Origin of the sequence: Nonomuraea sp. NPDC049624 (genome assembly GCF_040675255.1) — a bacterium.
Taxonomy (GTDB): domain Bacteria; phylum Actinomycetota; class Actinomycetes; order Streptosporangiales; family Streptosporangiaceae; genus Nonomuraea.
This window is the reverse complement of sequence record NZ_JBFAOR010000006.1, coordinates 502,519-733,204: the sequence shown is the minus strand read 5'-3', so window position 1 is coordinate 733,204 and position 230,686 is coordinate 502,519. Positions and strand designations below refer to the sequence as shown.

The following is a 230,686-nucleotide window of genomic DNA, read 5'->3' as shown; positions in this document are numbered from 1 at the left end:
GGGTGGGTGACCACGCGCTTGGCCCGCGGCCGGGCGGTCTCGGCGGTGACCAGGTCGCCCAGGTCCACCGGCTCGCGGTCGCTCGGGGCACCGGCGTCCAGCTTGGTCAGCGTGAGCAGGTCGGTGACGATGGCCTGCAGCCGGTCGAGGCTGGCCAGCACCTGGGTGCTGGTCTCCCGCCAGTCGGTCTCCTCCGGATGCAGCATGGCCTCCTCGACCTGCGCGCGCATGGCGGTGATCGGGCTGCGCAGGTCGTGCGAGGCGTCGCCGGCGAACCTGCGCTGCTGCTCCATCGCGGCCTCCAGGCGGGCCCGCGCCGTCTCCAGCCGTTCCAGCGTCTGGTTGGCGGTCTCGGCCAGGGCTCTGATCTCGTCGTCGGTGTCCGGGACGGGCACCCGCAGGCCGCCGCCGTCCGCGGTGATCTCGGCGAGCCGCTTGGTGATGCTGCTGACGGGGGCGAGCGTCCTGGCCACGACCCGCGACACCCCGAAGAAGGTCAGCCCGACCAGCAGCGCCGACACCACGATCTGGAACAGCACGACCTGCGGGCTGACGAACCAGGGGACCGCGGGGTCGAAGGCGTAGATGATCCAGGTGCCCTCGGGCTGGAAGGCGCGCAGGGCGACCACGAGCTCGCACCGGCCGGGGAAGGCCGGCAGGTCGCAGCTCCTGCTGACGTAGTTGGCCTGGTCGCGGGGGATGTGGGCCGTCTGGCGGGGGGCGCCGGCCAGGTTGGGCGTCCAGGCGACGGCCCGTCCGGCCGGGTCGACGACCTGGATGCCGTCGAGGCCGAGGGGTTCCAGCACCTGGGGGAGCTGGTTGCGCTTGACCATGAGGAGCACGCGCAGGGCCCGCGCGGACACGTCGCTGGCGCGCACGTCGGCGACGTCGTCGTGGATGCCGAACATGACGAAGCCGCTGACGACGACGTTCAGCAGCAGCATGGCGATGCCGGCGAGCAGTGCCAGGCGCGTACGCAGCGACCGGCGCAACCGTGTTCTCACCCGTCTCCCCCCGGGATCAGCAGAACACGGTTGGTGCACCAGGCCCTAACTTAGGGAGATTCCTCGATAAATAAGGTTACGCCGGGACGAGTCGCCTCGCTGCTACTCCTCCACCGCCTTCAGCACGGCGTCCGCGATCGACCGCGGATCGACCCCGAAGTGCCTGCGCACGGCCTCCCGGGTGTCGGAGAGCCCGAACCCGTCGGTGCCGAGCGACGTCCACGGCCGGTCGATCCACGGCCTGATCTGGTCGGGCACGGCCCGCATCCAGTCGCTGACCGCGATCACCGGCCCCTCGGTCCCGGCCAGCGCCCGCCGCACGTACGGCACCCCGGTCGCCGACATGGCCTCGCGCCGCAGCTCGCTCCACGAGGTGACCGACCAGACGTCCACGCCCAGCCCGTACTCCTCGGCCAGCAGCCGCTGGGCCTCCAGCGCCCAGTGGATCGCGGTGCCGCTGGCCAGCAGGTGCGCGGCGCCGCCGCCGGCGGAGTAGCGGTAGATGCCCTTGACGATGCCCTCCTCGACGCCCTCGGGCATCGCCGGCTGGGGCAGCGGCTCGTTGTAGACGGTCAGGTAGTAGAACACGTCCTCGGCGGCCTCGCCGTACATGCGCCTGAGCCCGTCGCGGACGATGACGCCGACCTCGTAGGCGAAGGCCGGGTCGTAGGCCAGGCAGGCGGGGTTGGCGGAGGCCAGGAGCTGGGAGTGGCCGTCGGCGTGCTGCAGGCCCTCGCCCGTCATGGTGGTGCGGCCGGCGGTCGCGCCGACCAGGAAGCCGCGGCCGAGCTGGTCGGCCAGGGCCCACATCTGGTCGCCGGTCCGCTGCCAGCCGAACATCGAGTAGAAGATGTAGAACGGCACCATCGGCTCGCCGTGGGTGGCGTAGCTGGTGGCCGCCGCGGTGAAGGAGGCCATCGACCCGGCCTCGGTGATGCCCTCGATGAGGATCTGCCCGTCCACCGCCTCCTTGTACGCCAGCAGCAGCTCCCGGTCGACGGACTCGTACCGCTGGCCGAGCGGCGAGTAGATCTTCGCCGTGGGGAACAGCGACTCCATGCCGAACGTCCTGGCCTCGTCGGGCACGATCGGCACCCAGCGCCGCCCGGTCTCCGGCTCCTTCATCAGGTCCTTGACCAGCCGGACGAACGCCATCGTGGTGGCGATCGGCTGCGTCGAGCCCTTGGCCAGGGCCGCGAACGGCCGCTCGCCCGGCTGCGGCAGCGGCCGGGCGGCCACCGTGCGGCGGGGGATCGGGCCGCCCAGCTCCCGGCGGCGCTCGGCGACGTACTCGGCCTCCGCCGAGCCGGGCCCCGGGTGCAGGTACGGCGGCAGCTCCCCTGCCAGCGCCGAGTCGGGGACCGGCAGGCCGAGCCGGTCGCGCATGACACGGAACTCGTCGAGGGTGAGCTTCTTCATCTGGTGGTTGGCGTTGCGCGCCTCGACGCCCGCCCCCAGCGTCCAGCCCTTGACCGTCTGGACGAGGACCACCGTGGGCGCGCCCCGGTTCTGCAGCGCCCGGTGGTAGGCGGCGTACACCTTGCGCGGCTCGTGCCCGGCCCGCGAGCCGCCGACGATGCGCCGCAGGTCGTCGTCGGAGTACGGCACGTCGAGCCCCTGGAACAGGTGCTGCCTGATGTAGGCGCCGTCGGCGGCGGCGAACGTCTGGAACTGGCCGTCCGGCACCTCGCCGAGCCGGGCCACGAGCTCGTCGGAGCCGAGCAGGCCGTCCCACTCGGCGCCCCACAGCGCCTTGACGACGTGCCAGCCCGCGCCCCGGAAGACGCTCTCCAGCTCCTGCACGATCCGGGTGTTGCCGCGTACCGGGCCGTCGAGCCGCTGGAGGTTACAGTTGATCACGAAGGTGAGGTTGTCCAGCCCCTCCCTGGCGGCCAGCGTCAGCGCCGCGGTGGACTCCGGCTCGTCCATCTCGCCGTCACCCAGGAAGGCCCAGACATGGCTGTGCGAGGTGTCCTTGATGCCGCGGTTGTGCAGGTAGCGGTTGAAGCGCGCCTGGTAGACCGCGTTGAGCGGGCCGATGCCCATCGACACGGTCGGGAACTGCCAGAAGCCCGACATCGCCCTCGGGTGCGGGTACGACGGCAGCCCGCCCAGCGTCTCGCGCCGGAACAGGTCGAGCTGCTCCTCGCTCAGACGACCTTCGAGGAAGGCCCGCGCGTAGACGCCGGGGGAGGCGTGCCCCTGGAAGAAGACCTGGTCGTCCGTGCCGTGGAAGAAGTGGTTGAAGCCGACCTCGTACAGCCAGGCGGCCGAGGCGTAGGTGGCCAGGTGGCCGCCGAGGCCGAGCTTGCTGCCCCGGCTGACCATGACGGCGGCGTTCCACCGGTCGTAGGCCGCGACGCGTTCTTCGAGCTCCAGGTCGCCGGGGTAGGCGGGTTCCTCGGCGGTGGGCACCGTGTTGAGATAGCGCGTGCTCGTGGCGAGCCTGCGCAGCAGGTAATCGGCCCGATCGGGACCGGCCGCCCGCCGGACCGCCTCAAGCGATTCGAGCCATTCGGCGGTCTCCTGTGGATCCAGGTCTTTCTCCATGCTTCCATTAAACACCATATGATCGATCATCCGATGAAAGGATTATCTGTGGAGCCCGTGGTGCGGCCGCCGTTGCGCGAGGAGATCAGGAAAGTGCTGCTCGACGGCCTGATCAGCGGCCGCTGGGAGCCCGGCGAGCGCATCGTCGAGCGCCGCCTGGCCGCCGAGCTCCAGGTCAGCCAGGCCCCCGTCCGCGAGGCGCTGCGCGAGCTGGAGGCGCTCCGGCTGGTCGAGTCGGCCCCCAACCGCGGCGCCCGGGTGCGCGGCTTCACCCTCGACGACCTGCGCGAGGTCTACCAGGTGCGGGCCGGCCTGGAGGAGACCGCCACCCGTCTCGGCCGGCCGCCGGCGGCGGCGCTGCGCGTCCACGTGGCCCGCCTGCACGCCGCCGCGGCCGCCGGCTCCCTCGATGACCAGGTGCGCCACGGCGTCGCCTTCCACCGGGAGATCGTCGCGGCCTCCGGGAACGCGCTGCTGGTGTCGGTGTGGGAGTCGCTCGGCGTCGAGGTGTGGACGCACGTGTCGATCCGGCTGTTCAGGATGCGGCCGCACGAGAACGCGGCCGACCACGAGCCCCTGGTGGAGGCGTTCGAGCGGGACGACCCGCAGGCCGGACGCCTGCTGCACGACCACGTCCTGGCCTACGCCCCCGGCTGACCCGGCGGGCCCGTCGCTGGAGGCCGTGCGCGGTCAGGCGCGTTGCGCGGCGGGCTCGGCCCGCGGGGCGCGCAGGCCGGCGGCGGCGACGGCGATCAGCGCGCACAGCCCCAGCATCGTCAGCCACACCCCGTGGTAGGCCCCGACCGCCCCGAGCCGGTCGCCCGACAGCACCAGCACCAGCGCCGAGACGCCGATGACGGCCCCGACGGCCCGCGAGGTCACCGACAGGGCGGTGCCGGTGGCCAGCCGCGCGGGCGGGATCTCGGCCACCGCCGCGCCGCTCAGCGACGTGATCAGCACGGCCACCGCGACCCCCGACAGCACCACCGCGGGCAGCACCACCGCCAGGTACGCCGGCTCGCCCCCCGCCGCGAACGCCAGGTACGCCGTGGACAGGGCCAGCAGCGCCACCCCGCACAGGGCGAGCAGGCGGTGGCCGGTCCTGGCGGCCAGCCGCCCGGCCAGCGGCGCGGTCAGCACCTGGGCGAGCGCGCCCGGCGTGACGGCGAGCCCCGCGGCGGCCACGGAGTACCCCCAGATCCCGGTCAGGAACAGGATGTTGGCCAGCGGCAGCGCGAACATCACCAGCCCGACCAGGAACATCGCGAGGTTGGCCCGTTGCGTGCCGCGCGCCCGCAGCGCGCCCAGGTCCACGATCGGCGCGGGATGCGTGCGCGCCCGCCGGACGAACAGCACGGCCACGACGACGCCCGCGACCAGCGCCGCGATCGTGCCGGGGCTCCCCGGCCCCCACGCGTCGCTCTGCACGATCGCCAGCGAGGGCAGCCCGATGGCCCCCACCAGCAGCAGCAGCCCGGCGATGTCCGGCAGCCTGGACGTGGCCGCCTCGCCCGTCCCCCTGGGCACGATCCGCCAGGCGCCCGCCAGCACGGCCGCGCCGACCGGCAGGTGCAGGAAGAACACCGTCCGCCAGTCCCAGACGCCGACCAGCATGCCGCCCAGCGACGGCCCCGACGCCGTCGCCACCGACTGCGCCGCGCTCCACAGCCCGATCGCCGTGCCCCGGCGTTCCGGCGGGTAGTACGGCAGGATCAGCGCGAGCGTCAGCGGCGTGATCACCCCGCCGCCCACGCCCTGCACGACCCGGGCGGCGATCAGCGCGCCGGCCGACGGCGCGACCGCGCACAGGGCGGCGCCGACCACGAACACCGCGAGGCCGGTCAGGAACACCCGCCGGGCGCCGAACCGGTCGGCCAGGCCGCCCGCCGGCAGCAACGCGGCGGTGAACACGATCGCGTAGCCGTTGAACACCCACGACAGCTCCGGCAGGCTGCTGCCGGGGAAGCTGCGCAGGATGTCGGGGAAGGCGATGTTCGCGAGCTGCACGTCGATCGCGCCGAGGAAGGCGCTCCCGCACAGGACGGCGAGCGGGAGCGCCCGTGAACCGGCCACCTCAGTCCGACGCCGCGCCGAACCGCTCCCGCAGCTCGACCTTGCGGATCTTGCCGGTGACGGTCCGCGGCATCTCCTCGACGATCTCCAGCCGTTCGGGCCAGAACCAGTCGTTCACGCCGGCCTCCTTGAGGTAGGCGCGCAGCTCCTCCAGCGTGGGCGGCTCGCCCGACGGCGTGACGACGGCGCACACCTGCTCGACCAGCGCCGGGTCCGGGATGCCGATGAGGGCGATGTCGCGGATCGCCGGATGCCGGCCGAGCAGCGCCTCGATGTCGCTGACCGGCAGCTTGAGGCACATGTTGGCGATGATGACGTCCTTGGTCCTGCCGGAGATGCGCACGCCGCCGTAGCCGTCGTCGCGGGCCAGGTCGCCGGTGTCGAACCAGCCGTCCGGGGTGATCGACTTGGCGTAGATCTCGTCGCGCAGGTAGTAGCCGAGGCACTGGGCCGCGCCGCGTACCTGGAGCGCGCCGATCTCGCCCTTCTCGACCGGCTTGTTCTCCTCGTCGACGATGCGCACCTCCATGCCGGAGATGACCGTGCCGTCGCTCTCGCCGGCCCGCTCGGGCGGGTCCTGCGGCCTGGTCATGGTGACGCCGCCGTTCTCGGTCATGCCCCACAGCGCGTACACGCGCACGCCCAGCGTCTCGGTGACCCGTTCCACCAGGTGCGGCGGGACGGGGGCCGAGCCGGAGACGAAGACGCTCAGGCTGGGCAGCTCGCGCGGCCGGGCCGCCTGCTCCTCGCTGATCTCCCGGGCGAACGGCGGCGAGCCGTAGTACATGGTGACGTCGTGGTCGGCCATCAGGTCGAGATAGACGCCGGGATCCCAGGCGTCGGCCGTGACCGCGGTGCCGCCCAGCGTCAGCGCCGTCAGGTACGCCATCACCAGCCCGACGTAGTGCATCGACGTCTGGGCGGTCATGATGACCAGGCTCTGGTCCAGCCCGAACGCCTCCCCGTAGCCCTTGATGTCGGCGTACAGGGTGTTCTGGCTGTGCAGGGCGCCCTTGGGCTCGCCGGTGGTGCCCGAGGTGAACAGGATGAGGAACGGGTCGTCGGGGCCCAGCTCGCGGCCCTCGATGTCGGCCGGGTCGCCCGGTTCCGGGTTGAGCAGCAGCTCGTCGAAGTCGAGCGAGCCGGGCGGGCCGTCGCCGCCGACGACGATCACGTGCTCCAGGCTCGGGATCTCCCGGGCCAGGGTCATCCCCGTCTCCGCCGTGTCCAGGTGGCCGATCCGGCTCGTGGTGACGAACAGCTTCGCCTCGGTCAGCCGGATCATGAAGTCCAGCTCGCGGTGCCGGTAGATGGGCATCTGCGGGGCGATGCGCGCGCCGACCTTCATGCACGCCAGCGCGAGGGGCAGCGTCTCCCTGCGGTTGGGCAGCTGGATGGCGACGAAGTCGCCCGGCCGCACGCCCAGCCGGACCAGGCCGTGCGCGATGCGGTCGGTCATCGCGCCCAGCTCGGCGTACGTGACGACGTCGGTGACACCGTCGGCGACGCGCCGGCTGATCAGTGCCGCCTTGTCGGGGGACGCACCGATGTTGCGGCGTAAGTCGTCGAGGAAGGTCTCGTCGCGCCACCAACCATTGCGCCGGTATTCCTGGCTCGTGTCCGACACGGTCACCGCCTTTCGTCGTTCTCGTTCTACTCGATTGCTATGAAGTGGGAAATACGGTGTTTTCCCCGGCAGGGGTGACCAGGTAGAACAACCCCGGCAGATGCACCGCGACGCCCTCGTACACCTCCGCGCAGACGGCCACGCCCGGCCGGGCGAACGTGCCGGGCGGCGGCTCGGCCACCCGGATCACCGAGCGGCGGGCGTCCAGCAGCCTGGCCGCCACGGAGATGTCGCCGACCAGGGCGTCCCCGGGCGCGACCCACCGGTTGCGGCTGACCTTCATGCCGTTGCCCTCGGCCAGCTCGGCCAGCAGCCCGCCCCGGCCGATCAGCCGGTGGTAGTAGTCGCGCGGGTTGACGATCATCGCGTGCGGGGTCGCGCCCGACTGCTCGACCTCGTCGCAGGCCGACAACACGCCGTGGACGTAGTCGTCGTACGGCAGGCGGGCGATCTCCGGATGGCCGAGCAGGGCGGTGGTCAGGGCCAGGTTCTCGGCCGTGGCCAGCCGGACCAGCAGGCGGTAGTCGAGGAAGGTGGCCAGGGCGTCCGGGTCGGCGGCCAGGCCGTCGGGGATCTGCACCCAGGCCCGGATCGGATGCACCTTGGCCTCCGACATGCCGAACCTGAAGGCCGCCTCGCGGCGCACGTCCGCGTCGCGCACCGAGCGCCGCTCCTCCTCACCGGGCGGCGACTCCGTCCAGAACCGGGCCCGGTCGCCCTCGACGGGGACGACCTTGAGCAGGTTGCGCACGGTCAGGCGGGGCCGGTCCTTGGTCGGCTCGTGCGCCTCGGTGATGGTGTAGTCGAAGGTCACTTCCGCGTGGCCGGGGTCCTCGGCGTAGGCCCGCGCGAACAGCCGGCCCGGTGACTCTGACATGGATACTCCCTATTCGTCCTGGACGAGGCGCTGGTAGAAGGGGAGGTGGTGGTCGTAGAAGGCCCGCAGGCCCGGATGGTTGTCCACGGTCGCGGCGTAGACGTTGCCGCGGTCCTCGAACCCGGCGCTGCCGCTCGCGTCCAGGTGCCAGCGGCGGGTCCGTCCCCACTCCGGGCGGTCGCCGGCGGCCCAGGTGAGCGAGCCGGGCAGGAAGGGCAGGCCGGTGTAGGCGCAGAACTCCTCGACGACCGCCGCCGGCTCGCGGATCAGCCGTTCGGTGCGGATCACCAGCGGCCGCCGGCCGGTGGCCTCCCGGACCAGCTCGTGCAGCAGGAACAGCCGCTCGTAGCCGATCTCGTCGCAGGTCACCGCCGGTTTGATCGCGTAGTGCGAGGCGATGGTCGGCCGCGGGTGGCGCACGATGAACGTGTGGACGATCCCCGCCAGATCCTCCGGATGCTTGAACAGGTGCGGGTACTCGTAGTCGAGCACCTCCTTGACGAACACCGGCCGCGCCCGCGCCAGCTCGGCCAGCCGCACCAGCAGCTCCTTCTCCGAGCGGGCCGTCACCTGGCCGCCGTCCGGCGAGGGCAGCGTCAGCGAGCCCTCCTCGGTCAGCGCCAGGAACGGCTCGTGCAGGACGGCCACGTCGCCCCGCTCGATCATCATGCGCAGGAACGCCGTCGAGGCCGAGCGCGAGTGCGCCCACATGGCGACCAGCGGCCCGCTCACCCCGACCACCACGCCGGCACCCGGTCCCAGCGGTGCCGCCGCAGCTCGCTCAGCAGGTCCGGGTCGAGCGGCCGCCCGTCGGAGACGCCGAGGTTGGCCCGCACGTGCGCCGGCCTGCGCATCCCCGGGATCACCGTGCTGACCGCCGGGTGGTGCAGCACGAACCGCAGCGCGACCTCCGGCAGCGAGAGCCCCTCCGGGAGCGCCGCCTTGAGCCGTTCGGCCCGCTCGACGCTCGGCCCCAGGTTCTCCGGCCCGAAGTACGTGCTGCGCCAGTCCTCCGGCGGCCACGTGCTGTCCGCGGTCAGCGTGCCCGTGAGCGTGCCCTCGTCGAACGGCACCCGGGCGATGATGCCCACGCCCTCGCGCAGCGCCCGGTCGAACAGCTCGTCCTCGGGCGCCTGGTCGAAGATGTTGTAGATCACCTGGATGACGTCGATCAGGCCGGTGTCGAGCGCGGCGAAGCAGTTGGCCGGCTCCCACCGGTTGACGCTGATGCCGACCGCGTCGATCAGGCCCTCGCTCTTGAGGTCCCTGATCGCCTCCTGCCACCGCTCGTCCCGGGCCCAGCGGTCCTCCCAGGTGTGGAACTGCATGAGGTCGATGCGCGAGACGCCCAGGTTGTCCAGGCTGCGGTGGGTGTACTCGCGGATGTGCTCGGCGGGGTAGGCGTCGTCGAGGGTGTCGTCCGGTTTCGGCGGCCATTCGCGGTTCTTCGGCGGGATCTTCGTGGCCACGTACAGCCGGTGGCCGGAGTGGCGGCGCAGCAGCGCGCCGAGCAGCTGCTCGCTGACGCCGCGGCCGTAGACCCAGGCGGTGTCGAAGAAGGTGCAGCCCAGTTCGACGGCCTCGTCGAGGCATTGAGGTGCGACGTCGTAGTCCCAGCCGGTGAAGCCGCCGGGGCCGCCGCCGATGCCCCACATGCCGTAGCCGACCTCGCTGACCTCCCAGCCGAGGTTTCCCATCTTGCGGTAGCGCATTCCTGACCTTTCCTGATCAACCGGTGGGCACCCGCTGCCCGGCCGTGCCCGCCAGGCGGGCGTGGTAGGCGGCGATCGGGCCGTCGAGGGTGCCCTCGCCGAGCCGCCATCGCTGTTCGAGCCTGTGGCACTCGTCCTTGCGGAACAGCGCGGGATTGTCGGTGAGCAGCCCGCCGAACGCCCGGCGCAGCTCCTCCTCGTCCGCCGCGGCGGGCAGCAGCGAGGCGAGCGTGATCAGCTCGCGGTCCCCGCTCGCCCGGCCGGTCTCGCGGACGAGCCGCGCGAAGTCGCCGCACGGGATCGGCGTGACCGGCACGCCCGCCCGGGCCGGCACGTCGTCGATGCGGACGCTCTCGGCGCGGAAGACGTGCAGCGTACGGCCCCAGACCTCGGGATCGGCCACGGCCGCCCCGACCCGCGCGGCGACGTAGTCGACCGGGGTGTAGTCGGTGCGCGTGGCGACGTCCGGACGCACGCCGAGCCGCACGAACGCCGACAGCAGCAGGTGGGTGAAGGCGACCGGGTTCGGGTAGCCGTTGTCGGCGCTCGGCATGATCTCGCCCAGCCGCAGCACGGTCACCAGCGCGCCCCGGCGCCGGGCCTCGGCCAGGTAGCGCTCGGCGATCCACTTCGACCGGCTGTACCCGCCGCCCGGCGCCCTGGCCAGCGCCGGGTCGCAGTCCTCCGGGACGCGCTCGCCCCTGTGGAGCGCCTCCGTCTGCAGCGCGCCCAGCGTCGAGACGTAGTGCAACGGCACCGGGTGGTGGGCCATCGCCAGCCGCACCAGCTCGATCGTGCCGCGCACGTTGGCCTGACGGTGGGCGCGGTAGTCGAACAGGAAGTTCACCATCGCGCCGTTGTGCAGCACCAGGTCGCAGGCTCGGGCCAGATGCTCCCAGGTGGAGCCGTCCAGCCCGAGGCCGGGTAAGGACAGGTCGCCCGCGTAGCCCTCCAGCCGGTCGGCGAAGCGCGGCTCCCACAACCCCCGTTCGGCGAGCGCCGCCACGACCCGGGCCGTGGCCGCCTCGTCGTCGGCCGCCCGCGCCAGGCAGCACACCCGCAGCCCGCCGCGGCTCAGCAGCTCGTGCACCAGGCGGCTGCCGACGAACCCGGTGCCCCCGGTGACCAGCACCGTACGCAGCCGCTCCGGCCTGGACGCCCGCCGGATGGGCTCCCCGTCGGGCACCACGGAGTCGCGCGCCATCAGCACCGACTCCTCCTCGATGGCCTCGTGGTCGTGCCGCCGCCGCTCGATCAGCCGGGCCAGCGCGCCGGCCGTCGGGTGGTCGTACAGGTCCTTGACGTCCACGCGCACGCCGGTCTCGGCGGTGATCATGTGGACCACCGACAGGGCCTGGATGGAGTCGCCGCCCGACTCGGCGAAGTGCGTCTCGGCGGTCAGGCCCGGCCAGCCCAGCGCCGAGCGCATCGCCCGCAGCACCTGGTCGTCCAGGCACGCGGTCGGCGCGCTCTCGGCCAGCAGCGCGGTGTCCTCGGCCAGCCGGCCGTCGAGGATCTCCTGGAGGCGGCCGCGGTCCACCTTGCCGTTGTCGTGCAGCGGCATCTCGGCCAGCGGGAAGAAGTAGCGGGGGACGCTGGTCCGCGGCAGCGTGCGGCGCAGCTCGGCGGCCAGCGCGGCCTCGGTCACGCCCCTGCCGGAGGCGAACAGCGCCAGCGCCTTGACGCCCGCCTGCTCGGCCACCAGGACCTCGGCCTGCAGCACGCCGGGGCAGCGCTGGGCCGCCGCGGCGATCTCGCCCAGCTCGATGCGCACGCCGTGGATCTTGACCTGGAAGTCCTTGCGGCCGGCGAAGAACAGGCGGCCGTCGTCGTCCAGGTGGCCGAGGTCGCCCGTGAGGTAGAGGCGCTCGCCGGGGATCTCGGCCGGGAACGGGTTGCCGACGAACGCCCTGGCCGTCGCGGCCGGGTCGCCCAGGTAGCCCGCGCCCAGGCAGACGCCGCCGATCGCGATCTCGCCGGTCGTGCCGGGCGGGACCGGGCGCAGGTCGTCGTCCACCACGACCGCGTAGCAGTTGTCGATCGGGCGGCCCAGCGGGACCGCGTCGCCGTCGGCCGCCGACACCCGGTGGAAGACCATCCCGATCGAGGCCTCGGTCGGGCCGTAGCCGTTGGTCAGGTCGAGGCCGGGCAGCAGGGCCATCAGGCGGTGCACCGCGCGCGGGCTGACCGCCTCGCTGCCGACGACGAGCCGGCGCAGGGACGACAGCGCGCGCAGGGCGGCGGCGTCGCCGTCCACGATGGCGACCAGGGCGTTGAAGACGCTGGAGACGAAGTCGGCGGTGGTGATGCCGTACCGGGCGATCAGGTCGATGGTGTGCCGGAGGTTGAGGAAGTCGCCCTGCACGGGCAGCACCGTGCGCCCGCCGGTGGTCAGCGGCCAGAACAGCTGCCACAGCGCGGAGTCGGAGGTGTGCCTGCTGTTCTGCAGCACGACGTCGTCGCCGGTCGCGGCGAAGTAGCGGGTCATGAAGCGCAGCCGGTTGGCCAGGCCGCCGTGCCGGTTCATCGCGCACTTGGGGGTGCCGGTGGTGCCGGAGGTGAAGTAGCCGTACGCCAGGTCGTCCGGGCCCAGCTCGACCGCCGGACGTTCGCAGGTCGGGACGATCGTGTCGATCCTGACGATCACCGCCCGATCGGCCGCGCCCGGCGGCAGCGGCTCGCCGCCCGCGCACAGGATCGGCCCGTCCGGCAGCACGTCCAGCGTGTCGCGCACGCGCTCGACCGGCCAGGACGGGTCGAGCGGCACGAACGCCGCGCCCAGCTTCATCAGCGCCAGGTACGCGACCGGCAGTTCCAGCGAGTTGACCAACAGGGCCGCGACCACGTCGCCCTTGCCCACGCCGTGCCCGGCCAGCGTCGCCGCCAGGCCGTTGACCAGGTCGTCCAGTTGCCTGTAGGTGAGGGTCCTGCCGTCGAAGGTGACCGCCGGCCGCTCGGGGCACCGGTCGGTCTGCTCCTCGATCAACGCCGGGACGGGACGGAACGGGCCGAAGTCGACCGCCCGGCCGGTGAAGCCGCGGGTGTTGCCGGTCATCTCCACCTCTCTGTCAGGAATGTACGAACGGCGACCGGCCCCCTTGCCCCACACGCCCCCGTCGCCTTCCTCATAGGCGTTCCAAGTCGTTCCGGAGCCGGCCCGGCGCGTACGCCGGTTCGGCGGCCCCGTCCGTCGCCGCGGCGGCGGCGATCCGGCCCGCCTCGGGCGAGGTCTGGACCCCGTAGCCGCCCAGGGCGGCCAGCCAGACGAACCCCGGCGCGCCGGGGTCCGGCCCGATCACCGGCGTCCCGTCGGCCACCTCGCTGCGCAGCCCCGCCCAGGCGTGCCGGACGCTGCGAATCTCCAGCGTCGTGGCCTCCTGCACGCGCCGCACGCCCACCGCGACGTCCAGGTCGTCCGGACGGGCGTCGCAGGGCGGGACGGGCGTGGCGTCGGCGGGGGAGACCAGCAGCCGCCCGGACTCGGGCTTGAAGTAGAACGTGTCGGCCACGTCGGTGACCATCGGCCAGGACCGCGCGTCCGTCCCCTCGGGCAGGTCGACCAGGAACGCGGTCCTGCGCAGCGGGCGCAGGCCCACCGGCCGCACCCCGGCCAGCCCGGCGACCTCGTCGGCCCACGCCCCGGCCGCGTTGACCAGGATCGGCGCGGCGTGCTCGCCCGCGTCGGTGACCGCCCGCCAGACGCCGCCCGCGCGCGACAGCGCCCGGACCCGGGCGGAGGTGAGCACCTGGCCGCCGCGGGCCCTGATGCCGCGCAGGAAGCCCTGGTGGAGGGCGTCGACGTCGATGTCCATCGCGCCGGGCTTGAGCATCGCCCTGCTGAACCGGCCCGGACGCAGGACCGGGCAGTGCGCCGGGGCCTCGGCGGGGTCGATCTCCACGGCCGGCGCCGGGGCCTGCCGTCCTTCGGCCAGCACCTCGTCGAACAGCTGCTCGCCGCCGTGCGGGCACAGCGCGAGCACGCCGCGCGGGCTCAGCAGCGGGACGTCGGCGAAACCCGGCGGGGGCGCGGCGAGGAAGTTCCTGCTCGCCGCGGTGAGAGCCCGGACGGCCCGGTTGCCGAAGTACTCGGAGAAGAGCGCCGCCGACCGTCCGGTCGAGTGGTGGCCGGTGACCTGCTCGGCTTCGAGCAGGGTCACGGTGCCTGACCTGGCGAGGAAGAACCCCGCACAGGCGCCCGCGACGCCGCCCCCGACAATGAGAAAATCTCTCACGTCCGTAAACTGATCACATTTCACCGGGTTTCGGCAAACAGTTTGTACATCCTGACAGAAATGACTTGCCCGAAATAGGTGGTAAGTCAGGTCGCAAATGCTGTAATTCAAGCATTTATATAAACGATCTTGTGATTACCGGCCTGTCAGGGGCTCGGCGGCGGTGGCCGGGCGTCCCGGCGGCGTCAACCCCTATGTCAGAAACGGCGCAGACGTGCGCTCCGAGTGTCAGATCCGGTCGCTGAGCGCGCGCAGCAGACGCCCGAAACCCGGCGCCGCCAGGCCCGGCGGGACGGCGGCCATCAGCCGCATCAGGGGCTCGCTCTGCATGAGCGTCCGCGGGCCCGACACCGCGAGCAGGTTCGCGGCGACCGCCGAGGCGCGGGCCGCCCGCCGCCTGCGCCGCGCCGAGTACGCGTCCACGACCGCCGCCGGGTCCGGCGCGGCCCGCAGGCAGGCGGTCAGCGCGGCCACGTCCTCAAGTGCCTGGTTCGTCCCGTGCGCGCCGACCGGCGGCATCGCGTGCGCCGCGTCGCCGAGCAGCACGCACCGGCCCGCGCCCCAGCGACGCGGGACCCGGTGCCGGGCGTGCGGGAACAGCTCGACGTCGCCGTCGGCCAGCGAGTCCAGCACCCGCGCGACCGGCGCGCCCCAGCCGGCGAACCGGCGGCGCAACATCGCCACCGGCTTGTCCGCCGACGGGTCGCCCGGCGACCAGGACTGCTCGAAGAACCACTGCATGAGCCCGTCGCCCGCGCCCATGAAGCCGAAGTCGCCCTGCCGCCCGATCATCAGCGTCGTGGTCGGGCCGGGGTCGAAGGGGGCGGGGGTCAGGCCCTGCCAGATCGCCGCGCCCGTCGGGGTCGCGGGGGCGTCGCCCAGCACGTGCGCGCGTACCCGCGAGCGCACGCCGTCGGCGCCGACCAGGAGGTCCGCCTCGTGCTCCGTGCCCGCCGCGGTGCGCACGCGCACGCCGTCGCGGCCGGCCCGCACGTCCCGTACGCCCGCGCCGAACCGTACGGCGCCCGCCGGGAGGCCGGCGGCCAGCAGCCTGATCAGCGAGCCGCGCGGGACCACCCTGGGGGCCGAGCCGAAGCGGGCCGTCAGGGACTCCAGGTCCACCTCCATGATCCGGCGGCCCCGGGCCGTGCGCAGGGATAACGTGGACAGCCGCTGGCCCGTCGCGGCCAGGTCCACCCCGAGGTCGCCGAGGATCGCCGTCCCGTTGCACCACAGCGTGATCGCGCCGCCGCCGAGGCGCAGCCCGTCCGCCTCCTCCAGCACGACGACCTCGTGGCCGTCCGCGACCAGGCCGCGCGCGACCGCCAGCCCGCTGATCCCCGCCCCCGCCACCAGCACCCGCATGCGACAGCCTCCTCTACGAGTCGTAGTACTACACGCTATAGAGAGAAATGCCGGGTGTGAAGCGGCCCATCGGTGGTAGCCGAGCCTCGGGAAGCCGACGAACTTGGGGGGCAACATGGCCGAGCACCTGACCGACGAGGACATCGACACCGCCCTGGCGGCGCTGGAGGGCTGGCGGCGGGACGGCGACGCCCTGGTCAAGGACGTGCCGATCACGCCGGACAGCTACGGCTGGCTGAGCGAGGCGGTGCACAACGAGGGCGCCACGCTGGGACACCAGGCCGAGATCGAGCGCACGGGGGAGGGCATCCGCTTCCGGCTCTCGACGCACGAGGCCGGCGGGGTCACCGAGCGCGACGTCGAGCTCGCCGCCCACATCGACCAGGTCCTCGACGGCGGCGCCCGCGACCGCGGCTGACCTTCCGGTGCGACGGCGCGCCTTCGCCGCGGTGGCCGATGTGCAGGGTGCACAGGTTGTGCAGGGGGCACATCCTGTGTAGGGTGCATTCGGACACTAGGGGGATTAATGGTGCATTCCGCGCCCAGCCCGCGCTCCGGCGGCGGGATCGTCAGCGTGCTCGCGGTCGCCGGCATCGTCGGCTCGCTCATGCAGACGCTGGTGGTGCCGCTCATCGGCCGGCTGCCGCGGCTGCTGCACGCCAGTGCCGCCGACGCGTCATGGGTGATCACCGTGACGCTGCTGGTCGGCGCGGTCGCCACCCCCGTGATCGGCAAGCTCGGCGACCTGTACGGCAAGCGCACCATGATGCTCGTCTGCTCGGTGCCGCTCATCGCCGGATCGGTGGTGTGCGCGCTGTCCGGCTCCCTGATCCCCATGATCGCCGGACGCGGCCTCCAGGGGCTCGGCGTCGGCATGATCCCGCTCGGCGTCAGCGCGCTGCGCGACCTGCTGCCGCCCCAGCGGGTCGGCCCGGCCATCGCGCTGATGAGCTCGTCCATGGGCATCGGCGGCGCGCTCGGGCTGCCGATCTCGGCCGCGGTCGCCGAGTACGCCGACTGGCGGGTGCTGTTCTGGGGCTCGGCCGCGCTCAGCGTGCTGGTCGCGGTGCTGATCTGGCTGCTGGTCCCGGCCACGCCCGCCGCCGCCGTCCGGGGCCGGCTCGACCTGGTCGGCGCGTTCGGCCTGGGCGCGGCGCTGGTCTGCCTGCTGCTCGGCGTGTCGAAGGGCGGCGACTGGGGCTGGTCGAGCGGCGCCACCCTCGGGCTGCTCGGCGGCGCGGTGGCGCTCGCCCTGCTGTGGGGGCTGTGGGAGCTGCGCGTCCGCGACCCCCTCGTGGACCTGCGCACCACCGCCCGCCCGCAGGTGCTGCTCACGAACGTGGCCTCGGTCCTCGTCGGCTTCGCCATGTACGCCCAGTCGCTGGTCCTCATGCAGATCCTGCAGCTGCCCGCCGCGCTCGGCTACGGCCTGGGCCAGTCGATGCTGGCCGCCGGGCTCTGGATGGCGCCGTCCGGGCTGATGATGATGGCGGTCTCCTCGCTCGGCGCCCGGCTGTCGGCCGCCCGCGGGCCCAGGACCAGCCTGTTCGTCGGCGCGCTGGTCATCGCGGCCGGTTACGGCACCGCTCTCGGCCTCATGGGCTGGAGCTGGGGCCTGATGATCGCCGGTTGCGTCGGCAGCGCCGGGGTCGGCCTGGCGTACGGCGCGATGCCCGCCCTCATCATGGGCGCGGTGCCGAGGAGCGAGACCGCCTCCGCCAACAGCTTCAACACCCTGATGCGCTCCATCGGCACCTCGGTCTGCGCCGCCGTGATCGGCGTCGTCCTGGCCCAGCTCACCGTGACGGTCGGCGGCCACACGCTGCCCTCGGAGGCCGGCTTCCGCACCGCCCTGCTGATCGGCTGCGGCGTCGCGGTGGTCGCCGCGCTGGTCACCCTCACGCTGCCGAAGACCAGGGCCGCCGCCGCGCCGGCCCCCGTCGTCGCCGCGACCCCCGCCCCGGCCCCGGTGGCCGGGCCCGCTCCGGCCGCCGCCGACGTCCTCGGCCCCTGGGAGGACGTCTTCCGCACGCAGGACCCGGCCCCCGAGGGCCGCCACACCCCGCCGCTGGTCCAGCCGGAGGCCGGCGTGCTCTCCCTGGCGGAGCGGGACGAGCTGCTCTGGCTGCGCCGCGAGAACGCCGAACTCCGCCGCGAGCTCGACGTGCTCATGCGCGGCGCCGGCGTCTGGCTCAAGAACCTGGCCGACGACAAGACGGGCTGACCTGCCGATCCACATGTCCGGCAAATAATGATTTGAACGAGCGAGTACTCACTCATTACGCTCGTCCGCATGACCAAGAGGCGACGGGTGCCCGCGATGGCGCCCGAAGACCGCCGTGCCGCCCTCATCGAGGCCACCGTCCCCCTGCTGCGCGCGCACGGCACCGCCGTCAGCACCCGCCAGATCGCCGAGGCGGCGGGCGTGGCCGAGGGCACGATCTTCGGCGTCTTCCCCGACAAGGCCACGCTGCTGCGCGCGGCCCTGATGAGCGCGTTCGACCCCCGTCCGGCCGAGGAGGCGCTCGCCGCCATCGGCGTCGCCGGCGGGCTGCGCGCCCGGCTGCGTGAGGCGGCGTCGCTGCTGCGGGCCGGCATGAAGGCCAACGTCAACCTCATCGCCGTGCCCCGCGAACACATGGCCGAGGACGCCGAGTTCCGCGAGCACATGATGGACAGCCGCGCCCGCATCACCGCCGCGCTCGCCGCCCTCGTCGAGCCCGACCGCGACCACCTGCGCCGCTCGCCCATGGCCACCGCGCAACTGCTGCTCATGCTCGTCTCGGTGAGCGTCCACCGCGGTTTCGGCCTGTCCGACGACTTCGGCGACATGGACGACGACGAGCTCGTCTCCGTGCTGCTCGACGGGCTGCTGCTGCCCTCCTACCGCGCCCCCATCACAGAAAGCGTCCGTTGATGCTGCTCCGCCTGCTGCGGGTCCAGCTCAGGCCGTACGGGAAGGAGATCACCCTCGTGGTCCTCTTCCAGTTCGTGCAGACACTGGCCACGCTCTATCTCCCGACACTCAACGCCGACATCATCGACCACGGCGTCATCACCGGCGACACCGGTTACATCATGCGCGTCGGGCTGGTGATGCTCGGCGTGACGTTCGTCCAGATCGTCTGCTCGATCGTCGCCGTCTACTACGGCGCCAGGACGTCGATGGCCCTCGGCCGCGACCTGCGCGCCGCGATCTTCCACCGCGTGCAGGGCTTCTCGGCGCAGGAGGTGAACAGGTTCGGGGCGCCGTCGCTGATCACCCGGACCACCAACGACGTGCAGCAGGTGCAGCTGCTCGTGCTGATGACGTTCACGATGATGGTGGCCGCGCCGATCATGTGCGTCGGCGGCATCGTGCTGGCGCTGCGCCAGGACACCGCGCTGTCGTCGCTGCTGCTCGTCGTGCTGCCGGTGATGATCGTCATCGTCGGCCTGGTCGTCTGGCGGATGCGGCCGCTGTTCCGCACCATGCAGGAGCGCATCGACCGGATCAACCAGGTGCTGCGCGAGCAGATCACCGGCATCCGGGTCATCCGGGCGTTCGTCCGCGACCGGCACGAGCGCGAGCGCTTCGGCGTGGCCAACGACCGGCTCACCGACGTCTCGCTGCGGGTCGGCCGGCTGATGGCGCTGATGTTCCCCTCGGTCATGCTGGTCGTGAACGTCTCCAGCGTCGCCGTCATCTGGTTCGGCGGCCACCGCATCGCCGACGGCGCCATGCAGGTCGGCGCGCTGACCGCGGTCATCTCCTACCTGATGCAGATCCTGATGTCGGTGATGATGGCCATGTTCATGTTCATGATGATCCCGCGCGCCGAGGTCTGCGCCGAGCGCATCGAGGACGTGCTCGGCACCGATTCGACCGTCGACCCGCCCGCGAACCCCGTCATCCCCGACGGCCACCGCGGCGAGCTGGAGCTGCGGTCGGTCGACTTCCGCTACCCGGGCGCGGCGGACCCGGTGTTGTGCGGGGTGAGCTTCGCCGCGCGGCCGGGCCGGACCACCGCGATCATCGGCAGCACCGGCAGCGGCAAGACCACGCTGCTCAACCTCGTCCCGCGGCTGTTCGACGCGACCGCCGGCGACGTGCTGGTGGACGGCGTCAACGTCCGCGACCTCGACCCGGCGGCGCTGTCCCGCGCGGTCGGCCTGGTCCCGCAGTCGCCCTACCTGTTCTCCGGCACCGTGGCCTCCAACCTGCGCTACGGCCGGCCCGGCGCCACCGACGAGGAGCTGTGGCGGGCCCTGGAGATCGCCCAGGCCCGCGAGTTCGTCGAGGCGATGCCCGGCGGCCTGGACGAGCCGATCTCCCAGGGAGGCACGAACGTCTCCGGCGGCCAGCGCCAGCGCCTGGCCATCGCCAGGACCCTCGTGCACCGGCCCGAGATCTACCTGTTCGACGACTCCTTCTCCGCCCTCGACTACGCCACCGACGCCCGCCTGCGGGCCGCCCTGGCCGAGGAGATCGCCGACGCCACGATCGTCATCGTCGCCCAGCGGGTGAACACGATCCGCGACGCCGACCTCATCCTCGTGCTCGACGAGGGACGGGTGGTGGGCAGCGGCGACCACGCCGAGCTCATGGAGACCTGCCCGACCTACCGCGAGATCGTGCTGTCCCAGCTCACCGAACAGGAGGCCGCGGCATGACCGCCCAGGCACCCGCGCGCCGCCCGCAGCCCGCCTTCGGGCCGGGCAGGATGATGGCCGGGCCGGCCGAGAAGGCGCTCGACTTCGGCGGCACGCTGCGCAGGATCCTGCGCCTGCTGCGGCCCGAACGCGCGATGCTCGGCGTCGTGCTGGCGCTCGGCACGGCCAGCGTCGCGCTCACCGTCACCGGGCCCAAGATCCTCGGCCACGCCACCGACCTGATCTTCTCCGGCATCATCGGCGCCCGGCTGACCCCCGGGCTCACCAAGGAGCAGGCCGTGGCGGGCCTGCGGGCCAAGGGCGAGGCCAACTTCGCCGACATGGTCGCCTCGATGAACGTCGTGCCCGGCCAGGGCATCGACTTCACCGCCCTGGCCCACGTCCTGGGCTGGGTGCTGGCGATCTACGTGGTGGCGGCGCTGCTCGGCATCGCGCAGTTCCGGCTCACGACGACCATCGTCCAGCGGGCGGCGTCCCGGCTGCGCGAGCGGATCGAGGCCAAGCTGGCGCGGCTGCCGCTCAGCTACTTCGACGGTCAGCCGCGCGGCGAGATCCTCAGCCGCGCCACCAACGACACCGACAACATCGCCCAGACCCTCCAGCAGACCATGAGCCAGCTCATCTCCTCGGTGCTGACCGTCGTGGGCGTGTTGGTGGTGATGTTCTGGATCTCGCCGGTCCTGGCGCTCATCGCCCTGGTCACGGTGCCCGTCTCGGTCTACGTCACCGCCGTGGTCGGCAAGCGGTCGCAGCCGCAGTTCGTCAAGCAGTGGTCGTCCACCGGCAAGCTCAACGGCCACATCGAGGAGATGTACGGCGGCCACACCCTGGTCAAGGTCTTCGGCCGCCAGCAGGAGGCCGCCGCCACCTTCGAGGAGCACAACCAGGCCCTGTACGCCTCCAGCTTCCGCGCCCAGTTCATCTCCGGCGTCATCCAGCCGGCGATGATGTTCATCGGCAACGTCAACTACGTGCTGGTCGCCGTCGTCGGCGGGTTCAAGGTGGCGTCGGGGGCGATCTCGCTGGGCGACGTGCAGGCGTTCATCCAGTACTCCCGGCAGTTCAGCCAGCCGCTGACCCAGGTGGCCGGCATGGCGAACCTCGTCCAGTCGGGCGTCGCCTCGGCCGAGCGGGTCTTCGAGCTGCTGGAGGCGCCCGAGCAGTCGGCCGAGCCGGCCGAGCCGGCCCGTCCCGCCGAGCTGCGGGGGCGCGTGGCGTTCGAGAACGTCTCCTTCCGCTACGCCCCCGACCGGCCGCTGATCGAGAACCTCTCGCTGACCGTGGAGCCCGGCCAGACCGTGGCCATCGTCGGCCCCACGGGAGCGGGCAAGACGACGCTGGTCAACCTCATCATGCGTTTCTACGAGGTGACCGGCGGCCGCATCACCCTCGACGGCGTCGACACGGCCGAGATGTCCAGGGAGGAGCTGCGCGCCGACATCGGCATGGTGCTCCAGGACACCTGGCTGTTCGGCGGCACGATCGCCGAGAACATCGGCTACGGGGCCGAGGGCGCCAGCCGCGAGCGCATCGAGGCCGCCGCCCGCGCCGCCCACGTCGACCGCATCGCGCACACGCTGCCCGACGGCTACGACACGGTGATCGACGAGGAGGGCGCCACGGTCAGCGCGGGGGAGAAGCAGCTCATCACGATCGCCCGCGCGTTCCTGTCCGAGCCGGCGATCCTCATCCTGGACGAGGCCACCAGCTCGGTCGACACGCGTACCGAGGTGCTCATCCAGCGGGCGATGAGCTCGCTGCGCGAGGGCCGGACCAGCTTCGTGATCGCCCACCGCCTGTCCACGATCCGCGACGCCAGCCTCATTCTGGTCATGGAGGAGGGCCGAATCGTCGAGCAGGGCACCCACGAGGCCCTCCTGGCGGCGGGCGGCGCCTACGCCCGCCTCTACTCCGCCCAGTTCGCCCAGGCCGCCGTCGAGGTGGACTGACCGCCATTCTCCCGGGCCTTCGCTTTCGCCGTCGTTGACGGACGGACTATCTCCTGGTCAGGAACGTTCTGACCAAAAAGCGAAGTGCCCGGGAGGCCATTCCCGGGCACGTGCTCTCTTTCGCCTTCCGCGGTTCACGGCCCGCCACGGTGAAGGGCGGACGGCTCAGGACCGTTCCGGCTCGTAGTGCAGGCCCACCACACCGCAGTCGAACGCGCGCGCGCCGACCAGGCGCAGCCGGTGGTAACCCTCGCCCGCCGGGAACAGCGGCAGCCCGGCCCCGATCGCGACCGGGTTGACGAACAGGTGCAGCTCGTCGATCAGCCCCCGCGAGATCAGCTGCCTGCCGATCGAGGCGCCGCCGGCCACCATCACGTCGCCGCCGGGCTTCGCCTTCAGCTCGCCGACGGTCTCGGCCGGGTCGCCGCCCGCCACGACGGCGTTCTTCCAGGGCGACTCGGTGAGGCTGCGGGAGATGACGACCTTCGGAGTGTTGATCATCTTGTCGATGCCCTCCTCGGTCTCGCCCGCCGGCCGCGACTCCCAGGCCGGGATGAAGCCCTCGGCCAGCTTGCGGCCCAGCACGATCGTGTCGACCGGCTCCCAGATCGCCGCGACGTGCGCGTTGATGTCGTCGGTCCAGGGGAACGTGACCCAGTCCATCTCGCCGCCGGGTCCGCCCACGAAGCCGTCCGTGGTGATCTGGAGCTGCAGCTTGACCTTGCGCATGTGAGATGTCCTTTCCGGTTCCGCTCTGTGTGGTTCCCAGCGTGCCGGAGCATGCTTACGGTCCGCTTCCGCCGGGCTTAAGGTCGCCGGGCCGCCCTGCGCCTGGCCGACGACCAGGACGCCGCCCAGAGGACCACGCCGATCACCAGCAGGATCCCGGCGATCTCGTACTGGCCCGCCGGACGCCCGGAGGACCACGGCAGCACCAGGTAGAGGCAGGTTACCGTGCCCACGACGGGCAGCACGCGGCCCGCGTTGAAGTGCTCGGCGCCGGTGACGTCCCGGCGCAGGACGAGGACCGCCACGTTGACCGCCGCGAAGACGGCCAGCAGCAGCAGCGAGGTCGTGCCGCCCAGCAGCGCCACCACCGGGCTGTCGGGGACCAGCGAGACGAACGTGATGAGGCCGACGGCGATCACCGTGGTGAACAGGATCGCCGCGTGCGGCGTGCGCCGGGTGGCGTGGACCGCCGACAGGAACGGCGGCAGCACGCCCTGCTTGCTCATGCCGTACAGCAGCCGGCTGGCCATCAGCATGTTGATCAGCGCCGAGTTCGCGACGGCGAACATCGAGATGAACGGCAGCAGCGAGGCGATCGGCACGCCCGGGGCCGCCGTCTGGACCACCGTGACCAGCGGCGTCTCGCTGGCGGCGAGCTGCCCGACCGGGACGACGGCGACCGCGCAGATCGACACGAGGACGTAGATCACCCCGGTGATGCCGATGCCCGCGAACATCATGCGCGGGAAGATCCGGGTCGGGTTCTTGGTCTCCTCGGCCATGTTGACGGAGTCCTCGAAGCCGACCATGGCGAAGAAGGCCAGCGACGTCGCGGCGCTGACGGCCAGGAACACGCCCTTGTCGGCGGGCGTCTCGAAGGCGACGACGCGGGAGAAGTCGGCGTGGCCGCCGGAGATGAAGTACCCGCTGAGCACGATGACCATCAGCAGCCCCGACAGCTCGACCGCGGTGAGCACGACGTTGAGCTTGACGCTCTCGCCGACGCCGCGCAGGTTGACGGCCAGGATCAGCAGCATGAACGCCACGGCGATCAGCAGGATGACGCCGTTGCCCGCGTCGAGGCCGAACCCGGTGGCGAGGTTGGCGGCGAAGGCCCGCGAGGCCGCCGACGCCGACGTGATGCCCGAGCACATCACCGCGAAGCACACCAGGAACGTCAGCGCGTGCTTGCCGAACGCCTTGTGCACGTAGAGGGCGGCGCCCGCGGCCTCCGGATACTTGGTGACCAGCTCCAGGTAGGAGCAGGCGGTGATCAGCGCGACGACGAAGGCGATCGTGAAGGGCAGCCAGGCCGCGCCGCCCACCTCGCCGGCGACCTGGCCGGTCAGGGCGTAGATGCCGGTGCCGAGGATGTCGCCGACGATGAACAGCAGCAACAGGCCGGGGCCCATCACGCGCTTCAGGCTGGGCTGGCCGCTGCCGGCCTCGGGCGGGCTGGGGGGACTGATCTGAGCCATGGGGGTGGTCCTTCTCGTCCGTGAGGATGACGGCTACGTCATGTGCGCGGGCGACGGCGAGCCCCGGCCGGTCGCCGCGCGCCGCCGCGACCACGTGATCTCGACCGTCATCCTGACACTGTACGATCCCCGCTTGTCATCCGTGAACAGCTCGTCACGCTGAGCAGCCGCCCCGGTGCGCGGCCGGCGCGACGGCCGTCCGCCCGCTGCGCCGCCGGTGTGCGGGGGTAAGGGTTGCAAGTCGGGAGCAATCCCTGCGCAAGGGATGGGTCCTAACGTCGGGGGCGTGTCCAGACGACTGCTTCTCGGCGGCGCCGCCCTCGCGGCGACCGCCACGCTGACGCTCGGCCTCCCGGCCGCTCCCGCGCTCGCCGCCGCGCCCGCGCCCGGCAAGGTGGCGGGCAAGCTGTTCCGCGCGTGGCTGGCCGGCGACCGCGCCGCCGCGGCCGGGGTCGCCACCCCCGCCGCGGTGCGCACGATCTTCGGCTACGCCTACCGCGCGCCCGACCGGTTCGACGGCTGCTCGCGCGGCGTGTGCCGGTACGTGCACACCAGCGTGCGCGTGCCCGGCGGCCTCAACGGCATCGCGATGACCGTGACCGGCTCCAAGGTCACCAAGGTCTACCTGTCCCGGCACGTCGTGCGGCCGTCCGACGCGGCCGGGCGCCTGTTCGCCGCCTGGCGGCGCGGCGACCGGTACGCCGCCCTGGAGGTCGGCGCCGAGGGCGCGGTGCGGACGCTGTTCCGGGTCACATACGACCCGCGCGGCGTCACCCACCACTTCCAGGGCTGCGCCAAGGAGCCGAAGGGCTACGCGTGCGCCTGGTCCTACGAGGGCGGCGCGATGTTCATGCACGTCCGCGGCTCCGCGGCGAGGGGCTACGACGTCCGGTCGATCAGCTACACGGCCGACTGACGGTCAGCCGCCGGCCAGGTCGTTCGCGGCCACGTAGCCGAAGGTCATGGCCGGTCCGATGGTCGAGCCCGAGCCCGCGTAGCTGTGGCCCATGACGGCGCCGCTGGCGTTCCCGGCGGCGTACAGGCCGGGGATCATCGAGCCGTCGGCGCGCAGGACGCGCGCGCGGGCGTCGGTGCGCAGGCCGCCCTTGGTGCCCAGGTCGCCAGGGACGATCTTGAAGGCGTAGAACGGCGGCAGCCAGAGCGGCGCCAGGCACGGGTTCGGCCGGACGTACGGGTCGGCGTAGTAGTGGTCGTAGGCGCTGTCGCCGCGGTGGAAGTCGGCGTCCCGCCCGGCCAGGGCGAACCCGTTGAAGCGGGTGACCGTGGCGCGCAGGGCGGCCTCCGGCACCCCGATCCTGCGGGCGAGCTGCTCGATCGTCGGGGCCCTGAACACGGCGCCGCTGTCGTACCAGGAGTCGGGGAAGGGCAGCAGCGGCGCGATGTCCTTGAACAGGTACTTGTTGCGGTACTGCTGGTCGATGATCAGCCAGGCGGGGATGTGCGGGTCGGACGGGGTGTTGCGGTCGTACATGACGTGCACGACGTCGCTGTAGGGCGCGGCCTCGTTGACGAAGCGCCGGCCGGCGCCGTTGACGATCACGCAGCCCGGCAGGGTCCGCTCGGCCAGGCAGAAGTACGGCTCGCCGGGCAGCGGGATCACCGGCCCCCACCAGGCGTCGTCCATCAGGTCCAGCGCGCCGCCGGCCTGCTCGCCGGCCTCGATGCCGTCGCCGGTGTTCTCCTTGGCGCCGACCGTCCAGCTCGTCCCGATGGGCTGGCGCTGGAACTCGGCCCGCATCGCCGCGCTGTGCTCGAACCCGCCCGATGCGACGATCACCCCGCGCCTGGCCCTGACCACCCCGGCCGGGGTGACGACGCCGGCCGCCCGGCCGCTCTCGACGTGCAGGCCGAGCAGCGGGGTGTTCAGCCACACCGGCACCCCGGCGGCCAGCAGCCCGGCACGCAGCCCGGCGGCCAGCGCCTGTCCCATGGTCAGCGGCTTCTCGCCGCGCAGCGCCGCCTGCGTGCCCCGCAGCAGGCACGCCGCCGACACCTCCGCGCCCTTCGGGTTGACCAGGGCGAGCGTCAGCCACTTGTAGTCGGCGCTGAAGACGACCATGCCCGCCGGGGTCGCCATGTACGGCGGGTTCAGCCGGGCCAGCTCCGGGCCGAGGAGGTTGCCGTCGAACTGGTCGGGCTCGATGGACCGGCCGTTCGGCATCCCGCCCGGGAACTCCGGGTAGTAGTCGGAGTACCCCTCCATGAACCGGAAGCGCAGCGGGCTGTTGCGCGTCACGAACGAGATCATCTGCGGTCCCGCGTCCAGGAACGCCTGCTGCCGCGCGGCCGGGACGGTGTCGCCCACCACCCGCGCCAGGTACGCCGCCGCCTTGGCGGGCGTGTCCGGCACCCCGGCGGCCAGGATCACCTCGTTGCACGGGATCCAGATGCCCGCCCCCGACCGCGCCGCCGACCCGCCGAACGTCGGCGCCTTCTCCAGCACGACGGTGCTCAGGCCGCGCTTGGCGGCGGTGAGGGCGGCGGTCATCCCGGCGGCCCCGGAGCCGACCACCACCACGTCGTAGTCGGCCTCGGCGTAGGCCGGGTCCTGGCCGAGCGCCGCGCCGGTGACCAGGATCCCGCCCGCAATGAGCAGGGTACGGCGGCTGCGGCCGCGGGGGGTGAGGTCGTCGGAGGCCGGTGAGGCTGGTCGCATCGGTGATCCCTTCGACAGGGGAGAGCCGGTCGGCCCCCTCGCCGAAACGAGCATGCGCTTGGTTGGTTACCCTGTCAACGGGCCCGCCGCACGGCCAGATCCTTGACGTGGCCCGACGTGCCGGTCGCCGTCAGGGCGGTGGCGAACAGGATGAGCTGGTTGAGCACCTTCAGGAACAGCAGCATGCCCGCCGCGCCCGCCACCACCCGGTAGGCGGGATTGGCCGCGGTGAGGTTGACGTAGACCTGCCCGATCGTCTTGAGGATCTCCAGCCCGGCGGTGATCACCAGCGCCGGGCCGATCACGCGGCGCAGCGGCACCCGCAGCCGGGGCGGCGCGGTCAGCAGCGCCATCGCCAGCAGCGTGTTCACGCCGAGGCCGAGCACGATCCCGGCCGCGGTGAGCACCCACTGGGCCGGAAGGGCCTCGACGCCCACGGTGAGCACGGCCAGCCAGGTCAGCAGCCGCTCGGCGGCGAAGGCGACGGCCAGCGACAGGGCGAGCAGCATCCCGAGCCCGGCCATCACGCCCAGGTCGATGAGCTGGCGCAGGAAGAACCGCCCCGGATACTCCTCCAGCCCCCACATCGCCCGGGTGGCCGAGCGCAGGGTGTCCATCCAGAACAGCCCGGTCATCGGCAGCGCGACGAAGGCCACCGCGCCGGCCGTGCCCCCGGCCTCCCGTAACGCCTGGACGTCGAGGCGCGGGAAGTTCTCGCTCAGGTAGTGCTGGACCGTGGCGAGGACCGTCGGGTCGTCCATGACGTGGCCGAGGATGCCGAACGCCAGCAGGGCCAGGGCGAAGGTGGCGAAGAAGGAGTAGTAGGTCAGGGCCGCCGACAACCGGCCGCCGTCGGCCTTGTCGTAGCGCAGCACGGCGCGGGACAGGTGGTCGAGCCAGCCGTGCCGGTCGCGGGCCCGCCGCCAGGCCGCCGCCGGGCCCTTGTCCCGTCCGGTGGCGTTCATGGCGCGGGGTTCCCTTCGCTTTCCGTCCCGGTGGCCGTACGCCGCCGGGTGCTCACCGTACCGCCATGAGCACACCGGCAGGGGAACGGGCCGCGCACCGCCGTACGGCCTGCCGGGGAGCGGGGAGGAGACCGCGGCCGCCCACCAGGCGGCCGCGGTCGCCGGGGTCAGCGGAGGTTGAAGGCGCGCAGGGTGGTCTGCCTGAGGCGGTTGCCCGCCGCGTCCCACGCCTCCACCTTCAGGCTCACCGCGCCCTTGGTGGCGCGGTAGGCCGGGTACTTCGCGCCGGCGGTGTAGACACCGTCCCGGCCCCGCCGGAGGTCGGCGGGCTGCCAGGTGGCGCCGTCGTCGGTGCTGGTCCACAGCCGCACGCCCGCGATCGCCGGCATCCTCGCCGCCGACGGCCCGTGGTAGGCCTCCAGCTCGAACGTGTGCCTGCGCCCGGCCGCGACGGTGTTGCCGGCCGACAGGGTGTCACCGAGGTCGTAGCTGACGTAGACCGCGGGGGTGGTGCGGCACTGCTCGACCAGCCCGTCGACGAACCAGGCGTAGCAGTTGGCGCCCGGCCTGAGCTGCTCCTTGGACGGCGGCGCGGTGAACGTCCACTCGATGTCCGACAGGGCGTTCCTGGCCGTCAGCCGGTAGGCGCCCGGCTCCTTGGGCAGCGGGTAGCGCGGCAGCGTGTCGAAGCCCGGCAGCGGGGCGTTCGGCAGCTCCTTGCCGTCGCGGTACAGGTGCAGCTCGTACTGGGGGATCAGGTCGCCGAACGCGACGCCGTCGTCACGCCGGTCCCCGACCCCGTTGACCATGGACGGCGTCACCCACAGGTTGCCGTCGTGCACGCAGATCGCGCACGGCACGCCGATCACGAGCTGCTTGAGCGGGGGCGCGTCCGCGGGGCCGCCGAGCGCGTACAGCTTGTCGGAGGCCGTCGAGGCGCCCGGCGTGCTCGGCGTGGCGAACCACTTCTGGACGGTGGTGCCGGGCCGGTCGAACACCTCGTGCCGGTAGCGGGTCTCCTGGACCTCCTCGCCGGGCGCGGACGCGACCAGCGCGGACAGGCCCGCCTCGCTCACGAGCTCGGGGTCGAGCGGCCAGACCCACTGCGTCCTGCGCTCGGGCAGCGGGACCGGCCACTGCAGGATGTTGGTGTTGGTCGTCGTGTAGGAGATGTCGTCGGTCCGCCACGAGGCCCGCCAGTTCATGTACTTCGTGTACGGCCCGGCGTGCACGTCGAGGTCGACCTGGTGGAGCCGGCGCTCGGTCACCTCGTACCGCATCGAGGCGGGGACGCGCCCGTCCACGGACGGCCGGAACACGTACGAGTACGGCGTGTTCGGCGTGCCCTCGACCCGGACGGTCACCGCGCCCCGGCCGGCCTCCCCGCGGATCTTGCGGCCCTCGGCGTTGGAGACGTAGGCGACGGGGATGCCGACCGGCTGGAACGGGCCGCTGAACGGCTTCTGCGAGATGGGCAGCGGGATCGGGCACAGGGACGCCTTCTCGTTGAAGGCCAGGACGCCCGCGGCGCCCGCGTCCCTGATCGGGCCCACCCGCTCGATCTGGAGGCCGCACGCCACCCCGAAGATGCCCTCGGCGGGCTCGGCGTCGATCAGCACGAGCGCGCCGCGCAGGTCCTTGCCCACAAGGTCCTCGGGACGGCCCTTGCCGGCGTCGACCACCCGCAGGTCCTTGGTGCCCTCGAACGGGACGTACCCCGGGTGGATCTCGCCGGAGTCGATCGTGTGGACCCGGGAGACCGGGTGCAGGGTCGTGCGCCTCGGCGTGCGCATGGTCATGGTGACCTCGGGAACGCCCAGCTCCCACTGGCCGGCGAAGCGGAAGCCGCCCTTGGTGACCTTCTTCGTCGGCAGCGCCCACACCTTCTCCCAGCCGCCGAGCGGGCGGCCGGACAGCAGCGTGCCGCCGAAGACCTTGCCGTTGGGCAGGGAGCGCTGGAAGAAGACGTCGTAGGTGTTGTTCAGCGGCTGCGCGGTCTTCGGCGCGCCGAAGCTGACCTCGGTGGCCTTGCGGGCGTCGAGGGTGATCTCCGTGTCGCCGGTGACGGTCAGCTCGGGCTCGAACAGCCAGGCCCGGTTGGCGCGGTCGTCGGCGTCCACCCAGTCGAGCACCTGCAGCAGGCTGACGGTGCCGGCCGGGACCCGGCTCACCACCAGGCCCACGTCGTCGATGCGGTTGGGGCCGAGCTCGCCCTTGTTGCCGTCGACGTCCAGGACGCTCATGGCCGACGGGGTGCGCGGCTTGCCGTCCCGGTCCACGGTGTGGATGGTCAGGTCGTACTTGGGGACGTCCCGCACCGCGCCGAGCGGCGTGGTCAGCCGGACGCCGTCCGCCTCGGCCGTCACGGCCCCGCTGTAGGTGCCGACGGGCAGCTCGGCCGGGTCCAGGGTGACGGTGGTGGCGGCGGTGCCGCCGGCGGGGACGGTCAGCGTCGCGTCGGCGAGGACCGGCTTCGCGGCGCCCATCGCCGCCTTCAGCGTGAGCGTGACGGGCCGGTCGCCCAGGTTGCGGTAGGAGATCTCGGCGGTCTTCGCCGCGCTGCCGGTCTCCAGCAGGCCGAAGTCCACGCCGCCGCTGGTCGCGAACACCTGCTGCCGGGTCGCGCGGTCCAGGTCCACCCGGCCGGCGCCCTGCTCGTAGACGGTGAAGCCGTCGTCCGTGGAGGTGGACATCAGGGCGGCCTTGAGCTGCTGGGCCGTCCAGTCCGGGTGCCGCTGCGCCATGATCGCGACCGCGCCGGCCACGTGCGGCGTGGCCATGGAGGTGCCGGAGGCGCCGGTGTAGTGGTCGTCCGCCGGGGAGCCCATGGCGGTGCCGGCCGCCCGCGCGGCCACGATGTCCACGCCGGGCGCGGCGATGTCCGGCTTGAGCCCGCCGCCGGGACGCGGCCCGCGGCTGGAGAACGCGGCGAGCTTGTCGCTCTTGTCCACGGCGGCCACGGTCAGCGCGGCGTCGGCCGCGCCGGGCATGCTGATCGTCTCGGCCTCGTACAGGTTGCCCGCGGCGACCACGAACAGCGTGCCGGTCTCGGCGGTCAGGTCGTTCACGGCCTGGCTGAGCGGGTCGGTGCCGTCGCTGGGCGGGCCGCCGAGGCTCATGCTGACGGCCTTGGCGCCGCTGCGCGCGGCCCACTCCATGCCCTCGATGATCCACGACTCCTGGCCGGAGCCGGTGTTGTCGAGCACCTTGCCGACGACGAGCTGCGCGCCCGGGGCCACGCCCTTGAACCTGCCGCCCGAGGCCGCGCCGGTGCCGGCGATGGTCGAGGCGACGTGGGTGCCGTGCCCGTGCCCGTCCTGGACGGGCTGGTCGGGGACGAACGACTTGCTGTCGGCGATCCGGCCGGCCAGGTCGGGGTGGCCGGTGTCGGCGCCGGTGTCCAGGACGGCGATCTTCACGCCGGTCCCGTCCTGGCCGCGTTCCCACGCCTTGGGGGCGCCGATCTGCGGGACGCTGACGTCCAGGTCGGCCTTGACCTTGGCGTCCAGCCACAGCTTGGCGATGCCGCCGCGCAGCGTGCCGGGCGGCTTGGCCAGGCCCTCGCCGGCGGGCCGCCCGCCGCGCACCGCCTCCCAGAACGCGCCCGCCTCGGCCTTGGTGACGTCGAGGGCGGAGGCGTGGATGCTCTCCAGCGTCCGGGTGGGCTCGCTGGCCGGGACGGCGGCGGCCGAGCGCCTGACCGCGGCCTCGGCCTGGTCGCCGGGGTACTGCACGATGACCGGCAGCCGCTTGGCCACCTCGTCGGAGTAGCCGTTCTCGGCCAGGTACTTGACGTCGAACAGCCGCCTGTCCACCAGCCCGGCCTGGACGGCGGAGACCGCGTCGTCCGGCAGCACGAAGACGCCGTCCGGGGTGAACTGGGTGAACAGGTTGATGCGGCGGCCGTCCTGGCGGGTGCCGGGGGCCGGCTCGACGCGGTAGCGGCCGGCGGCGTTCCGGGTGAGCTGGACCTTGTCACCCGTGATCAGCGTGACGACGACCTTCTGGGCGCGCACCCCGGACAGGGTGACGTCCTTGGCGGCCTGCGCGGGCGCTGCGGGCGCGGTGGGGGCGGCCGGGGTGGCGGGGGCGCCGGGGGCGGGGGTGTCCGGTGTCGCGGCGGTCGCCGGTCCGGCGGTCAGCACGCCGGCGAGCGCGGTGACCGCGGTCAGCAGGACGCCTGTCCGGCGCGCCAGCGGGGGGCGGGGCAGTGCCATGGTGGCCTTTCTGGCGGGGGAGGGGTTCGGACGGCGGCGGGCTCATGGCCCGGCAGGAGGAACCGTCCGTAAGGGGTGCGGACGGGGTCATGGCCGTCCGGGAGAGGCCAGACGGGTGCGAAGCCGTCAGGAAGGGTCAGACGGGTTCGAAGCCGTCCGGCGGGCGGGGGGGCTCCGGGGTCTCCTCGTGCGGGGAGGGGACGTCGGGGGCCGGGTCGTCCGGGTCCGGCCGGTCGGGGTCGTGGATGGTGTCGGACATGCCGAAAGTGTCGTGGCAGACGTAGGGGGTGGGGTATGGGGTGCCCTATGGGGAAAAATCCCCATTTTGGGGGTCAGTCGCTGGGGAGGAGGTGGCGGGCCAGTTCCGTCCGCGACCGCGCCCCCACCTTGCGCATGGCCGCGCTGACGTGCTTGTCCACCGTCTTCGGCGACAGGAACAGCTCCCTGGCGATCTCCTGGTTGGTCAGCCCCTCGGCCGCCAGCCGGGCCACCTGCTCCTGCCGGGCCGACAGGGCGTGGTCGTTCCCCGCCTGCGCGGGCGCGCTCTGCGCCGCCGGGCGGACGCCCCACCTGCGGCCCAGCCCGGTCGCGCGGTCGAGGTCCCAGCGCGCCCCGAGGCCGGCGTACACCGCGACGGCCCGCCCGAGCCGGACGGCGGCCTCGGGATCGTCGAGGGCGAACAGGCAGGCGGCGGCCTGCTCGCTCGCCTGCGCGGCCTCGTACCGCGCCGGGACCGTCTCGTAGGCGTCGGCGGCGGCCGTGAACTCGGCCGCGGCCCGCGCCCACTGCTCGCCGGCGGCCGCCAGCAGGCCGTGGGCCTGCGCGAGCGCGGGCCCGGCCAGCGGCGCGTCGCGCCCGGCCAGCCGGGCGGCGTGCCGCGCGACGACGTCGGCGGCCTCCCCGGGACGGCCCGCCACGAGCAGCGCCTCGGTCAGCGCGGGCAGCGCGCGGACCGCCACCGGCCACAACTCGCTCGCCTCCCAGTGACGGCCCGCCTCGACGGCCGCCTCGATCGCCGCCGCCGGCTCGCCCCGCGCCGCGCTCAGCCGCAGCGACATCGCCAGCGGCAGCACCAGGTCGTCGTACTGCCCCCGGGTACGGGCCTCGGCCGCGGCGTCGAGCAACGACGGCAGCGCGGCCTCCTGGCGGCCCTGCACCACGGCCAGGCAGGCGGTCACGATGTCGACGAGGATGCGCTCGTGCGGCTCGTCGCCGAACTGGTCGCGCAGCTCCTGGAGCCTGGCCGGCAGGCCCTGCCAGGAGCCCTCGAAGTAGTCGGCCGCGGCCAGGTTCACCAGGCAGCGCAGTTCCAGCCGCTCGCGCAGGTCGGGCTCGGCGCCCTCCTCGACCGCCGCGGTCAGCAGGCGGCGGCCCCGCCGGTGGTGCCCGCTGAACAGGGCCGCGCCCCCGATGGAGCGGTAGGCGTTGACCTCGCGGCGCAGCAGCGGCCGTCCGCCGGTCTCCCGCAGCAGGTCGTCGGCGAGCACGGCCCAGCGCGGGTCGCCCATCACCACGAAGATCATCGCGATCTTGCCGAGCACCAGCATCCGCATGGCCGGGTCGGCGACCGCGGGCAGCGTCGCGAGAGCCCGCTCCAGCCACTGCCTGCTCTCCTCCGGCGGCAGGCCGCTGGGCGGGCGGCCGACCCCCGCCATGGCCCACGCCGCCAGGCCCGGCTCGCCGGCCAGGTCGTCGGCGGCCCGCGCGAACGCCTCGCCGATGCGGGCGCCGTCGGTGCGGGTGCGTTCCAGGTGCAGCGCGAGCAGCAGGCGCAGGTGGCCGCGCACCGGGGGCGGCACGTCCTGCTCCAGCGCGCCGGTGACCAGGTCGGCGACCGGCGGCGGGCGCAGCAGCTCCAGCGCGGCCCAGCCCAGCTTCACCGTCAGCTCGGCCCGCCGGGCGGCGGGCAGGTCGGCGCCGCGCAGGACGTCCTCCAGCAGGCGGGCGGCCTCCGCGTCGTCGCCCAGCCGGGACGCCTGCTCGGCCGCCTCGATCGCGGCCGCCACCCACTGCCCGGCCCGGCCGGCCTGGCGCAGATGGTGGGCCAGCCGGCCCAGCGGCACCGGGCGCAGCTGCCGTACGGTGTCGGCGGCGGCGGCGTGCAGGGCCTGCCGGCGGCCGAGCGGGATCGCCTCGTAGACCGCCTGCGCCGCCAGCACGTGGCGGAACCCGACCAGGCCGCCGGTGTCGGCGAACAGCCCGGAGCCGAGCACCTCGTCGATCGCCCCGACGTCGGGCCCCGACAGCAGGGCGACGGGCACCGGGAGCTGCAGCACGGCGGCCCGCTCGGCCGCCTCCTTGGCGCCGGGGGAGAGCCGGGCCACCCGTTCCTGCACCGAGGCGCGCACGCCGCTCGGCACGTCCAGCTCCTCCAGCGCTCGCCGCGCCCAGCCGCCCTCCCACCGGATCAGCGTGCCGCGGTCGCGCAGCAGCGCCAGCAGCTCCTGCACGGCCAGCGGCAGGCCGGACGCCCGCCCGCACAGGTGCTCGGCGAACTCGGCCGTCACCTCCTCGGCCCCGAGGATCGCCGAGGCCATCACCCGGGTCTGGGCGGCGTCGAGCGGCGGCAGCACCAGGTGCTCGGCCGTGATCGTGTCGGGGGCGCGGGCCGTGATCGCCCGCACCGCCCCGGACGCCTCCTCGCTGCGGTACGTCAGCACCACCCGCAACGCGCCGGGCAGCACCGGCAGCACGGACATCAGGTACGTCAGGAACTCGACCGTCTGCCCGTCGGCCCAGTGCAGGTCCTCCACCGCCAGGACGGCGGGGCCGAGCGCGGTCAGCACCTCGGCGAGGCCGCGGAAGACGCGGTGGCGCTCGGCCGCCCGGTCGTCGAGCGGCGGCGGCGTCTCCGGCAGCACCCCGGCCAGCTCGGGCAGCAGCTCGCGCAGCGCCCCGGCGACCGGCGACAGCGCCGCGCCGTCCAGCTCGGCCGCCCGTCCGCGTAACGCCTCGACGACGGGACCCAGCGGGAACGGCTCCCTGATCTGCACGCAGGCCCCGCTCAGCACCCGCAGGCCCGCCACCGCGGGACCGCCGAGCAGCTCGGCCGTCAGCCTGGACTTGCCGATGCCGGCCTCGCCCTCGACGACGGCCACGGCGGGCGCCCCGGCGACCAGCGCGACGAGCCGGGCGAGCTCCTTCTCCCGCCCAACCAGAACAGGAGACACCACCCGCCCAGCACGCACCCGCTCATTCAACTGCACACGAAGTCACAGATCAACGTCACGACCCGGCGGAACGCGGCCGGGTCAGGCGGGGGCGATGCCGTCGTAGTCGATCAGGAGGTGGCGGGGGCCGCGCAGCACCGGGCTGGGGCGGTACGGCGGCGGGTCGGCGACCAGCCGCGGATTCCGCACCCGGCGCACCAGCTCGCCCAGCACGACCTGCGCCTCCAGCCGGGCCAGCGGCGCGCCGAAGCAGTAGTGGACGCCGCCCCCGAACCCCAGGTGCTCGTTCGGCCGGCGGCACGGGTCGAACCGGTCGGGCTCGCGCACGTGGGCCGGGTCGCGGCTGCCCGCCGCCAGCGCCAGCACGACGGGCGAGCCCGCCGGGATGGTCACGCCGCCGACGACCACGTCGTCGAGGGTGACCCGGGAGGAGACGAGCTGCACGGGCGGCTCGAAGCGCAGCAGCTCCTCGACCGTGGTGATGACGAGGTCGGGGTCGGCGCGCAGGCGTTCCAGCAGCATGGGGTCGCGCAGCACGGTGAGCATGCCGTTGGCGATGAGGTTGATCGTGGTCTCGTGCCCGGCGATGAGCAGCAGCAGGGACGTGGCGACGACCTCCTCCGGCGTCATGCGGCCGTCCGGGCCCTCGTAGGTGACGAACCCGGACAACATGTCGTCGCCCGGCTCCTGCCGCCGCGCCTCGGCCAGCCCGGCGAGGTAGCGTTCCAGGTTCTGCGACACCGCCTGGCGCTCGCGGGCCCGCTCGGCGCGGTTCTCCTCGCCCGGACCGAGCGTCTCGACGATCTGGTCGGCCCAGGCGTGGAACTGCTGCTCGTCCTCGGCCGGCACGCCGAGCAGCCGGCAGATGACGGCGATCGGCAGCGGGTAGGCGACCTCGTCCACGACGTCGGCCCGGTTCTTGCCGGCCAGGGCGTCGATCAGCTCGGTGGTGGTGGCCAGCATCATCGGGCGCAGGCCGTCCACCACGCCCGGCGAGTGCGGCGGGCCGAAGTGGCGCATGGTCAGGCGGCGCAGCCGGTCGTGCTCGGGCGGGTCGAGCCTGATGAAGGCGGGCGCGTGCTCCGGCTCCTCCGGCGCGTCGGCCAGGTTGCGCCGGTCGGAGCTGACCCGCGGGTCGTGCAGCAGCTCGACGATCTCCCGGTACGTGCTGACGACGTACGAGCCGTCCGCCAGCCGCGTCACCGGGTTGCGGCGCAGCTCCCCGAGGAACGGGTAGGGGTCGGCGCGGCCGGCCGGGTCGAGGATGCGCTGCATGGCGGCGTCCGAGGTCATCTCCTGCACTCCTGTCCTTGGGTTCCTGCCGGGTCAGCTCTGCGGCGCGTGCAGCAGCGAGGCGCGCCGCTCGGCCGGGTCGTGCCCGGTCACCACGACCGTCGCCCCCTCGGCCGCGACCAGCCGCTCGGGCACCCGGGCCGGTACGGGCCGCGCCTCCCCCCGCATGTCCACGTGCCGGAAGGCGGGCGGGAAGGGCGTGGCCCGCTCGATCAGCCGCTGGTAGAACTCCAGCCACATGCCCTGGTCGAAGGTGACCGCGGCGGTGATCCGGCCCTTGTAGCCGTAGACGGCGACGAAGCGGCGCTCGTCCGTCGAGCCCTGGGTGACGACGAGCTCGTCGGCGAAGGTGGGCACGCCCACCGACTTGATGTTGACCCCGAACTGGCTGGACCAGAACACCGGCACCGACAGGTGCGGCCAGCGGTGGGTCTGGTCGCTGACCATGTTGTGGGCCGCGATCTCGGCCTGGGTGACGGCGTTCCCCCAGTGCTCCAGCGTCATGAACTGGTACTGGTACAGCGGGTGCGGGAAGCGGGCGATGTCGCCGGCGACGAAGACGTCGTCGGTCACCAGGCCGTTGGTGTCCACGGCGCGGCAGCCGGCGTCGCAGGCCACGCCCCACACGCCGGCGGCCAGCCCCGAGTCGAGCAGCCACTCGACGTTGCGCACCGAGCCGAGCGCGACGACGGCGACCTCGGCCTCGATGGTGCTGCCGTCCGACAGATGGGCGGCGCGCAGCCGCCCCTGCCCGTCGCCCTCCAGCGAGGTGACCGTGGTGCCGCATCGCAGGTCCACGCCGTGCTCGCGGTGGAGCTGCGCGGCGACGTCGCCGATCACGCCGCCGAGGGCGTTGACGAGCGGGGCCGGGCCGCGTTCGACGACCGTCACGGGCAGGTCCAGCTCGCGGCAGACCGAGGCGATCTCGCTGCCGGTGAACCCGGCGCCCAGGATGAGCACCCGGTTGGGGCGGGCGGCCAGCGCCTCCCGCAGGCCGGCGGCGTCCCGCATCGAGCGTAGCGTGTGGACGCCCGCCAGCCGGGCCTCCTCCTCGTGCGGCCAGGGCCGGGCGCGGGTGCCGGTGGCCAGCAGCACCCGGTCGAAGCCCACCTCGCGGCCGTCGGCCAGCAGGACGCGCTTGCCGGCCACGTCCAGGCCGGTCGCCCGGGTGCCCCACAACCATTCGGCCTCGACCTCGCGCAGGTGGGGCAGCATGACGTGGTCGGGGGCCACCTGCCCCATGAGCACCTGCTTGGACAGCGGCGGCCGGTCGTACGGCTCGGCGGGCTCGTCGCCGATCACCGTCAGCGACCCGGTGAAGCCCTCCCGCCTGAGCACGCCGGCGGCCCGCGCCCCGGCCAGGGACGCGCCGACGATGACGATGCGGCCGTCGGTCATCCCGCGCGCCGGCGGGCCGGGCGGCTCGGGCGTGAGCCGGGTGGCCGTCCAGTCGAGGTGGATGGCCTGGACGGGGCAGGCCGCCGCCGCGCGCAGCACGTGCTCGCGCCGCTCGTCGGCGGGGTCGAGGTCGTACAGCAGGGACTCCTCGCGCATGGTGAAGACGTCGGGCGCGAGGAAGGCACACTGGCCGTACCCCTGGCAACGCGTCAGATCGACGACGACTTTCACCGGCCATCCCCCCGTCGAGCGAGCCGCGCGCCCGCTCCCCGGTCGGCGCCCCGGCCCGGAGTGGCCTACCCCCGCCGCCCGCGCCCGTAGCCTGCGCGCGGCGATCCTGCCCTGCTCTTTAGGCGGTGCGGACGGTCCTTAGGCGGTAGGCACGCAAATCACCGCATCCCCGATCCCCGGGGAGACCCGGCGCCGTAACCGGGCCGTCGGGCAGTCGGTAGGCATTTGTCAGTGATCGCCGATAACGTTCCGCGCAACGTGGCGGCGGGAGATCCGCGCCACGACACATTCCCATGGCCTGACGGCATGGCCGCATGCCATGGCGGCACGAGGAGAGGCGGCGGCAATTGGGTTGGCTGGCGGCGGGCGACGCGTACGAGGTCGCCCTGATAGAGGGCCGGGTCACGGCCAGGGCCACGTCCGGCCGCTCGGCCGGGCGGCAGCTGAAGACGCTGCCGAAGGCGGTGCGCGAGCACCCCGAGGCGGACCGGCTGCGCCGCTTCGCCGAATGGCTCGACCGGCACGCCGCGTCCTGCGTGGCGCACGTGGACGCCTGGATGGTGTCCTCGCTGCCCGTCCCGACCGAGCTGATCGCCCGGGTGTGGCCGGACGAGGCGTGGCAGACGGCGCTGCGTGACGTGGCGGTCGTCGGCGACGACCCCGACGAGGTGGGCTTCCTGCGCGACGCGACCGCCTCCGGCGAGCTGCGCATGGTCAACCTCGACGGCGAGACCGTCAGGCTGGCCCCGCGCACGGTGACGCTGCCGCACCCGGTGCTCCTGCCCGACCTCGACGACCTGCGCGAGTTCGCCGCCGAGCTGGGCATCACGCAGAAGGTCGAGCAGATCCACCGGGCCATCTGGCGCAAGCCCGCCGACCAGGGCGAAGGGGTGCGCCAGGTGAAGGACTTCGCGGGCGGCACGTACGCCTCCAGGTTCGGCGTGGCGGCCCGCGCCACCCAGCTCGGCTACCGCGTCTCCGGCGGCTTCGCCACCTGCCAGGTGCGCGACGCCGGCCGGCTCACCGAGGCCGCCGTCTGGATCGGCGAGCCCTACTGGGACAGCGAGACGTCCACGGGCGATCTCACCTGGCGCGACCAGGACGGCAGGACGCTCACGCTGCGCGAGGTCGGCCCGGTCGCCTGGTCGGAAGGCATGAGGATGGCCGCCGCGCTGCACGCCGGCCGCCAGGTCGAAGAGGGGAAGGGCGCATGACCGGCATCTCGCGGAACGCCGAGGCACAGGAACTGCTCGACGCCGGCGCGGTGCTGCCGCCCGGCACCGAGGGCGCGGGGGAGCGGGCCGTGCCGCTGGTCGCCCGCGCCTACCGGCACCCCGGCCTCGACGACCGGGTGATCGTCCGCCTGGTCACCGAGGAGCTGAGCGCCGCCGAGGACGCGGTGGGCGGCTTCCTCGGACTGGTCCCCGAGGGCGAGGCCGCGGTGGTCGGCCTGGGCCTGCGGCGCTCGCTCGGCTTCCCCGAATGGGTGCTGGTCCACCACCCGCAGGACGGGCACCACGCCCTGGCCGTCGTGCCGGAGCTGGAGCGCGTCGCCCGGCAGGCCAGGACCAAGCCCAAGATGGCGCTCGACGCCTACCAGCGCCTGGCCGGGCAGCTCGCCGCGGCCGTCCCGCACTTCCTGCCGACCTTCTACGAGCAGGCCGCCCGCGTGTTCGCCGCGGCCGACAACGCCCAGTACGCCGGGCAGCTGTTCTCCGCCGCCCGCCGGGCCGAGGCCCAGCACGGCCTCGCCGTGGACGACGACCGGCTCGACGCGGTGTTCCTGGAGTTCGCGCTGGCCGGGGCGCTGCCGGTCAAGGCGCTGTCCGGGTACGCCAAGGAGCTGACCGCCCGCCTGCCTGCCGAGGAGGCGCTGAACAGGTACGCGCGGCTGTGCGTGCGCAGGACCGCCGGCGGCCTCGCCCCCTCCGCGCAGATGGCCGCCGACATCCGCAGGCTCGCCAGAGCCGCCGGCGTGGACGCCGCGGCGGCCGAGCAGGACTACCTGGCCGAGGTGCTGGCGCTGCCGGCCGCCATGCAGGCCCCGACCGGCTGGTGGAAGTCCCACGCCCCGGCCGTCGCGGCGCTGGCCAGGCAGCGGCCCGAGCTGCGGGGCACGCTGCTGAACGTCATCCCCGACAGCCGCGACCGGGAGCTGCCGGGCATCTGGCTCGACATCCTGCAGAGCGCGGGCGCGACCGCCGGCCTGCACACCGACGTGCCCGAGCCGGAACGCTCGGCCGACGGCGCCGCCGGCTGGCTGCGCAGGTTCCTCGCCGCGCGGCAGCGGGCCTGGGGCGTCGCGCCGCACCTGCCCGCGCTGCACGCCCTGATCGAGCGCATGGCCGACCGGCTGCGCGCCGAGCTGACCGCGACCGGCGAGACGATCGCGGTCGACGACGACGCCGACCTGATCGACCTGCTGCTCGCCCTCGGCATCCCCCTGGCCGGCCCCGGCCCCGGCGCCCGGCTCCGGCTGACGCACTGGGCGGAGCAGGACGACCGGCGCGACCTGCTCGCCCTGGCCGCCGACGGCCGCTTCCACACCGCCTTCCGGCACGGCGCCGACTACCTCGACGCCGACGACGTCGGCCGGGCCACCGTCCGCTCCCTGGCCGCCTCGCCGGGCGGGCGTCCGCTGCTGACCGAGTGGGTACGCCTGGTCGCCCGCCGTTCGGCCGCCGCCGGCCTGCCCAACCTGCCCGACGCCCTGCGCCGCCTGTCCTGGCTGCCCGGCGAGGCCCTGGCCCTGGCCGAGGACGAGGTGCGCCAGGCGGTGAGCGACGCCGACGTGGCCGGGGTGCTGGCCCGCTCCCTGCGCTCCGGCGTCATCGACGAGCTGGGCTGGCCCGCCTTCGAGCAGGCCGCCACCGAGCTCGTGCCGGAGAAGGACATCGACGACCTCGTCGTCTGCGACGCCTGGCCCCATCTGGTCGTCGCGGGCACCGCGCAGGCCCGGGTGCTCTCGGCCGACGGCGTCCTGCTCACCCACGACCTGCGCGTCCCCAGGGACGACACCTGGAGCGATCCCGGCTTCCACTACGTGGACGGCGAGCTGCTCGTCTACTGGGACTCCCGCGACCGCGCCAACGGCCTGCGCGGCTACTGGCACACCTCCGCCGACCGGGTGCGCGACCTGGACGGGACAGACCGGAGCCGGGGCACGCGGCTGGACTACTACCAGGGCGACGACCCGGTCAGCCTGGCCGTCCCCGGCGGCGGCCGCACCACCGGGTACGGCGTGCTGCACGCCGGTGACACGGCCGTCCCCGACGAGCGGCACCTGCTCACCGACGGCACGTCGTTCTGGACGTGGATCTGGTCGGGGTCGGAGCACGACAGCGGCTGGTACGAGTTCGACCCCGCCGGCGGCGGCGTCGGCAGGAAGTCGCTGCCCGGCTTCCTCGCCGGCACCCCGGACGTCCGCCCCGGCGAGGGCTGGCTGCTGCCCGCGCCCTCCGACGAGCCCACCCCGGTCGGCGCCCCCGTGGCCGGCCTGTACGGCCTGCGCGTGGCCGAGCTGCCCGACGGCTCCCACCGCGCCGAGGACCTGTCCGGCATCTCGGTGACGCTGCCGCCGGGCGCCGGAGTGCCGGTGCGGGTGCTGACGTTCCCCGGCACGGATCGGGCCTGCGCCGTCGTGCGCGGCAGCTACCGGATCAGCCTCGTGGACGCCGACGGCGTCGTCCTGGCCGAGTACCGGACCGACTCCAAGCCGGGCGCCTTCGGCGCGGGCACGCCCATCCTGCCACCCGAGCGCTACTGGTACTGCCTGCGCCCCCGCGACCTCCAAGGCTCGGCGGCGCTGCGCCGCGCGGACCGCGAGACCGCCGCGGCCCTGCTCGAAGCGGCCGCGTCCCAGGGCGCCGACCTGGCGGCGGCCGTCCGGGCGCTGCTGCCGGGCATCACCCACGAGGCGCTGGTCAAGGGCGTGGCCGGGATCGTCGGCTTCGCCGCCACCCAGCAGGACGCGGTGCGCACCGTCGTGGCCAACCTCAACCGCGCGCTGGCCGGCGACCCGGCCGCCGAGCGGGGGCCGTCCGGGCCTGCCGACCAGCTGCTGGACGAGGCGCTCAACGGCATCGGCGACGGCCGCGGCTACCACCGCCACAACGCCGACGCCGCCGTCCAGCAGATCCGCGCGGTGGGCCGGGCCGTCACCGCCGGGCAGGACCGCCCGCAGGTGGCCAACCACCTCCGCCTGCCCGGACTGCCCGCCTCCGGCCTGCGGTGGGAGCGCCTGCTCGACCACTGCGCCGCCGTGGCGTACCGGTGCGCGGCGCCGACCACCCCGGCCGAGCACCGGGACGCGCTGGGCGTGCTGCTGGACGAGCTGCGCGACGGCGGCCTGCCGGTCGCGGCCGGCTCGTCCCGCTGGCGCCGCATGACGGTGACGCTCAGGCGCGAGCACCTGGTGGGCGCGGACGGCGCCCCGGCGGACGGCTCGCTCTCGGGCGTGCTGCCGCTGGGCGGCGGCGCCTTCGTCGCCTTTCTCGACCTGCGGGAGACCGACGTCGACGGCCTCGAATGGACGGCGCTGTGCCACGATCCCGCCGGGGCGTTCGAGGTGCCCGCGCCCTACACCGTCCGCGACACCCCGCCCGTCGGCGGGGACCGGGAGGCGAGTTGGCTCGCGGCGTTCCTCGCCGAGCTGGCCGCGCGCGGCCCGGCCCCCTGGCACGACGCCGCCGCCGAGGAGTTCGCCCGGCTCACCGGGGTCTCCCGGACCGCAGCGCGGCTGGTCGTGGCCGGGTTCCCACAGGTGGACACCTACGAGCGGACCTTCCTCGACAAGGAGGCCCGCGCGACGATCGGCGTGAAGGTGGCCGAGGCCGCCGTCGCCAAGGACGAGCTGCGCGCCCTCGGCGCCGGCGTGCGGCGGGCCGTCACGGCGGCCCTGCTGCCCGCCGACCCGGCCCGCCTGTGGACCGACGGCCCCGACGCCGCCGCCGCCGCGCGGGTGTGGAACGAGCGCGTCGGGCGGCGGCTCGCCCTGCCCGAATGGCTGCTCGGCGAGGCCGCCCGCGCGCTGCGCACCGTCGGGGACGACCCGGCGCACGCCCTGCGCGCGGTGCTCGACCCGGCCGCCGCTCCCGAGCTGAGCGTGGACCTGGAGTGGGAGGTGCGCGGCGACCGCGTCCACCCCGTCGGCCAGGGCACCGGGTTCGGCGGGCGGTCGCTGGTCACGGCCGTCGCCACGGCCGCGTGGCTGGCCCACCGGCTGCCGGCCGGGGATCCGCTGCGCGCCGCGCTGCCCGCCGCCCTGTCGGCGGTCCGCGACCGGCTCGCCCACCCCGGGCTGCTGATCGACCTCGACGAGTACGTCGGCCTGCCCGCGTTCAAGAAGGTCGCGGGCACGCCGACCGAGCTCGGCGACGGCTACGAGCGGTACGGCGCGGTCGTCATGGCCACCTACGACAGCCAGCCCTCGCCCGCGCTCCGCCCCCACCTGCTCGACCCGGCCGGCGACGACCCCTACCTGCGGGCCCTGATCGGGCTCAACGGCTCGTTCCCCGCCGTGTCCGCGCTGCGCACCGTCCTCGACCCGCGCTTCGCGGCGCTGCTTGCCGACCCCGGCGACCCCGTCCAGGGCGCCCGGGACGCCGACGGCACCTGGTGGCCGCAGGACCCGACCCGCTCGGTGCCCGACCTGGTGGTGGACGTCGCCAAGGCGCACGGCCTCGGCGAGGACGCCGCCGCCGTCTACCTGATGCTGCTGGCCATGCCCGACCCCACCGACCGCAACACCGCCCGGTGGACCGGCTGGAAGCCGGCCAGGCTCAAGGCCGCGCGGGCCGAGCTGGCCCGCACCGACCTGGTCGTCCAGGCCGTGCGCGCCCGTGCCGGACGCTCGTTGTTCCTGACCGGCGGCTGGTCGGAGGAGCGCACGCCGCGGCTCCCGCTGGAGCAGTGGAAGCTCCCGATGTTCAGCCCGGACGCGGGCCTCGGCGGCCTCATCGTGCCCGGCGAACCCGCGGCCGACCTGTACGCCAGGGCCTGGCGGCGCGTCCAGGACGGCGACGTGCCCCGGTTCGGGCAGCTCGACGTCAAGCGCGGCCGCCGCCGCTGACCCCTGTCATCACCACACGAAGGACACGAAACCCCATGACCCTCACCGACGAGGCGACCCCCGCCACGCAGGTGGTCTCCGCCGAGCAGCGGTACGCCACCGAACTGGCCTTCCTCGCCGCCCACGACGACGGCCCGCGCCCGCCCGGCTGGCTGCTGACGCCGCGCGCCGTCGTGACCTTCATCTGCGGCAGCGGCGAGGAGACCCTCTCCCTGCCCGCCCGCGACGGCCTGCCGTCCAAGCTCAAGGTGGCGCCCAAGTTCGTCGGCGAACGCGCGCTGGTCGAGCGCTGCGTCGTGACGCTCGCCGGCGAGCGCGGCCTGCTGCTGGTCGGCGAGCCCGGCACGGCCAAGTCGATGTTGTCGGAGCTGCTGGCCGCGGCGGTCTGCGGCACCAGCGCGCTCACCGTCCAGGGCACCGCCGGCACCACCGAGGACGCCTTCCGCTACGGCTGGAACTACGCGCTGCTGCTGGCCCAGGGGCCGAGCCGGGGCGCGCTGGTGGACTCCCCGGTGCTGACCGCCATGCGGTCGGGGCGGGTGGCCAGGGTCGAGGAGATCACCCGCTGCCTGCCCGAGGTGCAGGACGCGCTGGTGTCCATCCTGTCCGACCGGCGGGTCAGCGTCCCCGAGCTGGCCGGCACCGACGACGCGCAGGTGGCCGCCGTCCCCGGGTTCACGGTGATCGCCACGGCCAACCTGCGCGACCGCGGCGTGTCGGAGATGTCGGCCGCGCTCAAGCGGCGCTTCAACTTCGAGACCGTCGATCCCATCTCCGACGCCGCGGCCGAGACGTCCCTGGTGCGGCGGCAGGCCACGGCGGTCGTCCAGCGCGCCGGCGCCGGGTTCGCCGTGGACGACGCGGTGCTGGAGGCGCTGGTCACGGTCTTCCGCGACCTGCGCACCGGACGGTCCGGCGAGGGCTGGGACGTCGAGCGGCCGGGCACCGTGATGTCCACCGCCGAGGCGGTGCAGGTGGCGGCCTCGCTCGGCGTCGCGGCCGCGTACCTGCCGGGCGGCGACGTCCTCGACCTGGTGCCTGGCCACCTGCTGGGCGTCGTGCGCAAGGACGACCCCGCCGACCACGGACGGCTGCTCGGCTACTGGGACGGGCCGGTGCGGCGGCGCGCCGAGGACGGCTCCGCCATGTGGCGCCGCCTCTGGGACCTGCGGGAGAACCTCCGTTGACACCCCACACGCGGGCCGACCTGACCGACCCGGCCGGCCCCTTCGACCCGGCGGCGTCTCTCGACCCGGCCGATCCGCGGGTGGTGGTGGCCGGGCTGGCCGCCGCGACCCGGCCGTACCTGGTGGGGGTGCGGCACCACAGCCCGGCCCTGGCCGTGGTGCTGCCCGAGTTGCTGGAGGCGGCCGACCCGGAGACGGTGTGCGTCGAGCTGCCCGCCGACTTCCAGCAGTGGCTGCCCCATCTGGCCGACCCGGCCACCGTCGCCCCGGTCGCCCTGGCCGGGAACGGCGCGGACGGGCTCGGTTTCTACCCGTTCGCCGACTTCTCCCCCGAGCTGGTGGCGATCCGGTGGGCGGTCAAGCGCGGCGTGGAGGTGCTGTGCTGCGACCTCCCGCTGTCGGACCCGAGCCGACAGGCCGCCGGACCAGCGCCCGAGCCCGGGCCAGTGCCCGGGCCCCAGGCTGAGGCCGACGGCGGGCCCCGCTTCGCCGACGCGCTGGCCGCTTCGGGCACCGGGCGGGCGGGTGACGACATGTGGGACCGGGCCGTCGAGGTCCTGGCGCCGGGCTGCGAGCCGGAGGCCGTCCGCCGGGCCGCGCTCGGCGTCGGCTGGGCGCTGCGGCGCGACGCGGCGGCGGGCGGCGGCGTCCCGGCCAGGGACCTGGCGCGGGAGGCGCACATGCGGCGCGTGGTGTCCGCCGCCGCGGCCGGTGGACGCCGGGTCGCCGCGGTCGTGGGCGCCTTCCACGCCCCCGCCCTGCTCACCACCGACGCTGGGTCTACGCCCGCCGGGTCTGCGCCCGCCGGGTCTGCGTCCGTCGGGGCGCAGGCCGTCACTTCGCTGGTGCCGTACGCCTTCGACCTGCTCGACTCCCGGTCCGGCTACCCGGCCGGGATCCGCGACCCGCGCTGGCAGCAGGCGGTGTTCGAGGCGGACGGCGTACCGGACCGGGTCAGAGACGGCGCCGCCCGCGCGATCACCGACCTGTGCAGGGAGCTGCGGGCCGCCGGGCACACGGCGGGCACCGGCGAGGCCGTCGAGACGCTGCGCCTGGCGTGCGACCTCGCCCGCCTGCGCGGCCTGCCCGCCCCCGGCCGCGGCGAGCTGCTGGAGGCGGTGACGACCGTCCTCGGCCAGGGCGAACCCCTGGGCCGCGGACGCGCGCTGGCCAAGGCGCTCGACACGGTGCTCGTCGGGACGGCCAGGGGCCGCACCGCCCCCGGCACCCCCCGCTCGGGGCTCGGCCCCGCCGTCGAGGAGGAGCTGGCCGCGCTCAGGCTGCCCTGCCCGGACGACCCCGAGCCGCGCGAGGTACGCCTCGACCCGCTCCGCTCCGACCTGGACGCGCGCCGGGAGGTGCTGCTGCGGCGGCTGCACGTGTGCGGCGTCGGCTACGGCGAGCCGATCCAGGTGGCGGGCACCGGCGACGCCACCGCGCTCACCACCAAGTGGCGCCTGTCCTGGACGCCCGCCGTCCCCGCGCTGCTCGACCTGGCCGGCGTCCGGGGCGTGACCGCGGCCCAGGCGGCGGCGGGCACGCTGCGCGAGACCTACCGCCGCGAGTCCGCGGACGGCGGGCCCACCTGCCGCACCATCCTCGACGGGCTGCGCGCCGCCGCCCGCTGCGACCTGCCGGACCTGGTCGGGCAGCGGCTGGCCGACGCCGCCGGCACGCTGCCCGCCACGGCCACCCTCCCCGAGCTGCTCGACGCCCTCGACCTGCTGGAGGCGCTGCGCCGCGAGCACCTTCCCGGCACCACGCCGGAGGGCCGCGAGCAGGCGGGCGAGCTGGCCGTCACGCTGCTGGAGGCCGCGGTCCGGTCGCTGCCCGGACTCGCCGGCAGCGACCGGCCCGAGGACGCGGTCGCGCTGGTCGCGCTCGCCACGCGGGCCGGGGACGAGCGGCTGGGCCTGCGGCTGGACGACGCGCTGGGCGCGCTCGCGCGTACCGGGGCGCCGCTCGTCCAGGGGGCCGCGCTGGCCGCCCGCGTGCTGCTCGACCTGGACGGCCCCGAGCTCCTGGGCGCGCGGGCGGCCGGCTGGATCGACACCGCCACCACCCCGGACGGCCGCCGCCGGCTCAGCCTCCTGCTGAGCGGCGTGCTCACGGCCGCCGGACCGCTGCTCCAGGCGGCGCCCGCCGCGCTCGGCCCGCTGATGGACCGGGTGGACGAGCTGGCGGACAAGGAGTTCCTCGACCGGCTGCCCGCCCTGCGCGGCGGGTTCGACACGCTCGCCCCGGCGGCGCGCGGCCGGCTGCTGGCGGCGGTGTCCGAACGGCTCGGGGACCGTCCGGACCTGACGCTGGACGCGCCGCCCGACCTGCTGGCCGCCTGGACCGCCGCCGACCTGGCCGGCCTGACGGCCCTGCGCACCCTCGGCCTCCTCACCCCGCACGACGACCCGGCCCCGCAGGAAGATCTGCCCTCACAAGCTGGTCCGGCCCCGTATGACGGTCCGGCGCCGTCGGTGTCCACGCGCCGGGCGGAGGGCGGGACGCGGATCGGCCCCGCCGACCGGTGGCGGCTGCTGCTCGGCCGGGAGCGCGAACGGCTGCCCGCCGGCGCCCGCCCGTACGCCCGCGCCCTGGACGAGCTCTACGGCGCCGGCCGCGGCGAGGGCGCCGACGACTTCGGGCAGCAGGGCGACACCGGAGGCCAGGGCGACCCGTTCCCCACGGCCCGCGAATGGGCCGAGGAGCTGGAGTCCCTGTTCGGCGGCGACGTGCGCGAGGAAGTGCTGGCCAGGGCCGCCGACGCCGGACGGCACGACGTGCTCGCCGAGCTGGACCCCGCCGCCGTGCGGCCGTCGGTCGAGCTGCTGACGTCCGTGCTGTCGCTGGCGGGCGGGCTGCCCGAGCAGCAGGTCGCCAAGCTCAGGCCGCTCGTCCGCCGCCTGGTCGCCGAGCTGACCCGTGAGCTGGCGACCCGGCTGAGACCCGCGCTGACCGGCCTGGCGAACCCGCGTCCGACCAGGAGGCCCGGCGGACGGCTCGACCTGCCGCGCACGCTGCGCGCCAACCTGGCCCACACCCGCCGTCTCGATGACGGGCGGCTCGTGGTGGTGCCGGAACGCCCGGTGTTCAGCACGCGGGCCAGGAAGGAGGCCGACTGGCGGCTGATCCTCGTGGTCGACGTGTCGGGCTCGATGGAGGCCTCGGTCGTGTGGTCCGCGCTGACGGCCGCCGTCCTCGCGGGCGTGCCGACGCTCTCGACGCACTTCCTGACGTTCTCCACCCAGGTGATCGACCTGACCGACCGGGTGGAGGACCCGCTGTCCCTGCTGCTCGAAGTGCGGGTCGGCGGCGGCACGCACATCGCCGCCGGGCTCGCGCACGCCCGGACGCTGGTCACCGTGCCGAGCCGTACGCTCGTGGTCGTCGTCAGCGACTTCGAGGAGGGCTACCCGGTGGGCGGCCTGCTCGCGGAGGTGCGCTCGCTGGCCGGGTCCGGCGTCCACCTGCTGGGCTGCGCGGCGCTCGACGACCAGGGCGTGCCCCGTTACTCGCTGCCCATCGCCCAGCAGCTCGTCGCGGCCGGCATGCCGGTCGCCGCGCTCAGCCCGCTCGCCCTCGCCCGCTGGGTGGGGGACCGCCTCCGGGGAGAAGTCCGGTGAACACCTCTGCAACGCTCCCGCCCGCCGCGCCGCACGTGGTGGCCGCCGCCGTCGACGGCCTGACCAGCAGGTTGCGCAAGAAGCTGGACGCGGCCGTCGACCAGTACGCCGCCCTCGACCGGGTGGCCGACGGCGCCGACGTGGTGGTCACGTGCGGCGAGGACGCGGTGGTCACACTGTCGCCGGGGCCGTCGGGGGTGATCGCGGAGGAGGGGCAGGCCCGCTGCTCCTGCCTCCTCGCCCCCCGCTGCCTCCACCGCGCCGCCCTCCTCACCGCCTGCCCCCTTGCCGACACCCTGCCCTTGGACGTCGAGACGGACACGCCCCCGTCACCTTCCGGGCAACCGGACCCGCCCTCCGCCGACGGACGTCCCGCCCAACCGGCCACAGAACCCACCCGACGCCCGGACACCGGCCAGGCGGGCACGGAGTCGGGACCTGATACAGGAGCCGGCCAGGCGGGTGCCGCGGCCGGGTCAGGGGCAGGGCAGGCGGGTGCCGGGTCCGGAGCGGGCTCGGTAGCCGGACACGCGGACGCCGGGTCAGGAGCGGGCTCGGGGGAGGTGGTCGTTCCGGCTGCGGTGGTGCCCGGGGCGGCGCAGGTGGCGGCGGCCGCGGGGTTGTGGCGGGCGGCGGCCGCCGTGCTGTCGGCGGGCGTGCCGGGTGCGGGTGCGGTGCCGCAGGCTGAGCTGCTCAGAGCCGCCCACACCGCCCGCGTGGCCGGGCTGCCCAGGGCCGAGGCCGCCACGCTGCGGGTGGTGCGCGGGCTGCGCGCCGCCCGTGCCCGGTACGACAGCCACCGTCTCGCCGACCTGGTCTCCGCCCTGCGGGAGCTGCTGCTCACCGTGGGCCGGCTGGCCGCGTCCGACCCCGACCCGGCGCTGGTCGGCACCGTACGGCGCGGCTACCGTCCGAACGGCGGCCTGAAGGTGTACGGCGTCTTCCGCGAGCCCGTGATCAGCAGCACCGGCTACGGCGGGGTGGTCACGCACCTCGTCACCGACGACGGACGCTGGTTCTCGGTGGCCGACGTCAAGCCCGGCGGCGCGGCCCGTGCCCGTGGCGCGGCGACCGCGACCGTCGCCATCGGGGCGGCCATGATGAGCCACGCGCAACTGGCCCGCGGCGGACTGCTGATCGCCGGGGCCACCGTCTCCCCGGACGGCCGCCTCGGCGCGGGCAAGGGCGTACGGGCCACCCCGGTCGCCGGCCTGGCCTGGACGGACGGGCCGCTCGGCGCGCTGTTCACCCGGCCGCTGTCCGAAGCGGTGGGGGACCGGCTGTCGGCGGGGGCGTGGAGCGAGGAGGAGTCGGCCGAGCAGGTACGGGAGCCGGTCGGCTGCGACCTGGTGATCGTCGGCGCGGCGGGCGACCACGTCCTGGCCCGCCACCTCCCACCCACCGGCCCGCCGCAACCGGCCGGCCTTGGGGGAGCGGCGGTCGGCGGGGAGGGGCCGGTGGTCCGGCTGGTTCCGGCGAACCGTCATCCCGACCTCGCGTACGTCGAGAACCTGCGGCGGCTCGCCTCCCGGCCCGGCCTGCGGGTGCGCGTGGTGGCCAGGGTCGAGCCAGGCCGGGCGGCGACGCTCGTCCCGCTCGCCGTGGGGCCGGTCGGTGGCGAGGAGGCGACGCTCAGGCTGCCCGCCGAGTGGGAGGGCCGGGCCGACCTCGGCTACGACCGCCTCCAGGGCTCGCACCTGCCGCCCGCCGACGCCTGCCCCCCGCCCGGCGAGGACGCGTTCGCCGAGGTGGACCCGCTGGACGGCGCGCCGCTCTGGCGGGTGCGCCGGCTGGTCGAGCTGGCCGTCTCCGGCGGACGCAGGGCGGTCGCCGAGTCCGCGCGCGGCGGCGACGCCCGCGGGCAGGCCGCGTCCCTGCGCCGCGCCGGGTTCCGCACGGCCGCCGACCTGGCGGTCGCGCTCGCCGACGAGGCCGACCGGCGTGACCGCGACGTGTTCGGCAGGCCGGCCGAGGCCGATCCGGACGGGTACGCACGGGCCTGGCTCGCGGCGGCCACCCACCTGGCCGCCACCGAACGCGCCCTCGTCCGCGCCTCCTGGCAGGCCGCCCCCTGACGAACCGGCGACCGGCCCGCTCCCTGAGGACGCGGGCCGGTCGGTCAGCCGGGGTGGCGGGTCACCGGGAGGGGGATGCCGGTCGCCGCCTCCCGGGCCGTGACGGTGAAGGTCAGGCCGGCGTCCACGCCGAACGTCACCTCGATCCGCGGCTCCCCGCGCCGGGCGGCGGGGATGCCGCCCACCATGTACGTCCCCAGCACCGCGTTGAGCGCGGCCGTGGCCTGCTCGCCCTCGTAGACCTCGACCCGCAGGGACGACTGGTCGTCGGCGGTCGTGGTGAACGTGACCGTCCGCTCGACCGGGACCGGGCTGTCGCGCTCGATGACCTTCCGCAGCGCACCGCCCTTGCCCCGCAGGCCGAGGGTCACCGGGGTCAGGTCGGCCTTGAGCACGCTCGCCTGCCGCGCCGCGCCGATGGAGGCGACCTCCTCGGGGCTCAGCCCCATGAGCGGGGGCACGCCGCCGGACAGCTCGGTGACCAGCGCCGTCACGGCGGGCATCCGGCTCGCACCTCCGGCCAGCACCACGTGCGCGAGGTCGGTCACCTTGAGGCCGGAGTCCTGGAGGGCGCCCCGGAACGGCCCCCGCAGCCGGGCGAGCAGGTCGGCGGTCAGGCTCTGGAACTCCCGCCGGGTCAGCGTCGTGTCCAGGTGGAGCGGGCCCTGCCGGCCCGAGGTGAGGTAGGGCAGGTTGACGTGCGCCTGCTGCGCGCCGGTCAGCTCGACCTTCACCCGCTCCGCGGCCTCATGCAGCCGCTGGAGCGCCGTCCTGTCGCCGGTCGGGTCGACGCCGTGGGTCTCCCTGAACCGTCTGGCCAGCTCGTCCACGATCCGCTGGTCCCAGTCGTCGCCGCCGAGCCGGGTGTCACCGTGGGTGGCCAGCACCTCGACGTAGCCGTCCCCGATGTGCAGCACGGACACGTCATAGGTGCGGCCGCCGAGGTCGAAGACCAGGATCGAGCGGTTCTCCGCCGCGTCGAACCCGTACGCCAGCGCCGCCGCGGTCGGCTCGTTGATCAGGCGCAGCACGTTGAGCCCGGCCAGCGTGCCGGCCTCGGTGACGGCCTGGCGCCGGGCGTCGTCGAAGTAGGCCGGGACGGTGATCACCGCGTCGGTGACCCGCTCGCCCAGGTACGCCTCGGCGTCCTGCTTCAGCCGGCCCAGCAGGAGCGCGCCGACCCGGGGCGCGGAGTATCGGTGGCCGTCGACGGCCGTCGACCAGTCGGTGCCCAGCTCCAGGACGATCGAGCGCACGGTCCGTTCCGCGTTGGTGACGGTCTGCCGCTTGGCGGCCTGTCCGATGACGACCTCGCCGTCCTTGGCGAAGGTCACCACGGACGGCGTGGCCCGCGCGCCCTCGGAGCCGGGGATGACGACCGGCTCGCCGCCCTCGACGACGGTGACGAAGGAGTTGGCCGCGCCGAAGCAGATGCCGACCGCCCGGCCCGTCCGGCGGGCGGCCCCGGCCAGGCGGATCCCCGGCGGCGGGGCGGGGGCGGCCCGGGGCGGCGTCCGGGGCGGCTCTCGTCTGTTCCGCACGAGGGGCAGCTCGTCCGCCGCGCCGGCCTGGCTGTACTCGGGCAGCGGGAGCCGCCGGTCGAGCAGCCGGTAGCGCAGCGCGCGGGTGACGTCACCGATGGACAGGTCGGCGGGTCCGGCGGGGACGCCGTCCTGGAGGATCTTGAGCAGCTCGCCGGTGAAGGCGGTGTGGCGCTCGCCGGGTGGCGCGAGCGACAGGGTGTCCCTGGCCGAGGAGGTCAGGACGTACGCGCTGGTCGTGTCGATCAGCCCGCGCAGGGCCGGCCCGCTCATCCCGTGGGCCATGCCGCTGTAGCAGCAGTCGAGCACGACCACGGCGCGGGGCGCGCGGCGCTCGCGGATGATCTCCCGGATGACCGAGAACCGCACGCCGCCGATCCGTAGCCGGTCGGGCCTGGTGGTGGCGATCGGCAGCAGCAGGTCGTTCTCGGTCTTCTCGCCGTGGCCGGAGTAGTAGATGAAGACGGTGTCGGCAGCCTCGGTCGCCGCGTCGTGGATGAGGTCGAGGACGTGGTCGGAGCTGGCCGGGTCGATGAGCTGCGCGCAGTGGTCGCTCCGCAGGCCCCACGAGCGGGGGCCGGTGAGCACCTCGGCCAGGTCCGTGACGTTGGCCCGCACCGCAGGCAGGGCCGGCCACATGACCTGGTCGGTGTACGTCGTCGTGCCGACGAGGACGGCCCGGCAGCGGGCCGGGTCGGGCCAGGGGCTCATGGGGCGGGAGGCTCCAGCATCTCGGCCAGCCGCCGGGCCACCTCCATCACCTTCGCCGGGTCCTTGGCCGCCTCCACGCTCAACTCCAGCGTGCGCTCGCCATGGCTGACCTTGACCGTGAAGCTGTGGCGCCGCGTCCTGAGCCACCCGGCCAGCGCCTGGACGATCGAGACGCCCAGCCCGCCGGACGCGGCCGAGACCGCCAGCATGAGGGCGTCGGCGGCGCCGTTCATCGCCCCGGGCTCGGGCGGGCCGGGCAGCGGCCGGATCTCCATGCCCCGGAAGGCGCTGTCGCCGCGGAGCTGGCGCTCCAGGGAGGAGAGGGCGGGGGCGGTCGGCGTCTCGCCGTCGAGGCGCACGATTACCTGCATGCCAGAAGTGTGGCCCGCCCTCCCGGTCCGGCACAACCGTCCAGCCGAACCGTCCAGCCCTACCGTCCGGCCGCTGGTCCGCCTGAGCCTGGGGACGGCCTACTCGGGGACGTGGGCGGCGAAGCGGGGGCGCAGGCGGTTCTCGTACAGGGTCAGGGCGGCGGCGATGGCCATGTGCATGTCGAGGTACTGGTAGGTGCCCAGGCGCCCGCCGAACCAGACGTCCCGCTCGCCCTTGGCCAGGTCGCGGTACCGGCGCAGCCGGGCACGGTCCTGCGGCGTGTTGATCGGGTAGTACGGCTCGTCGGCCCGGCCGGCGAAGCGCGAGTACTCCCGCATGATCACGGTGGCGTCGGACGGGTACCAGGTGCGTTCGGGATGCAGGTGGCGGAACTCGTGGACGCGCGTCCACGGCAGGTCCTCGTCGGCGTAGTTGATCACCGACGTGCCCTGGAAGTCGCCGGTGGGCAGCACGTACGTCTCGAAGTCGAGCGTCCGCCAGCCCAGCTCGCCCTCGGCGTGGCCGAAGTAGCGGTCCAGCGGTCCGGTGTAGACGACGGGCACCGCACCGGCCAGGCTCTCCCGCAGGTCGAAGAAGTCGGCGCCGAGCCGGATCTCGATGTTGGGATGGTCGGCCATGCGTTCCAGCCAGGCGGCGTACCCGTCGGTGGGCAGGCCCTGGTAGAGGTCGTCGAAGTAGCGCCCGTCGAAGGTGTAGCGCACCGGCAGCCGGCCGATGATCTCGGCGGGCAGCTCGGCCGGGGCCGTCTGCCACTGCTTGGCGGTGTAGCCCCGGATGAACGCCTCGTACAGCGGCCGGCCGATCAGCGAGATCGCCTTCTCCTCCAGGTTGCCGGCGCTGGTCACCTCGGCGGCCTGCCGGGCGACCAGGTCGCGGGCCTCGTCCGGGCTGAGGTGGCGGCCGAAGAAGGCGCAGATCGTGCCCAGGTTGATGGGCATCGGGTAGACCTGGCCCTTGTGCACCGAATAGACCCGGTGTTCGTACGGCGTGAACGACGTGAACCTCTGGGCGTACTCCCACACGCGCGCGTTGGACGTGTGGAACAGGTGCGACCCGTACCGGTGGACCTCGATGCCGGTCTGCGGCTCGCGCTCGCTGTAGGAGTTGCCGCCGACGTGGTCCCTGCGCTCCAGCACCAGCACGCGCATCCCCAGCTCGGACGCGCACCGCTCGGCCACGGTCAGCCCGAACAGGCCGGAGCCGACGACGACTAAGTCGGCGTTCATGCGGCTGCGGGGACGAGCCGGTCCAGCCACCGCCGCACGGGCAGCGCCAGCACGACCCCGGCCAGGACGAGGTGGACGAGAAGGAAGATCACTGCCACGGCGACGCTCGGCGGCCCGCCGACGAACACCGCGATGTGCGAGGCCCACGTCAGCGTGCCGGGCCGGCCCTGCGGCCAGTCGCCGAGCAGCCACATCGACAGGTCGTTCAGCCCGGAGATCACGACCAGGACGCTGGCGAGCCCGACCTTCAGCACGCGGTCGGAGCGCGCCCCGCCCAGCCGGTAGGCGAACAGCACGGCCAGCACGGTGAAGGAGTTCATGAAGAGCATGAACTGGTAGAGCTCGGGGAAGGCGGCCTTCTGGTCGGCGGACTCGGCGTAGGAGAAGATGTGCAGCACGTTGACCGTGTCGAGCACGCCCATGTAGCCGACGACCAGCGCGCACATCAGCGCCATGCCCAGCCCCGGCCGCCGGGGGAACCCGGCCACGGCCAGCACCGCGAACACCAGCGGGCTGACCTTCCACAGCGCTTCGAGCGGGTTGTCCAGAGTGCGGTCGGGCGGCAGGATCACCATGATCAGGGTGGCCGCCGCGGCGCCCAGAACGGCGGGCGCCAGCCACAACCAACGCCTCAACGAACGTCCTTCTCGGTGAAGAACGGTCCCAGGGCCAGGGCGTCCATGTCGGTCTTGAGGTAGCAGCGCACGGCGTCCTCGGGGGTGCAGACGATGGGCTCCTCGTTGTCGTTGAACGAGGTGTTGACCACCATGGGCACGCCGGTCAGCTCCGCGAAGCGGGAGATCATCGCGTGGTAGCGCGGGTTGTCGGCCGCCGAGACCGTCTGGACGCGGGCGGTGCCGTCCTCGTGAGTGATCGCCGGCACCTTGTCCCGCTGGTGCTCCAGCACGTCGAACACGAGCAGCATGACGGGCGAGGGGTAGCCGCTGGCGAAGTACTCGCCGGCGTGCTCGGCCAGGCAGGAGGGCGCGAAGGGGCGGAACGGCTCGCGGTGCTTGACCTTCTCGTTCAGCCGGTCCTTGGCGTCGGCGCGGCGCGGGTCGGCCAGGATCGAGCGGTTGCCGAGCGCGCGCGGCCCGCACTCCATGCGGCCCTGGAACCAGCCGACGATCTTGCCGTCGGCCAGCGCCCGCGCCGTCGTGTCGTTGATGTCGTCGGTGCGCCGGTAGTCGAGGCCGGCGTCCTGGAGCGCCCGCTCCATCTCCTCCTCGCCGAACTGCGGGCCGAGGAAGATGTACTCCTCGTCGCGCGGGCGGCGCATGCCGTACTTCTCCACGCCCAGCAGCAGCGCCGCGCCCAGGGCCGAGCCGTCGTCGGCGGCGGCGGGCTGGGCGAAGAAGTCCTCGAACGGCGTCTCCAGCAGGATGCGGCCGTTCATGACGCTGTTCAGCGCGACGCCGCCGGCGGTGACCAGGCGGGTCTGCCCGGTCTTGGCCTGCAGCCAGCGCGCCACGTGCAGGCCGGTGCGCTCCAGCGTGGCCTGCAGCGCGTACGCGACGTCAGCGTAGTGCTGGTTGGGAACGGCGCGCTCGCGCGGCCTGGCCGGGCCGAAGCGCTCCAGGAACTTGGCCGACATCTGGTGCTTGCCGGTGGCGTGGTGCCGGAACCAGCTCAGGTCCAGCTCGAAGTGGCCGTCGGGGCCCAGGCGGACCAGGTCGGCGAAGTCGTCCACGTAGCGGTCGGTGCCGTACGCGGCCAGGCCCATGACCTTGCCCTCGTCCCGGGTGGGGTTGAAGCCGAGGTAGCCGGTGACGCCGGCGTACATGGCGCCCAGCGAGTGCGGGAACTTGACGCGGCGGATGTCGTGGATCCGGCCGCCCTTGCCCAGCCCGAGGTAGGTGGAGGTGCCGTCGCTGCCGATGCCGTCCCAGGTGATGATCGCCGACTCCTGGTACGGCGAGATGAAGAAGGCGCTGGCGGCGTGGGCGCGGTGGTGGTCCATCAGGTGGACCTTGAACTTCGTCCGGCCCCGGAAGTTCTGCGACTCGCGCAGGATCTTCTCCAGCGTGAACCCGCGCCGCAGGTGCAGCAGCAGCGCGCCGCCGACGTTGTAGTCGTCCGGGTGGGCCTGGCCCTTCTGGTCGGACAGCGTCTCCAGCAGGCCGCTGGCCTTGTCGCCGTAGTCGCCGGCGTCGTTGCGGAAGACGGCCAGCGTGTGGGGCAGGTGCCGGGCGAAGTGGCCGAGCGCGTGCAACGTCTCGCGGGGCGCCTGCCAGTAGTAGGCGACGTGGTCGACGTCGGCCAGCGTGATGCCGGCCTCCTCCAGGCAGTAGCGCACGGCCTGCGCGGGAAACCGGCCGTCGTGCTTGACCCTGGTGAACCGCTCCTCCTCGGCGAAGGCCACGATCTTCCCGTCGGCCACCAGGGCCGCCGCCGAGTCGTGGACCTGGCTGATGCCGAGCACATACATGAATGCCCCCTGACAATGCGCATGACCCAGCGGCCCCGCGTCGGAGATCTTCCTAACAAACCGTCCGGAAAGAAATCAATACCTAGCTTTTGTCTGACGCGTATGGATATATTCCGCAACCGGGGTCGTAGCCGGGTGGGAATGCCCGGGCCCTGTCACAGGGTGAACCGGGGTTGATACACGTGGTGAAGACCGTTCCATGAATGAGCATCCGCTTCCGGTTCCGCCGGACGGCCTGGCACTCACCGTGGTCGTTCCGTGCCTGAACGAGGCCGACAACATCCCTGACACCTATCGCGAAATCGCTGACGCGCTCGGTGACCAGGCCGAACTCGAAATACTCTTCGTCGACGACGGCAGTACCGACGACACGCTCGCGCGCATTCGCACGATCGCCGAGAGTGACAATCGTGTGTCTTTCATATCGTTGTCCAAGAATTTCGGTGTGGAGGCCGCCTTCTCGGCCGGTTATCGGTACGCCCGGAACCCCTGGGTGCTGCACCTGGACGCCGACCTGCAGTTCCCGCCCACCGAGGCCAAGCGCCTGATCGAGCGGGCGGCCGACGGGTACGACGCGGTGTTCGGCATCCGGGTGGACCGCAAGGACCCCTGGCCGCGGCGGACCGCGTCGATCGTGCACGACTGGCTGGCGCGGCGGCTGCTGGGCATCGAGATCCCGCCGCGCGCCACGACGTTCCGCCTGGTCCGCACGGAGATCGCGCGCCGGATCGTGGACCTGCGGCTCGGCACGCCGTACTTCCTGGCCACGCTGCCGCGCCTGACGCGCGCCTGGACGACCGTGCCGACCGCGCACCGGCCGCGGGTGCACGGCTCGTCCAAGGTGACCGTGCGCGGGCTGGCCAGGCACTCGCTGGACCTGTTCTTCGGCTTCTCCTCGCGGCCCATCTCGGCCGCGGTGTGGGCGGGCCTGATCGGCCTGCCCGTGGCGCTGCTGGCCGGGATCACCGGCAGCGCGCTGCTGTTCGGGCTGGCGCTGGCCGCCGCCCTGTTCGGGCTGGCCATGATGGCCCGCACGCTTCTGCACATCTCTCGCGGTCAGGCCCGTCCGCCGCTGTTCCTCGTACGGGAGGCCAACGTGCCGGTCGATTCCGCTGACCTGCTCGCCGGGAGGCTCACGTGACCGGCGCCCGCCGCACCATCGCGGTCCTCGGCGGCGCGGACGGCGCCATCAGCACCATCCGCGCCGCGGCCCGCCTCGGCGTGCGCACGATCTGCGTGGACATGCGGGCCGACGCCCCCGGCGTCGCGCACGCCGACGAGTTCCTCGACCTCAGCACCCGCGACGTGCCGCGGGTCGCGCGGGCCCTGGCCGAGCGCGACGACCTGGCCGGCGTGGTCTCCCCGGCCAGCGACGTCAACCTGCCCTCGCAGCTCGCCCTGGCCGCCCGGCTGGGCCTGCCGTGCGGGCTGTCGGAGGGCGCGGTGCGCGGCTCGGTCGACAAGGGCTGGTTCCGCGCGATGTGCGCCCGGCTCGGCCTGCCCGGCCCCCGCCACGTGAGCGGCACCGCCGAGGAGGTGCTGCGCGACGCCCCTGACCTGGGCTTCCCGCTCATGGTCAAGCCGGTGGACTCCTCCGGCAGCCGCGGCGTGTCGCTGTGCCGCGCGCCGGACGAGCTGCCCGAGGCCGTGCGGCTGGCCAGGGAGTGGTCGCTGTCCGGCCGCGTCGTGGCCGAGGAGTTCCTGGAGGGCGCCCACTACACGGCCGAGGCGTTCGTGATCGGCGGCAAGGTGGCGCTGATCGGCCTGGCCGAACGCGAGCTGACCCCGCCGCCGCTGTTCATCACCGTCCAGCACACCATGCCGGGCCCCGGCCACGTCACCGACGCCGTGCGCCCGATGCTCGACGCGATCTGCGCAGAGACCGGGCTGCGCGAAGGGCCGCTCAGCGCCGACGTGCTGGTCACCGGGACGGGCGAGGTCGTGCTCGTCGAGATGGGCGCCCGCCTGGGCGGCAACGGCCTGGCCGAGCTGCTGGGCCTGGTCCACGGCGTGGACGTGGTCGAGCAGTACGTGTTGTCGGCCATGGGCGAGACGCCGTCCCTGACCCCGGCGGCGACCCGGTACGGCGCGGTCCGCGTGCTCAACGCGGAACGCGACGGGAAGCTGGTCCGGGTGGACGGCGAGGAGCAGGTCAGGGCGCTGCCCGGCGTCGTCGACCTGGTGCTGGCCGCCGCCCCCGGCGACCACGTGGAGCGCTATACGCGGGCGGGCGCCAAGCTCGGCTACCTGACCGCCGCCGCCTCCGGCCGGGACGCCCTGGCCGGCGTGCTGGCCGAGGCCGCCGGGCTGCTCCGCTTCGAGATCGGGGACGGCCTGTGAGCCATGGACTGGGCGTCGCCGTGCGGGAGGTGCGGCACGTCGTGGACGCCTTCCGCGCCATCCGCCGCCCGCGCGCCGAGACCGACCGGCTCACCCTCGACGGCCTGCGCGACCTGCTGGCCTTCGCCCGCGCGCACGTGCCGCACTACGCCGACCCGCGCTACGACGTGCCCCTGCACAGCCTGGCCGACCTGGCGAAGCTGCCGATCCTGGACAAGGCCACCGTGCTGGACGGCGATCTGTCCCGCTTCCACACGCCCGGCCTGAGCACCAAGGACTACCGGCTGGACCGGACGAGCGGGACCACGGGCCGCGTCCTGGAGGTGCGGCACGACGTGGCCGCCTACGGCTACCACGGCGCGACCATCTTCCGCCGCTTCCTGCTGTCGGGTTACCGGCCGTGGTGGCGGATCGCGCACATCAAGCCGTTCCCCCGCCCGCTGCGCTGGTTCCAGCGGCTCGGCCTGTTCCCGCGCACGGTCATCGGCGCCGGGCAGGGCGACGCGAAGATCCTGGCCGACGTGCTGAAGGTGCGCCCGCACCTGATCATGGGCTACCCGGTGGTGCTGCGCGGGCTGCTGCGCGCCGCCTCACCCGCCGAGGTGGCCCGGCTGCGGCGCACGCTGCGCATGGTCATGACCGACTCCGAACTGCTCACCGACGAGGTGCGCGAGCTGCTGCAGAACGGCTTCGGCGTCCCGGTGTTCGACGAGTACTCGGCCTACGAGGTGCTGACCGTCTCCACCCAGTGCGACCGGGGCGCGATGCACGTGGACGAGGACCGCGTCCGTCTGGAGATCGTGGACGACGACGGCGGGCCCGTGCCCGACGGCCAGGACGGCGCGGTCGTGGTGACCCACTTCAGGGAACGGGCGATGCCGCTGATCCGCTACCGCCTGGGCGACCGCGGCATGATCGTGCCGGGGGAGTGCGGCTGCGGCAACCGGTTCATGCGCATGCGGGTGACCGGCGGCCGGTCCGACGACTACATCACCTTCCCCGGCGGCCACCGCGTCTACACGGCCACGTTCCTGTCGCTGGCCATGTGGACACCGGGCGTGGCCGAGAGCATGGTCCGCCAGGACGCCGAGGGCAACGTCACCGTGCACCTGGTCCCCGAGGCGGGCCGGGACTTCGACGAGGTGGCCGCGGCCTACCGGGACGGGCTGGCCAAGCAGGTGGGCGGCCCGGTAGAGGTGCGCTTCGAGCAGGCCGAACGGGTCACGCTCACCCCCGGCGGCAAGGGCAGGTTCGTCGAGTCGGCACAGGCCGGCCCGTGACCGTGAGCCTGCGCCGCAGGCCGCCGCCACGCCTCGTGGCGGTGACGGCGGCCCTGTTCGCCGGGCGCGGCGCGTTCCGCGCCGCCCTGTGGACCGCCAACCTGGTGCTGCTCGGCCTCTGGGGCGCCGAGGAGTTCGCCCTGTACGCCACCGCCAACGGCGTGTCCGGCTGGCTGCTGGCGCTGACGTCCAGCGGCATCGAGAAGGCCGCGCTCGCGCTGGTGCCGCGGCGCGGCGGCCAGACGCTGCGGCCGCTGTTCATGCTGCTGGCGGCCACGCCGTTCGCGGTGGCCGTGCCCGTGTGGCTGGCCCTGGCGGCGGCCGACCCCGGCGGCGCGCCCGCCCGGTACGCGGCCGCCGCCGCCTACGCCTGCGGGCTGGGCTGCTGCGCGGTGATGGCGGCGCTGAACCGGCTGCGCGGGCGGGCGCAGGCCGACGTGTTCGCCTACCTGACGCTCGCCGTCGCGCAGGCGTCCGGCGTGGGGCTGGTGGCCCTGACCGGGATGCGGGCCAACGCGCTGCTGGCCCTGCACGTCGGCGTGCTGGCCGTGCTGAACGCCGTGCTGGCGGCCGGGCTGATCCGCGGGCGCGCCGGCAGGGCGGACAAGGGCTCCTACCGGCCGGCCGTACGCGCGGCGGCGCTGCTCAGCGTCGGCGAGGTGACCGCCGTCGCGGCCACCTCGGTGACGTTCGCGTACTTCGCGCACCTGGACGACGCGCAGCAGACCAGCGTCTTCTACGTGTGGTCGGTGGCGCTGTCGGTGGTCGTGATGGGCGTGTCGTACCTGCTGCGCATCCTCCAGCCGCGGGTGGCGGTCTGGATCGAGGGCACGGGCGAGGCCGGCGCCCGCCGGATGGCGCGGCGCATCCTCGCGCCCGCCGTGCCGGCCGGCGCCCTGGCGGTGGTCGTGCTCGGGGTGGTGCTGGCGGGCGGTCAGCGGGGCATGGCGGCGACCGGCGCGGCGCTGCTGGCCGAGGCGGCGCTGACGGTGGCCGTGCTGCCCGCGTTCCTGCTGGTGGAGAACACCGACGACCGGGGACGGCGGCTGGCCGCGGTGGCCGCGTGCCTGCAGTTCGCGGTGGTCGCCGCCGCCGGCTGGTTCCTGGTGCCCGCCGCGGCGGCGTTCGGCGCGCTGCTGGCGTACTGCGCGGGCGAGGTGGTCAAGGGCGGCGTCATGCTGGCCACGCTGAAGAAGGAGACCTCATGAAGGGCTTGCCCAGCACGATCCCGGTGGTGCCGGTGCTGCGGAACCTGTACCTGGCTCGCTCGCGGGACCGCATGGACCCGGCCCGGCTCCAGGTCGTGCAGGACCGGCTGCTGACGGGGCTCGTCCGCCACGCGCACGCCAACGTGCCGTACTACCGCCGCGTGTTCCCGGCCGACGCCGTGGCGGCGCTGTCCACCGCCGCCGACCTGGCCGCGCTGCCGATGCTGAACCGGACGACGCTGCGGGACCTGCCGCCCGCCGAGCTGATGGCCACCGGGTTCACCCCCGACAACACCCGCGAGGCGCCCACCAGCGGGTCGTCCGGCGTGCCCATCCGCCCCTTCTACTCCGAGGGCGACCTCGGCTACCTGCGCGCCACCTACCTCCAGGACCTGCTGGCCTCGGGCCTGCGCCCCTGGGACCGGATCGGCTACTTCCGGGTGGGCGGGTTCCGGCCGCACCGGCTGCAGCGGCTCGGCCTGGCCCGTACGGTCCACGTCAACACCAGCCGGAGCCTGGACGAGCAGGTCGAGGCGTTCCTGCGCGGACGGCCGACGTTCCTGTGGGGCTTCCCCGGCTGCATCGTCACCCTCGTGGACGAGCTGCGCCGCAGGAAGATCGCCTACCGTGGCGTGCACACCGTCATCTTCGCCGGCGAGACGCTCACCCCCGAGGCCCGCGAGCACGTGCTGAGCTACTTCGGGGCGCGCGGCCACGAGGTGTACGCCTCGGTGGAGGCGTACACGATCGGCCGCACCTGCCCCGAGGGCGCGATGCACCTGCGCTCGGCCGACGTGGTGGTGGAGGTGCTGCACGACGACGGCAGCGTGTCGCTGGCCGACGGCGAGGGCGAGGTCCTGGTGACCCGGCTGCACGCCGAGGCGATGCCGCTGATCCGCTACCGGCTGGGCGACCGCGTGCTCATCGAGCCGGACGACTGCCCGTGCCGCGCCTTCCACACCCCGATCATCCGCCGGATCCAGGGACGGACCGAGGACCGCGTCGTGGCCGCCGACGGGCGTACCGTGCACGCCAACTTCCTCACCAACCCGGTCGTGATGCCGACGGCGGGCGTGCGCGGCGTGCAGGTGCTCCAGTACCGGCCGGGCGCGGTGGAGATCCTGCTGGTGCCCTCGCCGTCGGCGCCCGCCGACCTGGCGGGGCGGGTCCGCGACGCCGTGGCCGCCGTCGCCACGGACTTCGAGGTGACCGCGCGCACGGTGGACAGCATCACCCCGGAGCCCAACGGCAAGGTGCGGATGGTCAAGATCATGCACAACACCCCCACCTCCTGACGCCCGCCGCGGCCCGGCCGTTCGCCGCCGGTCTGCCCGCCGTCAGCTCGGGCCGAGCCATTCGCGCAGGTCAGGGAGGTGGCCGAGCTCGGACTCGACGCGCCGCCTGTCCTCGAGGGTGAGCTCGGTGCCGCGCAGCTCGGCCAGCCACGGCTCGGCGGGCTCGCCGAGCGCCGCGGCCAGGCCCGTCAGCTTCTTGGAGCCGCCGTACTCCAGCTCGGCCGGCTCGTCCCGCTGGATGAACATGATCGAGTTCCCGGACGGGTCCGTCAGCGTGAACGCCACGGCGTCGACCAGGACCAGGCACGCCCCGGTCGCCTCCCGGGCGGGGTCGAAGTCCTTCGGCGCGTGGCCGAAATGCAGGTCGAATCCGCTCCAGCGCATCGCCAGATAGACGTAGGGCCGGGTCTGCCGGTGGGTGACGGTGAACCCGAGCGCCTCGAAGAACTCCAGGGTCTGCTCGGGGGAAGGGCAGGGCAGGACCGGAACCGTCGTCTCGTTGGGACGGATCGCGGGCTCGCTCATGGATTCCGCCTCTCGCGTCATCCGACGATGCCGGCATCTCCGGCGGCCTCTCGCATATGGATCGTTCCATGAGGATTCCACGGCCCCGTTCGCTGAATTCCGGGACGCGATCAATCAGACAATGCGCTTTTCCCGATCTCTTCGAATAGCGGGCGGAAGGCGGCGAATTTCCGGCGATCCGCCCGCGCTGAATTCGCCGGGGAATTGTTTTCCACTGAATCGCGCACGGGACGAAGAATGCAGGGGAAAAGAGCGCCGATCACGTTTCGGTGACTCCGGCGGGTGGAGGCGCGCATCGGGGCTGGTGGCGTCCTGTTCGCGCGGGTCCCGGCCAATCGCAGCCGAGGTGAGGGGCGCGGGCCTTCCTTGACAGCGCCTCCGACGGGCTGCTCCGCCAGGAGGCCGCTTTAGCGGCCGGCCGAAATTCCGGCCGGCCGCATCCTCGAAGATCGAAAAGGTGGTCGCCTGATCGGGGCCGCGCCCGCGACCGTCCGGTCAGGCGGGCAGGGCCGGGTAGTCGGTGTAGCCCGCGGCGTCGCCGCCGTAGAAGGTGGCCGGGTCCGGGGCGTTGAGCGGCGCGCCGGTCGCCAGCCGTCGGGGCAGATCGGGGTTGGCGAGGAAGAGCCGGCCGAAGGCGATCAGGTCCGCGGTGCCGTCCTCGATCAGCGCGAGGTCCTCCGGGCCGGTCGGGCGGTCGCCGGTGTGCGGGTTCAGGACGAGCGGGCCGGGGAAGAGCCGCCGCAGGGCGCGCGTCAGCTCCCGGTCGGCGGCCTCCATGACGTGCAGGTACGCCAGCCCCAGCCCGGACGTCCGGCCCAGCAGCTCCTCGTAGACCGGCCGCGGGTCGGGCTCGTGCATGTCGTTGTCCGGCCTCCCGGGGGAGATCCGCAACGCGGTGCGGTCGCCGCCGATCGCGCCGGCCACGGCGGAGACGACCGCCACGGCGAACCGGGCGCGCCCGGCCGCCGAGCCGCCCCAGCCGTCGGTGCGCCGGTTGCTGCCGGGGGCGAGGAACTGGTGGATCAGGTAGCCGTTGGCGCCGTGCAGCTCCACGCCGTCGAAACCGGCCTCGACGGCGTTGCGGGCGGCGTTCGCGAAGTCGGCGACGGTCCGCTCGATCTCGGGCTCCGTCAGCTCGCGCGGGGTGACGAACTCCTTGACGCCGTCGGGGGTGAACAGCTGCCCGCGCGCGGCCACCGGCGACGGCGCGACCGGGACCGCCCCCTCGGGCAGCAGCACCGGATGGCCGATCCGGCCGGTGTGCAGGAGCTGGGCGAAGATCTTCCCGCCCGCGGCGTGCACCGCGCCGGTGACCTCGCGCCAGGCGGCGACCTGCGCGGCGCTGTGCAGGCCGGGCGTGAAGGGGTAGCCCTGGCCGATCACCGACGGCTGGACGCCCTCCGTGACGATCAGCCCGGCGGAGGCGCGCTGGGCGTAGTACTGCGCCGTCAGGCTCGTCACCAGCCCGCCGCGGGCGCGGCTGCGGGTCATCGGGGCCATGACGACCCGGTTGGCCAGTTTCGTGCCGCCCACGGCGATCGGTTCGAAGGCGATGGACATGAAGGACTCCTTGCTGGAAGGGGGTTGGGTCAGGCGCGGCGCGGCAGCAGGAAGCCGCCCGCCGCGAGGGCCAGGCCGAGCCCGGCCGCGATGAGGAAGACCAGGCCGTAGCCGTCGGCGAGGGCTTCGGGAGAACCGGCGGCGCCGGCGGCCGTCGCGAGCACCGCCAGGCCGATCGACGAGCCCACCTGGCTGGTGGTGTTGGCCAGGCCCCCGACGACGCCCGCCGCGCCTTCGGGCGCCTCGGCGGTCGCCGCGGCCATCAGGGTGGGGAAGGTGAGCCCGATGCCGGCCGCGACGAGCAGTGTGGGCCCGAGGACGCCGGCGAGATAGCCGCTGCCGGCCTGCGCCAGGGACAGCCAGCCGAACCCGGCCACGAAGAGCGCGCCCCCGCCGAGCACCAGCGCACGCGCCCCGGCCCGCGGCAGCAGGGCCGCGGTTCCCCGGGCGACCAGCATGAACGTCACCGCCGCCGGCGTCTGCCCGAGCCCCGCCGACAGCGCGCTGAAGCCCAGGACGTTCTGCAGGAACAACGACGTGAAGTACCACATCGCGATGGTGATCCCGCCGAACAGCAGCAGCATGCCGTTCCCGACGGCCACCCCCCGGATCCGGAGCAGCCGCAGGGGCAGCATGGGCCGCCCGGCGAAGCGCGCCTCGACCACGACGAAGACGGCGAGCAGCAGCAGGCCGGCGAGCACGGGCACGAGCACCCGTCCGGACGACCAGGCGTGGTCGGCGCTCTGCATGACCCCGTAGACCAGCGCCGCCAGGCCGGCGGTGCCGGTGACCGCGCCGGCCAGGTCGAGCGGCTCACGCCGCGCGCCGCGCACGGTGACCAGCGCCGCGAGGGCCACGGCGATCAGCAGCGCGCCGACCGGCACGTTGATCAGGAAGACCCAGCGCCACGACAGGCCGGTGGTGATGGCGCCGCCGGCCACCGCGCCGATCATCCCGCCGACGCCGCCCGCTGCCGACCAGGCGCCGAACGCCCTGGCACGCGGGCCGGGCTCGGTGAAGGACGTGTTGATCACGGCCAGCGTGGCGGGGGCCATCAGGGCGGCTCCGGCGCCCTGTGCCACGCGCGCCGCGACCAGGACCTCCGCCGCGGTGGCCAGGCCGGCGGCCAGGCTGGCGGCGGAGAACAGCACCAGCCCGGCGACCAGCGTCCGGCGCGGGCCGAACAGGTCGGCGGCCCGGCCGCCCAGCAGCATGAAGCCGGCGAAGGCGAGCAGGTAGCCGTTCACCACCCAGGAGAGCCCGGTGGGGGTGAAGCCGAGCTCCGCGCGGATCGCGGGGAGGGCGACGTTCACGATGGAGGCGTCCAGGATGACCATGAACTGGCCGGCGCAGGCCAGCGCCAGGATCAGCCAGGACGGGATGGTTCGTGGGGTGGCCCGCCGGGTGGCGGCGCCGATGCTCGTCATGAGTTCTTCCGTTCTCGGCCGCCGTGGACGCCGGCGTGCGTGCGCCGCGTCAGGACGATCCAGGCTCGTGCGGACCGAGCCCCGGCCGTGTAGGATTTGGTTACGCGGATAACTATTATGCAGATAACTAATTTCCGTCAAGGAGCGATCATGGACTTCGCCCAAGCCGACGCCGTCAACCAGGCGATCCGCCTGCTGAGCCTGCGCCACCGCGCCAGGGCCGCCGCCCTGCTGGCCCCCCTGGGCCTGCATCCCGGGCAGGAGGCGCTGCTGCTCGAACTCGCGCGCACCGGGCCGAGGATCCAGGCGCAGCTCAGCGAGGCACTCGGGTGCGAGCCGCCCAGCGTGACGCTCATGAGCCGCAAGCTGGAGGCGTCCGGCCACATCCGCCGCACGCCGGCGCCGTCCGACAAACGGGCCAGCGTGGTCGAGCTCACCGACAGCGGCCGCGCGCTGGCCGAGCAGGTGAAGCGGCTCTGGTGCGACCTGGCCGAGGAGACCGTGGCCGGCCTGCCGGCCGAGACGGTGGCCGGGCTGCCCGCCCTGATCAACACCCTCACCGACAACGTGGACAAGCGCCCCGGCCGGCGGCACGGCCCGGCGGAGTCGGCGCGGCGGGCCGGGCAGGGGCCGACCGGCGAGTACGAGCCCAGCGCGTCGGACTGGGTCCGCGAGCACGTCGAGCAGATCATGCGCACCGGCACGACCGACGGCGTCACGATCAAGGACCGGCCCGTCGTGCTGATGACCTACCGGGGCGCGAAGACCGGCAAACTGCGCAGGACGCCGGTCATGCGGGTCGAGCACGAGGGACGCTACGCGGCCGTCGCGTCCCTGGGCGGCGCGCCGGTCAACCCCCAGTGGTACGCCAGTGTGCTCGCCGAGCCCGTCGTCGAGCTCCAGGACGGCACCGCGACCGGCGTCTACCGGGCGCGCGAGGTGTCGGGGGAGGAGAAGGACGTCTGGTGGCGCCGGGCGGTGGCGGCCTACCCCGACTACGCCGACTACCAGGCCAGGACCGAGCGCCGGATCCCCGTCCTCGTCCTCGAACCGCTCGCCGGGGAGCGGTGACGACGGCGGCCTGTGGGTAGACGGAGGGGCACCCGTCGGCCCAGGAGGAGGGACCCCCGATGATCGAGACGATCGTCCCGGACAACGTCGCCGTCTCCACCGCGTACGGCGACCCGCCCGGCGTGCGGCTCTTCCCCGAGGAGCGGCACGCCGTCAGGAAGGCGGTCGCCAAACGCCGGCGCGAGTTCGCCACCGTCCGCCACTGCGCCCGCGAGGCGCTGGCGGCCCTCGGCATCCCGCCCGCGCCCATCGTCCCCGGCCGGCGCGGCGCGCCGCGCTGGCCGGCGGGCGCGGTGGGCAGCATGACGCACTGCGCCGGGTTCCGCGCCGCGGCCGTGGCCGACGCCGGCGACGTGCGCAGCATCGGCATCGACGCCGAACCCCACGAACCGCTCCCCGAAGGCGTCTTCCGCATGGTCGCCCGGCCGGAGGAGGCCGCGATGGTCCGCGAGCTGCGCGACCTGCGCCCCGGCACCTGCTGGGACCGGCTGCTGTTCAGCGCCAAGGAGTCGGTCTACAAGGCGTGGTTCCCGCTGACCGGCGAGTGGCTGGGCTTCCACGACGGCTCCCTCGCCTTCTCCCTCGACGGCCGCTTCCGCGCCAGGCTGCTGCCGCCGGACGCGCCCCTGGCGGAGTTCGCGGGCCGCTGGACGGCCGCCCCCGGGCTGCTGGCCACGGCGATCGTCGTCCCCCGATAGGGGTCAGCCGCGCCGGCCCGGCTCGACCAGCTGCTCGTGCTCGGCCCGGCGCAGACGTTCCTCGGCGGTCAGCTCGACGCGTCTCATCGCGACGCGCAGGATCGGCGGCGCCATGAGCGAGGTGACGATCGCCACGACGATCACGATCGTGTACATCGCCGTGTCGATGATGCCGATGCGCAGGCCGACCATCGCCACGATCACCTCGATGACGCCACGCGCGTTCATGCCGGCCCCCAGCGCGAACGCCTCCCAGGCGCTCAACCGGCTCAGCAGCGCTCCCAGGTACGCGCCCAGGAACTTGCCGACGATCGCCACCCCCAGCACGACCCCGGCCGCCGCCAGCACGTCCGGCCTGGCCAGCAGCGTGAGGTCCATGCGCAGGCCGGCCGTCGCGAAGAACAGCGGAGCGAGCACGCTGAGGACGATCGTGCGCAGCGGGGCCAGCCACGCGGCGTCGGCGTGGCCGGACCGCCCGATGAGCGCGCCGCAGACGAACGCGCCCAGGATGGCCTCCAGGCCGAGCGCGTGCGTGCCGGCGGCGGCCAGCAGCACCAGCACCACGGCGGCGGCCACGGCCGGGCCCGGCTCGTCCGGCCGGGTGGCCGCCCGCATCGTCCAGCGGACCAGCGGCCGGCCCACCCACAGCGCGAACGGCACCAGCGCGGCCAGGTAGACCAGCGACAACACGATCTGCCCGGTGCGCACGCCGGTGGTCGCCATGGCCGAGACGACCGAGAGCATGAACCAGCCGAACGCGTCGTCCACCATCCCCGCGGTCAGGCAGAGCTGGCCGACGTCGCGGTGCAGCAGCTTCATGTCCGTCAGCGTCTTGGCGATCACCGGGATGGCGCTGACGCACGTCGCCACGCCCAGGAACAGCGCGAAGACGGTCACGCTGGTGCCCTCGACGAGCAGCGAGGCGGGCAGCAGGAACCCGGCGGCCACGCCGAGCCCCAGCGGCACGACCAGACCGGAGACGCTTACCTTGACCGCCGTCGCGCCGCGCCGGCGGACCATTCCGAAGTCGAGCTGCACGCCGGTGATGGCGACCAGCAGCAGGACGCCGACCTGGCCCACCGCGTCCAGCAGGTGGAGCTGGCTGAACTTCAGGGCGGGGGCGAGGTGGTTCAGCAGCGACGGGCCGAGCAGCACGCCCACGGTCAGCTCGCCGACGATGGCGGGCATGCGCAGGCGCACGGCCAGCCGGCCCAGCAGGACGGCGAGACCGAGGAGCAGGCCCAGCTGCAGCATGAAGACCAGCAGTTCGTGGGCTCCCAGAGGCATGTCAGGCACAGGAGAGGCTAGGCCGATCGGGCCGCCGTCCTGCTGCTCAATATTGAGCCCGCCCGCGACGGACAGCCCGGGGGCCTGCTCAATATTGAGCGGAGCTTCCCGCGCCCGTGGGCGACATTCGGGGCATGACGAAGCCGGCGCAGTATCAGACCACCCTGCCCCCCGACCAGTTGCTGCACTCGGGCAACGCGGGCCTGATCATCCACCGTGTGGGGATGCTGGAGTACGGCATGGCCCGCGAGGGCCGCGACTTCAGCGTGGACCTGCTCGACTACATGAACCGCGCCCAGGCCGGCGTCGCCACGACCTTCTGCTACGAGGAGGTCTTCGGCGTACGCGAGCGGCTGCACTGGTTCGTGCACATGAAGTCCCCCGAGAAGTACAGCAAGCTCATCGAGATGGTGGACCACGACGAGGCGTTCCAGCAGATCTCGCTCAAGGACCGGCTGCCCAAGAAGGGCGGCGGCAACTGGGAGAAGATGTTCGTCCACGGCAGTCTCCAGGAGACCGTCATGTGCCCGCAGCACGGGTTCACCGACGACGTGCACGACGTGCCCGGCACGTTCGTGCCGCCCGCGACGTACCAGACCACGCAGCAGCAGCAGCTGAACTCGGCGACCGCCGGGGCGATCGTGCTGCGCACCGCCGACGCCCGCTACGAGCTGCGCGAGGAGGGACGGCAGTTCCTCTACGACTGGTCCCGCTACCTCAACGCCAACCTCGAAGGCCGCGCCACCGCCTTCATCTACGAGCAGACGTGGGGCCGGCAGGACCGCCTGCACGCCCTCATCCACCTGCGCGAGCTGGACGACTACCAGGCCGTGCAGGAGGTGGACCGCGGCGAGGGCATGCGCAAGGAGGTCTACGACGTGGAACGGGTCCCGGAACGGCACGGCGGCGGGCAGTGGGACCGGCTGTTCGTGCCGACCAGCATCCACGACGTCCTGATGGTGCCCTAGGCCATGGCTCTCGGGATCGAGGCGATCAACGCGTACGTCGGCAGGGCGTACACGGACGTCCGCGCGCTGTTCGACGCGCGCGGCCTGGACGTGAACCGCTTCGGCAACCTGATGATGGAGCAGCGCTCGGTCAACCTGCCCTGCGAGGACCCGGTCACCAACGCGGTCAACGCCGCCAAGCCGCTGCTGGACGCGCTCACCCAGGAGGAGAAGGACCGGATCGAGCTGCTGGTCGTCGGCACCGAGTCGGGGCTCGACTTCGGCAAGCCGATCAGCACCTACATCCACCACCACCTCGGGCTGAACCCGGCGTGCCGCTCGTTCGAGGTCAAACACGCCTGCTACGGCGGGACGGCCGCGCTGCAGTGCGCCGCCGCCGTCGTCGGCGCGAGCCCGATCCCCGGCGTCAAGGCGCTGGCCATCGCCACGGACGCGGCCAGCGGCACCGCCAAGTCCACCTACTGGGAGCCCTCCGAGGGCGCCGGGGCGGTGGCGATGCTGGTCGGCGAGGACGCGCGGGTGCTGCGGCTCGACCCCGGTGCCAGCGGCTACCACACCTTCGAGGTGATGGACACGGCCCGGCCGCGCCACGACACCGACGCGGTCGACCCCGACCTGTCGCTGCTGGCGTACATGCGCTGCGCCGAGGAGTGCTTCGCGGCCTACGGGCGGCGGGTGGCCGGGGCCGACATCGTGGACACCTTCGCCTACCTGGCGCTGCACACGCCGTTCGCCGGGATGGTGAAGGGCGCGCACCGGATGTTGCTGCGCAAGCTCAAGGGCATGGGGCCGCGGGAGATCGAGGCCGACTTCACGGCCCGGGTCGCGCCGTCCCTGGCCTACGGCGTGCGGGTGGGCAACACCTACTCGGCCGCGCTCTACCTGGCGCTGTGCTCGCTCATCGACCACGGCGCGTTCGACGCGCCCAGACGTGTGGGGCTGTTCTCGTACGGGTCGGGCTGCGCGTCGGAGTTCTACAGCGGCGTGATCCCGGCCCAGGGACGCACCGGCATCGGCCGGGCGCTGGACGAGCGGCGCGAGATCGGCGTCGAGGAGCTGGACGCGCTGACCGAGCTGAGCGCCGACCGCGCCTTCGGGGTGCGGGACGCGGTGCTCGACCCCAAACCGTACGCCGACCTGTACGAGGACGCCTTCGGCGGTCGCGGCCTGCTGGTGCTGGACCGCATCGCGGACTTCCACCGGGAGTACAGATGGAGCTGACCTCGGCGACCCTGCGGCACCGGCTGCGCAGCCGCACGATCGACGACCGCGCCATCGACGAGCTGGGCGCCGCCCTGGACGAGGCCGAGCGCGCGCCCGGCTGCCGCATCCTGCTGCTGGAGGGCGGCGACGGCGTCTTCTGCACCGGCATGGACCTGGAGGAGGCGGCCGGCAGCGACGTCGCCGACGGCGGCCGGGCGTTCTACGGCCTGCTGCGCCGCTTCACCGAGACGCCCGTGACGGTGGTGGCCCGGGTGGACGGCCGGGTGGCCGGCGGCGGCGTCGGCCTGGCCGCGGCCAGCGACTTCGTCTTCGCCAGCGAGCGCAGCACCTTCAGCCTCCCCGAGGCGCTGTGGGGGCTGCTGCCGTGCTGCGTGCTGCCGTTCCTGATCCGGCGCACGGGCTTTCAGAAGGCTTACGCGATGACGCTGAGCACCCAGCCGGTGAGCGCCGCCGAGGCCGCCGCCTTCCACCTGGTGGACGAGGTGTCGGACGACCCGGAGGCGCTCGTGCGGCGGCTGGCCTACCGCCTGACCAAGCTGGACCGGTCGATCGTCACGGACATGAAGCGCTACTTCCGCGAGCTGTGGATCCTGTCGGAGGAGACCGAGCAGGTGGCGGTCAAGGAGTTCGGCCGGCTCATGTCCAGCCCCGAGGTGCGCCGCAGGCTCGTCGACTACGCGACCGAGAAGAGATTCCCCTGGGAACGCTAGAGAGGAACGCGCCTGATGTCCGTCGTGTGGGTTTTCCCCGGGCAGGGGTCGCAGCGCAAGGGCATGGGCGCGGGCGTCCTGGAGCGGTACCCCGACCTGTGCGCCCGCGCCGACGAGATCCTCGGCTACTCCGTCGCCGAGCTGTGCGACGACCCCAAGCGGCTGCGGGAGACCCGCTACGTGCAGCCCGCCCTGTTCACGGTCAACGCGCTGAGCTTCCTCGCCCGGCAGGAGGAGGGCGGCCGGCCCGACTACCTGGCCGGGCACAGCCTGGGCGAGTACGCGGCGCTGTTCGCGGCCGGCTGCTTCGACTTCGAGACCGCGCTCGGCCTGGTCAAGCGGCGCGGCGAGCTGATGTCCGCGGCGGGCGGCGGCGCCATGGCGGCGGTGCTCGGCGCCGACCGCGAACGGCTGGAGGAGCTGGTGGCGGGCACCGGCGTCGACATCGCCAACTACAACTCCCCGGAACAGGTCGTCCTGGCCGGGCCCAAGGACGAACTGGACGCGCTCAGCCGCGGCGGCCCCGGCAAGTGGGTGCCGCTGAGCGTGAGCGTGCCCTCGCACTCGCGCTACATGGAACCGGCCGCCGACGCCTTCGCCGAGGCGCTGGACGGCGTCCGCATCGAGGAGCCACGGGTGCCCGTCATCGCCAACGTGACCGGACGCCCGTACCGGGCCGGCGAGGCGGCCGAGCTGCTGCGCCGCCAGATCTGCAGCCCGGTGCGGTGGGTGGACGGCCTGCGCTACCTGATGGACCAGGGCGTGTCCGAGCAGGTGGAGATCGGCCCCGGCGACGTGCTCACCAAACTGTGGACGGTCACCCGCCGCCACCCGCCCGAGCCGGCGAAGACGCCTGCCGTCCGGGAGCGCGTCGCGACGCCCGCCGCCCCGGAGCCGGGGATCGCGCTCGGTTCGGCCGAGTTCCGCGCCGACTACCGCGTCCGCCACGCCTACCTGGCCGGGTCGATGTTCAAGGGCATCGCCTCGGCCGAGCTCGTGATCAGGATGGGCCGGGCCGGGCTGATGGGCTTCCTCGGCGCGGGCGGCCTCACCCTGGACCAGATCTCCGACGCGCTCGACACCGTCCAGTCCGCCCTCGGCCCGGACGGCCCCTACGGCGTGAACCTGCTCCACGGCTTCGACGAGGACGGCCTGGAGCGCGAGACGGTGGACCTGCTGCTCCGCCGCGACGTGCGGTACGTCGAGGCCGCCGCCTACCCGCACGTCACCGCGCCCCTCGTGCGCTACCGCTACAGCGGCGCGCACCGCGACCCGGCCGGGCGGCCGGTCGCCGTCCGGCACGTGGTGGCCAAGGTCTCCAGGCCCGAGGTCGCCGCCGCGTTCATGCGGCCCGCCCCGCAGGCCGTCCTGGACCGGCTCGTCCGGGAGGGGGCGCTGAGCGCGGCCGAGGCGGAGGTCGCCGCCGAACTGCCGGTCAGCGGGGACGTCTGCGTCGAGGCCGACTCGGCCGGGCACACCGACGGGCGCTCGCCGTACGCGCTGATGCCGGCGATCCTGCGGCTGCGCGACGAGGAGATGGCCGCCCACGGCTACGCCCGGCGCATCAGGGTCGGGGCGTCCGGCGGGATCGGCGCACCGGAGGCGGCCGCCGCGGCGTTCGTGCTCGGCGCCGACTTCATCGTCACCGGCAGCGTCAACCAGTGCACCCCGCAGGCCGGGACGTCCGACGCCGTCAAGGACCTGCTGGCCGGGCTCGACGTGCAAGACACCGCCTACGCCCCGGCCGGCGACATGTTCGAGATGGGCGCGCAGGTGCAGGTCGCCAGGAAGGGCACGCTGTTCCCGGCCCGCGCCAACAAGCTCTACCAGCTCTACCGCCAGCACGGCTCGCTGGAGGAGATCGACGAGCGGACCAGGCGGACGATCCAGGACAAGTTCTTCCGCCGCTCCTTCGAGGAGGTGTGGGAGGAGACCCGGGCGTTCCTGGCCGCGCGCCGGCCGGCCGAGCTGGCCCGCGCCGAGCGCGATCCCAAGCACCGGATGGCGCTCGTCTTCCGCTGGTACTTCGTGCACACGATCAGGCTGGCGCTGCGCGGCGAGGCCGGGCGGCAGGTGGACTACCAGGTCCACTGCGGGCCGGCGATGGGCGCGTTCAACCGGTGGGTGGCCGGCACGGAGCTGGCCGACTGGCGGGCCAGGCACGTGGACGTCATCGCCGACCGGCTGATGGAGGCCGCCGCCGGGCTGCTCGAAGCCCGGCTGCGCGACCTGTCCAAGGACGGTTAGAAGCTGGGGACGGTCAGACGTTGAGCAGATGGCGGTTCAGGTCCTCCTGGACCGCCGTCAGCACCTCGGGCCGCGGGCCCTTGAGGTAGAAGTGGTCGCCGCCGAACACGCGCAACGTGAAACCGCCGCTGGTGGCCTCGGCCCAGGCGCTGATCTCGTCCGGGTCGACCTCCGGGTCGGCGTCGCCGGTCAGCGCCGAGATCGGGCAGTCCGGACGCGGGCCGGGCAGCGGCGTGTACGACTCGTTCAGCTCGAAGTCGGCGCGCAGGCCCGGCAGGAACACCTCCAGCAGGCTGCGCTGGTCCATCACCTCCGACGGCGTGCCGTTCAGCTTGCCCATCTCGCTCAGCATCTCCTCCTCCGACAGGTCGCTGAAGCGGCGCCGGCGGGTCGGCAGCTGCGGCGCGCGGCGTCCGGACACGAACAGCACCGCGGGCGGGAAACGGCGGGCCGTCTCCCAGGCCACCACGGCCCCCATGCTGTGCCCGAACAGCGCGAACGGCCGGTCGGTGTACGGCTCGATGGCCTCCCACAGCGGCCCCGCGAGCTGCTCCATGCGGTTGTAGGGCCGCTCGCGCAGGCGTGACTCGCGCCCCGGCAGCACCACCGGGCAGACGTCGACGTCCGGCGACAGGTGGTCGTCCCATTTGCGGAACAGCGTCGACCCGCCTCCCGCGTGCGCGAAGCAGAACAGTCTGATGCGGGCGTCGGCTCGGGGCCCGCCGCCCGCTATCCAGGAACCAGGCATGGTCAGAAACCTACGGCCGATCGCCTTGCGCCGCCTGCTCAGTCTTGAGCAGGCAGCGCGCGCCGTCCTCACTAGCGTCGCAGTGAGGGAGGAGGCCCATGAAGCACGACGAGCGCGTGACGGAGACGGTCATCCGCCTGCTGGCCGAGGTGCTGCCCGGCGGCGCGGAGCTGACCCCCGACGCATCACTCAAGGACAGCGGACTCGACTCGATCTCCGCGGTACGGGTGTGGTTCGAGATCCAGCGGGAGTTCTCGCTGGACTTCCCCGTCGAGCGGCTGGGCGGCTGCGCGACGCCGGCCGAGCTGGCCGCGCGGATCGCCGAGCTGGCCGGGACGGCCGAGCACGACGCCCCCGTGACCGTGGCCGAGATCAGCCCGGCCCCCGGCGACCGGCACGAGCCGTTCCCCCTGACGCCCCTGCAGCAGGCGTACGTCATGGGCGCGGACGAGGACGCCACCCCCGACCCGGTCGGCTGCCAGGTCTACCGCGAGTTCGAGGTGCCCGGCGTGGACCCCGACCGCCTGCGCGCGGCCTGGCAACGCGTCGTCGACCACCACGACGCCCTGCGCCTGCAACTGGGCGAGGACGGCACCCAGCGGATCCTGGACCGGGCCCCCTCCTGGGACCTGCCGGTGGACCAGCCCGGCGCCCGCGAACGCCTCGCGCACCGGCGGTACGAGCCCGGCGTCTGGCCGCCGTTCGCCGTCGAGGTCACCACGCCCGGGACCGTGCACTTCGGCATCGACGCGAGCGTGACCGACGGCCGCGGGCTCGACGTGCTGCTGCGCGACTGGTGGCGCTGCTACCGCGACCCCGGTCACACGCTGGAGGAGAGCGGCCTGTCCGTCCGCGACTGCCTGCTGGCGCTGGACGCCCAGCGGCGCGGCCCCCGCCACCAGGAGGACCTGGACTACTGGCGGGAACGCCTGGCCGACCTGCCGCCCGGCCCCGCCGCCGGCGTGCCGGACGGGTCGCCGCGCTCGGCGCTGACCGGCTCGCTGACCGCCGCCCAGTGGGGCGCCCTGCGCGCCAGGGCCGCCGAGCTGGACGTCTCGCCGACCGCCCTGGTGCTGACCCTGTTCGCCGAGACGGTCGGCAGGGGGGAGGACTGCTCCCTGGCCGTGACCACGACCGGCCGGGCCTGGCTGCCGCGCGAGGTGGACGAGGTGGTCGGGCCGTTCACCGGCACCGCCGTGTTCGCCGCCGAGAGCACGCTCGGCGAGCCGCTTCCGGAAGCGGTCCAGGAGGTGCACCGGCGGCTGTGGCGCGACCTCGGCCACGCGGGCGTCCCCGGCGTGACCGTCATGCGGGAGCTGCGCGAGCGCACGGCGCTGCCCGTCGTCTTCACCAGCCTGCTGGACGCCCGGCCCGACGAGGCCGTGCCGCCGGTGACGTACGCGCTGAGCCAGACCTCCGGCGTCGCGCTCGACCACCAGATGTGGGAGCACGACGGCGAGCTGCGGGTGCGCTGGGACCTGGTGCCCGGGTGCTTCGCGCCCGGCGAGCCGCAGACCCTGTTCGCCCGCTTCACCAACGCGCTGCGCGCCCTGGCCGCCGACACCGGCGAGGAGGAGATCCGGCCGCTCAACGAGCTGCAGAAGGCGTACTACGTGGCCCGCGCGGGCGGCTCGCACCCCTACGACGGCTGCCAGGTCCACCACAGCTTCCACGTCCGCGACCTGGACCGGGACCGGCTCGAACGGGCCTGGCTGCGCCTGGTGGCCGCGCACGACGCGCTGCGCTCTGAGGTCACCCACGACGGGACGCTGCGGGTCAGGCCGCACGCGCCGGAGAACTGGAGCATCCCCGACATCCCCGGCGCCGAGACGGGAGAGACGGCGGGGGAGACGGCCGCGGAGATGGCGGGGGAGATGGCCGGGCGGGCGTTCCCGCTGGGCCGCTGGCCGCACTGGGAGCTGCGGGTCAGCGGCGAGACGGTGCACGCGGCCGTCGACCTCGCCGTCCTGGACGGCCGGAGCATCCACATCGTGCTGCGCGAGCTGTTCAGGCTGTACGCCGACCCGTCCGCCGAGCCCCGGCCGCCCGCCGAGGCGCCGGGCGCCCCGGAACGCCCGCACGAAGAGGGCTACTGGGCCGAGCGGTTCCGCGACCTGCCGCCGGGGCCCGAGGTGGCCACCACGCCCGCGCGCCGCGTCCGGCTGAGCGGCAGCGTCGCCGCGGTGTCCGACGAGACCGTCTTCGCCGCCCTGGCCGGCGCGCTGCGCGCCCGCTTCGCCAATCCGTTCAGCGTGTCCGTGGTGCGCTGGACCGCCGAGTCCGAGCCGCGGCGTCCCGGCGAGCACACCGCCCTGAGCTGGGTCACCGACGCGGAGTCCTACCCGGACCGGATCGCCGCCGACGCCGCGAACGGCGCCCTGACCGGCCTGGCCACGCTGCGCGGCCACGTCATGAAGGAGCGCCGCCGCCGCGCCTACGCCTTCCCCGTCGTCTACACCAGCACCCTCGACCTGACCGACCATCCCCTGCCGGACGGCGTCGAGGCCGGGCCCTGGATGACCTACACCCCGGACGTCGCCCTCGACTGCATCGTCATCAGGGAGGGCGACCGGCTGCACTACCACTGGGACGCCCTGGAGCCGGAGTTCCCCGACCTCGCCGAGCTGTTCGCGGCCTTCGAGGACCGGCTGCGCCCCGCGCACCGGCTGTTCGAGCGGCAGGCCGCCGCCCGTCCCGACGCGGTCGCGCTGCGGCACGCCGGCGGCACCATGACGTACGGGGAGCTGAACCGGCGCGCCAACGCCGTCGCCTGGCGGCTGAAGGAGCTGGACGTGGGGCCGGGGACGGTGGTCGCCGTGCGCCTGTGCCGCGGGCCCGACATGGTGGCCGCCGTCCTCGGGATACACAAGGCGGGCGGCGCCTACCTGCCGGTGGAGCCGTCCCTGCCCGACGAGCGGGCCGCCGTCATGCTGGACGACGCCGCCGCCGGGATCGTGCTCACCTGCGCGCAGACGCCCGGCTGGGCCGTGCCCGAGGGCGTGCGCGCCGTCGAGCTGGACGCCGGCGGCGACGACCGCGGCGACCCGCCCCTCGCCGGCACCGTGGACGACCTCGCGTACGTGATCTTCACCTCGGGCAGCACCGGCAAGCCCAAGGGCGTCGAGGTCAGCCACCGGCCGCTGCTCAACCTGCTCGACTGGTGCTACCGCACCTTCGACTTCGACGCCTCCGACGTCGGCCTCTGCGTCACCTCGCTCGGCTTCGACCTGTCGGTGTTCGACATCTTCGGCCTGCTCGGCCGGGGCGCCTCGCTCTACATCGCCGACGAGGGCCAGCAGCGCGACCCCGAACTGCTGCTGGACGTGCTCATCGACGAGCCGATCACGTTCTGGAACTCCGCGCCCACCACGCTCAACCAGCTCGCCCCGCTGCTGGCCGAGCGGCAGGGCGAGGAGGGCACCGGCGACCTGCGGCTGGTCTTCCTCAGCGGCGACTACACGCCGCTGCCGCTGCCGGACGCCGTGCGCGCGACCTTCCCGCGGGCGCGGGTGGTCAGCCTGGGCGGCGCCACCGAGGCCACCGTCTGGTCGAACTGGTTCGAGGTGGGCGAGGTCGACCCGTCGTGGCGGAGCATCCCGTACGGGCGGCCGATCGACGACGCCCTCTACTACATCCTCGACGAGGACCGGCGGCCCTGCCCCGAAGGCGTGGAGGGCGACCTGTTCATCGGCGGCAGGTGCCTGAGCCTCGGCTACCGCAACCAGCCCGAGCTGACCGCCGAGCGGTTCGTGCCGGACCCGTTCGCGGGCGGCCGCATGTACCTGACCGGCGACCGGGCCGCGCTGCTGCCCGACGGGAACATCACGTTCCTCGGGCGGGCCGACAACCAGGTGAAGATCCGCGGGTTCCGGGTGGAGCTGGGCGAGATCGAGCACCGGCTGCGGCAACATCCGGGCGTGCGGGACGTCGTCGTCCTGGCCCGCGACGACCGGTCGGGGGAGCGGAAGCTGGTCGCGTACGTGATGGCCGAGGGCGCGGAGCCGGACGTCGGGGAGCTGCGGGCGCACGCGGCCGGGACGCTGCCGGCGTACATGGTGCCCAACCACGTGGCGTTCGTCAGCACGTTCCCGGCCACCGCCAACGGCAAGCTGGACCGGGACGCGCTCCCGTGGCCGCTCACCGACCGCGCCCCCGAGCCGGAACCCGAGCCGGAGCCGGAGCCCGCGCCCGAGCCGGAGCCCGAGCCCGAGGTGGCGGGGCGGACGGTGACGGAGATCGCCGAGCTGTTCGCCGAGCTGATCGGGGTCGAGGAGGTCGATCCCGGCCAGGACCTGTGGGACCAGGGCGTCACCTCCTTCACCATGGTCCAGGTCTCCAAGGCGCTGCGGAAGCGGTACGGCAGGCGGGTGCCGGTGGCACTGCTGCTGGAGAACCCGACCGTCACCGGCATCGCCGCCGTCGTCGGCGCCCCCGCCGACACGCCCGCGCCGAAGAAGCCCGCCGCGGAGAAACCCTCCACTGCGAAGCCCGCTGCGGAGCAGACCGTCGAGAAGCCCGTCGAGAAGCCCGCCGAGCAGCCCGTCGAGGCCGGTGTCGAGGCGGACGGGCCGGGGGAGGTCGACTTCTTCTCGCCCGAGGACCGGGAGGCGTTCAAGGCGGCCCAGTGGAACCTGCGCCCGCTGGAGCCGGACGCCAGCCTCATCCGCCTCGACCGCCTGGACGTGCCCGAGGAGCACTTCGCCTGGCGGGCCAGCGTGCGCGACTTCGCGCCCGGCCCGCTGCCGTACCGGTCGTTGTGCCGGCTGCTCGGGCTGCTGCGCGAACGGCGGCTCGGCGACCGCGCGCGCCACCTGTACCCGTCGGCCGGGGACACTTACGCCGTGCAGGCGTACCTGCACGTCACCAAGGGCGCGATCAGCGGCGTCGCCGAGGGGATCTACTACTACAACCCGGTCGAGCACGCCCTCCACCTCGTGAACGGCCGCCCCGAGCTCGACCGTACGGCCCACTTCGTCTACAACCGCGACCCGTACGACCGCGCCGCCTTCAGCCTCTACCTCATCGGCCAGACCAAGGGCATCGAGCCCCTGTACGGCGAGCAGAGCCTGCGCTACCTGACCCTGGAGGCGGGCTACCTGGGCCAGCTCCTGATGACCGGCCAGGCGGCCTGCGGCATCGGGCTCTGTCCCATCGGCGAGGTCGCCTTCGACCAGGTGCGCGACCAGTTCGACCTGGACGACGGCCACCGCTTCCTCCAGGCGTTCCTGGGCGGCCCCGCCGAGTACGCGACCGGCGACGCCGTCCCGGTGTTCGCGACTCCCGTGCTCTCCACCCCGCAGACGGAACCGGCCCTCCACGCCGAGCCCGCCCGGAGCGGGGAGCCGGCGCCCGAGGAACGGCCGGCCGGGCTCGCCGTGATCGGCATGGCCGGCCGCTACCCCGGCGCCGACGACCTGGACGGCTTCTGGCGCAACCTCAGCACCGGCGCCCGCAGCCTGGGCCCGAGCCCCAGGGGCGAGCGTCCCGGCGGCTACCTGGAGCACATCGACCGCTTCGACAGCCTGCTCTTCCACGTCTCGCCGAAGGAGGCCGCGACGCTCGACCCGCAGCTGCGGCTGCTGCTGCACAGCGTGTGGGAGTGCCTGGAGCACGCCGGTCACACCCCCGACTCGCTGCACGCCACCGCCCCCAGGGTGGGCGTCTTCGTCGGCTCGATGTGGCACGACTACCAGCACGCCGGGGCCGCCGCCTGGCGCGCGGGCGGCCCGGCCGTGGTCTCGGCGACCGCGTCCGACATGGTCAACCGCGTCTCGTACTTCTTCGGCTTCACCGGGCCGAGCATCGCCGTGGACACGTCGTGCTCGTCCACGCTGACCGCCCTGCACCTGGCCGCCCAGGCCATCCGTACGGGCGACTGCGACGCGGCCGTGGTCGCGGGCGTCAACCTGCTCGCCGACCCCTACCACGCCGGGCTGCTGGCCGGGCTCGGCCTGCTGGCCGAGGAGGCCGGCGCCGCCGCCTTCGACCCCGACCGGCCCGGCTGGACGGTCGGCGAGGGCGTCGGCACCTTCCTGCTGCGGCCCGTCGCGGACGCCGTCCGGGCGGGGGACGCCGTCCACGGCGTGGTCGAGGCCACCTGGGTCGCGCACACCGGGCGTACCGGGCGGTTCACCGCGCCGAGCGCCGACGCCATGGCGGCGTCCATGCGCCGCGCCCTGGAGCGGGCCGGCGCCGGGCCCGGCGACGTCTCCTACGTCGAGTGCGCGGCGGCCGGCGCGGCGCTGGCCGACGCGGCCGAGGCCGAGGCGCTGGCCGAGGTCTTCGGCGAGCGGTCCGAGCCCGTCGCGGCGGGCACGCTCAAGCCGAACATCGGCCATCTCGAGGCCGCGTCCGGCGCCTCCCAGCTCGCCAAGGTGCTGCTGCAGCTCCGGCACGGACGCCTGGCGCCCACGCTGCTCGCCGAGCCGCCCACCGACGCGGTCACCGTGCCGGAGCAGCCGCGGCCGTGGACCGGCGAGCGGCGGGCGCTGATCAACGCCTTCGGCGCGACCGGCACGCACGCCCACGCCGTCGTCCGCGCGCCCCTTCCCGAGGAGACCCCGGACAGCGCGGCCGAGGACGGGCAGGAGCACGCCGTCCTGGTGTCCGCCGCGACCGAGGAGCGGCTGGTGACCGCCGCGCGCCGCCTGGCCGGGGCCGGGGAGCGGGACGTGCGCCGGATCGCCTACACCACCCAGACCGGGCGCGCCGCCCTCGCGCACCGGCTCGCCGTCGTCTGCCGCGACGCGGCCGGGCTGCGGGAGGGGCTGGAGGCGTTCGCGGCGGGCAGGACGCACCTGTCCGTGCTCACCGGACGCTCCGGCGGGCGTCCGACCGGCGCGGAAGCCGAGGCGGCGGCCGCCTGGGTGGCCGGTCAGGACGTCGACTGGGCCCGGTTCTGGCCGGAGCCGCCCGGACGGGTCGCGCTGCCCTCCTACCCGTTCGAGGCCGAGCCGTACTGGATCGAACGGGCGGAGCCGGTCGTGGCGGAGGCCGCCGCCGGCGACATGGAGGACTACCTCAAGGGCGTCTACGCCGAGGTCTCGGGCATCGACGCCGACCGGCTGGGGACGCGGGTGCCGCTGGAGCAGTACGGGCTGACGTCGTCCCAGATCGTCGAGCTGAACGCGCGGCTGGAGCGGGACCTGGGCGAGCGGTCGCGCACGCTCTTCTTCGAGCACAAGGACCTGGCCGGGGTCGCCGCCGCGCTGTCCGCCAGAACCTCCGCCCCGCCCCCCGCGGACCGGCCGGACCGGACCGGACCGCGCTCCGCCGGGAGCGCCGATCCCGCCGACGACGGCGCGATCGACGTCGTCGGGAACACCGACACCGCCGATGACGGCGCGATCGCCGTCATCGGGATCGCCGGGCGCTACCCCGACGCCCCCGACCTGGGCACGTTCTGGGAGAACCTGGCTGCCGGGCGGCACTCGCTCTCCCGCGTCCCCGCCGACAGGACCCGCGACGGCTGGCCCGTGGACCTCATGTGGGGCGGCTTCCTCGACGGCGTCACCGACTTCGACCCGCTGCTGTTCGGCATCACCCCGCGCGACGCCGCGCTCATGGACCCGCAGGAGCGCGTCTTCCTGGAGGTCACCTGGGAGGCCCTGGAGGACGCGGGCTACCCGCGCACCCGCCTGCGCGACCGGCACGGTTCGAACGTCGCCGTCTACGCGGGCGTGATGTACAACGAGTACCCCTTCTTCGGCGTCGAGCAGAGCCTGCGCGGCACGCCGCAGGACACCGGCGCGACGCTCGGCGGCGTGGCCAACCGCGTCTCCTACCACCTGGACCTCAAGGGGCCCAGCATGTCGGTCGACACGATGTGCTCGTCGTCGCTGGCCGCGCTGCACCTCGCGGTCCGGTCGCTGCGCCAGGGGGAGTGCGAGCTGGCGATCGCCGGCGGCGTCAACCTCAACCTGCACCCGAACAAGTTCGTCCAGCACGCCCGCATGCGGCTCACCGCCGGCGACCGGCGCTGCCACAGCTTCGGGGCCGGCGGCGACGGCTTCGTGCCCGCCGAGGGCGCCGGGGTCGTCCTGCTCAAGCCGCTGTCCAGGGCCAAGGCGGACGGCGACCGCATCCACGCGGTGATCAGGGGCACCGCCGTCGTGCACTCGGGCCGGACGAACGGCTGGGTGGTGCCGAGCCCCGTCGAGGAGGGCGAGCTCGTCGCCCGCGCGCTCGCCGACGCGGGCGTGGACCCCGCCGGCATCGGCTACCTGGAATGCCACGGCGCGGGCACCGCGCTCGGCGACCCCATCGAGATCAACGCCCTCATGCGGGTGTTCGGGCAGACGGGGGCCGCGCCGGGCAGCATCCCGATCGGCTCGGTCAAGTCCAACCTCGGGCACGTCGAGTCGGGCGCCGGCATCGCCGGGCTCACCAAGATCGTGCTCCAGCTCCGGCACCGGCGGCTCGTGCCCTCCCTGCACGCCGACGAGCTCAACCCGGACATCGCCTGGGACGAGATCCCCTTCCGCGTGCAGCGGGAGGCGGCCGACTGGCCCGAGGGGCCCGACGGCGCGCCCCGGCGGGCGGGCCTCAGCTCGTTCGGCGCCGGTGGGACGATCGCGCACGCGGTGATCGAGGAGGCCCCGCCCACCGCGCCCACCGCGACCGGCACGTCCGACGCCGGGCCGCAGCTGATCGTGCTGTCGGCGCACGACGAGCGGCGGCTGCGGGCCATGGCGGGCCGGCTGGCCGGTCACCTGCGCGCGACGCCCGAGAGCCTCGCCGACGTCGCCCACACCCTCCGCATCGGACGGGAACCGCTGCGCGAACGGCTCGCCCTGGTCGTCGCGGACGTGGCGGAGCTGTGCGAGCGGCTGGAGCGGTTCGCCCGGTCGGAGCCCGCCGACGTGCTGCGCGGCCGGACACGTCCCGGCGTCCCGCCGTCCGGGTGGTCCGGCGACCAGCTGTCCGGACGTCCCGGCGACCTGCTGGAGCTGGGACGGCACTGGGTGGACGGCGGCCACGTGGACTGGACGCCGCCGCCGGGGGCGCGACTGGTGGGGCTGCCGTCGTACCCGTTCGACCGGATGCGCTGCTGGCCCTTCGAACCCGCCTCCGGCGACCCGGAACCGGCCGCCGCCGGCCGGGAGCCCGCCTTCGGGGGCCGGGAACCGGCCGCTGCCGAGATACCGCTGTTCGAACGCATCTGGGCGCCGGCCGGGCAGCCCGCCCACGACCCCGGGACGCTCGGCGACGGGACCGTGGTGTGCCTGTTCGGCGACGCCTCCGAGGAACTGGCGCGCTCGCTCGGCGACCAGGTCGTGCCGGTGGGCCCGGGAGACCCCGTCCCGGAGGAGTTCACCGGCTGGATCGACCTGCGCGACCTGGGCGAGGCCGACCCGGAGGGCGAGCTGGACCGGCTCGCCGTCCTGCGGGACGCCCTCGCCCGGCGCCGCCCGCTCAGGATCCTGCACGTCACCAGCGGCCTGCTGGACCTCGGCGGCCCGTCGCCGAGCCTGGCGGGGGCGCGGATGGCGGGGTTCGTGCGCATGCTCGCCGCCGAGTACCCGGCGGTCACGGCCACGGTGCTGGACAGCGACCGGCCCACGGCCGCGCAGATCCGCGCCGAATGGGCGGCCGCCGAGCCGTACGGGGAGGTCTGTTACCGCGACGGCGAGCGGTTCCGTCCTGATCTGCGGGAGTTGTCCGCGCCGTACGCCGAGCCGCAGCTCGATCCCGCGGCCGTCTATGTCGTGAGCGGCGGCACCAGGGGGCTGGGCGCGCTGGTGGCCCGCCACCTGGCCGAGCACGGCGCGCGCCGGCTCGCCCTGCTCGGCGTGCGTCCGCTGCCGCCGCGCGACCAGTGGGACGGCTCGGGCGAGGAGGCCGTCGCCACCGTCCTCGACCTGGAACGCGCGGGCGCCCGGGTGGTCGTGCACACCGGGCCGCCGTCCGGGGTGCCCGCCTTCCTGGACGGCGTGCGGCGCGAGCTGGGCCCGATCGGCGGCGTCGTCCACTGCGCGGGACGCTCCAGCCAGGGACGTCCGTCGCTGGCCCACAAGTCGCAGGACGACCTGCGGGCCGTGCTCGTCCCCAAGGCCGACCTCCTGGAGGCGCTGGACGAGGCGTGCGCCGGGGACCGTCCGGCCTTCTTCGTCACCTTCTCCTCCGTGTGCGCCGCCGTGCCCGCGCTGGCCGCCGGGGTGGCCGACTACGCCGCCGCCAACGCCTTCCTCGACTACTGCACCGGGGTCAGGCGGCGGTCCGGGCGGACCGAGTTCCGGTCGGTCGACTGGCCGCAGTGGCGGGAGTCCGGCGGGGCGCGCGGGAAGCCGAACGTCGCCGAGACCGTCGGGCTCGCGTCCCTCACCGACCGGGACGGGCTGCGGGTGCTGGACCGGGTGATCGGGCTGCCGCGCGGCGCGACCGTGCTGCCGTGCCCGCCGTCCGGCGCGTCCGTGGACGTCCCGGCGCTGATCCGGCTGCCCGAGCGGGCGGACCGCCACCCGGCCCCAGCCCCTCCGGCTCCCGAGCCGGCGCGGGGCGCTGAGGGGCCCGACTGGCTGGCGCTGCTGTTCTCCGAGACGATCGGCATCCCCGTGGACGCGCTGGACCCGACGGCGGAGTTCGGGGACCTCGGCGTCGAGTCGGTGATGCTGGCCGAGCTGGTGCAGCGCATCGAGGAACGGCTCGGAGAGAGCCTGGAGCCGTCGCTGCTGCTCGACTACCCGACGCTGGAGCAACTCCGCGACCGCCTGGGCGTCCCGGAGCCGACCGCCGACCGCGTGGACGCCCCCGAACCGGCCGCCGACCGTCCGGACGCCCCCGAGCCGACCGCCAGCCGTCCGGACGCCCCTGCCTCTGCCCTTCCCGGTGTCGCCGAGGATCGCAGGATCGCGATCATCGGCATGGCCTGCCGGTTCCCCGGCGCCCCGGACGTGGCCGCGTTCTGGCGGAACCTCACCGAGGGCCGGTGCGACGTGCGCGAGGTGCCCGTTTCCCGCTGGGACCACCGCGAGCTGTACTCGCCCGAGCCCGCCCTCGGCCGCAGCATCAGCAAGTGGGGCGGCTTCGTCGACGGCATCGAGGACTTCGACAACGACTACTTCGACCTCGGCGAGGACGAGGCCCGCGCCCTCGACCCGGCCATCCGCATGTTCCTGGAGTGCTGCGCGGCCTGCCTGGCCGACGCCGGTTACGACCCCGCCGAGCTGCGCGGACGCCGGGCCGGCGTGTTCGCCGGAGCCCGCATGTCCGACTACGGGCGCCGGGTCGGCGTCCGGCCGGGCGGGCTGGCCTCGGACCAGAACTTCATCGCGGCCAGGGTCGCCCACCACTTCGACCTGCGCGGCCCCAACCTCGTGGTGGACAGCGCCTGCTCCTCCTCGCTGGTCGGCGTGCAGCTCGCCGCGCAGAGCCTGCTCGCCGGGGAGGCCGAGGTGGCCCTGGCGGGCGGGGTGGAGGTGCTCCTGGACGAGAACGACTACCTCCAGCTGAGCGCGGCCAAGGCGCTGTCGCCCACCGGCCGGTGTCACACCTTCGACGAGCGCGCCGACGGGTTCGTGCCGGGGGAGGGGTGCGGGGTCGTCCTGCTCAAGCCGCTGCGCGCGGCGCTGGCCGACGGCGACCGGGTGCACGCGGTCATCGAGGCGGTCGCGGTGAACAACGACGGCCGCACGATGGGCGTCACCACGCCCAACCCCGAGGCCCAGGCCGACGTGGTCCGCCGGGCCCTGGCGGCGGCCGGCCGCACGCCGCGCGAGATCGGCCTGATCGAGGCGCACGGCACCGGCACGCTCATCGGCGACCCCATCGAGCTGCGCGCACTGACGCGGGTGTTCGCCGAGGGCGGCGGGGACCCGGGAACGTGCGCGATCGGCAGCGTGAAGAGCAACATCGGCCACACGCTCAGCGCGGCCGGGATCGCCGGGCTGATCAAGGCGGCGCTGGCCGTCGAGCACGGACTGATCCCGCCGACGTTGTCCTGCGAGCGGCCCAACCCGCGCTTCGACTTCGCCGCCTCGCCCTTCGAGCCCGTCACCGAGCCGCGGGACTGGCCCTCGCCCAGGGTCGCGGGCGTGAGCTCGTTCGGGCTCGGCGGCACCAACGCGCACCTCGTGCTGAGCGAGCCGCCCCCGCGGTCGGGCGCGCGGCCCGAACGCGAGCCCGCCCCCGCGCCGGTCTTCCGGCGCAGGCGCCTGTGGCTGGACCGCGACCCGGCCCCGGCCCGCGACCCGGCCCGTGAGCCAGCGCGTGACCCGGCCCGCGACCCGGTTCCGGCCGGCGCCGCCGGTCCCGGCCACGGTCCCGATCCCGGCCCGCCGGACGACGCCAGCTCGCTGCTCGACCTGAACATCACCACGGGGAGGCGCTGACTCCATGCCCGCGATCGAGTGTCACACCACGCTGAAGCACAACGACTTCATCATGCGGAACCACCGGGTGCACGACGTGTCCGTCATGCCCGGGGTGACGTTCCTCGATCTGGTGTTCCGCACGCTGATGGCGACCGGGCGCGACCCCGGGGAGATCGTCCTGCGCGAGGTGCTGTTCACCGAGGCGATCGTCACCAAGCCGGAGGCCGACCGGGAGATCCGCGTCACCGTCGACGGCGCCGACGTGCGGGCGGAGAGCCGCTGGAGCAGGGACGGGACGCCGCTGTCCGGCTGGCGGCGGAACTTCACCGGCAAGGTGGGCGCGCCGAGCGGCCCCGAGCCCGGCCCGATCGACCTGGACGCCCTGCGCCGGGGCGCCCGGCGGCACGGCGACATGGAGGACCTGTACGCCCGCGCCAGGGCCGAGGACATCAGCCACGGCGCCCCGATGAAATGCGCCGGACGGCTGCACCACGGCGACGGGTACCTGCTCGCCGAGCTGCGTCAGGACTCGCCCGCCCTCGGCCACGAGGGCTTCCACCTGCACCCCGCCCGGCTGGACGCGGCCACCCTGGCCGGGCTGGGCCAGACCCAGGCGTCCGGGCGGGAGCCGTTCATCCCGGTCTACATCGCCGAGTTCCGCGCGCCCCGGCGGCTCGGCGCGGCCTTTCACGTGTACGCGCCGCGCCCGGAGAGCATCGCGCCGTCCGGCGACGTGATCACCAACGACTTCGGCCTCTACGACGAGCGGGGGCGCTTCGTCGCCGGGTTCGGCGGGCTGTCGTGCAAGCGCATCAGGTCGCCGCGACTGATCGAGCGGCTGCTCGACGACCCGGCACGCCCGGAGCAGCCGTCCGCCACCGGCCACAACGGCTCCGGCGACCTGGTCGGCCGGCTGCGCGAGCTCGTCGCCGGGCCGCTCGGCCGCCCGCCCGGCGAGGTGCCCACCGGGACCGGCTTCTACGACCTCGGCCTGGACTCGGTCACGCTCGTGGACATCAGCGAGCGGCTGGAGAAGATCGTCGGGCGGCGGCTCTACCCGACCCTGCTCTTCGAGTACGGCGACATCGACAGCCTCGCCGCTCACCTCTCCTCCGCCTACGACCTCACCCCGGGACAGCCGGAGCCCGAGCCGGGCGAGACGCGCTGCTTCCGCGACGTGTGGGTGCCGCACCCCCAGGACGGCGACGACCCCGGCGAGTACCGCGAGATCACCCCCGGCGCCCGGTACGACGGCTCCCGGCACCTGGTGATCCGGGCCACGCCGGGTGAGCCCGCCGACCCGTGCCTGGCCGTCTGGGAGACCGCGAAGGCCGTCCTCGCCGCGAAGCCGGAGCGGCCGGTCACCCTCACCTACGCCCACACCGGCGACGACCCCGCCCACGAGGCCGTCGGCGCGCTGGCCAGGACGATCACCGCCGAGACCCCGCTGATCCGCTGCCGCAGCATCCGCCTGGCCCCCGCCGACGCCCCCGCCTCCTCCGCCGACGCCCCCGCCGACGCCTCTGACGACCCGCTGCGGGACGCCTCCGACGAGCCCGAGATCCGCTACGAGCGCGGCGAACGCCTGGTGCGCCGCTGGCTCCCGGTGGAGCCGGCCGAGCAGTCCGAGCCGCCCGAGCCCGATGAGCGCGGTGGGCCCGTCCCGATCAGGAAGGGCGGCGTGTACGTGATCGCCGGCGGGACGGGCGGCATCGGCCGCCTCCTCGCCGAGCACCTGGAACGCCGCCACCAGGCCACGGCCGTGCCCGTCAGCAGGAACGCCGAGATCTCCGCCGACCTGACCGACCCGGACCAGGTCGAGCGTGCCCTCGCCACGGTCCGGCAGCGCCACGGCCGCATCGACGGCGTCGTCCACTGCGCGGGCGTCAACCGCGACGGGCTCTACCCGGGCAAACGGGCCGCCGACATCGAGGCCGTGGTGGCGGCCAAGGCCCTGAGCGTGCGCCACCTGGACGCCGCGACCAGGGACGACGACCTGGACTGTTTCGTGGTGTTCTCGTCGGTGTCGGCGTCGCTGGCCAACCCGGGGCAGGCCGACTACGCCTTCGCGAATGCGTACCTGGAGGAGTTCGCCCGGCGGCGGGGGGCGCGGCGGGACCGGCCGGGCCGGACCCTGGCGGTCGCGTGGCCGTACTGGGCCGAGGGCGGGATGCGGGTCGGGCCGGAGACGGTCGAGCGCGCCCGCACGGCCACCGGGATGGTCCCGCTGCCCACCGAGGCCGCCCTCGACGTCTTCGACCGCGCCCTGAGCGGGACCGAGGACGTCCTGACGGTGCTGCACGGCGACGCGGACCGCATCCCCGCGCTGCTGCCGCCCGCCCCACCGGACCCTGCGCCCCGCCCGGCCGCCCCGCCCGCGGCCGCCACGCCGAGCCCGGCCGCCCGGCCCGCGGCGGCCACGCCGCGCGCGGAGGCGCGGACGGAGGTGCGCGCGGAGGCGCGGACGGAGGTGCGCGCGGAGGCGCGGACGGAGGCGCGGGCGGCGGATGGCGGTGAGCCCGGCGGGGTGCAGGTCGACGAGCCCATCGCGGTCGTCGGGCTGGCCGGGCGATACCCGCAGGCCCCCGACCTGCGCGCCTTCTGGCGCAACCTGACGGAGGGACGCGACTGCATCGAGGAGATCCCGGACGGCCGCTGGAACCACGACGAGATCTACGACCCCGAGAAGGGCGCCCCGGGCAGGACGTACGGCAAGTGGGGCGGCTTCCTCGACGGCGTCGACCGCTTCGACCCCGCCTTCTTCGGCATCTCCCGCCGCGACGCCGAACGCATGGACCCGCAGGAACGGCTGTTCCTCCAGACCTGCTGGCACGCGCTGGAGGACGCCGGCCACCCGCCGGAGTCGCTGTCGGCGCAGAACGTCGGCGTGTTCGCGGGCGTCATGTGGAACCACTACCAGCTCGTCGAGGGCGGGGAGGGTGGCGTCGCCCCCACGGCCATGCACGCCTCCATCGCCAACCGCGTCTCCTACACCCTCGACCTGCACGGCCCGAGCATCGCGCTGGACACCGCCTGCTCCTCCTCGCTGACCGCCGTGCACCTGGCCGTCGAGAGCCTGCGGCGCGGCGAGTGCGACCTCGCCCTGGCCGGCGGCGTGAACGCGACCGTCCACCCGCAGAAGTACCTGCAACTCGCCCAGGGACACTGGCTGTCGGAGGACGGCCGGTGCCGCGCCTTCGGCGCCGGCGGCAGCGGGTACGTGCCCGGCGAGGGCGTCGGCGCCGTGCTGCTCAGGCCGCTCTCGCGGGCCAGGGCGGACGGCGACCACATCTACGGCGTCATCGCCGCCACCGCCGTCAACCACACCGGCCGGACCAGCGGCGCCACCGTCCCGAGCCCGCGTTCGCAGGCCCAGCTCATCGGCACGGCGATCCGCAGGTCCGGCTGGGACCCGGCGAGCATCGGCTACATCGAGGCGCACGGCACCGGCACCTCGCTCGGCGACCCGATCGAGGTCGAGGGCATGCGCCAGGCACTGCCGGAGGGCGCGGACTGCGCGATCGGCTCGGTCAAGTCCAACATCGGCCACCTGGAGGGCGCGGCCGGGATCGCCGGGCTGACCAAGGTGCTGCTCCAGCTCCAGCACGGGCAGCTGGTGCCGTCCCTGCACGCCGACGAGCTCAACCCGAAGATCGACTTCGCCGCCACGCCCTTCCACGTGCAGCGCAAGCTCGAACCCTGGACCCGCGCGGACGGCACACCCCGGCGGGCCGGGGTCAGCGCGTTCGGCGCGGGCGGCACGAACGCGCACGTCCTGGTCGAGGAGGCCCCGGAGCCCGCTCCCCGGCCGGGCGCGGACGGGCCCTGCCTGGTCGTGCTCTCCGCCCGTACGCCCGAGGCGCTGCGCGACTACGCCCGCGCCTGGACCCGCTGCCTGGCCGAGACCGCCACGGCGGACGGCTCCCGCCCGAGCTCCCGGGACGGCGTCGAACGGGTGGCCGCGCTGCTCGGCATCCCCGCCGACCAGCTCGACCCGGCCGACTCGCTGGGCGACCTCGGCCTCGACCCGGCCGCGCTGATGCAGCTCGGACAGGGCCTGTCGCTGGACGACACCGTCGCCGACCTGGCCGGCCCCGGCACGGCTCTGGCCGACCTCGCCTACACCTCGCAGGTCGGACGGACCGGCATGGCGGAGCGGCTGGCGCTCGTCGTGAACGACGTGGCCGAGCTCCGGGACGGGCTGGAGGCGTACGCGGCGGGCGCGAACCCCGGCCCCGGCGTCTTCACCGGCTCCGGCGGCGAGGACGACACGCCGTCGGCGGCGGACTGCGTCCGGCTGTTCCGGGCCGGACGGCTGGAAGAGGTGGCGGCCGCCTGGGCCGCAGGAGTCGAGGTGCCGTGGCGCGAGTGCCACGACGGCGGACGGCTGGTGTCGCTGCCGGTCTACCCGTTCCAGGAGGAGAGCTGCTGGCTGGGCCGGTGGCAGCGGGTCACCACGGCCGCCCAGCCCCCCGCCGAGCCGCCCGTCGAGCCGCTCGCCGTGGAGAGGCCGGCGGAGCAGGACGTGGAGCTCGTGCCGGACGGGGAAGGGCTGCGGTTCGAGGTGCTGCCCGAAGGGGTGGCGCTGGTGGTGATGGGGTCCGGGGCGTCCATGTTCACCAGGGAGCTGATCGACGACCTCCAGGCCGCGTTCGCCGAGATCGCCGGGCGCGAGGACGTCAAGGCGGTCGTGCTCACCGGCAGCGGCAACGTCTTCAGCATGGGCGCCACCCCTGAGGCCCTGCGCACGCTCGCGGGCGGAGAGGGACGCTTCACGGACGTGCCCTTCCTGTACGAGGGGCTGCTGCGGTGCGACCGGCCGGTCATCGCCGCCGTCCAGGGGCACGCGTCGGGCGGCGGGCTGGCCTTCGGGCTGTTCGCCGACCTCGTCATCATGGCGGCCGAAGGGGTCTACAGCGCCAACTTCATGAAGTTCGGCTTCACACCCGGGATGGGCGCGACGTACATCCTGGAAGAGCGGCTCGGCCGGTCGGCGGCGCACGAGATGCTCTACACCGGCCGGTCCGTCACGGGTGAGGAGCTGGCCAGGCGGGGGGCCGGGGTGACCGTCCTGCCGCAGGACGCCGTGCTGAAGGCGGCGCTCAGACACGCCCGCTCGATCGCCGCGCTGCCGCTGCCCGCCCTGCGGGCGCTCAAGTCCGAGCTGGCCGGACGGGTGCTCGACCGGCTGACCGGCGTCATCGCGGGCGAGTCGGGGATGCACGAGCGCGTGCTGGGGGAGGAGTCGCTGGCCCGCGTCGACGACTACTTCGCCAAGGTGGACACCTTCAGAGGCGACTCCCCGAAGGCGGACACCGGCAGAGGCGACTCCCCGACGGCCGGGGCCTCCGAAGTAGGGGGCTCCGAAGGAGGGGGCTTCGAAGGGAAGGCCACCGAGCCGGGGATCGCCGAGCCGGGGATCGCCGGGGGCGGGGTCTCCGGCGGTGAGGGCAGCGGGGCGCGGTCCGAGGCCGGTCGTCCCCGGGGGCGGGCGGAGGAGCCCGCCGCGGCGGCCGGGCCCGAGCCGGGGGAGGTGCGGCGGGTCATCGAGGGCACGCTCATGAGCCACCTCTACCTCCAGGCCCACGAGGTGGACGACTCGCTGAGCTTCAGCGAGATGGGCCTGGACTCGATCGGGGCCGTGGAGATCGTCCGGGACCTGAACCGGAGCTTCGGGCTCGACCTGGACTCCGTCGCCGTCTATGACCATCCGACCGTCCCGGCGCTGGTGGAGGCCGTACGGGAGGCCGTGGCGGCCGACGGGCTGAGCGTGCCCCCGCCGCGTCCCGCCCCCGAGCAGCCGGTCCGGGAGGAGCGACCTTCCGTACCGAGACAACCCACCCCCGCCGAGCGGGACGAGACGCCCGAACCGGGCGATCCGGAGGAGCCGGCGGGCCGGATCCGGCTGCCCTCGCTCGACGGCGACCGTGCCGAGCCGGACACCACGACCGCCGAGCCTCCCACGACCCCCGGCACGGTCACCCTGGAGCCGGTGAGGCCCACCGAAGAGCCCTCCGCCCGTGAGGAGCCCTCCGCCCGTGCGGAGCCTCCCGCACGAGAGGAGACGCCTGCGCGGGAGGGGGACATCGCCGTCATCGGCATGGCCGGGCGGTTCCCGGACGCGCCCGACCTCGAGACGTTCTGGCGGAACCTGGCCGACGGCCGGTGCAGCATCCGCGAGGTGCCCCCCGAGCGGTTCGACGTGTCCCGGGTGTACGACGCCGACCGCATGGCGCCGGGCCGGACGTACAGCAAGTGGGCCGCCATGCTCACCGACGTCGACGCCTTCGACGCGGCCTTCTTCAACATCTCGCCCCTGGAGGCCGAGACGATGGACCCGCAGCAGCGGCTGTTCCTCCAGGAGGCGTGGCACGCCCTGGAGGACGCCGGCTACGCCGCCAGGTCCGGCCGCAGGCCGTGGGGGTGCTTCGTCGGCTGCGGCGCGGGCGACTACGCCGGCCTGCTCGCCGCGGCCGGACGCGACGACACCGGGCACGCCTTCCTCGGCAACGCCTCCTCGGTGCTGCCCGCGCGGATCGCGTACCTGCTGGACTTCGGCGGGCCGACCATGGCCGTGGACACCGCGTGCTCGTCCTCGCTGGTGGCCGTGCACCTGGCCTGCGAGAGCATCCGGCGGGGCGAGTGCGAGGCGGCGGTCGCGGGTGGGGTGGCGGTGATGAACACCCCGAGGATGCACATCTGGTGCAGCAAGGCCGGGATGCTCTCGCCCACCGGCACCTGCGCGCCCTTCGACGAGTCGGCCGACGGCATCGTGCTGGGCGAGGGCGTCGGCGTGGTCGTGCTGAAGCGGCTGGACCGCGCCCTCGCGGACGGCGACCACGTCCACGGCGTCATCCGGGCCAGCGGCGTCAACGGCGACGGCGCCAGCAACGGCATCACCGCGCCCAGCGCCTCCTCCCAGGCGGAACTGCTGACCGAGGTGCACCGGCGGGCCGGGATCCGTCCCGGCGCGGTGGACTACGTCGAGACGCACGGCACCGGGACCGAGCTGGGCGACCCGATCGAGGTCAAGGCGCTGGCGAAGGTGTTCGGCGCGGACCGCGAACGCCCGTGCCGCATCGGCTCGCTCAAGGCGAACGTCGGCCACACCACCATGGCGGCCGGGATCGGCGGGCTGCTCAAGACGCTGCTGGCGTTGCGGCATCGGCAGTTGCCGCCGTCGCCGGGGTTCGTCCGGGCCAACCCGAAGATCGACTTCGCGGACGGCGCGCTCGAAGTGGTCACGGAGCTGTCGCCCTGGACGCCCGGCCCCTCCGGCGAGCGGATCGCGGCGGTGAGCAGCTTCGGCTTCAGCGGGACGAACTGCCACGTCGTGGTCGCCGAGCCGCCCTCCCGCGAGCCGCGGCCCGGCAGAGCCGAGGACGTCGTCGTGCCCCTGTCGGCCTCGGACGAGCAGGCCCTGGCCCGGCTGCGCACCGGCCTGGCCGGCCACCTCGACGCCCACCCGGAGCTGGACGTGCGCGACGTCGCCCGCACGCTCGCCGTCGGCAGGCCGCACCTGGCCGGTGCCCGGTGCGCGTACGTGGCCGGGGACCTCGCCGACCTGCGCCGCCAGCTGCGCGACGGCGCCCGCCCGGCCCGCGGCGAGGCGGGACGCCTGGCCGAGCGGTACACCAGCGGGGACGACCTCCCCTGGGACGACCTGACGGCGGGCGGGCGGCGCGTGCCGCTGCCGGGATACCCGTTCGCGGACGACCGGCGCCACTGGATCGGCGGCGCCGCTCACCCCGCCGAGGCCGCCCCTCGTACGTGGATCCGCCCCGACGACCGGCTGGTCGCCGACCACCGGATCGGCGGCACCCCCGTGCTGCCCGGCGTGGCCCTCCTGACGATCGCCGCCGAGCGCGGCGGGCTGTCCGGTCCGGTGCGCTTCGAGCGGGTACGGTGGCTGCGCCCGTTCGAGGTGCGCGAGGCTCGCGCCCTTAACGTGGTCGTGCGCGACGACGGCGGCTTCGACCTGGACGGCCACGCCCGCGGCACCCTGCGGACCGGCGACGGCGCACTGCGGCGGCTGGACGTCGCCCGGGTCGGGGCCCGTTGCGCGGACAGCCGTCCGGGCGACGACCTGTACCGCGCCTTCGACCGCGCCGGGCTGCACTACGGGCCCGGGTTCCGGGTGCTGCGCGAGGTCCGCGTCGGCGACGGCGAGGCGCTGGGCGTCCTGCGCGAGGGCGCGCGCTGGGAGGCGCTGCTGGACGGCGCGCTCCAGACCGTCGCGGCGCTGCGTCCCGAGGGCGGTGAGCCGGCGATGCCGTTCAGCGTGGAGTCGGCCGAGCTGGACGGCCCGATCACCGGCCCCGCCCACGCCCACGTGACCGACGAGGGCCGGGACGGGTACACGATCCGCCTCGCCGACGCCGAAGGGCAGGTCAGGGCCGAGTTCCGGGGGGTCGTCCTGCGGGCCCGGCCGGCCCGCCCGGCGGACGGCATGATCTTCGCCCCCGTCTGGCGCCGCGCCGAGCCCGCCACCGGGTCGGCCACTGGGTCCGCCGTCGAGCCCGCCGCCGGGTCCGGTGCGGGCGGCGGGCGGGCGCTCGTGCTGCACACCCCGGCCGCCGAGCCGCTGGCCCGCGCCCTCCTGGACACCCACGAGGACGGCCTCCTGGCACCGCTGGTCTCGCCGGTCCCGGAGGAACGGTACGACACCGTGTACGTCCTCGCCCTGCCCGACCGGGCCGGCCCGCCGGCCGGCGATCCCACCACCCGCGACGTGTTCCGCCTGGTCAAGCGGCTCTCCGAGCAGGGCCGCGGCCGGCGGCTCACGGTGAAGGTGGTCGTCGCCGGAGCCGTGCGGGTCGGGGACGAGGAGATCGTCCCGCACGCGGCCGGCGTGATCGGCCTGACCAGGGCGGTGGCCGCCGAGCACCCGCACTGGACCGTCGCCGTCATCGACGTCGGCGCCGCGCCGCAGCCGCCCGCCGACCTCGCCCGCCTGGTACGCGCCGAGACCTGCGCCGACGAGCTGGTCGCCCTCCGCGACGGCCACCGCCACCTCCGCACCCTGGAACCCCTGCCCCTGACCGCCGGCCGCAGCCCGTACCGGGACGGCGGGGCCTACCTGATCGTGGGCGGGACCGGCGGCCTCGGACGCACCCTGAGCAGGCATCTGGCCGCCACCGCAAGGGCGCGGCTGGCCCTGGTCGGGCGGCGGGAGATCGGCCCCGAGATCCGCGAGCAGCTCGCCGAGATCGAGTCGCTCGGCGGCCAGGCCGTTTACCTGCGGGCCGACGTGGCCGACCGGGCCGCGTTCGGCAGGGCCGTCGAGGCGGCCCGGCAGCGGTTCGGCGAGCTCCACGGCGCCTTCCACGCCGCTCTGGTGCTGCGCGACATGACGCTCGCCAACATGGACGACGACGCGTTCGCCCAGGTGCTCGCGCCCAAGGTCGCCGGTGCCGCCGTCTTCGCCGAGGCATTGGCGGGCCTGCCGCTCGACTTCCTGGCCTACTTCTCCTCGGCGGCCTCGTTCGTCGAGGTGGGCGGCCAGGCGAACTACGCGGCCGCCAGCACGTTCGAGGACGCCTACGCGCTGAGCCTGCCCGACCGGCCGGTCAGCGTGATCAACTGGGGCTACTGGGGCAGCGTCGGCGCGGTCTCCGGCGGCGGCTACGACAGCCGGTTCGCCGAGCTGGGCATCGGCTCGATCGAGCCCGAGGAGGGCATGGCGGCGCTGGCGTCCGTCCTGGGGTCGGGCGCGCGGCAGGCGCTCGTCGTCAAGGCGGAGCCGAAGGGCCTGGCCCACATCGGCGTCCGCACCCCGGACGCCGCCACCGAGCCCGGCCGGGACGGCGAGCTCGGCGAGCTGGAACGGGCACGGACGGCGTTCGGCGCGCTGGACGACCTGGCCCGCGCGCTGCTGCACCGGTCGGCCGACCGGGTGCGGGCCGTCGGGAACGTGCGCCCGGACCGCGGACGGCTGCACGCCGCCGTGCTCGACCTGCTGGACGGGCCCGCGCCGGAGACGTCGCCGGCGGACGTGCTGGCCCGCTTCCCCGACCTGGAGCCGCACGTCAAGCTGCTGACCACGTGCGTCGAGGCGCTGCCCGGCGTGTTGGCGGGCGAGCGCGACCCCATGGAGGTGCTGTTCCCCGGCGGCTCGATGAGCCTGGTCGAGCAGGTCTACAAGGGGCAGGCGGTCTCGGACCACTTCAACCGGCTGCTGGCCGGGGAGGTCGCCCGCGGCGGCCCCCGCCGCGTCCTGGAGATCGGCGCCGGTACGGGCGCGAGCACCGGCTTCGTGCTGGACGCCCTCGAAGGCCAGGACGTCGAGTACACCTACACCGACGTCTCGCCCGGGTTCCTGCGCCACGGCGAGCAGGAGTTCGGCGCCCGCCGCCCGGACCTCGTCCTCGCCCTCTTCGACGTGGAACGCGACCCGGCCGAGCAGGGCTTCGAACCCGGGACCTACGACGTCGTGCTGGCCACGAACGTCCTGCACGCCACCGCCGACGTCGGCCGGACGCTGCGCAACGCCGCCGCGCTGCTGCGTCCCGGCGGCCGGCTGCTGGTCAACGAGGTGACCAGGGCGGCCGACTTCCTGACCCTCACGTTCGGGCTGACCCCGGGCTGGTGGCGCTTCACCGACGAGGAGCTGCGCCTGCCGCACAGCCCGCTGCTCGGCGCGCCGCAATGGCAGCGGGCGTTCCGGGACGCCGGTCTCACCCCCGCCCGCACCCTGGGCATCCCCGGCACGCCCGTCGCGGAGCTCGACCAGTGCGTCCTGGTGGGCGAGACGGCGCCCGCCACAGCTGACGGCACAGCCACCGGCGCCGCCGCCCGCGGCTACGTCAAGCGGGTGTTCGCCGAGGTGCTCAAGTACGGGACGACCGACCTGGACGAGCGCGCCACGTTCGAGACGTTCGGCATCGACTCGCTGGTGAGCCAGAACGTCATCCACCGGTTCGAGCAGGACCTGGGGCCGCTGCCGTCCACCCTGTTGTTCGAGAACCTGACGATCGAGGAGCTGGCCGCGTACCTGGAGGACGAGCACGGCGAGCGCCTGCGCGCGGCCCTGCGGGCGGCCGGCCAGGAACCCGCGCCGGAGCAGCCGGCGCGGCCCGCGCCGCGCCGCGAGCCCGCCGCGCAGGCCCTCGACATCGCCGTGGTCGCGGTGACCGGCCGCTACCCGGCCTCCCCCGACCTGGACGCCTTCTGGAGCAACCTGGCGAAGGGCGCGAACTGCATCACCGAGGTGAACCGCTTCGACCTGGACGCCCTGTACGACCCCAAACGCGGACGCAAGCAGCGCACCTACAGCAAGTGGGGCGGCTTCATCGAGGGCGTGGAGCAGTTCGACGCGCCGTTCTTCGGCATCCTGCCGCGCGACGCCGAGATCACCGACCCGCAGGAACGCCTGTTCCTGGAGACCGCCTGGACCCTGCTCGAAGACGCCGGCTACCTGAGCGAGCACACCAGGCAGCCGAGCACCGGCGTCTTCGTCGGCACCATGTACGGCTCCTACGGGCGCATGGCGGCGGCCGAGGGCTGGCCGGAGGGCAGGTTCGCGGGGGCGCACTCGGCGTACTGGTCGATCGCCAACCGGGTGTCGTACTTCTTCGACCTGCGCGGGCCGAGCCTCGCCGTCGACTCGGCCTGCTCGTCGTCGCTGACCGCGGTGCAGCTCGCCTGCGAGAGCCTGCGGCGCGGCGAGTGCGCGCAGGCCATCGCGGGCGGCGTGAACCTGATCCTGCACCCCGCCCACTTCGTGGCGCTCTGCTCGCTGAACATGCTCGCCGCCGACGGCGCCTGCAAGGTGTTCGACGAGGCGGCGGACGGGTTCGTGCCGGGGGAGGGCGTCGGGGCGGTGCTGCTCAAGCCCCTGGCCGACGCCGAGCGGGACGGCGACCGCATCTACGGCGTCATCAAGGGCGCCTTCGCCAACGCCGGGGGGAAGACCGCGGGGTACACCGTGCCCAATCCGAGCGCCCAGGCCGACCTGGTCGCCGAGGCGGTCCGGCGGGCCGGGCTGGACCCGCGGACCATCTCGTACGTCGAGGCCCACGGCACCGGCACCGCGCTCGGCGACCCCATCGAGATCGCCAGCCTGACCCGGGCCTTCACCTCCCAGGGCGTCGCGGACGCCGACCGCGTGGACCGGATGGTCGGCTCCGTCAAGGCCAACATCGGGCACCTGGAGGGGGCGGCGGGCATCGCCGGGCTGACCAAGGTGCTGCTGCAGTTCCAGCACGGCCAGGTGGCTCCCTGCGCGAACCTGAGGACGCCCAACTCGAAGATCGACTTCACCGCGTCCCCCTTCCGGCCGCCGGACCGGCTGACCGACTGGCAACGGCCCTTCCTGGACGGCGAGACGTTCCCGCGCCGGGCCGGGGTCAGCTCGTTCGGCGCCGGCGGGGCCAACGTGCACGTCGTCCTGGAGGAGTACGTGCCCACCGCCGGGACGCCGCCGGAGCCCGCCGACGCGGGGGAGCAGGTGATCCTGCTCTCGGCGCGTACCCGCGACCAGCTGCGCGCCATGGCGGGCCAGGTCGCCGACGTCGGGGCGAGCGGGCGCGCGGGGTTGACGGAGCTCGCCTACACCACCCAGGTGGGCCGCGCCGAGCTGCCCGAACGGCTCGCCGTCCGGGCGGCCTCCCTGGACGAGCTGGCCGCCCGGCTGCGTACGTTCGCGGGCGACGGCGAGGCCGAGGGCGTCCTCGTGGGGACGGCGGAGCCCGGCGCCGGCCAGGCTCCGCCGGAGGACGGGGCGGAGGGGCTCGGGGCCGGATGGGTCGCGGGCGCCCGGGTGGACTGGGCCGCCAACTGGCCCACCCCCCACCCGCGCCGCGTGACCCTCCCGCCCTACCCCTTCGACCGCCGCCCCTACTGGCTCCCCACACCCCCCACCGCCCGGACCGTCCCCCATCCCACCGCCCAGTCCAGCGGCGACTCCGCCGGCGAGCCCGCCGACGCGGCCGCCCCTCAGGCGGGTTCCGAGATCGCCGCCGGGCCGGCCGCCGACCAGGGAGCCGGGGAGGCCGCCGACGGGCGTTGCACCTACCTGCGGCCCCGCTGGACGCCCGCCGCACTCCCCGAAGGTAGCCGGGAACCGGAAGCCCTCCTGGTGATCACCGACGACGACCGGCTGGCCGGAGCGCTCGGCGGCGCCCAGCTCCGCCCCAGCGACGCCTTCCCACCGGACGACGCCCCCGACCAGGCCGCCCGGCAGTTCGGCGGCCTGGGCCGGACCCCGGACACCATCGTGATCGCCCCCTCGGACCCGTTCCCCGGGACCGCCGCCTTCGACGCCCTGCTGCGCACGGCCACCGCCGTCCTGCGCGACGGGGGCCCGCTCAGGGTCGTGGTGTCCGCCGCGAGCGGCGAGCCGCACCACACCGCCCTGGCCGCCGCCTTGCGGACGCTGGCCCTGGAGCACACGGCGTTCAGCGGCGTGTGCGTCACCGGCGCCACCCCGGCGCAGGTCGCGGCCGAGCTGCGGGCGCCCGCCGCCGGAACCGCTCCCGAGCAGCGGGTCTCCGAGGTCGCCTACCGCGACGGGGCCCGCCTGCTGAAGGGCATGGAGCCGTACGAGCCGCCGCCACCCCGGCTGGACGTCCGGCAGGACGGCACGTACCTGATCACCGGCGGCGCCGGGGCCATCGGGCTGGCGTTCGCCCGCTTCCTCGCCGGGCGCGGAGCGGCGAAGCTGGTCCTGACCGGACGCTCCGAGCCCGGCGACGACATCGAGCGCCGGATCGCCGGGCTGCCCGCCGTCTACGTGCGCGCCGACGTGTGCTCGGCCGCCGACCTGCGTGACCTGCGCGACCGGTACGGCCCCTTCCACGGCGTCATCCACGCCGCCGGGATCCACCGGGACGCGCGGGCCGTGCGCAAACGTCCCGAGGACACGCGGGCCGTGCTGGAGCCCAAGGTTCTGGGCACCGTCCTGCTGGACGAGGCCCTGCGCGGGCAGCCGCTGGACTTCCTGGCGCTGTTCTCGTCGGTGGCGGCCGAGACCGGCAACATCGGGCAGATCGACTACGCCTACGCCAACGCCTTCCTCAACCACTTCGCCGAGCGGCGCCAGCGGCTCGGGCACGGCAGGACGCTCGCCGTCGGCTGGCCGCTGTGGGAGGAGGGCGGCATGAAGGTGGACGACGCCACCCGCCGGCTGTTCGAACGCCGCTGGGGCAGCGTCCCGATGAGCACCGCCGCCGGGCTCGCCGCCTTCGCCCGAGGGCTGGCCGGAGCCGAGACGAACTTCGCCGTGGTCGAAGGCCCCGCCCAGCCCGCCCCCGAACGGTCCCAGCCGCCCGCGAACCCCGAATCCGAGGTTATGGAGATGAGTGAGCCCATGTCCGCGACGGAGACGACCGGGTCCGACGAGCATCTGATCGAGGCGGTGCGGGCCGAGCTGCGTCGCGCGGCGGCCGGATTCCTGCTGGTGGGCGAGGAGCACGTGGACCTCGACGCCGAGCTGATGGACATGGGGTTCGACTCGATCTCCATGGCCGAGCTGGTGGACCAGGTCAACGAGCGGTACAACCTGGACCTGCTGCCGACCGTGCTCTTCGAGGCCACCGACCTGAGCACCTTCTGCGACCACCTGCTCGCCCAGCACCCGGCCGAGATCGCCGCCGCCCACACCCCACCCACCCCCGCCACTCCACCCGCCCCCGCCACCAGCTCGCCCGCCCCCGCCGCAGAACCTCTCGCCGCCCCCGCCGGGCGGCAGGAGGACGCCGAGCCAGGCCCGGCGCCGGAGACCGTGACCTCGCCCCCACGGCCCGGCGCCGGGACCTCCCCGGCTCCACCGGAAACTCCGGCGACCGACACGACGGCCGCGCCCGCAACGGGCAGCCCCGTGACGGGCACCACCGCAACCGGCACCCCCGCGACGGATGGCATCGCGATCGTCGGTATGGCCGGCATGCTGCCCGGCTCCGCCGACCTGGACGACTTCTGGCGTCACCTGGCCGAAGGCCACGACCTGACCCGCCCGGTCCCCGAGGACCGGCGCGAGCTGCGCGAGAACCCCGAGACGGCGAACGTCCGCGCCGGCTTCCTCGACGACGTGCGCTCCTTCGACGCCGCGCTGTTCGGCATCTCGCCCAAGGAGGCGGCGATGATGGACCCGCAGCAGCGGCTGTTCCTGCAGACCGTCTGGCGGGCCGTCGAGGACGCCGGTTACCGCCCCGCCGACCTGGCCGGCACCAGGACGGGCCTGTTCGCGGGCGTGTCCGCGTGCGACTACGACGACCTGCTGCGCGAGCACGGCGTGCCGGTCGAGGCCCACACAGCCAGCGGCGTGGCCGACTGCATCCTGGCCAACCGCGTCTCCCACCTGCTGGACCTGCGCGGCCCCAGCGAGGCGGTCGACACCGCCTGCTCCAGCTCCCTCGTCGCCCTGCACCACGCGGTACGCGCCATCGAGGACGGCGAGTGCGACGCGGCCATCGCCGGCGGCGTCAACCTGACGCTCAGCCCGGGGCTCTACATCGCCTTCGCCAAGTCCGGCATGATCAGCGAGGACGGCGTCTGCAAGACGTTCGACGAGCGCGCCGACGGCTACGGCCGGGGCGAGGGCTGCGGAGCCGTCCTGCTCAAGCCGCTGCGGACGGCGCTGGCGGACGGCGACCAGATCCTCGCCGTGATCAGGGGCAGCGCGGTCAACCACGGCGGCCGGGCCAGCTCGCTCACCGCGCCCAACCCCGAGGCGCAGGCGCGCGTGCTGGTCGACGCCTACCGCAAGGCGGACGTCGACCCGGCCCGCGTCACCTACATCGAGGCGCACGGCACCGGCACCAGACTCGGCGACCCGATCGAGATCGAGGGCATGAAGAAGGCGTTCGCCCGGCTGTACGCCGACCGTGGGCGGCCCGCGCCGGACGTCCCGCACGTCGCGCTGGCCACCGTGAAGACCAACATCGGCCATCTGGAGGCGGCGGCCGGCATCGCCGGCCTGCTCAAGGTGCTGCTCTGCATGCGCCACGGGGCGCTGCCGCCGACGATCCACTACGAGCGCCCCAACCCGTACGTGCGGCTGGAGGGCAGCCCGTTCACCATCAACACGCGGCTCACGCCGTGGGACGGGCCGGACCGGGTCGCCGGGGTCAGCTCGTTCGGCTTCGGCGGCACGAACGCGCACGTGGTGCTGGAGGCGTACCGGCAGCAGGTCCCGCCGGAGAAGGCGGGCGAACCGCGGGTGCTGGTGCTCTCGGCGGCCCGCCGGGAGGCGCTGGAGGAGTACGCGCAGAACGTCGCCCGGTACATCCGGGAACATCCGGAGATCGGCCTCGACCGCATCGCCTGGACCCTCCAGAACGGACGCCGTCACCTGTCCGAACGGCTCGCCGTGGTGGTCAGCGATCGCGACCAGGCGGTACGGGCGCTGAGCGGCGATCCGGCGGGCGTGCACAGGGGCACCGCCCGCAGGGACGCCCCGGCGCCGTGGGGCACCGGGCCGGAGGACCTCGCCGAGGCGTGGGTGTCCGGCAGCGAGGTGGACTGGCAGGGGTTGTGGGAGGGGCCGCACCCGGTGCGGGTCTCGCTGCCCGGCCCGCCCTTCGCCCGCGTCGAGCACTGGTTCACCGCGCCCGAGCCGTCCCGCGCCGCCGCCTCGTCCGCCGCCTCGTCCGCCGCCTCGTCCGCCGCCTCGTCCGCCGCCTCGTCCGGCGCCCCGTCCGGCGTGTCGTCCGGCGTGCCGTCGGACGGCGGGGTCGTGCGGCGGACCAGCGACGGGAAGGTGCGCCTGCGCGCCGCCAAGGGCGGCCGGACGCCGGACGCGCCTGCCTCCGCTCCCGCCCCCGCCGAGCGGGCGGAGGCCGCACGGCTGGACGAGACGCCGGTCGCACCCGCCGGAAGCGCCGGCGGGCCCGCCGGGGTGGAGGAGATGCTGCGCGAACGGCTCTCCACGATCCTGGACGCCGACCCCGCCGGCGTGGACGTGGACACCCCCTTCGAGGAACTGGGACTCGACTCCATCTTCCGGATGGAGCTGGTCAAGGCGATCAACACCGCCTTCTCCCTCGACCTCCAGGCAGCCGAGCTGTACGAGTACGACACGGTGGACCGGCTCGCCCGCGCCGTCGAATCAGCCATCACCGACGCCGCCCCCACCCCAAAACCGAAAAAGCCCACCCAGCAGCAAACCCCAGAACCGGCCCCCAAGCCCGCACAAAAGACCACCGAACCAGCCCCGAAACCGAAGGCCGCTGAACCGGCCCCCAAGCGCACCCGCCCGCCCGAGCGCACGCAGGCGCAGACGCCCAGCCCCGCGCGAGCAAAGGCTCCCAAGCCGGCGCAAGGGAAGGCCGGCGCCCTGGAGGACCAGCTCGCGGACCTGATCGGCGCGATCACCGAGCGCCCGCTCGACCCCGCCCGCAGCTTCGCCGACAACGGCCTGACCTCCTTCGAGATGCTGCGCGTGGTGAGCGTCCTGGAGAAGCAGGTCGGCGCGCTGCGCAAGACCCTCCTGTTCGACCACCCCACGCTCGCCGACCTGGCCGCGCACCTGCGCGACGAGCGCGGCGCGCAGTCCGTACGCCCCCCGGAGCAGCCGGACGGACCGGCCCCGTTCGAGACGAGGACCCGCGACGGCGAGCCGGCCGTGCTGCTGAAGCGGGACCTGCACCGGCACCCGGAGCTGCGGGACCTGGTCGCCGACATCGACCGCCGCCACGCCAAGGAGGGCGGCCTGGCCGGACGCGACATCGCGCCGCTGGCCTTCATCGGCTCGGCGCGCAAGGGCTACCTGCACGTCTCCGAGAACGGCGGCAACCTGCTGGCCTGGAGCTACGCCGGGTCCGAGGAGTACTTCCAGGAGCTGGTCGAGGAGTACACCGCCTACGCGAGGGCGCGCGGTCTGCGGCCCAACTTCCTGTCCCTCCTGCCGGTGCGCGAGGTGGCCGGGGAGCCGTACAGCGCGACGCCGTTCGGGGCCGTGCAGCGGCTCGACGACCTGGGCTCCTTCACGCTGAAGGGCGGCCGGATGGAACGCCTGCGCTACATGGTGCGGCGTTTCTGCAAGGCGGGCGAGTGCCGGACGGTCGAGTACCGCTCGGGCGAGGACCCCGAGATGGACCGCAGACTGGCCGGGCTGGTGGACGAGTGGGCCGGCCGCAAGCAGATGGTCAACCCGTATGTGTCGGTCGTCCGGCGGGAGATCGAGGAGGGCCGCCTGGACGGCAGGCACCGCGTCTTCGTCACCTACCTGGACGACGAGGTGGCCAACGCCGTCGTCATCACGAAGATCCCGTCGGAGAACGGCTACCTGCTGGACGTCGAGTTCTACCCGAAGGGCATGCCGCTCGGCGGGCTGGAGTTCGCGATCGTGCAGATCATCGAGCAGCTCGTGGCCGAGGGCTGCACGATGTTCAGCTTCGGCGCCAGCTTCGGCGTGGAGACGGAGGAGTCGGCCAACGCCGCCCCGGACGTGCGGCAGGCGCTGGACGAGCTGCGTTCGGCGGGCATCTTCGGCGAGGGGAACTTCCAGTTCAAGAACAAGTTCCGGCCGGTGAACGTGCCCATCTACCTGTGCCAGCCGGAGGGGGAGGACCGCACGCCGGTCTCGGAGATCATCCTCATGATCGCCGACCCGGACCTGCGCCCCGCCACCGCCGAGGAGCCCACGACCGATGAACCGGCCGAGGACAGGCCGGGCGCGGAGGAGCTGCTGAACCGGTACGGCGGCGAGCCGGCCCGGGTCCCCGCCCACCACGTCACCACCGACCTGATCACCGACTCCTGGGCCGAGCTGGACGCCCCCTGGATCGCCGAGCGGCTGCGACGGCTGACGGAACGGTCGGCCGCCCGCCCGGACACGGAGATCGAGGGCCTGCCGTTCCCGTTCGTCGTCCCGACGGGCTCCGGCCGGGCGGCCGAGGCGCTGCTGTGCCGGTCGTGGCCGGGCCGGCGCGGGCGGGTGCTGCACAACGGGCTGTTCCCGACCTGGTTCCTGAGCCTGGCCGACAACGGTTTCAAGCCGGTCGAGCTGCCCGGCGGCCCGGAGATCGACGTCGAGGCGCTGGAGGCGGAGCTGGCCGGGGACGAGCCGGTGTCGTTCGTCTGCGTGGAGGTGGCCAACAACGCGGCCGGCGGCGCGCCGACCTCACTGGCGAGCCTGCGCGCGGTCAAGCAGGCCGCGGCCCGGCACGGCGTCCCGCTGGTGATCGACGGCGCCCGCGTGGTGGACAACGCGGTGGCGGTCGCGGACGGCCGGGACGTGTGGGAGGTCGTCGGCGAGCTGCTCGACCTGGCCGACAGCGCCACGATCAGCCTGTCCAAGGACTTCGGGGTGCCGTTCGGCGGCCTGCTCGCCACCCGCGACGACGCCCTGCGCGAGCGGGTCGCCGAGCGGCTGGAGACCTGGGGCAGCGACGTCGGCCTGGCCAACCGCCGGATCATCGCGGCCGCCCTGGAGGACCGCGAGACGGTGGCCGACCAGGTCCGCGCCCGGGCGGACGCGGTGGCGGCGCTCCGGCAGGGCCTGTCGGAGGCGGGCGTCGCGCTGGAGGGCCCGCCCGGCGGTCACTGCGTGCTGCTGAAGGACGCCGACCACGTGCGCATCTTCCGCGAGACGGGCATCAGGGGCGCTCCGCACTTCGGCCGCGAAGGCGTGGTGCGCCTGGCGGTGCCGGTCGGCCTGAGCGTCGAGGAGGCCAAGGACGCCGCCGCCCGCCTGGGCGCCCTCCTCGGCGCCGACGCCCCGCAAGCCGCCCGTCCCGACCGCAGGAAGAACACGACCCGCAGGAACCCCGACAACCCCAACCTGGCGATCCTGCGCGAACACCAGCCCGACGTCGAGCACGAGATCGTCACCACCCCGGACGGCGACGTCGAGCTGTTCAGCGCCGGCTCCGGGCCGTCCCTGCTGCTCATGCACCCGTTCAACATCGGCGCCGGCGTCTACGCCCGTCAGTTCGAGGGTCTGGCCCACCGCTACCGGGTGACGAGCGTGCACCATCCGGGCGTCGGCGCGACCACGGCCGCCGCCGACCTGTCGCTCAGCGGCCTGGCCCGGCTCTGCCACGACGTGGCGGGCGGCCCGGCGCACGTGGCCGGGGCGTCGTTCGGCGGACTGGTCGCCCTGGCGTACGCGCTCGACCACCCCGGCGACACCGAGTCGCTGATCCTGATCGGCAGCTCCTGCCGCATCGGCAACCGGGTCGGCGACATCGACAAGCTGGAGGTGGTGGCCACCCAGGACTTCGACCGGGTCATCGAGGGCAGCGGGTCCAAGCGGCTGCGCAAGCGACGGGAGGCCCTGATGCGGCTGCTGCTGCGCGCCGAGAGCATGGCCCCGCAGGTCGGCCTGCGCTACCTGGACGTGTTCGCCGAACGCCCGGACCTGGGCGACCGGCTGCCGGAGGTCCGGGCGCGCACCCTGATCGTCCAGGGCCGGTACGACACCGTCATCCCGGCCAAGACCGCGCACCTGCTGCACGCGCTGATCCCCGACTCCCGGTACGAGGAGATCCCCGACGCGGGTCACTTCCCGCAGCTCACCAGCCCCGACCACGTCAACCGGCTGATCTGCGAGTTCCATGATGAACAGAATTGACGACAGCACCGTGACCAGGACCGAGCTGGTCAAGCCAGGGATGTGCGGGCCCAGCTCGCTGTTCATGGGCGAGGTCGGCGACTGGACCTGGGACACGGTCAGCGCGCTGTGCGGCACGAACGCCTTCGACGCGCGCAACGCCGCCGGCGACCCGACGTACCTGTCCTTCTACTACTTCCACGTCAGGGGCAGCCGCGACCTGCACGTCAACGCCCTGACGTTCGGCGACGAGCTGGAGGTCACCTCCCGGCTGTTCGGCTTCGGCAGCGAGTCGGTGCTGGCCCTGCACCGGATCGGCCGCGGCGGCGGCCGGACGGGCGAGCTCGACCCCGACCGCTTCTACGCCTTCGACGACCCCGGCTGCATCTACGTCGAGACCTTCAACCGCTGGATCTCGCGCAGCGCGCCCGGCAGCAACGAGGGGCTGGTCAAGTCGTCGCCGGTGGACTTCAGGCACGAGCACCTGCCGAGGCTGCCCGGCGCGTACTCGCCGCGGAAGGTGTACGGCCACGCGAGGAGCACCGGCACGTTCCTGGCCCGCAAACCGGACGACCCGGTCACGTTCACCGCCGACTACCCGGTGGAGCCGTCCAGGGACCTGAACGGCGTGGGCCTGCTCTACTTCGCCTCCTACTTCGCGATCGTCGACTGGGTGCTGCTGCGCTTCTGGCGCAGCCGGGGGATCGGCGTCGCCGACTTCCTCCGGCGGGTCGTGCTCGACCAGCGGCTGTGCTACCTGGGCAACGCGAACGCCGACTCGGTGCTGCGGGTGAGCCTGGAGTGCTGGCCGGCGCCGGAGGACGAGAACGAGGAGATCGTCAACCTCGTCATGGAGGACCGGGGCCGCACGATCGCGGTCAGCACCCTGCGCGTTCTCAGGAGGGGAGACACCGATGACGACGCGTGAACACGTCGAGGGCGTCGTGCACAAGACGATCGACGAGATCCTGCCCGGCGTCGAGATCGACGGCCGGGCGCACCTGAAGGACCTGGGCGCGGACTCCGTGGACCGGGTCGAGATCATCCTGGCCGTGCTCGACCGGCTCGGCGTGCGCGAGCCGCTGTCCTCCTTCGGCGGCGTGCCCAGCATCGACGCCCTGGTCGACTTCCTGTGGGAGCGTGTGAGGTGAACGTCGGAATCGAGGCACTCAACGTCTACTGCGGCCTGGCCCAGATCCCGGTGCCGGAGCTGTTCGAGGGGCGCGGGCTCGACGCCGAGCGCCTGGGCAACCTGATGATGCGCAACCGCTCGGTCGGCCTGCCCTTCGAGGACCCGGTGACCAACGCCGTCAACGCGGCCCGGCCGATCGCCGGCGACGACCGGATCGAGATCCTGATCACCTCCACCGAGTCCGGCCTCGACTACAGCAAGTCGGTGGCCTCCTACGTGCACGAATACCTGGGGCTGCCCAGGAACTGCCGGGTCGTGGAGGTCAAGCAGGCGTGCTACGCGGCCACGGCGGCCGTCCAGCTCGCCGCCGCGTACGTCGCCTCGGGCGTGTCGCCCGGCGCGAAGGCGCTGGTGATCGCGACGGACGTGTCCCTGGTGGACGAGCGCGCCGCCTACGCCGAGCCCGCCATGGGCGCCGGGGCGGCGGCCGTGCTGATCAGCGACCGGCCGAAGATCCTGGACCTGGATCTGGGGGCGTTCGGCAACCACAGCTACGAGACGATGGACTCGGCCCGGCCGGGGCCGACGTTCGACATCGCCGACTCCGACCGCTCGCTGTTCGCCTACCTCGACTGCCTGACCAGCTGCCTGGCCGGCTACCGGTCCAGGGTCGAGGACGCCGACTTCGCCACCACCTTCGACTATCTGGCCATGCACACCCCGTTCGCCGGGATGGTCAAGGCCGCGCACCGCAAGCTGATGCGCGAGTCGGGCGGCGGCACGGCGTCGGTCGAGGAGGACTTCGAGCGGCGGGTGCTGCCCTCGCTCGGCTACCCCAGACGGGTGGGCAACCTCTGCTCCGGCTCGGTCTACCTGGCCCTGGCCAGCCTGATCGACCACGCCGGCCTGGACGGCCCGGCCCGGGTCGGCCTCTACTCCTACGGCTCGGGCTGCTCCTCGGAGTTCTTCAGCGGCCTGGTCGACGAGGAGTCGGCGAGCACGCTGGCCGCGATGCGGATCGGCGAGCACCTGGACGGCCGCTGCGAACTCGGCTTCGAGGAGTACGCGGCGCTGCTGCCCGAGACCCTGACCTGCCTCGTGCCGGAGCGGGACAGGCAGGTCGACGTGGGCGCGTACGAGCATCTGCTCGGCCGAGCCCGCTTCGACCGCGACCTCCTGGTGAACACCGGGACGAAGGACTACCACCGAACCTACGAATGGCTGGCACCATGACCAACGCGGAGATATTCGAGACCGTCAAGCAGAACGTCCTGAAGGTGCTGCCGGACCTGCGGCCCGGCGACGTGACGACCGAGGGCACCCTGACCGACCTGGGCGCGAACAGCATCGACCGGGCCGACGTGGTCACCATGAGCATGGAGGACCTCGGGCTGACCGTGCCGGTGTCGGAGTTCCAGGAGGTGCACGACATCCGGTCCCTGGTGGACCTGCTGGCGAGGCATTCATGAAGGTCGTCGTCACCGGCATGGGCATCGTCTGCTCGATCGCCTCCACCGTCCCGTCGTTCACCAGGGCGCTGCGGGCCGGACGGTGCGGGATCGGGCCGGTGCCCGACCCCGGCGACGGCGGGCCGCGCCTGGCCGCCCTGGTCAAGGGCTTCCGCTTCCGGGAGGCGGTGGCGGCCCGCCGCCGTCTGCCCGAGGAGATCGTGCGCAGCGCGCTGCGGGCGGCCAACCGCTCGCCGCAGCCGCTGCAGATGGACCTGGTCGCCGCCATGCAGGCGTACGAGCAGGCGGGGCTGCACGAGGCGCGGGCCGACCCCGAGCGGATGGGCCTGGTCGTGGCCGGGCACAACCTCAGCTCCGGCTACGCCCACGACCTGCACCCCAAGTACGAGGACAACCCCGCCCACCTGCCGGCCAGGTTCGCGCTGCACTTCATGGACACCGACCGGGTGGGCACGCTCAGCCAGGTGTTCGGCATCAGGGGCGAGGGCTACACCGTGGGCGGCGCCTCGGCCAGCGGCAACGTCGGCATCATCAACGCCAGCCGGCTGGTGGAGTCGGGGGCGGTGGACGTCTGCCTGGTGGTGGGCGCCATGACCGACCTGTCGCCGATGGAGAAGCGCGGCCTGGCCACGCTCGGCGCGGTCGCCGGCGTGGAGGAGCCGCAGGAGGCCAGGTGCCGGCCGTTCGACGAGGAGCACGAGGGGTTCGTGCCCGGCCAGGGCGCCGGCTGCGTCGTGCTGGAGAGCGCCCGCTCGGCCGCCGCCCGCGGCGCGACGGCGCTGGCCGAGCTGTGCGGCTACGACCTGAAGCTGGACGCCAACAGCCTGCCCGACCCGCGCGAGGAGGGCGAGGCCAAGGTGATGATCAACGCCATGGCCAACGCGGGCGTCGGGCCGCGCGACATCGACTACGTCAACGCCCACGCCACGGCGACGCCCAGCGGCGACGTGGCCGAGCTGGCCGCGCTGCGCAGGGCGCTGGGCGACAGCTTCGGCCGGCCGTGGATCAACTCCACCAAGGGGCTGATCGGCCACTGCATGTGCGCGGCCGGCGTGGTGGAGGCGATCGCGACCGTGGTGCAGATGCGCCGCGGCTTCGTCCATCCGAACCTGAACCTGCGCCATCCGATCAACCGCGACTGCCGGCTCGCACCCGGCAGGCTGCGGGCCGCCGACATCCGCTACGCGCTGTCCAACAGCTTCGGATTCGGCGGCTTCAACACCTGCATCGTCCTCGGACGCGAGCGTTGACCGAAGGCCGACGCATAGCGCCCAGGGTCAGGGGTAGCGAAAAAGAGAGCAAAAAAGGGAGCTGACATGACTACCCAAGGTAAGGGCTCGTACCAGATCACCGGTTGGGACGAGAAGCCCTACGAGGAGAAGAAGGGCCAGCCCAAGCTCACTCAGGCCCACGTCACCAACGCCTGGACCGGCGACATCGAAGGCGAGGGGCAGGCCGAGTACCTGATGGCCTACGCCAGCGACACCGAGGCCAGCTTCGTCGGCCTGCAGAAGGTCGTCGGGAGCGTCCGCGGCAAGAAGGGCTCCTTCGTGCTGCAGGCGACCGGCACCTTCGACGGCGGCGTGGCCAAGGCCGACTGGTCCGTCGTGCCGAACTCCGGCACGGAGGAGCTGAAGGGGCTGAGCGGCAAGGGAGGGTACGTCTCCAAGACCGACGGCTCGGCGGAGGTCACCCTCAACTTCAACCTCAAGTAGGCGCTGCACGCAGTCGAGTACGCGGGGCCCTCGGCCCCGCGTACTCGCATGTCAGGAACTGCTCAGTGTTGAGCAGACCGCCTCGCGCCCGCGCGCGACGATGGCCGCATGGACACTGAAGTGATCGTCGTCGGTGGCGGCCAGAGCGGGCTCGTCGCGGGCTACTACCTGAAACAGGCCGGCATCCCCTTCGTCATCCTCGACGAGGAACCCCGGCTCGGCGAGGCGTGGCGGCAGCGCTGGGACTCCCTGGAGCTGTTCACGATCGCCGAGTACTGTGCCCTGCCCGGCCTGCGCTTCCCCGGTCGGAAGAACCGCTTCCCCACCAAGGGGGAGATGGCCGACTACGTCGAGGCGTACGGCGAGGAGTTCGACCTGCCGGTCAGGCTCGGCACCCGCGTCACCTCCCTGGAGCCGATCGAGGGCGGCTACCGGCTGGAGACCACGAAGGGCACGTACGAGGCGCCGCAGGTGATCATCGCGACCGGCGCCTACCGGGTGCCGAAGGTGCCGGAGCTCGCGGGCAGGCTGGACCCCGAGGTCTACCAGGTGCACACCGGCCGTTACCGCAACCCGTCCCAGGTGCCCGGCGGGACCGTCGTCGTGGTCGGCGCGGCGAACTCCGGCGCCCAGATCGCGCCCGAGCTGGCCGCCGGCCGCCGCGTGCTGCTGTCGCAGGGCTCGCCGCTGCCGCACTTCGGCCGCCGGTTCCTGGGCAAGGGCCTGCACTGGTGGGGCGACAAGTTCGGGCTGATCGCCAAGCCGCTGATGGGCGAGCGCGACCGGCTGCACAAGAAGACGATCCTGGTCGGGCCGAGCCTGAAGAAGCTGGCCAAGCGGCACCGCTTCGAGCTCGTGGGCCGTACGGTCGACGCCGAGGGCCGCACGATGCGCTTCGAGGACGGCCGCTCGGCCGACGTCGACGCCGTCGTCTGGGCGACCGGCTTCCGCTACGACTACTCCTGGGTGCACGCGCCCATCCATGACGACGGCGGCGGCATCACGCAGGACCGCGGCGTGACCGCCGCCCCCGGCCTCTACGTCCTCGGCATGCAGTGCCAGCACTCCTACGGTTCGGCGCTCATCTGGTGGGTAAAGGACGACGCGGCTTATCTGGTCGAGCGCATCAGGCAGTTCCGTCCCCAGGCGGTGGCGGGCAGAAGGGGTTGAGCGACATGTCCAGGCAGGTGGCGCTGCTACGCGGGGTGAACGTCGGCGGCCGGAACATGGTGAGCATGGCCGAGCTCCGCAAGCTGCTGGAGGGCCTCGGCTTCGAGGACGTCAAGACGCACCTGCAGAGCGGCAACGTCGTCTACACCAGCGGGAAGAGCCCCGACAAGGCGGCGGCCGAGATCCAGGCCGCGCTCGCCCGCGACCTGGGCGTCTCGGTGCCCGTCCTGGCCAGGACGGGCGCCGAGCTGGGCGAGATCCTCAAGGCCAACCCGCTCGGGGACGTCGCCGACGACGACGCCCTGCACCTCGTCACGTTCCTGTCGGACAAGCCCGACGCCGGGCCGATCAAGGCGCTCGACCCCGAGGCCTTCAAGCCCGACGTGTTCCGGCACGTCGGCAAGGAGATCTACGTCTGGTGCCCCGACGGGGTGCGCAACACCAAGCTGTCCTACTCCTTCTGGGAGAAGAAGCTCGGCGTCACCGCCACCGCCCGCAACTGGAAGACCGTCTCCAAGCTGCACGAGCTGGCCACCGCCGGTTAGCCCGCCAGCTCGCGCTTGAGCGTCTTGCCGATCGGCCCGCGCGGCAGCGACTTCACGACCACGTACCGCGCCGGCCGCTCGGCCGGGTCCAGCCGGTCGGCGGCGAAGGCGCGCAGCTCGTCCTCGGGCACGGGCGAGCGCAGCACGACGGCCGCCGTGACGCCCTGCGGCCCCTGGACCGCGGCCGCCTCGACCACCTCGGGATGCCAGTGCAGGGCGTGCTCGACCCGCAGCGAGGAGATCCGGCGCCCGCCGGCGGTGATGACGTCGGCGGCCCGGTCGAAGAAGCGCAGCCGGCCCTCCCCGTCCAGTTCGCCCAGGTCGCCCATGTGGGTCCAGCCGTCGCGGAAGGTGCGCTCGTCGGCGGCGGCGTCGGTCAGGTAGCGGCGGCGGGGGGCGGCCGAGCGCAGGCAGATCTCGCCCGCGTCGGTGACCTTCACCTCGGTGCCCGCGCTCGGCAGGCCCAGCAGGCCCTCGTCGGCCTCCGTGGGCGGCGTCTCCACCGGGCGGTGCACGAAGGCGGGGGCCGACTCCGTCGAGCCGTAGCCGATGACGATCCGCACGCCCGGCAGGGCCTCCATGAGCCGGGCCACCGTGGCCATCGGCACCGGCGCCGAGCCCAGCATGAGCGCCCGCAGGCCGGACAGGTCGTACCGCTCGTGCCAGCCGTGCGCCACCATCCGGGTCGCGGTGGACGGCGGGACGATCGCCATCGGCACCCGCAGCTTCTCCAGCATGCGGGCCACGTTCTCCGGCCCGAGGTCGGTCAGCACGTGCGTGGTCGCCGGGGCGGTCATCGCCGTCATCAGCGCGCTGTGCCCGGCGTTCGTGCCCAGCGGGACGGCGGCCAGCACCCCGTCCACGCCGGTGAACAGCTTCCCGCGGCCCTCGTGGCCGTAGGTGAGGTTCGCGACGGGGACGGCCACGGCCTTGGGGCGGCCGGTCGTGCCCGAGGTGTAGAGGATCTCGGCGACGTCGTCGTCCCGCGTGCCCGCCGCGTCACCGAGGGGGCCGGGCAGTACCTGGCTCACCCCGCACTCGGCCAGGCGGGCGCGGGCCTCGTCCTCCGGCAGCGCGGGCGGCAGCCCGAGCACGGTGCCGCCGGCCAGGTGCACGGCGACGGCGGCGACGGCGTGCCCGATCCAGTCGTCGTGCCGCAGCGCCGTCCTGACGGGGGCCAGCCGGGCGGCCAGCTCCTCCGACCGGGCGGTCCAGTCGGCCACCCGCAGCTCGCGCTCGCCGTCCACGACAAGTGCCACATGATCGCCCGGACGGGCGCTGACCAGTTCTGCCGGGTTCGTCGTCATGCGGCCGATGGTAGGAAGCCGGGCGCTCCCCGGATGCTCAGTGTTGAGCAGACCCGGGAGGCGCTTTCGTGTGGGCTGGAGTCGGCATGGGTCCGCGAAGAAGTGGGACGGCTGCCAAGAACAAGGGAGGCGATGACATGAACCAAACCGGTTCGAGTACGCGCGGCCAGCTGTTCGCCACCATCGGCGCACTCCTGGCCCTGGCGCTGGCGTCGATCGACGTCTCGGTGGTGGGGGCGGCGATGCCCCGGATCGCCGCCGACCTGCACGGCCTGTCGCTGTACGCGTGGGTGGGGGTCTCCTACGCCGTCGCGGCCGCCGTCGTCGTGCCGATCGCCGGGAAGCTCGGCGACATGTTCGGCCGCAAACCGGTGCTGCTCGTCGGCCTGGCGGGCTTCCTGGTGGCGTCGTGGCTGTGCGGCGCGGCCCAGACGATGCCCCAGCTCGTCGGCGCGCGAGGGCTGGCGGGGCTGTTCGGCGGCGTGCTGATGGCCAACGTCTTCACGCTGCTCGCCGACGTCTACACGCCAGAGCGCCGCACCCAGATGCAGGGCGTCTTCTTCGGCTTCTCCGGCCTCAGCATGGTGATCGGGCCGCCGCTCGGCGGGTTCATCACCGATAACTGGAGCTGGCGCTGGGTCTTCTACGTCAACGTGCCCATCGGGCTGCTCGCGATCGCCGCCGTGCTCATCGGCGTGCCGTTCGTGCGCACCGGCGCGAGCTGGCGCGACATCGACTTCGCCGGCGTCGTCACGCTGGTGGCCGGGCTCGTCCCGATCCTGATCGGGCTCACGCTCACCGGCGACCGGCACGCCTGGACCTCGCCCGAGGTGCTGGCGCTGCTGATCGGCGGCGCCGTGCTGCTGGTGGCGTTCTACTTCGTCGAGACGCGGGTGGCCAAGAACCCGCTGGTGCCGTTCGCGCTGTTCCGCAGCAACCAGGTGTCGGTCATGGCCGTGGTGGCCTTCTTCTCCGCGTTCGCCATGATGGGCACGGCCTTCTACGTGCCGCTGCTCTACCAGGGCGTGCTCGGTGTGAGCGCGACCCACTCCGGCACGCTGCTGATCCCGATGATGCTCGGCCTGATGCTCATGGCCCCGATCGCCGGCAAGGCGATGACGGCCATGCCGCGCTACCGGCTGCTCGGCGTCTTCGCCATGGCCGCCATCGTCGCCGGGCTGCTGATCCTGTCGGCCGTCGGGCCGGACAGCGGCCAGGGCCTGCCGATCGTCGCCATGGTGCTCATCGGCGTTGGCATCGGCATCGCGTTCCCCATGGCCACGGCCGTCACGCAGAGCGCGATCCCGATGGAGCAGGTGGGCGTCGGCACCAGCCAGATCCAGTTCTGGCGGATGATCGCCGGGCCGGTCTCGCTGGCGATCCTCGGCTCGATCATGTCGTCCCGGCTCGGCGTGGCCGGTCAGGGCGGCGAGGGCGTCGCGCCGGCGGTGCTCGCCGACGCGCTGGGCGACCTGTTCCTCGCCTGCGCGATCGCGGTCGGCATCGGCCTGGTGGCCAGCCTCTTCCTGAAGGAGGTCCCGCTGCGCGACATGTCCATGGGCAGGTCGAAGGCGGGCAAGGCCGACCAGAAGACCGCGCCCAACCAGGGACGCGCCGCCAGGGCGTGACCCCGGCGCACCGGGTGGCGGGGCCGTGCGCGGCCCCGCCATCGCCATGTCCGCACGGGCCTGCTCACAGTTGAGCAGACGTACGCGGCCACCGAGGCGAGGCTGCTGCCATGGACTCCTACCCCATCCCCAGGACGTGCCCGCTGGATCCGCCGTCCGAATACCGGGACCTGCAGGCGGGGCGGCCCATCACGCGCGTCCGGCTGGACTTCGACGGGAGCGAGGTCTGGCTGGTGACGCGGTACGAGGACGCCCGCGCCGTGCTCGGCGACGCCCGGTTCAGCTCCGACTTCGCCACCCCCGGCTTCCCGGCCCGGCTCACCTCGCAGCCTCCGGGGCCGGGCACCTTCATCAGGATGGACCCGCCCGACCACTCGCGGCTGCGCCGCCTGCTGCTGCCGGAGTTCAACCGCAGGCGGGTGGAGGCGCTGCGCCCGGCCATCCGGCGCATCACCGAGGCGCTCGTCGGCGAGATGGCCGCCCAGGGCCCGCCGGCCGACCTGGTCCAGACGCTGGCCCTGCCGCTGCCGTCCCAGGTCATCACCGAGCTGCTCGGCGTGCCGTACGAGGACCGCGACTACTTCCACGAGACCACCAAGGTCATCGGCGACCGCAACGTGGAGCCCGAGCAGCGCATGAAGGTCCGCGAGGACCTGCGCCACTACCTGGAGCGGCTGGTCGCCGAGCGCGAGCAGCGGCCCGCCGACGACCTGCTCAGCCGGCTCGGCGCCCACCGCGAGGCGGCCAAGGTCAGCCGGGAGGAGGTCGTCGGCATCGCCACGCTGCTGATGGTGGCCGGCTACGAGACCATCGCCAACCAGATCGGCGTGGGCACCGTGGCGCTGCTGGAGAACCCCGATCGCCTGGCCGAGCTGCGCGAACGCCCCGAGGCGCTGCCCGCCGCCATCGAGGAGATCATCCGCCACCAGACCGTCATCGACTACGGCGCCCGCCGCGCGGCCACCGCCGACGTCGAGGTCGGCGGCAGGCTGATCAGGAAGGGCGAGGGCGTGGTCGTCGTGCTGGCCGCGGCCAACCGCGACGAGGAGGTGTGGGCCGACCCGGACCGGCTGGACTTCGGCCGCTTCGGCGACCTCGCCGACCGGCAGGAGCACCTGTCCTTCGGCTTCGGCATCCACCAGTGCATGGGCCAGCTGCTGGCCCGCGCGCAGCTGGAGATCGCCTGGTCCACGCTGTTCGCCCGGCTCCCGGGGCTGCGCCTCGCGGTGCCGCTGGAGGAGGTGCCCTTCCGCTCCGACATGTTCGTGTACGGCGTGCACGCCCTCCCGGTGACCTGGGGATGAACCGCGACCCGCGGGACCGGGTCCGCGCGCTCTTCGACCCCGGGACCCTCCGGCCGCTGCCCGGCGACGATGACGGCGACGACGGCTGCGGCGTGCTCGCCGCCCGCGGCGGCATCGGCGGCGTGCCGGCCGTCGCCTACGCCACCGACCCCGGCCGGATGGGCGGCGCGATGGGCGCCGAGGGCTGCGCCCGCATCGTGCGGGCTATCGACCTCGGCGTCCGGGAGCGGGCGCCCGTCGTCGGCCTCTGGCACTCCGGCGGCGCCCGGCTGGGCGAGGGCGTCACCGCGCTGGACGGCGTCGGCCAGGTGTTCGCCGCGATGGTCCGGGCCTCCGGCGCCGTCCCGCAGATCTCTGTCGTGCTCGGCCCGGCCGCCGGCGGCGCTGCCTACGGCCCGGCGCTCACCGATGTGGTGATCATGAGCGAGAGCGGGCGCGTCTTCGTCACCGGCCCGGACGTCGTCCGCAAGGTCACCGGCGAGGACGTCGACATGGAACGGCTCGGCGGCCCCGACCCGCACAGCAGACGCAGCGGCCTGGCCCACCTCACCGCCCCGGACGACGAGGGCGCCATCGCCGCCGCCCGCCGGATCACCACCCTGCTCGGCGGCCAGGGCGAGCTGCGCCCCTGGGAGGCCCGCGACGACCCCGAGCTCGGCGGCCTGCTGCCCGAACGCGCCAGGCGCGCCTACGACGTGCACCCGATCGTCGCCCGGCTGCTCGACGGCCCCGGCGAGGAGCTGCACCCGAAGTGGGCGCCCAACCTCGTCACCGCGCTCGGCCGGCTGACCGGCAGGACCGTCGGTGTCATCGCCAACAACCCGCTGCGCAAGGGGGGCTGCCTCGACGCGGCGGCGGCCGAGAAGGCCGCGCGGTTCGTCCGCATGTGCGACTCGCTCGGCGTGCCGCTCGTCGTGCTCGTGGACGTGCCCGGCTACCTGCCCGGCGTCCGGCAGGAGTGGGACGGCGTGGTCCGGCGCGGCGCCAAGCTGCTGCACGCCTTCGCCGAGGCCGTCGTGCCCCGGGTGACGCTCGTGCTGCGCAAGTCCTACGGCGGCGCGTACGTCGCCATGAACTCCCGCGCCCTGGGCGCCTCCGCGGTCTACGCCTGGCCCACCGCCGAGGTGGCCGTCATGGGCGCCGAGGCGGCCGTGGACATCCTGCACCGCAGGAAGCTGCGCGACGGCCCGCGGGACGGGCGCGAGGAGCTGCGCCGCCGGCTCGTCGCCGAGCACGAGCGCGAGGCCGGCGGCGTCGGCAAGGCCGTGGAGATCGGCGTCGTGGACGAGGTGATCGAGCCTGCCGGCACCCGGCGGCGGCTCGCCGAGGCCCTGCTCAAGGCCGTGCCGCTGCGCGGCGACCACACCAACATCCCGCTGTGAAGCCCCTGCTCACTATTGAGCAGGCAGCACGGCGGGCCCTCATTAGCGTGACGAACAAGCCGACAGACGGAGTGGAACGATGACCAACCCGAATCCCGTCATCCCGCCGGCCGAGCAGCAGACCTCGGTGCCCGCGGCGGATCTGATCAACTCGGCCACGGCCGGCGTGATCGTCGAGCGGACCGCCCAGGTCAGGAACGGCTCCCACGCCAAGGGGCGCAAGTTCGCCCGCATGATGGCCGAGATGGTGACCGCCAAGCAGGTGGGAGTCGCCAGCGTCTTCCTGTACGAGGAGACGTTCGGGACCAAGGACCGCCTGCACTGGCTGATCCACCTCAGCTCGCTGCACGCCTACGAGCAGATGGTGCACATGGGCACCTCCGACGACGAGTACCGCGACAACACCGCCGAGAGCGGCTGGGACGAGATCTTCGTCGACGGCAGCATGACCGAGACCGTGCTGCTGCCGCAGTTCTGGGGCATGTACGGGACCGCGGTCGACGGCGAGCGCGAGAAGCAGTCCACCGTCTACCTGCAGCAGGGCGAGATCACCGGGCTGCCCGGCGCCCGCGAGCAGGTGCCGCAGCCCTACGAGCAGCTCGTCCACTCGGGCAACTGCGGCCTGCTGCTGCACCGGACCGCCCAGCTCGACTACGACTTCCGGTCCGAGGGGCGCACGTTCGCCCGCGAGGCCGCCGAGTCCATCAACGAGAACCTGCCCGGCGAGGCCACCGTCTTCGTCTACGAGGAGGCCTTCGGCGCGGCCGACCGCATCCACTGGCTGATCCACATGAAGTCGCTGAGCACCTACTACAAGGTCCTGGCGCTGCACGTGAAGGACGAGAAGGTGCGGGACCTGTACTTCCAGCAGCGCATCGCGCCCGAGCGCGGCGGCGGCACCTGGGCCAGGATGTTCGTGCCCGGCAGCATGCACGACACGGGCCTCACCCCGCACCACTGGGGGATGTACGCGACATGATCGGCCGCTGCCTGCACGAGATCTTCGCCGAGCGCGCCGCGAAGGCCCCCGACCGGATCGCCGTCACCTGCGGCGCCGAGGAGATCAGCTACGGAGACCTGGACGCCCGGGCCGACCGGCTGGCCTGCCTGCTGCAGGCCGCGGGGACCGGCCCCGGCGTGCTGGTGGGGCTGTGCGCGGACCGTGGCATCGACCTGGTGGCCGGGCTGCTCGCGATACTCAAGGCGGGCGGCGCGTACGTGCCGATCGACCCCGGCTACCCGGCGGGGCGGATCGCGTACCTGCTGGAGGACAGCGGGGTCCGCACGGTCGTCACGACGTCCGGGGTGGCCGGCCGGCTCGGCGGCGTCCTGCCCGGCGACGTCGTGCTCGCCGACGCCGCGCCGCCCGAGGGACGCCCCGCGGCCACGGCCCGCGACGAGGACCTGGCCTACGTCATCTACACCTCGGGCTCGACCGGCGCGCCCAAGGGGGTGCTGGTCGAGCACCGCAACGTCGTGCGCCTGCTGGAGCGGACCGAGCAGTGGTTCGGCTTCGGCGACGACGACGTCTGGACGCTCTTCCACTCCGTCAGCTTCGACTTCTCGGTGTGGGAGCTCTGGGGCGCGCTGCTGTACGGCGGCCGGCTGGTGATCGTCCCGGCCGAGGTGGCCAGGTCGCCCGAGTCGCTGCGCCGGCTGCTGGTGGCGGAGGGCGTCACCGTGCTGAACCAGACGCCCTCCGCGTTCCGGCACCTGGTGGCGGCCGACGCCCGGCAGGAGGAGCCGTCGCCGTACCGGCTGCGCCGGATCGTCTTCGGCGGCGAGCGGCTGGACGTCGAGCTGCTGGCCCCGTGGATCGACCGCTACGGCGACGAGCACCCGCAGCTCGTCAACATGTACGGCATCACCGAGACCACCGTCCACGTGACCTACCGCCGCGTCCGCGCGGCCGACCTCGACCACCCGGAGCTGAGCCCGATCGGCGTGCCCATCCCGGACCTGCGCCTCGACGTGCTCGACGAGCACGGCCGCCCGGCGACCACGGGGAACCTGCACGTCTCCGGCCCCGGGCTCGCCCGCGGCTACCTGGACCGGCCCGAGCTGACCGCCGAGCGGTTCAGGGTCACGCCGGACGGCGGGCGCCGCTACGACTCCGGCGACGTCGTCACCCGCCTGCCCGGCGGCGAGTACGCCTACCTCGGGCGGTCCGACGACCAGATCAAGGTCCGCGGGTTCCGCCTGGAGCCCAGGGAGATCGAGCTGTGCCTGCTCGGCCATCCGGGGGTCGCCCACGCGGTGGTGGCCCACCGCGACTACGGCGAGGGCGACGTCCGGCTGCTGGCCTTCGTCGTGCCGGACGGCGATCCGGGGCCGGACCTGATCGACCAGCTCACCGAGCGGGCCGCGGACCGGCTGCCGGCGCACGCCCGCCCGTCCACCTACCACATCGTGTCGGAGATCCCCATGACGCCGCAGGGAAAGGCGGACCGCGCCGCTCTGGCCAGGTCCGCGCAGGCATCGTCGGCCGCCAAGGTCGTGCAGCGCATCGCCGAGGACGTGCTCGAACGCGACGAGGTGCCACCCCGGGTGGACCTGTTCGACCTGGGCGCGACCTCGCTGGCGATGACCCGCATCATCGCCCAGGTGAACGAGCGCTTCGGGCTGGAGCTGACGGGACGCGAACTGGAGGAGGAGGCGTCGGTCGCCGCCCTGGCCTCCTGCGTCGAGGAACGACTGACCGTGAGGGGATAGACCCATGCACGAGACCACCGTCCGGGGCGAGTACTCGATGACCCCGGAGGAGCTGAAGAGCTTCCACACCCAGGGCTACTTCGGCCCGTTCAAGGTCTACGAGATCGACGAGATGCGCCAGAACTGGCGGCGCGAGCGCATGCGTCTCATGGACCGCAGCAACGCCGTCTACCGCGACGACGCCGCCTCGGGCAACACCAACATCTCCAACTACGACCGGCACCTGGACTCGCCCTTCCTGGCCGACCACATCAGCCGGCCGCAGATCGTGGACCGCGTGGTCAGCGTGCTCGGCCCGGACGTGCTCTGCTGGCGCACCGAGTTCTTCCCCAAGTACCCCGGGGACGAGGGCACCGACTGGCACCAGGCCGACACCTTCGCCAACGCCTCCGGCAAGCCGCAGATCGTCTGGCCGCAGGCGGAGGAGTTCGGCGGCACCATCACCGTCTGGACCGCCTTCACCGAGGCGAACGAGGACACCGGGTGCCTGCAGTTCATCCCCGGCACCCACGAGACGATGTTCTACGACGAGACCAAGCGCATGCACTACGACCCCAACAAGATCAACAAGGAGGACAAGGACGGCGTCCGGCGCGGCTTCTTCGGCTACGACTACCGCGACCTGCAGATCGACCCCGACTGGAAGCCCGACGAGTCGCAGGCCGTCTCCATGGTGATGAGGCCGGGGGAGGCCATCCTGTTCTGGTCGACGCTCATGCACGCCTCGCTGCCGCACAAGGGCCTGACCGACGAGATGCGCCTGGGGTTCGCCGCCCGGTACGTCCCGACCAAGGTCGACGTCTACCCGGACACCGACGAGATCGAGGAGTACGGCGGCCGGGTCAGCCTGGACCGGTACGGCGCCGTCCTGGTCACCGGGCAGAACACCAACCCGAACAACCGGATCGCCACGGCCACCACCACCGGCCATCCCTTCACCACCCGATGAGGCCCGCCGTGACCTCCCGAAGCCCACGGCGCGCGGCGACCCGTTCGCCCTCCGGCCACCCGACCTCTGCCCGCCCACAGCACGCGGCGACCCGCGCGCCTTCTGACAACCCACGGAATGCGGTGATCATCTCGTGGCCGCCGAACTGAGACGTCTGACCCGGGCCGTGCAGGACGCGCGGCCGCTGGCGGACGTCCTGCGGCATCCGGTGCGCCTGGCCGGCCCGCCCGGCCTCGCCTCCCTCCTGGGCCGTGTGACCCGACGGCTGGGCGCACCGGACTTCGCCCTGACCGACCAGGACTCGCTCGACACCTTCGAACGCCTGGTCAGCGACCATCTCGCGCTGCGCGACGGCATGGGCGAGGACCTGCCGCCGGACACCGTCGACGAGGTCGTAGATGGCGCGGCGCGGGACGGCTTCGAGGGGTTGTGCACGCGCGAGGAGGTCGCGCGGGCGGACGGGGGCCCGCCGCTGCCTGCCTACGCGGCCGGCGACCCGCAGGCCCCGGCCGTCGTGATCGTGGCCGCCTGCGGCATGCCGGCCCGTCTGTGCGAGCAGTGGATGCGGTTCCTGTCCCGCACCCATCACGTCCTCACCTGGGAGACCCGCGAGTTGTTCGGGCCGGTTTCCGCGGCGGAGCCGCCGGACGTGGGGGTGACGGCGCAGGCCGGCGACCTTTTCGCGGTCATGGACCATTTCGGCGTCCGGCGCGCGCACTTGATGTGCCTGTGCGGCGGAGCCGTCATCGGCCTGGCCGCCGCGCACCTCGATCCCGCCCGCGTCGGCTCGCTCAGCCTGTGGCACGGCGACTTCGCCGCCGTCAAGGGCGCCGACCGGACCCACCACCAGCAGAACCTGGTGGCGCTCATGGAGATGGCCGCGGCCGGCCCCGACCGGGCCGCCGCCATCCATCCCGTGCTCTGCCAGACGATGCTCTCCTCGGTGCCGCCCGACCTGGCGCACCTGGTGGTCTACCCGTACGCGACGCCGGAGTTGCTGCACCGCTACTGCCGCCTGAACGGCGAGATCATGACGACGGACGTGAGCCCGTGGCTGGCCGGGATCGACCGGCCCGTCCTGGTGGTCTCCAGTCACGACGACGAGACCGCCCACCCGGCGGGGTCGAAGGCGGTGGCGGCGGCGCTGCCGGACGCCGTCCTGCATCTGCGGGCGCACGGCGACCACATATCGCTGTTCAAGGGTGACCCGGAGTTGATGGATATGGCCCGGGACTTTATTGACGCCGCCGCGGTCCGATAACGGCCGAAATTTGCTTCCAGGCAATTCTCCGGACATATCAGATAATTATGGGGCAGCTTGTTAATCAGTCGATTGATGGGTAGGGGCAACGACAACATGAAATGAATTCCGAGGGGCGGGGTAAATGAAGCCATCCGACGCTGCGCGACTGAGAGCCGGGCTCCGCTCCTTCATCTCCCAGGAAACGTCGGGCGCCTGCTCGATCCGGGTGCCGAAACGCGCCAACATCTACAACTGCGGCCAGCGCGACAGCAACATCTACGTGATCGAGAGCGGCCAGGTCAAGACCCAGATGTACGCGCGCTGCGGCAAGGAATGCCTGCTCTCGATCTTCACCGCCGGCGACATCTTCGGCGAGTCCTCCCTGCTCGGGGCCGAGCGCAGCGAGACGGCCACCGCCATGCGGACCACCTGGGTGCGTCGCATCCCGGCCGCCCGCTTCCGCGCCGCCATGGCCGACAACGAACTCATGGACGGGTTCATCGACTATCTCGCGCTACGCCTGCGGGAACAGCAGGAAGTGATCGCGACAATGGTCACGATGGACAGCGAGCAGCGCCTGGCCTCCGTTCTCCTGCGCTTATCGAGAAAGATCGGTAAGCGCCGTGCCCCGAATGTGCGGGCCATCGAGGAGCGCATCACCCAGGAAGAACTCTCCGGCATGGTCGGCACCACCCGGTCGCGCGTCGGATTCTTCCTCAAACGATTCAAGGACGCCGGCCTGGTCCTGCCCACCTCCGACCCGTTCCTGGTCGTGGACGAGGAGCGCCTGGCCGAGTACGTCGACGAGGTCAACTGACGGAGCCGCCCCCGGCCCGGTCCGCGCGCGGCGGGCCGGGCCGGGCCGCGTTTCAGCAGGAGATCAGCTCGAACGGCACCGCCGGACGGCCGCCGAACCGCTGACCCGCGGCGTTCACGAACCCCTCCAGCGGCACCCGGGCGCCGCCCGGCGGCACCCCCAGCGCCGACAGGTACGCCGCGTGCGCCTCGACCGAGGCCAGCGCCGCGTCCAGGTATCCGGTCACGTCCACCGCGTGCGTCGGCCGGACGGAACCGGCGATCGCCACGTACTTGACGCCGCCCCACGGCTCGGCCCCGGCGTCGGGCAGGATCCAGCGGTTTCCCGCGTCGAGGACCGCGTCCAGCACGGCCCGGCCGGTGACGCGGTGGTCGGGGCTGTTCCACTTGCCGGTGAAGGTGAAGTCGTGGTGGTTGAAGGTGATCACCAGCTCGGGCCGGTGCCGGCGCAGCGCCGCCACCAGATCGTGCCGGAGCCGGGGGGAGTGCTCGATCCCGCCGTCGGGATGGTCGAGGAACTCCACCGACGAGACGCCGACGATGGCGGCGCTCGCCCGCTGCTCCTCCTCCCGCACCTTGCGCGCCTGGTCCGGCGGCATCGAGTCGATGCCCGCCTCGCCGCGGGTGAGCAGGAGGTAGCCGACCTGCTTGCCGGCGCCGGTCCAGGCGGCCACGGCGCCGGCGCTGCCGAACTCCATGTCGTCGGGGTGGGCCACGACGGCCAGTGCTCTCGTCCAGTCATCGGGCATGGGCTGTAAGTCGTCCGTCATGTCATTCCCCCTGACATGACGGAAGATCGCTAAACCTGATCGTCCGGCCCGTAGCGGCGGGCGATCTCCTGGGAGGAGGGCCAGCGGCTGTAGGCCGGCGAGCGCGGCCAGCCGCCGGGGGAGTCCTGCCATTCCTCCTGCCGCCCGTACGGCAGCAGGTCGATCAGCGCGAAGGTGTGCGTGAGCTGCTCGGTGCCCCGGCCGTCGGTGTGCCAGGTGCGGTACACGGCCTCGCCGTCGCGCAGGAACACGTTCACGGCGAAGCCCGCGCCGGGCGGCGCGCCGACGTCGGCCCCGAACGGGCTGCCGGCCGTCGAGTACCAGGGCATCCGGTTGCCGACCCGCCGCCGGTAGGCCAGGGCCTCGTCGATCGGGCCCTGGGTGACGACGACGAAGCGGGCGTCGTAGTCGTCCAGGAACTCCAGGCGGGTGAACTGCGCGGTGAACCCGGTGCATCCCGGGCACTGCCACTCCTTGCCCGGGAACCACATGTGGTTGTAGACGATCAGCTGCCGCCTGCCCGCGAAGACGTCCGCCAGCCGGACCGGCCCGTCCTCGCCCTCCAGGACGTAGTCGGGCATCCGCACCATCGGCAGGCGACGGCGCTGGGCGGCGATGGCGTCGAGCTCACGGGTGGCGGCCTTCTCCCTGGCCCGCAGCTCGTCGAGCCGGAGCCGCCAGGTCTCGGCGTCGACGACGGGCGGTAGTGCGTTGGCGCTCATGGTCCCTCACTGATCGGTCGCGGTTTCTCGAGGCACAGGGACAGACCGGCCGTGCCCGCGAAACTCATCGGCGGGCCCGCCCGTACGGACTCCCGAGCACGTCCTGGCGGTAGCCTTCTCCTTCGGGCAGGACCCGGGAGGGGGCGCGGATGCAGCTCGGCAATCTCGAACGGTCGATCATGGAAGCCCTGTGGCGGCATCCTCAGGGCATGTTCGCCCACGACCTCGCGGCCGGCCTGCCCTCCCGGCCCGCCGTCACGACGGTGCTTACCGTGCTGATGCGCCTGGCGAACAAGGGCATGGTCGTCCGCGAGCGCGTCGGCCGGGCCCACCTCTACAAGGCCACCGCGGGCAAGGACGCCTTCGTCGCCGAAGCCATGCGCGCGGCCCTGGCGGAGGCGGGCGACGTGGTGGCGGCCGTGCAGCGGTTCGTCGGCACGGTGACGCCCGAGGTGGCCGCGGCGCTGCGCGAGGCGCTGGAGGAGCAGGACGGACCGGCGCGGTGATCGCCTGGTTCGCCGCCGCCGGAGTGGCGCTGCTGCCGGTGACGCTGGGCGGCCGCGTCGCCCGCGCCCTGGCCGGAGCCGCCTGGTCGTACCGTTGCCCGCCTGCTGCACCTCCCGGCCCTGGCCTGGTCGGCGGGGCTGCTGAGCTGGTTGTCCGTGCACACGGCGCGGGCCACGGCCAAGACCCTTCGCTAGCGGCGGCGGCAGCGCCTGCTGGTCGACGTGGTGGCCGATCATCATCCGGCCTACGACGCCTACGTGCTGCCGGTGTCCGGGCAGGTGGCCTACTGCGTGCCGGGCAGGCGCCGGCGCATCGTGCTGAGCCAGGGCACCCTCGACGCGCTGAGGCCGGCCGAGCTGCGGGCCGTCCTGGAGCACGAGCGTGCGCACGCGCGTGGACGTCACCACCTGGCGCTGCTGCCGTTCGTGGCGTTGTCGCACGCGTTCTCGTGGCTGCCCGCCGCGCGCACGGCCCGTGAGGCGGTGGCCGTGCTGCTGGAGATGATCGCCGACGACCACGCCCGCCGCGTGCACGGAGAGCTGCCGCTGGCGCGGGCCCTGGTACGGATGGCGGGCGGTGGCGCCGAGCCGGGGGCGGCCGCGTTCGCGCTGGCCGACGCCGGTGTGGCGGAACGGCTGGAGCGCCTGCTCGACGGGCGCGGTCGGCCGCGCTGGGTGTCGGCGGCGGCCTACTCGGCGGCCGTCCTGCAGCTGAGCGGGCCGCTGGCGGTGCTGATCGCGCCGCTGGTCTGCTTCGCCCTCTAGGCCCCACGGCGCGGGAGCGTGCGCCGCAGAGCTCGGCGGCCTGGTCGAGCAACCGGCGCCGCCGAGGCGCAGCCGTTCTGCATATCGTGGGCGGGCAGCCCGGAAAGAGGTGTCTCTGTGTACGAGATCGTGGCCGCTCTCGCGCCCCCCGTCGTGGTCGGCGGAGCCTTCATCGTCGGCGTCGTCCACCTGGTGCGCGCAGAGGCGCGGGCCAAGGCCGCCGAAGGCCGGGCCGCGCGGGAGCCGGCGGCCCGGCCCGGCCCGGAACAGCAGCCGGAGCCGCGGGCCGACGGCTGACCCCGCGCCGCTACCGGCCGGGCTCGTCGCGACCGGGCCGCCGGCGCCCGGTCTGCTCGGCGCCCGCCTTGTCCGCGTAGCGGAGCAGGTGGCGGGCGGACGCCTCCAGGTCGGCGGCGGCGGTCACGCACGCCGCCAGATGGGCGGCCACCGCCGCGCGCAACCAGGCAGGCGTCCCGTCGCCCGCCTTCAGGCCTGCCTCGACGGCACGCAGCCGCTCGGCGCAGGCGGCCAGGGCGCGGGCGTCCGCGCGCAGGACTTCGGCGTGCGCGACGATCGCGGCGATCCGGGCGGGCATGGCTCCTCCGTCAGGCCGTCGGCAGCGGGACGGCGGCGTCCCGGAGCGTCCGGCGGGTGGTGGCCGACAGGCACAGCAGCGGGCGGGCGCCGTCGAGGCCCAGCTCGCGCAGCCGGCCGGCCAGCGGGTGGGCCGATCCCGGCTCGACGGCCAGCCGCAGTGACGGCGCCGCGTGCAGCCGGGCCCGCCCGCGGGCGCGGACGCAGGACCGCAGCACCGCGCCGGCCTCGCGGGCGTAGCCGACCAGGCCGGGATCGTTCAGCGGCAGGCCGGGACCGAGCCGGCCACGCAGGGTCAGGATCCGGTCGGCGGCGAGATGCGCGGACCGCGGGCCGAGCCGCAGCTCCAGAGCCGTCAGGTACGTCTCGCCGCCCCACAACCGCGCGCCCAGGGCCTGGACGGCCGCGCTGTCGGCCGCCGAGCCGACGAGGAAGGCGCCGCAGCGGCGCACGTCCGCGCCCCGCAGCAGGTCGCGAAGACGGGACCCCCACCATGGCGACCGGAACGGCCCCGGCACCACGACGCCGACCTGCAACTCCGCGTAGTCGCCCACGCCGGTGTGCCGGTTCCGGGCGGCGTGCACGACGACCAGCGCCCGCCCCGCCACCCGTACGACGGGACCGAGCCCCGTGCCCTCCAGCAGCCCGGCCACCGCCGCCGGGCTGACGGCGAAGCAGGCCGTGAGCGCCTCGCCGTCGCGGCACCTGATCGGCAGCTCGACGCCCCCCTCGGACCCGTCGACCGGCACGGCCCGCAAGGGCGACCGCTCCGGACCGGGCGGACGGTCGAACAGCAGGTACGCCTGGGAGCGCACGACCCGCCCCCGGTACGGGGCGAGCCGCCGCTCGATGACGTCGCGGGCCTCGGGCAGGTCGTCGGTGAGGTTGGCGAGGTAGCGCTCGACGCTGTGGCACTGCGGGAACATGTGGGTGGAATCGCTGTAGTCCACCACGTACCAGTCGGGGTGCAGGTCGAAGCAGGTGCCGGCGCCCTGCCCGTCGAGGGTGGGGATGATGTCGTGCTGGTTGGTGACGCTGGCGACCCAGGTGCGCGGGTCGGTGGGGCGTTTGAAGTCGACGGGCGAGCCGACGGCGACGGCGTGCGTGACCGTGTGCCGGGCGCAGAAGGCGGGGTCCTGGGCCAGGTTCATGATCGCCGCCCCGCCCGCGCTGTGCCCGACGAGCGCCAGTTCGGCGCCCGGCGGCAACCCGTAGTCGGCGACGGCCCGTGCCAGGGCGCGGCTGTAGGGGCTGGCGGCCAGGACGGCGCTGCTGAACGCGCCGAGCAGGTCCTGGGGCGACTCGCCGTCGGGACGCCCGAGGCGCATGCCGGGCGCGTGCAGGACGTGGCGGATCACGCCGTCCGGCCCCTCGACGCTCTGGAGCAGGGCCCGCCCGGTGGTGCCGATCGTGCTGATGTTGGACAGGAAGCCGAGCAGCGACCCGCGCGCGCACAGCCGGGCCGACTCGGCCGCGCTCAGCTCGACCCGGCGCGCGGCGCCCTCCCCGACGTCGAGGACGGCGATCGCCCTGTTGCTCAGTCCGAGGAGTGGATCGGCGGTGGCGAAGCCCGTCCCCGTGGCGATGAGCCAGGCGGCGGCGTCGTTGAGCGGGTTCTCGTCCAGCAACGCGCGCAGCGCCAGGACCTCGCCGAAGACCGGCGCGAGCTGGCTGAGCGCGCGCACCGCGCCACGGTCCTTGAGCAGGGCGCGCAATGCCCGCACGGCCTCCACGTCGCGGTCGGCGGCGGCCGCCTCGATGAGCCGGACGAGCATGGGATCCCCGGTCAGCTCGGGATGGGCGAGCGCCACCGCCGCCACCCGCAGCCGCAACGACGTGGCCAGCACCCGCACGGCCAGGCTCTCGGCCCCCAGCATGGCGCCGGCCTTGGCGGCCGCGGTGGCCGGCCGGCCCCCGGCGAAGGACCAGCCGAGGCCGCGGCCGTTCGTCGCGGCCCGCAGCAGCGCGCGGTAGGCGGGTGCGGCCGCCGAGGGGGCGCGCGGCACGGCTCGCAGCAGCGCGTCGTCGGTCAGCGCGGCCGTGGCGTGCGACGCCGCGCCGTGGATCGTGACCGCGACGTCCACCAGCTCCCGGGCCAGGACGCGCAGGTGCCCGGCGGCCGGATCGTCGTCGCCGGTCATGGCCGGGCCCGCCGGGACATGCTGACGAAGCGGGGGGCCGGGTCCTCGGGCGTGTTGCGGCGCAGCACGTCCGACAGCGTGCGCGTGGCCGCGATGATCCGCAGGCCCTGGGGGGAGAACGTGGCGGCGTTGAAGATCCGCGGCGCCAGCAGCGGGTTGGTGAGCGCCTGGGAGAAGGCGTCGATGGCGATGATCTTGGTGAGCAGTGGCGGCAGGATCGCGTCGGGGGAGCCGGGCTCCTCGGCGAACAGCCCGACGTACAGGTCGACGTCGTCGACGTCGCGGTAGAGGTCGCGCAGCGCGCCGCTGACCCGCCGGTCGCCGGTGATCTGCTCGAAGGCGCGCACCCGGGGGAAACGGCAGTGCTCGCGATAGCGGTTGTACGGGGCCAGGCCCAGCACCCGGGAGTCGGCGAGGCTGGCCACGTCGATCTCGCGCAGCACCGGGTCGGTGTTGAACAGGCCGATGCGGCCGGCGCGCTGGCGGGAGGCGTCCTCGAACAGCCGCCCGAGGCCGGGGCCGGGGATCAGCGAGCCGGCGAAGAAGGTCTCGGCCATCGGCAGCTCCCGCCCGGCCACCGACAGCCGGGACGGGACCAGGCTGTGCCAGCGGTAGACGAGGTTGAACTCGACGGAGGCCCAGTTCTGCCGGTGCCAGGCCGCGCGGTCGAGCCGCTTGGACAGCCACGGGTCGAGGGCGAACCGGAAGTGGTAGGGGGTGATGTGGTTGATGTACTCCTCGACGACCAGCTTGATCAGCAGCACGATGAGGATGTTGCGGGCGGTCTGGAACAGCCGTTCGTCGTCCCAGCGGGGATTCTCCCTGGCCAGCAGCCGCGCCACCCTGTTGTGCTCGCGCAGGAACAGCACCGTGAGCATGGTGAAGCCGATCTGGCCGTTGCCCCGGTCGCTGCCGGTGGCGAACAGCGTGTCGCGCTGTGCGTCGGAGAGCTGGTCGAAGCGGATGACGCGCAGCGGGGCGAACTCCGGCTTGATCTTGCCGTTCTCGCACAGGTAGGGCGGGAACTCGCCGCCGCCGACCGACTGGCTCTTGAGCAGCCCGCCGTCGAAGGCGCGCAGCGCGGCTGTGGCCGCCTCGTCGAGGCCGTACACCTGGTTGAGGTCGATGTGGTGGTTGGAGCTGTTCTTGCGCGGGTCGCGCGGGAGGTTGACGTCGCCGCGCAGGAAGCCGTCGGTGAACCACTGGGCGAAGTACGCGAAGAGCACCGTGGAGCGCGGGCACGGGATCATGGACTCGCCGCGGGCGAACAGGTCGGCGGCTCTCTCGGGCGTGGGCAGCCGCCCCTCGGGGACGGCGACCGGAGGCAGGTGCCTGCCGCTGTAGGTGCGGTCGGTCAGCGAGGCCCACGAGGTGTAGCCGGCCATGGTGCTCAGCGGCTCGGGGCGCGGCGGCATCTCGCGGATCGCGTGGTCGATCAGCGAGGCGTTGATCCGGCGCCGCACCGGGCGGCTGCTCTGCAGCAGGTCCCAGAGGGGCCGGCCGTGGGTCAGGGCCAGGAACCTGAGCCGGTTGGACAGGCCGTCCGTGGCGATGCTGCGTGCTCGGCTCACCGCCATCGTCAGCCTTCCCGCACGCCGGCGCCGAGCCCGAGCGCGAAGGCGTCGGGGAAGATGCCGAGTGACCGCTCCACCCGTCCCTCCGGCGGCGGCAGCAGCCGTACGCCGGGACGCAGCAGCAGCCGGCGCACGGTCTCGGCGATCACCACCGCGGCCACGTGCACGCCGAGGCAGGCGTGATGGCCCGAGCCGAAGAACAGCCGATGGTGCGGGGGACGGTCGAGGCGGAACTCATCGGGCTCCGGCACCACGTCCGCGTCGAACATGGCCGAGGCCGGCGCCGCGAGCACGAACGTGCCCGCCGGGATCACCGTGCTGCGCGGCGTGCCGGCGGCCAGCACGTGGTCGCGCTCGCACAGCCGGGGAAGCAGCTTGAAGAACGGGCTGAACCGCAGCGCCTCCCAGACGTACGGGTCGAACCGCTCGGGATCGCCGGCGACGGCCGTCGCCTCGGCCAGCACCCGCGGGCGCAGCAGGAGCTGCTCGACCGCCTCGGCCATGGCCCCCGGCGCGCTCTCCACGAAGCCCAGCGGCAGCCCGGCCATGTTGATCACGATGCGGTCGTCGGGGACGCCGGGCGGGGACGTGCGGACCAGCCGGGCGAAGACGTCGTCGGGCAGCTCCCGGCCGGCCCGCAGCGTGGCCCGGTGCTCGGCGAGCAGGTCACGCAGGTACCCGACCAGCTCGGCGCCCGCCTTGACGGACGCCGCCCGGAGCTGCGGGTCGCCCAGGAAGTTGGCGAAGCCGTCGGCGACGACGGCCCGCGTCCAGCGGCCCAGCGTCCGCGGGTCGGGGCCGGGGACGCCGAGATACCGCGCGCACACGCCGAGGGCGACCGGGCGGAACAGCCCCTCGACCGCCTCCAGCCGCCCGCCCGGCCCGGCGGCGTCGAGCAGCTCGTCGGCCAGGCGGCCGGTCAGCTCGCGCACGCCGGCCGCGTCCTCCGGGGCGAGCATGAGCTGCATCAGGCCCTTCTCCCGCCAGTTCATCGGCGTGGCGTCCCGGCCCAGCATGAACGGGGCGCCCAGCGCGGCGTCGAGGCGGGGAGCGAAGGCGCGTACGGAGAAGACCTGCTCGTGGGCGAGCACCTCGGTCACGTCGGCGAAGCGGGTCACCACCGTGAAGGCGGGGGTGACGAAGACCGGACGCCGCTCGCGCAGCTCGGCGAACAGGCTCCGCCAGTCGGTCCGCATCCACTCCCGGACCAGGCCGAACGCCGATATCGGGTCTTTGGCCAGCGCCTGGTCGTACCTGTCCAGATAGCCGCCCGTGGTCGCCTGATCGACAGCACCCATTCGTGGACCTTCCGCCTGATATCGGAGCGCACTGGGATGATCACGTTGCGCAATCACAATCTAGGGAGGCTTCACACCCTTTCTTCATGACAATCGAGTGCATTGTTTTGGCGCCTCACGGTAATTACTCCGTCACTGTCAGGACATTGCCGCAGTCCATGAGCCTGGTCATTGAATAAGGAGCCTGATCGACCCCGTACCGCTCATGGGAGGTAACGTGACGTCACCCCTGCCGCAGCCGGGCACGGCGGAGACGGTGACGGTCACCACCGGCCGCCGCACCGCCTATCTGGTCGTCCTGGTCGTCCTGCCCGTGCTGCTGCTGGCCCTGGCGGTGCCGGCGGCCTGGGGCTGGGGCATCGGCCCGCGCGACCTGGCCATCGCGGTCGTGATGTACCTGGTGAGCATCTTCGGCATCGCCATCGGCTACCACCGCCTGTTCACCCACCGCGCCTTCAGGGCCAATCGGGCGCTGCGGATCGCGCTCATGCTGGCCGGCGGCATGGCCGTCGAGGGCCCCCTCACCCTCTGGGCCGCCGAGCACCGCCGCCACCACAAGTACGCCGACCGCGAGGGCGACCCGCACTCGCCGTGGCGCTACGGCGACAGCGGCCCGGCCCTGCTGCGCGGCATGCTGCACGCCCACATCGGCTGGTTCTACACGGCCCGTCAGCGCTCCAGCCGCCGGCACTGGGTGCCCGACCTGCTGGCCGATGCGGACGTCCGCCGTTTCGACGCCGCCTACCCGGCGGTCGTGCTGCTGTCGTTCGCGCTTCCGGCCGCCGCCGGCGGGCTCTGGTCGATGTCGTGGGCGGGCGCGTGGAGCGGGCTGCTGTGGGGCGGCCTGGTCCGCTACGCCGTCGTGCACCACGTCACCTGGTCGGTGAACTCGATCGCGCACACCTTCGGCGACCGCCCGTTCCGCACCAGGGACCGGTCGTCCAACGTGTGGTGGGTGGCGATGCTGACGCTCGGCGAAGGCTGGCACAACTGGCACCACGTCGACCCCACCTGCGCCCGGCACGGCGTGCTCAAGGGCCAGCTCGACCCCAGCGCGCGGCTGATCCGCTGGTTCGAGCGGGCGGGCTGGGCCCACGCCGTGCGCTGGCCGGCCCCCGACCGCCTGACGTCCCGCCGCGCCGGGCGCGTCCCCGGCCGCGTCCCCGACTGAGCGCCGGGCGGGCGCGGCTCACCGGCCCAGGTCGTCCCACTCCTGGAGCAGGTGGGACGTGGCGGCGGCGGGGGCCGTGAACGACCAGCGGCCCGGCGGCAGGTCGAGGGCGCAGCCGCCGTCGGCCAGCCTGGTGGTCGGCAGCTGCTCGCCGAGGCCCATGAGGAAGGTGCCGTTGACGGTCATCCCGTCCCAGGCGCCGCGTACGGGCAGCACCGCGCGGGCGCTCACGCCCTGCGGGACGGCGAAGGTGAACTGCACCCCGTCGGGCCCGGCCCGCCAGCCCGACTCGACGGCCCCCGACGCGCTCGCGTAGCGGGCGTGCGCCTGCCGCAGCAGCGGCACGGGCCCCGGACGCAGCAGCAGCTCGCCGAACCCGCCGCCCGTCCCGCGCGGGTCGTCGCCCAGGCCGGCCACGTGCCGGAACAGCCAGTCGCCCACGCAGCCGTAGGCGTAGTGGTTGAAGGAGTTCATGGCCGGCGTCTGGAGGCCGTACCGGTGGTGCCAGGCGTCCCAGCGTTCCCACATGGTCGTCGCCCCGGCGCGGAGCTGGTAGCGCCACGATGGGTAGCCCTCCTGGTTGAAGATCCGGCACGCCAGGTCGTGGTGGCCGGTCTCCGACAACACGGGCAGCAGCAGGGGGGTGCCGACGAAGCCGGTCATGAGCCGGTGCCCGTCGGCGCGGACCAGGTCGGCCAGCGCCCGCGCCGCCGCGGCGCGGTCCTGCGGCCGGACGAGATCCCAGGCCAGGGCGACGGCGTACCCGGTCTGCGTCTCGGTGCGCAGCCGCGGGCCGTCGAGGAAGGCCCGCCGGAAGGCGTCCGACACGCGGGCGGCGGCCTCGTCGTACTCGGGGGCGTGCGGCTCGCCGAGCACGGTGGCCGCGTGCGCGATCAGACGGAGGCTGCGGGCCAGCGCGGCAGTGGCGATGAGGCTCCTGGGCGTCTCCACCGTGCCGGGGGCCAGCCAGTCGCCCAGCGCCCGGCCCGGCCGGAGGCCGTCGTCGGACTGCGCCAGGCAGTAGGCGGCCCACCGCCGCATCGGGTCGTACGCGCGGCGCAACGTACGGTCGTCGCCGTAGCGCCGCCACAGCAGCCACGGCACCTCGACCAGCGCGTCGGACCAGACGGGGGAGTCGTAGCCGTACTCGGGCAGCACCGGCGCGACGTGCGGGACGGCGCCGTCGGCCCGCTGCCCGTCGATCAGCGTCGTCACCCAGCCGGACAGGAACGCCTGCGTGTGCCGCAGGAAGCTGAGCGTCGAGCCGAACACCGAGATGTCGGCCGTCCAGCCGGTCCGCTCGTCGCGCTGGGGGCAGTCGGTCGGCACGCTCACCAGGTTGCCGTCCGCCGACGCGCCGATGTTGGCGACGAGCTGCCGCACGGCGGGATCGCTCACGGTCAGCGAGCCGGTGACGGCGAGCGCGGACGACAGCAGCACCGCCTCCAGGTCGTCCGGCGTCAGCGCGCCCGGCCAGCCGGTGACCTCCGCGTAGCGGAACCCGTGCAGGGTGAAGGCGGGCTCGACGACGTGTGATCCGGCGTCGAGGACGAACTCGTCACGCTGGCCCGCGGTGCGCAGGTTGTCGGTGTAGAGCCGCCCGGTCGCGGTCAGCTCCTCCCCGTGCCGGACGACGATCCGCACGGGCCCCGGCGCGTCCACGCGCAGCCGGACGCGCCCCACGACGTTCCGCCCGAAGTCGGCCACCTGCACGCCCGGCGCGGGCTCGGTCACCGACACGGCGGGCACCGTGCCGATCACCCGGACCGGGGGAGCGGGGTCGGCCTCCACCAGGATCTCCGGCGCGGCGGTCGTCCCGGCCGGCCCGGTGCCCTCGGCGGGCGCCTGGACGGTCTCGCCCATCACCAGGTCGGCGCGCGGGCGGCCGAGGTCCCGCCGGGTCCAGGCGGCGTCCGTGGCGAACACGCGGCGCGGGCCGTCGTCGTCCCGCACCAGCACCTGGGCGCTGACGGCGGGCCGGTCACCGTAGCGGCGCGGGCCGCCGCCGGCGACGTGACCGGCGTACCAGCCGGGAGCCAGCCACAGCTCCAGCTCGTTCTCGCCGGGCGCCAGCAGGTCGGTGAGCTCCAGCAGCCGGTAGCGGGTGCGGTGGCCGTAGTCGGTCCAGCCGGGGGCCAGCTCCTCCTCGCCCAGCCGCGCGCCGTTGAGCAGCGCCCGGTAGACGCCGAGCGCGGTGGCGGCCAGCCAGGCGCGTCCTGGCGCGGGACGCCAGGTGAACGTCCCGCGCAGGCTCACCGCCGCCTCGGGATCGCCCGGCAGCCAGGGCGCCTCCCATGCGCCGCGCGCCCGCAGGCCCGTGGTGAACGCGCCCGCCGCCAGCCCCTCCACCTCCCACGTGTACGGCGTCAGCGGCGTCAGCAGCTCGTCCGGCACGTCCACGCCGTGCGAGCCGGCGGGCACGGCGGACCGCCACACCTCGCGGCCGTCCGCGGACAGCGCCACGGTGGCCTCCGTGGTCGTCCGGGCGTCCCACGACAGGCGGGGCGACGGCTCGTCCACGCCCACCGGATCCGCCAGGCCGCACGTCAGGCCCGCCCGCGCACCGGGCGGGGCCGGCCGGATGTAGGGCGTCTGCGCGCCCGAGACCTGCACGTCGAGCACCCCCGAGTCCCGGTTCACGCATCGAGCCCGGTGGTGAAGGCGTTGTGCAGGCCGTCGACGTCGACGCCGGACAGGCTCGGCGCCATCACGTTGATCAGCAGCACGAAGCACGCGTCCTGCTCCGGGTACATCCACCACTGGCAGCCCGAGGCGCCGCCGTGCCCGTACAGCCGCCGGTCCAGCAGCCCGGGGGCCGAGTGGCGCAGGTTCCAGGTGAGCCCCCAGTCCTGACCGGCGTTGACCGGGTCGGGCTGCAGCTTGACCAGGCCCGTCGTCTGCGGGGTCGTCATGGCGGCCAGGGTGGTCGGGTGGATGAGCGCGCGGTCGCCGCGCAGCAGCGCCCCGCCCAGCGCCAGCAGGTCCTCGGCGCGGGAGAACAGCGCGCCCGCCGGGTGACGGAGCCGGACGAACGCGTCGAAGTCGAAGCCGGGCCCGAGCAGTTCGAGGCCGTGCACCTCGGCCGCCTCGCACGCCGGGTCGAAGGTGATCCGCCCGCCGCCCGGCACCAGCGTGTTCAGGTCGGAGTCGACCAGCTCGGCCACGTCGCGGCCGGTGACGTCGCGGACCATCTCCGCGATCCCGGCGAAGGCCAGGTTGGAGTAGTGGCTGAGGGTGCCCGCCTCGAACAGCGACGGCGCGGTGAGCAGGTGCTCCACCAGGTCGTCGGGGGTCAGCGTCTGCTCGGCGATGCCGCTGGTGTGGGTCAGCAGGTGCCAGAGCGTGACGTCGGGCCGGGCGAAGCTCGGCAGCACGTCCCGCAGCGGGCGGCGCAGCGACAGCAGCCCGCGCTCGACCTGGCGCAGGGCCAGCAGGCCCATCAGCGGCTTGGTCACCGAGAACAGCGCGAAGTGGTCGTCGGTCCTGGTCCCGCGGCCGTCGTGGGCGCCGAACGCCTCCAGCACCTGGATCCCGTCGGAGGTCGCGGTGCCGAACACCGCGCACGGCAGCCGCCCCTCCTTGATCTCGCGCCTGACCCAGTCGAGCGCGATGTCGTGCGTGGTCATCCCTTCAGTGCACCTTCCGTGAGGCCGGCCAGGACGCGCTTCTGCGCGACGGCGTACACCGCCACCAGGGGCAGCGTGGTGAGCAGGACGTGGGCGAAGACGAGGTTCCAGTTCAGGCTCTGCAGGGTGCCGGAGGCGAACTGGAACAGGCTCAGCGGCAGCGTGGCGTTCGCGCTGCCCTGGAGCAGGAAGAGGGCGAAGAAGAAGTCGTTCCAGACGTTGATGATCAGGATCACGCTGCCGACGAACAGCACCGGCCGCAGCAGCGGCAGCAGGATGCGCACGAACACCTGCGGACGGGAGGCGCCGTCGATGGCGGCGGCCTGCTCCAGGTCCGGCGGGAACGCCCGGACGAACCCGGTGGCCAGGAAGATCACGACGCCCAGCCGGCAGCCGGTCATCGTCAGCACGTAGCCGAGCGAGCCGCCGTCCAGCGACAGGGCGCGCAGCAGGTAGACGGTCGGGATGATGGACGGCGGCAGCAGGATCGACAGCCCCATCACGAAGTAGGCCGCCTGCAGCCACCGCGACCGGCTGCGCCCGAACGCCCACGCCGCCGCCGCGCCGAGCAGCACCACCGCGATGACGATCGGCACGGTCACCTTGAGGCTGTTGAGCAGCCCGGTCAGGTAGCCGCCCCGGTCGAGCACGATGCCGTAGTTCTCGGCGATCGCCCACGTCCTGGGCAGGCCGAGGCCCAGCTCAGCGGCCTCGCCCGCGGGCTTGAAGGAGTTGACGACCACGAGCCAGACGGGCACGAGCACCCACGGGACCGCGAAGACCGTCAGCGCCGCGTACTTGAGCGCCGCTCTCATCCCGTCACCTCCCTGCGCCGCAGCCACCACACCAGGGGCACGGCGGTCGCGATCACCAGCAGCGTCACGGTGAACCCCAGCGCGCTGGCCGAGCCGAAGAAGCCCTGTCCCCATTGCTGGCGCATCACCACGTTCAGGGCCCGCGTGTGGTCGCCGGGGCCGCCGCCGGTGGTGGCGGCGATCACGTCGTACGCGCTGAGCGCGCCCACCAGCGTGACCGCCACGTTGAAGGTCAGCGCGGGGGCGAGCATCGGGAACACCACCCGCCGCAGCCGGGTCCACGGGCCGGCGCCGTCCACGGTCGCCGACTCCAGCAGCGACTTCGGGATGGAGTTGAGGCCCGCGATGTAGACGAGGGTGATCAGCCCGCTCCACTTCCACGCGTCGATGAACGCCACCACCACCAGCGCGGTGGACGGTTCGCCCAGCCAGGCCCACTCGATGCCGAGGAAGGAGTTGATCGCCCCGTCGGGGGCCAGCAGCCCGCGCCAGATGTACCCGGCGGCCAGCGGCGAGATGAGCGTCGGCAGGAAGAACGCCGAGCGGAAGACGGTGTTGATCCGGCTGGTCCGCTGGAGGGCCAGCGCCAGCGAGAGGCTGACCGTGTTCTGGATCGCCATGCACAGGATCGCGTACAGCACGGTCACGGTGACCGCGTTGGCCAGCAGGTCCTGGTCGATCAGCGTGCGGACGTTCTCCAGCCCGTTCCAGGTGATCTCGGCCCGGAAGCTCGTCCAGGAGGAGAACGCGAACCGCACGTTGAGCAGGAACGGGGCGACGAAGAAGACCGTGACCAGCACGATCGCGGGCAGCGCCCACGGCAGCCAGGCCGCCCTGTTCCGCATCACCATCCGGGCAGCCCTGCCGCCTTGGCCGCCTGCTCGACCTGGCCCTGGAGCTGGGTCGCCGCCTTCTGCGGGTCCTTCTGCCCGGCGATCAGCTCGGACATGAGCTGGGCCAGGCCGCCCATGCCGGGGATGTCGGAGTTGAAGGCGATGACGGCGCCGGTGTCGTAGGCCTTCTTGACGTCCTGCAGCACGGAGGAGACGCCCTGCGGGCCGGGCACGTCCTTGAGCACCGGGAAGGTCTTGGACGCGGCGATGTACTCGGCGTAGGCGGGGCCGGTCATGAAGCGCACGAAGTCGAGCGCGGCCTTCTCGCGCGCCGAGTCGCCGGTCTTGGGCAGGTAGAACGTGCCGATCGGGCCGGGCGCGTAGGTCACCAGCGGCTTGTCGCTGGACAGGCCGACGAAGCCGACGGACTCGTCCACGGTCTTCTGGTCGCCGCCGGCGGCCGCGAGCAGGGCCGGGAGCATGTCGGAGTGCTGGGCGACCATGGCGGCCTCGCCGGTCACCAGGGCCTTCATCGAGTCCTCGAACTTGGCGGTGACGATGTCCTTGTTGAAGCAGCCGTCGGCCTTCAGCTTGGCGTAGGCGGTCAGGCCGGCGACGAAGGGCGAGCCGGGGTCGGCCAGCGTGCTGCTGTGGCCGGCGATGGCCTTGCCGTAGGCGTTGGCCTGGTTGGCGCCGGCCAGGTAGAGGATGGGCAGGATCTGCACGGGCCAGATCGAGCCGCCCGACTCGAAGACCGGCGTGACGCCGGCGGCCTTGAGCTTGGGGCAGGAGGCGGCCAGCTCGGCGAAGTTCGCCGGCGGGGTCAGCCCGGCCTTGGTGAAGACCTTCTTGTTGTAGTAGAGGCCGAAGACCTGGGGGAAGCCGGTGATGGCGGCGTAGACCTTGCCGCCCACGGCCCCGGCGGCCTGGTAGAGGTCGCCGGACCTGGCGATGTACGCCTCGCCGGTCAGGTCGCGCAGGTTCTGGGCGGGGTTGAGCGCCAGCAGGCCGCTCACCGTCGCGTGGTACTCCAGGATGTCCGGGCGCTCGCCGGTGGCCCACTTGGTCTGGGTGGTGTCCTCGAAACCGTCGGACGGGATGGACACGAGCTCGATCTTGTGGCCGGACTGCTTCTCGAACTTCTTGTACATCTCCAGCAGCGGCGCCGGATCCGCGCTGTTGTGCCAGAGGGTCAGCTTCACCTGACCGGTCCCCTCCGGGGCGGAGGATCCGCAGCCGGCGAGGGACAGGGCGAGGACGGCGCCTATCGCCGCGCCGAGCGGACGAGTTGGTGCTCTCACGCTCGTGCTCCTGTTCATGTGGGGGAGAATGTGTAGAACGTTCTACGGCAAGATCGAAACCTCCGTCAAGGGGTGGACCCGAGGAGCGGGAGCGGGCTAGCCTCTGCTGTCAGCAAAGTATGTAGTTCGTTCTACGAGAACCCAAAAGGATGGCGTGTGACGAGCGGACGGGTGACGATCGCCGATGTGGCCAGGCGGGCCGGGGTCTCCACGGCCGCCGTGTCGAAGGTGGTGCGCGGCGCGTACGGCGTGAGCGCGGAGATGCAGGCCAAGGTACGGCAGGCCATCGACGAGCTGGGCTACCGCCCGCACGCCGCGGCCCGGGCCCTGCGCGGACGCACCTACACCCTCGGCGTGATGCTCTCCGACACCCGCAACCCGTTCTTCCCCGACATCATCGAGGGCATCACCGGCCGGCTCGGCGACACCGAGTACCAGGTGCTGCTCGGGCCCGGCGGCATCGAGCCCAAGACGCAGGCCAGGATGACCGACGCCATGATCGACCGGAGCATGGACGGGCTCATCCTGATCTCGCCGGTCATGACGGACGCCGAACTCGCCGCCATCGCGGCGGCCGTCCCGGTCGTCGTGGTGGGCAGGCACGGCGGCGCGGCGGACCACGACGCGGTCGTCGACGACGACGTGATGGGGGCCCGGCTCGTGGTCGACCACCTGGTCGGGCTCGGGCACACCCGCATCGCGCACATCACCCACCTGGAGCGGGCCCGCGCCCAGGGACTGCCGCACATGGTGCGCGCCGAAGGCTACCGCCAGGCGATGCGCGCCCACGGGCTGGCCGACGACGTGCTGGCCACCTCCTTCACCGAGGAGGGCGGCTACGAGGGTGCGCGGGAACTGCTCGCCCGCGCCGACCGGCCCACCGCGATCTTCGCCGGGGCCGACATCGCGGCGCTCGGCGTCCTGCGCGCCGCCGACGAGGCCGGCCTGTCGGTGCCGGAGGACCTGTCCGTCGCCGGTTACGACAACATCGGCATCGCCTCGCTGAAGCGCATCTCGCTCACCAGTGTCGACCAGGACGGACGGGTGATCGGGGCGACCGCCGCGCGCCTGCTCGTCGAGCGCATCGAAGGACGCACGCGCTCGGTGGCCTCGTCGGTGTCGCCCACGCTGATCGTCCGCGGAACCACCGGACCGCCCCGCCGCTGAGAACTCGGCCGCGCCCCGGGGGACGGTCGCGGGCCGTGCATTAAAACGATTCGATGGAAGGACCCCCCACGTGAGACGACTCGCTCTCCTCGCCCTTCTCCTCCCGCTGGTCGCGCCCGCGCAACCGGCCCTGGCCCAGGCGTCCGCCACGGTCTGCCCGGTCAGGGTGGACCCGGCCGCGTTCGCCTCCGAGGCCCGCCTGAGCGCCCTGGCCACCCGGCAGGGAACGTTCGGACCCAGGCCGACCGGCTCGGCCGCGCACGCCGGTTACGTCGACTGGCTGGAGGAGGAGATGGCGGCCATCCCCGGCCTCCAGCTCTCCTCCCTGCCCTACGCCATCGACCGCTGGGACAACCTGGGCACCGGGCTGACCGTCGGCGGCACGTCCGTGCAGGTCGCGGCGCCCGTGCCGTTCTCCTCCTCCACCGGCGCGGGCGGCGTCTCGGCGCCGCTCGTGCACCTGGCCGCGGGGACGAACATCACCGCCGCCAACGCCGCCGGGAAGATCGTCGTCCGGGACCTGCCCTGGACCAGCGTGCCCAACCTGCTGTTCTATCCGCCCACCCTCGGCTACTCCATGTACGACCCGGGCATGACGATCAACCTGCTCGGCTCGGAGTCGATGGAGGCCCCGGCCGCGGCCGACGCCGACCTCAAGGCGGCCGCCGCCGCGGGCGCGCTGGGCGTGATCGAGGTCAGCCAGCTCCCGCACGCCCAGATCAAGGACATGTACGCGCCCTACGAGGGCCTGCCGTACGGCGTGCCCGGCGCGTACGTCGGCGCCGACCAGGGCAAGCAGATCAAGGACGCGCTGGCCGCCGGGCAGCCGGTCCAGGCGTCGCTGACGGTGAACGCCGCCTGGACGCCGACGACGACCCGCACCCTGCTCGCCACGCTGCCCGGCGGGAGCGCCCAGAAGATCGTCGTGGAGAGCCACACCGACGGCATGAGCCCGGTGTGGGACAACGGCCCGCTCACCATGATCGAGATGGCCCGTTACCTGTCGTCGCTGCCGGTGGAGTGCCGTCCGCGGACCGTGCAGTTCGCGTTCGTGACCGGCCACCTCTACCAGCACCTGACCGGTCCCGACGTCCGCGAGGGCGGCGCCGGTCAGCTCGCCGCCCAGCTCGACGCCGAGTACGACCAGGGCAAGGTCTCCTCCGTCGTCGTGCTCGAACACCTCGGCGCCAAGCGCTACGACGCGGTCGCCAGGCCGAACGGCCTGCCGGGCAAGCAGCTCGTCGCCAGCCCCAGTCTCACCGAGCTGCTGTGGGTCCCCGTCAGCGAGAGCACGCCGCTGCGCGAGCTGGTCAAGGGCCACATCGAGTACTGGGACGTGCGGCGCACCGCGATCCTCAAGGGCCTGTCGGCCGCCGACCTCGCCACCGTGCCGCACCACTGCAGCTTCGGCGGCGAGGGCACGCCGTACAACCAGCATTTGCTGCCCGTCATCGCGCCCATCGCCGCGCCCAAGACGCTGTTCTCGCCGCAGTTCGGCGCCGAGGCGATCGACCTGCCGGTGATGCGCAAGGCGTCGCTCGCCTTCACCGACGTCGTGCTCGACCTCGGCCCGATGGCCCAGTCGGCCGTCGCGGGCGACGTGACGACCATGCGCCAGCAGCGCGCCGCCGGCACGCCGGGGTGTGCGTGAGCATAGACAGAAGGGCGCTCGTGCGCCGGCACAACGTCGCCGGCGCCGGGTGCCCGCTCACCGTCGGCAACGGCGAGTTCGCCTTCACCGCCGACGCCACCGGGCTCCAGACATTCGCGCCGCTCGGCACGCAGGCGCAGTGGGGCTGGCACACGATGCCCAACCCCAAGGGCCACGTGCTGGAGGACGCGCTCACCGACTACGACGGCGTCGGCTATCCCGACCTCTACCCGGCCACCGAGGCGGGCGGCTGGCTGCACGTCAACCCGCACCGCCTGCATCTCGGCCGGATCGGCCTCGACGTAGGCGAGGACGTCCCGATGGGCCGGTCGGCGCAGACGCTCGACCTGTGGACCGGCACGCTGTCCAGCTCGTTCGAGCTGGGCGGGCGGCCGCACGAGGTGGAGACGGTCTGCCATCCCGAGCGCGACCTGCTGGCCGTACGCGTCACCGGCGGCACGGGCGTCAGGATCGCCTTCCCCTACGCCAGCGACGGCTGGCACACCACCGCCGACTGGGACAGCCCCGACCGGCACACCACCACGTGCACGCGGCGCGGCTCGCGCTGCGACTTCACCCGCGTCCTGGACCAGGACGGCTACCACGTGGCCGCCGAGTGGACGGGGGCGGCGCGGTTCACCTCGCCCGCCCCCCACGTGTACCTGATCCAGGGCGAGGAACTGGAGCTCGTCGTCGAGTTCGCCCGGCACCCCGTCGGCGCCGGCCTGCCGTCCTTCTCCCAGGTCCGCGCGGCCGCCGCCGCCCACTGGGAGCGGTTCTGGACGCGCGGTGGCGCGGTCAGCTTCGAGGGCAGCGCCGACCCCCGGGCGCCCGAGCTCGAACGCCGGGTCGTGCTCTCGCAGTACCTCACCGCGGTCAACTGCGCGGGCACCACCCCGCCGCAGGAGACCGGGCTGGCCGTCAACTCCTGGAGCGGCAAGTTCCACCTGGAGATGCACTGGTGGCACGCCGCCCACTTCGCCCTGTGGAACCGGCCGGAGCTGCTGGAGCGGAGCCTGCCGTGGTACCGCTCGATCCTGCCCCGGGCCAGGGCCACGGCGGCGCGGCAGGGGTTCCGCGGCGCCCGCTGGCCCAAGCAGGTGGGGCCGGAGGGCAGGGAGAGCCCGAGCGAGATCGGCGCCTTCATCGTCTGGCAGCAGCCGCACCTGATCTACTTCGCCGAGCTGCTCCGCCGGATCCGCCCGGGGGCGCTGGAGGAGTACTGGGACCTGGTGTTCGAGACGGCCGAGTTCATGGCCTCCTTCGCGGCCGGCGGGCACCTGGGGCCGCCGCTGGTGCCGGCGCAGGAGTCCTACCACGAGTCCAGGAGGTCGGTGCGGGATCCCGCGTTCGAGCTGGCCTACTGGTGGTGGGGGCTGGCGACGGCCCAGCGGTGGCGGGGCCTGCTCGGCCTCGATCCCGACCCGGCGTGGGCGCGGGTGCTGGACGGCCTGGCCCGGCCGCTGGTGCGCGACGGCGTGTACGCGGCCATCGGCGTGGAGCCGTACACGGTCAGGACCGACCATCCCTCGATGACCGGCGCGCTCGGGTTCGTGCCGCCCACCCCGCTGATCGACCCCGAGGTCATGCGGGCCACCCTGCACGACGTGCTCGCCGACTGGGACTGGGACAGCGCGTGGGGCTGGGACTTCCCGATGCTCGCCATGTGCGCGGCCCGGCTCGGCGAGCCCGGCACCGCCGTGGACGCCCTGCTGATGGACGCCCCGAAGAACACCTACCTGCCCAGCGGCCACAACCACCAGTGGCCCGGCCTGCTGCCCCTCTACCTGCCGGGCAACGGCGGCCTGCTGGCCGCCGTCGCCCACATGGCGGCCTCGGGCTGCTTCCCCGAGGGCTGGCGGGTTCAGGCGGAGGGGGTGGTCCCGATGCCGTGATCGGGGCCGGCCAGCAGGGCGACCGTGTAGTGGTAGAGGTCGCCCGCCGACGACGTCAGCGTGGCGGCGCGGCCCGCGCGCACCTCCGAGGCGATGAACTCGGTGGTGCCGTAGACGATCAGCCGGGGGATCGCGGCGCGCAGCGGCGGCAGCGAGGGGTCCTCCAGCCTGGCCCGCGCGGCCAGTGCCGCCAGCATGTCCAGGAAGGGCCGGTAGGCGGTGTCGCGCTGCTCGACGGCCCGCTCGCCCGCCCTCGGCAACTCCACGAAGTACGCCTGCGCGTACTCCGGGCGCTCCTGCCACCACCGCAGGTAGGCGGCCAGGCCCAGCCGCAGCGCCGTGCGCCAGCGGTCGCCCGCCCCCGACGCGGCCGCGCGGATCGAGTCGATCATCTCGGGCAGGTCGCGCTCGCAGACGGCGAGGAAGCACGCCTCCTTGTCGGCGAACTGGGCGTAGAAGGCGTTGCGCGAGACCCGCGCGGCGGCGATCACGTCGGGCACGGTCGTGGCGGCGTAGCCGCGCCTGGCCACCAGCCGCAGCATGGCCTCCACGAGGCGGTCGCGCTGCGACTCGCGCACCGTGTCGGGGGAGAGCCCGTGCCGCCCCCGCGGAAGCGGCCGGACCGCCGGAACTTCCTTCTGTTCATCTCTTGACATCGCTCACCGATCGTACTTCCCTCTCTTAGGAGACGTTCACGTCTCCAAATATCCCACGGAGTGACCATGGAGAACTTCACTCGTCGGCAGGCGCTGCGGGCAGGGGCGCTCGGCCTCGCGTCGGCCGGATTCCTGTCGTGGACCACCGCGGCCGAGGCCGCCGCCACCATCGAGACCGCCTACAAGGCGACGGGTCCGTGGCCGGTCGCCACCGGCACCTCGGGCGGCCACCGGCTCTACTACCCCTCGAACCTCGGCGCGGGCGGCGTCACCCACCCGATCGTCACGTGGGGCAACGGCTCGTGGGCCACCCCCGACAACTATCCGGGGCTGCTCAACCACCTGGCCTCCTGGGGCTTCGCGGTGGTCGCCTCCACCGACACCACCACGGGCACCGGCGCCGAGATCCTCGCCGCCGCCCAGCACCTCGTGGGCCTGAACGCCGACCCCGCCAGCGTCTTCCACGGCAAGCTGGACACCGCCCAGGTCGGCGCCGTCGGCCACTCCCAGGGCGCGGGCGGGGTCGTCAACGCGGCCAACCACTCCGCCGGGCTGATCAAGACCGTCGTGCCGATCGCCGTGCCCGCGCAGTGGATGGCCAGCCCCGGGGACGAGTTCTCCGTCGCCGCCCTGACCTGCCCGGTGCTCTTCCTCAGCGGCGCCGACGACTGGCTGATCTCCTCGGCCGCGACCGTGCAGGGCTACTACGACCAGGCCACCGCCGGAGCGGGCCGGGCGCTGCTCAAGGGCGCCGGACACAACGACATCCAGAACACCGGCGGGACCTTCCTCGGCTACGTGACCGCCTGGCTGAGGTACCGGCTCCAGGCCGACGCCCAGGCCCGCGGGGCGTTCGCCGGCGGCGCCCCCGAGCTCCCCACCAACACCGCCTGGCAGAACCAGGCGCTCAAGAACCTCACCTAGGAGAACCACCATGGCGGATCTGACGCGGCGTGGGCTCCTCGCCGCCGGCGCGCTCACCCTGCTCGCCGGATGCGGCAAGGACCAGCCCCGGCAGCAGGCCGCGGCCGCCGGGCCGCACGGCGAGGTCACCGTCTGGCTGCACGGCTCGCAGGACACCGGCCAGCAGTTCCAGGAGCTCGTGCACCGCTACATCGCCGAGTTCAAGGTCGACGTCAAGCTGCTCTACCTGCCCGTGGGCCAGCTCGACGCCAAGCTGCTGACCGCCTTCAGCGGCGGCGCCCCGCCCGACGTCTTCAAGATCGGCCACTGGAGCTTCCCCGCCCACGCCAAGAAGCAGCGGCTCGCCCCCGTCGACACCAAGGCCCTCCCCCTGGCGAACTACGAGCCGGGCACGACCACCCCGCTCACCTACCAGGACGTGCCCTACGGCGTGCCCATCGACTTCAACCCCTGCCTGCTCTACTACCGCAAGGACCGGTTCGAGCAGGCCGGGCTCGACCCCGACAAGCCCCCGGCGACCTGGGAGGAGGTCGCCGAGTACAGCGCCAAGCTGACCTCGCCCGACCGGGCGCGGGTCGGCCTGCAGTGGCTCTACGGCGATCCGCAGTGGGCCCTCATGACGCTGACCGCCCTCGTCCGCGGCAAGGGCGGCGAGCTGGTCGCGGCGGGCGGCGGCAAGGCGTCGCTGGCCACCGAGCAGGGCATCGCCGCCCTGACGTACATGTCGCGCATCGGCAACCCCAAGCTCTCCAACCCGCTGGGCGCGCTCGGCCTGTTCTACTCCGGCCAGGCGGCCATGGTCGTCAGCGGCGCCTTCCTCGGCCCCGCGCTGGAGAAGCTGGGCAAGGACAAGCTCACCTTCGGCAAGCAGTACGGCGTCGCCCCCATGCCCACCTGGGACGGCGGGCCGTCCGTCGTCCCCGCCTACACGTGGGGCTGGGGCGTGGCCAAGGACTCGCCCAACCAGTTCACCGCCTGGCACCTGGTCAACTATCTCCAGGGCGCCCCGTCGGTGGCCGCCAACCTCGACAACGGCATCATCATCCCGACCAAGGGCTGGCGCGAGGCCGGGCCGCGCGGCAAGTCCGAGATCATGGAGATCGTCGCCGGCAGCCTGCCGCACGTCGACTTCGGCCCGATCATCCCCGGCGCGCTGGAACTGGCCAAGGCCGCGTCCGGCGCCGTGGACTCCGTCGCCCACGGCAAGGCGACCCCGGCCCAGGCCGCGGCGACCTTCGACGCCACCGTGCGACCGATCCTGTGAGCGTGCTCGGCGCCCGGCCCGGCGGGCTGCTCGGCGGGCTGCTCGGCGGGGTCAGGGTCCGGCCGCAGGCCACGGCGGGCGTGGCGCTGACCCTTCCGGTGGCCGTCTTCTTCGTGGTGTTCTGGCTGGTCCCGTTCCTGTCGGCGATCTATCTCAGCTTCACCGACTACGAGATGGCCGGCACGCCCAACTGGATCGGCCTGACCAACTACGAGCGCATGTTCGCCGACCCCGGCTTCCTCAACTCGGCGTGGATCACCGTCGTCTACACGGTCTGCACGGTCGTCCCGACGATCCTGCTGGCCCTGCTGGTGGCCGTGCCGCTGAGCAGGCCGGGACGGCTCAACCGCTGGCTCAGGGCGCTCGTCATGATCCCGGCCGTGATGCCGCTGGCCGCCACGTCCATGGTCTGGGTGATCATCTACTCCGACCGCGGCCTGGCCAACACCCTCCTCGGCCTGGCCGGGATCCCCCCGCAGTCCTGGCTGACCAGCTCCGGCCTGGCCATCTGGGCCCTGGTCGTGATGGTCGTCTGGAAGAGCATGGGGCTGTTCGTGATCATCCTGACCGCCGGCCTGCAGGCGCTGCCCGGCGAGGTGTACGAGGCCGCCGCCATTGACGGCTCGGGACCGGTCACCACGTTCACCCGCATCACGCTCCCGCTGCTGCGCAGGACGTTGCTGTTCGTCCTGGTCATCTCGGTCGCCGGCTCGATGCAGGCGTTCGTGCCCGCGTTCCTGCTCACCGGGGGCGGGCCCGCCGACGCCACCCAGGTGCTGCCGTACTACATCTGGGCCAACGCCTTCCCCTACGAGCACATGGGCTACGCCGCCGCCATGGGCATGGTGCTGCTGGTCGCCATGGTGATCGTCTCGGCGGTGCAGTTCGCGTTCCTGAAGGGCGGCGACGAATGAGGGTGCTGCGCGCCGTCTGGCTGATCGTCGCGGTCGGGTTCATGCTGCTGCCGGTCTACGCCATGGTCGTCGTCGCCTCGGCGCCGGACGACACCGACCTGCGCGGGCTGGTCTTCAACGGCTTCCACCTGCCCGAGAACATCGGGGTGCTGTTCGGCGCCGGCAACCTGCCCACGTACCTGCGCAACAGCCTGATCCTGTGCGTCGGCACCGGCGTCCTGGACGTGCTCTTCTCGGCCGCCGCCGGTCACGCGATGGCCCACCTGTCCTTCCCCGGCCGCCGCGTCCTGTTCGCGCTGGTGGTGGGCACGCTCGCGCTCACCCCGATGGTCATGGTCATCCCGGTCTTCCTCATCGTGAAGGAGCTCGGCTGGGTCAACACGTTCCAGGGCATGATGGTGCCGGGCATGATCAGCGCATTCGGCGTCTTCCTGGTGCGCCAGTTCGCCCTCGGCATCCCGAAGGAGCTGCTGCTGGCCGCGCGGGTCGACGGCGCGGGGGAGTTCCGCATCTTCGCGCGCATCGCCGTGCCGCTGCTGCGGCCCGCGCTCATCACCCTGTTCCTCGTGCACTTCCTGGCGCAGTGGGACAACCTGCTGTGGCCGCTGATCGTGGCCAACGAGCAGGAGCTGTGGCCGCTGCCCGTGGGACTGGCCAACTTCCAGAGCGAGGTCGGCGTCACCTACCACCTGACCACCACCGCGGCGCTGGTCACCGCCGTGCCGCCGTTCGTCCTGATGGTCGCGCTGCAGCGCTACTACGTGGCGGGGCTCACCTTCGGAGGGCTGAAACGATGATCCCGGACCTGATCCCCGGCGCCGCCCGGATGATGGAGTGGATCGAGACGGTCACCGCGCGCGGCGTCCGGCGTCCCGGCTACCCGGCCGACGACTGGACCGCCGCGTGGGCCGCCGAGCGCTTCGCCGAGTTCGGGCTGCGCGACGTCCGGCTCGCGCCGGTCGAGCTGCCCGTCTGGCGGCCGGTGACGGCGTCCCTGGTGGTGCGCCTGGACGCCGACCCGTCGCGGGTCGTGCGGGTGGCGGCGTCCGCGTTGCCGTACACCACGCCGAAGGCGACCGTGACCGCGCCGGTCAGCCGCGAGGTCGTGCCGGGCGCGATCGTCGTGCCCGAGTACGCCTTCACCGAGCTGCCGCAGTCCTACGTCAGGGACCTGGCGACGGCCGTGCACGACCCCGAGGGCGTCTTCGACGACCTGGTCCAGACGCTGCCGTTCCAGCTCGACCACCTCGACGTGCTCCAGGGCGTGATCGACGGCGGCGCCGCCGCGTTCGCCGGCGCGCTGACCGGGGTGCCGTGGGAGACCCGCGACTACTACGTGCCCTACGACGCCGTGCACCGCGACCTGCCGGCCGTCTGGTTGTCCGGCGGCGACTCGCGGCGGGTGCTCGACCTGGTCGACGCGGGCCCCTGCACGGGCACGCTCACCGTCGAGTCGGAGACCGGCCCCGCCGTCTCGCACAACGTGATCGGCACGCTCCCCGGCCGCTCCGGCCAGTGGGTGATCATCGGCTCGCACCACGACGCGCCCTGGGCCTCGGCCGTCGAGGACGCCTCGGGGATCGCGCTGGTGCTGGCCGCCGCCCGGTACTGGGCGAGCGTGCCCGAGCGGGACCGGCCGCACAACCTGCTCTTCCTGCTGACCGCCGGGCACATGGCGCACGCCGCCGGCACCCGGGCCTTCATCGAGGAGCACCGCGCCCTGCTCGGCGACGTCGTGCTCCAGCTCCACCTGGAGCACGCCGCCCGGCGGTGCGTGGCCGTGGACGGCGAGCTGGTCCCCACCGGCGACCCCGAACCCGGCTGGTGGTTCACCACCCGGAAGCCGGAGCTGGAGAGCCTGGTGGCGGCGGCCCTCGTCGCGGAGGACCTCAGGCGCTCGTTCGTGCTGCCGCCGGACGCCTTCTCCCCGATGCCGCCCACTGACGGGGCCTTCTTCCACCCCGAGGGGGTGCCGCTGGTGCACTTCCTGTCGGCCCCCATGTACCTGTTCGACTCGGCCGACACCCTCGACAAGGTCTACGAGGACGGCCTCGAACCGCTCACCCGGGCGGCCGTCAGGATCGTCGAAGGGACGGCCGGATGGCGTCGCGCATGATCGTCCGTACCGCGTCCGGGCTGGTCGAGGGCAGGGCCGAGGAGGGCGGGCGCGCCTTCCTCGGCGTGCCGTACGCCGCCCCGCCCTTCGGCGAGCACCGCTTCGGCGCGCCCGTCCCGCCGGCGCCGTGGGACGGCGTGCGGCCCGCGGTCACGCGCGGCGCCGCCGCCCCGCAGGCGGCCGGCGCGGACATCGGCCTGTACGCGCCCGACGTCTTCCGGACCGGCGAGGACTGCCTCAACCTCGACGTGCGCACCCCCGGGACCGGCGAGCCGGGGCTGCCCGTCCTGGTCTGGATCCACGGCGGCGCGTTCTCCATCGGCGGCAACGGGGCGGCCTGGCATCAGGGTCACCGCTTCGCCCGCGACGGCGTGGTGTGCGTGGCCGTCAACTACCGGCTCGGCTTCGAGGGCTTCCTCGCCCTGGACGACGCCCCGCTCAACCGGGGCGTGCTCGACTGGCTGGCCGCGCTGGAGTGGGTGCGCGACAACATCGCGGCCTTCGGCGGCGACCCTGGCAACGTGACCATCGCCGGGCAGTCGGCGGGCGCCGCGGCCGTCGCGACCCTGCTCACCATGCCCCGCGCCGAAGGGCTGTTCCGGCGCGCGATCGTGATGAGCGGCTCGGCCACCCTGGTCGCCGCCGAGCAGGAGGCCCGCGACCACGCCAGGGCGCTCGCCGCCCGCCTCGGGATCGCGCCGACCAGGGCGTCCTTCGCCGCGCTGCCCCCCGAGGCGCTCGTCGCCGCACAACCGCCGCCGCTGACCGGCGGCTCCGGCGGGCTGAACGACTCGGTGCCGGTCAAGCCGGTCGTGGACGGCGACCTGATCCCGGCCGTCCCGCTGGACGCCCTGCGCGCGGGCACGGGCGGGGACCGTCCGCTGCTGGTCGGCTGCACGTCCCAGGAGGCCGACGTGTTCGTCCGGGGCATGGCCGCCGGGCTCGACGAGGCCGCCGCGCGGGCGGCGCTCGACCACCTCGGCGTCCAGGTGGACGAACCAGGGCTCACCCCGGCCGAACGGGTCGGCCGCGCCGTCACCCGGCACCTGTTCACCCGCGAGACGCGCTGGATCCGCGAGGCCAGGCCCGCCTACGGCTACGAGTTCCGGTGGGAGTCGCCGGTCGAGAGCCCGGCCGGCGGCGGACGCGTGGGCGCGGTGCACAACCTCGACCTGCCCTTCGTCTTCGACGTGCTGGACGCGCCCGGCGTCGAGCGCACGGCGGGACCGGGCGCGCCGCAGGCGCTGGCCGACGCGATGCACGCCGCCTGGGTGCGTTTCGCCCGCACCGGCGACCCCGGCTGGCCGCTCGGCCACACCATGATCTTCGACGATCCCGCACCGTCGGCGTGAGGGTCAGCCGGCCGTGAAGTCCGCGCGGTGGTCGGCGACCCACTCCGCGAGCGTGCGGCCCGGCCGTCCGGTCACCGCGGTGACCGGACGCGGGACGTCGGGGACGGTGAGGGTGTCGTGCCAGTAGTCGAGCAGCATCTTCATCACCGGCTCGGGGATGAACCGCCCGGTCTCGGCACGGAACTCCGCCGGTGTGATCTCCACCAGCGGGATCTCCACGCCCAGGGTCTCGCCGATGATCGCCACCTGCTCGGCGCGGGTCAGGGCCTGCGGGCCGGTGAGCGGGATCGCCGTCTCCAGGTGATCGTCGGAGAGCAGGGTCTCGGCGGCGGCCTCGGCGATGTCGTACTCGTGGATCGGGGCCTGTGCCGAGGCGAGGTAGGGCGCCCGGATGGGTGCGCCGGAGCGGATCTGCCAGGCCCAGGAGAGCAGGTTGCCGGCGAAGGTGCCGGGACGCAGGATCGTCCAGGCGCCGGCACGTGAGGTCACGGCGGACTCGACCGCCGTGTGGTGGCGCTGGCTGGCCGACCCGTGGTCGCGCGGGAACTCCTTCGCCGCGGCGAGGGAGGACAACACGGTGAACCGGTGGACGCCGCGGGCGGTGGCCGCCGCGACGAACGCCTCGACGCCCTCGGCGGGGAAGACGAAGGCACGATCGACGCCGGCGAACACCTCCGGCCCGAGCGTGGTGGCGTCGGCCAGGTCGCCGGCCACCACCTCGACCCCGGCCGGCAGGCCCACGTCGTCGGGCTTGCGGGTCAGCGCGCGCACGGCGGCGCCGCGGGCGAGCAGGGTCGTGACGAGATGACGGCCGACGGCGCCGGTCGCGCCGGTGACAAGGATGCTCAAGGTGACTCACCTCAGGGAAATGCGGTGCCGGTCCGTCCGGCCCGAACTCCAACTTAGGGAGCTTTTAGGTCATTTTCTGTCCACTTCTACTAGGCTCGGGAGTATGCCGGACCAGACCACGACCGGGCGGGCGCTGCGCCTGCTGGAGCTGCTGCAGGCCCGCCGGTCCTGGAGCGGCGGCGAGCTCGCCGACCGCCTCGGCGTCGACGGCCGCACCCTCCGGCGGGACGTCGAGCGGCTGCGCCGCCTCGGCTACCACGTCGAGGCGCGCCGCGGCCCCGACGGCGGCTACCGGCTGTCCACGGGCAGCGACCTGCCGCCGCTGGTGTTCAGCCCGGACGAGGCGCTCGCCGTGGCCGCCGCCCTCGCCTCGTCGGCCGCCAGCGGCGCCGCCGGCGGCGGCGAGGTCGCGCTCACCGCCCTGGCCAAGATGGAGCAGGTGATGCCCCCAGCGGTACGCCGGCGGGTGCGGGCGCTGCGCTCCTCGGTCGCCTTCGGCGGCACGCCGAACGCCGTGGCCGGCGCCTATCCGGCGCCGCTGAACGCCGGCGTGCTGGCGGTCCTGGCGCTGGCCTGCCGGGACGCCGAGCGGGTCCGGCTGCGCGTAATGAGCACCGAGGGCGCAGGCTCAGGACGGGAGTCCCCGTGCCACGTCGAGCCCGCCGCCCTGGTGCCCCGGCAGACCCGGTGGTTCCTCGTCTGCCGCGACCTCGACCGCGGCTGGCGGGTGCTGCGCGTCGACCGGATCACGGCGGCGTCGGCGACGGGCGTGCGCTTCGAGCCGGAGGAGGTCCCGGGGGGCGACCCGGTCGCGTTCGTCACCAGCCGGCTCGGCGCCCCGCCCCGCCGGCACACGGCGACGATCCTCATCCACGCGCCGATCGAGCAGGTGCAGGCGTACATGGGCGGCTTCGCCACGGACTTCGCCCCGACGACCACCGCCACCGGCCGGGCGGCGACACACTGGCGCATCGCCGACGTCCGCCTCGAGGTGCTCGCCGGCGGCCTGCTCTGGGTGCGGTGGCCCTTCGAGGTGGTCGACTCTCCCGAGCTCGCCGCCCTGCTCCGGGACCGGTCCGCGGCCTTCGCCCACGCCGCGGACCCGCGCTGAGGCCCGTCGCCCGGTTCGGGCGTCCGCCGTGACGGCTGATCGTGCCGGCCGACGCCCCGCCCGCGGCCTTCCGCGGCCGCGTCATTCCGGAGGCGTCCAGATGCGGCTGCGGAGATCGGTGCCGCGGATCACCTGGACGCGCCAGGGTTCGAGGCGCAGGACGTGCAGCGCGGGGTCGTCGGGCGACCGCCAGAAGGCCCCGAGGTCGTAACCGGCCCCGCGCGGGCTGGTCGCCCGGTAGAGGTCCCAGACCCGGCGCTTGGTCGCCAGGTCGTCGACCCAGGCAGCGGTGGCGTCGATGGCGACCGAGCTGTTGCCGGGTTTCCAGTAGGAGAAGGAGGTGTGCGGATTGCCCGCGAGGTGGGCCGCCTTGACCGGCGTCCGGTAGGTGGCCAGCCACCCGCGCGGCCGCCCGTCCACGGTCTCCCAGACGGGGATGAGGATGCGGGTGCGGGGACGGTTCTTGGCGTCGACGGTGACCATGGTGGCGTACCGGATGGCCCCGACGTAGGCGTTGAACTCGCTCTCGATCTCGGCGAATGACGTGGTCATCGACGGCACTCCTTCTGGCTCGATCCGTCTTCGGTGACCAGGGCATCGTGCGTCACCGTGCGGAGGCCGCGGAAGACGGCACTTGAAAGGCACCGAGTTACCGCACGGGAACCGCTCCCGACCAGGAAAGACGTGCGGGACGCCTCGACCGCGTCGCCCGGCGCGGGGAGTGCGCGGACGGAGTCCTCGGCGGGCGGGATGCTCACTTCTTACCTTGCAGGTCGTGCGGACTTCATGCAGGTCGCCGTTTCCGTACACCTTGGTGCTCCAGGTTCTAGTCGTTCACTTTTGAAGCACGTGTCGCGGCGCCGAGCGCGCCGCGGCAAGATCGGGGAGCACCACATGAGACATGCCGACTTCACCGTCCGCCGGGAACCGGCTGCCTGGCGCCACCTCGCAGCAGTCTCGGTCGGCATCGGTCTGGGGCTCTTCCCGCTGGCACAGAGCGCGTCGGCCGTCCCGGGCGGGACGCCGCAGGCCCCGGCGTTCAGTGTCGAGGGCGGTCGTTTCGAGCAGGCGGTGTCCGTCGAGCTGCGGGCCGGGCAGGGCGAGACGATCCGCTACACCACCGACGGCAGCATTCCCACCAAGAGCAGCCCGACCTTCGCCGGCAAGCCCATCCGCATCACCGAGGACACGAACCTGACGGCCCGCGCCTTCAAGGGCAACCAGGCCGGCGCCGTCAAGTCCGAGGGGTACCTCATTCGCGAGGGAGAGCAGCCGATCGCCCGCCTGATGATCGTCTCGGACGTGCACATCGGGAGCTACGAGGCTGACCGCGACCGCTGGTCGTCCTACTTCGACACCATCGCGGCGGTCACGGGCACCCCGGACGCCATCCTCTCCAACGGCGACATGATCAACGACAACTGGGACGGGCGCGGCAAGGACCACCAGTTGACCGCCCGCATCTTCAAGGAGAACCTCGCGCGCAAGGGCATGAACGCCACCCAGGTGTTCATGTCGTACGGAAACCACGACGCGACCCTGGCCGAGCTCCGTGCGGGCTACCCCAAGGAGTGGTTCCCCGACTCCGGCGGCGGCTACTACCGCACGGACGTCAAGGGCGTCCCGTTGATCACGGTCAACACCGAGAACTACTCCGCGGCCCAGGCCACCTGGCTGCGTGAACAACTCGGGCAGATCTCCGCGGACCCCGCCTACCGCGACCTGCCGATCATCGTCCAGGGGCACCGGCCGGCTCCGGGAACCGTGATGGACGGCCAGCAGACCAGCAACCCGCGCCTCACCGAGGACCTGTCGAAGTTCCCGCGCGCCGTCTATTTTTCGGGCCATTCGCATCTGAACGTGAACGACCCGCGCTCGATCCACCAGAAGAGCTTCACCGCGGTCAACGACGGCAGCTCGTCCTACATCGAGATCGACCACGGATACCAGATGCTCGACGCCGAAGGGCAGCTGGCCAATCGCTTCGAGACCCCCACCGCCCAGGGGCTGGCCGTCGAGGTCTACCGGGGCCGCACCGTCGTCAACCGCGTCAACCTCAACGCCGACCTCCACGACATCTACACCGGCGGTAAGTGGTCGGCGAACTGGAAGCCCCCGTTCCAGAGCGACGGCACGCTGGCGGGCAGGTCCTGGGAGATCAGGACGGCCGGCGACGACGCCCAGGTCGTGCGGAACTTCACCTACACCGACGCCAACCGCAACCGCACGGCCCCGTCCTGGACGTCCCCGCACCCGCTGACGGCCCAGGCCGGCAAGGACGGCCGGCTTGCGCTGCGCATCGAACAGGCCGCGGACGACGAGCTGGTGTACCACTACAAGGTGCGCGTCACCCGCGCCGACAACGGGGCCGAGGTGCTCAACACCAAGGTCGCCAACCGCTTCGACGTGGTGCCCGCCGCCGCCTCCATGGACATCCCGGTCCCGGTCCAGCGCGACGGCGCGCGGTACCGCGCGGAGGTCGTCGCGGTCGACGCGCAGGGCAACCAGTCGCCTGTCGCCGCGGACGTGCTGAAGTAGCACGTCGCCCCGGTTCAAGGTGAACGCCGGCGCCGCCGGCCTGGCTCGCAGGCTGACCGCCTCGGCCCGGCCGGCGGGACCGCGGATCCATCGCCGACGGCCTCCGCCGGGCCATCCGGACAGAGCAGAGCTCCTGAGCCGGAGTGCATAGACTTGTCCTCATGTTCGACGACAAAACGCAGGAGACCCTGCGGCGCCTGCTGGACCTCGCCGAACACCCCTCCACCTCTGACGCCGAGCGGGCGCTGGCATTCGTACGGATCCGCGCCCTGGTGGCGGTGCCGGCCGACGACGCCCGCCGCAGGGCGCCCGTGGCCGGCATGGACGCCCGACTGCTCACCAAGCTCAAACCGCTGCAGCGGCACGTGGACGAGGACCTGGTCGACGACGTGCACGGCGACCTGCACTCCTTCGGCATCCGTTACCGGCTGGTCTCGGAGGTCGCCGGCGAACTGGCCCACATCCTCGACCTGCGCTCCCGCCTCGCCCCCGACAAACGACACCGCCACGACGACGGCGTACGCCAGACGGCCGCCAGGCTGACCTACCTCCTGGAGCGCTCCGACGGCTTCCGCACCTCCCGCTGGCGCACCAGACGCGGCTGACCCGGCCGCCCCCGAGAAACGGACCGCCGGCCGGGCGAGCACGGTGCTGATCGCGTCTCTCAAGGAGTCTCCGCATGTCAGCAGCAACACCTTCCGAGGGGCGCGCCCGCGGGGCCCGGACGCTTCGTACCGCCGGGTTATCCGGTCCGAGGGGCGACGCCGCGATCGCGGCGCTCACCACCGCGGCCACCCTCGGCCCGCTGCTGGTGCCCGATCCGAAGGCGTGGTGGATCGTCGGGCTGGGCGCGCTCGCCTCCGCGCCCGTCTACTGGCGCAGGCGCGCGCCCATGGCCGTGGCGCTGTTGGTCGGCGCCGCGATGACCGTCATGGTCTTCTGGGAGAAGCCGTTCCTGCCGTTCGGCCCCCTGGTCGCCGTCTACACCATCGCCGACGTCAGCCCCAGGTGGAAGCGCCTGGCCGCGATCCCGGCGGTCGCCGTCATCGTCGGCGTCTCCCTGGCGCTGCCCGGGGAGGACAGCGAGATCTTCCGCCTGATGGGCACCGCCTTCGTGGCCGCCTACGCGCTCGGCACCAGCGCCCGCGCGAGCCGGTCGCGCACCGCGGAACTGGCCGAACGGGCCCGCCGCCGGGAACAGGAGCACATCGCCGCGGCGGCGGAGGAACGGGCGCGGATCGCGCGTGACATGCACGACATCATCACGCACGCCGTCGGGCTGATGGTCGTCCAGGCCGAGGCGGGGCCCGTGGTCGTACGGAGCGACGCCCCCAGGGCCGAGGCCGTCTTCGACGCGATCGCCGACACCGGCAGGGGAGCGCTCACCGAGCTGCGGGGCCTGCTCACCGCGCTGCGCGCGTCGGCCGTTCCGGCGGGGGAGGGCCTCGGGCCCGCCCAGCCGAGCCTGGACGGACTCGCCTCACTGGCCGCACGCAGCGGCCTGGACGTGGCCATCACCGTGGAGGGCGAGCGGCGGCGGACATCGGGCAGCCTGGAAGCCGCCGTCTACCGGATCGTCCAGGAAGCCCTCACCAACGTGCGCAAACACGCCGGGGTGCGCGACGTGCGGCTGCACCTGCGCTGGACCGCGCGCGAACTGCTCGTCGAGATCGCCGACGACGGCGGCGGGTCACGTCGCGACGGCGGCGGCTACGGCCTGATCGGCATGCGCGAACGTGCGACCGCGTACGGCGGCACGCTCACCGCGGGACCGGGACAGGACGGCGGATTCCTCGTCAGAGCCGCCTTTCCGCTTGAATAGCGCGCATGCTGCGCGTGCTCATCGCCGACGACCAGGATCTCTTCCGCGCCGGGTTCGGCCTGATCCTCGGCGCCCAGCCGGACATGCTGGTGGTCGGCGAGGCGGCGGACGGCGACGAGGCGATCGCGCTGGCCGGGCGGCTGCGTCCGGACGTGGTCCTGATGGACGTGCGGATGCCGGGCAGGAACGGCATCGAGGCCACCAGGGAGATCTGCGCGACCACCGCCGCCAAGGTGCTCGTCCTGACCATGTTCGACCTGGACGAGTACGTCTACGACGCCGTCCGCGCGGGCGCCAGCGGCTTCCTGCTCAAGGACATCCGCCGCGACGAGCTGGCGCACGCGGTGCGCACCGTGGCCGCCGGTGAGGCGTTGCTGGCGCCCGCCGCCACCCGCAGGCTGCTGGAGAGCCTGGTCAGACGGCCGGCCCACGGCCCGATGCCGCGGCTGGCGGGACGGCTGGCGGCGCTCACCGAACGGGAACGCGAAACGCTCCGGCTGGTCGCCCGCGGACTGTCCAACGCCGAGATCGCCGCCGCGCTCGTGGTCACCGAGCACACGGTCAAGACGCACGTCAGCCGCATCCTGACCAAGCTGGACCTGCGGGATCGGGTGCAGGCGGCGGTGTTCGCCTACGAATGCGGCCTCGTGGTCGCCGGTGAGAGTGACATCGGAGATCACCCTCACGACTGACGCGCCACCAGGGTGGCCGCCAGCAGCATCGTCGTCATGAAACGTGTCCTGATCGCGCTCGCCGCGGCTCTCGTCTCGGCTGTCCTGCTGCACTTCGGCACCGGCCCGCACCCCGTGGCCTGGCTGACGTGGCTCGCCCCCTTGCCCGTGCTGCTCGCCGCTCCCCGGGTGGGGGGAGGCTGGGCCTTCGCCGCGGGCGCCCTGGCCTGGCTGGGCGGGCAGCTGCAGTGGTGGCCGTACTTCACCGGGACGCTGGAGACGCCCGTCCCGGTGGCGGCCGGCCTGCTCGCCGGACCGGCGCTGCTGTACGGCCTCGGCGTGCTGCTGCACCGTGCGCTGCTGGCCAGGCGGCGGCCGCTGTCGGCCGTGCTCGCCGTACCGGCGTCGTGGGTCGGCGTCGAGTACCTGATGGCGGTGGCCGGACCGCACGGCGCCTGGTGGAGCCTGGCCTATACGCAGGCCGACGTGCTGCCCGTCCTGCAGACCGCCTCCGTCGCCGGCGTCTGGGGGATCACCTTCCTGCTCCTGCTCGTGCCCGCCGCGCTGGCCGCGCTGCTCGCGCCGGGCGCGACCCGCCGGCTCTCCGTCGCGGTGACCGCGGGCGCGTTGGTGGCGCCGGCCCTGGCGTACGGCTTCGCCCGGCTCGGCGCCGACGGCGGCCAGGACGGCGGGCAGGACGGCGGGCAGCGCCGCGAGGTCGCGCTGATCTCCACCGACGACCCGCGCGACACCGTGGAACTCGACTCCCCGCAGGGGCGCGACCTGCTCCGGCGCTACCGCCGGGCCGTCGACGCGGCCGCCGTCCGCGGTGCCGAGATCGTGCTGCTGCCGGAGAAGACGTTCGAGACGGCCACCGCCCGCCTGCCGCTGGCCGGGCCGGGAGTGGCGGTCGTCGCCGGCGTCGCGCTCCGCGCCGGCGCGACGTGGACCAACAGCGCGCTGGCCTACCCGTCCGGGGCCCGCTACGACAAGCACCACATGATCCCCGGGCTGGAGCCGGAGTTCACGCCCGGAAGCACGCTGACCCTGCTCGGCCGGACCACGACGGGCCTGATCGTCTGCAAGGACCTCGACTTCCCCTGGCTGGTACGGCAGTACCGCCAGGCCGGCGCGACGACGCTGCTCGCCCCCGCCTGGGACTTCGACGACGACGCCTGGCTGCACAGCCGCATGGCGCTGGTCCGCGGGGTGGAGAGCGGGTTGTCGGTGGCGCGCGCGGCCCGCCAGGGCCTTCTCACGGTGAGCGACACCCGGGGACGGGTGCTGGCCGAAGGCCGCAGCGGCAAGCCCGGCGTGACCACGGTGTTCGCGACGCTGCCGGAGCAGGGCGCCTCGACCGTCTACGCCGGCCTGGGCGACTGGGCCGCCTGGTGCTCGGTCGCGATGCTGCTCATCGCCCTCGCCCGGCTCCGCGTCCGCCGCTCCGCACACCGCACTGTCCGCCCCTCCACGGGCGGGCAGGCTCCCGGTGCGCCCGTCCGACCGCAGGGGTGAACCTGCTTCCAGGCTGGGATTAACCCGATGTTTGGGCTCCGTCCGCAGCGGAGAATCGCAATAAATAGGCACGAAAGCCCCGCCGGATCGGGCGGGGTCTGTTGCGAATACGTTAAACATGGGCTTATTGACACCATCTCGCCGCCGAGCATACGGTGCTGCTACCCGCAAACATCGGGTCGATTTGACGAAGTTCTCGCGACGTAGGTAACAACTCGACGATCACTCGCGGCGACGGCGCAGGCGATCCGTCAAGATGGGAGGCGCGCAAGAAGGGAGCCCAGTGACGCTCACGGACAATGCCGTGGACAGAATCCGTCAGATGATCATCACCGGCGAGCTTCAGCCCGGTGACCGTCTACCGGCTGAGAAGGAGCTGGCCGCCCGGCTCGGCCTGTCGAGGAACTCGCTGCGGGAGGCGGTTCGCGCACTCACCATGATGCGTGTGCTGCACACCCGGCGCGGCGACGGCACGTACGTGACAAGTCTGGACCCTGAGCTGCTGCTCGGCACCATGAGCATGGTCGTCGACCTGCACCAGGACAGTACGATCCGGCACTTCCTGGAGGTGCGCCGGCTGCTGGAGCCGGAGGTGACCGCCATGGCGGCGCTGCACATCGACAGGGACGCGCTCGGCGAGCTGGCCGCGCTCCAGGCCGAGGCCACCGAACTCGTCGCCGCCCAGCCGGCCGACCGCGCGCGACTGCGCAAGAACGGCGAGTCCTTCCACGGAGTCATCGCCCGTGCGTCGGGCAACCCCGTCCTGGCCACCATCGTCGAGACCATGTCGGGCAAGACGCTCCGGCCCCACGCCTGGTGCGGGATGACCGGCGAGTCCGACCTGCACCTGACCCTCACCGAACATCAGGCGATCTACGAGGCCCTGACCGCCGGTGACAGCTACCGTGCCCGCATCAGGGCGGCCGCGCACATCGCCGGCATCGAGGACGCCATCCTCACCGCTCACTGACCGTCCTGTCCTCCCCCCGCCACGACGTGGCGGAAGCCTGCCCGAAAACACCCCCCGTCGAAAGGACGATGCGCCATGCCTGCCCTGTCCCTCGGAGGCCGTGATGGCTGAGCCGCTGCTGGAGGCCCGCGGCATCCGCAAGCGGTTCGACCACGTCGACGCGCTGAGAGGAGCCGACTTCACCGCCTACGCGGGCGAGATCGTCTCGCTCATCGGCGACAACGGCGCGGGCAAGAGCACGCTGGTGAAAGTGCTGTCAGGCGCGGTACGGCCGGACAGCGGCCGGATCCTCCTGGACGGAGAGCCCGTCGCCTTCTCCTCGCCGACCGACGCCCAGGCGGCCGGGATCGAGACCGTCTACCAGGATCTCGCCCTGGCGCCCGCGCTCGGCCCGGCGGCCAACCTCTTCATGGGCCGCGAGGTGACCCGCCGTGGCCCGCTGGGCAGGCTCGGCTTCCTCGACAAGGCGAGCATGCGGGACAGCACGATCAAGGAGCTGGCCTCCCTCGGCGTGCGCCTGGCCGACGTGGACGGCCCGATCTCGACCCTGTCCGGAGGGCAGCGGCAGAGCGTGGCGATCGTCCGGGCGGTCACCTGGGCCAAACGGGTGATCTTCATGGACGAGCCCACGGCCGCGCTCGGCGTCGTCCAGACCAGACGCGTGCTCGACCTGATCCGCCAGGTACGCGACCGCGGGATCGCGGTGGTTCTGATCAGTCACAGCATGCCGCAGGTGCTCGAGGTGTCCGACCGGATCGAGGTGCTCAGGCTCGGCGCCCGGGTCGCCCGGTTCACCACGGGCGAGGCCAAGGCCGAGGACCTCGTCGCCGCCATGACCGGCCTGCTCACTCACGGCGTGACTCTGGAGGAGACGGCATGACGTCGGTATCGATCGAGGAGGCCGCCAGGCCGTCGGCGGGGCTGCGCCGCAGGCTCACCGCGTCCCCGCTCACCTACCTGTCCGCCTCGCTGGCGGCGATGATCGCGGTCTTCTCGGCCGCGGCGCCCGAGGCGTTCCTGTCGGCCTACAACATCCAGACGATGCTGACGGTCACCTCCGTGTTGCTGGTGTTGTCCGTCGGCATGACGTTCGTGATCGCGACCGCGGGCATCGACCTGTCGGTCGGCTCGGTGCTGGTCTTCTCGGCGGTGATGTCCCTGCGGACGATGACCGCGCTGGGCGGCTCCGGATTCGGCGTCGTGCTGGCCGGATTCGCCGTCGCCGTGGTGTCCGGCGTGGTCTGGGGCACGTTGAACGGCCTGCTCGTGGCCAAGGCGAAGGTCCCCGCGCTGATCTCCACGCTCGGCACGATGGGCGCGGCCCTGGGCATCGCGCAGCTCGTCACCGGCGGCAACGACCTGTCCGGCGTGCCCAAGGCACTGTACGAGACGGTCGGCCTCGGCAAGCTCTTCGGCGTCGTGCCCTGGCTGGTCGTGATCGCGCTCGTGGTGACCGTCGCCGGAGCGGTGGTGCTGAACCAGACCAGGTTCGGCCGGTACACGCTGTTCGTCGGCTCGGGCGCCGAGGCGGCTCGCCGGTCGGGCATCAACGTCGACCTGCACCTGATCAAGGTGTACGGCCTGGCAGGGCTGCTCGCCGGGGTGGCCGGCTTCCTCGACCTCGCCTTGTTCGCCAGCGCCAACATCGCCGGTCACTCCACCGACAACCTCCAGGCCGTGGCCGCCGTGGTGCTCGGGGGGACCAGCCTGTTCGGCGGTGTGGCCACCATCCCCGGCACCGTGATCGGCGTCTTCATCCCCGCGGTGCTGCAGAACGGTTTCGTCATCCTCAAGGTGCAGACCTTCTGGCAGGAGGTCGCGATCGGCGTGGTCCTCGTCCTCGCCGTCTACATCGACCAGCTCAAGCGCAAGTCGCGCGAGAAGTCGTAGCCCCCTCGTCCCAGACGAGAGACACCCCCCGTTTCGAGAAGAGGTCATGTCAGCATGCGCACAAGCGTCCTGTCACTGTCGGTCGCGGTCCTCGCCCTGGTCGCCGGCTGCTCGGGAACCGGCGGACCGGCGGCCGGCGGCAGCGAGCCGTACAAGATCACCTATGTCCAGGGGATGGCGGGAAACCCGTTCTTCACCTCGCTGACCTGCGGCGCGCAGGAGCGCGCCAAGGAGCTCGGCGTGCAGTTCGACGCGCAGGGCGGCAAGGACTACAGCCCGCAGAGTCAGACCCCGATCCTCAACGGCGTCATCGCGCAGAAGCCCGACGCGATCGTCATCTCACCGATGGCGGGGGAGGCCATGGTCCCGGCCCTGAGCAAGGCCAAGGCGGCGGGCATCAAGCTGGTCTTCGCCGACTCGGTCGCCGACGACGCGACCCTCGCGGTCTCGCAGATCGCCTCCGACAACTACGCGGGAGGCGTGCTGGCCGCGCAGACCCTCGCCAAGCAGGTCGGGGAGAAGGGCAAGGTCATGGTGATGGGCGCCAAGCCCGGCATCTCCACGACCGACGCCCGGCAGAAGGGCTTCGAGGACGAGATCGGCAAGCACTCGGGGATCACCTACCTGGGGCCGCAGTACAGCGAGAGTCAGCCGGCGACGGCCACGTCCAAGTTCGCCGCCGTGTTCGCCGCCAACTCCGACCTGGCCGGAGTGTTCGCGGTCAGCACGCAGGAGGTCGAAGGGGTCGCCACCGGCGTGCAGAACGCGTCGAAGGCGGGGCAGGTGCACATCGTCGGCTTCGACACCTCCGACCCGATCCTCGACGACGTCAGGAACGGCGTCGTCGAGTCGCTGATCGTCCAGCAGCCGCTGCAGATGGGCGTGGACGCCGTCACCCAGGCCGTCGCCGCGCTGAAGGGCGAGGCGACCACTCCCAAGATCTCCACGCCGTTCGTCGTGCTGACCAAGGACAACATGACCCAGCCCGACGTCGCGAAGTTCATCTACAAGACGACCTGCGACTGATCGACGGGCGACCCCCTTCAGGAGAACACCCATGCGCACACCATCCGGACGACTCATCACGTTGGCCGTTGGCGGCCTGCTGGTCCTGCCCGCCGTCGTCGTCGATCTCCCCGCCCAGGCCGCCGACGCCTTCACCGAGAACTTCGAGAGCGGCACGCTGCCCGCAGGCTGGCGGATCGTCTCGGGCTCCTTCGGCCAGCTCATCACCGACCGGGCCGTCAACCACAACGACAGCAGGCCGTACAACAGGCAGGGCGCCTACCACCTGTCCACCCTGGAGAGCCCCACCCAGACGCCGGACGACGGCTACCGCGGCGTGGTCGTCTCCGGGACGTTCACCATCGCCCAGCCGGTCGTCTCCATGCTGGTCGGCGGCGGCAGCGGCGCGAACACCTACGTCGCGGTCTGCGCCTACGACGAGACCAGGCCCGACGGCTGCGGGCAGGAGCTCGCCGTCGCCCGGGGCGACAGCGCCGAAGTCATGGCCCGGCGCCTGCTCGACGTGTCCGCGCACATCGGCGAACGCGCGATCGTCAAGGTGGTGGACGACTCCACCAGCGGCTGGGGCCACATCACGGTCGACGACATCCGCAACGACCTGCCCGCCACACCCGGCGAGGTCCGGGTGGCCCGCACGGCGAGCCGGACGACGCTGACGTGGGACCCCGCCATCGGCGGACAGGTCTACGCGGTCTACCGCTCCACCGAGCGCGACTCCGGCTTCACCAAACTCGGCGAGGTCTCCGGGACGAGCTTCACCGACCGGGCGACCGGCCCGGACACGGCCTACTTCTACGCGGTGTCCGCGCTCTCGTCGGGCGCAGAGTCCGGCAAGGTGTACGCCTACGCCCGGCCGTACGCCGACCTGCGGGCACGCGGGGACACGGTCACCTACGCGGGACAGAACCTCACCGACACCCGATTCCCGGTGGGCCCGCTCGGCTCGGCAGGCATCGTGCACGACGGCACAGGCGCCAGACCAACCTGGTGGATCTTCAACAACCTCGGCCGCGGCGGCTGGCACCTGGAGGCCGACACCTACCAGAAGGGCAGGCTGCCCAACAGCTTCTTCGCGGTGCGCGCCAAGGCCGCGGGCGGACGGCCGGTGGTGCGGGCGCTGCAGACGACCGGGGTGGGCGCGTTCGAGCCGATGAAGTCGCTCACCCAGCAGGGTGAGTACCCGATCCTGAACTATCAGTACAAGGACGAGTCGCTGCCGGTCGAGGTCTCCACCGAGGTCCTCAACCCGATGATCCCGGGCGACGTCAAGGACTCGGCCATCCCCACCGCGATCTACAACATCACCGTCAAGAACCCGGGCCGGCGGCCCGCCGAGGTGTCGGTGCTGGCCGCGCAGCAGAACGCGGTCGGTTTCAACGGCTACGACACGATCGGCGGCGCCGGCAACCGAGTCGTGGCGGGCTACGGGGACAACCGCACCGTGTTCGACGGCAAGAATCTACGCATGACCGGCAAGCAGGGCGCGGGCGGCATGAACCTCGCCGCGCTGGCCGGCGGCGTCACCGGCACCGCCGCCTGGACCACGCTCGACGCCCTGCACGGCGACCTCGCCGACGACGGCGCGCTCGCCGGCCCCGCCGACGCCGGCAGCCCGGCGGCGAACACCACCGTGGACGGCGCACTGGCGGCCACGGTGACGGTCGAGCCCGGTGCGTCCAAGACAATCCCCGTCGTGCTGAGCTGGCACTTCCCCGGCGCCCAGAACTTCAACGGCGGCCCGGGCCGGCAGTACGAGAACTGGTGGACCGGCGCCGACGCCGTCGCCGGTTACGTCGAGGACAACCTCGGCCGGTTGATCGGCCGGACGAGGCTCTACCACGACACCGTCTACGACTCGAACCTGCCCCAGTACCTGCTCGACCGGGTCACCTCGGCCACCGCGCTGCTGCACACCCCGACCGTGTGGTGGGCCAAGAACGGCTTCTTCGGCGCCCGCGAGGGCTGGGGCTGCTGTCCGGGCATGCCCACCCACGTCTTCCACTACGCCCAGAGCCAGGCCTGGCTGTGGCCCGAGGTCGGGCAGCGCTGGACCCAGCAGTGGCTGGACAACATGGACTCCGCGGGCAAGATCCCGATGCGGTTCGACAGCGACGCCGGCTTCACCCTCGACGGGCAGACCGGCGTCATCCTCTCGGCGTACCGGACCTATCAGACCACGGACCGGGCCTGGCTGACGGCCAACTGGCCGAAGATCAAGTCGGCGATGGAGTACGTGGTCGCCCAGGCCGACCCCGACCGGGACGGCGTGCTGACCGGCATCCACAACACCACGCTCGACGGCGGCGAGACCGGCGACGGGTCCTGGCTCGGCTCGCTCTACCTGGCCGCCGTCAACGCCTCGGCCAAGATGGCCGAACTCGCCGGCGACCGTACGGCCAAGGCAGGTTATGACACGATCTACGCCTCCGGCCGGACGAAGCAGAGCCGGCGGTTCTTCAACGGCGAGTACTTCCACGAGGTCTACTCGCCCCAGGGACACTCCTACGGCGACGGCGTCGAGATCGACATGCTGCTCGGCCAGTGGTGGTCCACCCAGCTCGGCCTCGGCGACATCTACCCGTCGGCCGACATCACCACGGCCGCCAAGAACCTGTTCCGCCACAATTTCAAGGAGCACTTCCTCGGTTACGACGTCAGCCACCAGTTCCGGCAGTACGTGGAGGAGACCGACGCCGGCTTGCAGATGATGACCTGGCCGAAGAACCCCAAACCGGGTAACAGCCCGCTCTACTTCGACGAGGTCATGTCCGGATTCGAGTATTCGGCGGCGGCGCTGATGCTCCAGCGTGGCCTGCTCGATGAGGGCCTGCGCGTGGTCAAGGCGGTCTCCGACCGCTACGACGGCCGCGCCAGGACCGAGCACATCAGCGCGGACCCGTGCTCGACAGGCGACGGTACCGGCAGCCCGTTCGGTGACGACGAGTGTGGCAAATGGTACGGAAGGACTCTGTCGTCCTGGTCGTTGCTGACGGCGATGCAGGGTTTCGCCTTCGACGGGCCTGCCCAGAAGGTGACCTTCGCCCCGACCTGGAAGCCGGAGGACCACCGCTCCTTCTTCAGCACCGGCGCCGCCTGGGGCACGTTCGCCCAGAAGCGGGCCGGTCTCACCCAGAACGACGTCCTCACCCTGAAGTACGGCACCGCGACGGTGCGGACAGTCGACCTGGAGCTGGCGGCGGCCGGGACCCCCAAGCACGTCAAGGCATACCTCGACGGCAGACCCGTGACCGCCACCGCCACCGCCACCGCCTCCGCCTCCGCCTCCGCCGAAGGGACGCGCCTGACCGTGATCCTTGCCCGGCCCGCCGTCCTCAAGGCCGGTTCGGCCCTGCGCGTCCACGTGGTGCGATGAGCTCCCGGCAAGGCCGGGGCGGGTAGTGCCCCGAAGGCCGGTGGGTCAACGCCCTGGCCCAGGCGTTGACCCACCGGCCGGGCGAACTCCGGCCCGGCGAACCGCCACTCCGCCCGCGCGGCTCCGCGGCCGCGCGCCCGGCCGCCGGCGCCAGGGGCGTGGCCGTCGCAGGGTCAGACGATGGTGAGCGTCGTCAGGCCGGTCGCCCGGGTGAGCCCGGTGGTCAGGCACTGCAGCAGTTCGGTCTGGACGAGCGTGATGGTCTCCACCGCGTGGCGGCCCTGGAAACGGCCTCCGACGATCGGGCCGGTGAACGTGGTGACCACCTGACCGCCCACGGCGGTGCTGCTCCCGCTGCCGTCGATGACGCTGCTGTCGCCGGTGTTCCACTTGATGATCCGCTCGCCCTGGAACGGGTCGAGGAGGTCGTTGCAGCCGACGAAGATGGTGAACACCTCGTCGTAGGCCCCGCTCGCCACCTGGCCCGTACTGTCGAGGCAGGAACTGAACCGGCCCCGCACCGTGAGCGTGACGTTCCGCGGCGTCAGGACGACCCCCGGGTTGTACGTGACGGTCTCGGTCCCCTGACACTGCACGAGCGCGGCCGCGTAGGCCGGACGCGCGGCCGGAGCGGCCGCACTGAGGGCGATCACGCTGACGGCGGCGACCGCGGCGGCGATCAGCGCGCGCAGGACCCGGCTTCGCCGAGCTGAACGAAAGCTCACAGGACGCTCCCTAGGGGGATGAACGGCAGGGCATTGACGGGGCGACGTTCACGACCGGAACCACGGGTACGTAGACATGACAGCCTCACCAGCGGTTCCGTGATATGCCCCTGAGGGTTGCAGATCCGTACCTCGCCGACACGCAGTGTGACCTCCGGCGTCCGTCAGGGCCGCGGCCCGCGGCGCCGTCCTCGCGCCGCACTGCTCGCAGGACCTCGCGTACGCCGCCCCGGCGCACGAGGTCGCCCGGACGTCCTCTCCTCGATCGACGTGACGTGACGTGACCAACACCCTCACCTTCACCGACCTCCATCCCTGCCCCCGCCCGCCACCGGGCGTGTGGCGGCCGTCGTGATGCCGAGGTGCGGTCGTACTCTCAGCACACCGGGTTCCGGTAGCGGGAGAGGCGGAGTTCGAAGCCGGTCTCTCGGCCAGAGGCCGAGAGGGCGGCACCGAGGCTCGACGCGGCGCTCCAGAGCCAGGGACGTACGTGCCGGAGAGGGGAGTGCTCCGGCTCGGCACAAATGGCTTGGCGCAGGGCCAGACGACGACGTTGGAGCAGGTCCAGGTCCGCCGCCGGATCGTGCACGGCTCGCTGACGTCCGTCGCGGGCGGTGGCCTCGACCATGGCCATGACCGTGTCCTCGGTGGGCGCCGGCTCGGCTCTCGTCGTGCCGGCCCGCTGAGCCCGCTGCTCTCGCTGAGTCGATTGCGTCGGCTGCGTCCGCTGGGCTCGCCAGTCGGACCAGCTGGATCCGATGCCGGCCAACGCCTCCAGCAGCGTGGCGAGGGCATGCTGTTCCGCGTCCGTGCCCCGGCCCCAGACCTGCGTCAACAGGGGCAGGACCTGAGCCCAGGTGACGTGTGCGAGCCTGACGCCGTCCTGGCCGGCCGGCGGGGCGAAGGTGAGCGGTGGAGTCAGGTAGGTGAGGTCGACGCGGAGGCCGGGATGGTGATGGCGGGCGAGCGTGGTGTAGGTGGCCAGCTGGCCCCGCCGGTGGCTGGAGGTCTCCGTCTTCAGTTCGATCATCCAGAGGCGGTCCGGCCACAGCGCGGCGTAGTCGGGGGCCCCGCCCTGCTCGTCGTCGTGCCGTGGACGCAGTTCGAACTCGTCCACCAACAGCGGTTGCGTCCGCCAGTCGCCCTGACCGAACGACAGCTCGTCCAGTGATCGCAGGAACCGGGCTCCCTGAGGCGACGGCCGGGAGCGGCTGTTCCAGGGAGGGTAGGGACCCGCCACGATGAGCATGGTCAGGAGGCGCTGGCAGTATTCCTCCCTGCCCAGCCGCAGACGTCCTAAGAGATGAAGGGGATCTTCCATGCCCACAGCGTGGCCCTCTCTCACCGGGGCTCAGGCGGGCGGACGCCTGCCTGAGCCCCTTGCCGATCTCATCGCTGCGCAGTTCGCCGGTCGATCAGGGGAGGTACACCTCGAAGTAGTAGCCCGGCGCCCAGAGGCCGCCCCCGCGGAACCAGTGGCAGCCGGCGAGGGCGGTGTACAGGCCGCTGTCGGCGGCGTTGTCGAAGCCGGCGTCGCAGTCGGCCAGCGTCTGGTAGGGGCCCCGCAGGTACCAGTCGGGCGCCGGCCAGCCGGCCGCGCCGGTCCGGGCTGTGGCGGTGGCGGAGGTGGTGGCGGAGGCTGGTGCGGTCCCGGCCAGGACGCTGACGCCCAGCGCTACGGCGACTACGGCGGAGGGTAATCGGCGGATCCTCATCGCGGGTGACTCCTCACGGTCGGGATGGAGAAACACCTTCGAGTGAGCACCGGCCTCGGGTAATCGTCAAGATCTGGGTTCGACGCGGCATCTCCCGGCGCTGGCCGACTGGCACGAGCGTGCGCAACGAAGGCCGCCGGTGCCGTTGCCCGACCTGCGTCATGGAGCTGCGGCGTGGGGGCCTGCCGGCATCGTGCTGACCGCCGCGTCTACGTCTCGGTGCTGCCGCAGCTGTATCACGACAGCGTCCGGGCGACGGCGCGGCCGGTGCTGAAGGCTGTACGGGGGCCAATCGGAAGATCGGCAAGGCACGGGAGGCGACGTGACTCACATGTGGCTCACCGTGACTCATGGTCAGATGACGCGACTACCTATGCTCGTGAAGCCGCCGATCGGCGTAGTAAGGCGAGTGGGACTTGAACCCACGACCCACGGATTATGAGAATCCTTGGTTGATGTCGCTCGGTGTCACGGAGTGCTGTTTTGTATTGTCGTGGCCGGAATTATCCCCGTCATCGTGTCGGTCTGTGCCGACGCGTGCCGTGCTGTATCGCGTACACACGAGCAACCACCGAGCAACCATGCGTTCTTGGCCATCGGCACTATGCGCCATTTGTCCCCCATCTCGGCGCGGCTGACTGGGGCCAGGCTTGCGTGGTGAACTCGAATTTTGCGGCGGACCGAGCTGTGCGAGCAACCACCGAGCAGTCATCGCGTGGTCATTTGCGTTCACAGGCAGGATGGCTCGCAGCGGACCTCGGATGCGATGCATGGTCTGCCTGACGTGCATGGACGTGCTTTCCGGCAGGCGCACAGTTGGGGGCCGGTGCCCGGGACGGGCGGGCCCTGGGTCCAGTTGCCGCCCACGCGCAGCTCCCACCACTGGTGCGGCTCCCAGTCGCAATCGTGCACGCTGAGCTGCCTGATATCCCGTCCGCCTAGAAGCATTTGCCGCGACTCTTGATGCGGTACCAGCCCGGGCCGCCGTACTCGGCGACCGGCTGGTTCTCGACCAGGTGGGCGACCCGATGTGTCACTGGAGTATTAGCCGATCCTCGACTGGCGAGCGGCCCGCTGCCGCCGAGTACCTCGCCGACCTGCCGGTCTGCTCGGTCGTACAGGCAGGCCGCGCTGGCCGGGACACCTGCGGGGCCCGGGACCGTAAGCCTTTCCCAGCCTGAATGGCGGCCTCTTTGATGAGCTGCAGGACGAGGAGATTGCCTGGCCGATCGGGATGGCGCGGTGCGGGCAACAGCGCAGTTGGACCTGGAACTTGCAGGTCAAGGCGGCGATGGCGCGCGGATGAGGTCGGCGTCGGCGGGGGCATGCGCAGCACGCCGGCACATGTGCTAGATTGGGATCAGTTGCAGTTGTGGTACCCATAAAGACTTTGTGTGCACCTGACGGTATGTAGCCTCAGGTGCATTTTTTGTTCTCCGGTCATTTCCGGGTGTGTGGTCCTATCGCGGCGACGCGGAATCCGTTCGATGCGGATTTCGGCTTTGCACCCATCGAAGGAGATCAACATGGCTTCTGGCACCGTGAAGTGGTTCAACGCGGAAAAGGGCTTCGGCTTCATCGAGCAGGACGGCGGCGGCGCCGACGTCTTCGCGCACTACTCCAACATCGTCGCCAACGGCGGCTACCGTGAGCTGCGCGAGGGCCAGAAGGTGGCCTTCGACGTCACGCAGGGCCAGAAGGGCCCGCAGGCCGAGAACATCGTTCCCGCCTGACACTGCGCACCACGTAGCCGGGGCCCGCGCCGCAGGGCGCGGTCCCCGGCGCGTTGCTTTTGTGGCATCCATCGTGCCGTGATGACCTCACAACCCGAGAAGCACAGCATGTCTGTTCTTCCGCCGCACACCGGATGCACCACCGATGGCTCCGGTTCGGGCATAGGCCCGCTCCAGTTCCAGGGCGCCGCATCACAGCCGCGTTCTTCCCGGCGAAAGCCGACCATTTCGACGTACGAGCCAGGCTGTTTCCGCCGGCTCGACTCGTCTTTCTTCGGCTCGTGCTAGCTGTTCTTGTGCCGCTCATCGCGCCGAGGATCCTGACACGTGCCGCATCGAGGAAGGTTCTGCATGAACCACGCAACTCGCGCGCACGATCGCAACTCTTCGCCCCGTACGGGCGGCTCCGCCCGAAGCAGGGGCGGCCGATTCAGCTCTCCGGCTCAGGGCCGTTCAGGCGCCTCCAACCGGTCCAGCAACGGGCGGCGTCCCGCCGCGCTCCAGAGAGAGTTCGCGCTGCCGGTCACCGTAACCCCGGCCCTGCCGGCAGCCGCGACATTCGCTGAGCTGAGCATGCCGCCCGCACTGCTCAAGGTGCTCAGCGGCCTGGGCGTGAACGAACCGTTCCCCATCCAGGCGGCCACGCTGCCGAACTCCCTGGCCGGCCGGGACGTCCTGGGACGGGGGCGCACCGGGTCGGGCAAGACACTCGCCTTCGGCCTGGCCCTGCTCGTCCGCACCTCCGGACAGCGGGCACAATCGCGGCGACCGCTCGCCCTGATCCTCGTCCCCACCAGGGAACTGGCCCAGCAGGTCACCGATGCGCTCACGCCGTACGCCCAAGCACTGAAGCTGCGGCTGGCCACGGTCGTCGGCGGCATGTCGATCAGCCGCCAGGCCCATGCGCTGCGCAACGGTGCCGAGGTCGTCATCGCGACCCCGGGACGGCTCAGAGATCTCATCGAACGCGGCGACTGCAGCCTGGACCAGGTCGGCATCACCGTGCTGGACGAGGCCGACCAGATGGCCGACCTGGGCTTCATGCCGCAGATCACCCACCTGCTCGACCAGGTGCGCCCAGATGGCCAGCGGATGCTGTTCTCCGCCACTTTGGACCGCAACGTCGATCTGCTGGTCCGCCGCTATCTGAGCGACCCGGTGGTCCATTCGGTCGACCCTTCGGCGGGCGCGGTCACCACGATGGAGCACCACGTGCTGCACATCCAGGGCGCCGACAAGCAGGCCACCACTGTGGAGATCGCTGCTCGCGACGGCCGGGTGATCATGTTCCTGGACACCAAGCACGCTGTGGACCGGCTCACCGAACAGCTGCTGAACAGCGGAGTGCGCGCCGCCGCGCTGCACGGAGGCAAGTCCCAGCCCCAGCGCACGCGCACCCTCGCCGAGTTCAAGAGCGGCCACGTCACGGCGCTGGTGGCGACCAACGTCGCGGCCCGCGGCATCCACGTCGACGACCTGGACCTCGTCGTCAACGTCGACCCGCCGAGCGACCACAAGGACTACCTGCACCGCGGCGGCCGCACCGCCCGCGCCGGCGAGTCCGGCAGCGTCGTCACCCTGGTGCTGCCCAATCAGCGCCGTGACATGACCCGCTTGATGGCCGACGCCGGTATCGTCCCGCAGACCAGCGAGGTCCGTTCGGGCGAGGCCGAGCTGAGGCGTATCACGGGCGCCCAGGCTCCCTCAGGCATCCCTGTGACGATCACCACACCGGTTGTCAGTCGCCGGTCGGGACGGAACGGCAGACGATTCCGGTAGCAGCGGATGGGGACTCGCCCAAGGCCAGGCAGTTGAGGCTTTTGGGCTGTTGGCAAGAGTGCTGAAGAGATCGGCCGGGCGGTGTGGATACCCGGCCGATCTTGCGGATGAGTGGGCTGCCGGCCCAGCGGGACAGTTGCCGCTACATGGTATCGAGGGTGACATCGCGGAGGTGGCGGGCGATGCCCCGGGCTGGTCAGGGGCGGTTGGGGTCATGGTGGAGCAGGGCCAGGACCTGTTGTTGTCTGCGCTGCTCGGCCGGGGCGATGGACGACCGGCTCAAGGTCGAGAAAGATCGAGGCTGGGAGATCTACCTGATCTTCGTTGGACGTAGTTGTCGCCGTCATCTCTGCGCCTGCCGAAAATTACATCGGCCGAGGTCATGACCATGTGAGGCCTTCTCGTGGCGGCGCGAACTCAGGGCCACCCGGGGGACGGAAACGCGTGTGGCAGGATGATGAGTCGTGCTCCCTCGCCTGGCCTACCTCACCGTCACGAACACGTTCGCCGCGCTGCGGTTGCTGCCCCTGAGCGATCGGGACAAGGACGTGGAGATACTCCCGTCCTGCGCCACCAGATCACCGTCCTCCAACGCCATGTCGGCGCCGACACCAGAGTGAAATTCGCACCCGAGGACCGGGCCTTTCTCGCCGCGCACCTGACCTCACTGCCGCGTGAGGTTCTGCCCCGGCTGCGGCTTGTCGTCCGTCCGGACACCGTCCTGCGCTGGCACCGCGACCTGATGAGACGGCGCCACGCCCGTACCTGCCAGCCGGGCCGACGTGGGCGCCGACCCACGATCCGGTCCATCCGCGCTCTCATCCTGCGCCTGGTTCGGGAGAACCCCGGCTGGGGCTATCGGCGGGTACATGGTGAGCTCGCCACACTCGGCATCAAGGTCGCGCCGTCCACGGTCTGGGAGATCCTCAAGCAGGAAGGCATCGACCCAGCACCCGAGCGAGCCTCCACCACCTGGGCTGACTTCCTGCGCTCGCAAGCCGACGCACTCCTGGCCTGCGACTTCATCGAAACCGTCACTCTTACCGGGCAGCGCCAGTACATCCTGGCCGTCATCGAGCACGCCACCAGGCGTATTCGTGTGCTCGGCACCACCGCTCACCCCACCGCCACCTGGGTAACCCAGGCGATCAGGAATCTCGTCATGGATCTGGAGGATGCGGGCAGCAGGGCACGGTCCCTGATTCGCGACCGAGACGGCACGTTCCCCACCCTCATCGAGGAGATCCTCGCCGAAGCCGGCACCCAAACCGTACTCACCGGCATTCGGATACCGCGGATGAACTCCATCGTGGAACGGTGGGCACCAACCTGCCGTCACGAACTCCTAGACCGCTGCCTGCTCTGGAATGAACACCACCTCCGCCAGGCCCTCGGCGAGTACGAGAAGTTCTACAACCAGCACCGCGCCCATCAAGCCCTCGATCAGGCAGCACCACTCCGCGCCGTCCCAGACCCGATCATCGAACCGGTGCGTGTCATTGACCTGACCATCCGCCGACATGACTGTCTCGGAGGCATCATCCACGCGTACTCACATGCTGCTTGAGCTGCACGGACGTAGTTTTCGGCAGGCGCACTCTCAAGCGGGGGTGAAGGCGGCGAGGAAGATGCGGGTGCCCTCGTCGGCCAGTTCGGTCAGCTCCTCGGGGGAGCCGACGGCCGCGTCGCCCAGGAAGGCGACCCGGTTGGTGGGGATCGAGGCGATCAGCCAGGTGAACATGTAGGCCGCGCGTTCGGGGTCGGGGGTGTTCAGCAGGCCGCGCCGGGTGAGCCTGGCGAAGGTCTCGGCGAGGAGTTTCAGGGTACGCCCCCAGCTCCGCTCGAAGTACTCGCGTCCGATGCCCGGGAAGCGCTCCGCCTCGGCGATGACGAGGCGTCGCATCTGCAGGACCTCCCGGTTCATCAACCCGGCGAGCGTCATCCTGGCGTGGTCCCGCAAGGCGGTCTCGAGGTCGTCCGCCTCCGCGAGCGCGTGGATCGCGGGCTTGAAGTACTCGTAACCGCGGTCGACGGTGTCCAGGACGACGCCGGCGAACAGTTCCTCCTTGTCGGCGAAGTATTGGTACACCGTCCGTTTCGAGGCGCCGGCGGCGGCGGCCACCGCGTCCATGCTCGTGCCGACGTAGCCGTGGGCGGTGAACACCGTGCGCGCAGCCGTGAGGATCTCCTGGCGCTTGCGCGCCGAGCGGGCCTCAGCCCGTGCCGAAGCGGTCAACGAACTACCTCCTTGACACAGAACACTACCCGGTTTAGTTTACAAACGTTGGAAACGGTACCGTTTAGTTTACCTTGGAGGGAACGTGGGTATCGCGATCTCCGTCCTCGTCGCCTCGCTCGCGGCGTTCGTCATCAGCTCGACCTACTACGCTCTGCTCACCTCGACCGAGAAACGCCTGCTGGACGAGCGCGCCCCGGACCGAGGCGATCGGCCGCCGCCCCTGAAGATCCTCCTGGAGCTGGCACGCGGCCTCATCGTCGCCTCGGCGATCGCGGGCCTGGCCCGGTACGCCGGCCTCACCGACGTCAAGTCGGCGGTCGTGCTCGGCCTGGTGCTCTGGCTCGGCTTTCCCGCAGTGCTGCTCACCGGTTCCATGATGTGGGAGAAGACCCCCGCCGCCACCGCGACGCTGCACGCCGGCGACTGGCTGATTAAGATCCTCGCCATCTCGGCGATCGTGGGTGCCTGGCTGTGAACGACGTACGCCCCTACGAGAGGGACCCACGCGTAGATGCCTACATTGACGCCCTGCCCGGGTGGCAGCAGGACATCTGCCGACAGGTCCGTGACCTGATCCACGCCGCCGACCCCGAGGTCAACGAGACCATCAAGCGAACCGTACAGCCCTACTTCGTGCTCAAGGGCAACGTGTGCGCCCTGCTCGCCGCCAAGGACCACGTCAACGTGTTCCTGTACGACGGCGCCATCGTCCCCGACCCCGAAGGCATCATCACGGCCGGCCACGACAACAAGACCGCCCGCACGGTGGCCTTCCGCCAAGGGGAAACGATCAACGCTCCCGCTCTCACCGCCATGTTTCGGCAGATCATCGCGAACAACCGAGCCGGCGGATGGCGCAAGCTGAAGAACCAGCCCGGATGAAGCGGCGGCCCCTGAAGCGGCGGCCCCGCCTGAAGGCTCCGGGGCGTCGGGCGTCCCGGTGTGCTTGCGGGTGCTCACCCGATCCGGAGCCGGACCAGCCAAAGGAGCGATCCCGGTCGGCGGCTGCGGCGCGGGGATCTATCCGAGGCGCCTGCGCCGGGACCTCGCCGCCGCACTTGGCTGGGATCGGACTCGGCCTTGCCGTTGGTCTGCGGGCGGTAGACGCGGGTGTGTTTGCCGGTCGCGCCGAGGTCGGCCAGGGCTTGGCGCCAGGCGGTGGCTCTGCGGTAGCTCCTGGCGTTGTCGGTGAGCACGCGTTAGATGCGCGTGATGCCCAGTCCGGCGAAGTGGGCGGCGGCGCGGCGGAGGAAGGCGGCGCAGGTGGCGGCCTTCTCGTCGGGGATGCGGCCGAGTTTCTTGACGTCGACGTGCACGACTTCGCCGGGTCTGTCGCGTTCGTAGCGGCGGATCGGCCGGCCGGTGGGCCGGTCCAGCCATGCCAGGCGGTGCAGGCCGTGGCGGGTCAGGACGCGGTGCACTGTGGAGGCGGGCAGGCCCAGGATCGGGCCGATACGGGCCAGGCCGGGCTTGCGCCTGGTGCGTAGCCGGCACACCTGCGCTTCCAGGTCAGGGGCGGTGCGGTGCGGGGTGGTGTGCGGGCGGCTGGGCCGGTCGTACAGGCCTGCCTCGCCTTCGGTGCGCCAGCGATGGAGCCCTCCGGCAGCGGATGGCGTAGGCCAGCTCGGTTGGGAGCCGGTGGAGGGCAGGCCGAAGACCGAGGCCAGCGACCGCACTATCGCCTTGGACGCCGACACCGTCACGGCGCCACGCGCGCACCGCAAGCGCCAAGCCGCTGAGCGGTTGAGCGCGGGGGAGGCGTGGACGGACAGCGGATTCGTCTTCACCGACGGGATCGGCCCATGCCTGGAGCCGTCCCTGGTGGCGAGGCTGAGGGGGCGTTCTGGCTTGGGCTTCTGGTGGTCGTCTTTGGGGTCTGAGTTGATGCTGGACGTCTAAACGATCTACCGCCGGTACACGGTCCGTACGCAAGAGCAACCAGCGAGCGACCAGCCGTGATCAAAAACGGGATCCGAGGCTGGCGAAAACCGAGAAATCCCAGGTCAGACGCAGTTTTGAAGAGTAGGGCGGGTGGGACTTGAACCCACGACCCACGGATTATGAGTCCGATGCTCTGACCGGCTGAGCTACCGCCCCTGGATTCAGTTGTGACATGCGGTGTGCGGCTGGTGGATCTTGGTGAGGCTCGCGCATGTCAAGGCTAGAGCATCGGATCCGGGAGTGCCGCACGGCCGGATGGGGACGGGGTCCCGCGGACATCATTCCATGCCGGGCAAGGTTGGTGGAGTCGTGTCGATCATATTCGGGTCTCGGTTGGGGGTTGTGTTTGCTGTGGGCGGAATGGGAGGGGTTGGGAGGGGAGGTACGGTGCCGATATGGCGATCAAGGTGGTGTACGAGACGCACTCCATCACGGTGGACAACGAGATCGGGGTCGCCACCGGGTGGCTGCCCGGGGAGTTGTCCGAGCGGGGGCGGGAGCTGGCCGCCGAGCTCGGGGTGCGGAGGCGGGAGGTGGACGTCGTCCACTGCTCGGATCTGCGTAGGGCGGTCGAGACGGTGGAGGTGGCGTTCGGGGGCGTCAAGGAGGTCCGGCTCGACGCGCGGCTCAGGGAGTGCGACTACGGCAGCTACAACGGACGGCCGGTGAGCGAGGTCGCGGCCCTGCGCCGGCGGCACATCGACACGCCGTGGCCGGGCGGGCAGAGCTATCGGCAGGTCGTGGCGGCGACGGCCGCGTTCCTCGAGGACCTGCGGAAGGAGTGGCAGGGGGCCACGGTGCTGGTGGTGTCCCATTCGGCCAATCGGTGGGCGTTGCAGCACCTGCTGGACGGCACTCCGCTCGAGGACCTGGTGGACGCGCCGTTCGAGTGGCGGCCCGGGTGGGAGTACGAGCTGGCATAGCGCCTTGGTGTGCGCAGGTGGCATAAGCACCTTGGAGTACGAAGCTGGTCTAACGCCCTGGGGTGCGGGGTGGCATGGTGCCGGAGGTACGGGGTGGCATGGCGGCTTGCCTGGAGGCGGGGGCCGGGTCAGGGTGGGATGGGGCCTGGATGGTCGTGGTGGTGGGCGCCGGACATGGCTGATGCGCCGATCGCGTCCGCGATCAGCGCCGGCGGGTGGAGCTGGGTTGTCTCCCGCCACTGGGGGTGCCGTCACGGTAACGGCGGGCCCAGGGGGCGAGGAGTTATTACTTCACTCCTATCAGGGTGTTATGGCGCGGTGCCGTACGCCGGGTTGCGGGCGAGCCAATCGGAGTAGACCGGACTGCGGCGTACGGCCTCGGTGTGTGCCTGTTTGGCCTGGGCGACGACCCAGGTGGCGTCGGGGGCGGTGGGGTGGCGGCCGAGGAGCTGCCGCCAGCGCAGCGGCGCGCCGGAGAGCGGGACCATGGCCAGCCCCGGCAGGGCCTGGTGGGTCGCCTGGCAGAGCACCACGGCGCGGCCCACCTGGGCGAGGTGGGTGCAGGTGGGCACGTCCGTCTCGTAGATCGTTCCGGGGGTGAAGCCGGCACGGGCGCAGGCCATGGCGAAGCAGTCGGCGAAGCAGCCGTCGCCGGGGGTGACGGCCCATTGTTCGCCGGCCAGGTCGGCCAGCTCCACCTCCTTCTCCTTGGCGAGCGGATGGTCCTCGCCGACGAGGGCGAAGACCGGGTCGACACTGATCGTCTCCCACAGGAGCGTTCCTGTGGGGGTGCCGGAGTCGCCGCAGGCGCCGGTCAGCACGTAGTCGAGGCGGCCGAGCTCGACCATGTTGATCAGCTCGTGCGTTGACCACGACGTGAACGTGGTGACCGTGCGCTCCGCGGCCAGCCGGTCGACCAGGCCGCCGAGTATCGGGCCGTTGGTGGCGCCGATGCGGAAGCCGGGGGAGGGGGTGTGGGCGAATCGTACGGCCTCGTCCTGCAATTCCTTGGCCGCGGGGAGCAGCACGCGCGCCCGGGCGAGCACCAGCTCGCCGAGCCGCGTGGGACGCGCCCCGTGGCGGTCACGTTCGAACAGGGCGCCGCCGAGCACCCTCTCGATCCGTTTGAGCTGGGCGGTGAGGGCCGGCTGCGCCAGCCCGAGCAGGGACGCGGCCTTGCTCACACTTCCCGCGTCCGCTACCGCGCGGACGATCCTGAGGTGCCTGAGCTCGAGGTCCATACCGGGAAGGTAAGGCGACGAATCGCTCCCAAACAATGGCTATATGTCAGGAATTGTGACAGATATTGTCGGGGGTGTCTGGGGTAGGGGGAACCCATGACGACGATGGGAATAGATCCGGCCCAGCTCAGCGACGAGGATGTGGTACGCGAGCTGCGGCAACTCCATGCCACTCGTAGTGACACATTCTTCCATGGATCAGACGATGCTCTGGCACGTCACACTTCCCGTACCAACGAGCTAGAGGCGGAATACCTTCGCAGGTTCCCCGACCGCGAGGTCGATCCGGCCAGGCTGAGGGAGGGGGCGAGGCAACGTTGATGTCCGAGGGGCATGACGTGCAGGAGCTGTCGGACGTCGACATCCACGTCTACGAGGCGGTGGCCTCGCAGGTGGTCGGGTCCGGCGGCGTGGCCGGCCTGGAGGCGGTGATCCGGGCGACCGGCCTGGAGGACGACGAGGTGCGCGACAGCCTGGCCGTTCTCACGGGCCAGGGGTACGTCGTCCCGCGGGGCGACGGGTACGGCCTCGGCCCCCACACCTTCGAGGTCGAGTACTGAACGGACGCGGACGGCTCAGCGCCGCCGCAGGGGGTGCCGGTGCGGGAATGCCGGTGCGGAGCCCGCAGGCCGGGCGTGCGGCCTGCGGGCTCGGTGGCTCGATCGGAGCCCGTACGGCTAGGGCTTGAGGGGGCGGAGGCGGGCCCACAGGACGAAGGCGGCGCCGAAGACGGCCATCGGCAGGCCCGTCCACAGGTTCACCGCGTCCCCCAGCAGGCCGGCGACGACGAGGATCGCGCCGTACAGCAGGAACAGCCCGCCGATCACCATCCGGATGTCGCTCACAGGATCACTCCGTACAACAGGGCGGCCAGGATCACGGCGGCGGTGCCGAGCAGCACCGGCGAGCGGTACCAGCGGGTGTCGCCGGCCAGGGCGTCATCCTCCAGGTCCGCGGCGCTCAGGCCGTACACCAGGCCGCGCAGCTCCCGCTCCGGCTTGGGCGTGGTGACCAGCGTGACGATCACCGACACCACCACGTCCACGGCGAAGGCGATGCCCGCGCCCCAGAAGCTGGCGTTCAGCTCGGTGCCGAAGTCCACCACGCCGGCCTTGTAGGCGAAGTACGACGCGAAGGCGCTCAGCGTCCCCGCCAGCAGCCCCCAGAACCCGGCCCACGGCGTCATCCGCCGCCAGAACAGCCCGACGACGAACGTGGCGAACAGCGGCGCGTTGAAGAAGCTGAACAGCGCCTGCAGGTAGTTCATGATGTTGGAGTAGCCGGCCGCGATGAACGCCGTGCCCACGCCGAGCGCCACGCCGGCGACGGTGGCGACGCGCCCCACGTTCAGGTAGTGGCCGTCCGGCCGGTCGGGGCGTACGTGCGCCTGCCAGATGTCGTTGGTGAACACCGTGTTGAACCCGCTGATGTTGGCCGCCATCCCCGCCATGAACGAGGCCAGCAGCCCGGTCACCGCGACGCCGAGCACGCCGTTCGGCAGCAGGTCGCGCATGAGCAGCGGGATCGCGTCGTTGTAGTCCTGGCCCTTGCCCAGGTCGCCGAAGAGCACCAGCGCGATCATCCCCGGCAGCACCGTGACCAGCGGGATCAACAGCTTGGGGAAGGCCGCGATGATCGGGGTCATCCGGGCCGCGTTGGTGTTCCTGGCCGACAGGGCGCGCTGCACCTCGGCGAAGTTCGTCGTCCAGTAGCCGAAGGAGAGCACGAACCCCAGCCCGAAGACGATCCCGATCCAGTGGGCCTGCATCGGGTTGGCGCCGGCGGTTCCGGCCCAGGTGTGCAGGCCGCCCTCGCCGAGCGCGCTCTGCCGTACCTTGTCGAACAGCCCTGCCACGCCGCCGACCTTGACCAGGCCGAGGACGGTCAGCGGGATCAGCCCGGCGAGGATCACGAAGAACTGCAGCACCTCGTTGTAGATGGCCGAGGACAGGCCGCCGAGCGTGATGTAGGAGAGCACGATCAGCGCCGAGACCACCACCGACACCGGCAGCGGCCAGCCCAGCAGGGCCTCCATGACCAGGGCGAGCGCGTACAGGTTCACCCCGGCGATGAGGATCTGCGCGACCGCGAACATGAGGGCGTTCAGCAGCTGGGTGGCGCCGTTGAAGCGCCTGCGCAGGAACTCCGGGACGCTGCGCACCTTCGAGCGGTAGTAGAAGGGCATCATCACGATGCCCAGGAACACCATCGCGGGGACGGCGCCGATCCAGTAGTAGTGCACGGTCATCGCGCCGTACTGGGCGCCGTTGGCCGCCATGCCGAGGATCTCGATCGCGCCCAGGTTGGCCGACACGAACGCCAGCCCGGTGATCCAGGCGGGCAGTCCGCGGCCCGCGAGGAAGAAGTCGAGGCTGGAGCTGATCCGGCGGCGGGCGGCGAACCCGATGGCGAGCACGGTGGCGAAGTAGACCGCGATGAGCAGGTAGTCGAGGAGGTTGACGTCTAATCGCACAACCGGCCCGCTACCCGGAAAACACCGCGATAGCCGCGCCTCGGACCGCGAGCGGCGGGCGCCGGTTGTCGTGGGGGTGTGGTGCCGGTGCTGTGCGTTGCTTGCGGTGGGAGGTGAGGGTGTGGCCGGCGGTGAGGGTGTGGCGGGGGGTGTGGGGGCGTGGTGCCGGTGATGTGCACAGGGCGGCGATGTGGACCGGGTGGGGCGGTCGCCATAGTGTCGAGAGGTGGACGTCGCCACCTTGACCCCCGCCCAGGCGCGGGCCCGCTTCCGCGTCGGCGAACGGGTGCCCACCGCGGGCTGGTGCCGCGGCTGGACGCAGGCCAACCTGATCGCCGTGCCCGCCGCCCTGCGGTACGAGCTGCTGCTGTTCGCCCACCGCAACCCCCAGGCCTGCCCCGTGCTGGACGTGGGCGAGCCGGGCGCCTGGTCGACCACCCTGTTCCGCGGCGACCTGCGCACCGACCTGCCCGGCTACCGCCTCTACCGCGACGGCGAGCCGGTGGCCGACCTGGACGAGGTGACCGGCCAGTGGCGGGACGACCTCGTGCCGTTCCTCATCGGCTGCAGCTTCACCTTCGAGGCGGCGCTGCTGGCCGCCGGTGTCCCGGTGCGGCACCTGGAACAGGGCAGGAACGTGCCGATGTACCGCACGAACGTGTCCTGCGAGTCCACCGCCTCGTTGTCGGGGCCGCTGGTCGTCTCGATGCGGCCGGTCCCGGAGGAGCTGGTGCGGACGGCCGTCGAGGTGAGCGGCAGGTATCCGCGGGTGCACGGCGCGCCGGTGCACGTGGGCGACCCGGCCGCGATCGGCGTGCTCGACCTGGGGCGTCCCGACTTCGGTGACCCGGTGGAGCTGCGGCCGGGGGACGTGCCGCTGTTCTGGGCCTGCGGGGTGACGCCGCAGGCAGCGGTCATGGCGAGCGGCGTGGAGTACGCGATCGGTCATCTGCCAGGGCACATGGCCGTGCTGGACGTCCGGGACGACGACTATCGAGTGACTTGACCAGATATTTCGCGGTATAGGTGGATGCTTCGGTCAGTTCGGCCGGGGTGCCTTCGAAGATCACCTCGCCGCCGTGCCGGCCCGCCTCGGGGCCGAGGTCGATGACCCAGTCGGCGTGCTTGACCACGTCGAGGTCGTGCTCGACGACGATGACCGTGTCGCCGCCGTCCACCAGCCGGTCGAGCAGGGCCAGCAGCGTGTCCACGTCGGCCATGTGCAGGCCGGTCGTCGGCTCGTCGAAGACGTACACCTGGCCGCGCTCGCGCATCCGGTGCGCCAGCTTGAGCCGCTGCCGCTCCCCGCCGGACAGCGTGCTGAGCGGCTGCCCGAGGGTCAGGTAGCCGAGCCCGAGCGCGCCGAGCCCGCCGATGCCCGGCAGGTCGAACAGGCCCGCGGCCTCCTCGGCCGTCATCGCGAGCACGTCCGCGATCGTGCGGCCCTCCACCGTGTACGACAGCGCCTGCTCGCTGTACCGGCTGCCCCCGCACGCGTCGCACACCCGGGTCACCGGGTCCATGAACGCCAGATCCGTCTTGATCTCGCCGCGCCCCTTGCACACCGGGCACGCGCCGGCCGAGTTGAAGCTGAACAGCCCCGGCCGCACCCCGTGGGCGTCGGCGAACAGCTTGCGCAGCGGGTCCATGGCGTCGAGGTAGGTCGCCGGGGTCGAGCGCGGCGAGCCGCCGATGGCCGACTGGTCGATGAGCACCACGTGCGGATGCCGGGCGACCAGCTCCTGGCGCATCAGCGTGCTCTTGCCCGACCCGGCCACGCCGGTGACCGCGGTGAGCACGCCGAGCGGCACGCGTACGGTGACGTCCTTGAGGTTGTGGGCGTTCGCGTTCTCGACGGTCAGCCAGCCGGCCGGGGCGCGCACGGCGTCCTTGAGCCCGGTGACCCGCCGCAACATGCGGCCGGTCAGCGTGCCGCCGGACGTCAGCGCCGCCACCGTGCCCTCGAACACCACCCGGCCGCCCCGCGTGCCCGCGCCCGGCCCCATGTCCACCACGTGGTCGGCCAGCTCGATCAGGTCGCGGTCGTGCTCGACGACCAGCACCGTGTTGCCCTTGTCACGCAGCTCGACCAGCAGGTCGCCGAGCCGGTGGACGTCACGCGGGTGCAGCCCCACGCTGGGCTCGTCGAAGATGTACGTCATGCCGGTGAGGCTGCTGCCCAGGTTCCGCACGGTCTTGAGCCGCTGCGCCTCGCCGCCCGACAACGTCGGCGTCCCGCGGTCGAGGCTGAGGTAGCCGAGGCCGATGGCGTCGATCCGGCGCAACGACTCCACCGCCGCCTCCGCCACCGGGTCGCGGAGGCCCTCCAGCACGCCGATGAGGTCGGTCACCTCCATCGCGCAGTGGTCGGCGATGGACAGCCCGTCGATGCGCGAGGCCAGCGCGGCCGCGTTGAGCCGCCGTCCGCCGCACTCCGGGCAGGTGGCCTGCCGCACGTACGGCGCCGCGGCCTTGTCGAGCTGGTCGAGGTCGCGCTTGAGGTGGACGCGCTCGAACCGGGTGACCAGCCCCTCGTAGGTGTTGGTGTACTCACCCCGGCTGACCTTGAAGCCGCCGCCGTACAGCAGCAGGTCTCGCTCCTGCGGCGTGAAGCCGCGCAGCGGCTTGTCCGGGTCGAACAGCCCCGACCTGGCGTAGAGCTGCCACACGTACGACCCGGGCGGGGCCATGCGGATCGCGCCCTCGTTCAGCGAGAGCTCCTCGTCGAGCATCTTGCCGACGTCGGCCTCCACCTTCTTCCCCAGGCCGTCGCAGACCGGGCACATGCCCTGCGGGTCGTTGAACGAGTACGCCGTCGCGGGCCCCGCCGACGGCTCGCCGCGCCGCGAGAACAGCACCCGCAGGATCGCGTGCACCTCGGTCATCGTGCCCACGGTCGAGCGGGCGCCGCCGCCGACCGGCTTCTGGTCCACGATCACGGCGGCGGTCAGGCCGGACATGCGCTCGGCGCGCGGGCGCTCGTGCTTGGGCAGCCGGTTCCTGACGAACGCGCTGAAGGTCTCGTTGAGCTGCCGCTGGGACTCCGTGGCGATGGTGCCGAACACGATCGAGGACTTGCCCGACCCCGACACGCCGGTGAACACCGTCAGCCGCTCCTTGGGCAGCCGCAGCGAGACGTCCTTGAGATTGTTCTGCCGCAGGCCGATCAGCTCGATGTCGCGCGACACGGGACACACCCCCAATAGCTTTGGCTACTACCTATAGCCTAAGCTATTCCATGTGGCTGACATTCCCGACCGGCGAGCACGACGACGAGCCGAGACGCAGGCCGAGATCCTCGGCATCGCCCTCGACGTGATGGCGGAGGAGGGCGTCGCGGGGCTGAGCCTGGCGACCGTGGCCAGGCGGCTCGGGATCCAGCCGCCGTCGCTGTACAAGTACTTCCCGTCCCGGCACGCGGTCTACGACGCCCTGTTCAGGCGCGGGCAGGAGGGCTATCTGGAGGCCGTGCGGCGGGGGGCCGAGGCGCATGAGCCGGGGCTGGCGGCCATGGGGCCGTCCCTGGAGGCCGGAGCGCGGTGGATCATGGAGAACCAGGTGCTGGCCCAGCTGATGTTCTGGCGGCCGGTGCCGGGGTTCGCGCCCTCGCCGGAGGCGTACGCGCCCGCGCTGGCCGTCCACGAGCATTTCGCCGAGCTGATCAGGGCCGCGGTCGGGCGCGGGGAGCTGCATCCCGACGCCGCGGGCGAGGAGGGGCTGGCCCTGGCCGCGAGCCTGATCGCCGGGCCCGTGTCCCAGCAGCTCAGCAACGAGCCGGGCGCCTCCTACGAGGAGGGGCGGTTCACCCGGCTCGTCCCCCGGCTGCCGGCCGTGTTCGCGGCGGTGTACCCGCCGCCGTGAGCTGGTCGCCGACCGGCGGCGCGCCCCGCCGGTTGTCGATCTCCAGGTGCGGCACGACGGGCGGCTCGTCCACCCGGATGTTCCGCAGGTAGTCGGCGAAGGCCGCCAGCTTGCCGGCGTCCCTGGCCAGGCCGCGCGCCTCCAGCCGGGCGCGCAGCGTCGGCCCGTCCGAACGCACCCACAACAGGCGCACGGGCGGGCCGCCCAGCTCCGCCACCCACTGAGCCCACCGCGCCGCGTCGTGCACCTGCGCGGTGAACGGGCCGTCGAGCAGCACCGGGCAGCCGTGGCCGCGGATCTGCGCGGCGATCCTGGTCAGGCCGGTGTACTCATGGTGCTTGACGTGCCGGTCGTACCAGGGGCCCTCGCGCTCGCCCTGGTCGCGGCCGTGGGCCCGCAGGACCTCCGCGACGAGGTCGCCGTAGACGGTGTCCTTGTCGAGCAGGGCCGGCACCGGCGACAGGCGGGCCAGCAGCTCGGCCGCCACCGTGGACTTGCCCGCCCCCGGCGGCCCGCTGATCACCCACACGGTCGTCATGCGCCCAACCTACGCGGATCTGCGTATTCGGGTGCCTCGCCTGGGCGGACGACGTCCGGCGCGCCCGCGGACAGACTTCCTGCTCATGCTGACCGTCTTCGCCAGAGCGTTCCGGGTGCCGGAGCTGCGCAGGAAACTGCTGTCCACGTTGGGGCTGATCGTGCTGTTCCGCCTCGGCCAGATCATGCCCGCCCCCGGCGTGGACGTCGTGGCCGTGCGGCAGTGCGTGGGCTCGGCGAGCGGCGGCGTCTTCGACATGATGCAGATGCTCAGCGGCGGCGCGATGTTGCAGCTGTCGGTGTTCGCGCTGGGCGTCATGCCCTACATCACGGCCAGCATCATCCTGCAGCTGTCCGCCGTGGTGGTGCCGCGGCTCGACGCGCTGAGGAAGGAGGGGTCCAACGGGCAGGCGCGGATCACCCAGTACACCCGTTACCTGACCGTCGGCCTCGCCGTCCTGAACGCCACCACCGTCGTCACCCTGGCCCGTTCGGGGAACCTGCTGCCCGGGTGTGCCCGTCCGCTGCTGCGCGACCAGGGGCTGCTCGCGGTGTCCGTGATCGTGGCGACGATGGTCGCGGGCACCTGCGTGGTCATGTGGATGGGGGAGCTGATCACCGACCGGGGGATCGGGAACGGCATGTCGATCCTGATGTTCACGCAGGTCGTGGCGGTGTTCCCGGGGTACCTGGCCAAGATCTTCGTGCTCACGCCGTTCGGGTTCGCGGTGATGCTGGCGGCCGGGCTGTGCCTGGTGGCGGCGGTGGTGTTCGTCGAGCAGGCCCAGCGGCGGGTGCCCGTCCAGTACGCCAAGCGCATGGTGGGGCGGCGCATGTACGGGGGGAGCAGCACGTACATCCCGCTCAAGGTCAACCAGGCGGGGATCGTACCGGTGATCTTCACCTCGTCGCTGCTCTACGTGCCGACGCTGGCCGCGCCGCTGCTCGGCGCGGAGGCGGGCGCCTGGGTCTCGCGCAACCTGACCGCCGGCACCCATCCGCTCTACATGAGCGTGTACGTGCTGCTGATCGTCTCCTTCGCCTACTTCTACGTCGCGATCACTTTCAACCCCGTCGAGGTGGCCGACAACATGCGGCGGTTCGGGGGGTTCGTGCCGGGGATCCGGCCGGGCGCGCCGACGGCCCGCTACCTGGCGTACGTGTTGTCGCGGCTGACCGCGCCCGGAGCCCTCTACCTCGGCGTGCTGGCGCTGCTGCCGCTGGTGGCGTTCGCGATCCTGCGCGACCCCGGCACGCAGCAGAACTTCCCCTTCGGCGGGACCAGCGTGCTCATCATGGTCGGCGTCGGGCTGGACACGGTCAAGCAGATCGAGGCCCAGCTCCAGCAGCGCAACTACGAGGGCTTCCTGCGGTAGGCCGCGGGCCCGGCTCGGCGCGGCGGCGCCAGCCCGGCCCGCACCGCCCGGCTCAGAGCGGCGGCGCGAGCCCGGCCCGCATGGCGAACACCACCAGCTGGGCCCGGTCGCGGGCGCGCAGCTTCACCATGGCCCGGCTGACGTGGGTGCGCACGGTGTCGGGGCTGATCACCAGCTCCCTGGCGATCTCGTCGTTGGACCGGCCCGTCGCCACCCACGCCACCAGCTCGCGCTCGCGCGGGGTGAGTGTGTCCAGACCCTCGACGGGCTCGGCGCCGCCGCGGCCGAACAGCCCGATGACCTTCCTGGTGATGGACGGCGACAGCAGCGCCTCGCCGGCCGCCACCACGCGCACGGCGTTGACCAGCTCGTCGGGCGCGCTGTCCTTGAGCACGAAGCCGCTCGCCCCGGCCTGGAGGGCGGCGAAGACGTACTCGTCGACGGCGAACGTCGTCACCACGACGATCCGGGTGCCGGCCAGGGTGGGATCGCCGGCCACGGCGCGCAACGCGGACAGGCCGTCGGTGCCGGGCATGCGGATGTCGAGCAGCAGCACGTCGGGACGGGTGCGGCGGATCAGGTCGAGCGCCGCGGCGCCGTCGGCCGCCTCGCCCACGCACTCCATGCCGGGCTCCCGCTCCAGCAGCGCCCGCAGCCCCATCCGCACGACGGCCTGGTCGTCGGCGACCGCCACCCTGATCGCGCGCCCCCCGGCGTCGACATCGGGCGGGGCTGCGCCGGGGTCGTGCACGTCCGGGGCTGGACGGTGAGGGCCTGGGCCGGGCGCGGTCATGCCTCGGACCGGGGGAAGCGGGCGGTCACCTGGAAGCCGCCGCCCTCGCGGGGACCGGCGGTGAGCCGGCCGCCCGCCTCGGCGACGTGGGCGCGCATCCCGGCCAGCCCGCGGCCCTCGGCGGCGCCGTTCCAGCCCGCGCCGCGGTCGGCCACCTCCAGGACGAACCCGCACGGCCCGTCGGCCAGGCGCACCGAGGCCCTGGTCGGGCCGGCGTGCCGGAGCACGTTCGTCAGGGACTCGCGGACCACCCGGTAGACGGCGTCCCTGAGATGGGCGGGCACGGCCGGGTCGGCGGGCTCGACGTCGACCGGCAGGCCGGCGGCGCGTACGCCCGCGACGAGGCCGGTCAGGTCGCCGGCCGGCGGGTCGATGCCGTCGAGCGCGGCGCGCAGGTGGGCCAGGGCGGTCGTGCTGGTCTCCCTGATCGCCCGGAGCGAGGCCCGTGCCTGCTCGGGGTCGTCGTCGAGGACGACGAGCGCGAGCCCGGCCTGCATCGCGATGGCGGCGAGCCCGTGACCGGCGGCGTCGTGCACCTCTCCGGCGATCCGCGCCCGCTCGGCCGCCACCGCCCCGGCCTCACCGGGAGGAACGGCCTCCGGCGCGTACGGGGTGGTGGCGGTCGCGAAGGCAGCGGCGGTGGCGGCGGGCCCGGCGGGGCTGGTAGGCCCGGCAGGACGGGTAGGCCCGGCGGGACCGATGGGCCCGGCGGGACGAACGGTGGCGGCGGGGTGGGCGACCGCGGGCGCCGGGATCCCCCAGGCCGCACCCACCGGCCAGGCCCCGCGCCCCGAAGCCGCCTCCCCAGCCCCCGGACCGCACAGCCCCCCGCCCCCGGCAACGGACACCCCCGGAACGAACGCGGACGGCGACGTGCTCTGCGAGGCCGCCCCGGACGGCGACCCGATGCGAGAGCCGGCGGCAGACGGCGGCGTGCTGTGGGAGGCGAGCGCGGACGGCGGTGGGGCGGTGTCGGAGGCGTGGGACGAGGGCGGGGGCTCGGCGTCGGCGGCGGCCGCCGCTGCCGCGGCCCTGGCCTGCGCGAGGCCGCTGAACGACCACGGGACGGCCAGCCACCCGGCCCAGGCCAGCATGACCACGACCGGGACGTCGCCCACCCGGCTCAGGCGCGACAGCGCCGCGAACGGCCTGCGCAGGCGCCCGCCGCGTTGCGTGTGCTCGCTCACCATCCCCCACCCGGCCAGGCTCGTGTCGCCCCTGATCCTAGCGAGTTCCGGGCGGCGAGGTCCGATCACCGCCCGCCCGGCCGCCCTGAGACGATCTTGCCGAGAGGTCCCGGATCAGCCCCACCGGCGCAGGGAAGCCGACCGGGTCCGCGAGTCAGCCGGTGAAGGGGAGCCGGTCGGGTCAGCGCATTCCGTTGGTCAGCCGGGCGGGTCAGCGCATGCCGTCGGTCAGCCAGCGCAGGGGGTTGTCGTGGGTGATCAGGCGGATGACGTCCTCGCCGGTGCCGGCCTCGCGCAGGCGGGGGAGCAGGCTGTGGAACAGGTGGGCGTAGCCGCAGCCGCCGTACCGCTGGACCTGGGCCACGCGGCTCAGGCCGGTGCTGAGGAGCAGGCGGTCGGCGTGGCCGTCCTCGATGAGGCCGAGCGCGATCCTGGCCGCCTGGTCGGGGCCGAGCGCCAGGACGCTGAGGCTGACGTACGCGCCCGCCTCGGCGATCTTGCGGGCGCCGCCCAGGTCGCCGGAGTAGCCGGCGGCCACGCGGGAGCCGGGCAGGTTCTCGCCGAGCAGGATCTCCAGCAGCGCCAGGGCGTTCTGGCCGTGGGTGGCGACGGGCAGGCGCGACTGCCGGGAGGCGCGGGCGGCGGCGCGCAGGCAGCGCTCCTCGCGGGCGGTGGGCTCGGCGCCCCAGCTGCCGACCTCGCCGATCACGCCGGGGAAGACACCCGTGCCGTCCACGCCGCTGGAGATCTCGGTCATCAGGCGCCGGGTGAGCTGCTCGACGTCCTCGTCGCCGACGTCGCTGAACGGCTGGGCGAAGAAGCCGGTGGAGGCGATCACCGGCACCCGGCTGCCCGCCGCGATGCGGGCCAGGGCGGCGGCGTCGCGACCCATGCCGAGGCAGGTCAGGTCGACCACCAGGTTGAGCTCGTCGGACTGGCGCAGCTCGCGGAGCTCCGCGGTGACAGTGGTCTCCTCGTCGAGCCAGCGGTGGGGGTCGGAGTCGATGCCGACCGCCCAGCGCATGTCGTTGCGCAGGTGCTCGTGGGGGAGTACGGCGCCGTTCACCGCTGCCGCGCGAATGGGGCCGGTGACGGTGCGAAGGATGACCTCGGGCATAGCAGACATTAACCGATAGTTGCCGGAATCCCCTCCCTTCTGGCGGGAAATTTTACTCTTCGTCCTGTTTGGCGACCTGCTAGTGGTCTGCAAGTGTTCCTGTCGATGTGGGCCGTATCCTGAGAGACAGCCGACGACACGGGGGAGACGTGCCGATCCAGAACTCCGAGACGGGCGACGCCGACGTGATGAAGGACGAGGCCGCCGACCGCTCCGCCATGCCCGCCCGCCGCGGCGGCCTGAAGGGCCGGCTCGACGGCATACGGTCCACCCGCGCGGGCGCGCTCACGCTGAAGATCGTGGTCGGCGTCATCGGCGCGGTGATGGTGGTCGGCGGCCTGATCATGGTGCCGTTCCCCGGGCCGGGCTGGCTCGTGGTGTTCGCCGGGCTGGCGGTGCTGGCCACCGAGTTCCACTGGGCCCACCGGGTGCTGGAGTTCGGCAAGCAGACGCTGCACGCCTGGACGCAGTGGTACAAGCGGCAGGGCTGGACGGTGCGCATCCTCGTGCTGCTGGTGACCGTGGCCGCCGCCGCGGTGATCGTCTATTTCGGCATGCTGACGCTCGGCATCGACCTGCTGGAGATCGCCCAGCGTTTCGTCTAGTTCCGGAGGGGCTTTCAGACCGGGTCGTTATCGTTCCCGGAATCGCCGCCTTTCCCTGCCTATTCTGCGGGCGTGATCGCTCACCTCGCCGTCGTGCTGTCGCTGACGTTCCTCGCCCCGGCCGCCGCTCGGGCCGACCTGACGTTGCCGGAAACCGGCGGCATGAAATATCACGAGAAATCGGGTGACCCGGTCCGGCTCAGCGCGTACGGGCTCGGCACCGGCCGCACGTACCTGCGCGCCGCCGCCGGCGACGCCTTCACCCGGCAGAAGGGCCTGTCGGAGGTGGCGGTCTCGCCCGACGGCCACCTGACGGCCGGGGTGCCGTCCTCGTACCGGGCGGGCTACGACTCCGTGGTCGTCACCGACCGGGCCACCGGCAGGGCCACGCGGATCCGTACCGTCAAGAAGCCCATGACGGCGGCCTACGCGTCCTGGTCCAGGGACGGTGGGAAGGTCGCGCTCACCGTCGAGCAGAAGATCGGCGGCACGTGGCGGGTGCTCGGCTTCACGGTGGTGGACGTGCGCGCGGGCACCGCGAGCACCGTCCGCGTCACGGGCCTGGCCCGGCGGGCCGGGTTCTGGTGGAGCCCCGACGGCAACCTCGTCAGCATGTACGGCACCGGCCTGCGCGTCTACCGCCCCACGGACGGCGCGGTGCTGCGCACGTACGCGAACGTGGGCCTGCCGACCGGCCCGGAGGACTCCTACGCGCCCTCGGGCAAACGCCTGACGACGTGGTGCCCCTCGCGGTTCAAGGAGCAGGTGTGCCTGGTCGACCTGGCCACCGGCACGATCGCCCAGCGCGTGGCCGTCAAGCCGGCGGCCCTGTTCGGCTGGTGGGACGACACGCACCTGATCGCCGTCACGACGGCCGGGAAGGGCCGCCGCCTGTCGGTGCTCGACCTGACCGGCCGGACGACGCGGGTGCTCGCGGACGTGCCCGCCGCCACCTGGGCCGCCGAGCTGTGGGTCAACTTCGCCAGGACCCGCGTGTCATAGGTACAGGCCCGTGCCGTGGTCGGTCTCCTGGGTGGCCACCGCGTGCAGGTCGCGCTCGCGCATGACGAGGTAGACCCGCGCGTGCACCTCGACCTCGAACTGGTCTTCCGGGTTGAACAGCACCTTGTCGCCCACCTTGACCGCGCGCACGTTCGTGCCGACGCCGCAGACCTCGCCCCACGCCAGCCGGTTGGCCATCTTGACCGTCGCGGGGATGACGATCCCGGAGCCGCTGCGCCGCTCCTCGGCCTCCTGCTCCAGCCGGATCATCACTCGGTCGTGCAGCATCTGAATCTCGAACTTGGGCGCTTCCACGGGTCACAGTTTACGAGCCGCCGCAGCTCCGGAATCCCGCGATCCTCCCAGGTCCTGTTCCCGCCGGCGTCCGGGTCACGGCAGCAGGAGCTCGGCGTACACCGGACGGTGGTCGCTGCCGACCGGCGCGAGCACCCGGAAGTCCCGCACCGCCATGCGCTCGCCGGCCAGTACGTGGTCGATCGTCACGCCGGGCAGCGGCCCCCAACCGCCCCACGTCGCCGACAGGCCGCGGCCCATGGCGTCGGCCGCGTCGCGGTACCCGGCGGCCAGCAGCTCGCGGAGCGGGAGGTGGTCGAGGGTGGCGTTGAAGTCGCCGGCCAGCACGCGCAGCCGTCCGTCGCCGCGCGGCAGGCGTTGCAGGCCCGCCAGCCAGCACGGCCGTCTGCCCGTCCGCTTGGGGGCGCACGGATGCACCGAGACGATCTCCACCCGGGCCCCGCCGGGATGTCTCAGCACGGCCGTGGCCTGGCCGAACCCGCCCGCCTCGATCAGCTCGCCCGCGGTGAGGGGATGGCGGGCGTACACGGCCGAGCCGCCCGCGCCCGGGGCGGGCCACGTCACCGCGTACGGCAGCAGCTCGCGCAGCCCGGCCGCCGCCAGCCGCCGCTCGGCGAGGGGCGTGAACTCCTGCAACGTCAGCACGTCCGGCCGCAGCGACCTGACCTGCGCGGTCAGGCCGGCCGCGTCGGCCGTGCCGAGCAGCAGGTTGGCGGCCAGCACGCGCAGCGCCGCGCCGTGGGCGGCCGGCGCGGCGTCGGGCAGGGCGTCGGGCAGGGCGCGGGGCAGCACCGCGACGCCCAGCGCCAGCACCGTGACCAGCGCGACCATCCCCGCCGCCCACCGCCGCAGCAGCCCGGCCAGGGCCAGGCCCAGCGCCGCCCCCACCGCCGCGTGCGGCGTGAACGCGACCACCGGCACCCACGGCCAGTCCGGCTCGAACCCGCTCAGGCGCACCGCCGCCCAGACGGCGAACGGCGTCACGGCGATCCAGCTCATCCAGCTACGCACGTCCTGTATCGCCATATATCGTGAAAGGCGTTCACGGCGTGAGAAAGTGTGCTCCATGCGCGACGTGGAAGCCAGGGTCCTGAACGCCATCGACGAGGCGGAGACCGTCGGCCTGCTGGCCGAGACGGTGCGCGTCCCGAGCGTCACGGGCACCGACGCCGAGTCCGACCTCCAGCACCGCTTCGCCCGCCTGCTCACCGAGGCCGGCCTGGACGTGGACGTCTGGAAACTCGACCTCGCCGACCTCACCGCGCGCGCCGGCTTCCCCGGCACCGAGGCCCCCAGGCAGGAGGGTTACGGCGTCGTCGCCGTGACCGAGGGCGAAGGCGTGCCGGCACTCGCCCTCCAGGGCCACGTGGACGTCGTCCCGACTGGCGACCTGGCCAAATGGGAGGGCAGCGACCCGTTCGCCGCCCGGATCACCGGCGACGTGCTGCACGGCAGGGGCGCCTGCGACATGAAGGCCGGCCTGGTGGCCAACCTGGCCGTCGTACGGGCGCTGAAGCGGGCGGGGGTGCGCCTGGCCAGGCCCCTCGCGGTGCACTGCGTGATCAGCGAGGAGGACGGCGGCCTCGGCGCGTTCGCCACCCTGGCCAGGGGGCACACGGCCGAGGCCGCCGTGATCACCGAGCCCACCAGCGGCGCGGTCATCACCGCCAACGCCGGCGCGCAGACCTTCCGGCTGGAGATCGCCGGCCGCGCCGCGCACGGCGCCACGCGGTACGAGGGCGTCAACGCGATCGAGGTCTTCTGGCCGGTGTTCGAGGCGATCAGGCGTCTGGAGGCCGAACGCAACCGGGACGTGCCGGAGCTCTTCGGCGACAACCCCATGCCGTACCCCATCGAGGTCGGCACCGTGCGGGCCGGCGACTGGGCGAGCACCGTGCCCGACCTGCTGGTGGCCGAGGGACGCCTCGGTGTGCGGCTGGAGGAGGACCCGGCCGCGGCGCGGGCGGCCTTCGAGGAGGCCGTCGCCTCGACCGGTCACCCGTGGCTGCGGGACAACCCACCCGCGGTGACCTGGCCGGGCGGCCAGTTCGCCAGCGGCCGGCTGCCCGCCGGGCACGAGCTGCTCGGCGCGGTGAACGAGGCCGTCGCCGACGTCGCGGGCCGCCGTCCGGCCGAGGCCGCCGCGCCGTACGGGAGCGACCTGCGCCTGTACGCTGCGGGCGGCGTCCCGACGCTGCACTACGGCCCGGGGGACGTCCGGTTCGCGCACGCGCCCAGGGAGCAGGTCGAGCTGGCCGAGCTGCGCGAGGTCACCCGCGCGCTGGCGCTGCTCGCGGTGCGCCGCTGCGGAGTCCTGTGAGCGGTTCCCGGGACGACGGTCACAGGGACGACTCGACCGGCAGGCCGGCCCCCACCCAGTCCTCGATGCCCTCGACGTACCGGCGCACGTCGGTGTAGCCGAGCGCGGTCAGCCGGTTGGCCACGGCCTTGCTGTTGCCGCAGGCGGGGTTGGAGCAGTAGGTGACGATGGTGGCGTCCTTGTCGGGCAGCAGCTCGGCGGCGCGCTCGGCGACCTCGCTCTCCACCAGGGCGACGGCCCCGGGCAGGTGCTGCTGGGCGTAGTAGGAGCCGCCGAGCGTGTCGAGCACGGTCACGCTGCCCAGACGGGCGTGCAGCTCCTCGCGGGTGATGGTCATTGTGGCCTCCAAGCGAAATGGACTAAAGTCCGGATGTGTGAATGGCCAGGAACCTAACGGACCGCAGTCCGGTTCGTCAAGCGAGCCGCTGGAGCTGCTGACCGGCAAACCGGTCAGGGAACGCGCGGACGCGGCGCGCAACAGGGAGAAGGTGCTCGCGGCCGCCGCGCGGCTGTTCGCCGAGAAGGGCGTGGAGGCGGTGTCGATGGACGCGGTCGCCGCCGCGGCGGGCGTCGGCAAGGGCACGCTGTTCCGCAGGTTCGGCGACAAGTCGGGGCTGGCGGTGGCGCTGCTCGACGCCCGCGAGCGCGACCTGCAACAACGCGTGTTGTCCGGGCCGCCGCCCGTCGGCCCCGGCGCTCCGGCCGCCGAGCGCCTGACCGCCTTCACGGCCGCCTACCTCGACTACCTCTACGCCCACCTCGACCTGGTGCGGATGTCGGAGACGGCCAGCCCGGGGGCCCGCTACCGCATCGGCGCCTACCGCTTCTGGCACCGCCACATCGCGATCCTGCTGGCCGAGGCGCGGCCCGGCGCCGACGCCGACGTGCTGGCCCACACGCTGCTGGCCGCGATGGGCGCGGAGGCGGCCGGGGTGCTGCGCGAGGAGTACGGCCGCGAGCGCGCGACCGCGGGCATCACGGCCCTGGCCGCCGCCCTCGTCCAGCCGGTCTAGCCCAAGTTGTTGGCTCAGGCTGGAGCGGTCACCCGCCGCCGTGCCTCCGGCACGATCATCGGCGTGCCCGACTGCGGGTCCTGGATGATCTCGCACCGCAGGTCGAACACCCGGTGGACCAGCTCGGGCGTGACGATCTCGGCCGGCACGCCCTCGGCCACGACCTCGCCGGCCCGCATGACGATCAGGTGGGTGGCGTACCGGCACGCCTGGTTGAGGTCGTGCAGCACGGCGACCATGGTCCGGCCGGCCTCGTGCAGGTCGGCGCAGAGGTCGAGCACCTCGATCTGGTGGGAGATGTCCAGGAACGTGGTGGGCTCGTCCAGCAGCAGGATCGGCGTCTCCTGGGCCAGGGCCATGGCCAGCCACACCCGCTGCCGCTGCCCGCCGGACAGCTCGTCCACGATCCGGTCGGCCAGCCCGGCGACGTCGGTCGCGCGCATGGCCTCGGCCACGGCCGCCTCGTCGGCCCTCGACCACTGGCGCATGAGCCGCTGGTGCGGGTAGCGGCCGCGGGCCACCAGGTCGGCCACACTGATCCCGTCGGGCACGATCGAGCTCTGCGGCAGCAGGCCCAGCCGCCGCGCCACCTCCTTCGACGGCAGCGCGGTGATCAGGCTGCCGTCCAGGTGCACGGCGCCCTTCCTGGGCCTGAGCATCCTGGCCAGCGCGCGCAGCAGCGTGGACTTGCCGCACGCGTTCGGGCCGATGATCACGGTGAAGGACTCGTCCGGGATCGCCACGCTGAGCTCGGTGGCCACGACCCGCTGGTCGTAGGCGAGGGTGAGGCTGGTGCCCGACAGTCGGTGGTCGGCCATCAGTGACGGTCCTTTCGCAGAAGCAGGGCGAGGTACGTGCCGCCGACGGCGGCGGTGACCACCCCGACGGGCAGCTGGGTCGGCGCGAGCAACCGCTGGGCGACCAGGTCGGAGGCGGTGAGCAGCACCGCGCCCATGAGCGCCGAGGCGCCCAGCGTGACGCCGGGGGAGCGGGTCAGCCGGCGGGCGATCTGCGGCGCGGCCAGCGCGACGAAGACGACGGGCCCGGCCGCGGCGGTGGCCACGCCGGTCAGCAGCACCCCGGCCGTGACGGCGGCGGCCCGTACGGTCTCGACCTTGACGCCCATGGCCCTGGCCGCGTCGTCGCCCATCTCGATCATCCGCATCGGCCGCGCCACCAGCGCGCACACCGGCAGCAGGACGGCCAGCGCCACCGCGACCGGGATCGCGTGGTCCCACCCGCGCCCGGCGAGGCTGCCGGTCAGCCACGCGCCCGCGGTGGCCGCGTCGTTGATGTTGGCCCTGGTCAGCAGGTAGTTGTTGACCGCCAGCAGCAGCGTGTTGGCGCCGATGCCGACCAGCACCAGCCGGTAGCCCTGCACGCCGCGCCGGAAGGCCAGCGCGTAGACCAGGACGGCGGTGACCACGCAGCCGGCCAGCGCGCCGCCCGCGATCGTCATGGCCGAGCCGCCCGCGACGACGGCCAGGATGCCGCCCGTCGAGGCGCCGGCGGTGAAGCCGATGAAGTCGGGGCTGCCCAGCGGGTTCTTGGTCAGGCTCTGGAAGATCGCGCCGCCCGCCCCGAACGCCGCCCCCACCAGCAGCCCGGTGACCACGCGCGGGGCCCGCAACCTGCTCACGATCAGCTCGGCGACCGGCGTGCCCTGGCCGAACAGGGCGTCCAGGACGTCGGGCACGGAGACGGTGAACTCGCCGGTGGCGATCGCCGCCACGCCCACCCCGCAGCCGACCGCCACGAGGGCGGCGCAGACGAGCAGGGACCGGGGCGCGAGCCGTACGGACCAGGGGCCGAGACGTACGGTCACAGCGCCGCCACCCGCCTGCGCCGGGCCAGCAGGATGAAGATCGGCGCGCCGATCACCGCCCACACGATGCCCACCTGCACCTCTCCCGGCCGCGCGATCAGCCGCCCGACGACGTCGGCGCCCAGCAGCAGCACCGGCGCGGCCAGCGCCGAGTACGGCAGCACCCACCGCTGGTCGCCGCCCACCAGCGCGCGCACGGCGTGCGGCACGACCAGCCCGACGAACCACAGCGGCCCGGCGGCGGCGGTCGCGGCCCCGCACAGCAGCGTGACGGCCACGCCGGTGAGCACGCGCGTCCTGCCGACCGCGACGCCCAGCGAGCGCCCGGCGTCGTCGCCGAGCGAGAGCATGTTGAGCGGCCTGGCCAGCGTCAGCCCGAGCGCCAGCCCCGCCGCCATGAACGGCGCCAGCCGCGCCAGCGTGTCAGCGTTCTGCCCGGCCAGCGAGCCGGTCAGCCAGAACCGCATCCGGTCGAAGGTCTGCGCGTCCATGCGCAGGATCGCCGAGGCGACGGCCGTGAACACCATGCCGAGCGCGACGCCGGCCAGCGCCAGGCGTACCGGGCCGGCGCCGGAGCGGCCCGCCGCGGCCAGCGCGTAGACGACGACGGAGGCCACCGCGGCGCCGCCGAAGGCGAACCAGACGTACACGGCGGGGTCGGAGAGGCCGAACAGGCCGAGCGCGAGCGTGACGCCGAGCGCGGCGCCCTCGTTGATGCCGAGCAGCCCGGGGTCGGCCAGCGGGTTGCGGGTCAGGCTCTGGATGAGCGCCCCCGCCAGGCCCAGCGTCGCGCCGACGCCGATGCCGAGCAGCGTGCGCGGGATGCGCAGCTCGCGGATGACGACGTGGTCGCTGGAGCCGTCCGGGGCGAGCAGCGCGTCGATCACCGTCGAGAGCGGCACCGACCGCGCCCCGAGCGCCACGCTCGCCATCGCCACCAGCGCCAGCACCCCCGCGGTCACGACCAGCCCGCTCACCAGCACGGACGCGGACCGCCGCGGCCGCGGCCCCTCCCCGGTGGCCGGCGCGGGACCGGATCGGTGGGGTTGCGGCTCTTCCCCGGTGCCCGGCGCGGGACCGGATCGGTGTTCCGCGGTGGCCGCCGGACGCCCGCCGGCGGGCTCAGCCGTGTCCTCAGCCGGGCGCACCCGACCCCCTCTCGTAGCGGTCAAACTTAGGCAAGGCTAATCTAATGTCTCCGTAAGAAGGCAAGCCTAACCTTAGGAGATGGACATGTCGGGACCGGTACTCGCGCGCAGAGGCTTCCTGGCCGCCACGGCAGGGCTCGCGGCGGCCCTGACACTGTCGGCCTGCGGCGGCGGCACCCGGGCGGCCGGCGACGGCGGCGCCACCGCCTCCGCCGCGCCCGCCGCCTCCGCCGCGCCCGCCGCCTCCGCCGCGCGCGGCTGGACGTTCACCGACGACCGCGACAAGAAGCTGGACCTGCCCGAGCGCCCGTCCCGGGTGGTGGCCCAGGTGGGCGCCGCCGCCGCGCTGTGGGACTTCGGCGTGCGCCCGGTCGCCGTCTTCGGCCCGCACAAGCTCGCCGACGGATCCAGGGACCCGCAGGTCGGCAACGTCGACATCGCCAAGGTCGAGGGCCTGGGCAACGTCTGGGACGAGTTCAACGTCGAGAAGTACATCTCCCTCCAGCCCGACCTCCTGGTCAGCAGCATGTACGTCAAGGGCGACCTGTGGTACGTGCCGGCGAAGTCGAAGGAGACCATCGAGCAGGTCGCCCCCACCGCCGGCGTCATGCTCACCGGCCGCAGCGCCACCCAGGTGATCGGCAGGTACGAGGAGCTGGCCCGGTCACTCGGCGCCGACCTCCGGGGCGTGCCCGAGGCCAAGGCCCGCATGGAGGCCGCGACCAGGGAACTGGCCGCCTTCAAGGACCTCAAGATCCTCATGATGTCCGGCGGCGCCGACGCCATGTGGGTCGTCAACCCGCCCGAGTACCCCGACATCGTGCATCTCACCGAGAACGGTCTGAACATCGTCAAGCCCGCGAAGGTGGACGACGGCGGCTTCTTCCAGACCCTGAGCTGGGAGAACGCCGACACCTACGACGCCGACGTGATCCTCTACGACACCCGCACCCAGTCGCTCAAGCCCGAGGAGATGCTGAAGAAGCCCACCTTCGCCAAGCTCCCGGCGGTCAAGGCGGGCCAGTTCTACCCCTGGCGCGCCGAGGCCCCCTTCAGCTACCAGGGCTACGCCGCGTTCCTGGAGGAGCTGGTGTCGAACCTGAAGAAGGCCAAGAAGCTTCAGTAGGCCCCGCGCACCTCGACGATCTCGGCGAGCGGGAACTCCAGGTAGTCGCCCGCCTCCTCGCACCAGGCGTCGAGCGCCCCGCCGCGCAGCTCGCCGTGGCTGATCGTGGCGGTCAGGCCGTCGGCCAGCGTGATGCCGGCGCGCACCCCACGGTCGACGACGAAGCCGAGCAACGACTGCTGGGCGGTCGGCAGCCTGGTGGCCATCCTGCCGATGACCGCCCAGGTGCGGCCGTGCTTGCCGGAGTCGTCCCGGCCGGCCTCGACCAGGCGGCGGGCGTGCTCGTGCGGGTCGGGGGCCGGCTCGGCGATCACGTACGGCGGGTGCGGCTCCGAGCCGGGCGTGAACTCCGACAGCTCGGCCACCTGTCCGCCGGGCAGCAGGATCAGCTTGCCGTTGTGCGGCTCCTCGGCCCTGGCCCGGTGGATGGTGATCTCGCCGGTGTCGGAGACGGGCACGGGGGAGTAGCCGTTCTCGCGCAGGGCGGCCAGCGTGCGCTCGGCCGGGGCCGCGCTGATCAGCACCGTGGGGGCCAGCAGCCGCAGGCCCAGCCGGGCCAGCCGCCGGTGCCCGGCGATCTCGGCGAGCAGCGCGGTGTCACCGGCCTGCACGACGCAGCCGACCGTGGAGACCGTCACCTCGCCGTGCCGGCGCGCGGTGTCGCGCACCAGGTACTCCAGGGGCTGCGGGATCGTGCCGACCGTGGCCAGTTCGTCGAGCAGCTCGTCGGCGTCGTAGCCGTGGTCGAGCGCGCCGCGCACGCTCTCGGTGGTGAAACGCCACACCGAGGCCGCGCCGCGCGACTCGCGCTCGGCCACCCGGTCGAGCAGCGCCGCCAGCTCGGCCGACGGCGGCCCGGTCACCACCGCGGTGAGGTCGGGCCCGAACAGCGCGCTCCTGCGCACGCTGGCCAGCGCCCTGATGGACGCCTCGGCCAGCACCGGATCGTGCTCGACCTGCGGGACGGCGTCGTCGTTCTCGTCGCCGGGGTCGGCGGTCAGCCCGGCCAGGGCGCGCCCGAGGTCGGTGAGCGCGCCGTTGGCCAGCAGGCCGAGCAGCGTGGCCTCCTCCAGCACGGCCGGCGCGCACTCGGCCAGCAGCGCCTGGTCGAGCAGCGGGGCGTGCCAGTGGACGTTGCGCACGAGGCTGTCGCGGTCGGCGAAGGCGGTGCCGGCCGGCAGATGGGCCAGCGCGGCCAGCACGGCCCTGCGCACCCTGGCCACCGCGCTGCCCGACGGGTCGTCGCCGAGCACGGTGGCGTACTTGCCGTCGACCTTGCGCAGGGACGAACGCTCCATCCGCCACCACGCCGACAGCAGCACCCGCAGCCGGGCCGAGCCCTCGTCCAGCCGCCAGCGGTCGAAGCGCTCGGTGGGGATCATGCCGCCCGACTGCTCGTCCCAGGCCAGCAGCCTGGCCACCGCGCAGACCTCCAGCAGCAGGCGGGTCTCGTCCTCGTCGCAGCCGGTCTCCTTGGCGACCCTGCGGACCTCGCGCACGCCCACGCCGCCGGTCTTGAGCAGCGGCAGCGGGGTCTTGGAGGTGTTGTCGAGCAGGGCCGCGCAGCGCTCGACCACGTGCGGCGCGGCCAGCGTCATCAGGTGGTCGACCTCCTCGGGGTCGACCGGGATCGAGGCCACCTCGGGCGCCTCGGGCTGGAACGGCGGATGGTAGCCGGGGCCGCGCAGGCACAGCGCCACCTCGCGGGGGATCTCGGCGACGTGCCAGCTCGGGCGGAACAGCAGGCCGTGGTCGGCGCACCACTTCTCCGGCGTGCCGGGGGTGACGAACCGGCCGCCGTCGACGTCGCGGGCGGGGCCGTCCCAGGCGAGGCGGCCGAGCAGCGCGAGCGTGCCGTCGGGGGCGGTGGCCGTCAGCCGGTCGAGGCGGCCGGGGTCGGACAGCAGCTCGATGACGCGGGCGATCGTGCGCCGCTTGTTGCCGTGGGCGGGCAGGCCGAGCACGCGGGCCAGGGCGCGCAGGGCGTCGTTGCTGATCGTCCAGGAGTTGAGGTAGTGCTCCAGCGGCTCGCCCAGGCCGAGCGGCGCCGCCCACCAGCGGGCCACGCCCTCGGCCAGATGGATCACGCCTTCGTCGTCGGGCCAGGCCAGCGCGTGGTCGTACAGATGGTCGAGCCAGGGCTCCACCGTCTCACCCGGGACGCCGAGGAAGGCGGCCAGCCCCTCCGGCGTCGGCCGGGTCATGGTCAGGCCCGCCTCGGCCAGTTGCAGGGCGGGCAGCGGCAGCCCGCGCATGGCCTCCATGACGGCGAAGCCGTTGCCCAGGCGCTGGGCCAGCGTGTCGAGTCTGCGGGGCCAGGGCGGCGCGATGGCGTCGGGCCTGTTGGCCAGGATGCGGGCAAGCCGGTTTTCGTCTAGTGTGCGCAGCCAGCCGAGCAGGTGATCTTCCATCTGTCAGCACTCTCATGGGGTCGCGTGGGACTCACCGTGAGCCATGACCATCCACGGTAGTGCAGAGCACCCCTCCGTCAGGAGAGGACTGCCCAGACGATCTTGCCGTGGGGCGCGAGTGCCGACCACCCCCAGCGGAGGCTGAGTGATTCGACGATGTGGAGACCCAGGCCGCCGGTGTCAAGGGGGCCAGGGTATCGCAGCACGGGCACCGAGGTGCCGGGATCGGTGAACGCGCTGGTGACGAGCGAGCCGCGGCGCACCAGGGACATGTGGACCGGGCGCTGGCAGTGGGGCTCGTCGAGGCGCAGGCCGTGGCGCAGGGCGTTGGTGGCGAGCTCGGAGACCACCAGTTCCATGTTCTCGGCCAGCTCGCCGAGCCCCCAGCCGGACAGGGTCCCCGTGGTGAAGCTGCGAGCGGAGTGGACCGAGGAGGCGGTGGGCGGGAGCACGTACGTGGCGCTCGCGGACGGGCCGGTCACCAGGAGATCGCGAGCCGCCTCCGGCCACCAGCCGACGGGCGGCCACCAGTCGAACGTGGTCCACTGGCCGGGCGCCGTGGTGGATTGCACGTGATCATTCTGCGGCAATCTCTCGTGCAGGTGCAAGAGCGAATGCACGTGCAGACAACTCGTGCAAGCGCTACGGTTCTCCTCAAGTGGTCAATATGGGGGAAAGGGGATCTTGTCCGCGGCCCATGATCTTTCGGCCGCCAAGTGACAGACTGTGTCTTCAAGGAAACGACACAAGGAGCAGCACGTGTCCATTGATCCGCCCGGCTCCGGCTCGACCGTTCGGCGCATCATGCTGGGTGCGAGCCTCAGGCGCCTGCGCGAGGCCTCCGGTCTCGACCGCGGCCAGGCCGGGTTCCACATCCGGGCGTCCGAGTCCAAGATCAGCCGGATGGAGCTCGGGCGTGTCGGGTTCAAGACACGTGACGTGGAGGACCTGCTCACCCTGTACGGCGTCGTCGACGATGCCGAACGCCGTGCCCTGCTGGAGATGGTCCGCGAGGCCAACACCCCCGGGTGGTGGCACAAGTACTCCGCCGAGCTGCCCTCGTGGTTCACGACGTACGTGGGCCTGGAGGAGGCCGCGAGCGTGATCCGTACCTATGAGGTGCAGTTCGTGCCCGGCCTGCTGCAGACGGCCTCGTACGCGCGATCGGTCTTCCAGCTCGGCAACCCCGACGCGAGTCCGGACAAGATCGAGCGCCGCGTGCACATGCGCATGCAGCGCCAGGAGCGCTTCACCCAGAAGGACGGCCCCAAGCTGTGGGCCGTCATCGACGAGGCGGCGCTCAAGCGGACCATCGGCGGGCGAGAGGTCATGTCCGAGCAGCTCCAGCATCTGCTGGAAGTCGCCGCCCTGCCCAACATCACCCTCCAGGTGATGCCCTTCAGGTTCGGCAAACACGCCGCCGAGGGGGGCGCGTTCAGCATCTTGCGGTTTCCCGAGTCCGATTTGTCGGACGTTGTCTACGTCGAGCAGCTCTGGGGTGCCCTGTACCTGGACAAACGTGAGGACATCGACCCGTACCTCACCGCTATGGAGCAACTGTGCGTGGAAAGCACCACGCCAGGGGGCACCGTCGAGCTCATCGGCGGTCTTCTCAGAAAGATGTAGATGAACCACACCTACAACGGCATGCCCGCGGCCGACCTCACCCAGGTCGCCTGGCGCAAGAGCCGCTACAGCAACTCGCAGGGCAACTGCGTGGAGCTCGCGGAGCTTCCCGACGGAGGGATCGCGGTCCGCAACTCGCGCTTCCCCGACGGTCCTGCTCTCATCTATACCCGTGACGAGATCCGGGCCCTGGTGCTCGGCGCGAAGGACGGGGAGTTCGACGGCCTTCTCGTGTAACAGCCTGTTCACCTCCGGCGCGCTCCCTTAACGGGGGCGCGCCGGAGGCGTAACCGGCGGGGAATTTCCGCAGGTCAGGATGTCGTACATGCTCGACCGGATGAATCTGTACCCGATCGCCGACGACGTGCTGCTCGCGCCGGGCGGCAAGGTCGTGGTCCGCACGTACGGCGTGGCGCCCGCGGGCGCCGCCATCTCCTACCGCACCTGGGTGACCGGCCTGCGCGACCAGCCGCGCTACTGGCACTGGGGCCACTTCGAGGACGCCGCCTCCGGGCACCGCCGGGTGCTGGAGTGGCTGACCGGCAGGGGGCCGCGGCCTTCCCAGGCGCTGACCTGATCGCTATCCTCATGCCAAGCAAATGCTTGGTAGAGGAGGCGTGGTGCGGCGCGCGATCCACCTGCTCGAAGAGGGCGACTTCCGGCCGATGAACTCCAGGCGGCCGCTGGAGTACCTGACCTGGCTGACCCGCTACAAACGCGAGGACGAGAGCCGCGCCGAGCCCGCCCTGACCACCGGCATGTCCATCAGGTCGCGCGACATCGACCTCGTCGGCGCCTTCTACGCCGTGGGCATCACCGGCCACCCGCAGTTCAAGGCCGTCACGCTGTGGGACTGTCACGGCGGGTGGGACGGCGGCTGGCGTCAGATGATGGACATCTACCAGGGCGTGGACCAGCGCCTGTTCCTGTCGGACATCGACGACCTGCGCTTCTCCGCCTTCTCCAGGCCGCTCGGCGCCGCGCCGGGCTGCCCGCCGCTCGCCGCGGCCCCCGCCGCCGAGTTCTACCTCTTCGAGAGCGCCCGCGTCCGCCCCGGGGCCGCGCTGGACTATCTGGAGGCCGTCCGCACCGAGCGCGCCCCGCTGCTGGCCGAGCACGGCCACACCCTGACCGGCCTGTACGAGGTGCTGTTCTGCGACACCGAGGCCGTCACCATGTGGGCCGTCTCGCTGGACGACCACCTGGCCACCCAGCGGGCCCGCGACGCCGCGCTCGGGCTCGACGACGAGGTCGCGCCCGACTCCCGGCTGCTCGACTGGGGCAGGCGGGCCCGCGGCTACCTCGAAGGCCCCTGGCGCGAGACCCTGCTCGCGCCGTTTCCCGGCAGCCGTCTGGCGCGGTGACCGCGGCCGGGTTAGCGTCGGCTGCGGAGGCAGCCATGACGGACCCGTACCTCTACGGCGGCCCGCCGCCGGGGCTGCGCACGGCCGTGTTGTCGGGGGCCCGCCGCCGGCGCGCGCCCGCCGCCGGTGGCGTGGCGTCCGTGACCGTGCCGTACGCCGAGCAGGTGGCGCTCATGGACGACCTGCTCGCCGAGCTGAGCCCGGCCCAGTGGGACACGCCGATCGCCCGGCACGGCACGGTCCGCGACCTGGTCGGGCACCTGACCGCCAACGACGCCACCGTGGCCGCCTTCATGGGGCTGCCCGGCGCGGGCGCGGCCCCGGAGCACCGGCGCTGGCGGGAGCAGGCCGGGGCGTTGCTGGACCGGCTCTCCAGGGCCGGCGAGGTGCTGCTGGGGGTGGAGGTGGCGCTGGCGGGGGTGCGCCCGGCCCGCGCGCCGCTGCGCCAGGCCCTGATCCAGCGCACGTTCGAGACCTGGACGCACGCCGACGACATCAGGGCCGCGACCGGCCGCCCGCCCGCGCCGCCGCGTGCCGGGCACGTGCGCCTGATCGCCGGGTTCGGCCTGGCGCTGCTGCCCCGGGCGCTGCGCGGGCCGCGCCCCGACGTCTCGGTCACCGTCGTGCTGACCGGGCCCGGTGGCGGCACGTGGACGGTCCCGCTCTCGCGCACCCCGGGCGCGGGCGCCGGGGTGATCTCGGCCGGCGCGGTGGACTTCTGCCGGCTGGTGGCCGGCCGGTGGCCCCCGGACACCTTCCCGCACGCGTCGGAGGGCGACCGGCAGCTCACGCGCGATCTGATCCGCGCCGCCGCCACCCTGGGCTGCGACTGACGAGCCCCCCTCAGGCGACCGGTGAGTTCCAGCTCAGCAGCACCGGTTCGGCGTGCTCGAAGCCGAGCCGGGAGTAGGTGCCGGTGTCGAGCCGCAGCAGCCGGCCGTCCGCCGGGTCGAGGCCGAGCCAGCGGGCGGCCAGCACGCGCAGGAAATGGCCGTGGGCCACCAGCACGACCCGCCCCTCGGCCCCGCGGGCCCGCTCGATCACCCGGTCGGCGCGCGCGGCCACCTCGGCGGCGCTCTCGCCGGGATGCTCGGCGTCGCCGGGGATCACGCCGTCACGCCACAGGTACCAGCCGGGCCGGGTCTTCCTGATGTCCGGCGTGGTGATGCCCTCGTAGCCGCCGTAGTCCCACTCCCACAGGTCGGGGTCGACCTCGTAGTCCGTCAAACCGGCCAGCTCCGCCGTACGGCGGGCCCGCTGCGCGGGGGAGACCAGCGCCAGCCCGAACGCGGACGCCTTGACCAGCGGCGCCAGCGCCCTGGCCTGGTCCTCCCCCTCGGGCGTCAAGGGCAGGTCGGTACGGCCGGTGTGCCGGCCTGCCGTGCTCCATTCGGTGGCTCCGTGCCTCAGCAACAACATCTCATCCATGAGGTCCATCATCCGGCAGAGCCGCCAGCTCCTCGACGACCGGGGTGAAGGCGGCCAGGTCGCGCTCGTGGTGCAGCACGAAGTAGGAGACGCCGTGCGCGTCGCGCCAGTGGCGCAGCTGGTCCGCGATGTCGCGGCGGGTGCCGAGCAGCACCTGCGGCGTGTCGCCGAGCCGGGAGCTGTCGGCGGCGCTCCACGACTCCTCCGGCTTGCGCTCGCCCACCTGCATCACGCTGGTGCCGATCTCCAGCAGGTGGTGGCGGGGGCTGCGCCGCAGCAGCGCCAGCTTGGCGAGGAACGCCTCCGGCCCGGCGTCGCGCGGGTCGGGGCCGGTGCCGTCCGGTTTGACGCGGGTGCCGAGGTTGACGATGTCGGCGTGCTCGGCGGCCAGGGCCAGCATGCGGGGGCCGCCGCCGCCCAGCAGGATCGGCGGGCGCGGGCGCTGCACCGGCCGGGGCTCCTGCTCCAGCCCGGCCAGGCGGTAGTGCGCGCCCTCGTAGGTCAGCGGGCCGCCGTCCCACAGGCCCTTGATCACTTCCAGGGCCTCGCGCAGCCGGTCGAGGCGCACGCCGGGCGGGTCGAGCCGCAGCCCGGCCCCTCCGTAGTCGTCGGCCATCCAGCCGGTGCCGAGGCCCAGCTCCAGGCGTCCGCCGGAGAGCAGGTCCAGGGTGGCGGCCTCCTTGGCCAGCACGGCCGGGTGCCGGAAGTCGTTGGCGAACACCAGCGTGCCGACGCGCAGCCGGGTGGTGGCGCAGGCCGCCGCCGTCAGCGCCGCGAGGGGCGCGAAGCGCGGGCCGACCAGGTGGTCGGGCACCAGCAGCACGTCGAAGCCGGACGCCTCCAGCCGCCTGGCCCGCTCGGCCCACTCCTTGCCGGACCGCGCCCCGCGCAGCACCGCACCGAACCTGAACCCTCGCACGGCATCCTCCTCGACCCGAATCTTACCAAGCGCTTGCTTGGAGTGGCACACTGGTGGCCATGGAGATCCCGGTACGCCAGGCGACCGACGACGAGGTGGCGTTCTTCGGCGAGCACGGCTGGGTCCGCCTGGACCGGCTGGTCGCCCCGGACACGGTCGGCGAGCTGCGCGAACGGGCCCGCGAGCGCCTGCGGTCGCGCGGCCGGGCCGCGGACACGCCGGTCGACCGGGCCTTCGGCCAGTCCCGCGACGTCGCCGCCGAGGACGAGCTGTTCGGCGCGCTGAGCACCAGCCCGGCCATGGGCCGCAACGCCGTCCGGCTGCTGGGCGGGGTGCGGGCCGTGCGCGTGCAGGTCACCAACCTGCTGGTCAAGGAGCCGGGCGAGCACGGCGCCACCGAGTTCCACCAGGACTTCCCGTGGATGCCCATGGACCGCTCGGCCATGCTGACGGTGTGGCTGGCGCTGGCCGACGTGCCCGCCGACATGGGGGCGCTGCGCTTCTACAGCGGCTCCCACCGCTACGGCCTGCTCGGGCGCAGCTTCACCCGCGCCGGGGACGACCAGCTCAGCCAGCATCCCTGGCTCGCGCAGCTGGAGCTGTCGCCGCCGCTCGACCTGCGGGCCGGGGACGCCACCGTGCACCACGCGCTCACCGTGCACGGCGCGCCCGCCAACCGCCGCGACGCCGCCCGCCTGTCGTTCACCGTCACCTACTTCGACGCCGACGCCCTCTACACCGGGCTGCCGTACCGGCAGACCGACGGGCTCGGCCTGGAGGTCAACCGGCCCTTCGAGCACGAGAGGTTCCCGTGCCTGAGACCGTGAGGGGGCCGGTCGCCGACCTCGGGGCGACGCTGATGCACGAGCACGTGTTCGGGCTCAGCCCGGAGATCCTGTGGAACTGGCCGGACGTCCCCGAGGGCTGGGACCTGGAGCGGCGGGCGCGGGAGGCGGCGGCCAAGCTCGACGCGCTCAAGGCCGAGGGGATCGACACGATCGTCGACCTGACCGTCGTCGGGCTCGGCCGGTACGTCCCGGCCGTCCAGCGGGTGGCCGAGCTGACGTCGGTGAACATCGTGGCCGCCACCGGGCTCTACACCTACGACGCGCTGCCGCCGTACTTCGGCAACCGGGGGCCGGGGTCGCTGTTCGGCGGCCCGGACCGGCTGGCCGAGTTCTTCGTCCGCGACCTCACCGAGGGGATCGGGCGGACCGGGGTGAAGGCGGCCATGCTGAAATGCGCCTCCGACCACCTCGGCATGACCAAGGGGTGCGAGCGGGTGTTCCGGGCCGTGGCCGAGGCCCATCTGGCCACCGGCGCGCCGATCACCACGCACTCGCACAGCGCCTCCAGGGGCGGGCTGGAGCAGCAGCGGCTGCTCGGCTCGCTCGGCGTGGACCTGGAACGGGTGGTGATCGGGCACGCGGGCGACTCGACGGACCTGGCGTACCTGGAGGAGCTGGTGGCCGGCGGCTCCTACCTGGGCATGGACCGGTTCGGCATCGAGACGATCAGCTCGTTCGAGGACCGGGTGGCGGTGGTGGCGGCGATGTGCGAACGCGGCCACGCCGGAAAAATGGTTCTAGGTCATGATTCGTACTGTTTCAATGACCGGTTCGATCCCGACGTCGTACGGCGTCGCCACCCGAACTACCACCTCCTGCACATCTCCCGCGACGTCGTGCCCGAACTGCGCAGCCGCGGCGTCACCGGCGACCAGCTCCACCAGATGCTCGTCGACAACCCCAGGAGGATCCTGCGATGACCTCTGCGACGACCCCCGCCTCGGCGCAGGACTTCGACGTCGCCGCCGACTGGCACGTCGCCGCGCCGTACGACTTCCTGCGCCGCCTGCGCTCCGGGCGGCCGGTGTTCCGCAGCGAGCACCTGGACGCGTACGTGCTGACCCGCCACGCCGACGTGCGCGCCGCGTACGGCGACCCGGCCCGCTTCTCCTCCGAGGGGTCGCTGACGATCTCCCGCAGCCTCACCCCGCAGACCCGCGCCAGGCTGGGCGAGCACGGCTCGTTCCTGTCCAGCTTCGTGGCCAACGTGGACCCGCCCGACCACACCCGCCTGCGCCGCTCGGTCTCCCGGGCCTTCACGCCGCGGGCCGTCGCCGCCATGGAGGAGCGCTTCCGGCGGCTGAACGAGGACGTCCTCGACCGGGTCGCGCCGAGGGGCCGGGCCGACTTCGTCGCCGAGATCGGGCACGAGCCGTCGGTCAAGCTGACCGCCCGCTTCATCGGCGTGCCCGCGGCCGACGAGGCGTTCGTGCAGGCGCACGTCAAGGACTGGTTCCTGCTGTTCCTGTCGCCGCAGCCGCCGGCCCGCCAGCTCGAGCTGGCCGACAGCTTCCTGGCCTACCTCGACTACGTCGACCGCCTGGTGGCCGCCCGCGCCAAGGAGCCGCGGGACGACTTCACGTCCCTGATGACCTCGCTGATCGGCGACGAGCTGAGCCATCGGGAGGTCGTCGAGCTGATCTCCACGATCCTGCTCGGGGGCAACGACACCGTCCCCAACCAGCTCGGCAACAGCGTGCTGCGGCTGCTGCGCGAGGACGCCTGGCCGGTGCCGCCCGCCCTGATCCCCGGGGCGGTCGAGGAGTGCATGCGGATCGACGGCGCCTCGCTGGGCTCCTTCCGGCACGCCGTCCAGGACGTCGTGCTGCACGGCGTGACGATCCCGGCGGGCTCGCTCGTCCTGCTGTCCACCGACTCGGCCGGGCACGACGAGACCGTCTTCCCCGACCCGGAGCGGTTCGTGATCGACCGTCCCAACGCCGCCGACCACCTGGTCTTCGGGTACGGCATCCACTTCTGCGTCGGGGCGGCGCTCGGCCGCCTGCAGCTGCGCACCGCGCTCGACGTCCTCGGGCGCCGCCTGCCCGGCCTGCGGCTCGCCCCTGACGCGCCCGTCGCCTACCGCAGGTCGCTGGTCGGGCGCGGGCTGAGCGCGCTGGAGGTGGAGTGGTGACCGCGGATCCCCCCGGCGCGGGGCCCGGCGGGCGGTCCGAGGGGCGGTTCGGCGGGCGGGTGGCGCTGGTGACGGGGGCGGGGTCCGGCATCGGCGCGGCGTGCGCGGCCCGGCTGGCCGCCGAGGGCGCCCGGGTGGGCGTGCTCGACCTGCGCGCCGCCCCCGCCCGGGCCACCGCCGCCGCCGTACGCGCCCGGGGCGGCGCCGCCATGGCGCTGACCTGCGACGTGTCGGACGAGAAGCAGGTGGAGGAGTCGGTGGCCGCGCTGGTGGCCGCCTTCGGCCGGGTGGACGTGCTGCACTCCAACGCCGCCTGCCTCGACCGCGACGTCTACGGCCGCGACCGCGACCTGACCGCCATGGACGCCGCCGTCTGGGACCGCACGATGGAGGTCAACCTGCGGGGCGCGATGCTGCTGGTCAAGCACGTCGTCCCGGTGATGCGCGACGGCGGCGCGATCGTCCTGACGTCCTCGGTGTCGGGCCTGACCGGCGACGTGGACCATGCCGCGTACGGCACCTCGAAGGCGGCCCTGGTCGGCTTCACCCGTTACGTCGCCACCATGTACGGCGCCCGCGGCATCCGCTGCAACGCCGTCGCCCCCGCCCTGGTCATGACCGCCGCCGCCGAGCGCGCCCTCACCCCGGAGCAGCTCGCCGACAAGGCCGCCGAACGCCTCCTGCCCTGGCCCTGCGCCCCCGAGGACGTGGCCGACCTGGTCGGCTTCCTGGCCTCGGCCGAGTCCCGCTGCATCACCGGCCAGACCATCGCCCTCGACGGCGGCACCCTCGTCCACCGCCCGGAACACGCCATCCACCGCTCCCGCGCCTGACCGGAGGGGCCGATGGACGGGAGACCGGACGGGGGATCTAAGGTCTGGAGAAAAGCGGACTTAGGGGGACGGATGGAGCCGGTCGCGGTCGGGTTGATCGGGGCAGGGCCCTGGGCTGAGATGGCGCACGCGCCGATGCTGGCCAAAGGCCCCCACACCCGGCTGGCCGGCGTCTGGGCCCGCCGCCCCGAGCAGGCCGCCAGGCTCGGCGCCCCCGTGTACGAGCGGGTCGAGGAGCTGTTCGACGCCTGCGAGGCCGTGGCGTTCTGCGTGCCGCCCGGCGTGCAGGCCGAGCTGGCCGTCCGCGCCGCCCACGCGGGCAAGGCGCTGCTGCTGGAGAAGCCGCTCGCCGACTCCGTCGAGGGGGCCATGCGGGTGGCCGAGGCCGTGGCGGAGACGGGCGTGCCCTCGCAGATGATGCTCACCATGCGCTACGCCACCCCGACCCGCACGTTCCTGGCCCGCTGCGCCGAGATCCAGCCGTTCGGCGGGCACGCCGCCAACATCTCCGGCGCGCTGCTCGGCGGCAACCCGTTCGCCACCCCGTGGAGGCTGGAGCGCGGCGCCCTGCTGGACGTCGGCCCGCACGTGATCGACCTGCTCGACGCCGCGCTCGGCCCGGTCGTCGGCGTGCGCGCGCACGGCAACCCGCTGGGCTGGACCGGCCTGCTGCTGGAGCACGAGGGCGGCGCGGTCAGCGAGGCGTCCCTGTGCATGGCGGCCGTCGGCGACCTGCCGCCCTCGACCTTCGAGGTGTACGGCAGGACCGGCAACGCCGTCCTGCTGCCCGGCGACGAGGACCCCTTCGAGGTTGTGGCCGAGGAGTTCGCCCAGACCGTCCGGCGCGGCGGCGGCCACCCGCTGGACGCGGCGCACGGCCTGCGCCTCCAGGAGATCATCGCCGTCGCGGAGGCGCAGCTCGCCGCCTGACCCGGGGCCTTCGCGCGTCTGCCCCCGAGACCCCTTGACGTCGAGGACGTCTGGGGCATTGATAACGTTTGTCCGACGCGCAGTGCTGCAGCGAAGTCCGGTGCGATTCCGGCGCTGTCCCGCAACTGTCATAGCCAGGTCGCCTGCCTCTGCGCCGACGTCATCAACCCTCGTGGAAAAGGGTGATCCGTCGCTCATCGCGGGTCTCTCGGTTCCGACAGTGTGAAAGGACTACTCGTGAGGCCCGTACGCACGGCCTTCGCGGGCGCGCTGCTGGGAACGCTCGTCCTGGCCGGATGTGGCCAGACCGGCGCCAACGTCGCCCCCTCGAACTCCCCCGACAGCCCCCCTCCCACCACCGCGGCTGCGGGCGCCGGGGACTTCCCGGTCACCGTCGAGGCGGGCAACGGCAAGGTCACCCTCGCCAAGAAGCCCGAACGTATCGTCTCGCTCTCGGCCACCCACACCGAGACGCTGTTCGCGGTCGGCGCCGGCCCCCAGGTCGTCGCGGTGGACGACCAGTCGAACTACCCGCCGGAGGCGCCCAAGAGCGACCTGTCCGGCTTCAAGCCGAACGTCGAGGCGATCATCGCCAAGAAGCCCGACCTGGTCATCCTCTCCAACGACCAGGACAAGATCGTCGCCGAGCTGGCCAAGGTGAACGTGCCCGTCCTGCTCGAACCGGCCGCGACCGGGCTGGAGGAGGCGTACGAGGAGATCACTGAGATCGGCGCGGCCACCGGCAACAAGGTTAAGGCCGACGAGGTCGTCTCCGGCATGAAGGCGGCCATGGCCAAGCTGGCCGCCGACGCCCCCAAGGACAAGAAGCTCACCTACTACCACGAGCTGGACCAGACGCCGTACGCGGCCACGTCCAAGACGTTCATCGGCCAGGTCTACGCCATGTTCGGGCTGACCAACATCGCCGACCAGGCCCCGGACGCGGCGGGCGGCTACCCCAAGCTGTCGGCCGAGTTCGTCGCCCAGGCCGACCCCGCGCTGATCTTCCTGGCCGACGTCAAGTGCTGCCAGCAGAGCAAGGAGACGCTGGTCAAGCGGCCCGGCTGGAAGAACCTGTCGGCCGTCAAGAACGACCAGGTGATCCAGCTCGACGACGACCTCGCCTCCCGCTGGGGCCCGCGCGTCGTGGACCTGGCCCAGGCGATCGGCGCGGCCGTGGCCAAGGCCGGCGGCGCGGGCTGAGCGTGACAGGCAAGGCGCAGCCGTCGAGGGCGCGTCCCGTCTGGGTGGCGGGCGCCCTCGCCGTGCTGGCCCTCACGATGGTCGCCGGGCTGCTCGGCGGCGCGGCGGACATCTCGCCGTGGCAGGTGGTCCTCCAGGTGGTGGACTGGTTGCCGTTCGTCGCGGCCGACTCGGGCCTCGCCCCGGTCGAGCAGGGCCTGCTGTACGAGCTGCGCCTGCCCAGGGTGCTCGTCGCCGCGGTCGTCGGCGGCCTGCTGGCCATGGCCGGCGCCGGGTACCAGGGCGTGTTCCGCAACCCGCTGGCCGACCCGTACCTGCTGGGGGCCGCCTCCGGCGCCGGGCTGGCCACGACGCTGGCCATCGTGCTGCTGCCCGGCTCGAGCGCGAGCATCCCCGTCGCCGCCTTCGCCGGGGCGGTGGGCGGGGTGTTCCTGGCGTACACGCTGGGCAACGCGGCCGGCCGCTCCGGCGGCGGCACCGGCGGCGGCACGGCGACCCTGGTGCTGGCCGGGGTGGCGGTCACGTCGTTCCTGACCGCGATCCAGACGTTCGTCCAGCAGCTCAAGGTCGAGGAGCTGGAGCGCATCTACTCCTGGATCCTCGGCGACGTCGGCGGCGGATGGGACCAGCTCCTGCTGGTGCTGCCGTACGCCGCGGTCTCCTCCGTCCTGCTCCTGCTGCACGGCCGGATGCTGGACGTGCTCAGCGTCGGCGACGAGGAGGCCGGCAGCCTCGGCGTACGGGCCGGCCGGGTGCGCCTGACCGTCCTCGTGGCCGCCTCCCTGGCCACCGCGTCGGCCGTCGCGGTCAGCGGGCTCATCGGGTTCGTCGGCGTGGTCGTGCCGCACGTCGTCCGGCGGCTGGCGGGCGGCTCGTACCGGATCGTGCTGCCGCTGTCGCTGATCGGCGGCGCGGCCTTCCTCGTGGCGGCCGACCTCATCGCCCGTACCGTGATCGCGCCGGCCGAGCTGCCCATCGGGGTCGTCACGATGTTCGTCGGGGCGCCGTTCTTCGTCGGCGTCCTGCGCATGACCAGGCGGGTGGCCACGTGATCGGCGTACGGGCCCTGTCGGTGCGCCTGGGCGAGCGCGACGTGCTGACCGGCGTCGACGCGCACGTGCGGCGCGGCGAGTGGCTGGCGATCATCGGGCCCAACGGCGCGGGCAAGTCCACGCTGCTCAAGACCGTCATGGGCGCGATCGTCCCGCACCAGGGGGAGGTCGTGCTCGACGAGCGCCCGCTCGCCGCGCTCAGGCCCCGCGAGCGCGCCCGGCTGCTGGCCTACGCCCCGCAGACGCCCGCCCTGCCGCCCGACATGACGGTCTTCGACTACGCCCTGCTGGGACGCACGCCGTACATCCCCTACCTGGGACGGGAGAGCCGGCACGACCGCGAGGTGACCGCCTCCGTGCTGGACCGGCTGGACCTGACCTCCTTCGCCGGACGCCGCGTCGGCGAGCTGTCCGGCGGCGAGCGCCAGCGCGTCGTGCTGGCCAGGGCGCTGGCCCAGCAGGCCCCCGTGCTGCTGCTCGACGAGCCCACCACCGCGCTCGACCTCGGCCACCAGCAGCAGGTGCTGGAACTGGTCGACCGCCTGCGCCGCGCCGACGGCCTGACCGTCGTCACCACCCTGCACGACCTGACCGTGGCCGGCCTGTACGCCGACAGCCTGATGTTGCTGGCCGACGGGCACGCCGCCGCCACGGGCCGCCCCGAACAGGTGCTCACCGAGGCGCTGATCGGCCGGCACTTCGACGCCCGTGTCAAGATCGAGCCGGGCCCCGACGGGCGGCCCGTGGTGCACCTGGTGCGAGGTGGGACGTGAAGCTGACCTATCGCGTGGAGGAGGGGACCCGGCTGGGCTCCCTGCTGTGGGAGTTCGGGCCCGGCTTCCGCATGATCTCCTCGGCCATGCTCGGCGGCGGCATCGGCCCCCGCGAATGGGTGCTGAACGCCCAGGTCGTGGCCGGTTACGCGCGGATGGACCCGGTGGACCACCTGGTCGAGCTGGGCCCGCCCGGCACCGGCGTCGGCATGCTGACCGCCGCCTCCGTCGACCGGTACGTGCGGGCCGCCGACGGGGGAGCGGAGGCCGTGGCCACCGTCGGGCTGCGCGTCCCCACCTGGGCCGCCGCCCCCGAGGGCGCCGCCGACCCCGAACTCGCCCCCATGCGGGCGGGCACCGTCAACATCGTGACCGTCCTGCCCGTCGCCATGACGGACGCCGCCCTGGTGAACCTGGTCATGACGGTCACGGAGGCCAAGACCCAGGCGCTGATCGAGGCCGGCTACCCCTGCACGGGCACCGCCTCGGACGCCGTCTGCGTGGTGGTGCCGCAGGACGGCCCGGAGCAGCTCTTCGGCGGGCCCCGCTCGGAGTGGGGCGCCCGCGCGGCCCGCGCCGTCCACACCGCCGTCCGCCGCGGCGCCGAGGCGTGGCGCCCCGGTGACTACAGGTGACTATCTTCGGGAAGTACGATGTCGACGAGGGCGTGACTCCCGATACTGAGTGGGTGACCGCATTGGCGATCGAACCGACAACGAGGCGCACCGTTCTTCCCGGCGCGCCGCCGTTCACAGTCGACGACCTGCTCAAGTTCCCCGACGACGGGAACCGTTATGAGCTCTTCAACGGGAGCCTAGTAGTGAGCCCTGCCCCCACCCCCCTGCACCAGCGAGTGATCTCTCGGCTACTGGTGATCCTCGACGACGCGGCCCCCCTCGGGCTGGAGGCGTTGACGACTGTCAACGTGCGTCCCGGCGAGAAGGACTTCTACATCCCCGACCTCGCCGTCGTGCCGGAGAAGGCGTGCGAGTCGGTGCCGCTCATGTTCGCCCCCAGCGACCTGCTGCTGGCAGTGGAGGTGGTCAGCCCCGGCACGCGGGCCTTCGACAGGACCACCAAGGCGGCGGCCTACGCGGCAGCCGGAATCCCCGTCTACTGGCGTGTGGAGCCCGACGAGGGGCCGACGCTCTACGTCCACGAGCTCGACGACGACTCCTACAAGGGGCCCGTCGCGTACGAGGCGGGCACCACGGTCAGTCTCTCGGCGCCCTATCCGGTGAGCTTCGATCCGGCCGTTCTGGTCGCCCCGCGGGGTTCGAAGCCGTAGTCGGTCGCGGCGCCTTCGGGGGTGATGTGGCCTGACTCCAGGTCGGCCAGGATCGCCGCCGGGTCCCTCTCCGACGGGGGGCCGAGGCCGCCGCCGCCCGTGGTCTCAACGACGAACGCCTCGCCCGCCACGAACCGCACGTTGTTGACCTTCGAGGCCAGGCGTTCCACCCGCCCGTCCAGGTGGCGCTTGTGGAAGCCGCCCACCCTGCCGGGCAGGCCGCCGTCGCGGCCCGGGGGCGGGAGGCGGAGGCGGTCGCCGCGGGTGGTGACGTGGCAGTCGGCCAGGAAGCGGTAGACGGTACGCGAGCCGAGCCCGCCCCGGAAGCGGCCGGGGCCGCCGGAGTCGGCGATCGTCCCGACCGACTCCACGATCAGCGGGCAGCGGCTCTCCACCGGCTCGGCCTGCGGCACCGAGTTGCGGCCGATGCCGAAGTGCACGCCCGTCGCGTCCGGCCCGTCCAGCCCCTGCCGGGCGCCCACCCCGCCGAAGTCGTAGGACAGGTGGATCCAGTACGGCGCCCCCACCGCGGCGATCGAGAACGGCTGGAGGATCCCGCTGGCCGCGATCGCGCGGTCCGGCATCGCGTCCGACATCGCCTGGAACACGGCTTCCATGGCGGCGTAGATGGGGACGTACCGGCCGCCGCACGGATACGGGGAACGGGCGTTCAGCAGGGAGCCCTCCGGCAGGACGACCTCGATCGCGCGCAGGCAGCCGTCGTTCATCGGGATCGTCGGGTCCAGGAAGCAGCGCACCGCGAAGACGGCCGCCGCCAGCGACTGCGACGCCGAGGCGTTGATCGCGGCGGGCACCTGCGGCCCCGTGCCGGTGAAGTCGAGGACGGCCGCGTCCCCGCCGAGCGTGACGGCGACCCGTACGTGGTGCGCCACCCCCGGCCGCACCCCGTCGTCGTCGATCGGGTACGACGCCTCGAACCGCCCCCGGGGCAGCTCCGCCAGCGCCGCGCGGGTCCTGGTCTCGGTGTGGTCCAGGTAGTCCTCGACGCCCGCGGCCAGGCCCGCCACGCCGTACTCGGCCATCAGGGCCGCCACGCGGGCCGCCGCGACCGCCGTCCCGGCCACCAGCGCCCGCACGTCGCCCATGACCTTGTCGGGCGTGCGGCTGTTGGCCCGCAGGACGGCCTCCACCGCCGGTTCGAGGCCGTCCCGGGTGGCCAGGCGGACCGGCGGGAGCTGGAGCCCTTCGAGGAAGATGTCGGTGGCCAGCGGCGCCATCCCGCCGGCCGACAGCCCGCCCAGGTCGGAGACGTGGATCATGGTGGCGGTGAAGTACGCGGGGACCCCGCCGGCGAACACCGGCCGGTAGACCAGCAGGTCGTTGGTGTGCACGCCGCCCCGGTAGGCGTCGTTGAGCGCGTACGCCTCGCCGGGCCGCATGGTGTGCGGCGGGACGTCCTTCAGCAGCTCAGGCAGCGCGGCCTTCAGGGCCATGCTGTTCATCAGCGTGGTCGCCATGGACTGCGCGACCAGGCGGCCCCCGGCGTCCAGGATCGCCGCCGAGGCGTCGGAGCCTTCCACGATGAACGTCGAGTACGCCGACCGCACCACCACGATGCTGGCCTCCTCGGCGGCCACGACCAGCGCGTTCCTCAGCACCTCGGCGGTGAGCGCGTCGTTCACGGCGCATCCTCCAGGGTCAGGCGCACGGCGCCCGACGGCTCCGCCGCGGCCCGCCAGCCGGGCGGGACGACGATCGTGGACTCGGCGTCCTCGACGATCGCCGGGCCGCGCACCCGGTCCAGCGTCCGCCGCGTGTGCACCGGGACGTCCAGCCACCCCCCGGCCTCGGGGAAGTACGCCCTCCTGCCCCCCTCCGCGCCGCCACCGGACGGCGCGGGCCGGGCGGGAGCGGGGCCGGGGCCGGGGGTGGGGGTGGGGGTGGGCGTGGCGGCGTCGGTGACGCGGACGCGGTAGCTGACCAGCTCGATCTCGCCCTGCTGGACAATCCCATACACCTGCGCATATTTCGCGAAGAATCGTGAGGCCAGTTCCTCCCGCGACTCCGCCCAGTCCACGGTCAGGTCGTGCGACTGGCCCTTGAACCGCACGTCCACCGACCGGGCCACCCGCACCCGGGCGACGCCCAGATCGGCGGCGGCGTCGGCGGCCAGCGCGGCGAAGACCTCCTCCGGGTCGGCCGCCTCCAGCCGCGACAACACCCGGTCCGTCGAGAGCGCCCCCGCCAGCAGCCCGGCCGCCGAGGCCACCCCGCAGTACGCGGGCACCACCACCGTCGCGATCCCGAACCGCCGCGCCACCCCGGCCGCGTGCATCGGCCCCGCGCCGCCGAACGCCACCAGCGCGAACCCCCGCGGGTCGATCCCGCGCTGGACCGTCACCACGTGCACGGCCGCGGCCATCGAGGCGTTGACGATCTCGTGCACGGCGTGCGCGGCCTCCTCCCGCGACACCCCGAGCGGCCCGGCCAGCCGGTCCACGGCCTTGGCCGCGAGCGGCGCCGACAGCGGCGTCGAGGCCGAGGAGAGGTAGCCGAGCACGAGGTCGGCGTCGGTCACCGTCGGCTCGCCGCCGCCGAGCCCGTAGCACGCGGGACCGGGGGAGGAGCCCGCCGACCGGGGCCCGACGCGCAGCGCGCCCGCCGGGTCCAGCCACGCGATGCTGCCGCCGCCCGCGCCGACCTCGGCCAGGTCGATGGCCGGGGTCTTGATCGGCACGCCGGTGCCCGCCCGCCGCCCGCCGAAGCTGCCCTTGCCGCCCACGTGGAACTCGTGGGTGATCTCCGGACGCCCCCCGCGCACCACGCACGCCTTGGCCGTCGTGCCGCCCATGTCGAACGAGATCACGTCCGGCAGCCCGGTCCCGGCCGCCGCCAGCACCCCCGCGGCCGGGCCCGACTCGATGGTGGACACCGCGCGCCGGGCCGCCAGCTCGGCCGAGACGACCCCGCCGCCGGACTCCATGACGTGCACGGGCGCGTCGATCCCGACCGCGGCCAGGCGCTCGCGCAGGCGCGACAGGTAGGAGGTCATCAGCGGGCCGATGTAGGCGGACATGACGGTGGTGGTGGCGCGCTCGTACTCGCGGATCTCGGGCCAGATCTCGCAGGAGGCCACCACGTGCGGCACGTGCTCGCGCAGGATCGCCGCGGCCCGCCGTTCGTGGGCGGGCTCGGCGTAGGAGTGCAGCAGGCAGACGGCCGCCGAGGTGATGCCGCGCCGGGCGATCTCCGCCGCGGCCCGCCGCACCGAGCCGGGGTCCAGGGGGGTCAGCACGGCGCCGCGGGCCGAGACGCGCTCGTCCACCTCGAAGCAGTCGCCGGGCGCGACCGGGGGAGGGGGCGGGGTGAAGCGCAGGTCGTACCGGTCCTCCTCCACGCGGGCGTAACGGCCGAGCGGGACGGCGGCGCGGAAGCCCCGGGTGGTCACGAACGCCACCCGCGCGCCGGTGCGTTCGAGCACCGCGTTGGTCGCCAGCGTGGTGGCGTGCACGACCCGGGTGACCCGGGCGGGGTCCACGGATCCGAGCGCGCGAGTAACGCCGGTGAGTATGCCCGCGATGGGGTCGTCGTGGGTGCTCAGACACTTGGCCACGGCGACGACCCCGCCGGGGCCGCTCAGGACCACGTCGGTGAAGGTGCCGCCGACGTCGACGCCGATCGCGAACCCCATCCCGGTACGGTAGATCCCCGAGCAAGCGCTTGTCTATGTATCGATCTATTGACTTACGGCATCTGATTGGGAACCTGGACCTATTCAGTGTTTGGAGCCAAGATGGCGCGCATCACAGCTCTGGCGGGCAGCGTGGCGGCGGCGCTCGTGCTGCTCGCGATCCCCGCGGCTCTTCCCGCCGCGGCCCACAACCATCCCAGCGGGATCACCGACCTGGTGACGCCGGCCGTGGTGCGGGTGGAGGCGGTGTCCCATGTGGAGATCACCCTGCTCGACCACATCGGCGAGCTGAAACACGTGGAGCGCTCCTACGACATCCCGTTCGCCTCGGGCACGGGGACGGTCGTCAACCCCGAGGGCGACGTCGTCACGCTCAGGCGCAACGCCGTCAACCCCGATGACGTCGCCGTCTACGCCGCCAACAAGATCTTCGCCGAGCACCACAAGGTCAAGATCCCGCTCGACTACCAGAAGCACAAGCTCAAGGACGACCTGCTCGACCACCACCTGCAGGAGTGCTACCCGCCCAAGACCAGCACCGCCACCTGCATCATCGACGTGACCACCGACATCACGGTGTTCACCAACGTCTCGCCGCCCGGCCAGGGCCTGAAGTACAAGTGCATCAAGGCCGGCAAGACCCCCGACACCCCCGCCGTGCTGGTCCCGCTCACGCCCGCCGCCGGCAGCGTCGGCATGCCGACCGCGCCGCTCGCCGACAAGGTGCCCGAGCAGGAGGGCTCGCCGACCAACGTGGCCGGCTTCCTCGGCCGGCCGGGGCCCGGCGTCCAGGAGACCGTGCAGATCGCCCACCTGGCCAAGGGCGGCCAGGCCGGGGTGTCCGGCAGGCCGTTCGCCGACCCGGAGAAGAAGGTGGACGAGCCGGTCAAGCTGGGCGCGCTGGCCGACCAGGGCCTGGCCGGCGCGCCGGTGATCGGCGACAAGGACGGGCACGTCATCGGCATGCTCATCGGCGGCGGCAAGTCGGCCACCATGCTGGGCGTCAGGGAGATCACCGCCACCCTGGCCGCGGCCAAGGTCGCGCCGCGCCGGGGCGCGATCGACACCGCCTTCGAGGCCGCGCTGACCCGCTACCACACCAGGTACTACACCGAGGCGGCGCCGGGCTTCCAGCGCGTGCTGGAGCTCTACCCCGGCAACGTGGTGGCCGCCACGCTGCTCAAGACGTCGCTGGCCAAGCGCGGCGGGCCCGAGGACCAGGGCACCAAGCAGGCGGCGGCGCCCCCGTCGCGCTCCACGCCGCTGTGGCCGTTCCTGGTGGCGGCCGGGCTGCTGCTCATCGCCGGGGCCGGCCTGGTGTTCCTGCTGTGGCGGCGGCGGGCCCCGGACAGACCGGTCGAGCTGCCGGAGCCCCTGCCGGCGCCCTCGCCCTTCGACGAGGGCGCGAGCCAGACCGTCGTCGTACGGCGCTCGCAGCCGTTCCTGGCGGTCCCGCAGCAGCAGCAGGTGATGACCGCCCCCGACTCGCCGCCGGTCAAGTACTGCACCTCGTGCGGCATGAGGCTCGGCCCGGCCCATCGATTCTGCGGCTACTGCGGCCATCCCATCGAGACGTGATGCAATTGAACGACAGATCGCTCATCGGCCAGGAGGTGGCCGGATACTACATCGAGGACATCGTCGGCAAGGGCGGCATGGCCGTCGTCTACCTGGCGCTCGACCCCCGGCTCAGCCGCCGCGTGGCGTTGAAGATCCTCAACCCGGTGCTCTCCGTGGACGACAGGTTCCGCCAGCGCTTCATCCTGGAGTCCAGGACGGTCGCCAGCATCGAGCACCCCAACATCATCCCCATCTACGAGGCCAACGCCGACGCCGACGGCGTGCTGTACATCGCCATGCGCTACGTGGACGGCCTCGACCTGCGCCGGCTCATCTACGACCGGGGCCCGCTGCCGCTCGCCCAGGCCAGCCAGATCTTCGCCCAGACGGCCGCCGCGCTCGACGCCGCGCACGCCCACGACCTGATCCACCGCGACGTGAAACCGGCCAACATCCTGCTGGCCGGCGACCACGTCTACCTGACCGACTTCGGCATCACCAAGCACCGCTCGTCGATCTCCGGCCTGACCCAGACCGACCAGTTCATCGGCACGCCCCGGTACATGTCGCCCGAGCAGATCAACAAGGAGCACATCGACGGCCGGTGCGACCAGTACGCGCTGGCCTGCGTGGTGTACGAGGCGCTGAGCGCGCGGCTGCCGTTCCAGCGGGAGAACGACATCGCGCTGTTGTGGGCGCACCTGGCCGAGCAGCCCGCGCCGCTGTCGCAGCTGCGTCCCGAGCTGCCGCCGCAGGTGGACGTCGTGATGGCGCGCGCGCTGGCCAAGGCGCCCGAGCAGCGTTACGCCACCTGCGCCGAGTTCGTGACCGCGCTGCGCGACGCGATCAGCGGCCAGGAGGCCGAGCCGGGCGGCCGGCACCCGTCGGGGCCGCATCTGGTCCCGCACGCCGTCCCGCGCACCGGCCCGCACGCGGCGCCGGTGCCGGGAGCGGCGGGCCCGCTGACGGGCCCTCGTACGGGGCCCCAGGCCGTCCCTCAGACCGGGCCGCAGCAGAGCCCGTACGCGGTGCCAGGGACGGGCCCGCACGGCCTGGGGCAGCCCTCGGGGCCGCACGAGGACCATTCCCGGCGCGCCGCCCCCACCCATCCCACGGCGCCGGCCAGACGGCCGGGGCGGCTGCCTATCGTGGTGGTCACGCTGGTGGCCGCCGTGGCCGCGCTGACGCTGGTCGCGATGATCATTTTCAACCACCGCGGCGACACCTGGTCGCGCTACGCCGCCAGCGCCGCCGCGCCGCTGGCCTTCGAGTACCCCGGCGACTGGACCGCGCGCACCCACCAGGACCTGTTCGCCGTGGCCTCGCCGCACGCCACCGAGTTCGAGTCGCTGTTCGTGGCCGGTCCCGGCGCCGACTGGTCGGCGATCTCCCAGATCGTCGCCGACGATCCCGACAGCGCCGTGGGCGTGTACGTCCAGGTCTCCGACACCCTCGACGCGGGCGGCGACTCCGAGCAGATGAAGAGCAAGATGGACAACCTGCTGCCCGGCCAGGTGGATCTGGGCAAGCCGGTCCAGGACCAGGCGGGCAGCAGCCCGGCCACCCGCTTCGACGGCGTGCTGCACGACCCGGCCGGCGGCACCCGGCTGGGATTCGTCAGCTACGTCATCGACCGTCAGCCCAAGACCATGCTCGTGATGTACTTCTGCGCCAAGAACACCTGCGACGACGCCGTCCAGACGCGCATCAGGCAGAGCGTGCGCCTTTCGTAGACTTGTAACTGACTTGTGCCCGGCTTGACCTGGGTGTCCAAGCCGGGCATCGGCCGTCTACCCTCCGCCTGTGGGCATACGAATCGTCATCGCCGACGACCAGGCGATGGTCAGGGCCGGGTTGCGCATGGTCGTCGAGAGCGACCCCGGCATGGAGGTCGTCGGCGAGGCCGGCGACGGACGCGAGGCCATCGCGGTGGCCCGCCGCACCAGACCCGACATCGTCCTGATGGACATCTCCATGCCGCGGCTCGACGGGCTCGCCGCGGCCAAGGAGCTGCTGGACACGCCCTCGCCGCCCAAGGTCATCACGCTGACGACGTTCGACACCGACGAGAACCTCTACGCCGCGCTGCGCGCCGGCACCAGCGGGTTCCTGCTCAAGGTGTCGCCGCCCGAGCAGCTGCTGGAGGCGATCAGGGTGGTGCACGCCGGCGACGCGCTGCTCGACCCGGCCGTGACCAGCCGGGTGATCGCCACGTTCGCCGGGCGCGCCGACCCCACGCCCTCGCCGATGCTGGCCGAGCTGACGCCGCGCGAGCTGGAGGTGCTGCGGCTGCTGGCCAGGGGGCTGACGAACGCCGAGATCGCCAGAGACCTGTACGTCGGCGAGGCCACGGTCAAGACGCACGTCGCCAGGGTGCTGATGAAGCTGTGCCTGCGGGACCGGGCCCAGGCGGTCGTCTTCGCCTACGAATCAGGGGTTGTGCGCCCTGGTGCGGCCTGAGGTTTGACGGACAGGGGGGTACGTATGTGTATATTTTCCGTGAGAAGGCGGTAGCAACAGGAGATATTTCATGCCATCGTTCCCCCGCGTGCTGTTCGACGAGGCCCACAGCGAGTCGTGGACCATCCGCCGCGACGTCGCCGAGACCATCAATCCCGCCCACCCCGACGACAACAGCTACGCGCGCGCGGCCGCCGCGCTGCGCCATCTGGGGCACGACGTGCTCGCCCACACCGAGGGCGCCCTCACGGCCGGGGCGCTGGCCGGCCAGGACGTCCTGGTGATCGCCCACCCGTCCGGCGACCGGTGGGAGCGCACCACCGGCCACGGCAGCCCCGTCTTCGCCCCCGCCGAGCTGGACGCCGTCGAGGCGTTCGTGGCCGAGGGCGGCGGGCTCGTGGTGCTGGCCGAGGAGGAGCAGGACAAGTACGGCAACAACGTCGCCGAGCTGCTCGCCCGCTTCGGCGTCGGCGTCGGTCACACGACCGTGCGCGACCCGAGGAACGCCCACCGCGAGGTCGCCACCTGGGTGCTGGCCGAGCGCGCCACGGGCGACGGCGTGCTGGCCGGCGTGCAGCGGGCCTGCTTCTACCGCTCGGGCGTGCTGACCGCCCCGCAGGAGGCGACGGTCCTGTTCGCCACCTCGGCCACCGCCGACCCGGCGGGCGCGCCGCTGGCCGTCGCCCTGCGGCACGGCAAGGGCCGGGTCGTCGTGTTCGCCGACTCCGACCTGTTCGGCGACGACTCGATCGAGGACTACGACCACCGCAGGCTCTGGGGCAACGTGATCACCTGGGCCGCCCGCGTCCCCGGCGGCGACGAGGCCGCCGGCTCCCGGGACGAGGCCAAGGCCGCGCTGTTCGCCCGGCTCAAGGAGGCCGTGGAGGAGCTGCGCCCGCTGCAGGTCAAGGACGGCTCGGTGCCGGAGGAGAAGGAGCGGGCCAAGGCGCTGGTCGCCGAGATCGGCCGCCGGGTGGGCGAAATTTCGCCTTATTTCCCCCATGACGCCGCGTACCTCCAAGCCGTCCAGGACGACCTGGCCGCCTGGGCCGAGCAGGACCTCGGCGTGCCCGACTTCCTGCGCGCCCTGGACCTCTTCCACCCCGACACCCAGCGCGTGGACGGCCTGGAGCACGTCGTGGTGTTCCCCATGTACACCCAGAACGGCAACCTCAACCGCAACCTCGAAGCCGTCTGGATCCGCACCATCTGGCCCGACTGGCTGGCCCGGCTGGAGGCGGGCGGCTACGACAACCCGATGTTCGTGCCGATCGCCTTCGAGGACTTCACCTCCGGCTACGACACCCACTCGGCCGTGCTGTTCCCCGAGACGGTCGCGGTGCGCCAGGCGCCGGCCCGCTTCACCTGGGGCGGCATCTTCGCCGACCGCGAGTCCGCCCGGTTCCGCCGGGTCTCGGCGGCGGCCGCCGCCACGCTCCGGCTCGACCTGCCGCCGGACGCCGCCCGCCTGCTGGACTCCCAGCAGCTCGCCCAGGACACGTTCGTGCTGTGGGACCTGATCCACGACCGCACGCACAGCCATGGCGACCTGCCGTTCGACCCGTTCATGATCAAGCAGCGGATGCCGTACTGGCTGTACTCGCTGGAGGAGCTGCGCTGCGACCTGACGGCGTTCGGCGAGGCCGTGGAGCTGGAGGGCAAGGGCGTGCCGCACGCCCGGTACGTGCAGCTCGCCATCCTGTTCGACCGGCTGTTCAGGTTCCCGGTCACCGGTGACCGGGTGCGCAACTACGACGGGCTGGGCGGCCAGCTGCTGTTCGCGTACCTGCACCGCAACGACGTCATCCGCTGGACCGACAACCGGCTCACGATCGACTGGGAGCGGGTCGCGGACGGCGTGGCCGACCTGCGGGGCGAGGTCGAGAAGTTGTACCGCGACAGCATCGACCGGTCCAAGCTGGCCCACTGGCTGGCCGCGCACGAGCTGGTCAGCGCGTACGTGCCGCCGGCCCCCGGCTCGGTGTGGGCCAAGGGCGTCCAGGCCCTGCCCGAGGAGCAGAAGGCCAAGGTGGACGCGGTGCTGCCGGACGAGTTCCCGCTCAGCATGTTCTACGAGGCCCTGCGCCGTAAGCTGACAGACGTGGTCGAGTCGACTAAGGGGATCCGCGCATGATCATCCTGGTGACGGGGGCCGGCGGCCCCACCGGGGAAGCCGTTTCCGAGCACTTCCGCAAGCAGGGGCACACCGTGATCGGGGTCGACAAGGACGACGTCGACCTGCTCGACCGCGCGGCCGTCCAGGACCTCGCGGCCCGGATCGACGCCGAGCACGGCCGGGTCGACGGCGTGGTCCACCTGGTCGGCGGCTGGCGCGGCTCGCGCACGTTCGCCGACACCCGCCTGGAGGACTGGGACGCCCTGCACGACCTGCTGATCCGCACGCTCCAGCACGTGTCGCTGGCCTTCGAGCCGCTGCTGCGCAAGAGCGACAACGGCCGGTTCGTGATCATCTCCGCCAAGGCCGCCCAGCGGCCCACGGCGGGCGGCGCGGCCTACGCGGCGGCCAAGGCGGCCTCGGAGGCCTGGACGCTCTCCCTGGCCGACGCGCTGTCCGACACGAACGCGGCAGCGGTCATACTGGTGGTGAAGGCCCTGGTCAACGACGCGATGAGGGCCGCGAAGCCGGAGGCGAAGTTCCCCGGCTTCACCGACGTCGGCGACCTGGCGGCGGCGATCGCCGGCCTCTACGACCGCCCCGCCGCAGACATCAACGGCACCCGATTGGACCTCACTTCTTGATCCCCCGGCACGACCCCCAGCTCAAGGCGTTCGCCAGCGACAACTACGCCGGCGTGCACCCGGAGATCCTCCAGGCCATCGTCCAGGCCAACGGCGGTCACCAGATCGCCTACGGCGACGACGTCTACACCGAGGCGCTGCAGCAGGTCTTCCAGCGGCACTTCGGCGACGGGGCGCGGGCCTGGCCGGTCTTCAACGGCACGGCGGCCAACGTGGTCTCGCTGCGCGCGATGACCGCCCACTGGGAGGCGGTCATCTGCGCCGAGAGCGCCCACATCCACACCGACGAGGGCGGCGCCCCCGAGGTGGCGGGCGGCATCAAGCTGCTCACCGTGCCCACGCCCGACGGCAAGCTCACCCCCGAGCTGATCGACCGCCAGGCGTGGGGCTTCGGCGACGTGCACCGGGCCCAGCCCAA

General features: G+C 73.1%; 171 protein-coding genes, 1 tRNA gene and 1 pseudogene (2 of these 173 running past the window's edge). 103 read left to right on the top strand and 70 right to left on the bottom strand.

Annotation, left to right across the window (positions count from 1 at the left end; translation table 11 throughout):
• Together AB0J76_RS27885 and aceE are read right to left on the bottom strand one after the other, a co-directional pair.
• Nucleotides 1-1,004: the 5' portion of a HAMP domain-containing sensor histidine kinase gene (locus tag AB0J76_RS27885; RefSeq protein ID WP_352323738.1), read on the bottom strand. It extends 352 nt beyond the left edge of the window; 1,004 of the gene's 1,356 nt are visible here — the first part of the coding sequence; the start codon lies at nucleotides 1,002-1,004; its stop codon lies off the left edge, out of view.
• A gap of 102 nt (nucleotides 1,005-1,106) precedes the next feature.
• Nucleotides 1,107-3,554, bottom strand: coding sequence for a pyruvate dehydrogenase (acetyl-transferring), homodimeric type (gene aceE, locus AB0J76_RS27880; RefSeq protein ID WP_352323739.1), 2,448 nt, complete (start codon nucleotides 3,552-3,554; stop codon nucleotides 1,107-1,109).
• Nucleotides 3,555-3,602: 48 nt separating this feature from the next.
• On the opposite strand from aceE, the gene AB0J76_RS27875 reads away from it, so the two are divergent.
• Nucleotides 3,603-4,211, top strand: a complete 609-nt coding sequence (locus tag AB0J76_RS27875; protein ID WP_352323740.1) for a GntR family transcriptional regulator — start codon at nucleotides 3,603-3,605, stop codon at nucleotides 4,209-4,211.
• A 33-nt stretch (nucleotides 4,212-4,244) separates the two neighbouring features.
• Here AB0J76_RS27875 and AB0J76_RS27870 read toward each other — a convergent pair whose 3' ends face one another.
• The 8 genes from AB0J76_RS27870 to AB0J76_RS27835 form a co-directional block, all read right to left on the bottom strand.
• Nucleotides 4,245-5,627 (bottom strand): DHA2 family efflux MFS transporter permease subunit, encoded by a 1,383-nt coding sequence (locus tag AB0J76_RS27870; protein WP_352323742.1) that lies wholly within the window; start codon nucleotides 5,625-5,627, stop codon nucleotides 4,245-4,247.
• Between the two features lies 1 nt (nucleotide 5,628).
• Nucleotides 5,629-7,254 (bottom strand): AMP-binding protein, encoded by a 1,626-nt coding sequence (locus AB0J76_RS27865; protein ID WP_352323743.1) that lies wholly within the window; start codon nucleotides 7,252-7,254, stop codon nucleotides 5,629-5,631.
• Nucleotides 7,255-7,291: 37 nt separating this feature from the next.
• The gene (locus tag AB0J76_RS27860; RefSeq protein WP_352323745.1) at nucleotides 7,292-8,131 is read right to left on the bottom strand and encodes a family 3 encapsulin nanocompartment shell protein; all 840 of its coding nucleotides are present in this window, start codon (nucleotides 8,129-8,131) and stop codon (nucleotides 7,292-7,294) included.
• Between the two features lie 9 nt (nucleotides 8,132-8,140).
• On the bottom strand, nucleotides 8,141-8,875 hold the full coding sequence (locus AB0J76_RS27855) for a hypothetical protein (protein ID WP_352323746.1): 735 nt from the start codon (nucleotides 8,873-8,875) through the stop codon (nucleotides 8,141-8,143).
• Nucleotides 8,860-9,843: an aldo/keto reductase gene (locus AB0J76_RS27850; protein ID WP_352323747.1), complete on the bottom strand. Its 984-nt coding sequence runs from the start codon at nucleotides 9,841-9,843 to the stop codon at nucleotides 8,860-8,862. The genes AB0J76_RS27855 and AB0J76_RS27850 overlap by 16 nt, the downstream gene beginning before the upstream one ends.
• 16 nt (nucleotides 9,844-9,859) lie before the next feature.
• Entirely contained in the window at nucleotides 9,860-12,898 is a 3,039-nt protein-coding gene (locus tag AB0J76_RS27845) for an amino acid adenylation domain-containing protein (protein ID WP_352323748.1), read from the bottom strand.
• A 70-nt stretch (nucleotides 12,899-12,968) separates the two neighbouring features.
• Entirely contained in the window at nucleotides 12,969-14,075 is a 1,107-nt protein-coding gene (locus tag AB0J76_RS27840) for an FAD-binding oxidoreductase (protein WP_364390887.1), read from the bottom strand.
• Between the two features lie 228 nt (nucleotides 14,076-14,303).
• Nucleotides 14,304-15,440: an NAD(P)/FAD-dependent oxidoreductase gene (locus AB0J76_RS27835; RefSeq protein ID WP_352323750.1), complete on the bottom strand. Its 1,137-nt coding sequence runs from the start codon at nucleotides 15,438-15,440 to the stop codon at nucleotides 14,304-14,306.
• A 115-nt stretch (nucleotides 15,441-15,555) separates the two neighbouring features.
• Here AB0J76_RS27835 and AB0J76_RS27830 point away from each other — a divergent pair, with 115 nt between their 5' ends.
• The 5 genes from AB0J76_RS27830 (at nucleotide 15,556) to AB0J76_RS27810 (ending at nucleotide 22,042) form a co-directional block, all read left to right on the top strand.
• Nucleotides 15,556-15,858: a 4a-hydroxytetrahydrobiopterin dehydratase gene (locus tag AB0J76_RS27830; RefSeq protein WP_352323751.1), complete on the top strand. Its 303-nt coding sequence runs from the start codon at nucleotides 15,556-15,558 to the stop codon at nucleotides 15,856-15,858.
• Nucleotides 15,859-15,966: 108 nt separating this feature from the next.
• Nucleotides 15,967-17,664, top strand: a complete 1,698-nt coding sequence (locus AB0J76_RS27825; protein WP_352323753.1) for an MFS transporter — start codon at nucleotides 15,967-15,969, stop codon at nucleotides 17,662-17,664.
• A 69-nt stretch (nucleotides 17,665-17,733) separates the two neighbouring features.
• Complete coding sequence (locus tag AB0J76_RS27820; RefSeq protein ID WP_352323754.1) at nucleotides 17,734-18,357, top strand: helix-turn-helix domain-containing protein; 624 nt, start codon at nucleotides 17,734-17,736, stop codon at nucleotides 18,355-18,357.
• Nucleotides 18,357-20,093: an ABC transporter ATP-binding protein gene (locus AB0J76_RS27815; RefSeq protein WP_352323755.1), complete on the top strand. Its 1,737-nt coding sequence runs from the start codon at nucleotides 18,357-18,359 to the stop codon at nucleotides 20,091-20,093. Before AB0J76_RS27820 ends, AB0J76_RS27815 begins: the two co-directional genes overlap by 1 nt.
• Nucleotides 20,090-22,042 (top strand): ABC transporter ATP-binding protein, encoded by a 1,953-nt coding sequence (locus AB0J76_RS27810; RefSeq protein ID WP_352323756.1) that lies wholly within the window; start codon nucleotides 20,090-20,092, stop codon nucleotides 22,040-22,042. The genes AB0J76_RS27815 and AB0J76_RS27810 overlap by 4 nt, the downstream gene beginning before the upstream one ends.
• A 165-nt stretch (nucleotides 22,043-22,207) precedes the next feature.
• Here AB0J76_RS27810 and AB0J76_RS27805 read toward each other — a convergent pair whose 3' ends face one another.
• Complete coding sequence (locus AB0J76_RS27805; protein ID WP_352323757.1) at nucleotides 22,208-22,771, bottom strand: dihydrofolate reductase family protein; 564 nt, start codon at nucleotides 22,769-22,771, stop codon at nucleotides 22,208-22,210.
• A gap of 77 nt (nucleotides 22,772-22,848) precedes the next feature.
• Nucleotides 22,849-24,249 (bottom strand): APC family permease, encoded by a 1,401-nt coding sequence (locus tag AB0J76_RS27800; protein ID WP_352323758.1) that lies wholly within the window; start codon nucleotides 24,247-24,249, stop codon nucleotides 22,849-22,851.
• A gap of 286 nt (nucleotides 24,250-24,535) precedes the next feature.
• Between AB0J76_RS27800 and AB0J76_RS27795 the strand changes: the two genes are divergently transcribed.
• Nucleotides 24,536-25,165, top strand: coding sequence for a hypothetical protein (locus AB0J76_RS27795; protein ID WP_352323759.1), 630 nt, complete (start codon nucleotides 24,536-24,538; stop codon nucleotides 25,163-25,165).
• A 3-nt stretch (nucleotides 25,166-25,168) separates the two neighbouring features.
• Here AB0J76_RS27795 and kstD read toward each other — a convergent pair whose 3' ends face one another.
• The 7 genes from kstD to AB0J76_RS27760 all read right to left on the bottom strand — a co-directional run bounded on the left by kstD (nucleotide 25,169) and on the right by AB0J76_RS27760 (nucleotide 38,200).
• On the bottom strand, nucleotides 25,169-26,926 hold the full coding sequence (gene kstD / locus AB0J76_RS27790; RefSeq protein WP_352323760.1) for a 3-oxosteroid 1-dehydrogenase: 1,758 nt from the start codon (nucleotides 26,924-26,926) through the stop codon (nucleotides 25,169-25,171).
• A 74-nt stretch (nucleotides 26,927-27,000) separates the two neighbouring features.
• Nucleotides 27,001-27,891, bottom strand: a complete 891-nt coding sequence (locus AB0J76_RS27785; RefSeq protein WP_364390878.1) for a YihY/virulence factor BrkB family protein — start codon at nucleotides 27,889-27,891, stop codon at nucleotides 27,001-27,003.
• Between the two features lie 167 nt (nucleotides 27,892-28,058).
• Nucleotides 28,059-32,108 carry a S8 family serine peptidase gene (locus tag AB0J76_RS27780; protein WP_352326857.1) on the bottom strand — a complete coding sequence of 1,350 codons (4,050 nt, stop codon included), beginning with the start codon at nucleotides 32,106-32,108 and terminating at the stop codon, nucleotides 28,059-28,061.
• A gap of 136 nt (nucleotides 32,109-32,244) precedes the next feature.
• Nucleotides 32,245-32,367 (bottom strand): hypothetical protein, encoded by a 123-nt coding sequence (locus AB0J76_RS27775; protein ID WP_352326856.1) that lies wholly within the window; start codon nucleotides 32,365-32,367, stop codon nucleotides 32,245-32,247.
• Nucleotides 32,368-32,440: 73 nt separating this feature from the next.
• Complete coding sequence (locus tag AB0J76_RS27770) at nucleotides 32,441-35,281, bottom strand: AAA family ATPase (RefSeq protein WP_352326855.1); 2,841 nt, start codon at nucleotides 35,279-35,281, stop codon at nucleotides 32,441-32,443.
• Between the two features lie 78 nt (nucleotides 35,282-35,359).
• The gene (locus tag AB0J76_RS27765) at nucleotides 35,360-36,571 is read right to left on the bottom strand and encodes a cytochrome P450 (RefSeq protein ID WP_352326854.1); all 1,212 of its coding nucleotides are present in this window, start codon (nucleotides 36,569-36,571) and stop codon (nucleotides 35,360-35,362) included.
• Between the two features lie 33 nt (nucleotides 36,572-36,604).
• Nucleotides 36,605-38,200 (bottom strand): FAD-dependent oxidoreductase, encoded by a 1,596-nt coding sequence (locus tag AB0J76_RS27760; protein ID WP_352326853.1) that lies wholly within the window; start codon nucleotides 38,198-38,200, stop codon nucleotides 36,605-36,607.
• Nucleotides 38,201-38,514: 314 nt separating this feature from the next.
• On the opposite strand from AB0J76_RS27760, the gene AB0J76_RS27755 reads away from it, so the two are divergent.
• The 5 genes from AB0J76_RS27755 to AB0J76_RS27735 are packed head-to-tail and all read left to right on the top strand — an operon-like array spanning nucleotide 38,515 to nucleotide 51,149.
• A complete protein-coding gene (locus AB0J76_RS27755; RefSeq protein ID WP_364390873.1) occupies nucleotides 38,515-39,414 on the top strand; it encodes a DUF4132 domain-containing protein in 900 nt (299 codons plus the stop codon).
• Complete coding sequence (locus AB0J76_RS27750) at nucleotides 39,411-44,270, top strand: DNA-binding protein (RefSeq protein WP_364390870.1); 4,860 nt, start codon at nucleotides 39,411-39,413, stop codon at nucleotides 44,268-44,270. The genes AB0J76_RS27755 and AB0J76_RS27750 overlap by 4 nt, the downstream gene beginning before the upstream one ends.
• 35 nt (nucleotides 44,271-44,305) lie before the next feature.
• A complete protein-coding gene (locus tag AB0J76_RS27745; protein WP_352323711.1) occupies nucleotides 44,306-45,457 on the top strand; it encodes an AAA family ATPase in 1,152 nt (383 codons plus the stop codon).
• Nucleotides 45,454-49,074: a DUF5682 family protein gene (locus AB0J76_RS27740; protein ID WP_352323710.1), complete on the top strand. Its 3,621-nt coding sequence runs from the start codon at nucleotides 45,454-45,456 to the stop codon at nucleotides 49,072-49,074. The genes AB0J76_RS27745 and AB0J76_RS27740 overlap by 4 nt, the downstream gene beginning before the upstream one ends.
• Entirely contained in the window at nucleotides 49,071-51,149 is a 2,079-nt protein-coding gene (locus tag AB0J76_RS27735) for a hypothetical protein (protein WP_352323709.1), read from the top strand. The genes AB0J76_RS27740 and AB0J76_RS27735 overlap by 4 nt, the downstream gene beginning before the upstream one ends.
• Nucleotides 51,150-51,193: 44 nt before the next feature.
• On the opposite strand, the gene AB0J76_RS27730 is transcribed toward AB0J76_RS27735, so the two are convergent.
• The 5 genes from AB0J76_RS27730 to AB0J76_RS27710 form a co-directional block, all read right to left on the bottom strand.
• A complete protein-coding gene (locus AB0J76_RS27730) occupies nucleotides 51,194-53,401 on the bottom strand; it encodes an Hsp70 family protein (protein WP_352323708.1) in 2,208 nt (735 codons plus the stop codon).
• Complete coding sequence (locus AB0J76_RS27725; protein ID WP_352323707.1) at nucleotides 53,398-53,772, bottom strand: hypothetical protein; 375 nt, start codon at nucleotides 53,770-53,772, stop codon at nucleotides 53,398-53,400. Before AB0J76_RS27725 ends, AB0J76_RS27730 begins: the two co-directional genes overlap by 4 nt.
• Nucleotides 53,773-53,871: 99 nt before the next feature.
• Nucleotides 53,872-55,020, bottom strand: a complete 1,149-nt coding sequence (gene glf, locus AB0J76_RS27720; RefSeq protein ID WP_352323706.1) for a UDP-galactopyranose mutase — start codon at nucleotides 55,018-55,020, stop codon at nucleotides 53,872-53,874.
• Nucleotides 55,017-55,655, bottom strand: coding sequence for a hypothetical protein (locus AB0J76_RS27715; protein WP_352323705.1), 639 nt, complete (start codon nucleotides 55,653-55,655; stop codon nucleotides 55,017-55,019). Before AB0J76_RS27715 ends, glf begins: the two co-directional genes overlap by 4 nt.
• Nucleotides 55,652-57,448 carry a carbamoyltransferase C-terminal domain-containing protein gene (locus AB0J76_RS27710; RefSeq protein WP_352323704.1) on the bottom strand — a complete coding sequence of 599 codons (1,797 nt, stop codon included), beginning with the start codon at nucleotides 57,446-57,448 and terminating at the stop codon, nucleotides 55,652-55,654. Before AB0J76_RS27710 ends, AB0J76_RS27715 begins: the two co-directional genes overlap by 4 nt.
• 199 nt (nucleotides 57,449-57,647) lie before the next feature.
• Here AB0J76_RS27710 and AB0J76_RS27705 point away from each other — a divergent pair, with 199 nt between their 5' ends.
• Genes AB0J76_RS27705 through AB0J76_RS27685 form a run of 5 tightly spaced genes read left to right on the top strand, consistent with a single transcriptional unit; the run spans nucleotide 57,648 to nucleotide 63,571 of the window.
• On the top strand, nucleotides 57,648-58,589 hold the full coding sequence (locus tag AB0J76_RS27705; protein ID WP_352323702.1) for a glycosyltransferase family 2 protein: 942 nt from the start codon (nucleotides 57,648-57,650) through the stop codon (nucleotides 58,587-58,589).
• Nucleotides 58,586-59,788: an ATP-grasp domain-containing protein gene (locus AB0J76_RS27700; RefSeq protein ID WP_352323701.1), complete on the top strand. Its 1,203-nt coding sequence runs from the start codon at nucleotides 58,586-58,588 to the stop codon at nucleotides 59,786-59,788. Before AB0J76_RS27705 ends, AB0J76_RS27700 begins: the two co-directional genes overlap by 4 nt.
• Nucleotides 59,785-61,068, top strand: coding sequence for a hypothetical protein (locus AB0J76_RS27695; RefSeq protein WP_352323700.1), 1,284 nt, complete (start codon nucleotides 59,785-59,787; stop codon nucleotides 61,066-61,068). Before AB0J76_RS27700 ends, AB0J76_RS27695 begins: the two co-directional genes overlap by 4 nt.
• Nucleotides 61,065-62,276, top strand: coding sequence for a hypothetical protein (locus AB0J76_RS27690; protein WP_352323699.1), 1,212 nt, complete (start codon nucleotides 61,065-61,067; stop codon nucleotides 62,274-62,276). Before AB0J76_RS27695 ends, AB0J76_RS27690 begins: the two co-directional genes overlap by 4 nt.
• Nucleotides 62,273-63,571: a hypothetical protein gene (locus tag AB0J76_RS27685; RefSeq protein ID WP_352323698.1), complete on the top strand. Its 1,299-nt coding sequence runs from the start codon at nucleotides 62,273-62,275 to the stop codon at nucleotides 63,569-63,571. Before AB0J76_RS27690 ends, AB0J76_RS27685 begins: the two co-directional genes overlap by 4 nt.
• Nucleotides 63,572-63,613: 42 nt before the next feature.
• Here AB0J76_RS27685 and AB0J76_RS27680 read toward each other — a convergent pair whose 3' ends face one another.
• The 3 genes from AB0J76_RS27680 to AB0J76_RS27670 form a co-directional block, all read right to left on the bottom strand.
• Entirely contained in the window at nucleotides 63,614-64,096 is a 483-nt protein-coding gene (locus AB0J76_RS27680) for a hypothetical protein (protein ID WP_352323697.1), read from the bottom strand.
• A gap of 495 nt (nucleotides 64,097-64,591) precedes the next feature.
• Complete coding sequence (locus tag AB0J76_RS27675) at nucleotides 64,592-65,656, bottom strand: alkene reductase (RefSeq protein WP_352323696.1); 1,065 nt, start codon at nucleotides 65,654-65,656, stop codon at nucleotides 64,592-64,594.
• Nucleotides 65,657-65,685: 29 nt separating this feature from the next.
• A complete protein-coding gene (locus tag AB0J76_RS27670; protein ID WP_352323695.1) occupies nucleotides 65,686-67,083 on the bottom strand; it encodes an MFS transporter in 1,398 nt (465 codons plus the stop codon).
• A gap of 150 nt (nucleotides 67,084-67,233) precedes the next feature.
• Between AB0J76_RS27670 and AB0J76_RS27665 the strand changes: the two genes are divergently transcribed.
• Together AB0J76_RS27665 and AB0J76_RS27660 are read left to right on the top strand one after the other, a co-directional pair.
• Complete coding sequence (locus tag AB0J76_RS27665; RefSeq protein ID WP_352323693.1) at nucleotides 67,234-68,154, top strand: nitroreductase/quinone reductase family protein; 921 nt, start codon at nucleotides 67,234-67,236, stop codon at nucleotides 68,152-68,154.
• Between the two features lie 59 nt (nucleotides 68,155-68,213).
• A complete protein-coding gene (locus AB0J76_RS27660; RefSeq protein ID WP_352323692.1) occupies nucleotides 68,214-68,852 on the top strand; it encodes a 4'-phosphopantetheinyl transferase superfamily protein in 639 nt (212 codons plus the stop codon).
• A gap of 3 nt (nucleotides 68,853-68,855) precedes the next feature.
• Here the strand turns inward: AB0J76_RS27660 and AB0J76_RS27655 are convergent, their stop codons facing one another.
• Complete coding sequence (locus AB0J76_RS27655) at nucleotides 68,856-70,139, bottom strand: cation:proton antiporter (RefSeq protein ID WP_352323690.1); 1,284 nt, start codon at nucleotides 70,137-70,139, stop codon at nucleotides 68,856-68,858.
• Nucleotides 70,140-70,273: 134 nt separating this feature from the next.
• Here AB0J76_RS27655 and AB0J76_RS27650 point away from each other — a divergent pair, with 134 nt between their 5' ends.
• From AB0J76_RS27650 to fabD, 4 genes are read left to right on the top strand one after another with little or no spacing between them, the layout of a single operon-like run.
• Nucleotides 70,274-71,107, top strand: a complete 834-nt coding sequence (locus tag AB0J76_RS27650) for a DUF6039 family protein (protein WP_352323689.1) — start codon at nucleotides 70,274-70,276, stop codon at nucleotides 71,105-71,107.
• Nucleotides 71,108-71,110: 3 nt separating this feature from the next.
• A complete protein-coding gene (locus tag AB0J76_RS27645; protein WP_352323688.1) occupies nucleotides 71,111-72,328 on the top strand; it encodes a hydroxymethylglutaryl-CoA synthase in 1,218 nt (405 codons plus the stop codon).
• On the top strand, nucleotides 72,319-73,041 hold the full coding sequence (locus tag AB0J76_RS27640) for an enoyl-CoA hydratase-related protein (protein WP_364390854.1): 723 nt from the start codon (nucleotides 72,319-72,321) through the stop codon (nucleotides 73,039-73,041). The genes AB0J76_RS27645 and AB0J76_RS27640 overlap by 10 nt, the downstream gene beginning before the upstream one ends.
• Nucleotides 73,042-73,056: 15 nt before the next feature.
• Nucleotides 73,057-75,288, top strand: a complete 2,232-nt coding sequence (gene fabD, locus AB0J76_RS27635) for an ACP S-malonyltransferase (RefSeq protein ID WP_352327753.1) — start codon at nucleotides 73,057-73,059, stop codon at nucleotides 75,286-75,288.
• A gap of 13 nt (nucleotides 75,289-75,301) precedes the next feature.
• On the opposite strand, the gene AB0J76_RS27630 is transcribed toward fabD, so the two are convergent.
• On the bottom strand, nucleotides 75,302-76,036 hold the full coding sequence (locus tag AB0J76_RS27630) for an alpha/beta fold hydrolase (RefSeq protein WP_352327752.1): 735 nt from the start codon (nucleotides 76,034-76,036) through the stop codon (nucleotides 75,302-75,304).
• Between the two features lie 98 nt (nucleotides 76,037-76,134).
• Between AB0J76_RS27630 and AB0J76_RS27625 the strand changes: the two genes are divergently transcribed.
• The 10 genes from AB0J76_RS27625 to AB0J76_RS27580 all read left to right on the top strand — a co-directional run bounded on the left by AB0J76_RS27625 (nucleotide 76,135) and on the right by AB0J76_RS27580 (nucleotide 114,872).
• A complete protein-coding gene (locus tag AB0J76_RS27625) occupies nucleotides 76,135-88,365 on the top strand; it encodes an amino acid adenylation domain-containing protein (RefSeq protein WP_364390850.1) in 12,231 nt (4,076 codons plus the stop codon).
• Nucleotides 88,366-88,369: 4 nt separating this feature from the next.
• Entirely contained in the window at nucleotides 88,370-108,862 is a 20,493-nt protein-coding gene (locus tag AB0J76_RS27620; RefSeq protein WP_364390847.1) for an SDR family NAD(P)-dependent oxidoreductase, read from the top strand.
• A complete protein-coding gene (locus AB0J76_RS27615) occupies nucleotides 108,846-109,769 on the top strand; it encodes an LnmK family bifunctional acyltransferase/decarboxylase (RefSeq protein ID WP_352327368.1) in 924 nt (307 codons plus the stop codon). The genes AB0J76_RS27620 and AB0J76_RS27615 overlap by 17 nt, the downstream gene beginning before the upstream one ends.
• A complete protein-coding gene (locus AB0J76_RS27610) occupies nucleotides 109,756-109,992 on the top strand; it encodes a phosphopantetheine-binding protein (RefSeq protein ID WP_352327369.1) in 237 nt (78 codons plus the stop codon). Before AB0J76_RS27615 ends, AB0J76_RS27610 begins: the two co-directional genes overlap by 14 nt.
• Nucleotides 109,989-111,206, top strand: a complete 1,218-nt coding sequence (locus AB0J76_RS27605) for a hydroxymethylglutaryl-CoA synthase (protein ID WP_352327370.1) — start codon at nucleotides 109,989-109,991, stop codon at nucleotides 111,204-111,206. Before AB0J76_RS27610 ends, AB0J76_RS27605 begins: the two co-directional genes overlap by 4 nt.
• The gene (locus AB0J76_RS27600; protein ID WP_352327371.1) at nucleotides 111,203-111,442 is read left to right on the top strand and encodes a phosphopantetheine-binding protein; all 240 of its coding nucleotides are present in this window, start codon (nucleotides 111,203-111,205) and stop codon (nucleotides 111,440-111,442) included. The genes AB0J76_RS27605 and AB0J76_RS27600 overlap by 4 nt, the downstream gene beginning before the upstream one ends.
• Nucleotides 111,439-112,692, top strand: coding sequence for a beta-ketoacyl synthase N-terminal-like domain-containing protein (locus tag AB0J76_RS27595; RefSeq protein ID WP_352327372.1), 1,254 nt, complete (start codon nucleotides 111,439-111,441; stop codon nucleotides 112,690-112,692). The genes AB0J76_RS27600 and AB0J76_RS27595 overlap by 4 nt, the downstream gene beginning before the upstream one ends.
• Before the next feature lie 66 nt (nucleotides 112,693-112,758).
• On the top strand, nucleotides 112,759-113,157 hold the full coding sequence (locus AB0J76_RS27590) for a DUF3224 domain-containing protein (RefSeq protein ID WP_352327373.1): 399 nt from the start codon (nucleotides 112,759-112,761) through the stop codon (nucleotides 113,155-113,157).
• Between the two features lie 108 nt (nucleotides 113,158-113,265).
• Complete coding sequence (locus AB0J76_RS27585; protein WP_352327026.1) at nucleotides 113,266-114,327, top strand: NAD(P)/FAD-dependent oxidoreductase; 1,062 nt, start codon at nucleotides 113,266-113,268, stop codon at nucleotides 114,325-114,327.
• A gap of 5 nt (nucleotides 114,328-114,332) precedes the next feature.
• Entirely contained in the window at nucleotides 114,333-114,872 is a 540-nt protein-coding gene (locus AB0J76_RS27580; protein ID WP_352327025.1) for a DUF1697 domain-containing protein, read from the top strand.
• On the opposite strand, the gene AB0J76_RS27575 is transcribed toward AB0J76_RS27580, so the two are convergent.
• Nucleotides 114,869-116,179 carry a fatty acid--CoA ligase family protein gene (locus tag AB0J76_RS27575; RefSeq protein WP_352327024.1) on the bottom strand — a complete coding sequence of 437 codons (1,311 nt, stop codon included), beginning with the start codon at nucleotides 116,177-116,179 and terminating at the stop codon, nucleotides 114,869-114,871. The two genes, AB0J76_RS27580 and AB0J76_RS27575, sit on opposite strands and share 4 nt — an antisense overlap.
• Before the next feature lie 137 nt (nucleotides 116,180-116,316).
• On the opposite strand from AB0J76_RS27575, the gene AB0J76_RS27570 reads away from it, so the two are divergent.
• The 8 genes from AB0J76_RS27570 to AB0J76_RS27535 all read left to right on the top strand — a co-directional run bounded on the left by AB0J76_RS27570 (nucleotide 116,317) and on the right by AB0J76_RS27535 (nucleotide 126,214).
• Nucleotides 116,317-117,807: an MFS transporter gene (locus AB0J76_RS27570; protein WP_352327023.1), complete on the top strand. Its 1,491-nt coding sequence runs from the start codon at nucleotides 116,317-116,319 to the stop codon at nucleotides 117,805-117,807.
• A gap of 110 nt (nucleotides 117,808-117,917) precedes the next feature.
• Entirely contained in the window at nucleotides 117,918-119,111 is a 1,194-nt protein-coding gene (locus AB0J76_RS27565) for a cytochrome P450 (protein WP_352327022.1), read from the top strand.
• Nucleotides 119,108-120,493 carry a carboxyl transferase domain-containing protein gene (locus tag AB0J76_RS27560; protein WP_352327021.1) on the top strand — a complete coding sequence of 462 codons (1,386 nt, stop codon included), beginning with the start codon at nucleotides 119,108-119,110 and terminating at the stop codon, nucleotides 120,491-120,493. Before AB0J76_RS27565 ends, AB0J76_RS27560 begins: the two co-directional genes overlap by 4 nt.
• A 79-nt stretch (nucleotides 120,494-120,572) precedes the next feature.
• Nucleotides 120,573-121,472 carry a DUF6039 family protein gene (locus tag AB0J76_RS27555; protein ID WP_352327020.1) on the top strand — a complete coding sequence of 300 codons (900 nt, stop codon included), beginning with the start codon at nucleotides 120,573-120,575 and terminating at the stop codon, nucleotides 121,470-121,472.
• A complete protein-coding gene (locus AB0J76_RS27550; RefSeq protein ID WP_352327019.1) occupies nucleotides 121,469-123,205 on the top strand; it encodes an amino acid adenylation domain-containing protein in 1,737 nt (578 codons plus the stop codon). The genes AB0J76_RS27555 and AB0J76_RS27550 overlap by 4 nt, the downstream gene beginning before the upstream one ends.
• A 4-nt stretch (nucleotides 123,206-123,209) precedes the next feature.
• On the top strand, nucleotides 123,210-124,154 hold the full coding sequence (locus AB0J76_RS27545; RefSeq protein WP_352327018.1) for a chlorinating enzyme: 945 nt from the start codon (nucleotides 123,210-123,212) through the stop codon (nucleotides 124,152-124,154).
• 133 nt (nucleotides 124,155-124,287) lie between these two features.
• Entirely contained in the window at nucleotides 124,288-125,415 is a 1,128-nt protein-coding gene (locus AB0J76_RS27540; RefSeq protein WP_352327017.1) for an alpha/beta hydrolase, read from the top strand.
• A gap of 124 nt (nucleotides 125,416-125,539) precedes the next feature.
• On the top strand, nucleotides 125,540-126,214 hold the full coding sequence (locus AB0J76_RS27535) for a Crp/Fnr family transcriptional regulator (RefSeq protein ID WP_352327016.1): 675 nt from the start codon (nucleotides 125,540-125,542) through the stop codon (nucleotides 126,212-126,214).
• A gap of 52 nt (nucleotides 126,215-126,266) precedes the next feature.
• Here the strand turns inward: AB0J76_RS27535 and AB0J76_RS27530 are convergent, their stop codons facing one another.
• Both AB0J76_RS27530 and AB0J76_RS27525 read right to left on the bottom strand, forming a co-directional pair.
• Nucleotides 126,267-126,983 carry a PIG-L deacetylase family protein gene (locus tag AB0J76_RS27530; protein WP_364390835.1) on the bottom strand — a complete coding sequence of 239 codons (717 nt, stop codon included), beginning with the start codon at nucleotides 126,981-126,983 and terminating at the stop codon, nucleotides 126,267-126,269.
• Between the two features lie 29 nt (nucleotides 126,984-127,012).
• On the bottom strand, nucleotides 127,013-127,705 hold the full coding sequence (locus AB0J76_RS27525) for a DUF899 family protein (RefSeq protein ID WP_364390832.1): 693 nt from the start codon (nucleotides 127,703-127,705) through the stop codon (nucleotides 127,013-127,015).
• Nucleotides 127,706-127,854: 149 nt separating this feature from the next.
• Between AB0J76_RS27525 and AB0J76_RS27520 the strand changes: the two genes are divergently transcribed.
• The 3 genes from AB0J76_RS27520 to AB0J76_RS27510 all read left to right on the top strand — a co-directional run bounded on the left by AB0J76_RS27520 (nucleotide 127,855) and on the right by AB0J76_RS27510 (nucleotide 129,273).
• Nucleotides 127,855-128,211, top strand: a complete 357-nt coding sequence (locus AB0J76_RS27520) for a BlaI/MecI/CopY family transcriptional regulator (protein WP_352331123.1) — start codon at nucleotides 127,855-127,857, stop codon at nucleotides 128,209-128,211.
• A gap of 222 nt (nucleotides 128,212-128,433) precedes the next feature.
• Complete coding sequence (locus AB0J76_RS27515) at nucleotides 128,434-128,976, top strand: M56 family metallopeptidase (RefSeq protein ID WP_352331124.1); 543 nt, start codon at nucleotides 128,434-128,436, stop codon at nucleotides 128,974-128,976.
• 117 nt (nucleotides 128,977-129,093) lie between these two features.
• Nucleotides 129,094-129,273, top strand: a complete 180-nt coding sequence (locus AB0J76_RS27510; protein WP_364390829.1) for a hypothetical protein — start codon at nucleotides 129,094-129,096, stop codon at nucleotides 129,271-129,273.
• 10 nt (nucleotides 129,274-129,283) lie between these two features.
• Here AB0J76_RS27510 and AB0J76_RS27505 read toward each other — a convergent pair whose 3' ends face one another.
• Genes AB0J76_RS27505 through AB0J76_RS27490 form a run of 4 tightly spaced genes read right to left on the bottom strand, consistent with a single transcriptional unit; the run spans nucleotide 129,284 to nucleotide 134,583 of the window.
• Complete coding sequence (locus AB0J76_RS27505) at nucleotides 129,284-129,571, bottom strand: hypothetical protein (RefSeq protein ID WP_364390826.1); 288 nt, start codon at nucleotides 129,569-129,571, stop codon at nucleotides 129,284-129,286.
• A gap of 10 nt (nucleotides 129,572-129,581) precedes the next feature.
• A complete protein-coding gene (locus AB0J76_RS27500) occupies nucleotides 129,582-131,711 on the bottom strand; it encodes a hypothetical protein (RefSeq protein WP_352327692.1) in 2,130 nt (709 codons plus the stop codon).
• The gene (locus AB0J76_RS27495) at nucleotides 131,708-133,288 is read right to left on the bottom strand and encodes a peroxidase family protein (protein WP_352327691.1); all 1,581 of its coding nucleotides are present in this window, start codon (nucleotides 133,286-133,288) and stop codon (nucleotides 131,708-131,710) included. Before AB0J76_RS27495 ends, AB0J76_RS27500 begins: the two co-directional genes overlap by 4 nt.
• A gap of 2 nt (nucleotides 133,289-133,290) precedes the next feature.
• Nucleotides 133,291-134,583 (bottom strand): cytochrome P450, encoded by a 1,293-nt coding sequence (locus AB0J76_RS27490; protein ID WP_352327690.1) that lies wholly within the window; start codon nucleotides 134,581-134,583, stop codon nucleotides 133,291-133,293.
• A 217-nt stretch (nucleotides 134,584-134,800) separates the two neighbouring features.
• Between AB0J76_RS27490 and AB0J76_RS27485 the strand changes: the two genes are divergently transcribed.
• Nucleotides 134,801-135,754, top strand: a complete 954-nt coding sequence (locus AB0J76_RS27485; protein WP_352327689.1) for an acyl-CoA desaturase — start codon at nucleotides 134,801-134,803, stop codon at nucleotides 135,752-135,754.
• Nucleotides 135,755-135,772: 18 nt separating this feature from the next.
• Here AB0J76_RS27485 and AB0J76_RS27480 read toward each other — a convergent pair whose 3' ends face one another.
• From AB0J76_RS27480 to AB0J76_RS27460, 5 genes are read right to left on the bottom strand one after another with little or no spacing between them, the layout of a single operon-like run.
• Nucleotides 135,773-138,394: a family 78 glycoside hydrolase catalytic domain gene (locus AB0J76_RS27480; protein WP_352327688.1), complete on the bottom strand. Its 2,622-nt coding sequence runs from the start codon at nucleotides 138,392-138,394 to the stop codon at nucleotides 135,773-135,775.
• Entirely contained in the window at nucleotides 138,391-139,380 is a 990-nt protein-coding gene (locus AB0J76_RS27475; RefSeq protein ID WP_352327687.1) for a serine hydrolase domain-containing protein, read from the bottom strand. The genes AB0J76_RS27480 and AB0J76_RS27475 overlap by 4 nt, the downstream gene beginning before the upstream one ends.
• Entirely contained in the window at nucleotides 139,377-140,195 is an 819-nt protein-coding gene (locus AB0J76_RS27470; protein WP_352327686.1) for a carbohydrate ABC transporter permease, read from the bottom strand. Before AB0J76_RS27470 ends, AB0J76_RS27475 begins: the two co-directional genes overlap by 4 nt.
• Nucleotides 140,192-141,046: a sugar ABC transporter permease gene (locus AB0J76_RS27465; protein WP_364390819.1), complete on the bottom strand. Its 855-nt coding sequence runs from the start codon at nucleotides 141,044-141,046 to the stop codon at nucleotides 140,192-140,194. The genes AB0J76_RS27470 and AB0J76_RS27465 overlap by 4 nt, the downstream gene beginning before the upstream one ends.
• Nucleotides 141,040-142,329 (bottom strand): ABC transporter substrate-binding protein, encoded by a 1,290-nt coding sequence (locus AB0J76_RS27460; RefSeq protein WP_352326872.1) that lies wholly within the window; start codon nucleotides 142,327-142,329, stop codon nucleotides 141,040-141,042. Before AB0J76_RS27460 ends, AB0J76_RS27465 begins: the two co-directional genes overlap by 7 nt.
• 156 nt (nucleotides 142,330-142,485) lie before the next feature.
• Between AB0J76_RS27460 and AB0J76_RS27455 the strand changes: the two genes are divergently transcribed.
• The 3 genes from AB0J76_RS27455 to AB0J76_RS27445 all read left to right on the top strand — a co-directional run bounded on the left by AB0J76_RS27455 (nucleotide 142,486) and on the right by AB0J76_RS27445 (nucleotide 147,042).
• The gene (locus AB0J76_RS27455; RefSeq protein ID WP_352326873.1) at nucleotides 142,486-143,496 is read left to right on the top strand and encodes a LacI family DNA-binding transcriptional regulator; all 1,011 of its coding nucleotides are present in this window, start codon (nucleotides 142,486-142,488) and stop codon (nucleotides 143,494-143,496) included.
• Between the two features lie 70 nt (nucleotides 143,497-143,566).
• A complete protein-coding gene (locus tag AB0J76_RS27450; protein WP_352326874.1) occupies nucleotides 143,567-145,147 on the top strand; it encodes a hypothetical protein in 1,581 nt (526 codons plus the stop codon).
• A complete protein-coding gene (locus tag AB0J76_RS27445) occupies nucleotides 145,144-147,042 on the top strand; it encodes a hypothetical protein (RefSeq protein ID WP_352326875.1) in 1,899 nt (632 codons plus the stop codon). Before AB0J76_RS27450 ends, AB0J76_RS27445 begins: the two co-directional genes overlap by 4 nt.
• Here the strand turns inward: AB0J76_RS27445 and AB0J76_RS27440 are convergent.
• Entirely contained in the window at nucleotides 147,012-147,698 is a 687-nt protein-coding gene (locus AB0J76_RS27440) for a TetR/AcrR family transcriptional regulator (protein WP_352326876.1), read from the bottom strand. The two genes, AB0J76_RS27445 and AB0J76_RS27440, sit on opposite strands and share 31 nt — an antisense overlap.
• Nucleotides 147,699-147,764: 66 nt before the next feature.
• Here AB0J76_RS27440 and AB0J76_RS27435 point away from each other — a divergent pair, with 66 nt between their 5' ends.
• The 6 genes from AB0J76_RS27435 to AB0J76_RS27410 are packed head-to-tail and all read left to right on the top strand — an operon-like array spanning nucleotide 147,765 to nucleotide 154,268.
• Entirely contained in the window at nucleotides 147,765-148,622 is an 858-nt protein-coding gene (locus tag AB0J76_RS27435; protein ID WP_352326877.1) for an alpha/beta hydrolase, read from the top strand.
• 10 nt (nucleotides 148,623-148,632) lie between these two features.
• Nucleotides 148,633-149,886: an ABC transporter substrate-binding protein gene (locus tag AB0J76_RS27430; protein WP_352326878.1), complete on the top strand. Its 1,254-nt coding sequence runs from the start codon at nucleotides 148,633-148,635 to the stop codon at nucleotides 149,884-149,886.
• Nucleotides 149,887-149,888: 2 nt separating this feature from the next.
• Nucleotides 149,889-150,800, top strand: coding sequence for a sugar ABC transporter permease (locus AB0J76_RS27425; protein ID WP_352326879.1), 912 nt, complete (start codon nucleotides 149,889-149,891; stop codon nucleotides 150,798-150,800).
• Nucleotides 150,797-151,597 carry a carbohydrate ABC transporter permease gene (locus AB0J76_RS27420; RefSeq protein WP_352326880.1) on the top strand — a complete coding sequence of 267 codons (801 nt, stop codon included), beginning with the start codon at nucleotides 150,797-150,799 and terminating at the stop codon, nucleotides 151,595-151,597. Before AB0J76_RS27425 ends, AB0J76_RS27420 begins: the two co-directional genes overlap by 4 nt.
• The gene (locus AB0J76_RS27415) at nucleotides 151,594-152,916 is read left to right on the top strand and encodes a M28 family peptidase (protein ID WP_352326881.1); all 1,323 of its coding nucleotides are present in this window, start codon (nucleotides 151,594-151,596) and stop codon (nucleotides 152,914-152,916) included. Before AB0J76_RS27420 ends, AB0J76_RS27415 begins: the two co-directional genes overlap by 4 nt.
• On the top strand, nucleotides 152,901-154,268 hold the full coding sequence (locus tag AB0J76_RS27410; RefSeq protein WP_352326882.1) for a carboxylesterase family protein: 1,368 nt from the start codon (nucleotides 152,901-152,903) through the stop codon (nucleotides 154,266-154,268). Before AB0J76_RS27415 ends, AB0J76_RS27410 begins: the two co-directional genes overlap by 16 nt.
• Before the next feature lie 3 nt (nucleotides 154,269-154,271).
• On the opposite strand, the gene AB0J76_RS27405 is transcribed toward AB0J76_RS27410, so the two are convergent.
• Nucleotides 154,272-155,117 (bottom strand): NAD(P)H-binding protein, encoded by an 846-nt coding sequence (locus AB0J76_RS27405; protein ID WP_364390810.1) that lies wholly within the window; start codon nucleotides 155,115-155,117, stop codon nucleotides 154,272-154,274.
• Nucleotides 155,118-155,220: 103 nt separating this feature from the next.
• Here AB0J76_RS27405 and AB0J76_RS27400 point away from each other — a divergent pair, with 103 nt between their 5' ends.
• Nucleotides 155,221-156,228, top strand: coding sequence for a WYL domain-containing protein (locus AB0J76_RS27400; protein ID WP_352326484.1), 1,008 nt, complete (start codon nucleotides 155,221-155,223; stop codon nucleotides 156,226-156,228).
• 81 nt (nucleotides 156,229-156,309) lie between these two features.
• Here AB0J76_RS27400 and AB0J76_RS27395 read toward each other — a convergent pair whose 3' ends face one another.
• Nucleotides 156,310-156,780, bottom strand: a complete 471-nt coding sequence (locus AB0J76_RS27395) for a pyridoxamine 5'-phosphate oxidase family protein (protein WP_352326485.1) — start codon at nucleotides 156,778-156,780, stop codon at nucleotides 156,310-156,312.
• A gap of 342 nt (nucleotides 156,781-157,122) precedes the next feature.
• On the opposite strand from AB0J76_RS27395, the gene AB0J76_RS27390 reads away from it, so the two are divergent.
• From AB0J76_RS27390 to AB0J76_RS27345, 10 genes are all read left to right on the top strand, one after another.
• Entirely contained in the window at nucleotides 157,123-158,766 is a 1,644-nt protein-coding gene (locus AB0J76_RS27390; protein ID WP_352326487.1) for a chitobiase/beta-hexosaminidase C-terminal domain-containing protein, read from the top strand.
• Between the two features lie 161 nt (nucleotides 158,767-158,927).
• Complete coding sequence (locus tag AB0J76_RS27385; RefSeq protein WP_352326488.1) at nucleotides 158,928-159,371, top strand: hypothetical protein; 444 nt, start codon at nucleotides 158,928-158,930, stop codon at nucleotides 159,369-159,371.
• Nucleotides 159,372-159,445: 74 nt separating this feature from the next.
• Nucleotides 159,446-160,588 (top strand): histidine kinase, encoded by a 1,143-nt coding sequence (locus tag AB0J76_RS27380; protein ID WP_352326489.1) that lies wholly within the window; start codon nucleotides 159,446-159,448, stop codon nucleotides 160,586-160,588.
• 5 nt (nucleotides 160,589-160,593) lie between these two features.
• Nucleotides 160,594-161,280 (top strand): response regulator transcription factor, encoded by a 687-nt coding sequence (locus tag AB0J76_RS27375; protein ID WP_352326490.1) that lies wholly within the window; start codon nucleotides 160,594-160,596, stop codon nucleotides 161,278-161,280.
• Between the two features lie 36 nt (nucleotides 161,281-161,316).
• On the top strand, nucleotides 161,317-162,774 hold the full coding sequence (locus AB0J76_RS27370) for a hypothetical protein (RefSeq protein ID WP_352326491.1): 1,458 nt from the start codon (nucleotides 161,317-161,319) through the stop codon (nucleotides 162,772-162,774).
• 304 nt (nucleotides 162,775-163,078) lie between these two features.
• Entirely contained in the window at nucleotides 163,079-163,744 is a 666-nt protein-coding gene (locus tag AB0J76_RS27365; RefSeq protein WP_352326492.1) for an FCD domain-containing protein, read from the top strand.
• A 103-nt stretch (nucleotides 163,745-163,847) separates the two neighbouring features.
• Nucleotides 163,848-164,624: an ATP-binding cassette domain-containing protein gene (locus AB0J76_RS27360; protein WP_125647845.1), complete on the top strand. Its 777-nt coding sequence runs from the start codon at nucleotides 163,848-163,850 to the stop codon at nucleotides 164,622-164,624.
• Nucleotides 164,621-165,634 (top strand): ABC transporter permease, encoded by a 1,014-nt coding sequence (locus AB0J76_RS27355; RefSeq protein ID WP_352326494.1) that lies wholly within the window; start codon nucleotides 164,621-164,623, stop codon nucleotides 165,632-165,634. The genes AB0J76_RS27360 and AB0J76_RS27355 overlap by 4 nt, the downstream gene beginning before the upstream one ends.
• 54 nt (nucleotides 165,635-165,688) lie before the next feature.
• A complete protein-coding gene (locus tag AB0J76_RS27350) occupies nucleotides 165,689-166,660 on the top strand; it encodes an ABC transporter substrate-binding protein (RefSeq protein WP_352326495.1) in 972 nt (323 codons plus the stop codon).
• A 31-nt stretch (nucleotides 166,661-166,691) separates the two neighbouring features.
• A complete protein-coding gene (locus tag AB0J76_RS27345) occupies nucleotides 166,692-170,033 on the top strand; it encodes a GH116 family glycosyl hydrolase (protein ID WP_352326497.1) in 3,342 nt (1,113 codons plus the stop codon).
• 173 nt (nucleotides 170,034-170,206) lie between these two features.
• On the opposite strand, the gene AB0J76_RS27340 is transcribed toward AB0J76_RS27345, so the two are convergent.
• The 3 genes from AB0J76_RS27340 to AB0J76_RS27330 form a co-directional block, all read right to left on the bottom strand.
• On the bottom strand, nucleotides 170,207-170,758 hold the full coding sequence (locus tag AB0J76_RS27340; protein WP_352327077.1) for a hypothetical protein: 552 nt from the start codon (nucleotides 170,756-170,758) through the stop codon (nucleotides 170,207-170,209).
• 376 nt (nucleotides 170,759-171,134) lie between these two features.
• Nucleotides 171,135-172,079, bottom strand: coding sequence for a hypothetical protein (locus AB0J76_RS27335; RefSeq protein ID WP_364390799.1), 945 nt, complete (start codon nucleotides 172,077-172,079; stop codon nucleotides 171,135-171,137).
• Nucleotides 172,080-172,173: 94 nt separating this feature from the next.
• Entirely contained in the window at nucleotides 172,174-172,473 is a 300-nt protein-coding gene (locus AB0J76_RS27330) for a hypothetical protein (RefSeq protein WP_352327075.1), read from the bottom strand.
• 1,526 nt (nucleotides 172,474-173,999) lie between these two features.
• On the opposite strand from AB0J76_RS27330, the gene AB0J76_RS27325 reads away from it, so the two are divergent.
• The 4 genes from AB0J76_RS27325 to AB0J76_RS27310 all read left to right on the top strand — a co-directional run bounded on the left by AB0J76_RS27325 (nucleotide 174,000) and on the right by AB0J76_RS27310 (nucleotide 177,552).
• Complete coding sequence (locus AB0J76_RS27325; RefSeq protein ID WP_020545593.1) at nucleotides 174,000-174,206, top strand: cold-shock protein; 207 nt, start codon at nucleotides 174,000-174,002, stop codon at nucleotides 174,204-174,206.
• Between the two features lie 573 nt (nucleotides 174,207-174,779).
• Nucleotides 174,780-175,985, top strand: coding sequence for a DEAD/DEAH box helicase (locus tag AB0J76_RS27320; RefSeq protein ID WP_352327074.1), 1,206 nt, complete (start codon nucleotides 174,780-174,782; stop codon nucleotides 175,983-175,985).
• Between the two features lie 464 nt (nucleotides 175,986-176,449).
• Entirely contained in the window at nucleotides 176,450-176,605 is a 156-nt protein-coding gene (locus AB0J76_RS27315; protein ID WP_352327073.1) for a hypothetical protein, read from the top strand.
• A complete protein-coding gene (locus AB0J76_RS27310) occupies nucleotides 176,602-177,552 on the top strand; it encodes an integrase core domain-containing protein (protein WP_352327072.1) in 951 nt (316 codons plus the stop codon). Before AB0J76_RS27315 ends, AB0J76_RS27310 begins: the two co-directional genes overlap by 4 nt.
• A 33-nt stretch (nucleotides 177,553-177,585) precedes the next feature.
• On the opposite strand, the gene AB0J76_RS27305 is transcribed toward AB0J76_RS27310, so the two are convergent.
• A complete protein-coding gene (locus AB0J76_RS27305) occupies nucleotides 177,586-178,221 on the bottom strand; it encodes a TetR/AcrR family transcriptional regulator (protein WP_352327071.1) in 636 nt (211 codons plus the stop codon).
• Between the two features lie 85 nt (nucleotides 178,222-178,306).
• On the opposite strand from AB0J76_RS27305, the gene AB0J76_RS27300 reads away from it, so the two are divergent.
• On the top strand, nucleotides 178,307-178,699 hold the full coding sequence (locus AB0J76_RS27300) for a DUF1761 domain-containing protein (protein WP_352327070.1): 393 nt from the start codon (nucleotides 178,307-178,309) through the stop codon (nucleotides 178,697-178,699).
• Nucleotides 178,696-179,106, top strand: coding sequence for a DUF1801 domain-containing protein (locus AB0J76_RS27295; protein WP_352327069.1), 411 nt, complete (start codon nucleotides 178,696-178,698; stop codon nucleotides 179,104-179,106). Before AB0J76_RS27300 ends, AB0J76_RS27295 begins: the two co-directional genes overlap by 4 nt.
• Before the next feature lie 191 nt (nucleotides 179,107-179,297).
• On the opposite strand, the pseudogene AB0J76_RS27290 reads toward AB0J76_RS27295, so the two are convergent.
• Together AB0J76_RS27290 and AB0J76_RS27285 are read right to left on the bottom strand one after the other, a co-directional pair.
• Nucleotides 179,298-179,819, bottom strand: a pseudogene (locus tag AB0J76_RS27290) (leucine zipper domain-containing protein); the annotation flags it as partial.
• A 428-nt stretch (nucleotides 179,820-180,247) separates the two neighbouring features.
• Nucleotides 180,248-180,321 (bottom strand) — tRNA-Ile (locus AB0J76_RS27285).
• Between the two features lie 239 nt (nucleotides 180,322-180,560).
• On the opposite strand from AB0J76_RS27285, the gene AB0J76_RS27280 reads away from it, so the two are divergent.
• A complete protein-coding gene (locus AB0J76_RS27280) occupies nucleotides 180,561-181,088 on the top strand; it encodes a histidine phosphatase family protein (protein ID WP_352327068.1) in 528 nt (175 codons plus the stop codon).
• A 308-nt stretch (nucleotides 181,089-181,396) separates the two neighbouring features.
• On the opposite strand, the gene AB0J76_RS27275 is transcribed toward AB0J76_RS27280, so the two are convergent.
• Complete coding sequence (locus tag AB0J76_RS27275; RefSeq protein WP_352327067.1) at nucleotides 181,397-182,329, bottom strand: LysR family transcriptional regulator; 933 nt, start codon at nucleotides 182,327-182,329, stop codon at nucleotides 181,397-181,399.
• Nucleotides 182,330-182,425: 96 nt separating this feature from the next.
• On the opposite strand from AB0J76_RS27275, the gene AB0J76_RS27270 reads away from it, so the two are divergent.
• Together AB0J76_RS27270 and AB0J76_RS27265 are read left to right on the top strand one after the other, a co-directional pair.
• Complete coding sequence (locus tag AB0J76_RS27270; RefSeq protein WP_125631040.1) at nucleotides 182,426-182,650, top strand: DUF6158 family protein; 225 nt, start codon at nucleotides 182,426-182,428, stop codon at nucleotides 182,648-182,650.
• Nucleotides 182,650-182,889: a hypothetical protein gene (locus AB0J76_RS27265; RefSeq protein WP_352327066.1), complete on the top strand. Its 240-nt coding sequence runs from the start codon at nucleotides 182,650-182,652 to the stop codon at nucleotides 182,887-182,889. The genes AB0J76_RS27270 and AB0J76_RS27265 overlap by 1 nt, the downstream gene beginning before the upstream one ends.
• A 117-nt stretch (nucleotides 182,890-183,006) precedes the next feature.
• On the opposite strand, the gene AB0J76_RS27260 is transcribed toward AB0J76_RS27265, so the two are convergent.
• A complete protein-coding gene (locus AB0J76_RS27260; RefSeq protein WP_352327065.1) occupies nucleotides 183,007-183,174 on the bottom strand; it encodes a hypothetical protein in 168 nt (55 codons plus the stop codon).
• Complete coding sequence (locus tag AB0J76_RS27255) at nucleotides 183,171-184,802, bottom strand: sodium:solute symporter family protein (protein ID WP_364390790.1); 1,632 nt, start codon at nucleotides 184,800-184,802, stop codon at nucleotides 183,171-183,173. The genes AB0J76_RS27260 and AB0J76_RS27255 overlap by 4 nt, the downstream gene beginning before the upstream one ends.
• 226 nt (nucleotides 184,803-185,028) lie before the next feature.
• On the opposite strand from AB0J76_RS27255, the gene AB0J76_RS27250 reads away from it, so the two are divergent.
• Nucleotides 185,029-185,808 carry a putative hydro-lyase gene (locus AB0J76_RS27250; RefSeq protein ID WP_352327246.1) on the top strand — a complete coding sequence of 260 codons (780 nt, stop codon included), beginning with the start codon at nucleotides 185,029-185,031 and terminating at the stop codon, nucleotides 185,806-185,808.
• Here the strand turns inward: AB0J76_RS27250 and AB0J76_RS27245 are convergent.
• Nucleotides 185,717-187,990, bottom strand: a complete 2,274-nt coding sequence (locus AB0J76_RS27245; protein WP_352327245.1) for an excinuclease ABC subunit UvrA — start codon at nucleotides 187,988-187,990, stop codon at nucleotides 185,717-185,719. The two genes, AB0J76_RS27250 and AB0J76_RS27245, sit on opposite strands and share 92 nt — an antisense overlap.
• Before the next feature lie 52 nt (nucleotides 187,991-188,042).
• Here AB0J76_RS27245 and AB0J76_RS27240 point away from each other — a divergent pair, with 52 nt between their 5' ends.
• Nucleotides 188,043-188,663 (top strand): TetR/AcrR family transcriptional regulator, encoded by a 621-nt coding sequence (locus AB0J76_RS27240; protein WP_352327244.1) that lies wholly within the window; start codon nucleotides 188,043-188,045, stop codon nucleotides 188,661-188,663.
• Here AB0J76_RS27240 and AB0J76_RS27235 read toward each other — a convergent pair.
• Nucleotides 188,605-189,201: an AAA family ATPase gene (locus AB0J76_RS27235; protein WP_352327243.1), complete on the bottom strand. Its 597-nt coding sequence runs from the start codon at nucleotides 189,199-189,201 to the stop codon at nucleotides 188,605-188,607. The two genes, AB0J76_RS27240 and AB0J76_RS27235, sit on opposite strands and share 59 nt — an antisense overlap.
• Before the next feature lie 85 nt (nucleotides 189,202-189,286).
• On the opposite strand from AB0J76_RS27235, the gene secY reads away from it, so the two are divergent.
• Nucleotides 189,287-190,576, top strand: coding sequence for a preprotein translocase subunit SecY (secY, locus tag AB0J76_RS27230; RefSeq protein ID WP_352327242.1), 1,290 nt, complete (start codon nucleotides 189,287-189,289; stop codon nucleotides 190,574-190,576).
• 52 nt (nucleotides 190,577-190,628) lie between these two features.
• Here the strand turns inward: secY and AB0J76_RS27225 are convergent, their stop codons facing one another.
• From AB0J76_RS27225 to AB0J76_RS27215, 3 genes are all read right to left on the bottom strand, one after another.
• Nucleotides 190,629-191,327 (bottom strand): response regulator transcription factor, encoded by a 699-nt coding sequence (locus tag AB0J76_RS27225; RefSeq protein WP_352327241.1) that lies wholly within the window; start codon nucleotides 191,325-191,327, stop codon nucleotides 190,629-190,631.
• 38 nt (nucleotides 191,328-191,365) lie between these two features.
• Complete coding sequence (locus AB0J76_RS27220; RefSeq protein ID WP_352327240.1) at nucleotides 191,366-192,559, bottom strand: sensor histidine kinase; 1,194 nt, start codon at nucleotides 192,557-192,559, stop codon at nucleotides 191,366-191,368.
• Nucleotides 192,560-192,767: 208 nt separating this feature from the next.
• Nucleotides 192,768-193,673: an aryldialkylphosphatase gene (locus AB0J76_RS27215; RefSeq protein ID WP_352327239.1), complete on the bottom strand. Its 906-nt coding sequence runs from the start codon at nucleotides 193,671-193,673 to the stop codon at nucleotides 192,768-192,770.
• A gap of 149 nt (nucleotides 193,674-193,822) precedes the next feature.
• On the opposite strand from AB0J76_RS27215, the gene AB0J76_RS27210 reads away from it, so the two are divergent.
• Both AB0J76_RS27210 and AB0J76_RS27205 read left to right on the top strand, forming a co-directional pair.
• A complete protein-coding gene (locus AB0J76_RS27210) occupies nucleotides 193,823-194,278 on the top strand; it encodes a TIGR02611 family protein (protein WP_352327238.1) in 456 nt (151 codons plus the stop codon).
• Between the two features lie 72 nt (nucleotides 194,279-194,350).
• On the top strand, nucleotides 194,351-195,280 hold the full coding sequence (locus tag AB0J76_RS27205) for a hypothetical protein (RefSeq protein WP_352327237.1): 930 nt from the start codon (nucleotides 194,351-194,353) through the stop codon (nucleotides 195,278-195,280).
• On the opposite strand, the gene AB0J76_RS27200 is transcribed toward AB0J76_RS27205, so the two are convergent.
• Complete coding sequence (locus AB0J76_RS27200) at nucleotides 195,275-195,595, bottom strand: co-chaperone GroES (protein WP_352327236.1); 321 nt, start codon at nucleotides 195,593-195,595, stop codon at nucleotides 195,275-195,277. The genes AB0J76_RS27205 and AB0J76_RS27200 overlap by 6 nt on opposite strands.
• A 75-nt stretch (nucleotides 195,596-195,670) precedes the next feature.
• Entirely contained in the window at nucleotides 195,671-196,594 is a 924-nt protein-coding gene (locus AB0J76_RS27195) for an endonuclease/exonuclease/phosphatase family protein (protein ID WP_364390780.1), read from the bottom strand.
• A 67-nt stretch (nucleotides 196,595-196,661) separates the two neighbouring features.
• Between AB0J76_RS27195 and AB0J76_RS27190 the strand changes: the two genes are divergently transcribed.
• Nucleotides 196,662-197,915: an ArgE/DapE family deacylase gene (locus tag AB0J76_RS27190; RefSeq protein ID WP_352323685.1), complete on the top strand. Its 1,254-nt coding sequence runs from the start codon at nucleotides 196,662-196,664 to the stop codon at nucleotides 197,913-197,915.
• Between the two features lie 19 nt (nucleotides 197,916-197,934).
• On the opposite strand, the gene AB0J76_RS27185 is transcribed toward AB0J76_RS27190, so the two are convergent.
• On the bottom strand, nucleotides 197,935-198,252 hold the full coding sequence (locus AB0J76_RS27185) for a rhodanese-like domain-containing protein (protein ID WP_352323684.1): 318 nt from the start codon (nucleotides 198,250-198,252) through the stop codon (nucleotides 197,935-197,937).
• 37 nt (nucleotides 198,253-198,289) lie between these two features.
• Here AB0J76_RS27185 and AB0J76_RS27180 point away from each other — a divergent pair, with 37 nt between their 5' ends.
• Nucleotides 198,290-198,928: a TetR/AcrR family transcriptional regulator gene (locus AB0J76_RS27180; RefSeq protein ID WP_352323683.1), complete on the top strand. Its 639-nt coding sequence runs from the start codon at nucleotides 198,290-198,292 to the stop codon at nucleotides 198,926-198,928.
• A 14-nt stretch (nucleotides 198,929-198,942) separates the two neighbouring features.
• Here AB0J76_RS27180 and AB0J76_RS27175 read toward each other — a convergent pair whose 3' ends face one another.
• The 3 genes from AB0J76_RS27175 to AB0J76_RS27165 are packed head-to-tail and all read right to left on the bottom strand — an operon-like array spanning nucleotide 198,943 to nucleotide 201,736.
• On the bottom strand, nucleotides 198,943-199,746 hold the full coding sequence (locus AB0J76_RS27175; protein WP_352323682.1) for an ABC transporter ATP-binding protein: 804 nt from the start codon (nucleotides 199,744-199,746) through the stop codon (nucleotides 198,943-198,945).
• Complete coding sequence (locus tag AB0J76_RS27170) at nucleotides 199,746-200,753, bottom strand: iron chelate uptake ABC transporter family permease subunit (protein ID WP_352323681.1); 1,008 nt, start codon at nucleotides 200,751-200,753, stop codon at nucleotides 199,746-199,748. Before AB0J76_RS27170 ends, AB0J76_RS27175 begins: the two co-directional genes overlap by 1 nt.
• Nucleotides 200,750-201,736: an iron chelate uptake ABC transporter family permease subunit gene (locus tag AB0J76_RS27165; protein WP_364390775.1), complete on the bottom strand. Its 987-nt coding sequence runs from the start codon at nucleotides 201,734-201,736 to the stop codon at nucleotides 200,750-200,752. Before AB0J76_RS27165 ends, AB0J76_RS27170 begins: the two co-directional genes overlap by 4 nt.
• A gap of 250 nt (nucleotides 201,737-201,986) precedes the next feature.
• Between AB0J76_RS27165 and AB0J76_RS27160 the strand changes: the two genes are divergently transcribed.
• Nucleotides 201,987-203,027 (top strand): ABC transporter substrate-binding protein, encoded by a 1,041-nt coding sequence (locus AB0J76_RS27160; protein WP_352323678.1) that lies wholly within the window; start codon nucleotides 201,987-201,989, stop codon nucleotides 203,025-203,027.
• Here the strand turns inward: AB0J76_RS27160 and AB0J76_RS27155 are convergent.
• Both AB0J76_RS27155 and AB0J76_RS27150 read right to left on the bottom strand, forming a co-directional pair.
• Complete coding sequence (locus AB0J76_RS27155; protein ID WP_352323677.1) at nucleotides 203,021-205,438, bottom strand: helicase-associated domain-containing protein; 2,418 nt, start codon at nucleotides 205,436-205,438, stop codon at nucleotides 203,021-203,023. The genes AB0J76_RS27160 and AB0J76_RS27155 overlap by 7 nt on opposite strands.
• Nucleotides 205,439-205,515: 77 nt before the next feature.
• On the bottom strand, nucleotides 205,516-206,010 hold the full coding sequence (locus tag AB0J76_RS27150; RefSeq protein WP_352323676.1) for an ATP-binding protein: 495 nt from the start codon (nucleotides 206,008-206,010) through the stop codon (nucleotides 205,516-205,518).
• 232 nt (nucleotides 206,011-206,242) lie between these two features.
• On the opposite strand from AB0J76_RS27150, the gene AB0J76_RS27145 reads away from it, so the two are divergent.
• From AB0J76_RS27145 to AB0J76_RS27125, 5 genes are all read left to right on the top strand, one after another.
• Complete coding sequence (locus tag AB0J76_RS27145; protein WP_352323686.1) at nucleotides 206,243-207,064, top strand: helix-turn-helix transcriptional regulator; 822 nt, start codon at nucleotides 206,243-206,245, stop codon at nucleotides 207,062-207,064.
• Complete coding sequence (locus AB0J76_RS27140; protein WP_352323675.1) at nucleotides 207,065-207,301, top strand: DUF397 domain-containing protein; 237 nt, start codon at nucleotides 207,065-207,067, stop codon at nucleotides 207,299-207,301. It abuts the gene before it with no gap.
• Nucleotides 207,302-207,401: 100 nt separating this feature from the next.
• Nucleotides 207,402-207,641, top strand: coding sequence for a hypothetical protein (locus AB0J76_RS27135; protein ID WP_352323674.1), 240 nt, complete (start codon nucleotides 207,402-207,404; stop codon nucleotides 207,639-207,641).
• A 43-nt stretch (nucleotides 207,642-207,684) separates the two neighbouring features.
• Nucleotides 207,685-208,428, top strand: coding sequence for a hypothetical protein (locus tag AB0J76_RS27130; protein ID WP_352323673.1), 744 nt, complete (start codon nucleotides 207,685-207,687; stop codon nucleotides 208,426-208,428).
• A 35-nt stretch (nucleotides 208,429-208,463) separates the two neighbouring features.
• On the top strand, nucleotides 208,464-209,261 hold the full coding sequence (locus AB0J76_RS27125; protein ID WP_352323672.1) for a maleylpyruvate isomerase family mycothiol-dependent enzyme: 798 nt from the start codon (nucleotides 208,464-208,466) through the stop codon (nucleotides 209,259-209,261).
• 10 nt (nucleotides 209,262-209,271) lie between these two features.
• Here the strand turns inward: AB0J76_RS27125 and AB0J76_RS27120 are convergent, their stop codons facing one another.
• Nucleotides 209,272-209,856: a histidine phosphatase family protein gene (locus AB0J76_RS27120; RefSeq protein WP_352323671.1), complete on the bottom strand. Its 585-nt coding sequence runs from the start codon at nucleotides 209,854-209,856 to the stop codon at nucleotides 209,272-209,274.
• Nucleotides 209,849-210,775, bottom strand: coding sequence for a TIGR03621 family F420-dependent LLM class oxidoreductase (locus AB0J76_RS27115; protein ID WP_352323670.1), 927 nt, complete (start codon nucleotides 210,773-210,775; stop codon nucleotides 209,849-209,851). Before AB0J76_RS27115 ends, AB0J76_RS27120 begins: the two co-directional genes overlap by 8 nt.
• Before the next feature lie 59 nt (nucleotides 210,776-210,834).
• Here AB0J76_RS27115 and AB0J76_RS27110 point away from each other — a divergent pair, with 59 nt between their 5' ends.
• The 10 genes from AB0J76_RS27110 (at nucleotide 210,835) to AB0J76_RS27065 (ending at nucleotide 219,836) form a co-directional block, all read left to right on the top strand.
• Nucleotides 210,835-211,602, top strand: coding sequence for a phytanoyl-CoA dioxygenase family protein (locus AB0J76_RS27110; protein ID WP_352323669.1), 768 nt, complete (start codon nucleotides 210,835-210,837; stop codon nucleotides 211,600-211,602).
• Entirely contained in the window at nucleotides 211,587-212,543 is a 957-nt protein-coding gene (locus AB0J76_RS27105) for a phosphotriesterase-related protein (protein WP_352323668.1), read from the top strand. The genes AB0J76_RS27110 and AB0J76_RS27105 overlap by 16 nt, the downstream gene beginning before the upstream one ends.
• Nucleotides 212,540-213,757, top strand: coding sequence for a cytochrome P450 (locus AB0J76_RS27100; RefSeq protein ID WP_364390766.1), 1,218 nt, complete (start codon nucleotides 212,540-212,542; stop codon nucleotides 213,755-213,757). Before AB0J76_RS27105 ends, AB0J76_RS27100 begins: the two co-directional genes overlap by 4 nt.
• On the top strand, nucleotides 213,754-214,590 hold the full coding sequence (locus AB0J76_RS27095) for an SDR family oxidoreductase (protein WP_352323666.1): 837 nt from the start codon (nucleotides 213,754-213,756) through the stop codon (nucleotides 214,588-214,590). Before AB0J76_RS27100 ends, AB0J76_RS27095 begins: the two co-directional genes overlap by 4 nt.
• A 72-nt stretch (nucleotides 214,591-214,662) precedes the next feature.
• Nucleotides 214,663-215,520: a Gfo/Idh/MocA family oxidoreductase gene (locus AB0J76_RS27090; RefSeq protein ID WP_364390763.1), complete on the top strand. Its 858-nt coding sequence runs from the start codon at nucleotides 214,663-214,665 to the stop codon at nucleotides 215,518-215,520.
• A gap of 237 nt (nucleotides 215,521-215,757) precedes the next feature.
• Entirely contained in the window at nucleotides 215,758-216,723 is a 966-nt protein-coding gene (locus AB0J76_RS27085; protein ID WP_352323664.1) for an ABC transporter substrate-binding protein, read from the top strand.
• 2 nt (nucleotides 216,724-216,725) lie between these two features.
• Nucleotides 216,726-217,775, top strand: coding sequence for an iron ABC transporter permease (locus tag AB0J76_RS27080; protein ID WP_352323663.1), 1,050 nt, complete (start codon nucleotides 216,726-216,728; stop codon nucleotides 217,773-217,775).
• The gene (locus AB0J76_RS27075) at nucleotides 217,772-218,548 is read left to right on the top strand and encodes an ABC transporter ATP-binding protein (RefSeq protein ID WP_352323661.1); all 777 of its coding nucleotides are present in this window, start codon (nucleotides 217,772-217,774) and stop codon (nucleotides 218,546-218,548) included. Before AB0J76_RS27080 ends, AB0J76_RS27075 begins: the two co-directional genes overlap by 4 nt.
• On the top strand, nucleotides 218,545-219,183 hold the full coding sequence (locus tag AB0J76_RS27070; RefSeq protein ID WP_352323660.1) for an adenosylcobinamide amidohydrolase: 639 nt from the start codon (nucleotides 218,545-218,547) through the stop codon (nucleotides 219,181-219,183). Before AB0J76_RS27075 ends, AB0J76_RS27070 begins: the two co-directional genes overlap by 4 nt.
• Nucleotides 219,180-219,836: a Uma2 family endonuclease gene (locus AB0J76_RS27065; RefSeq protein ID WP_352323659.1), complete on the top strand. Its 657-nt coding sequence runs from the start codon at nucleotides 219,180-219,182 to the stop codon at nucleotides 219,834-219,836. Before AB0J76_RS27070 ends, AB0J76_RS27065 begins: the two co-directional genes overlap by 4 nt.
• Here the strand turns inward: AB0J76_RS27065 and AB0J76_RS27060 are convergent.
• Both AB0J76_RS27060 and AB0J76_RS27055 read right to left on the bottom strand, forming a co-directional pair.
• Nucleotides 219,779-221,479, bottom strand: a complete 1,701-nt coding sequence (locus tag AB0J76_RS27060) for a hydantoinase B/oxoprolinase family protein (protein WP_352323658.1) — start codon at nucleotides 221,477-221,479, stop codon at nucleotides 219,779-219,781. The genes AB0J76_RS27065 and AB0J76_RS27060 overlap by 58 nt on opposite strands.
• Nucleotides 221,476-223,488, bottom strand: a complete 2,013-nt coding sequence (locus tag AB0J76_RS27055; protein ID WP_352323657.1) for a hydantoinase/oxoprolinase family protein — start codon at nucleotides 223,486-223,488, stop codon at nucleotides 221,476-221,478. Before AB0J76_RS27055 ends, AB0J76_RS27060 begins: the two co-directional genes overlap by 4 nt.
• Nucleotides 223,489-223,590: 102 nt before the next feature.
• Here AB0J76_RS27055 and AB0J76_RS27050 point away from each other — a divergent pair, with 102 nt between their 5' ends.
• From AB0J76_RS27050 to AB0J76_RS27025, 6 genes are all read left to right on the top strand, one after another.
• A complete protein-coding gene (locus tag AB0J76_RS27050) occupies nucleotides 223,591-225,066 on the top strand; it encodes a hypothetical protein (RefSeq protein ID WP_352323656.1) in 1,476 nt (491 codons plus the stop codon).
• Nucleotides 225,066-226,781, top strand: coding sequence for a protein kinase (locus tag AB0J76_RS27045; RefSeq protein ID WP_364390912.1), 1,716 nt, complete (start codon nucleotides 225,066-225,068; stop codon nucleotides 226,779-226,781). The genes AB0J76_RS27050 and AB0J76_RS27045 overlap by 1 nt, the downstream gene beginning before the upstream one ends.
• A gap of 70 nt (nucleotides 226,782-226,851) precedes the next feature.
• On the top strand, nucleotides 226,852-227,508 hold the full coding sequence (locus AB0J76_RS27040) for a response regulator transcription factor (protein WP_125630960.1): 657 nt from the start codon (nucleotides 226,852-226,854) through the stop codon (nucleotides 227,506-227,508).
• Nucleotides 227,509-227,578: 70 nt separating this feature from the next.
• Nucleotides 227,579-229,642, top strand: a complete 2,064-nt coding sequence (locus AB0J76_RS27035; protein ID WP_352328509.1) for a DUF6421 family protein — start codon at nucleotides 227,579-227,581, stop codon at nucleotides 229,640-229,642.
• Nucleotides 229,639-230,268, top strand: a complete 630-nt coding sequence (locus AB0J76_RS27030; protein ID WP_352328507.1) for an SDR family NAD(P)-dependent oxidoreductase — start codon at nucleotides 229,639-229,641, stop codon at nucleotides 230,266-230,268. Before AB0J76_RS27035 ends, AB0J76_RS27030 begins: the two co-directional genes overlap by 4 nt.
• On the top strand, nucleotides 230,265-230,686 hold the 5' portion of the coding sequence (locus AB0J76_RS27025) for a low specificity L-threonine aldolase (protein WP_352328505.1). The gene runs 628 nt beyond the window's last position; only the first 422 of its 1,050 coding nucleotides appear in the window; the start codon lies at nucleotides 230,265-230,267; the stop codon falls past the right edge of the window. Before AB0J76_RS27030 ends, AB0J76_RS27025 begins: the two co-directional genes overlap by 4 nt.

What these genes read in the sequence shown, in the direction of transcription:
- aceE (WP_352323739.1), bottom strand. Translation starts at nt 3,554, where the DNA reads ATGGAGAAAGACCTGGATCCACAGGAGACCGCCGAATGGCTCGAATCG.
- AB0J76_RS27860 (WP_352323745.1), bottom strand. Translation starts at nt 8,131, where the DNA reads ATGTCAGAGTCACCGGGCCGGCTGTTCGCGCGGGCCTACGCCGAGGAC.
- AB0J76_RS27850 (WP_352323747.1), bottom strand. Translation starts at nt 9,843, where the DNA reads ATGCGCTACCGCAAGATGGGAAACCTCGGCTGGGAGGTCAGCGAGGTC.
- AB0J76_RS27845 (WP_352323748.1), bottom strand. Translation starts at nt 12,898, where the DNA reads ATGACCGGCAACACCCGCGGCTTCACCGGCCGGGCGGTCGACTTCGGC.
- AB0J76_RS27835 (WP_352323750.1), bottom strand. Translation starts at nt 15,440, where the DNA reads ATGCGGGTGCTGGTGGCGGGGGCGGGGATCAGCGGGCTGGCGGTCGCG.
- AB0J76_RS27830 (WP_352323751.1), top strand. Translation starts at nt 15,556, where the DNA reads ATGGCCGAGCACCTGACCGACGAGGACATCGACACCGCCCTGGCGGCG.
- AB0J76_RS27825 (WP_352323753.1), top strand. Translation starts at nt 15,967, where the DNA reads ATGGTGCATTCCGCGCCCAGCCCGCGCTCCGGCGGCGGGATCGTCAGC.
- AB0J76_RS27820 (WP_352323754.1), top strand. Translation starts at nt 17,734, where the DNA reads ATGACCAAGAGGCGACGGGTGCCCGCGATGGCGCCCGAAGACCGCCGT.
- AB0J76_RS27815 (WP_352323755.1), top strand. Translation starts at nt 18,357, where the DNA reads ATGCTGCTCCGCCTGCTGCGGGTCCAGCTCAGGCCGTACGGGAAGGAG.
- AB0J76_RS27810 (WP_352323756.1), top strand. Translation starts at nt 20,090, where the DNA reads ATGACCGCCCAGGCACCCGCGCGCCGCCCGCAGCCCGCCTTCGGGCCG.
- AB0J76_RS27805 (WP_352323757.1), bottom strand. Translation starts at nt 22,771, where the DNA reads ATGCGCAAGGTCAAGCTGCAGCTCCAGATCACCACGGACGGCTTCGTG.
- AB0J76_RS27800 (WP_352323758.1), bottom strand. Translation starts at nt 24,249, where the DNA reads ATGGCTCAGATCAGTCCCCCCAGCCCGCCCGAGGCCGGCAGCGGCCAG.
- kstD (WP_352323760.1), bottom strand. Translation starts at nt 26,926, where the DNA reads ATGCGACCAGCCTCACCGGCCTCCGACGACCTCACCCCCCGCGGCCGC.
- AB0J76_RS27785 (WP_364390878.1), bottom strand. Translation starts at nt 27,891, where the DNA reads ATGAACGCCACCGGACGGGACAAGGGCCCGGCGGCGGCCTGGCGGCGG.
- AB0J76_RS27780 (WP_352326857.1), bottom strand. Translation starts at nt 32,108, where the DNA reads ATGGCACTGCCCCGCCCCCCGCTGGCGCGCCGGACAGGCGTCCTGCTG.
- AB0J76_RS27775 (WP_352326856.1), bottom strand. Translation starts at nt 32,367, where the DNA reads ATGTCCGACACCATCCACGACCCCGACCGGCCGGACCCGGACGACCCG.
- AB0J76_RS27765 (WP_352326854.1), bottom strand. Translation starts at nt 36,571, where the DNA reads ATGACCTCGGACGCCGCCATGCAGCGCATCCTCGACCCGGCCGGCCGC.
- AB0J76_RS27755 (WP_364390873.1), top strand. Translation starts at nt 38,515, where the DNA reads ATGCCATGGCGGCACGAGGAGAGGCGGCGGCAATTGGGTTGGCTGGCG.
- AB0J76_RS27750 (WP_364390870.1), top strand. Translation starts at nt 39,411, where the DNA reads ATGACCGGCATCTCGCGGAACGCCGAGGCACAGGAACTGCTCGACGCC.
- AB0J76_RS27745 (WP_352323711.1), top strand. Translation starts at nt 44,306, where the DNA reads ATGACCCTCACCGACGAGGCGACCCCCGCCACGCAGGTGGTCTCCGCC.
- AB0J76_RS27730 (WP_352323708.1), bottom strand. Translation starts at nt 53,401, where the DNA reads ATGAGCCCCTGGCCCGACCCGGCCCGCTGCCGGGCCGTCCTCGTCGGC.
- AB0J76_RS27725 (WP_352323707.1), bottom strand. Translation starts at nt 53,772, where the DNA reads ATGCAGGTAATCGTGCGCCTCGACGGCGAGACGCCGACCGCCCCCGCC.
- glf (WP_352323706.1), bottom strand. Translation starts at nt 55,020, where the DNA reads ATGAACGCCGACTTAGTCGTCGTCGGCTCCGGCCTGTTCGGGCTGACC.
- AB0J76_RS27710 (WP_352323704.1), bottom strand. Translation starts at nt 57,448, where the DNA reads ATGTATGTGCTCGGCATCAGCCAGGTCCACGACTCGGCGGCGGCCCTG.
- AB0J76_RS27705 (WP_352323702.1), top strand. Translation starts at nt 57,648, where the DNA reads ATGAATGAGCATCCGCTTCCGGTTCCGCCGGACGGCCTGGCACTCACC.
- AB0J76_RS27685 (WP_352323698.1), top strand. Translation starts at nt 62,273, where the DNA reads ATGAAGGGCTTGCCCAGCACGATCCCGGTGGTGCCGGTGCTGCGGAAC.
- AB0J76_RS27680 (WP_352323697.1), bottom strand. Translation starts at nt 64,096, where the DNA reads ATGAGCGAGCCCGCGATCCGTCCCAACGAGACGACGGTTCCGGTCCTG.
- AB0J76_RS27675 (WP_352323696.1), bottom strand. Translation starts at nt 65,656, where the DNA reads ATGTCCATCGCCTTCGAACCGATCGCCGTGGGCGGCACGAAACTGGCC.
- AB0J76_RS27670 (WP_352323695.1), bottom strand. Translation starts at nt 67,083, where the DNA reads ATGACGAGCATCGGCGCCGCCACCCGGCGGGCCACCCCACGAACCATC.
- AB0J76_RS27665 (WP_352323693.1), top strand. Translation starts at nt 67,234, where the DNA reads ATGGACTTCGCCCAAGCCGACGCCGTCAACCAGGCGATCCGCCTGCTG.
- AB0J76_RS27660 (WP_352323692.1), top strand. Translation starts at nt 68,214, where the DNA reads ATGATCGAGACGATCGTCCCGGACAACGTCGCCGTCTCCACCGCGTAC.
- AB0J76_RS27655 (WP_352323690.1), bottom strand. Translation starts at nt 70,139, where the DNA reads ATGCCTCTGGGAGCCCACGAACTGCTGGTCTTCATGCTGCAGCTGGGC.
- AB0J76_RS27650 (WP_352323689.1), top strand. Translation starts at nt 70,274, where the DNA reads ATGACGAAGCCGGCGCAGTATCAGACCACCCTGCCCCCCGACCAGTTG.
- AB0J76_RS27645 (WP_352323688.1), top strand. Translation starts at nt 71,111, where the DNA reads ATGGCTCTCGGGATCGAGGCGATCAACGCGTACGTCGGCAGGGCGTAC.
- AB0J76_RS27640 (WP_364390854.1), top strand. Translation starts at nt 72,319, where the DNA reads ATGGAGCTGACCTCGGCGACCCTGCGGCACCGGCTGCGCAGCCGCACG.
- fabD (WP_352327753.1), top strand. Translation starts at nt 73,057, where the DNA reads ATGTCCGTCGTGTGGGTTTTCCCCGGGCAGGGGTCGCAGCGCAAGGGC.
- AB0J76_RS27630 (WP_352327752.1), bottom strand. Translation starts at nt 76,036, where the DNA reads ATGCCTGGTTCCTGGATAGCGGGCGGCGGGCCCCGAGCCGACGCCCGC.
- AB0J76_RS27625 (WP_364390850.1), top strand. Translation starts at nt 76,135, where the DNA reads ATGAAGCACGACGAGCGCGTGACGGAGACGGTCATCCGCCTGCTGGCC.
- AB0J76_RS27620 (WP_364390847.1), top strand. Translation starts at nt 88,370, where the DNA reads ATGCCCGCGATCGAGTGTCACACCACGCTGAAGCACAACGACTTCATC.
- AB0J76_RS27615 (WP_352327368.1), top strand. Translation starts at nt 108,846, where the DNA reads ATGATGAACAGAATTGACGACAGCACCGTGACCAGGACCGAGCTGGTC.
- AB0J76_RS27610 (WP_352327369.1), top strand. Translation starts at nt 109,756, where the DNA reads ATGACGACGCGTGAACACGTCGAGGGCGTCGTGCACAAGACGATCGAC.
- AB0J76_RS27600 (WP_352327371.1), top strand. Translation starts at nt 111,203, where the DNA reads ATGACCAACGCGGAGATATTCGAGACCGTCAAGCAGAACGTCCTGAAG.
- AB0J76_RS27595 (WP_352327372.1), top strand. Translation starts at nt 111,439, where the DNA reads ATGAAGGTCGTCGTCACCGGCATGGGCATCGTCTGCTCGATCGCCTCC.
- AB0J76_RS27590 (WP_352327373.1), top strand. Translation starts at nt 112,759, where the DNA reads ATGACTACCCAAGGTAAGGGCTCGTACCAGATCACCGGTTGGGACGAG.
- AB0J76_RS27585 (WP_352327026.1), top strand. Translation starts at nt 113,266, where the DNA reads ATGGACACTGAAGTGATCGTCGTCGGTGGCGGCCAGAGCGGGCTCGTC.
- AB0J76_RS27580 (WP_352327025.1), top strand. Translation starts at nt 114,333, where the DNA reads ATGTCCAGGCAGGTGGCGCTGCTACGCGGGGTGAACGTCGGCGGCCGG.
- AB0J76_RS27575 (WP_352327024.1), bottom strand. Translation starts at nt 116,179, where the DNA reads ATGACGACGAACCCGGCAGAACTGGTCAGCGCCCGTCCGGGCGATCAT.
- AB0J76_RS27570 (WP_352327023.1), top strand. Translation starts at nt 116,317, where the DNA reads ATGAACCAAACCGGTTCGAGTACGCGCGGCCAGCTGTTCGCCACCATC.
- AB0J76_RS27565 (WP_352327022.1), top strand. Translation starts at nt 117,918, where the DNA reads ATGGACTCCTACCCCATCCCCAGGACGTGCCCGCTGGATCCGCCGTCC.
- AB0J76_RS27560 (WP_352327021.1), top strand. Translation starts at nt 119,108, where the DNA reads ATGAACCGCGACCCGCGGGACCGGGTCCGCGCGCTCTTCGACCCCGGG.
- AB0J76_RS27555 (WP_352327020.1), top strand. Translation starts at nt 120,573, where the DNA reads ATGACCAACCCGAATCCCGTCATCCCGCCGGCCGAGCAGCAGACCTCG.
- AB0J76_RS27550 (WP_352327019.1), top strand. Translation starts at nt 121,469, where the DNA reads ATGATCGGCCGCTGCCTGCACGAGATCTTCGCCGAGCGCGCCGCGAAG.
- AB0J76_RS27545 (WP_352327018.1), top strand. Translation starts at nt 123,210, where the DNA reads ATGCACGAGACCACCGTCCGGGGCGAGTACTCGATGACCCCGGAGGAG.
- AB0J76_RS27535 (WP_352327016.1), top strand. Translation starts at nt 125,540, where the DNA reads ATGAAGCCATCCGACGCTGCGCGACTGAGAGCCGGGCTCCGCTCCTTC.
- AB0J76_RS27530 (WP_364390835.1), bottom strand. Translation starts at nt 126,983, where the DNA reads ATGACGGACGACTTACAGCCCATGCCCGATGACTGGACGAGAGCACTG.
- AB0J76_RS27525 (WP_364390832.1), bottom strand. Translation starts at nt 127,705, where the DNA reads ATGAGCGCCAACGCACTACCGCCCGTCGTCGACGCCGAGACCTGGCGG.
- AB0J76_RS27520 (WP_352331123.1), top strand. Translation starts at nt 127,855, where the DNA reads ATGCAGCTCGGCAATCTCGAACGGTCGATCATGGAAGCCCTGTGGCGG.
- AB0J76_RS27505 (WP_364390826.1), bottom strand. Translation starts at nt 129,571, where the DNA reads ATGCCCGCCCGGATCGCCGCGATCGTCGCGCACGCCGAAGTCCTGCGC.
- AB0J76_RS27500 (WP_352327692.1), bottom strand. Translation starts at nt 131,711, where the DNA reads ATGACCGGCGACGACGATCCGGCCGCCGGGCACCTGCGCGTCCTGGCC.
- AB0J76_RS27495 (WP_352327691.1), bottom strand. Translation starts at nt 133,288, where the DNA reads ATGGCGGTGAGCCGAGCACGCAGCATCGCCACGGACGGCCTGTCCAAC.
- AB0J76_RS27490 (WP_352327690.1), bottom strand. Translation starts at nt 134,583, where the DNA reads ATGGGTGCTGTCGATCAGGCGACCACGGGCGGCTATCTGGACAGGTAC.
- AB0J76_RS27475 (WP_352327687.1), bottom strand. Translation starts at nt 139,380, where the DNA reads ATGACCACGCACGACATCGCGCTCGACTGGGTCAGGCGCGAGATCAAG.
- AB0J76_RS27470 (WP_352327686.1), bottom strand. Translation starts at nt 140,195, where the DNA reads ATGAGAGCGGCGCTCAAGTACGCGGCGCTGACGGTCTTCGCGGTCCCG.
- AB0J76_RS27465 (WP_364390819.1), bottom strand. Translation starts at nt 141,046, where the DNA reads ATGGTGATGCGGAACAGGGCGGCCTGGCTGCCGTGGGCGCTGCCCGCG.
- AB0J76_RS27440 (WP_352326876.1), bottom strand. Translation starts at nt 147,698, where the DNA reads ATGTCAAGAGATGAACAGAAGGAAGTTCCGGCGGTCCGGCCGCTTCCG.
- AB0J76_RS27435 (WP_352326877.1), top strand. Translation starts at nt 147,765, where the DNA reads ATGGAGAACTTCACTCGTCGGCAGGCGCTGCGGGCAGGGGCGCTCGGC.
- AB0J76_RS27430 (WP_352326878.1), top strand. Translation starts at nt 148,633, where the DNA reads ATGGCGGATCTGACGCGGCGTGGGCTCCTCGCCGCCGGCGCGCTCACC.
- AB0J76_RS27420 (WP_352326880.1), top strand. Translation starts at nt 150,797, where the DNA reads ATGAGGGTGCTGCGCGCCGTCTGGCTGATCGTCGCGGTCGGGTTCATG.
- AB0J76_RS27415 (WP_352326881.1), top strand. Translation starts at nt 151,594, where the DNA reads ATGATCCCGGACCTGATCCCCGGCGCCGCCCGGATGATGGAGTGGATC.
- AB0J76_RS27410 (WP_352326882.1), top strand. Translation starts at nt 152,901, where the DNA reads ATGGCGTCGCGCATGATCGTCCGTACCGCGTCCGGGCTGGTCGAGGGC.
- AB0J76_RS27400 (WP_352326484.1), top strand. Translation starts at nt 155,221, where the DNA reads ATGCCGGACCAGACCACGACCGGGCGGGCGCTGCGCCTGCTGGAGCTG.
- AB0J76_RS27395 (WP_352326485.1), bottom strand. Translation starts at nt 156,780, where the DNA reads ATGACCACGTCATTCGCCGAGATCGAGAGCGAGTTCAACGCCTACGTC.
- AB0J76_RS27390 (WP_352326487.1), top strand. Translation starts at nt 157,123, where the DNA reads ATGAGACATGCCGACTTCACCGTCCGCCGGGAACCGGCTGCCTGGCGC.
- AB0J76_RS27385 (WP_352326488.1), top strand. Translation starts at nt 158,928, where the DNA reads ATGTTCGACGACAAAACGCAGGAGACCCTGCGGCGCCTGCTGGACCTC.
- AB0J76_RS27380 (WP_352326489.1), top strand. Translation starts at nt 159,446, where the DNA reads ATGTCAGCAGCAACACCTTCCGAGGGGCGCGCCCGCGGGGCCCGGACG.
- AB0J76_RS27375 (WP_352326490.1), top strand. Translation starts at nt 160,594, where the DNA reads ATGCTGCGCGTGCTCATCGCCGACGACCAGGATCTCTTCCGCGCCGGG.
- AB0J76_RS27370 (WP_352326491.1), top strand. Translation starts at nt 161,317, where the DNA reads ATGAAACGTGTCCTGATCGCGCTCGCCGCGGCTCTCGTCTCGGCTGTC.
- AB0J76_RS27360 (WP_125647845.1), top strand. Translation starts at nt 163,848, where the DNA reads ATGGCTGAGCCGCTGCTGGAGGCCCGCGGCATCCGCAAGCGGTTCGAC.
- AB0J76_RS27355 (WP_352326494.1), top strand. Translation starts at nt 164,621, where the DNA reads ATGACGTCGGTATCGATCGAGGAGGCCGCCAGGCCGTCGGCGGGGCTG.
- AB0J76_RS27350 (WP_352326495.1), top strand. Translation starts at nt 165,689, where the DNA reads ATGCGCACAAGCGTCCTGTCACTGTCGGTCGCGGTCCTCGCCCTGGTC.
- AB0J76_RS27345 (WP_352326497.1), top strand. Translation starts at nt 166,692, where the DNA reads ATGCGCACACCATCCGGACGACTCATCACGTTGGCCGTTGGCGGCCTG.
- AB0J76_RS27335 (WP_364390799.1), bottom strand. Translation starts at nt 172,079, where the DNA reads ATGGAAGATCCCCTTCATCTCTTAGGACGTCTGCGGCTGGGCAGGGAG.
- AB0J76_RS27330 (WP_352327075.1), bottom strand. Translation starts at nt 172,473, where the DNA reads ATGAGGATCCGCCGATTACCCTCCGCCGTAGTCGCCGTAGCGCTGGGC.
- AB0J76_RS27325 (WP_020545593.1), top strand. Translation starts at nt 174,000, where the DNA reads ATGGCTTCTGGCACCGTGAAGTGGTTCAACGCGGAAAAGGGCTTCGGC.
- AB0J76_RS27320 (WP_352327074.1), top strand. Translation starts at nt 174,780, where the DNA reads ATGCCGCCCGCACTGCTCAAGGTGCTCAGCGGCCTGGGCGTGAACGAA.
- AB0J76_RS27280 (WP_352327068.1), top strand. Translation starts at nt 180,561, where the DNA reads ATGGCGATCAAGGTGGTGTACGAGACGCACTCCATCACGGTGGACAAC.
- AB0J76_RS27275 (WP_352327067.1), bottom strand. Translation starts at nt 182,329, where the DNA reads ATGGACCTCGAGCTCAGGCACCTCAGGATCGTCCGCGCGGTAGCGGAC.
- AB0J76_RS27270 (WP_125631040.1), top strand. Translation starts at nt 182,426, where the DNA reads ATGACGACGATGGGAATAGATCCGGCCCAGCTCAGCGACGAGGATGTG.
- AB0J76_RS27265 (WP_352327066.1), top strand. Translation starts at nt 182,650, where the DNA reads ATGTCCGAGGGGCATGACGTGCAGGAGCTGTCGGACGTCGACATCCAC.
- AB0J76_RS27235 (WP_352327243.1), bottom strand. Translation starts at nt 189,201, where the DNA reads ATGACGACCGTGTGGGTGATCAGCGGGCCGCCGGGGGCGGGCAAGTCC.
- secY (WP_352327242.1), top strand. Translation starts at nt 189,287, where the DNA reads ATGCTGACCGTCTTCGCCAGAGCGTTCCGGGTGCCGGAGCTGCGCAGG.
- AB0J76_RS27220 (WP_352327240.1), bottom strand. Translation starts at nt 192,559, where the DNA reads ATGGTGAGCGAGCACACGCAACGCGGCGGGCGCCTGCGCAGGCCGTTC.
- AB0J76_RS27215 (WP_352327239.1), bottom strand. Translation starts at nt 193,673, where the DNA reads ATGCCCGAGGTCATCCTTCGCACCGTCACCGGCCCCATTCGCGCGGCA.
- AB0J76_RS27195 (WP_364390780.1), bottom strand. Translation starts at nt 196,594, where the DNA reads ATGAGCTGGATCGCCGTGACGCCGTTCGCCGTCTGGGCGGCGGTGCGC.
- AB0J76_RS27190 (WP_352323685.1), top strand. Translation starts at nt 196,662, where the DNA reads ATGCGCGACGTGGAAGCCAGGGTCCTGAACGCCATCGACGAGGCGGAG.
- AB0J76_RS27185 (WP_352323684.1), bottom strand. Translation starts at nt 198,252, where the DNA reads ATGACCATCACCCGCGAGGAGCTGCACGCCCGTCTGGGCAGCGTGACC.
- AB0J76_RS27175 (WP_352323682.1), bottom strand. Translation starts at nt 199,746, where the DNA reads ATGGCCGACCACCGACTGTCGGGCACCAGCCTCACCCTCGCCTACGAC.
- AB0J76_RS27160 (WP_352323678.1), top strand. Translation starts at nt 201,987, where the DNA reads ATGTCGGGACCGGTACTCGCGCGCAGAGGCTTCCTGGCCGCCACGGCA.
- AB0J76_RS27155 (WP_352323677.1), bottom strand. Translation starts at nt 205,438, where the DNA reads ATGGAAGATCACCTGCTCGGCTGGCTGCGCACACTAGACGAAAACCGG.
- AB0J76_RS27145 (WP_352323686.1), top strand. Translation starts at nt 206,243, where the DNA reads ATGCTGGGTGCGAGCCTCAGGCGCCTGCGCGAGGCCTCCGGTCTCGAC.
- AB0J76_RS27140 (WP_352323675.1), top strand. Translation starts at nt 207,065, where the DNA reads ATGAACCACACCTACAACGGCATGCCCGCGGCCGACCTCACCCAGGTC.
- AB0J76_RS27135 (WP_352323674.1), top strand. Translation starts at nt 207,402, where the DNA reads ATGAATCTGTACCCGATCGCCGACGACGTGCTGCTCGCGCCGGGCGGC.
- AB0J76_RS27125 (WP_352323672.1), top strand. Translation starts at nt 208,464, where the DNA reads ATGACGGACCCGTACCTCTACGGCGGCCCGCCGCCGGGGCTGCGCACG.
- AB0J76_RS27120 (WP_352323671.1), bottom strand. Translation starts at nt 209,856, where the DNA reads ATGGATGAGATGTTGTTGCTGAGGCACGGAGCCACCGAATGGAGCACG.
- AB0J76_RS27110 (WP_352323669.1), top strand. Translation starts at nt 210,835, where the DNA reads ATGGAGATCCCGGTACGCCAGGCGACCGACGACGAGGTGGCGTTCTTC.
- AB0J76_RS27100 (WP_364390766.1), top strand. Translation starts at nt 212,540, where the DNA reads ATGACCTCTGCGACGACCCCCGCCTCGGCGCAGGACTTCGACGTCGCC.
- AB0J76_RS27090 (WP_364390763.1), top strand. Translation starts at nt 214,663, where the DNA reads ATGGAGCCGGTCGCGGTCGGGTTGATCGGGGCAGGGCCCTGGGCTGAG.
- AB0J76_RS27055 (WP_352323657.1), bottom strand. Translation starts at nt 223,488, where the DNA reads ATGGGGTTCGCGATCGGCGTCGACGTCGGCGGCACCTTCACCGACGTG.
- AB0J76_RS27050 (WP_352323656.1), top strand. Translation starts at nt 223,591, where the DNA reads ATGGCGCGCATCACAGCTCTGGCGGGCAGCGTGGCGGCGGCGCTCGTG.
- AB0J76_RS27045 (WP_364390912.1), top strand. Translation starts at nt 225,066, where the DNA reads ATGCAATTGAACGACAGATCGCTCATCGGCCAGGAGGTGGCCGGATAC.
- AB0J76_RS27035 (WP_352328509.1), top strand. Translation starts at nt 227,579, where the DNA reads ATGCCATCGTTCCCCCGCGTGCTGTTCGACGAGGCCCACAGCGAGTCG.
- AB0J76_RS27030 (WP_352328507.1), top strand. Translation starts at nt 229,639, where the DNA reads ATGATCATCCTGGTGACGGGGGCCGGCGGCCCCACCGGGGAAGCCGTT.